Annotated in this window: 212 protein-coding genes, 4 tRNA genes and 1 pseudogene (1 of these 217 cut by a window edge); 138 read left to right on the top strand and 79 right to left on the bottom strand. The window is 69.5% G+C overall.

The window, feature by feature from the left end; all coding sequences use genetic code 11:
• The 4 genes from CRP45_RS30365 to CRP45_RS30350 form a co-directional block, all read left to right on the top strand.
• Positions 1 to 510: the 3' portion of an APC family permease gene (locus tag CRP45_RS30365; protein WP_097248072.1), read on the top strand. 1482 nt of this gene lie to the left of the window's left edge; only the last 510 of its 1992 coding nucleotides appear in the window; its start codon lies beyond the left edge, outside the window; its stop codon occupies positions 508 to 510.
• Positions 507 to 1901 carry a class I SAM-dependent RNA methyltransferase gene (locus CRP45_RS30360; RefSeq protein WP_097248071.1) on the top strand — a complete coding sequence of 465 codons (1395 nt, stop codon included), beginning with the start codon at positions 507 to 509 and terminating at the stop codon, positions 1899 to 1901. The genes CRP45_RS30365 and CRP45_RS30360 overlap by 4 nt, the downstream gene beginning before the upstream one ends.
• Before the next feature lie 26 nt (positions 1902 to 1927).
• Positions 1928 to 2263, top strand: coding sequence for a DUF1330 domain-containing protein (locus tag CRP45_RS30355; RefSeq protein WP_097248070.1), 336 nt, complete (start codon positions 1928 to 1930; stop codon positions 2261 to 2263).
• 66 nt (positions 2264 to 2329) lie between these two features.
• On the top strand, positions 2330 to 2695 hold the full coding sequence (locus tag CRP45_RS30350) for a VOC family protein (protein WP_097248069.1): 366 nt from the start codon (positions 2330 to 2332) through the stop codon (positions 2693 to 2695).
• A gap of 52 nt (positions 2696 to 2747) precedes the next feature.
• On the opposite strand, the gene CRP45_RS30345 is transcribed toward CRP45_RS30350, so the two are convergent.
• From CRP45_RS30345 to glsA, 3 genes are all read right to left on the bottom strand, one after another.
• A complete protein-coding gene (locus CRP45_RS30345; protein WP_097248068.1) occupies positions 2748 to 3551 on the bottom strand; it encodes an enoyl-CoA hydratase in 804 nt (267 codons plus the stop codon).
• Positions 3552 to 3639: 88 nt separating this feature from the next.
• Positions 3640 to 4323, bottom strand: a complete 684-nt coding sequence (locus CRP45_RS30340; protein WP_097248067.1) for an SIMPL domain-containing protein — start codon at positions 4321 to 4323, stop codon at positions 3640 to 3642.
• Positions 4324 to 4388: 65 nt separating this feature from the next.
• Positions 4389 to 6254, bottom strand: coding sequence for a glutaminase A (gene glsA / locus CRP45_RS30335; protein ID WP_097248140.1), 1866 nt, complete (start codon positions 6252 to 6254; stop codon positions 4389 to 4391).
• A gap of 241 nt (positions 6255 to 6495) precedes the next feature.
• On the opposite strand from glsA, the gene dxs reads away from it, so the two are divergent.
• On the top strand, positions 6496 to 8394 hold the full coding sequence (gene dxs, locus CRP45_RS30330) for a 1-deoxy-D-xylulose-5-phosphate synthase (protein ID WP_097248066.1): 1899 nt from the start codon (positions 6496 to 6498) through the stop codon (positions 8392 to 8394).
• A 400-nt stretch (positions 8395 to 8794) separates the two neighbouring features.
• On the opposite strand, the gene CRP45_RS30325 is transcribed toward dxs, so the two are convergent.
• Entirely contained in the window at positions 8795 to 10063 is a 1269-nt protein-coding gene (locus CRP45_RS30325) for a ribonuclease D (RefSeq protein WP_067779634.1), read from the bottom strand.
• A 22-nt stretch (positions 10064 to 10085) separates the two neighbouring features.
• Positions 10086 to 10637 carry a DUF3000 domain-containing protein gene (locus tag CRP45_RS30320; RefSeq protein WP_245910612.1) on the bottom strand — a complete coding sequence of 184 codons (552 nt, stop codon included), beginning with the start codon at positions 10635 to 10637 and terminating at the stop codon, positions 10086 to 10088.
• A 204-nt stretch (positions 10638 to 10841) separates the two neighbouring features.
• On the opposite strand from CRP45_RS30320, the gene hemE reads away from it, so the two are divergent.
• The 3 genes from hemE to hemQ all read left to right on the top strand — a co-directional run bounded on the left by hemE (position 10842) and on the right by hemQ (position 14281).
• The gene (gene hemE, locus CRP45_RS30315; RefSeq protein WP_097248064.1) at positions 10842 to 11897 is read left to right on the top strand and encodes a uroporphyrinogen decarboxylase; all 1056 of its coding nucleotides are present in this window, start codon (positions 10842 to 10844) and stop codon (positions 11895 to 11897) included.
• A gap of 155 nt (positions 11898 to 12052) precedes the next feature.
• Complete coding sequence (locus tag CRP45_RS30310) at positions 12053 to 13399, top strand: protoporphyrinogen oxidase (protein WP_097248139.1); 1347 nt, start codon at positions 12053 to 12055, stop codon at positions 13397 to 13399.
• 186 nt (positions 13400 to 13585) lie between these two features.
• Entirely contained in the window at positions 13586 to 14281 is a 696-nt protein-coding gene (gene hemQ / locus CRP45_RS30305) for a hydrogen peroxide-dependent heme synthase (protein ID WP_097248063.1), read from the top strand.
• A gap of 147 nt (positions 14282 to 14428) precedes the next feature.
• On the opposite strand, the gene msrB is transcribed toward hemQ, so the two are convergent.
• The 4 genes from msrB to CRP45_RS30285 all read right to left on the bottom strand — a co-directional run bounded on the left by msrB (position 14429) and on the right by CRP45_RS30285 (position 18673).
• Positions 14429 to 14872, bottom strand: a complete 444-nt coding sequence (gene msrB / locus CRP45_RS30300; RefSeq protein ID WP_067779651.1) for a peptide-methionine (R)-S-oxide reductase MsrB — start codon at positions 14870 to 14872, stop codon at positions 14429 to 14431.
• Positions 14869 to 16227, bottom strand: a complete 1359-nt coding sequence (locus CRP45_RS30295) for a glycosyltransferase family 87 protein (protein WP_245910590.1) — start codon at positions 16225 to 16227, stop codon at positions 14869 to 14871. The genes msrB and CRP45_RS30295 overlap by 4 nt, the downstream gene beginning before the upstream one ends.
• Before the next feature lie 95 nt (positions 16228 to 16322).
• Positions 16323 to 17879: an alpha/beta hydrolase gene (locus tag CRP45_RS30290; protein WP_097248061.1), complete on the bottom strand. Its 1557-nt coding sequence runs from the start codon at positions 17877 to 17879 to the stop codon at positions 16323 to 16325.
• A gap of 32 nt (positions 17880 to 17911) precedes the next feature.
• Complete coding sequence (locus CRP45_RS30285) at positions 17912 to 18673, bottom strand: pyrimidine reductase family protein (RefSeq protein WP_097248060.1); 762 nt, start codon at positions 18671 to 18673, stop codon at positions 17912 to 17914.
• A 35-nt stretch (positions 18674 to 18708) separates the two neighbouring features.
• Here CRP45_RS30285 and zapE point away from each other — a divergent pair, with 35 nt between their 5' ends.
• Entirely contained in the window at positions 18709 to 19728 is a 1020-nt protein-coding gene (gene zapE, locus CRP45_RS30280) for a cell division protein ZapE (protein ID WP_097248059.1), read from the top strand.
• A gap of 53 nt (positions 19729 to 19781) precedes the next feature.
• On the top strand, positions 19782 to 20579 hold the full coding sequence (locus CRP45_RS30275) for a tyrosine-protein phosphatase (protein WP_218841202.1): 798 nt from the start codon (positions 19782 to 19784) through the stop codon (positions 20577 to 20579).
• Between the two features lie 16 nt (positions 20580 to 20595).
• On the opposite strand, the gene CRP45_RS30270 is transcribed toward CRP45_RS30275, so the two are convergent.
• The 3 genes from CRP45_RS30270 to CRP45_RS30260 form a co-directional block, all read right to left on the bottom strand.
• Positions 20596 to 21084, bottom strand: coding sequence for a GbsR/MarR family transcriptional regulator (locus tag CRP45_RS30270; protein ID WP_097248058.1), 489 nt, complete (start codon positions 21082 to 21084; stop codon positions 20596 to 20598).
• Positions 21085 to 21159: 75 nt separating this feature from the next.
• The gene (locus tag CRP45_RS30265) at positions 21160 to 21939 is read right to left on the bottom strand and encodes an ABC transporter permease subunit (protein WP_097248057.1); all 780 of its coding nucleotides are present in this window, start codon (positions 21937 to 21939) and stop codon (positions 21160 to 21162) included.
• A 41-nt stretch (positions 21940 to 21980) separates the two neighbouring features.
• Entirely contained in the window at positions 21981 to 22865 is an 885-nt protein-coding gene (locus CRP45_RS30260; protein ID WP_097248056.1) for an ABC transporter ATP-binding protein, read from the bottom strand.
• 100 nt (positions 22866 to 22965) lie between these two features.
• Between CRP45_RS30260 and CRP45_RS30255 the strand changes: the two genes are divergently transcribed.
• Positions 22966 to 23718, top strand: coding sequence for an alpha/beta fold hydrolase (locus CRP45_RS30255; RefSeq protein ID WP_097248137.1), 753 nt, complete (start codon positions 22966 to 22968; stop codon positions 23716 to 23718).
• Between the two features lie 12 nt (positions 23719 to 23730).
• Here the strand turns inward: CRP45_RS30255 and CRP45_RS30250 are convergent, their stop codons facing one another.
• On the bottom strand, positions 23731 to 24270 hold the full coding sequence (locus tag CRP45_RS30250) for a GNAT family N-acetyltransferase (RefSeq protein WP_301315987.1): 540 nt from the start codon (positions 24268 to 24270) through the stop codon (positions 23731 to 23733).
• A gap of 513 nt (positions 24271 to 24783) precedes the next feature.
• Here CRP45_RS30250 and CRP45_RS30245 point away from each other — a divergent pair.
• From CRP45_RS30245 to CRP45_RS30215, 7 genes are all read left to right on the top strand, one after another.
• Entirely contained in the window at positions 24784 to 26280 is a 1497-nt protein-coding gene (locus tag CRP45_RS30245; protein ID WP_097248055.1) for a flavin-containing monooxygenase, read from the top strand.
• Between the two features lie 58 nt (positions 26281 to 26338).
• Complete coding sequence (locus CRP45_RS30240; RefSeq protein ID WP_097248054.1) at positions 26339 to 27565, top strand: cytochrome P450 family protein; 1227 nt, start codon at positions 26339 to 26341, stop codon at positions 27563 to 27565.
• 133 nt (positions 27566 to 27698) lie between these two features.
• Positions 27699 to 29015: a cytochrome P450 gene (locus tag CRP45_RS30235; protein WP_097248053.1), complete on the top strand. Its 1317-nt coding sequence runs from the start codon at positions 27699 to 27701 to the stop codon at positions 29013 to 29015.
• 129 nt (positions 29016 to 29144) lie between these two features.
• Complete coding sequence (locus tag CRP45_RS30230; protein WP_097248052.1) at positions 29145 to 30698, top strand: flavin-containing monooxygenase; 1554 nt, start codon at positions 29145 to 29147, stop codon at positions 30696 to 30698.
• 70 nt (positions 30699 to 30768) lie between these two features.
• Positions 30769 to 31674, top strand: coding sequence for a LysR family transcriptional regulator (locus CRP45_RS30225; RefSeq protein WP_097248051.1), 906 nt, complete (start codon positions 30769 to 30771; stop codon positions 31672 to 31674).
• Between the two features lie 173 nt (positions 31675 to 31847).
• Positions 31848 to 33098 carry a pentapeptide repeat-containing protein gene (locus CRP45_RS35360; RefSeq protein ID WP_372508109.1) on the top strand — a complete coding sequence of 417 codons (1251 nt, stop codon included), beginning with the start codon at positions 31848 to 31850 and terminating at the stop codon, positions 33096 to 33098.
• Between the two features lie 4 nt (positions 33099 to 33102).
• Entirely contained in the window at positions 33103 to 34059 is a 957-nt protein-coding gene (locus tag CRP45_RS30215) for a hypothetical protein (RefSeq protein ID WP_245910589.1), read from the top strand.
• A 20-nt stretch (positions 34060 to 34079) separates the two neighbouring features.
• On the opposite strand, the gene CRP45_RS30210 is transcribed toward CRP45_RS30215, so the two are convergent.
• The 6 genes from CRP45_RS30210 to CRP45_RS30185 all read right to left on the bottom strand — a co-directional run bounded on the left by CRP45_RS30210 (position 34080) and on the right by CRP45_RS30185 (position 37660).
• Positions 34080 to 34682, bottom strand: a complete 603-nt coding sequence (locus CRP45_RS30210; protein WP_097248049.1) for a Dabb family protein — start codon at positions 34680 to 34682, stop codon at positions 34080 to 34082.
• Positions 34679 to 35902, bottom strand: coding sequence for an LLM class F420-dependent oxidoreductase (locus tag CRP45_RS30205; protein WP_097248048.1), 1224 nt, complete (start codon positions 35900 to 35902; stop codon positions 34679 to 34681). Before CRP45_RS30205 ends, CRP45_RS30210 begins: the two co-directional genes overlap by 4 nt.
• Before the next feature lie 137 nt (positions 35903 to 36039).
• Entirely contained in the window at positions 36040 to 37125 is a 1086-nt protein-coding gene (locus tag CRP45_RS30200) for a sigma factor-like helix-turn-helix DNA-binding protein (RefSeq protein ID WP_245910586.1), read from the bottom strand.
• A gap of 270 nt (positions 37126 to 37395) precedes the next feature.
• Positions 37396 to 37470, bottom strand: a tRNA-Val gene (locus tag CRP45_RS30195).
• A gap of 1 nt (position 37471) precedes the next feature.
• Positions 37472 to 37542, bottom strand: a tRNA-Cys gene (locus CRP45_RS30190).
• 45 nt (positions 37543 to 37587) lie between these two features.
• Positions 37588 to 37660: transfer RNA gene (locus tag CRP45_RS30185), tRNA-Gly, on the bottom strand.
• Positions 37661 to 38176: 516 nt separating this feature from the next.
• Here CRP45_RS30185 and CRP45_RS30180 point away from each other — a divergent pair.
• From CRP45_RS30180 to CRP45_RS30105, 15 genes are all read left to right on the top strand, one after another.
• Positions 38177 to 38248, top strand: a tRNA-Val gene (locus CRP45_RS30180).
• Between the two features lie 396 nt (positions 38249 to 38644).
• Positions 38645 to 39250: a TetR/AcrR family transcriptional regulator gene (locus CRP45_RS30175; protein WP_245910585.1), complete on the top strand. Its 606-nt coding sequence runs from the start codon at positions 38645 to 38647 to the stop codon at positions 39248 to 39250.
• A complete protein-coding gene (locus tag CRP45_RS30170) occupies positions 39247 to 41076 on the top strand; it encodes an alpha/beta fold hydrolase (protein WP_097248046.1) in 1830 nt (609 codons plus the stop codon). Before CRP45_RS30175 ends, CRP45_RS30170 begins: the two co-directional genes overlap by 4 nt.
• Positions 41077 to 41874: 798 nt before the next feature.
• Positions 41875 to 44082 carry a SulP family inorganic anion transporter gene (locus tag CRP45_RS30160; protein WP_097248044.1) on the top strand — a complete coding sequence of 736 codons (2208 nt, stop codon included), beginning with the start codon at positions 41875 to 41877 and terminating at the stop codon, positions 44080 to 44082.
• Between the two features lie 294 nt (positions 44083 to 44376).
• Entirely contained in the window at positions 44377 to 46620 is a 2244-nt protein-coding gene (locus CRP45_RS30155; protein WP_097248043.1) for a SulP family inorganic anion transporter, read from the top strand.
• Between the two features lie 112 nt (positions 46621 to 46732).
• A complete protein-coding gene (locus tag CRP45_RS30150; protein ID WP_097248042.1) occupies positions 46733 to 47164 on the top strand; it encodes a TIGR02611 family protein in 432 nt (143 codons plus the stop codon).
• Positions 47161 to 47778 (top strand): (2Fe-2S)-binding protein, encoded by a 618-nt coding sequence (locus CRP45_RS30145; protein WP_169810806.1) that lies wholly within the window; start codon positions 47161 to 47163, stop codon positions 47776 to 47778. The genes CRP45_RS30150 and CRP45_RS30145 overlap by 4 nt, the downstream gene beginning before the upstream one ends.
• A 312-nt stretch (positions 47779 to 48090) precedes the next feature.
• Positions 48091 to 50151, top strand: coding sequence for a threonine--tRNA ligase (thrS, locus tag CRP45_RS30140; RefSeq protein ID WP_097248134.1), 2061 nt, complete (start codon positions 48091 to 48093; stop codon positions 50149 to 50151).
• Positions 50148 to 50729: an ATP adenylyltransferase gene (locus CRP45_RS30135; protein ID WP_097248041.1), complete on the top strand. Its 582-nt coding sequence runs from the start codon at positions 50148 to 50150 to the stop codon at positions 50727 to 50729. Before thrS ends, CRP45_RS30135 begins: the two co-directional genes overlap by 4 nt.
• A gap of 53 nt (positions 50730 to 50782) precedes the next feature.
• Positions 50783 to 51445, top strand: a complete 663-nt coding sequence (pgsA, locus tag CRP45_RS30130) for a phosphatidylinositol phosphate synthase (protein WP_097248040.1) — start codon at positions 50783 to 50785, stop codon at positions 51443 to 51445.
• A 70-nt stretch (positions 51446 to 51515) separates the two neighbouring features.
• Entirely contained in the window at positions 51516 to 52490 is a 975-nt protein-coding gene (locus CRP45_RS30125; RefSeq protein ID WP_097248039.1) for a phosphatidylinositol mannoside acyltransferase, read from the top strand.
• Positions 52487 to 53611: a glycosyltransferase family 4 protein gene (locus tag CRP45_RS30120; RefSeq protein WP_097248038.1), complete on the top strand. Its 1125-nt coding sequence runs from the start codon at positions 52487 to 52489 to the stop codon at positions 53609 to 53611. Before CRP45_RS30125 ends, CRP45_RS30120 begins: the two co-directional genes overlap by 4 nt.
• Complete coding sequence (locus CRP45_RS30115; protein ID WP_097248133.1) at positions 53611 to 54654, top strand: NUDIX hydrolase; 1044 nt, start codon at positions 53611 to 53613, stop codon at positions 54652 to 54654. Before CRP45_RS30120 ends, CRP45_RS30115 begins: the two co-directional genes overlap by 1 nt.
• 437 nt (positions 54655 to 55091) lie before the next feature.
• A complete protein-coding gene (pdxS, locus tag CRP45_RS30110) occupies positions 55092 to 56012 on the top strand; it encodes a pyridoxal 5'-phosphate synthase lyase subunit PdxS (RefSeq protein WP_067779814.1) in 921 nt (306 codons plus the stop codon).
• 207 nt (positions 56013 to 56219) lie between these two features.
• On the top strand, positions 56220 to 56714 hold the full coding sequence (locus CRP45_RS30105; protein ID WP_097248037.1) for a WKL family lipoprotein: 495 nt from the start codon (positions 56220 to 56222) through the stop codon (positions 56712 to 56714).
• Positions 56715 to 56953: 239 nt separating this feature from the next.
• On the opposite strand, the gene CRP45_RS30100 is transcribed toward CRP45_RS30105, so the two are convergent.
• Positions 56954 to 57562, bottom strand: coding sequence for a nucleoside/nucleotide kinase family protein (locus tag CRP45_RS30100; protein ID WP_097248132.1), 609 nt, complete (start codon positions 57560 to 57562; stop codon positions 56954 to 56956).
• Between the two features lie 197 nt (positions 57563 to 57759).
• On the opposite strand from CRP45_RS30100, the gene CRP45_RS30095 reads away from it, so the two are divergent.
• On the top strand, positions 57760 to 58578 hold the full coding sequence (locus CRP45_RS30095) for an acyl-CoA thioesterase (RefSeq protein WP_067779819.1): 819 nt from the start codon (positions 57760 to 57762) through the stop codon (positions 58576 to 58578).
• A 48-nt stretch (positions 58579 to 58626) separates the two neighbouring features.
• Here the strand turns inward: CRP45_RS30095 and CRP45_RS30090 are convergent, their stop codons facing one another.
• Positions 58627 to 60318, bottom strand: a complete 1692-nt coding sequence (locus CRP45_RS30090; protein WP_097248131.1) for an APC family permease — start codon at positions 60316 to 60318, stop codon at positions 58627 to 58629.
• A 217-nt stretch (positions 60319 to 60535) separates the two neighbouring features.
• On the opposite strand from CRP45_RS30090, the gene pdxT reads away from it, so the two are divergent.
• From pdxT to CRP45_RS30075, 3 genes are all read left to right on the top strand, one after another.
• Positions 60536 to 61186, top strand: coding sequence for a pyridoxal 5'-phosphate synthase glutaminase subunit PdxT (gene pdxT, locus CRP45_RS30085; RefSeq protein ID WP_097248036.1), 651 nt, complete (start codon positions 60536 to 60538; stop codon positions 61184 to 61186).
• Positions 61187 to 61326: 140 nt separating this feature from the next.
• A complete protein-coding gene (locus CRP45_RS30080; RefSeq protein WP_097248035.1) occupies positions 61327 to 62160 on the top strand; it encodes a C1 family peptidase in 834 nt (277 codons plus the stop codon).
• 144 nt (positions 62161 to 62304) lie between these two features.
• Positions 62305 to 63057 carry a YebC/PmpR family DNA-binding transcriptional regulator gene (locus CRP45_RS30075; protein WP_067779825.1) on the top strand — a complete coding sequence of 251 codons (753 nt, stop codon included), beginning with the start codon at positions 62305 to 62307 and terminating at the stop codon, positions 63055 to 63057.
• A 55-nt stretch (positions 63058 to 63112) separates the two neighbouring features.
• Here the strand turns inward: CRP45_RS30075 and CRP45_RS30070 are convergent, their stop codons facing one another.
• From CRP45_RS30070 to CRP45_RS30060, 3 genes are all read right to left on the bottom strand, one after another.
• Positions 63113 to 63619: an SRPBCC family protein gene (locus tag CRP45_RS30070; RefSeq protein ID WP_067779828.1), complete on the bottom strand. Its 507-nt coding sequence runs from the start codon at positions 63617 to 63619 to the stop codon at positions 63113 to 63115.
• Entirely contained in the window at positions 63616 to 63978 is a 363-nt protein-coding gene (locus CRP45_RS30065) for a metalloregulator ArsR/SmtB family transcription factor (protein WP_097248034.1), read from the bottom strand. Before CRP45_RS30065 ends, CRP45_RS30070 begins: the two co-directional genes overlap by 4 nt.
• Positions 63979 to 64196: 218 nt before the next feature.
• Positions 64197 to 64403, bottom strand: a complete 207-nt coding sequence (locus CRP45_RS30060; RefSeq protein WP_067779834.1) for a DUF5988 family protein — start codon at positions 64401 to 64403, stop codon at positions 64197 to 64199.
• Between the two features lie 75 nt (positions 64404 to 64478).
• Here CRP45_RS30060 and CRP45_RS30055 point away from each other — a divergent pair, with 75 nt between their 5' ends.
• From CRP45_RS30055 to CRP45_RS30035, 5 genes are all read left to right on the top strand, one after another.
• Positions 64479 to 64985, top strand: a complete 507-nt coding sequence (locus CRP45_RS30055) for an O-acetyl-ADP-ribose deacetylase (protein WP_097248033.1) — start codon at positions 64479 to 64481, stop codon at positions 64983 to 64985.
• An 89-nt stretch (positions 64986 to 65074) separates the two neighbouring features.
• The gene (gene ruvC / locus CRP45_RS30050) at positions 65075 to 65644 is read left to right on the top strand and encodes a crossover junction endodeoxyribonuclease RuvC (RefSeq protein ID WP_097248032.1); all 570 of its coding nucleotides are present in this window, start codon (positions 65075 to 65077) and stop codon (positions 65642 to 65644) included.
• On the top strand, positions 65641 to 66246 hold the full coding sequence (ruvA, locus tag CRP45_RS30045; RefSeq protein WP_097248031.1) for a Holliday junction branch migration protein RuvA: 606 nt from the start codon (positions 65641 to 65643) through the stop codon (positions 66244 to 66246). The genes ruvC and ruvA overlap by 4 nt, the downstream gene beginning before the upstream one ends.
• Before the next feature lie 6 nt (positions 66247 to 66252).
• Positions 66253 to 67338 carry a Holliday junction branch migration DNA helicase RuvB gene (gene ruvB, locus CRP45_RS30040; RefSeq protein WP_067779846.1) on the top strand — a complete coding sequence of 362 codons (1086 nt, stop codon included), beginning with the start codon at positions 66253 to 66255 and terminating at the stop codon, positions 67336 to 67338.
• Between the two features lie 106 nt (positions 67339 to 67444).
• A complete protein-coding gene (locus tag CRP45_RS30035) occupies positions 67445 to 67960 on the top strand; it encodes a GtrA family protein (protein WP_067779849.1) in 516 nt (171 codons plus the stop codon).
• Between the two features lie 18 nt (positions 67961 to 67978).
• Here CRP45_RS30035 and CRP45_RS35020 read toward each other — a convergent pair whose 3' ends face one another.
• Both CRP45_RS35020 and CRP45_RS30025 read right to left on the bottom strand, forming a co-directional pair.
• Positions 67979 to 68545 (bottom strand): DivIVA domain-containing protein, encoded by a 567-nt coding sequence (locus CRP45_RS35020; protein WP_281256227.1) that lies wholly within the window; start codon positions 68543 to 68545, stop codon positions 67979 to 67981.
• 169 nt (positions 68546 to 68714) lie between these two features.
• Positions 68715 to 69365, bottom strand: a complete 651-nt coding sequence (locus CRP45_RS30025) for a TetR/AcrR family transcriptional regulator (protein WP_372509847.1) — start codon at positions 69363 to 69365, stop codon at positions 68715 to 68717.
• A 77-nt stretch (positions 69366 to 69442) separates the two neighbouring features.
• On the opposite strand from CRP45_RS30025, the gene CRP45_RS30020 reads away from it, so the two are divergent.
• The 7 genes from CRP45_RS30020 to CRP45_RS29990 all read left to right on the top strand — a co-directional run bounded on the left by CRP45_RS30020 (position 69443) and on the right by CRP45_RS29990 (position 79142).
• A complete protein-coding gene (locus tag CRP45_RS30020; protein ID WP_097248029.1) occupies positions 69443 to 70933 on the top strand; it encodes a flavin-containing monooxygenase in 1491 nt (496 codons plus the stop codon).
• Between the two features lie 240 nt (positions 70934 to 71173).
• Positions 71174 to 71524 (top strand): preprotein translocase subunit YajC, encoded by a 351-nt coding sequence (yajC, locus tag CRP45_RS30015; RefSeq protein ID WP_097248028.1) that lies wholly within the window; start codon positions 71174 to 71176, stop codon positions 71522 to 71524.
• A gap of 103 nt (positions 71525 to 71627) precedes the next feature.
• On the top strand, positions 71628 to 73337 hold the full coding sequence (gene secD / locus CRP45_RS30010; protein ID WP_097248027.1) for a protein translocase subunit SecD: 1710 nt from the start codon (positions 71628 to 71630) through the stop codon (positions 73335 to 73337).
• Positions 73334 to 74563: a protein translocase subunit SecF gene (gene secF, locus CRP45_RS30005; RefSeq protein ID WP_097248026.1), complete on the top strand. Its 1230-nt coding sequence runs from the start codon at positions 73334 to 73336 to the stop codon at positions 74561 to 74563. The genes secD and secF overlap by 4 nt, the downstream gene beginning before the upstream one ends.
• 27 nt (positions 74564 to 74590) lie before the next feature.
• Positions 74591 to 76303 carry an ABC transporter substrate-binding protein gene (locus CRP45_RS30000; protein ID WP_097248025.1) on the top strand — a complete coding sequence of 571 codons (1713 nt, stop codon included), beginning with the start codon at positions 74591 to 74593 and terminating at the stop codon, positions 76301 to 76303.
• A 37-nt stretch (positions 76304 to 76340) separates the two neighbouring features.
• On the top strand, positions 76341 to 76913 hold the full coding sequence (locus CRP45_RS29995) for an adenine phosphoribosyltransferase (RefSeq protein WP_097248024.1): 573 nt from the start codon (positions 76341 to 76343) through the stop codon (positions 76911 to 76913).
• Positions 76914 to 77090: 177 nt separating this feature from the next.
• On the top strand, positions 77091 to 79142 hold the full coding sequence (locus tag CRP45_RS29990) for a CocE/NonD family hydrolase (RefSeq protein WP_097248023.1): 2052 nt from the start codon (positions 77091 to 77093) through the stop codon (positions 79140 to 79142).
• Here the strand turns inward: CRP45_RS29990 and CRP45_RS29985 are convergent.
• Positions 79122 to 79553 (bottom strand): nuclear transport factor 2 family protein, encoded by a 432-nt coding sequence (locus tag CRP45_RS29985; RefSeq protein WP_097248022.1) that lies wholly within the window; start codon positions 79551 to 79553, stop codon positions 79122 to 79124. The genes CRP45_RS29990 and CRP45_RS29985 overlap by 21 nt on opposite strands.
• Before the next feature lie 79 nt (positions 79554 to 79632).
• On the opposite strand from CRP45_RS29985, the gene CRP45_RS29980 reads away from it, so the two are divergent.
• The 4 genes from CRP45_RS29980 to CRP45_RS29965 all read left to right on the top strand — a co-directional run bounded on the left by CRP45_RS29980 (position 79633) and on the right by CRP45_RS29965 (position 83108).
• On the top strand, positions 79633 to 80133 hold the full coding sequence (locus CRP45_RS29980; RefSeq protein WP_218841201.1) for a winged helix-turn-helix transcriptional regulator: 501 nt from the start codon (positions 79633 to 79635) through the stop codon (positions 80131 to 80133).
• A 189-nt stretch (positions 80134 to 80322) separates the two neighbouring features.
• Entirely contained in the window at positions 80323 to 81942 is a 1620-nt protein-coding gene (locus CRP45_RS29975; protein ID WP_097248021.1) for an ABC-F family ATP-binding cassette domain-containing protein, read from the top strand.
• A gap of 123 nt (positions 81943 to 82065) precedes the next feature.
• Positions 82066 to 82284, top strand: a complete 219-nt coding sequence (locus tag CRP45_RS29970; RefSeq protein ID WP_067779875.1) for an excalibur calcium-binding domain-containing protein — start codon at positions 82066 to 82068, stop codon at positions 82282 to 82284.
• Between the two features lie 32 nt (positions 82285 to 82316).
• The gene (locus tag CRP45_RS29965; protein ID WP_097248020.1) at positions 82317 to 83108 is read left to right on the top strand and encodes a class I SAM-dependent methyltransferase; all 792 of its coding nucleotides are present in this window, start codon (positions 82317 to 82319) and stop codon (positions 83106 to 83108) included.
• Positions 83109 to 83122: 14 nt separating this feature from the next.
• On the opposite strand, the gene CRP45_RS29960 is transcribed toward CRP45_RS29965, so the two are convergent.
• The 9 genes from CRP45_RS29960 to CRP45_RS29925 are packed head-to-tail and all read right to left on the bottom strand — an operon-like array spanning position 83123 to position 92022.
• Positions 83123 to 84301, bottom strand: a complete 1179-nt coding sequence (locus CRP45_RS29960) for an acyl-CoA dehydrogenase family protein (protein WP_097248019.1) — start codon at positions 84299 to 84301, stop codon at positions 83123 to 83125.
• Complete coding sequence (locus CRP45_RS29955) at positions 84298 to 85671, bottom strand: FAD-binding oxidoreductase (RefSeq protein ID WP_097248018.1); 1374 nt, start codon at positions 85669 to 85671, stop codon at positions 84298 to 84300. The genes CRP45_RS29960 and CRP45_RS29955 overlap by 4 nt, the downstream gene beginning before the upstream one ends.
• Complete coding sequence (locus CRP45_RS33560; RefSeq protein WP_143861575.1) at positions 85668 to 86117, bottom strand: hypothetical protein; 450 nt, start codon at positions 86115 to 86117, stop codon at positions 85668 to 85670. The genes CRP45_RS29955 and CRP45_RS33560 overlap by 4 nt, the downstream gene beginning before the upstream one ends.
• On the bottom strand, positions 86114 to 86437 hold the full coding sequence (locus tag CRP45_RS29950; protein ID WP_097248017.1) for an avidin-fold protein: 324 nt from the start codon (positions 86435 to 86437) through the stop codon (positions 86114 to 86116). The genes CRP45_RS33560 and CRP45_RS29950 overlap by 4 nt, the downstream gene beginning before the upstream one ends.
• On the bottom strand, positions 86434 to 87732 hold the full coding sequence (locus CRP45_RS29945) for an ATP-grasp domain-containing protein (RefSeq protein WP_097248016.1): 1299 nt from the start codon (positions 87730 to 87732) through the stop codon (positions 86434 to 86436). The genes CRP45_RS29950 and CRP45_RS29945 overlap by 4 nt, the downstream gene beginning before the upstream one ends.
• A 16-nt stretch (positions 87733 to 87748) precedes the next feature.
• Entirely contained in the window at positions 87749 to 88792 is a 1044-nt protein-coding gene (locus CRP45_RS29940; RefSeq protein ID WP_097248015.1) for an NAD(P)/FAD-dependent oxidoreductase, read from the bottom strand.
• 1 nt (position 88793) lies between these two features.
• The gene (locus tag CRP45_RS29935; protein WP_097248014.1) at positions 88794 to 90338 is read right to left on the bottom strand and encodes a class I tRNA ligase family protein; all 1545 of its coding nucleotides are present in this window, start codon (positions 90336 to 90338) and stop codon (positions 88794 to 88796) included.
• The gene (locus CRP45_RS29930) at positions 90335 to 90730 is read right to left on the bottom strand and encodes a cupin domain-containing protein (protein WP_218841200.1); all 396 of its coding nucleotides are present in this window, start codon (positions 90728 to 90730) and stop codon (positions 90335 to 90337) included. The genes CRP45_RS29935 and CRP45_RS29930 overlap by 4 nt, the downstream gene beginning before the upstream one ends.
• On the bottom strand, positions 90727 to 92022 hold the full coding sequence (locus CRP45_RS29925; RefSeq protein ID WP_097248013.1) for a lysine N(6)-hydroxylase/L-ornithine N(5)-oxygenase family protein: 1296 nt from the start codon (positions 92020 to 92022) through the stop codon (positions 90727 to 90729). Before CRP45_RS29925 ends, CRP45_RS29930 begins: the two co-directional genes overlap by 4 nt.
• Positions 92023 to 92224: 202 nt before the next feature.
• Between CRP45_RS29925 and CRP45_RS29920 the strand changes: the two genes are divergently transcribed.
• On the top strand, positions 92225 to 93820 hold the full coding sequence (locus CRP45_RS29920; RefSeq protein ID WP_097248012.1) for a peptide ABC transporter substrate-binding protein: 1596 nt from the start codon (positions 92225 to 92227) through the stop codon (positions 93818 to 93820).
• 138 nt (positions 93821 to 93958) lie between these two features.
• Here CRP45_RS29920 and CRP45_RS29915 read toward each other — a convergent pair whose 3' ends face one another.
• The 5 genes from CRP45_RS29915 to CRP45_RS29895 all read right to left on the bottom strand — a co-directional run bounded on the left by CRP45_RS29915 (position 93959) and on the right by CRP45_RS29895 (position 99865).
• On the bottom strand, positions 93959 to 95314 hold the full coding sequence (locus CRP45_RS29915; protein WP_097248011.1) for a 2OG-Fe(II) oxygenase: 1356 nt from the start codon (positions 95312 to 95314) through the stop codon (positions 93959 to 93961).
• An 86-nt stretch (positions 95315 to 95400) separates the two neighbouring features.
• Complete coding sequence (locus CRP45_RS29910) at positions 95401 to 95850, bottom strand: TIGR03667 family PPOX class F420-dependent oxidoreductase (RefSeq protein WP_179831061.1); 450 nt, start codon at positions 95848 to 95850, stop codon at positions 95401 to 95403.
• Positions 95851 to 96069: 219 nt separating this feature from the next.
• On the bottom strand, positions 96070 to 97422 hold the full coding sequence (locus CRP45_RS29905) for an MFS transporter (RefSeq protein WP_179831060.1): 1353 nt from the start codon (positions 97420 to 97422) through the stop codon (positions 96070 to 96072).
• 97 nt (positions 97423 to 97519) lie between these two features.
• A complete protein-coding gene (locus tag CRP45_RS29900) occupies positions 97520 to 98350 on the bottom strand; it encodes an isocitrate lyase/PEP mutase family protein (protein WP_097248008.1) in 831 nt (276 codons plus the stop codon).
• Between the two features lie 129 nt (positions 98351 to 98479).
• Entirely contained in the window at positions 98480 to 99865 is a 1386-nt protein-coding gene (locus tag CRP45_RS29895) for an XRE family transcriptional regulator (RefSeq protein WP_097248007.1), read from the bottom strand.
• Positions 99866 to 100249: 384 nt separating this feature from the next.
• Here CRP45_RS29895 and CRP45_RS29890 point away from each other — a divergent pair, with 384 nt between their 5' ends.
• From CRP45_RS29890 to CRP45_RS29790, 21 genes are all read left to right on the top strand, one after another.
• Positions 100250 to 101200: a hypothetical protein gene (locus CRP45_RS29890; RefSeq protein WP_097248006.1), complete on the top strand. Its 951-nt coding sequence runs from the start codon at positions 100250 to 100252 to the stop codon at positions 101198 to 101200.
• Positions 101201 to 101270: 70 nt separating this feature from the next.
• A complete protein-coding gene (locus tag CRP45_RS29885) occupies positions 101271 to 102524 on the top strand; it encodes an adenylosuccinate synthetase (RefSeq protein ID WP_097248005.1) in 1254 nt (417 codons plus the stop codon).
• A gap of 60 nt (positions 102525 to 102584) precedes the next feature.
• Entirely contained in the window at positions 102585 to 103226 is a 642-nt protein-coding gene (locus CRP45_RS29880) for an NUDIX hydrolase (protein WP_097248004.1), read from the top strand.
• A 219-nt stretch (positions 103227 to 103445) separates the two neighbouring features.
• Positions 103446 to 104363 carry an alkaline phosphatase family protein gene (locus CRP45_RS29875; RefSeq protein ID WP_097248003.1) on the top strand — a complete coding sequence of 306 codons (918 nt, stop codon included), beginning with the start codon at positions 103446 to 103448 and terminating at the stop codon, positions 104361 to 104363.
• A 263-nt stretch (positions 104364 to 104626) separates the two neighbouring features.
• Positions 104627 to 107095: a RelA/SpoT family protein gene (locus tag CRP45_RS29870; protein WP_067779933.1), complete on the top strand. Its 2469-nt coding sequence runs from the start codon at positions 104627 to 104629 to the stop codon at positions 107093 to 107095.
• A 383-nt stretch (positions 107096 to 107478) separates the two neighbouring features.
• Positions 107479 to 109116 (top strand): cutinase family protein, encoded by a 1638-nt coding sequence (locus tag CRP45_RS29865; protein WP_097248002.1) that lies wholly within the window; start codon positions 107479 to 107481, stop codon positions 109114 to 109116.
• Positions 109117 to 109172: 56 nt separating this feature from the next.
• Complete coding sequence (locus CRP45_RS29860; RefSeq protein WP_097248001.1) at positions 109173 to 110099, top strand: DUF8176 domain-containing protein; 927 nt, start codon at positions 109173 to 109175, stop codon at positions 110097 to 110099.
• Between the two features lie 16 nt (positions 110100 to 110115).
• Positions 110116 to 110997, top strand: a complete 882-nt coding sequence (locus tag CRP45_RS29855; RefSeq protein ID WP_067780155.1) for a MinD/ParA family ATP-binding protein — start codon at positions 110116 to 110118, stop codon at positions 110995 to 110997.
• Positions 110994 to 111638 carry a hypothetical protein gene (locus CRP45_RS29850; protein WP_067779941.1) on the top strand — a complete coding sequence of 215 codons (645 nt, stop codon included), beginning with the start codon at positions 110994 to 110996 and terminating at the stop codon, positions 111636 to 111638. The genes CRP45_RS29855 and CRP45_RS29850 overlap by 4 nt, the downstream gene beginning before the upstream one ends.
• A 40-nt stretch (positions 111639 to 111678) precedes the next feature.
• Positions 111679 to 111975: a hypothetical protein gene (locus CRP45_RS29845; protein ID WP_097248000.1), complete on the top strand. Its 297-nt coding sequence runs from the start codon at positions 111679 to 111681 to the stop codon at positions 111973 to 111975.
• A gap of 7 nt (positions 111976 to 111982) precedes the next feature.
• Entirely contained in the window at positions 111983 to 112255 is a 273-nt protein-coding gene (locus CRP45_RS29840; RefSeq protein WP_067779947.1) for a hypothetical protein, read from the top strand.
• 31 nt (positions 112256 to 112286) lie between these two features.
• Positions 112287 to 112949, top strand: a complete 663-nt coding sequence (locus CRP45_RS29835; protein ID WP_245910583.1) for a DUF8175 domain-containg protein — start codon at positions 112287 to 112289, stop codon at positions 112947 to 112949.
• Between the two features lie 76 nt (positions 112950 to 113025).
• Positions 113026 to 113838 carry a DUF8175 domain-containg protein gene (locus tag CRP45_RS29830; protein WP_097247999.1) on the top strand — a complete coding sequence of 271 codons (813 nt, stop codon included), beginning with the start codon at positions 113026 to 113028 and terminating at the stop codon, positions 113836 to 113838.
• A 131-nt stretch (positions 113839 to 113969) separates the two neighbouring features.
• Complete coding sequence (locus CRP45_RS29825) at positions 113970 to 115448, top strand: hypothetical protein (protein ID WP_067780161.1); 1479 nt, start codon at positions 113970 to 113972, stop codon at positions 115446 to 115448.
• The gene (locus CRP45_RS29820; RefSeq protein WP_067779952.1) at positions 115445 to 116935 is read left to right on the top strand and encodes an SCO6880 family protein; all 1491 of its coding nucleotides are present in this window, start codon (positions 115445 to 115447) and stop codon (positions 116933 to 116935) included. The genes CRP45_RS29825 and CRP45_RS29820 overlap by 4 nt, the downstream gene beginning before the upstream one ends.
• 7 nt (positions 116936 to 116942) lie before the next feature.
• Positions 116943 to 119273: a hypothetical protein gene (locus tag CRP45_RS29815; RefSeq protein WP_097247997.1), complete on the top strand. Its 2331-nt coding sequence runs from the start codon at positions 116943 to 116945 to the stop codon at positions 119271 to 119273.
• A gap of 79 nt (positions 119274 to 119352) precedes the next feature.
• Positions 119353 to 119661 carry a transposase gene (locus CRP45_RS29810; RefSeq protein ID WP_067779958.1) on the top strand — a complete coding sequence of 103 codons (309 nt, stop codon included), beginning with the start codon at positions 119353 to 119355 and terminating at the stop codon, positions 119659 to 119661.
• A 61-nt stretch (positions 119662 to 119722) separates the two neighbouring features.
• Positions 119723 to 121387 (top strand): peptidoglycan DD-metalloendopeptidase family protein, encoded by a 1665-nt coding sequence (locus tag CRP45_RS29805; protein ID WP_067780164.1) that lies wholly within the window; start codon positions 119723 to 119725, stop codon positions 121385 to 121387.
• 101 nt (positions 121388 to 121488) lie between these two features.
• Positions 121489 to 122016, top strand: a complete 528-nt coding sequence (locus CRP45_RS29800; protein WP_169810807.1) for a hypothetical protein — start codon at positions 121489 to 121491, stop codon at positions 122014 to 122016.
• A gap of 40 nt (positions 122017 to 122056) precedes the next feature.
• On the top strand, positions 122057 to 123901 hold the full coding sequence (locus CRP45_RS29795; RefSeq protein WP_067779961.1) for a type IV secretory system conjugative DNA transfer family protein: 1845 nt from the start codon (positions 122057 to 122059) through the stop codon (positions 123899 to 123901).
• A gap of 73 nt (positions 123902 to 123974) precedes the next feature.
• Positions 123975 to 124358 carry a DUF4913 domain-containing protein gene (locus tag CRP45_RS29790; protein WP_245910580.1) on the top strand — a complete coding sequence of 128 codons (384 nt, stop codon included), beginning with the start codon at positions 123975 to 123977 and terminating at the stop codon, positions 124356 to 124358.
• Between the two features lie 63 nt (positions 124359 to 124421).
• Here CRP45_RS29790 and CRP45_RS29785 read toward each other — a convergent pair whose 3' ends face one another.
• Both CRP45_RS29785 and CRP45_RS29780 read right to left on the bottom strand, forming a co-directional pair.
• A complete protein-coding gene (locus tag CRP45_RS29785; RefSeq protein WP_067779964.1) occupies positions 124422 to 124976 on the bottom strand; it encodes a hypothetical protein in 555 nt (184 codons plus the stop codon).
• Between the two features lie 412 nt (positions 124977 to 125388).
• Positions 125389 to 126258, bottom strand: a complete 870-nt coding sequence (locus CRP45_RS29780; protein ID WP_097247996.1) for a peptidylprolyl isomerase — start codon at positions 126256 to 126258, stop codon at positions 125389 to 125391.
• A 139-nt stretch (positions 126259 to 126397) separates the two neighbouring features.
• Between CRP45_RS29780 and hisS the strand changes: the two genes are divergently transcribed.
• From hisS to CRP45_RS29765, 3 genes are all read left to right on the top strand, one after another.
• A complete protein-coding gene (gene hisS / locus CRP45_RS29775) occupies positions 126398 to 127678 on the top strand; it encodes a histidine--tRNA ligase (RefSeq protein ID WP_097248125.1) in 1281 nt (426 codons plus the stop codon).
• Positions 127679 to 127804: 126 nt separating this feature from the next.
• Entirely contained in the window at positions 127805 to 128449 is a 645-nt protein-coding gene (locus CRP45_RS29770; RefSeq protein ID WP_084482465.1) for a hypothetical protein, read from the top strand.
• Positions 128450 to 128711: 262 nt separating this feature from the next.
• Positions 128712 to 129719 (top strand): malate dehydrogenase, encoded by a 1008-nt coding sequence (locus tag CRP45_RS29765; RefSeq protein ID WP_097247995.1) that lies wholly within the window; start codon positions 128712 to 128714, stop codon positions 129717 to 129719.
• 130 nt (positions 129720 to 129849) lie between these two features.
• Here the strand turns inward: CRP45_RS29765 and CRP45_RS29760 are convergent, their stop codons facing one another.
• The 5 genes from CRP45_RS29760 to CRP45_RS29740 form a co-directional block, all read right to left on the bottom strand.
• On the bottom strand, positions 129850 to 131001 hold the full coding sequence (locus tag CRP45_RS29760; protein ID WP_097247994.1) for an FIST signal transduction protein: 1152 nt from the start codon (positions 130999 to 131001) through the stop codon (positions 129850 to 129852).
• Positions 131002 to 131086: 85 nt separating this feature from the next.
• Entirely contained in the window at positions 131087 to 132166 is a 1080-nt protein-coding gene (locus CRP45_RS29755) for a 2-oxoacid:ferredoxin oxidoreductase subunit beta (protein ID WP_097247993.1), read from the bottom strand.
• Positions 132166 to 134127, bottom strand: coding sequence for a 2-oxoacid:acceptor oxidoreductase subunit alpha (locus CRP45_RS29750; RefSeq protein ID WP_097247992.1), 1962 nt, complete (start codon positions 134125 to 134127; stop codon positions 132166 to 132168). The genes CRP45_RS29755 and CRP45_RS29750 overlap by 1 nt, the downstream gene beginning before the upstream one ends.
• Before the next feature lie 125 nt (positions 134128 to 134252).
• Entirely contained in the window at positions 134253 to 135275 is a 1023-nt protein-coding gene (locus CRP45_RS29745) for an Rv2578c family radical SAM protein (RefSeq protein ID WP_097247991.1), read from the bottom strand.
• 31 nt (positions 135276 to 135306) lie between these two features.
• Complete coding sequence (locus tag CRP45_RS29740; RefSeq protein WP_067779990.1) at positions 135307 to 136311, bottom strand: NAD-dependent epimerase/dehydratase family protein; 1005 nt, start codon at positions 136309 to 136311, stop codon at positions 135307 to 135309.
• A 39-nt stretch (positions 136312 to 136350) separates the two neighbouring features.
• On the opposite strand from CRP45_RS29740, the gene CRP45_RS35155 reads away from it, so the two are divergent.
• Positions 136351 to 136881 (top strand): ESX-1 secretion-associated protein, encoded by a 531-nt coding sequence (locus CRP45_RS35155; RefSeq protein ID WP_308209539.1) that lies wholly within the window; start codon positions 136351 to 136353, stop codon positions 136879 to 136881.
• Positions 136878 to 138524: a hypothetical protein gene (locus CRP45_RS29730; RefSeq protein ID WP_097247990.1), complete on the top strand. Its 1647-nt coding sequence runs from the start codon at positions 136878 to 136880 to the stop codon at positions 138522 to 138524. The genes CRP45_RS35155 and CRP45_RS29730 overlap by 4 nt, the downstream gene beginning before the upstream one ends.
• 97 nt (positions 138525 to 138621) lie before the next feature.
• Here CRP45_RS29730 and CRP45_RS29725 read toward each other — a convergent pair whose 3' ends face one another.
• Together CRP45_RS29725 and CRP45_RS29720 are read right to left on the bottom strand one after the other, a co-directional pair.
• A complete protein-coding gene (locus tag CRP45_RS29725) occupies positions 138622 to 139068 on the bottom strand; it encodes a DUF4254 domain-containing protein (protein WP_245910577.1) in 447 nt (148 codons plus the stop codon).
• Positions 139038 to 139514 carry a DNA-directed RNA polymerase subunit beta gene (locus tag CRP45_RS29720; RefSeq protein WP_067779996.1) on the bottom strand — a complete coding sequence of 159 codons (477 nt, stop codon included), beginning with the start codon at positions 139512 to 139514 and terminating at the stop codon, positions 139038 to 139040. Before CRP45_RS29720 ends, CRP45_RS29725 begins: the two co-directional genes overlap by 31 nt.
• A gap of 246 nt (positions 139515 to 139760) precedes the next feature.
• Between CRP45_RS29720 and CRP45_RS29715 the strand changes: the two genes are divergently transcribed.
• The 6 genes from CRP45_RS29715 (at position 139761) to CRP45_RS29690 (ending at position 144127) form a co-directional block, all read left to right on the top strand.
• Positions 139761 to 140636, top strand: a complete 876-nt coding sequence (locus tag CRP45_RS29715) for a helix-turn-helix domain-containing protein (protein ID WP_245910575.1) — start codon at positions 139761 to 139763, stop codon at positions 140634 to 140636.
• Positions 140633 to 140833: a DUF397 domain-containing protein gene (locus CRP45_RS29710; RefSeq protein WP_097247988.1), complete on the top strand. Its 201-nt coding sequence runs from the start codon at positions 140633 to 140635 to the stop codon at positions 140831 to 140833. Before CRP45_RS29715 ends, CRP45_RS29710 begins: the two co-directional genes overlap by 4 nt.
• Positions 140834 to 140979: 146 nt before the next feature.
• Positions 140980 to 141558 (top strand): DUF3558 domain-containing protein, encoded by a 579-nt coding sequence (locus tag CRP45_RS29705; RefSeq protein ID WP_097247987.1) that lies wholly within the window; start codon positions 140980 to 140982, stop codon positions 141556 to 141558.
• A gap of 36 nt (positions 141559 to 141594) precedes the next feature.
• Entirely contained in the window at positions 141595 to 142068 is a 474-nt protein-coding gene (locus CRP45_RS29700) for a hypothetical protein (RefSeq protein WP_097247986.1), read from the top strand.
• On the top strand, positions 142065 to 143222 hold the full coding sequence (locus tag CRP45_RS29695) for a hypothetical protein (protein ID WP_097247985.1): 1158 nt from the start codon (positions 142065 to 142067) through the stop codon (positions 143220 to 143222). Before CRP45_RS29700 ends, CRP45_RS29695 begins: the two co-directional genes overlap by 4 nt.
• A gap of 137 nt (positions 143223 to 143359) precedes the next feature.
• Positions 143360 to 144127 (top strand): ESX secretion-associated protein EspG, encoded by a 768-nt coding sequence (locus CRP45_RS29690; protein ID WP_097247984.1) that lies wholly within the window; start codon positions 143360 to 143362, stop codon positions 144125 to 144127.
• Positions 144128 to 144248: 121 nt separating this feature from the next.
• Here CRP45_RS29690 and CRP45_RS29685 read toward each other — a convergent pair whose 3' ends face one another.
• Positions 144249 to 144893, bottom strand: a complete 645-nt coding sequence (locus tag CRP45_RS29685; protein WP_097247983.1) for a TetR/AcrR family transcriptional regulator — start codon at positions 144891 to 144893, stop codon at positions 144249 to 144251.
• A 79-nt stretch (positions 144894 to 144972) separates the two neighbouring features.
• Entirely contained in the window at positions 144973 to 147012 is a 2040-nt protein-coding gene (locus CRP45_RS29680; RefSeq protein ID WP_097247982.1) for a CocE/NonD family hydrolase, read from the bottom strand.
• Positions 147013 to 147295: 283 nt separating this feature from the next.
• Here CRP45_RS29680 and CRP45_RS29675 point away from each other — a divergent pair, with 283 nt between their 5' ends.
• Positions 147296 to 149569, top strand: coding sequence for an MMPL family transporter (locus CRP45_RS29675; RefSeq protein WP_097247981.1), 2274 nt, complete (start codon positions 147296 to 147298; stop codon positions 149567 to 149569).
• Positions 149570 to 149686: 117 nt separating this feature from the next.
• Here CRP45_RS29675 and CRP45_RS29670 read toward each other — a convergent pair whose 3' ends face one another.
• Genes CRP45_RS29670 through CRP45_RS29655 form a run of 4 tightly spaced genes read right to left on the bottom strand, consistent with a single transcriptional unit; the run spans position 149687 to position 155567 of the window.
• Positions 149687 to 150874, bottom strand: a complete 1188-nt coding sequence (locus CRP45_RS29670) for a cytochrome P450 (protein ID WP_097247980.1) — start codon at positions 150872 to 150874, stop codon at positions 149687 to 149689.
• Positions 150871 to 152796 (bottom strand): asparagine synthase (glutamine-hydrolyzing), encoded by a 1926-nt coding sequence (gene asnB / locus CRP45_RS29665; RefSeq protein WP_097247979.1) that lies wholly within the window; start codon positions 152794 to 152796, stop codon positions 150871 to 150873. The genes CRP45_RS29670 and asnB overlap by 4 nt, the downstream gene beginning before the upstream one ends.
• Before the next feature lies 1 nt (position 152797).
• Complete coding sequence (locus CRP45_RS29660; protein WP_179831059.1) at positions 152798 to 154183, bottom strand: wax ester/triacylglycerol synthase family O-acyltransferase; 1386 nt, start codon at positions 154181 to 154183, stop codon at positions 152798 to 152800.
• A 4-nt stretch (positions 154184 to 154187) separates the two neighbouring features.
• Complete coding sequence (locus CRP45_RS29655) at positions 154188 to 155567, bottom strand: cytochrome P450 (protein WP_097247977.1); 1380 nt, start codon at positions 155565 to 155567, stop codon at positions 154188 to 154190.
• Positions 155568 to 155848: 281 nt separating this feature from the next.
• On the opposite strand from CRP45_RS29655, the gene CRP45_RS29650 reads away from it, so the two are divergent.
• Genes CRP45_RS29650 through CRP45_RS29625 form a run of 6 tightly spaced genes read left to right on the top strand, consistent with a single transcriptional unit; the run spans position 155849 to position 163453 of the window.
• The gene (locus tag CRP45_RS29650) at positions 155849 to 156886 is read left to right on the top strand and encodes a 3-oxoacyl-ACP synthase III family protein (RefSeq protein ID WP_067780025.1); all 1038 of its coding nucleotides are present in this window, start codon (positions 155849 to 155851) and stop codon (positions 156884 to 156886) included.
• A 6-nt stretch (positions 156887 to 156892) separates the two neighbouring features.
• Complete coding sequence (locus tag CRP45_RS29645; RefSeq protein ID WP_143861573.1) at positions 156893 to 157801, top strand: beta-ketoacyl-[acyl-carrier-protein] synthase family protein; 909 nt, start codon at positions 156893 to 156895, stop codon at positions 157799 to 157801.
• Complete coding sequence (locus CRP45_RS29640) at positions 157798 to 159513, top strand: fatty acid CoA ligase family protein (protein WP_179831058.1); 1716 nt, start codon at positions 157798 to 157800, stop codon at positions 159511 to 159513. Before CRP45_RS29645 ends, CRP45_RS29640 begins: the two co-directional genes overlap by 4 nt.
• Positions 159510 to 160538 (top strand): NAD-dependent epimerase/dehydratase family protein, encoded by a 1029-nt coding sequence (locus CRP45_RS29635; RefSeq protein ID WP_097247974.1) that lies wholly within the window; start codon positions 159510 to 159512, stop codon positions 160536 to 160538. Before CRP45_RS29640 ends, CRP45_RS29635 begins: the two co-directional genes overlap by 4 nt.
• Before the next feature lie 30 nt (positions 160539 to 160568).
• On the top strand, positions 160569 to 161975 hold the full coding sequence (locus CRP45_RS29630; RefSeq protein ID WP_097247973.1) for a cytochrome P450: 1407 nt from the start codon (positions 160569 to 160571) through the stop codon (positions 161973 to 161975).
• Positions 161972 to 163453: a flavin-containing monooxygenase gene (locus tag CRP45_RS29625; RefSeq protein ID WP_097247972.1), complete on the top strand. Its 1482-nt coding sequence runs from the start codon at positions 161972 to 161974 to the stop codon at positions 163451 to 163453. The genes CRP45_RS29630 and CRP45_RS29625 overlap by 4 nt, the downstream gene beginning before the upstream one ends.
• Before the next feature lie 33 nt (positions 163454 to 163486).
• Here CRP45_RS29625 and CRP45_RS29620 read toward each other — a convergent pair whose 3' ends face one another.
• Positions 163487 to 164005: a hypothetical protein gene (locus tag CRP45_RS29620; protein ID WP_097247971.1), complete on the bottom strand. Its 519-nt coding sequence runs from the start codon at positions 164003 to 164005 to the stop codon at positions 163487 to 163489.
• A gap of 750 nt (positions 164006 to 164755) precedes the next feature.
• Positions 164756 to 165679 (bottom strand): KPN_02809 family neutral zinc metallopeptidase, encoded by a 924-nt coding sequence (ypfJ, locus tag CRP45_RS29610; protein ID WP_097248122.1) that lies wholly within the window; start codon positions 165677 to 165679, stop codon positions 164756 to 164758.
• Between the two features lie 162 nt (positions 165680 to 165841).
• Here ypfJ and aspS point away from each other — a divergent pair, with 162 nt between their 5' ends.
• Positions 165842 to 167641 (top strand): aspartate--tRNA ligase, encoded by a 1800-nt coding sequence (gene aspS, locus CRP45_RS29605; protein ID WP_097247969.1) that lies wholly within the window; start codon positions 165842 to 165844, stop codon positions 167639 to 167641.
• A 251-nt stretch (positions 167642 to 167892) separates the two neighbouring features.
• Here aspS and CRP45_RS29600 read toward each other — a convergent pair whose 3' ends face one another.
• The gene (locus tag CRP45_RS29600) at positions 167893 to 168813 is read right to left on the bottom strand and encodes a DUF2189 domain-containing protein (protein WP_245910573.1); all 921 of its coding nucleotides are present in this window, start codon (positions 168811 to 168813) and stop codon (positions 167893 to 167895) included.
• Positions 168814 to 169160: 347 nt separating this feature from the next.
• On the opposite strand from CRP45_RS29600, the gene CRP45_RS29595 reads away from it, so the two are divergent.
• Entirely contained in the window at positions 169161 to 170330 is a 1170-nt protein-coding gene (locus CRP45_RS29595; protein WP_067780207.1) for a phosphotransferase family protein, read from the top strand.
• Between the two features lie 177 nt (positions 170331 to 170507).
• Here CRP45_RS29595 and CRP45_RS29590 read toward each other — a convergent pair whose 3' ends face one another.
• Positions 170508 to 172166 (bottom strand): alkaline phosphatase D family protein, encoded by a 1659-nt coding sequence (locus CRP45_RS29590; protein WP_097247967.1) that lies wholly within the window; start codon positions 172164 to 172166, stop codon positions 170508 to 170510.
• Between the two features lie 483 nt (positions 172167 to 172649).
• On the opposite strand from CRP45_RS29590, the gene CRP45_RS29585 reads away from it, so the two are divergent.
• The 6 genes from CRP45_RS29585 (at position 172650) to CRP45_RS29560 (ending at position 180268) form a co-directional block, all read left to right on the top strand.
• Entirely contained in the window at positions 172650 to 174008 is a 1359-nt protein-coding gene (locus CRP45_RS29585) for a replication-associated recombination protein A (protein WP_097247966.1), read from the top strand.
• A gap of 70 nt (positions 174009 to 174078) precedes the next feature.
• Positions 174079 to 176745, top strand: a complete 2667-nt coding sequence (gene alaS / locus CRP45_RS29580; protein ID WP_097247965.1) for an alanine--tRNA ligase — start codon at positions 174079 to 174081, stop codon at positions 176743 to 176745.
• Positions 176745 to 177317 (top strand): Holliday junction resolvase RuvX, encoded by a 573-nt coding sequence (ruvX, locus tag CRP45_RS29575; RefSeq protein WP_067780217.1) that lies wholly within the window; start codon positions 176745 to 176747, stop codon positions 177315 to 177317. The genes alaS and ruvX overlap by 1 nt, the downstream gene beginning before the upstream one ends.
• Entirely contained in the window at positions 177314 to 178864 is a 1551-nt protein-coding gene (locus tag CRP45_RS29570) for an endolytic transglycosylase MltG (RefSeq protein ID WP_097247964.1), read from the top strand. The genes ruvX and CRP45_RS29570 overlap by 4 nt, the downstream gene beginning before the upstream one ends.
• Positions 178854 to 179669 (top strand): shikimate dehydrogenase, encoded by an 816-nt coding sequence (locus tag CRP45_RS29565; protein WP_097247963.1) that lies wholly within the window; start codon positions 178854 to 178856, stop codon positions 179667 to 179669. Before CRP45_RS29570 ends, CRP45_RS29565 begins: the two co-directional genes overlap by 11 nt.
• A 134-nt stretch (positions 179670 to 179803) precedes the next feature.
• Complete coding sequence (locus CRP45_RS29560; protein ID WP_179831057.1) at positions 179804 to 180268, top strand: B-4DMT family transporter; 465 nt, start codon at positions 179804 to 179806, stop codon at positions 180266 to 180268.
• A 136-nt stretch (positions 180269 to 180404) separates the two neighbouring features.
• Here CRP45_RS29560 and aroB read toward each other — a convergent pair whose 3' ends face one another.
• The 4 genes and pseudogenes from aroB to CRP45_RS29540 form a co-directional block, all read right to left on the bottom strand.
• On the bottom strand, positions 180405 to 181526 hold the full coding sequence (gene aroB / locus CRP45_RS29555; RefSeq protein WP_067780228.1) for a 3-dehydroquinate synthase: 1122 nt from the start codon (positions 181524 to 181526) through the stop codon (positions 180405 to 180407).
• A 998-nt stretch (positions 181527 to 182524) separates the two neighbouring features.
• Positions 182525 to 183043: pseudogene (locus tag CRP45_RS34800) on the bottom strand (shikimate kinase); the annotation flags it as partial.
• Entirely contained in the window at positions 183040 to 184248 is a 1209-nt protein-coding gene (aroC, locus tag CRP45_RS29545) for a chorismate synthase (protein WP_067780249.1), read from the bottom strand. The gene aroC and the pseudogene CRP45_RS34800, both read right to left, overlap by 4 nt.
• 182 nt (positions 184249 to 184430) lie before the next feature.
• Entirely contained in the window at positions 184431 to 184883 is a 453-nt protein-coding gene (locus CRP45_RS29540) for a prepilin peptidase (RefSeq protein ID WP_097247960.1), read from the bottom strand.
• A 300-nt stretch (positions 184884 to 185183) separates the two neighbouring features.
• Between CRP45_RS29540 and CRP45_RS29535 the strand changes: the two genes are divergently transcribed.
• From CRP45_RS29535 to CRP45_RS29520, 4 genes are all read left to right on the top strand, one after another.
• Positions 185184 to 186311 carry a M24 family metallopeptidase gene (locus tag CRP45_RS29535; protein WP_097247959.1) on the top strand — a complete coding sequence of 376 codons (1128 nt, stop codon included), beginning with the start codon at positions 185184 to 185186 and terminating at the stop codon, positions 186309 to 186311.
• A gap of 34 nt (positions 186312 to 186345) precedes the next feature.
• Entirely contained in the window at positions 186346 to 186909 is a 564-nt protein-coding gene (gene efp, locus CRP45_RS29530; RefSeq protein WP_067780233.1) for an elongation factor P, read from the top strand.
• Positions 186910 to 187008: 99 nt separating this feature from the next.
• Positions 187009 to 187518, top strand: a complete 510-nt coding sequence (gene nusB / locus CRP45_RS29525) for a transcription antitermination factor NusB (RefSeq protein WP_097248121.1) — start codon at positions 187009 to 187011, stop codon at positions 187516 to 187518.
• On the top strand, positions 187515 to 187778 hold the full coding sequence (locus CRP45_RS29520; protein ID WP_097247958.1) for a YciI family protein: 264 nt from the start codon (positions 187515 to 187517) through the stop codon (positions 187776 to 187778). The genes nusB and CRP45_RS29520 overlap by 4 nt, the downstream gene beginning before the upstream one ends.
• Before the next feature lie 271 nt (positions 187779 to 188049).
• Here CRP45_RS29520 and CRP45_RS29515 read toward each other — a convergent pair whose 3' ends face one another.
• Positions 188050 to 188613, bottom strand: a complete 564-nt coding sequence (locus tag CRP45_RS29515) for a hypothetical protein (protein ID WP_097247957.1) — start codon at positions 188611 to 188613, stop codon at positions 188050 to 188052.
• A gap of 400 nt (positions 188614 to 189013) precedes the next feature.
• Between CRP45_RS29515 and CRP45_RS29510 the strand changes: the two genes are divergently transcribed.
• Both CRP45_RS29510 and CRP45_RS29505 read left to right on the top strand, forming a co-directional pair.
• Positions 189014 to 189550 carry a DUF4334 domain-containing protein gene (locus tag CRP45_RS29510; protein ID WP_179831063.1) on the top strand — a complete coding sequence of 179 codons (537 nt, stop codon included), beginning with the start codon at positions 189014 to 189016 and terminating at the stop codon, positions 189548 to 189550.
• Positions 189551 to 189609: 59 nt separating this feature from the next.
• Positions 189610 to 190842 (top strand): FAD-dependent oxidoreductase, encoded by a 1233-nt coding sequence (locus CRP45_RS29505; RefSeq protein ID WP_097247955.1) that lies wholly within the window; start codon positions 189610 to 189612, stop codon positions 190840 to 190842.
• 109 nt (positions 190843 to 190951) lie between these two features.
• On the opposite strand, the gene CRP45_RS29500 is transcribed toward CRP45_RS29505, so the two are convergent.
• The gene (locus CRP45_RS29500; protein WP_097247954.1) at positions 190952 to 192187 is read right to left on the bottom strand and encodes a serpin family protein; all 1236 of its coding nucleotides are present in this window, start codon (positions 192185 to 192187) and stop codon (positions 190952 to 190954) included.
• Between the two features lie 303 nt (positions 192188 to 192490).
• Entirely contained in the window at positions 192491 to 193465 is a 975-nt protein-coding gene (locus CRP45_RS29495) for a quinone oxidoreductase family protein (RefSeq protein WP_245910571.1), read from the bottom strand.
• A gap of 88 nt (positions 193466 to 193553) precedes the next feature.
• Between CRP45_RS29495 and CRP45_RS29490 the strand changes: the two genes are divergently transcribed.
• Complete coding sequence (locus CRP45_RS29490) at positions 193554 to 194147, top strand: TetR/AcrR family transcriptional regulator (protein WP_097247952.1); 594 nt, start codon at positions 193554 to 193556, stop codon at positions 194145 to 194147.
• Positions 194148 to 194445: 298 nt separating this feature from the next.
• On the opposite strand, the gene CRP45_RS29485 is transcribed toward CRP45_RS29490, so the two are convergent.
• Complete coding sequence (locus CRP45_RS29485; protein ID WP_097247951.1) at positions 194446 to 195159, bottom strand: HD domain-containing protein; 714 nt, start codon at positions 195157 to 195159, stop codon at positions 194446 to 194448.
• A gap of 458 nt (positions 195160 to 195617) precedes the next feature.
• On the bottom strand, positions 195618 to 196244 hold the full coding sequence (locus CRP45_RS29480) for an alpha-ketoglutarate-dependent dioxygenase AlkB (protein WP_097247950.1): 627 nt from the start codon (positions 196242 to 196244) through the stop codon (positions 195618 to 195620).
• Between the two features lie 286 nt (positions 196245 to 196530).
• Between CRP45_RS29480 and pyrR the strand changes: the two genes are divergently transcribed.
• From pyrR to CRP45_RS34795, 13 genes are all read left to right on the top strand, one after another.
• The gene (pyrR, locus tag CRP45_RS29475; RefSeq protein ID WP_245910570.1) at positions 196531 to 197172 is read left to right on the top strand and encodes a bifunctional pyr operon transcriptional regulator/uracil phosphoribosyltransferase PyrR; all 642 of its coding nucleotides are present in this window, start codon (positions 196531 to 196533) and stop codon (positions 197170 to 197172) included.
• On the top strand, positions 197169 to 198128 hold the full coding sequence (locus CRP45_RS29470; protein WP_097247949.1) for an aspartate carbamoyltransferase catalytic subunit: 960 nt from the start codon (positions 197169 to 197171) through the stop codon (positions 198126 to 198128). The genes pyrR and CRP45_RS29470 overlap by 4 nt, the downstream gene beginning before the upstream one ends.
• Before the next feature lie 25 nt (positions 198129 to 198153).
• The gene (locus CRP45_RS29465; RefSeq protein WP_097247948.1) at positions 198154 to 199464 is read left to right on the top strand and encodes a dihydroorotase; all 1311 of its coding nucleotides are present in this window, start codon (positions 198154 to 198156) and stop codon (positions 199462 to 199464) included.
• Positions 199464 to 199961: a PH-like domain-containing protein gene (locus CRP45_RS29460; RefSeq protein ID WP_067780276.1), complete on the top strand. Its 498-nt coding sequence runs from the start codon at positions 199464 to 199466 to the stop codon at positions 199959 to 199961. Before CRP45_RS29465 ends, CRP45_RS29460 begins: the two co-directional genes overlap by 1 nt.
• Complete coding sequence (gene carA / locus CRP45_RS29455) at positions 199958 to 201070, top strand: glutamine-hydrolyzing carbamoyl-phosphate synthase small subunit (protein ID WP_097247947.1); 1113 nt, start codon at positions 199958 to 199960, stop codon at positions 201068 to 201070. Before CRP45_RS29460 ends, carA begins: the two co-directional genes overlap by 4 nt.
• Entirely contained in the window at positions 201070 to 204402 is a 3333-nt protein-coding gene (gene carB / locus CRP45_RS29450) for a carbamoyl-phosphate synthase large subunit (RefSeq protein WP_067780281.1), read from the top strand. Before carA ends, carB begins: the two co-directional genes overlap by 1 nt.
• A gap of 89 nt (positions 204403 to 204491) precedes the next feature.
• Positions 204492 to 205316, top strand: a complete 825-nt coding sequence (gene pyrF, locus CRP45_RS29445) for an orotidine-5'-phosphate decarboxylase (protein WP_097247946.1) — start codon at positions 204492 to 204494, stop codon at positions 205314 to 205316.
• A 628-nt stretch (positions 205317 to 205944) separates the two neighbouring features.
• On the top strand, positions 205945 to 206265 hold the full coding sequence (gene mihF / locus CRP45_RS29435) for an integration host factor, actinobacterial type (protein WP_040708330.1): 321 nt from the start codon (positions 205945 to 205947) through the stop codon (positions 206263 to 206265).
• Between the two features lie 8 nt (positions 206266 to 206273).
• Entirely contained in the window at positions 206274 to 206855 is a 582-nt protein-coding gene (gene gmk / locus CRP45_RS29430) for a guanylate kinase (RefSeq protein ID WP_067780287.1), read from the top strand.
• A 102-nt stretch (positions 206856 to 206957) separates the two neighbouring features.
• Positions 206958 to 207233 carry a DNA-directed RNA polymerase subunit omega gene (gene rpoZ / locus CRP45_RS29425; RefSeq protein WP_067780290.1) on the top strand — a complete coding sequence of 92 codons (276 nt, stop codon included), beginning with the start codon at positions 206958 to 206960 and terminating at the stop codon, positions 207231 to 207233.
• Between the two features lie 76 nt (positions 207234 to 207309).
• The gene (gene coaBC / locus CRP45_RS29420; protein WP_097247944.1) at positions 207310 to 208539 is read left to right on the top strand and encodes a bifunctional phosphopantothenoylcysteine decarboxylase/phosphopantothenate--cysteine ligase CoaBC; all 1230 of its coding nucleotides are present in this window, start codon (positions 207310 to 207312) and stop codon (positions 208537 to 208539) included.
• A 256-nt stretch (positions 208540 to 208795) separates the two neighbouring features.
• Positions 208796 to 210007, top strand: coding sequence for a methionine adenosyltransferase (gene metK / locus CRP45_RS29415; protein WP_084482514.1), 1212 nt, complete (start codon positions 208796 to 208798; stop codon positions 210005 to 210007).
• Between the two features lie 66 nt (positions 210008 to 210073).
• A complete protein-coding gene (locus CRP45_RS34795) occupies positions 210074 to 212815 on the top strand; it encodes a primosomal protein N' (protein ID WP_245910568.1) in 2742 nt (913 codons plus the stop codon).
• A 208-nt stretch (positions 212816 to 213023) separates the two neighbouring features.
• On the opposite strand, the gene CRP45_RS29400 is transcribed toward CRP45_RS34795, so the two are convergent.
• Complete coding sequence (locus CRP45_RS29400; RefSeq protein WP_097247943.1) at positions 213024 to 213869, bottom strand: SDR family oxidoreductase; 846 nt, start codon at positions 213867 to 213869, stop codon at positions 213024 to 213026.
• Positions 213870 to 213942: 73 nt separating this feature from the next.
• On the opposite strand from CRP45_RS29400, the gene CRP45_RS29395 reads away from it, so the two are divergent.
• The 3 genes from CRP45_RS29395 to CRP45_RS29385 all read left to right on the top strand — a co-directional run bounded on the left by CRP45_RS29395 (position 213943) and on the right by CRP45_RS29385 (position 216424).
• Positions 213943 to 214509, top strand: a complete 567-nt coding sequence (locus tag CRP45_RS29395; RefSeq protein WP_245910566.1) for a TetR/AcrR family transcriptional regulator — start codon at positions 213943 to 213945, stop codon at positions 214507 to 214509.
• Positions 214510 to 214654: 145 nt separating this feature from the next.
• On the top strand, positions 214655 to 215317 hold the full coding sequence (locus tag CRP45_RS29390; RefSeq protein ID WP_097247941.1) for a PadR family transcriptional regulator: 663 nt from the start codon (positions 214655 to 214657) through the stop codon (positions 215315 to 215317).
• Positions 215318 to 215437: 120 nt separating this feature from the next.
• Positions 215438 to 216424 (top strand): esterase/lipase family protein, encoded by a 987-nt coding sequence (locus CRP45_RS29385; RefSeq protein ID WP_097247940.1) that lies wholly within the window; start codon positions 215438 to 215440, stop codon positions 216422 to 216424.
• Between the two features lie 38 nt (positions 216425 to 216462).
• On the opposite strand, the gene CRP45_RS29380 is transcribed toward CRP45_RS29385, so the two are convergent.
• On the bottom strand, positions 216463 to 216894 hold the full coding sequence (locus tag CRP45_RS29380) for a PPOX class F420-dependent oxidoreductase (protein WP_097247939.1): 432 nt from the start codon (positions 216892 to 216894) through the stop codon (positions 216463 to 216465).
• Positions 216891 to 217814, bottom strand: coding sequence for an NAD(P)-dependent oxidoreductase (locus CRP45_RS29375; protein ID WP_097247938.1), 924 nt, complete (start codon positions 217812 to 217814; stop codon positions 216891 to 216893). Before CRP45_RS29375 ends, CRP45_RS29380 begins: the two co-directional genes overlap by 4 nt.
• 50 nt (positions 217815 to 217864) lie before the next feature.
• On the opposite strand from CRP45_RS29375, the gene CRP45_RS29370 reads away from it, so the two are divergent.
• A complete protein-coding gene (locus CRP45_RS29370; RefSeq protein WP_067780314.1) occupies positions 217865 to 218257 on the top strand; it encodes a MerR family transcriptional regulator in 393 nt (130 codons plus the stop codon).
• Between the two features lie 2 nt (positions 218258 to 218259).
• Here the strand turns inward: CRP45_RS29370 and CRP45_RS29365 are convergent, their stop codons facing one another.
• The 3 genes from CRP45_RS29365 to CRP45_RS29355 form a co-directional block, all read right to left on the bottom strand.
• Entirely contained in the window at positions 218260 to 218568 is a 309-nt protein-coding gene (locus CRP45_RS29365) for an antibiotic biosynthesis monooxygenase family protein (protein ID WP_097247937.1), read from the bottom strand.
• 47 nt (positions 218569 to 218615) lie between these two features.
• Positions 218616 to 219242 carry a TetR/AcrR family transcriptional regulator gene (locus CRP45_RS29360; RefSeq protein ID WP_097247936.1) on the bottom strand — a complete coding sequence of 209 codons (627 nt, stop codon included), beginning with the start codon at positions 219240 to 219242 and terminating at the stop codon, positions 218616 to 218618.
• 108 nt (positions 219243 to 219350) lie between these two features.
• Positions 219351 to 219698, bottom strand: coding sequence for a DoxX family protein (locus CRP45_RS29355; protein ID WP_097247935.1), 348 nt, complete (start codon positions 219696 to 219698; stop codon positions 219351 to 219353).
• Positions 219699 to 220073: 375 nt separating this feature from the next.
• Between CRP45_RS29355 and CRP45_RS29350 the strand changes: the two genes are divergently transcribed.
• Positions 220074 to 221321 carry a PucR family transcriptional regulator gene (locus CRP45_RS29350; protein WP_245910564.1) on the top strand — a complete coding sequence of 416 codons (1248 nt, stop codon included), beginning with the start codon at positions 220074 to 220076 and terminating at the stop codon, positions 221319 to 221321.
• A gap of 152 nt (positions 221322 to 221473) precedes the next feature.
• On the top strand, positions 221474 to 222811 hold the full coding sequence (locus tag CRP45_RS29345; RefSeq protein ID WP_097248118.1) for a cytochrome P450: 1338 nt from the start codon (positions 221474 to 221476) through the stop codon (positions 222809 to 222811).
• 153 nt (positions 222812 to 222964) lie between these two features.
• On the opposite strand, the gene CRP45_RS29340 is transcribed toward CRP45_RS29345, so the two are convergent.
• A complete protein-coding gene (locus CRP45_RS29340; RefSeq protein ID WP_097247933.1) occupies positions 222965 to 223411 on the bottom strand; it encodes a DUF1801 domain-containing protein in 447 nt (148 codons plus the stop codon).
• Between the two features lie 23 nt (positions 223412 to 223434).
• Positions 223435 to 223752 (bottom strand): MerR family transcriptional regulator, encoded by a 318-nt coding sequence (locus CRP45_RS29335; protein WP_067780335.1) that lies wholly within the window; start codon positions 223750 to 223752, stop codon positions 223435 to 223437.
• Positions 223753 to 223859: 107 nt separating this feature from the next.
• Here CRP45_RS29335 and CRP45_RS34085 point away from each other — a divergent pair, with 107 nt between their 5' ends.
• The 6 genes from CRP45_RS34085 to CRP45_RS29310 all read left to right on the top strand — a co-directional run bounded on the left by CRP45_RS34085 (position 223860) and on the right by CRP45_RS29310 (position 226080).
• Complete coding sequence (locus tag CRP45_RS34085; protein ID WP_179831056.1) at positions 223860 to 224033, top strand: hypothetical protein; 174 nt, start codon at positions 223860 to 223862, stop codon at positions 224031 to 224033.
• A gap of 43 nt (positions 224034 to 224076) precedes the next feature.
• Complete coding sequence (locus CRP45_RS29330; protein ID WP_097247932.1) at positions 224077 to 224394, top strand: hypothetical protein; 318 nt, start codon at positions 224077 to 224079, stop codon at positions 224392 to 224394.
• A 267-nt stretch (positions 224395 to 224661) separates the two neighbouring features.
• Positions 224662 to 224877, top strand: a complete 216-nt coding sequence (locus CRP45_RS34080; RefSeq protein ID WP_067780341.1) for a hypothetical protein — start codon at positions 224662 to 224664, stop codon at positions 224875 to 224877.
• Between the two features lie 13 nt (positions 224878 to 224890).
• Positions 224891 to 225154, top strand: coding sequence for a cold-shock protein (locus CRP45_RS29320; protein WP_245910604.1), 264 nt, complete (start codon positions 224891 to 224893; stop codon positions 225152 to 225154).
• 34 nt (positions 225155 to 225188) lie between these two features.
• On the top strand, positions 225189 to 225443 hold the full coding sequence (locus CRP45_RS29315; protein WP_097247930.1) for a hypothetical protein: 255 nt from the start codon (positions 225189 to 225191) through the stop codon (positions 225441 to 225443).
• A gap of 214 nt (positions 225444 to 225657) precedes the next feature.
• Positions 225658 to 226080, top strand: a complete 423-nt coding sequence (locus CRP45_RS29310; RefSeq protein ID WP_097247929.1) for a hypothetical protein — start codon at positions 225658 to 225660, stop codon at positions 226078 to 226080.
• Here the strand turns inward: CRP45_RS29310 and CRP45_RS29305 are convergent.
• Entirely contained in the window at positions 226047 to 226682 is a 636-nt protein-coding gene (locus CRP45_RS29305; protein ID WP_097247928.1) for a hypothetical protein, read from the bottom strand. The two genes, CRP45_RS29310 and CRP45_RS29305, sit on opposite strands and share 34 nt — an antisense overlap.
• An 18-nt stretch (positions 226683 to 226700) precedes the next feature.
• On the opposite strand from CRP45_RS29305, the gene CRP45_RS29300 reads away from it, so the two are divergent.
• From CRP45_RS29300 to CRP45_RS29280, 5 genes are all read left to right on the top strand, one after another.
• Entirely contained in the window at positions 226701 to 226982 is a 282-nt protein-coding gene (locus CRP45_RS29300; protein WP_097247927.1) for a hypothetical protein, read from the top strand.
• Complete coding sequence (locus CRP45_RS29295) at positions 226943 to 227536, top strand: hypothetical protein (protein WP_097247926.1); 594 nt, start codon at positions 226943 to 226945, stop codon at positions 227534 to 227536. Before CRP45_RS29300 ends, CRP45_RS29295 begins: the two co-directional genes overlap by 40 nt.
• 131 nt (positions 227537 to 227667) lie before the next feature.
• The gene (locus tag CRP45_RS29290; protein WP_143861571.1) at positions 227668 to 228000 is read left to right on the top strand and encodes a hypothetical protein; all 333 of its coding nucleotides are present in this window, start codon (positions 227668 to 227670) and stop codon (positions 227998 to 228000) included.
• 60 nt (positions 228001 to 228060) lie between these two features.
• The gene (locus CRP45_RS29285) at positions 228061 to 229590 is read left to right on the top strand and encodes a PucR family transcriptional regulator (protein WP_097247924.1); all 1530 of its coding nucleotides are present in this window, start codon (positions 228061 to 228063) and stop codon (positions 229588 to 229590) included.
• A 156-nt stretch (positions 229591 to 229746) separates the two neighbouring features.
• The gene (locus CRP45_RS29280) at positions 229747 to 230316 is read left to right on the top strand and encodes a CBS domain-containing protein (protein ID WP_342747051.1); all 570 of its coding nucleotides are present in this window, start codon (positions 229747 to 229749) and stop codon (positions 230314 to 230316) included.
• Positions 230317 to 230404: 88 nt separating this feature from the next.
• On the opposite strand, the gene CRP45_RS29275 is transcribed toward CRP45_RS29280, so the two are convergent.
• Positions 230405 to 230686, bottom strand: a 282-nt coding sequence (locus CRP45_RS29275; RefSeq protein WP_143861570.1) for a helix-turn-helix domain-containing protein, incomplete at its 5' end; no start/stop codon positions are given.

Genomic DNA, 230686 nt, shown 5'->3' with positions numbered 1-230686 from the left:
GAGCACGAGTGGGACGGCGTGCTGCCGAGCCGTTCGCATTCGATCGTGCTGGTCTCCCGGCTGCATCTGCCGACGCGACGCGCGCTGGCCTACGCGCGCGCCACCCGCCCCGACACGCTCGAGGCGATCACGGTGAACGTCGACGAGGCCGACACCAGGGCGCTGGTGCGGGAATGGGAGAAGAGCGATATCACCGTGCCGCTCAAGGTGATCGAATCGCCGTACCGCGAGATCACCAAGCCGGTGCTGGACTACGTCAAGCGGGTGCGCCGCGACGCACCCCGCGACGTGGTGACGGTGTTCATCCCCGAGTACGTCGTCGGCCACTGGTGGGAGCAGGTGCTGCACAACCAGAGCGCGCTGCGGCTCAAGGGCAGGCTGCTCTTCGAGCCCGGTGTGATGGTGACCTCGGTGCCGTGGCAGTTGAGCTCGTCGACGACGCGGGCCGGGCAGGCGGGCGAGATCAACGCCCCCGGCGCGGTGCGGCGCGGCTACGAGGACCGGGTATGACCGACTGGTTCGGCCAGACCTTCGACGTGCGGCTCGGCCCGCCGGGACACGGCGGGTTCTGTGTCGGCAGGCACGAGGGCCGGGTCGTGTTCGTGCGGCACGGGCTGCCCGGCGAGCTGGTCCGCGCCACGGTCACCGAGGATCGGGGCGGTTCGTTCTGCCGCGCCGACGCCGTGCGGATTCTGGAGTCTTCGCCGGATCGGGTGCCGCCGACCTGTCCGGTGTCCGGGCCGGGGGGCGCGGGCTGCTGCGATTTCTCGCACGCCACGCCCGCCGCGCAGCGGGCGCTGAAGGCGGCGGTGGTCGCCGAGCAGCTGCGCAGGCTCGCCGGGATCGAGCGCGAGATCGTCGTCGAACCGATCGCCGGGTATCCGGACGACGCGAGCGGCGGCTGGCGCACCAGGATCCGGCTGCCGGTCGACGCCGAGGGGCGGGCAGGCATGCACCGCTACCGCAGCACCGAGGTGATCGCGGATCTGCGCTGCCCACAGCCGGTGCCGGGTGCGATGGACGGCATCGCGGACCGGATCTGGACGCCGGGCGCGGATCTGGTCGTCGCGGTGGACGGGGACGGCGTGCGGCATCTGGTGGAGCTGCCGCCTGCCGAGCAGGTGACCGCCCGGCGTGGGCGGCGGCACGGTGGCGGACCGCGGGGTCGGCGCAGGGACGGCGGGAACCAGGGCGCGGAGCGGCCGCGCGGTGTCGTCGGCCCCTCGGGCCGGGTGGAGGAACGGGCCGAGGATCCCGACGAGGTGCGCCGCGAGGCGGTGGCGCGGCGGGCCGCGTCGCACGCCGCCCGTGACGAATGGGTGGTCGACGGCACCGGGCGAGCCGTGGAGTACGTGGCCGGACGGCGCTGGGAGATCGCGGCGACCGGTTTCTGGCAGGCGCATCGCCTTGCGGCGCAGTGTTATTCGGACGTGGTGGCGGACTGGTCGGGACTCGACAGTGGCGACCTCGCCTGGGATCTCTACAGCGGCGCAGGGGTTTTCGCGGCGCGACTGGCGGATCGCGTCGGCTCGCGGGGATCGGTGCTCGCGGTGGAGTCCGCGCGTTCGGCCGTGGCCGACGGACACGCCGCGCTGCGCGACCTGCCCTGGGTGGATCTGCGGGCCGAACGGGTCGAACGCTGGGTGGCCGAGCACTCCGGCGGCGCCGCGCCGAGGGCCGTAGTCCTCGATCCGCCGCGCGCGGGCGCGGGCAAGGAGGTCGTCGCGGCGGTGGCCACGGCCGGCCCCGCCCGCATCGTCCACGTCGGTTGCGACCCGGCCGCATTCGCCCGCGATCTCGGCCTTTATCTGTCGCACGGCTACCGCCTCACCGATCTGCGCGCCTTCGACGCTTTCCCCGCCACCCACCACGTGGAATGCCTTGCGCTACTGGAGCGCTGACCGACCGGGCGCTTAGAGTCCAGGTCATGACCGTGTACGTGATCGCCCAGCTGAAGTTCACCGACCGCGAGGCCTACGACCGCTACCAGAAGCGCTTCCTGCCGGTGTTCGCCAAGTACCAGGGCACGCTGCTCGCCGCCGACGAAACCCCGACCACCCTCGAAGGTACGACCGACCGCGAGAAGGTCGTCCTGATGTCCTTCCCCGACGAGGCCGCGGTCACCGCGTGGTCGCAATCCCCTGAGTACCGGGAGATCTCGAAGGACCGCGAGGCGGGCGCCGACACGATCACCCTGCTGGTGAAGGGCCTCGACCACCGCCCGAACGCGGAGGCGCCCCGATCGGGACAGCGGCCCGCGTAGAGTCGGCGGCGTACCCGAGAGTCCTTGCGCTGGACGATGACCGGGCGATGCCGAGGGAGGGATGTCGTGATCCATCACGTGCAGGTGAGCTGTCCGCCGGGATCCGAGGGCGCACAGCGCGCGTTCTACACCGGTGTGCTCGGCTGGCCCGAGTTGCCGAAGCCGCCACTGCTGGCGGCGCGCGGCGGCTGCTGGTTCCGGGTGCCAGGCAACGGGGGGCCGGACGGTGAGCTGCACGTGGGCGTGGAGGCCGACTTCCGCCCCGCCGCCAAGGCGCATCCCGCGTTCGTCGTCGACGTCGACGCGACGGCCGGGGCGGTCTCGGCCGCAGGGCATCCGGTGCACTGGGCCGATCCAGCGGAGATTCCGGGGCGTCGCCGGTTCTTCACCGTGGACGGCGTCGGCAATCGTCTCGAGTTCCTCGCGGACTGAGTTTCGAAGCCGCTCGCCTCGGACGCCGGCGGACGGGATGGACCCGGGCCGGTCAGTGTTCGTAGTGGGGTGGGCGGCGGTCGCGGCGGGCGCGGATGGCCTCGTCGAAGTTGTCGGTGGTGAGGCGGACGTAGAGCTGGGCCAAGCCCTCCTGCTGCATGTGCGACTCGAAGCTGCTCGCTTCCAGTCCGCTCCACAGCATCCGTTTGGTGAGCTCGGTGCCGACCCTGCTGAAGCCGATGATGCGGTCGGCGAGGTCGTAGCAGGTGTCGAGGAGTTTCGCGGTGGGCACGGTGCGGGAGACCAGACCGATCCGCTCGGCTTCGGCGGCGTCGACGTCGCGTCCGGAGAGCATGATCTCGAAGGCGCGCGCGGAGCCGATGGCGCGCGGCAGCAGGAAGCTCATGCCGAGCTCGGTCGAGGTGAGGCCGTTGTTGATGCCCGCGGCGCGGAAATAGGCGTCCTCGCCCGCTATGCGGATGTCGGCGCCGACGCTCAGGCAGAACCCGCCGCCGATGGCCGCGCCGTTGACCGCCGCGATCACCGGCTGGTGCATCCGGCGCAGCGTGATCATCACGTCGTTGAGCAGGTCCATCGAGCGGCGCGCGACGGTGGTGGACGTGAGCCCCGCGGTGTTCGGCACCCGCCCGGCGCCCTGCAGGTCGGCGCCCGAGCAGAAGCCTTGCCCCGCACCGGTGAGCACCACCACGCGGACTTCGTTGTCGGCGCTCACCTGCTCGAGCGCCTCGCGCAGCGGGATCATCACGTCGAAGGCCATGGCGTTCATCCGCTCCGGCCGGTTCAGCGTCACCAGCGCGACGTGCGGCCGCGGCCGGTCGACGAGCACGAAGGACATGGCGGCTCCTGACCCGCGGCGCCGGGTCCGCCGCGCGCCTTCACTATAGGGTCGCCCGCGCGCCGATCGCGGCGAATCCGTCGCTGCGTCAGTCCAATTCCCAGGTGGCGCGCACGCTCGCCGACACCTCCGATTCGCCGAGCTCGACCGGCACCGCGGCGGCGAACGCGACCTCGCCCACCGGCGCGGACATGGCGCGCATCCGCGGCGCGAACGGCGGTGCGGACGCGGCGTTCTCGGTGATCTCCAGCACCGAGCCCAGCGTCCGGCCCGCCCGCGCGGCGTACTGCTCGGCCTTGGCCAGCGCGTTGTCCCATGCCGCGTCGCGGGCCCGCGTGAGCAACCCGGCCTGATCGGCGAAGGTGAGGGTGAGCCCGCCGAGCCGGACGTCGTCGCCGCCCGCCTCCACCGCGTCGGCGATGATCGTCGCGGGTCCGGTGTCGGCCCCCGCTTCGGCGTCGATGTCGCGCAGCGCCACCGTCAGATCGGCGGTCGCGAGATAGCCCGCGATGCGGTTGCCCTGTCCCTCGGTCCACACCGTCTCGGTGCGCACCGACAGCCCGCCGGTGGCGATGTCCGCGTCGGCGACGCCGTTGCCGCGCAGCGCCGCGGTGACCGCCGCGACCCGCTCGCCCGCCTGCCCGTAGGCCAGCGCGACCTTGCTCGCCCTCGTCTCGATGGAAATGGTGACGCGCATCAGATCCGGGGTGGCGCGCACACTGCCCTGCCCGAAGGTGGTGACCGTGCCGGTGTCGGACTTCTTCTTGCTCACGTGGCTGCGCTCCTCGCTCGCTCGGTGGTGTCGGTCCTGCTCGGTGGCTCAACGGTGGAAACGGCTCAATAGTCCCCACCGCGTACCGCGATCGCCCGCACGGCGGCGTCCATCTGCGCGTACGCGCCCGCCGCGAGCCGTTCCAGGAGCGCCAGCTTCAGCTGCGGCGCGCGCTGAGCGAGCACGTCGAAGCGGGCGGGACTCAGCACGGCGACGCGGACGCCGGTCTCGGCTCGCGCCTCGTTCACGAACGGCGTCCCGACCAGCATCGGGATCTCGCCGAACGACATGCCCGCCGAGAGCGTGACCAGCCGGTGGGTGCGCCCGTCGGCGCCTTCGAAGCTGAGCCGGACCCGGCCCTCCAGGATCAGATACAGCCCGGAACGGCCGCTGCCGCGGCGGGCGATGACCTCGCCACGGGCGATGGTGCGCACCTCGAAATCCGCCGCCAGTCGCGCCCTGGACTCGGGGGTGAGCGCGGCGAGCGCGGGATGCTCCGCGACCGTGATCGACGTGCACTCCGGTTCGTCGGCGGGACGGTGGCGGGCGAGCACGATGTCCTCGCACCACTCGGTGGCGGTGTCGCGGTCGACGAAGACGCGGCCGCGCGGGTCGGCCGGGTCCACGCTCGAGATCAGGCGTCCCAGCTTGGCGTCCGGGTCCACCAGCGCGACAAGGCACCCGGTCGCGGCCAGCTCGCGTCGCAGCTCGTCGAGCATGGTCACCGCGATCGCGCTGACCTCACCCACCCGGCGCAGGTCGATCACCAGCGCGTCCAGTCCGCCTGCCCGCGCCTCGATCGCGCGCACCGCGCCCTCGGCGCCCGCGAACAGCAGATCCCCGTGCAGTTCGTAGACCCTGGCCCGGTGTCCGTGCTCGTCGAGCACGGCGATCTCCCCGGTGCTGCGCCGCGTCCTGGACGGCACCTCCACCACCGTGTAGTCGGCGCGGATCGCGGTGCGCGCCGACCTGGTGACGTGCAGGAAGTGCAATTCCAGCCGCCGCGACAACGCCCGGCACGCCGCGACACCGCGCACACTGTTGCCGTGTCGATCCAGGCGAGGGGAGTAGACGGCGATCCCGATCTGCCCGGGCAGCACCGCAAGAATGCCGCCGCCGACACCGCTCTTGGCGGGCATGCCGACGGTGCTCACCCACTCGCCCGCCGCGTCGTACATCCCGCAGGTCGTCATCACGCTCAGCACCTGCTCGGCCAGCGTGCTCGACAGGGCCCGCTCCCTGGTCAGCGGATTCACGCCGTTGTTGGCCAGTGTCGCGGCCATCACGGCGAGGTCGTGGCAGGTGACGTCGATCGAGCACTGCCGGAAGTAGCGGTCCACCGCCTCGTCCGGATCGGAGTCGATGACGCCGAACGAGCGCAGCATGTAGCCGATGGCGCGGTTGCGATAGCCGGTGCGCGCCTCGGAGGCGTAGACGGCCTCGTTCACCCGCAGCTCGCGCCCGGCGAAACGGGAGTAGCAGCGGCGAACCCGCTCGAACTTCTCGGCGGCGTCGCGACCGTCGATCAGTGCGGCGGCGGTGATGGCGCCCGCGTTGATCATCGGGTTGCGCGGACGAGCGGTCACCGGGTCCAGGCTGATCTCGTTGAACGCTTCGCCGGAGGGCTCCACGTCGATCCGCTCGGCCACCGCGGCCGGTCCGCGATCGGCCAGCGCCAGCGCGTAGGTGAACGGCTTGGAGATCGACTGGATGGTGAAGGGAGCGTGCACGTCACCGGCGCCGTACACCCGCCCGTCGGCGGTGGCCAGGCACAGGCCGAACGAATCGGGTTGCACCGCGGCGAGTTCGGGAATGTAATCGGCAGGCTCGCCGGACCGATCGGCCAGGCACTCGGCGTACACCTCGGCGACGATGCGTGCCACCACACCGGAATCGGTCGTTCGCGGAACCGCTGGCTCGGGCTCGGCCACCCGACCACTGTATGGCCGTTCGCCGCCGACGCGCGCGAACTTCGGCCGGACTCCGTCGGACCGCGCGCGGCCGACGGGTACCGTGGAGCCCACGGCCGGACGTTTCGTCCGGCTCGCGCGTGTCCAGTCTCACATGTCACGACGAAGTCGGCTGGTGACAGGCAGTTGTCGGAAAGAGGCAGTGTCACCGCTTTCGTAGACTGATCGGATCAGAAGCGAAATCCGGAGGGAGCGAGTTCAGGTGGGAGTGCTTTCCCGGGTCGACACGCCCGAAGACTTGCGCCGGCTGAATGTGGCCGAGCTGAAGGAGCTGGCGGAGGAGATCCGCGAGTTCCTGGTGCAGAAGGTCGCCGCCACCGGCGGTCACCTAGGACCGAACCTCGGCGTGGTGGAACTGACCATCGCGCTGCATCGGGTCTTCGATTCGCCCGCCGACCCGTTGATCTTCGACACCGGCCACCAGGCCTACGTGCACAAGATCCTCACCGGCCGCAAGGACCAGTTCGACGGTCTGCGCAAGCAGGGCGGCCTGTCGGGCTACCCGAGCCGCGCGGAGAGCCCACACGACTGGGTGGAGTCCTCGCACGCCTCCGCGGCGCTGTCGTACGCCGACGGGCTGGCCAAGGCGTTCCAGCTCACCGGGCAGGGCAGGCACGTCGTCGCGATCGTCGGCGACGGCGCACTCACCGGCGGCATGTGCTGGGAGGCGCTGAACAACATCGCCGCCGCGCCGGACCGCTCGGTGGTGATCGTCGTCAACGACAACGGCCGCTCCTACGCGCCGACCATCGGCGGCCTCGCCGAGCGGCTCACCGCGCTGCGCACCCAGCCCGCCTACGAGGTCGCGCTGGACGCGGGCAAGCGGATTCTCAAGAGCATTCCGCGGGTGGGCGAGTCGGCCTACTCAATGGTGCACGCGGTGAAGGCGGGCATCAAGGACGCCGTGAGCCCGCAGGAGCTGTTCAGCGATCTCGGGCTCAAGTACGTCGGCCCGGTGGACGGCCACGACGTCGCCGCCATGGAAGCGGCGCTGCGCCGCGCCAAGGACTTCGGCGGTCCGGTGGTGGTGCACGCGGTCACCCAGAAGGGCCGCGGCTACGCGCCCGCCGAGAACCACGTCGCCGACCAGATGCACGCGTGCGACCCCATCGACCCGCTGACCGGACGTCCCGTCGGCGGTCCGAAGGCGGTCGGCTGGACCTCGGTGTTCTCCGAGGAACTGATCGCGCACGCCGAGCAGCGCGACGACATCGTCGCCATCACCGCCGCGATGCCGGGCCCAACCGGTCTCGCCGCGTTCGGCGAGCGGTTCCCGGACCGCATGTTCGACGTCGGCATCGCCGAACAGCACGCCATGGCGTCGGCGGCCGGTCTCGCGCTCGGCGGTCTGCACCCGGTGGTCGCGATCTACTCGACCTTCCTCAACCGCGCCTTCGATCAGCTGCTGATGGACGTGGCGCTGCTGAAGCAGCCCGTCACCGTGGTGCTCGACCGCGCGGGCATCACCGGCTCCGACGGCGCGAGCCACAACGGCATGTGGGACCTGTCGCTGCTCGGCATCATCCCCGGCATCCGGGTCGCCGCCCCGCGCGACGCCGCCACCCTCCGCGAGGAACTCGGCGAGGCGCTGGCCGTGAACGACGGGCCGACGGCGCTGCGCTTCCCGAAGGGCAGTGTGACCGAGGACATCCCGGCGGTCGAACGTCTCGACGGCGTTGACGTGCTTCGGCTGCCCGACGCCGAGGGCGGCTCGGCGCAGGCGCAGCGCGGTGACGTGCTGGTCGTCGCGGTCGGCTCGTTCGCCGAGACGGCGCTGCGAGTCGCGGATCTGCTTGCGCCGGAAGGTGTTTCGGTCACCGTCATCGACCCGCGCTGGGTGCTGCCGGTCTCCGACACCGTGGTGAAGCTCGCGGAGAACTACCGCCTGGTGGTCACCCTCGAGGACGGCGGCCTGCACGGCGGCATCGGCTCGACCGTCTCGGCCCGCCTGCGCTCCTCCGGTCTGAACGTCCCCACCCGCGACCTCGGCGTCCCGCAGCAGTTCCTCGACCACGCCTCGCGCAACCAGGTCCACGAGGAACTCGGCCTCACCCCCGTAGACATCGCCCGGCGCATCACCGGCTGGCTCGACGCCAACTGACGTCCCGCGATCTCCGCGCGCCCTGCCTCGGACCACCGAGCGCGGGGCGCGTTCTCGCGCACGGGAACGTTCACACGCGCTCTGCCGAGCAGTAGCCGATCGGCAGCACGGGCGGAACGCCGACTCGTCGGAACACTCCCCTGCGGCTGGCCAGTTCGCGCCGCGTCAGCGGCGAACACGGGCGCGCGGCGGGCGCTATGGCTACTGATCGCGCCGACGTCCGCGCGCCGGATCCCAGGCGGTTGTCAGCACCCACGCGGCGCTAGTGGGGGACGGCGAGCGTGCGCTGTCATGGCGGGCGCGGATCACGCGGACGCGGCGCGAGTGCGGCGGCGAGCCGGAGACGGCGAGCTCGAGCGGCCCCGATTGGCGTCGGGTGGGCACCTTCGGCTGGGCAGGATCAGGCGGGCGTCGGTGCCAGCGCGATGGTGAGGCGAGGAACGGCGAGTTCGCGCTGCCAAGGCCTGGCCCCGCCGGACTTGAGGAACCCGTCGACCGCGGCCGCGAGCTCGGCGGTGTCGCCGCGATCGTATTCCGGCAGTCCGTCCCAGCACAGTCTGCGGACCAGGTCGGGGGAGAGCAGGTTCTCGACCGGGATGGCGTGCTCGAGCGAGAGCTCGCCCATCGCGGCGCGGGCGCGGGCCAGGCGGGCCGCGGCGATCGGGTCGCGGCGCTCCCAGCGGTTCGGCGGGGGCGGACCGTCGAACGGTTGGGTCAGCGGCGGCAGCTCGCTGTCCGGCAGCGCGCGGGCGCGATCGATGGCGCCGAGCCATTCCCGCGAATACCGGCGCTGGCGCGGGCCGCCGAACACCGGCAGCGCGCGCAGCTGGGCGATGGTGCGCGGGTCGGCGGTCGCCGCGGAGACGATGGCCGAGTCGGGCAGGATGCGCGCGGGCGCGACGTCACGGGCGCGGGCCAGCGCGTCCCGCGTCGTCCACAGCTCGCGCACGACGGCGAGCTGACGCGCGCGGCGCAGGGTGTGGATGCCGGAGGTGCGCCGCCAGCGGTCGGCCTTGGGCGCGGGCGGTTCGGTGGTGCGGATGTGCTCGAATTCCTGTGCCGCCCAATCGGTCTTGCCCTGCACCTCCAGGTCGGCGGCGACCTTGGCGCGCAGCTCCAGCAGCAGCTCCACGTCCAGCGCGGCGTAGTTGAGCCAGTCGGCGGGCAGCGGGCGGGTCGACCAGTCGGCGGCGCCGTGGCCCTTGCGCAGCGCCCGTCCAAGCAGCTTCTCGACCATCGCGGCCAACCCGACCCGCTCGTATCCGGCCAGCCTGCCGCCGAGTTCGGTGTCGAACAACCGCGCGGGACGAAGCCCCAGTTCCGCGAGTCCCGGCAGATCCTGATCGGCCGAGTGCAGCACCCACTCCAGGTCGTTGATCGCCTCGGCCAGCGGCGCGAGCGCGTCCGTCACCGGGATCGGGTCGATCAGGAAGGTGCCCGCGCCCGCACGGCGCAGCTGGATCAGGTAGGCCCGCGCGGAGTAACGGAAGCCCGAGGCGCGTTCGGCGTCGACCGCGAGCGGACCGGTGCCCGTCGCCAGCTTCGCCGCCGCCGCGGCGACCTCGTCCGCGGTGGCCAGAACCGGCGGCACTCCATCGACGGGGGCGAGCAGAGGTTCCGCTGTGCTGTCTCCCGCGCGCCCGTCTTCGGGCTGGTCTCCTACCGGCATAGACCTGAACTTTACGTTGTGGTCAGTTGTGGTCGTTGCTGGTATACGACTGCGGGCGCAGATGGGTGATTCCCGCGGGCGGCAGACCCGCCGAATAGGCCAGTACCTCGCAGAACGCTTCGACGTGCGGACGCATCTCCGTGGTGAGCGCGGTCCACGAGGCGCGCAGCTCCAGTTGGTGGGCGCGCGGGGGGCCCGCGATGTCGCCGTAGCGCACCGAACTCGTCGAGGTGACGGTGCCGCCGAGCGCGGTGAACGGCTCGGTCCGCGACTCGAGCGCGTCGACGAGCCAGCTCCAGGCCACCTCTGGAAGCAGCGGGTCGGTGGCGAGCGCGGCGTCGATGTCGGCCTGGATGTAGGCCACCAGACGGAACACCCCGTGCCAGGCGTCGTCGCCGTCCGGGTCGTGCAAAAGGATCAGCCTGCCGAACGCGTCACCCTCGGAATCGACCGGAACCACGGGCGTCTCGAGATGTTTGACTTCGGCGCCGACGGCGTAGGAGAACGGCGCGAGGCGTTGCGGCGGCCGGATGGGCGCGAGCTCGATCCGAGGATGCACAGTTGCGGTGCCCATCGCCTCGACCGCGGCGCGAAATGGAGCAGGTTCGCCTTGGGGGCCTTCGGTCGGTGCGGCGCCGTCGCGGAAGTCGAGCGGTGTCACAAAAGCGACGGTAGACCTTGTGCACCCGGCGTGGGCGGAGGCGCGCCGCTCAGTGCCCGCGACGGCCCGGTTCGGCCGGTCCGTTGCCGCCCGCCGGGCGCGCATACGATAGCGGTGATGAGCACCTACACTCGCCGCCGGTTGACCGACGCCCCGTTCCTGGCCGCCGCCACCGGCGCCACCCCGAGTCGGCGCCCGGTGTGGTTCATGCGCCAGGCCGGACGTTCGCTGCCCGAGTACCGCGAACTGCGCGCGGGCATCGGCATGTTGGAGTCCTGCTTCGACCCGGAGCTGGTGTGCGAGATCACCATGCAGCCGATCCGCAGGCACGGCGTCGACGCGGCGATCCTGTTCTCCGACATCGTCGTTCCGCTCAAGGCGGCCGGTATCGACCTCGACATCGTGCCCGGCGTCGGCCCCGTCGTCGCCGCGCCGGTGCGCACCCACGACGACGTGCGCGCGCTGCCCCGGCTGCGGCCCGAGGAGGTGCACGCGGTCACCGAAGGCGTGCGACTGCTCACCGACGCGCTCGGCCAGACCCCGCTGATCGGTTTCGCTGGCGCGCCGTTCACCCTGGCCTCGTACCTGGTCGAGGGCGGGCCGAGCAAGCACCACGAGCGCACCAAGGCGATGATGCACGCCGACCCCAAGACCTGGCACGAACTGCTCGGCGCGCTCACCGACATCACCATCGTGTTCCTGCAGGCGCAGCTGGCCGCCGGCGTGGACGCGGTACAGCTGTTCGACTCCTGGGCAGGCGCGCTGTCGCTGGCCGATTACCGCACCTTCGTGCTGCCGCACTCCGAGCGGGTCTTCGCCGAGATCGCCGACGCGGGCGTGCCGCGCATCCACTTCGGCGTCGGCACCGGCGAATTGCTGGGCGCCATGGGCGAGGTGGGCGCCGACGTGGTCGGCGTCGACTGGCGGGTCCCGCTGACCGAGGCGGTCCGCCGCGTCGGCGCCGGAAAAGCCTTGCAGGGCAACCTGGATCCGGCCATCCTCTTCGCCGGTCCCGAGGCCGTCGAAGCCGAGGCAAGGCGGATCGCCCGCGAGGCAGATCAGGCCATCACGATGGGCGCCGCGGGCCACATCTTCAACCTTGGCCACGGTGTTCTGCCGGACACCGACCCGGGTGTGCTCACCGCTCTGGTCGAGCTCGTCCACGAACTCTAGAACCCGTCCCATTGGCCTGCGCCGTTGCTCGACGTAATGGCGGCGCGGATCTGCGGCGCGCGAGCGGGCCTGTGGGTGTCGCGGCCGCCGGGCGTGACGAAGCGGACAGCGGGGCGGCGGCGGAAACGGGCGGCGAACGGGATACCGTCGCAAGCATGAGGATCGCGATTGTCGGCGGTGGGATCAGTGGTCTCGTTGCGGCGTACCGGCTGCGCACGCGGCTCGGCGCGGACGCCGACATCGTGGTGCTCGATCGCGCAGAACGGCTCGGCGGCATCCTGCACACCGGTGAAATGGGCGGCGAGCCACTGGATCTGGGGGCGGAGGCGTTCGTCGGGCGCAGGCCGGAAGTGCCCGCGCTGCTCGGCGAACTCGGCTTGACCGACCAGCTGGTGACACCCGCCGGGCGGCGTCCCCTCGTCTGGGCAGGTGGCGAGGCGCACCCGCTGCCGCCGCGCACCCTCATGGGCATTCCCTCCGACGCCGAGTCGCTGCGCGGCCTGGTCGACGAGGACACGCTGGCGCGGGTCGCCGCCGAACCCCAGCGCGCACTGACCTGGTACCCGGACGCCGACCTGGACGTGTACAGCCTGGTCGCCGACCGGTTCGGCGCACAGGTCGCCGAGCGCAGCGTCGACCCGCTGCTCGGCGGGGTCTACGCGGGCAGCTCCCGCTCCATCGGTGTCCGCGCCGCCCTGCCCGGCCTGGCCGCCGCGTTGGACGCGGGCGCGCCGAGCCTCACCCACGCCGTGGCCGCCGCGCTGCCGCCGCCGTCGGACGCCCCGGTCTTCGGCGGCATCCGCGACGGGTACCGGGTGCTGCTGGACGCGCTGGCGGAGGCCGCGGCCGCCCGCTTCGTCACCGCCACACCCGCCACCCGGCTCGCCCGCGCCACCGGCGGCTGGGTCCTCGATCCGCTCGGTCTGGTGGACGCGGTGGTGCTCGCCACCCCCGCGCCGGTCACCGCCAGGTTGCTGCGCTATGTCGCGCCGCGCGCGGCGGACGCGGCCGCGGGGATCGAGCTGTCCTCCTCGGTCGTCGTCGCGCTGTCGCTGCCAAGGGACACCGCGCTGCCGGACAACTCCGGCATCCTGGTGGCGACCGGAGAATCGTTGCGCGCCAAGGCCTTCACGCTGTCCAGTCGCAAGTGGCCGCACCTGGCCGAGCGCAAGACCGCGCTGGTGCGCGCCTCGTTCGGCAAGTTCGGCGACGACGCCCCGCTGTCCTGGTCCGACGCCGAGTTGATCGCCGCCGCCACCGAAGACCTGGCCACCGTCACCGGCGCGGTCATCGATCCCGAAGAGGCGATCGTGCAGCGCTGGCCGGGCGGTCTGGCCCAGTACGCCGTCGGCCACGTCGACCGCATCGCCGAGATCGAGTCCGCCACAGCCGATCTCGACGGCCTCGCGCTGGCAGGCGGATACCTGCACGGCGTCGGCGTCCCGGCCTGCGTCGCCTCCGGGGAGAACGCCGCGCGCCGCATCGCCGAATCTCTGGCCTGATCGTGCCGCCACGAGGTGCGGGCGGGCTGACGTCGATGAGCCCGCCGTCTCGGGTGTGCCCGCCCGAAGTCGTGACTCGGCCCATCGGCACCCAATAGCACGGCGTCGGCCAGGAGGGCGTCGACCACCACGTCTCCGCCGCCCCGCGCGGTCGAGTGAATCCACCCCAGTGGCACGATAGGAAACATGGCGCGACTCGACTATCAAGCTCTCAACTCCACCATCCGCTACCTGATGTTCTCGGTGTTCCAGGTGCAGCCGGGCGTGCTTGGCGAGGACCGCGAGGCGGCCGTCAAGGAGGCGCGCGCGTTCTTCGACGGGCTCGCCGAGCGCGACGTGGTGGTGCGCGGTATCTACGACGTGGCGGGCATGCGCGCCGACGCCGACTTCATGATCTGGACGCACGCCGAGCGGGTCGAGGACCTGCAGGCGGCGTACGCGGACTTCCGCAGGACCACCGAACTCGGCCGGGCCAGCGCCCCGGTGTGGAGCAACGTGGCGCTGCACCGCCCCGCGGAGTTCAACAAGAGCCACATCCCGGCGTTCCTGGCCGGTGAGGACCCGGGCAACTACATCTGCGTGTACCCGTTCGTGCGCTCCTACGAGTGGTACCTGCTGCCCGACGAGGACCGTCGCAAGATGCTGGCCGACCACGGCAAGGCCGCCCGCGGCTACCCGGACGTGCGCGCCAACACCGTGAGCTCGTTCGCGCTCGGCGACTACGAGTGGATCCTCGCCTTCGAGGCGCCGGAACTGCACCGGATCGTGGATCTCATGCGCGACCTGCGAGCCACCGAGGCGCGCCTGCACGTTCGCGAAGAGGTGCCGTTCTTCACCGGTCCGCGAGTCGAGGTCGACAAGCTCATCGCCGCGCTGCCCTGAGCGCCGACGGGCGCCTGGACGAGGTCGGGCCCGACCCGCTCGATTGCCGACCGGGCCCGGACGCGGCGAACACCCCGCATGCCCCGAGGATTCGGGGCATGCACGGCAGGTCCTCGGACCCGTATTCTGCGCTGAGCGTTCGGTCGGCTACCCGGCTGCGCTGTCCGAGGGGTGCAGCCGCAGAGCGATGGAGTTGATGCAATAGCGCTGGTCGGTGGGCGTGGGATAGCCCTCGCCCTCGAACACGTGGCCGAGGTGGCTGTGGCAATTCGCGCACAGCACTTCGACCCGGTGCATGCCCAGCGAATTGTCCGAACGCAGGATCACCGCGTCGGATTTCGCCGGATCGAAGAACGATGGCCACCCGCAGTGCGACTCGAATTTCTCGGTGCTGCGGAACAATTCGGCGTCGCAGGCGCGACAGCTGTACACGCCCTCGGTCTTGGTGTCGGTGTACTCACCGGTGAAGGGTCGTTCGGTCGCGGCCTCGCGCAGCACCGCGTATTCCTCGGGATCCAGCTTGGCGCGCCACTGCTGCGGCGTCAGCTGGAGTCGTGGCGCGGGTAGAGACGTTTCGGCGTCGGAACTCATTGCTCCACGCTAATACGTTTCTCCTCGGCGGGCGCCGACCCGTTGGCTGACCTGGGCGAAGCCGGGGCCTGCGCTCGGTCGGCGGTGGCCGCGACGGACTCGTCCGCCACATCCGCCTCGGCGCCGTGACGACTGTCGGGCGCGGTCCGCATCCACACGGGATCGATGCCGAACGGCAGGCGGCCTTCCCGGCGGGCGGCCAGATAGCGATCGCCGAGCACGCAGAACACCACGATGAGCAGCAGACCCCAGCCGAACGTGATGCGCAGGTACTCGAGGTTGCGTCCGAAGCTCTGCCAGCGGTCCGACAGCCACTTGTCGTAGGACATGAACCCGAAGATCGCCAGCCAGGCGGGCCAGTTGCGCAGCACGGAGTTGCGCAGCACCACCGACATCAGGAACGGGAACAGCATCATCGAGTAGTACATCTGGCCGAGGCCGGTCAGCAGGAACTCCGCGGTGAGCAGCACACCCGACGACGTGGTGACGAAGAACAGCTCGTCTTCGCGGTAGTAGCGGTAGAGGATCCACAGCGAAATCGCCACCAGACCGGCCATGGTGAGGCGGATGCCCCAGGTCAACGCGTCCGGCAGACCGTAGTAGGCGGCGTTGCCCGCGATCGCGCTGTTGAAGTAGTCCCTGGTCTCCAGCAGGTAGGGGAGCGTCCTGGTGAAGAACTGCTCAGGGTCCTTCAGCAGCGGCCAGGCGATCGCGGTGAGCGCGATCGGCACACCGATGGCGGTGATGAACACCTTCCACTGCCCGCGCGCCGCCGCGACCAACACCAGCGGCGCCAGCGTGGGTTTCACGGTGATGCTCACTCCGAGTATCGCGCCCGCCCACAGATCGCGCCGCGCGAGCAACAGGTGCAGGAACAGCAGCTCGGCCAGCAGGATGCAGCCGTTGACATTGGTGAAGACCAGTGTGTTGATGACCGTCTCGGACATGAACATGGCCAGCAGCAGCGCGGGCGCGGCCACCGACTTCAGCGTGTACTTGAACAGTCGAAGCAGCAGATACCAGGCGAGCAGGATCGCGGCGGCGTTCAGCAGGATGAAACACCAACGCGATTTCTCCGGATCGATCAGCGCGATGGGCGCGATGAGCAGCGTGCCGCCCGGCGGATACAGGTAGTGCGGGTCCACCGAATCGAAGTTGGCGGTGTAGACCGGGCGGCCGTTGAGGAAGGCCAGCGAGGCGTTGTAGACCGGCTTGTAGTCGTCGGTGATGAACCCGTTGACAGCCTTGATGAATACCCTATTCAGCACCGTCATGACCGCCAGCGGCCAGAGTGCGAACTTGATCACCTCGGCGGTGGTGCGAGCGGTGCGGGGCTCGAGCTGTCGAAGTAACACTGGGGCACGGTACACCGGATGGGCGGCGGATAGGTTGCCGGGATATGTCTCGGCGCGGCGACGCAGCCCATGCAATCAGGCTATGACCGGCGCGTTCAGGCCGGACAGGCGCTGCCGTCCTGCGGCAGCCGCGCCTCTTTCAGGTAGTCGAGCAGCAGTCGCTGCGCGCAGCCCGAGTGGGTGAACACCGGGTGCCCCCAGCCCTGCCAGGTCGTCGACGCGTGACGTGCGCCCGCGGCGCCGAGCGCGCCCGTCACCGAGGCCTGACCGCCGTTGCCGACCACCGGGTCGGCGATACCGCCGAGCACCAGCACCGGAAGGGTGAATTTCTCCGGCAGCGGCGGTGTGCCGGCGACCGGCCACGCCGAGCAGCCCATCAGCGCGATCGCCGCGCTCCGGCCGAACACCGGGTACTTCTGGCCCCATGCCGCCGTCAGCTCGGTCGCCTTGGTTGGGGTCGGCGGTTGCTGAATGTCGGTGCAGCGGTTGACGAACTGGCCGTCGCTGGCGGTTGCCGCCGATTCGCGCAACACCAGGTTGCCGAGCGCGGCCCGGTCGCCGCGCCCAGCCGCCGAGAGCGCGTCGGCCAGTTCGGTGATCCGGTTGGCCTGATCGGCGCGCGGCGACCCGAGGAAGCCGCTGATCGTGGTGAGCAACGCGTTGGCGGAGATGTCGCCGAGACCGCCCTCGCCGGCCCTGCGCACCAGGTCGGTGATCGCCGCGCGAGGGTCGGGCCCGAGCGAGCAGCCGAGCCCGGTGCAGCGCTGGGCGAACGCGGTGAGCGCCGCCTCCGCGCCCTGCAGGCGGTGCTCCTCGGCGGTCACCGAGTCGGCGCCGACGGCCTCGGGGGAGTCGAGCGCGAGCCGCGCCAGGTGATCTCCGAACTTGCGCGCGTAGCTGAGCGCGACCCGCGCGCCGTTGCCGGTGCCGAGCAGGTCGATGTGCTCGACCTGCCACTGCCTGCGCAGCTGTTCGATGTCGTCGGCCGCGTGCGGCGCGTCGAAGGTGCCCTCGTAGGGCTGCAGGAAATCGCGGCAGGAGATGGTGGCCTCCCGGCTCAGCGCGGCCACCGCCTGCACCGGATCGGCCGCGTCGGGACCGAACTGGGCGTTGTCCGCGAGGCCGCGCCGGATGTCGGGCGGCAGGCAGTCGATCGGCTGGGAGGTGCCGAGGCCGCGCCGGTCCACCGCGACGATCGGGCGCGCGCCGAGCAGCGCGCTCGCCTGCCCGACGGCCAAGCCGGCGAGCGTCGCGGTGGAGGAGCGGTCCGTGCCCGAGGTCAGCACCAGCGGTGCGACATCGGTCGGGGTCTGGGCGAGACGGGCCCGCATCGCGCCGGTGCGGAAGCTGCCGAGCACGCTGCCCGCGGCATCGATCGGCGTGGAATACTCCGCGCACTCCAGCACCAGACCCGCGGGGGCGGGGCCGAGACCGAGCAGATCGAGGGTCGGCTTCGTGCACTCGCGCCAGCTCAGGTCGGTCTTGGGCACCTCGGCGTTCGGCGGCGGGGGCGGGGTCGACGCCGAGGTCTCCGCGCCGCCGACGGCCGGATGCTCGACGGCGACGACGGGACGATCGGACGGGCCCGCACCGCATCCGGCGATCATCATCGACAGTGCCGAGGCCAGCACGGCGGCTCGAGTCCAGCGCATGCGCTACAGCCTGCCAGGTTCGAAGCCGTGTTTCACCGACGGGCCCATCGGGTCAGCATCGTGCCGTCGGTGTCGAGCACGATGTGCCTGCGCTCCATCGGCATCCGGAACTCGTGCGCGGACAGCGAGATTCGCCGCGCGGTGCCGCCGACCAGCACCGGCGCGGTGGTCAGGCACAGCTCGTCGATCGCGTCGGCCTCCAGCAGTTCGCCGAACAGGTGCGGCCCGCCCTCGCACAGCACCCGGGTCAGCCCGCGCTCGGCGAGCGCCGCGAGCAGGCCCTTCGGCGTCACCGCGACGCCGCCCGCCTCGATCACCACGCCGCCCGCTTCGGCGAGTGCCAGCTTGCGGTCGGCGGGCGCGATGCTGGTGGTGATGATCAGCGGCGGCACCGCGGTGTCGGTGAACAGGCGGCAGCCCGGTTCCAGGGCGGCGCTGGCGGTGACCACCGCGATCGGCGGCGGCGCCCCGTCCGGATGCCCGCCGAGCCCGCGGTCGTAGAGCTCCCTGCGGCGGGTCGCGCTGGTGCGCGCGCCGCCGTAGTTCTCCGCGCGGACGGTGCCCGCCCCGACCAGGACCACGTCGGCGAGCTCGCGCAGGAGCATGAACACCGTTTTGTCGGCCGGGGTGCCGAGGCCCGCGGTCGCGTCCTCGCTGGTCGCGGCGCCGTCGATGCTGGCGACGAAATTCGCGCGGACCCAAGGGGCCTGGAGGTCGAAGGGATAGGCGTAGAGCATGGCGAGGTCTTCGCGACTCAGCTCTGTGAGCTGGATCGCATTGTGGATACGCTGCATGAAGTCACATCACACCACGTCATTAGGCTTCGTCCATGCAAGAACGCCTTGTCGATCGCCATCCGGAGGTTCCGGCGGACCAGCTCGTCGCCCAAATGGTGCCTCCGCCCATGTTCGACGAGGTCAGTTTCGCCTCCTACATCCCGGACCCGAAGGAGCCCAGCCAGGCCGCGGCCGTGCGCAAGGCCGAGGACTTCGCCGGCGAGGTGGCCAAGATCCACAAGGCCGCGGGCAAGAAGGGTCTGTTCGGCAAGAAGAAGCAGGTCAGCGGCGCCGGCCTCTACCTCGACGGTGGCTTCGGCGTCGGCAAGACACACCTGCTCGCCTCGATCTTCCACAGCGCGCCCGCGCCGAAATCCTTCGGCACCTTCGGCGAGCTGACCAACCTGGTCGGCGCGCTCGGGTTCAACAACGCCGTCGAGCGGCTCGCGGGCAACAGCGTGCTGTGCATCGACGAATTCGAGCTCGACGATCCGGGCGACACCATGCTGGTCTCGCGCCTGCTGACCGAGCTGTCCGCCCGCGGCGTTTCGATCGCCGCCACCTCCAACACCCTGCCCGGCCAGCTGGGCGAAGGGCGTTTCGCCGCGCAGGATTTCATGCGCGAGATCAAGAAGCTCGGCGCGATCTTCGAGGCCGTGCGCGTCGACGGACCGGACTACCGGCACCGCGACCTGCCGCCCGCGCCGGAGCCGACCTCGCCCGACGTGCTCGCCGAACGAGCCGCTGCCACACCGGGTTCCACCCTCGACGACTTCGACGCCCTGCTGAAGCACCTGAGCACCCTGCACCCGTCCAAGTACGGCGCGCTGATCTCCGGGCTCTCGTCGGTGTTCATCTCCGGGGTGCACCCCGTGACCGACCAGGCCGTCGCGCTGCGCATCGTGGTGCTCGCCGACCGCCTGTACGACGCCAGCGTCCCGGTCACCGTCTCGGGCGCCAAGCTGGACGAGATCTTCTCCCAGGAGATGCTGGACGGCGGGTACCGCAAGAAGTACCTGCGCGCCATCTCGCGTCTGCTGGCGCTGTCCCGTTTCGAGGCCGCCGCGGCCTGAGCCGACCGCACGACCGCCCGCCTCGGCGGGCGCGAGGAAAGGAATTCGTCGACGTGACCTCGGATCGCGCCCTGCGCGCCTCGATCGCCGCCGCGACCGGTCTTGCCATCGCGTTCACCCCGGTGGCCGGTGCCGCCGTGGCCGACCCGGTGGTCGCCGCGGACACCGCGTTCGAACGATCGGTCGGCTTGCACAGCGTCCAGAACGCCAGGGACGTGGGCGGTTACCGCACCGTCGACGGTCGCCTCGTGCGCACCGGTCTGGTCTATCGCACCGGGCAGCTCAGCAACGCGACGCCGGCCGACCTGGCCGCGCTCGGCGAGCTCGGGGTCCGCGTCGTCGCCGATCTGCGCACCGGCTACGAGCGGACGATCGCGCCGGACCGGGTGCCAACGGGCGCCGTCGAGCACTGGGACGACGTCATCGGCCACGCGCCGCCGCTGGTGCTGATCACCGCGCTCACCGGCGGGACCGACCTGTACCGCGCGTTCATCACCGCACCGGGCGCCAACGCGGCCTTCGCCTCGGTGCTGCGCGACGTCATCGAGACCGACGACGGCGCCGTGCTCTACCACTGCACGGCGGGCAAGGACCGCACCGGCTGGGCAACGGCGGTGCTGCTGACCCTGCTCGGCGTCGATCGCGCCACCGTGACCGAGGACTATCTGCTGTCCAACCGGTATCGCGATGCCGGACCGGACGATCCGCTCAACGGCGTGCGATCCGCTTGGCTGGACGCCGCTTTCGATCAGGTGAACCAGACCTACGGCGGCTTCGACGCGTACGCGCGCGACGGCCTGGGCCTGACCGACGCCGACATCGCCGCGCTGCGGGCCAAGATGCTGGCCTGAGCGTTCGACCGCCGGGTCAGGACCGGTGCTCGGCGTACCACCGGTCGACGAGGGCGGGCATCTCCTTGCTCAGCCAGACGAAGAACTCGTGGATGTCGAGGACCCGCGCGGCCTGCTCGCCGTGCGGGTCCTCGAACAGCGCGAGCCCCCGCGCGGTCATCGCGGTCAGGTCGGTGTACTGGCTGCTCTGCGCGCGGATCAGCTCCGGCATGATGCCGGGCCGAATGGAGTAGTAGTCCTTGCGGTCTCCGGGTTTGGAGCTCTTGTCGACCCAGCGCATGGTGGTCAACTGCTTGAGCGAGTTGGAGATCGAGCCTTTGGACGCCTGCAGCGCGTCGGCGATCTGGGCGAAGGTCTGTTCGGGCGGATCGCACACCAGCAGCCAGCCCGCCGCGCGACCGGTCATCCGGACCAGACCCATGCGTTCGAGCACGAGCGCGAAATCCTCGACGAACGCCAACTGTTCGGGCGTTGGCGCGGTCTGGTCGTGTTCGGTGCTGGTCATCGGTCGAGTATCCCTTTCGTTCCGGAGAAACGGGAAAACGGGGCGGACCGTGTCGGCCCGCCCCGTGCGCCGCGGTTACACCGCGAGGTCGCGGCGCTCGAAGGCGGCGAGCGCGACCGCGACAGCCACCGCAGCCAGCGCGACGAGCACCGCCAGGTGGACGGGGTTGGCGCCGTTGACCAGCGGCGAGTCACCGTTGGCGTAGTAGAACGGTGAGAGCCTGCGCAGCCACTCACCCCCGTCGAACATCCCGCCGAGGTTGTTCGCCAGATAGCCCGCGACCGTCACGAGCGCCGCGGAACCCAATGTCAGAGCGCGCTTTCCGGTCGCCGCGCCGAGCATCAGGGTGATGGCCCCGATCAGCAGGCTCAGCAGGCCGAGCCCCGCGCTCGCGGCCACGATGTGCCCGGTGGCGATGTTCAAGCCACCGCTGTTCGCGCCCGCGAGGACGCTCAGCGTCAGCACCGTGGTCACCACCGCGGTCTGCACGGCGAGCGCCGCGAACCGTTGCGCCAGCAGGCTTTTCCGGCCGATCGGCTGGGCGAGCAGCAGATCGAGCATGCCGTTCTCCTCCTGCGTCACCGACCGGGTGGCGAAGGTGATCGCGAAGATCACCATGAGCAGCAGACCCATGAGCGAGAACACCGTGGAGTTGAGATAGCCGGTGGCGCTGGCGAAATCGCTGAGACCCATGGCGTCGTACATCGCGTTCTGCCCGATATCGAGCGTGCCCTGGTCCCGGAGCGACTGGTAGGACGGCAGATACATCATCGGGACGATGGACAGTCCGATCGACCAGCCGATCAGGCCGCGCCGCTGTTCCTTCAGCGTCTGGGTGAAGACCGAGCGTGTCATGTTCGAGTTCTCCTGTGCGTGAGAGTGTTTCGTCGGAGGGTTCAGCGGCCGTAGAGGCTGAAGAAGATCTGCTCCAGGTCCGGTTCGGTGGAGAGCACGCTGACCATTCGGTATTTGGCCGCCGTCTTGAACAACTCGTCGACCTCGCCCTCGGTGGTGCAGCGCACCGTCCGGTCGACCACCGAGAGGTCGCGGATACCGGGCAGATTCGCGAAATCGTCGGCGAACACGTCCTCGTCGAAGACCAGTTCCACCGAGCGCGGGGAGCGGCGGCGCAGATCCTCGACGTTCTCGGTGCCTAGCAGCCTGCCCGCCCGCATGATCACGGCGCGGTCGGCAGTCTGCTGCACCTCGCTGAGGATGTGCGAGGACATGAAGACCGTCTGACCGTTCGACTTGGCCTCGCCGACCAGTGTCAGAAAGCGTTGCTGCAGAAGCGGATCCAGGCCCGAGGTTGGTTCGTCAAGGATCAGCAGCTTGGGGCGGTGCATGAATGCCGCGATGATGCCGACCTTTTGCTTGTTGCCCTTGGACATCGCGCCGACCTTCCTGGACAGGTCGAGATCGAGCAGATCGGCCAACTCGGCGATGCGACCGGGTTCCACGGTGCCGCGCTGGTCGGCGAGGAAGCCGAGCAGGTCGCCTGCGGTGTTGCGGCCCTCGATCTCCAGTTCGCCCGGCAGGTAGCCGATGTGCGCGCGCAGTTCGGCGCCACCGACGCGGGGATCCACGCCGAGCACCTCGACCCGGCCCGCCGTCGGGCGGATCAGGTCGAGCAGGATCCGGATGGTGGTGGACTTGCCCGCGCCGTTGGGCCCGAGGAAGCCGAACACCTCGCCCTCGGCGACCTCCAGGTTCAGGTCGGTGAGTGCGACGTGCTTGCCGTAGCGCTTGGTGAGGCCTTCGGTCAGGATCGCGGCGGACATGGTTCTCCTTCGACGGTTGTTCGGCAATGGCCGATATGTTCAGTAAAGACTGAACATGCAGAACATGTCAACCAATAGCTGGGCTGACTACGATCCGGACATGTCGAAGTTCGAGACCTGGGACGGGCTGGAGCTGAACTACCGCGTGTGGGACGGCGAAGGTCGCACGGTGGTGCTGCAGCACGGTGTCGTCGCCGATACCAACGCCAACTGGATGAGCATGGGCGTGGTGGCCGCACTGCAAGCCGCAGGACACCGGGTCGTCTCGCTGGACGCGCGCGGGCACGGGCGCTCGGAGAAGCCGCACGATCCGGCGCGGTACTCGTGGTCGGCGATGGCGCGGGACGTGCGCGCGCTCTACGACGAACTCGACCTGGACGACGTCGCGCAGGTGGGCTATTCGATGGGTGGAGTGATCTCGCTGCTGGTCGCCGCGGCCGACGAGCGGGTCGCGAAACTCGCTGTGGGCGGGATCGGTTCGGGTGTGCTCGACTGCGGCGGCGTGGACCGGCGGGTGGTGGAACCCGAGGAGATTCGCCTCGCGATGAACGGCGACGGCGCGGGCGCGTCACGGGCGGCGCGTCAGTTCCGCGTCCTCGCCGACGCGGTGCGCGCCGATCTGGATGCCATCCGCGCCGTGGTCACCGGCCTCGACGACCGCCCGATCAGCACGCTCGACGACGTCACCGTCCCCGCGCTGGTTCTCGCGGGCTCCGAGGACCCTTTCGCCGCCGAACCCGAGCGCCTCGCCGACGCGTTGCCGGACGGTCGCTGCGTCGTCGTCCCCGGCGATCACATGCTGGCCGTGATGAATCCCGGATTCAAAGACGCCCTTGTCGATTTCGTGCGCTGAGCCCCGCGGCGGTCAGAAGACCAAGCGCATCACGTAGTCGTGGTGGAGCTGGTTGCCGACGGGGAAGGTCTTGGTGCCGACCGTCTGGAAGCCGTGCTTGGCGTAGAAGCGCTGGGCGCGGGTGTTCTCCTGGTTGACGCCGAGCCACACGCCCGCGTAGCCCTCCTCGCGTGCCCGCTCCAGCGCGGCACGCATGAGCGCCGTCGAAACCCCCGTGCCGTGGTGACCGGGCAGGACGTACATCTTGCTGATCTCGAGCACCGGCCGCAGATCGACGGCCCTCGCCACCTCGGGGTCCTCCGGATCGCCCGCGTGCAGCATCGCGTAGCCGACGATGTCGCCGCCCGCGACCGCCTTGAGCACCGTCCGCGCGGGATCGGTCAGGTATTCGCCGAATCGTTCGCCGGACAGCACCTCGGTCAGGTAGATCTCGATGTCGTCCGCGCTGGCGTCGGGCGGGCAGGCCAGCGGAAAGGTCGTGGCCGCAACGTCACTGAGGGCTTCGGCGTCCCACAATCCGGCCCGGTCGACGATGACTGGGATGTTGCTCATACGTCCAGTAGAGCACGTTCGCGCGAAATCACGCAGGATCCGTCTTCCCGAGATCTGTCCCGCGCGGCCGGACGATAGTGCGGCCATCGCGCACTCGCTCCGCGGGGTCGGTCCGCCCCGCAGGCCGTCCGGTTCGTCCGCGGCGATGGCCTAGTCGCGGCACTGCTCGCGGACCGGGCGGCGTGCGGATCCGTTTGGCCGCTTCCGACTCGCGTGGTTCGGCGTGCGCGTCGGCGAAGAACGGGTCTGCCTCGTGAGCGGCGCGCGGCGAGTCGCCGCCAGCTCCGCGGGCCGGTCTGCGTACGGATGGTAGCCAAATGTGTGCTATCAGATAGTCGGGCATCCTAGGTTGCGGCTCATGTCAATGCTCGTCGTTGCACCGTTGCTGACAAGGCAAGGGATGTAGCGCATTCGGTGCTCGATCACTCCCATCCATCGCCTCGCGCTGGACGAAGACTCAAGGTAGCTAGATGTTGTCTACTGGTCGATCCGACAGTGAGGAGGATTGAGCGAATGCTGGACTGCGCGGTCGCGGTGATCGGCGCCGGATTCGGCGGCATCGCGATGGGAGTCGCGCTGAAACGTGCCGGAATCGAGGACTTCCTGATCTTCGACAAGGGGCACGAAGTCGGCGGCGTGTGGCGCGAGAACACCTCTCCGGGCTGCTCGTGCGATGTGCCCTCGCATCTGTACTCGCTGTCGTGCGCGCCCTACCGCGACCGGCGCGTGCGCTACCCCGGTCAGCGGGAGATCTTGGCGTATCTGCGCCGGGTGGCCGACGAGCACGGCTTAACGCGGCATCTCCGCCTCGGTGTCGCCATCACCGAGGCGACCTACCTCGACGACACCGGATCCTGGCGACTCGGCACCGCGTGCGGTCACTACTCGATGGCCGAAGTGGTCGTCTTCGCGGTCGGTCAACTGCACCGGCCGAACATCCCCGATCTGCCCGGTCGCGCGGAATTCGCCGGACCCGCGTTCCACTCGGCCGAATGGGATCACGGTGTGGACCTGCGCGACCGCGCCGTCGCGGTGATCGGCACCGGCTCCTCGGCCGCGCAGATGCTGCCGGATCTCGCGGCGACGGCGCGTCGGGTGTTCGTCTTCCAGCGGACACCGCACTGGGTGCTGCCGAAGCCGCGGCCCGAGTTCGGCCCGGTTTCCCGTGCGGCACTGCGGGTTCCGGGTGCGCACGAGCTGTACCGCCGGATGCTCTATCACGGCGCGGACCGCGTGCTCGCGCCGGTGATGCGGCGCGGCTGGTCGGCGCGACCGGTGGAGTGGGTGGCGCGCAGGCACCTGCGCAGGCAGGTGCTCGATCCCGCGCTGCGCGCCAAACTGACTCCCGGCTATCCCATCGGCGGCAAGCGCATCGTGTTCGACAGCCGGTTCTACACGATGCTCACCTGCCCCACCGTGGAGTTGGTCACCGAGGCGATCGAGCGGGTGACCGCCGACGGTGTCGAGACCGTCGACGGAACGCTGCGCCGCTGCGATGTCTTGATCTACGCGACCGGCTTTCGCGCCTCGGAGTTCCTCGTCCCGGTCACCGTCCGTGGCCGCGGCGGCGCGGTGCTGCACGAGCGGTGGGCGACCGGCGCGTCCGCGTTCCTCGGTGTGGCGGTCCCCGGTTTTCCGAACGCCTTTCTCATCGCGGGGCCGAATACGTTCAACCCGGCGGGAAGCAACCCCACGATGAAGGAGTGTCAGGTCGACTTCATCGTGCGCTGTCTGCGTTGGCGTGCCGAATTGGGCGCCGCCGCGATCGAGGTGACCCCCGAGGCGACGCTCGACTACCAGCGCTGGTTGGGCAAGGCGATGTCCGCGACCGTCTGGCCCACGGTGGAGCGGAGCTGGTACAAGCACTGCACCGGCCGGGTGACCAATCCGTGGCCCGCCTCGGCGCGCGCCTTCGGCAAGATGCTGCGCCGCCATCCCGCCGAATCGTTCGCCGTCGTCCGGATCGGCGACCGCGGCGGCCACCGCGCCGATACTGGCCGAACCCCGTGACCCGTGCCACTATCGAAGTGGCGCAACACAACTCGCGACTGGGGAAGGCCATTCGATCATGAGACAGCTGCCACCGGAATTCTTTCGTACACCGTATGCCTTCTACGAGCAGCTCCGGGCGCAGGGCCCGGTGCATCAGATCCAGTTGCGCACCGGTGTGCGCGCCTGGCTGATCGTCGACTACGACGCGGCGCGCGAGGCGCTGCGCAATCCGACGATCCGCAAGGACCCGCACACCGACACCGGCGCCGGCGCCCGCAGGGAGGGCGCGGGCGAGAGCGGCGTCGGCGCCGTCAACGCCCGGCTCAGCTACCACCTGCTCAACACCGATCCGCCGCACCACGCCCGGCTGCGCAAGCTGGTCACCCCCGCGTTCGCCCCCGCCCGCATCGAGGCGCTCACCCCGCGCGTCACCGCCATCACCGACGAACTGCTCGACCGCCTCGCCGCGGCCGACGGCCCGGTGGATCTGATGGCCGAGTTCGCCTTTCCGCTGCCCATCACCGTCATCTGCGAGATGCTCGGCGTGCCCGCCGCCGATCGCGAGCAGTTCAAGGAGTGGTCGGCGGTGGTCTCCGACATCACCCTTGCCGACCCGGCGCGGATGCGCGTGGCCACCGACGCGATCGTGGCGTACTTCGAGGAGCTGCTCGCCCGCCGTCGCGCCGATGGCCCCGGCCCGGACCTGCTCTCCGATCTGCTGAGCGCCAGCGAAGCCGACGACCGGCTCACCGACGACGAGATCATCTCGATGGCCTTCCTCATCCTCATCGCGGGCCACGAGACCACGGTCAACCTGATCGGCAACACCATGCTCACCCTGCTCGCCGATCCGCCGAAATACGCGGCCCTGCGCGAGGATCCGGACCAGGTGCCCGCGCTGATCGAGGAGATGCTGCGCTTCGAGGGCCCGGTGAACATGGCGACGCTGCGCTACACGACGGTGCCGACCGTCATCGGCGAGACCGAGGTCCCGGCCGGGGAACTCGTGCTGGTCGCGCTGGGTTCGGCCAACCACGACGACAAGCACTTCGAGGCGCCGGACACCTTCGATCCCGGCCGAAACGCCAACGGCCACATGGCCTTCGGGTACGGCATCCACTACTGCCTCGGCGCGGGCCTGGCCAGGCTGGAGGCGCGTATCGCCATCTCCCGGCTGCTGGAGCGCTATCCGGATATGCGTCTCGCGGTGGACGCCGACGACATCCTGTGGCGGGAGAGCGTCCTGTTCCGCGGCGTGCTGGATCTGCCGGTGGAGACGACCAAGTCGCCCGCGCTGCGCTGAGTTTCGCGGGGCGGCTCGGCGAGTCATCCACAGGCCCGCGGTTGTGCACAGCGGCGCCGACGAGGGTTCCGAGGGTCGCGCGGGTGTGCCACGCTGAGTTCGGCACACCCCCGCGGACACCTCAGGAGGAGCGATGAGTCGAGGGCACGCAGCCACGGTCGCGGGTTACCCGCCCGGCCCGGCCCTTCCGGTGTTCGCTCAGACCTTCCTCTACCTCCGGTACCGCGCCGAGTTGCTGCCGGTGCTGCGCCGCCGCTACGGCGAGGTCTTCTCGCTGCGCATTCCTCCGTTCGCCGATCGGCTCGTGGTGTTCTCCCGACCCGAGCACATCAAGGAGATCTTCGCCGGGGACCCATACGACATGCACGCGGGGGAGGCCAACAACATCCTCGGTCCGGTGATGGGCCCGCATTCGGTGCTGCTGACCGACGAAGCCGAACACGCGCGGGCGCGCAAGCTGTTGATGCCCGCGTTCAACGGGGCGGCCCTGCGCGGCTATCGCGACCTGGTGAGCGAGATCGCCGCCGCGGAGACCGCGGGCTGGCGGCCCGGCTCGACCGTGGTCACGCTGGACCGGATGAATGCGCTGACCCTCGAGGTGATCATGCGGGTGGTCTTCGGCGTCACCGACGAACGCACCCGCGCCGAACTAGCGCCGCGACTGCATCGCATCGTCACCATCGGCCCGCTGCAGTACGCGGGTCTGCGCATGCCGCGGTTGCAGCGCTATTGGCCGTGGCGGTCCTTCCACGACACGCTCGCCTCGATCGACGACCTGCTCTACCGCGAGATCGCCGAGCGGCGCGCTGCTCCCGATCTGGCCGAACGCACCGACGTGCTGTCCCGGCTGCTCCAAGTCGGCGGTGGCGAAGCGCCGCTGACGGACGCGGAACTGCGCGATCAACTGGTCACCTTGCTGCTGGCCGGGCACGAGACCACCGCGGCGGCGTTGGCTTGGGCGCTCTACGAACTCGCCGCCGACCCGGCGCTACAGCTCGCGACATGCCGGGCCGTGTGTGCCTGCGACGACAAGGCCGTGGAAGCGGTGCTGAAGGAGGCGATGCGCCTGCACACGGTGATTCCCGGCGCGGTACGCAAACTCACCGAGGACACCACCATCGGCGAATGGGACCTGCCCGCGGGCACTACGGTCAGCTGCTCGATCTTCCTAGCGCACCGCCGCCCCGAGAGCTATCCCGACGTGGCCGCTTTCCGCCCGGCGCGCTTTCTGGACGGCGAGGTCGAGCCGAACACGTGGCTGCCGTTCGGCGGCGGCGTGCGCCGCTGCCTCGGCGCGGGCTTCGCGCTCATGGAGGGGACCGCGGTCTTGCGCGAGGTCCTGACCAGGCACACGCTGGCGTTGGCCGACTCACGGCCCGAGCGCGGGCGAGTGCGGAATATCACCACCGTGCCGCGCGGCAAGGCCAGAATCGTGGTCACGCCGCGTTAGGAGGCGCAGCCGGATGGAGTCGGTCGGCGGTCCGCGCACGGCCGCAGCGGGGGCGGAGGTAAGCGTAGATCCGAGGAATCTGCGCCCGCCGGCTTTGCGCCGCGCCGCGGGCGGGTAATCTCGGTGGCCATGACGAGCGGTAACCGCATCGCGGTCGTAGGTGCGGGCATCGCAGGCCTAGCCTGCGCGAAGGTGTTGAGCCGAGCGGGTTTTCCGGTCGAGGTTTTCGAACGGGCTCCCGATGTCGGTGGTGTGTGGAGCGCGACCCGGCGTTATCCCGGGCTGCGCACGCTGAACAGCAAGCACACCTACCGCTTCTCGGACTACGCCATGCCCGAGGACTACCCGCGCGTGCCCGATGGCGCCCAGATGCAGGCCTACCTGGAGGGATACGTCCAGCACTTCGGGCTGCGCGAGAACCTTCGCCTCGGCACCGAGGTGGTGGCCGCCGACCCGGTGGACAGCGGCTGGCTGCTGGAGATCCGTGACGAGACGGGTGTGCACCGCACCTCGTGCGACCACCTCGTCGTCGCCAACGGCGTGTTCAGCGAACCCGCGATGCCCGACTACCGCGGCGCCGAGGCGTTCCTCGCGCGCGGCGGGCAGCTCTATCACTCCTCCGAGTTCCTCGACATCGAACAGGCGCGCGGGAAGTCGGTCGTGGTGGTCGGATACGGCCAGTCCGCCTGCGACATCGCCGAGGCGGTGAGCCACGTCGCGGCCGAGACCACGGTGGTCGCTCGACGTTTGCTGTGGAAGATGCCGCGCAAGCTCAGCACCGGACTGGACTTCGAGCGGTTGTTCCTCACCCGGCTCGGCGAGGCGCACTTCCGCTACCACAGCCCGCGCGGGTTCGAACGCTTCCTGCACGGTGCCGGACACAGCTTCCGCGACACCGATTTCGACGTCATCCAGGAACTCGCCACCAAGAAGCTCGGCCTGCGCGAACTCGACCTGGTCCCCGAGGGCCGGTTCGAGGAGATCGCGCAGAGCACCGCGAGCATCGCCACCGAGGGATTCTTCGAGCAGGTCCGCGACGGCCGGATCACCGTGCTGCGCGACACCAGCGTCACCGAGTTGTCCGGCACGCCCGCCGGTTGTGCCGCGTGGCTGTCGGACGGGCAGGTGCTGCCCGCCGACATCGTCGTGTGCGCCACCGGCTTCCAGCAGCGGGTGCCGTTCCTGACCCCGTACATCCAGCGCAGGCTCACCGACGACGACGGCAATTTCCGCCTCTACCGGCACATTCTGCCGACCGAGGTGCCGAACCTGACCTTCGCGGGCTACAACTCCTCACTGCTCGGCACGCTCAGCGCCGAGGTCGGCGCGCACTGGACCGCCGCGTTGCTGCGCGGACGTCTGACGCTACCGTCGCAGGAGGAGATGACCGAACAGATCGACGCCCGCCTGCGCTGGATGGCGGCGGGCACCGGCGGCCACCACGCGCACGGCACCACCATCACCCCGTTCGCGCTGCACAACATCGACGAGATGCTGGCCGACCTGAAGTTCCGGCTGCCGCTGAGCACCCGGCTCGCCCAGTGGTTCCGGCCCGTGAAACCCGCCGCCTATCGCGGACTCGCGCAGCGCGGGCAGACGCCGGTCGAGCCGACGCCGCCCGCCCCGACTTCGACCGAGCTGTACCCGGAGCCGCAGCGCGATCCACACCCATCTCAGGCCTGAAACGCCGTGCTCGCGGATTGTCACCGGCGCAACGCGACCGCGTCCGAATTGCTTCTGTGATAATCCGCGAGTGGACGCCCTCGACCTGAATCTGCTGGTTGCTCTGGATGCGCTGCTCGACACGAACAGCGTCACCAAAGCCGCCGAGCGCCTGGGCACCTCGACTCCCGCCATGAGCCGCACGCTCGCGCGGCTGCGCCAGGTGCTGGACGATCCGTTGCTCGTCCGCTCCGGGCGGAACCTGGTTCCGACACCGAGGGCACTCGAATTGCGGTACGAGGTGGGCGCGTTGGTCGAACGCGGACGCGCGCTGCTCGACACCCGCACGGACGCCGATCCCGCCGGGTTGCGGCGCGGATTCACAGTGCAGGCCGACGACACCGTCCGCGCCCACCTCGCCGCCCCGCTGCTCGCCGCGGTGCGGCGCCGGGCGCCCGGCGTCACCGTGCATTTCCTGGCCGACGGCGCGGAGGGCTCGTCGGCGCTGCGCGACGGCCGCGCCGACATCGCGGTCGGCGTCCTGGAACGCAGCGATCCCGAGATCACCGTGCAGCGGGTGCTCGGAGACCGCCTCGTCGGCGTCGCCGCGCCGGATCATCCGCTGATCACCGAGCGGGTCACGGTGGCCGCCTACGCCGCCGCGGCGCACCTCTCGATCTCGCGACATGGTCGAGCCCGCGGCCCGATCGACGACCGCCTCGCGCTGCACGGACGCACGCGCCGGGTGGTCGCGATCGTCCCTGACCTCAGCACCGCGCTGCTCGCGGTGCGCTCCGGCGAACTCGTCTGCCCGGCGCCCGCCCGGCTGGCCGACGACGCGCTGCGGGCGATGGGGTTGCGCGCCTTCGACATTCCGCTGCCGCTGCCGGAGGTGACGATCGGCATGGCGTGGCACCCGCGCAACACCGCCGACAGCGGGCATCGCTGGTTGCGGGAATCGATCCGCAGGTTGCTCGCGCCGAGCGCGAGCGGGTGACTATTGCGCGGGCAGGTCGCCAGGGGGTGTGCTGAGCGGCCTGCCGAACGGGCCCGACGGGTTGCGCTTGAGTTCGTCGAGCATGGCCTGCAACTTGTCGACGTGCGAGTTGTCCTCGATGGCCGAGCGGTGCTGGGTCGGCGCGGCGGCCGGTTCCTCGCGGTCGGCGCGCGGTGCGGTCAGGTTCGCGTCGGGGCGGCTGGTCAGCGTGGGCGCCTCCAAACGACCGTTCAGTCGCGGTGCGGCGTCGACACCGGGCGTGCCGACACTGCCGTAGTCCAGGCGTTCCTGCGGTGCTTCCGTCCGCGGCGCGATCTCCGCGGGTTCGGAGTGCGCGTTCGAGATCGGTTCGGGCGCGGCGTCGTAGGGCGCGCCCCGCGAGACGTTCGGTTCGACCCAATCGTGCAGCGCGGGCGGGACGGAGACGGGCTCTCTGCGCGGCAGCCCGTTCGTCGCGGCGGGCTGCTGCTCGACCCGCGCCGCGACGGCGGCCGCTTCCAAGCTGTCGGTGCGCGGCGACTCGGGCGCGGTTTCCTGGCGGAGCGGAGCCGTCGGTCGTAGACGTTCGGCGCGGGAGGTTTCGGGGCGCGGTGTCTCCGGGCGCGTCGCTTCGGGGCGCGGTGTTTCGGAGCGCATGGCTTCCGGGCGCAGCGCTTCCGAGCGCGCGGTTTCGGGGCGTGGCGTTTCGGAGCGCGTGGTTTCGGGACGCAGTGCCTCGGAGCGCGGAGCCTCGGCCCGTAGGTTCTCCGACCGTAGGGTTTCGGATCGCGGCGCGTCGGTTCGTGCCGCGTGCCCGCGGCGCTCGGCGCGGGCGGACGGCACGGTGCGTTCGACGGCGGCACCGGACGCCACGTCGTCGAGCCGGGCTTCCAGCGACGAAACGTTCTGTTCGGTGCGGAAGGCCCAGGCCTCCAGCTTCTTCAGGCGCGCCTCGACGCCGTTGTCGTCGCCCACTCGGGCGGCGACGCTGTCGAGCTTGTCGCTCACCTCGCGCAGGAGCTCCGCGATGCCCGACAAGATCGCGCCGACCGACTCGGCGCCCTGCTGGCCGTGCTCCATGCGTACCTTCTTCCCCGTCGATGCCCGAACTCCGTGCGTGGCCCGGCGATTCTATCCGCAGGCATTTGGCGGCGCGGGGCGAGCACGGCCGTCGCGGTCCCTGCGGCGGGCGGGCGGTCCGGCGCGTCCTGCCGCGTCGCCGAATTGGCGGCAAGTATCAATCGACCGAAATTTCTGTGGTGTTTCTCGCGCATGTCGCTGCGAAAACCCTTGTGACGCAGCACACATCGCCTGGTGAGCGGCGTCGCGACGGGCGCGGCGCACCCGAGCGCGGGGTAAAGGGGGCTGGCGAGCGGAGAAAGTTAGGCGCACTCTTGATCTATGGAGTAGGTCGCGAGACCGTGCGGTGTTGGGCAGGGGAGTGATCGCGTGAGAACGACGCAGCGTGTGGAGCAGGCTTGCGGGCGTCGGGCGGTGCTCGCCGAATTGGGCATCGCCGAGGTTCCGGACGAGATTCGCACCGCGGTGAGCGATCGGTCCCGGTACAGCTGCCGGTGCCCGGGATGCGCTTATGCCCAATGGGATATCCAGCGGCTCAAGTACTGGCTGTGCGGCAGGCTTGTCGCCTTCGGCGCCGACGAGGCCGACGTGGATCGGCGCATCGGGGGTATCCGCGTCGACATCCTGTGGCGGATCGGCGAGCGGACCTACGCCATCGAGGTGCGCGGCGGGCCGCTGGACCGTACCCTCGCCCTGGAGCACACCGCCCGGCTGCGCGAGGCGGGGTGCGACGGCGTGCTGTGGCTGTGCCAGCCGGGTTACTGGGTCGCCCATCTGCCCGCGCTCGGCATCGCCGACTTCGCCCCGCCCGCCTGCGATTACCTCGTCGACATGGGCATGCTCGACGCCGAGCACAGCGCCGTCGCGATGCCGCGGCGCGAGCCGTTCGAACTGCGCGAGTTCCTGCGCGGCTGGGTATCGGGTGAGATCGTCTGGGGTTTCCGCGACGAGATGACGGGAGGATGGGCCACCGTGACCGACTGGGAGCATCACACGAGAACACAGGCCGCGGTGATCGCCCGGCAGCGGCAGGAGTTGATGAATCAACGCACCGCGCTCGCCCTCTCCCGGAAATCGGTCCGTGACAAGCAGAAACAGGTCATGAAGCTGACCGCCCGCCTGGAGCGCGCCGAACACGACGCCCAGGAACAGGCGGACGCCCTCGCGGAGGTGAACCGCAAACTCGCCGACCACCACCGCGTCGACAACACCCTCCGCGCCACCATCGCCGGCCTCCAACAGACCGTCAGCCACTGGCAGCTGATCACCTACTGCGCCATGCTGCTGATCGTGACGTTCCTCGCCGCGGCGATGGTGGTGCGCTGAGCTCGTCGCTGGGCGTTGGATCAGGTCAGCACCGGACCGTCTGCCCAGCGGTACAGGTGGGCAATGGCGGGTTCGACGATGGAGCCTGGGATTTCCGGGTCGAACCAGCGATCCACGTGGGTCCAGTGGTACGGGTGCAGGAGGTAGTCGCCGTTGAGACCCACGGGGTCGGCGAATTCCTGTTCCCAGGCGTGGGTCCAGGTGCTCGGGCCGTCCGTTCGGCTCAGGGACCACGATCGGATGGCGGGGATGTGGGTGGGCATGGCCACGAGATCGGATTCGAATCGAGCGATCAGCTCGGCAGGAGTTTCCGGGCGCACGGTGAGCAGCAGTGTTCGTTTGATGCGACGCTCCGTTTCGCAGGGCACGACGTGGGACGCCACTCGGGTCAGCGAGACCGCGTCCACCGGCGCGTCGAACAGCTCGGGGAGGGCTTGCCGGGGTGTGGTGTCGCCGATCAGGTCCCAGGTCGTGCCGAGGCCGCCGGTGCTGCCGGGCTGGTCCGCGCCGCCGGAGCAGTGTCGGACACCGGTGCGTTCGGTGGCGGCCGCGGCCAGTTCCGATGTCCATGCGTCGGCGTCGATGTCGTGGGGGAGGTCGCTCAGGACTATCCAACGCTTCATGCCTGCTCCTCCGCCGCCATGATGTGGCGTTCGCGGGATATCGCGATGGCATCGGTGTCGGCCCAGAAGCGCGCCACGTCGGGATCGGCGGCGGCGACGGCTCGCATGCCGTAGAAGTCGTAGATGCCGGGGAGTTCCCAGATGATCTGGAGCGCAATGGAATCAGCGGCGTGGTACGCACGCAGGACGCGGGGTGCGCGCAGGCCACGGGCGGTTGCGCCGGGGAGATAGTCGGCGCGCCACCGGGCCAACCAGTCCTCGGCCCGTTCGGCGGGCAGGACTACGCGGTCGAGGACGCGAACCGGGTTCACGGTGTTCACAGCTTCGCCACCCACCTCGTCGCGGTAGCGGTCGACGTAGTCCGCCAGCCGTTCCACACCGGTGAGCAGCGATTCCTCGCCGAACATGGGTGGGGTCAGCACGATTCGGCTCGCACCCGCGCGTACGTAGGGGCGCACGAAATCGGCGTCGAACTCACGCGTGAAGTCGCGGGAGCCGGGCCAGATGGTCATTTCCACCGCATCCTCGGAACGCCCCTCCGCCGTGGCGATTTCGCGAATCCGATCGGCGCCGCGGGCGAAGTCGTCCGAGGTGATGGTGTACGGGAACCAGCCGTCACCCACCAGGCCCGCTCGGCGCACTGCCGGAACACTGTTGCCGCCCAACACAATCGGCACCGGTCGCGATGGCTGCGGCAGGCAGAACTGCTTGTCGAACGAGACGTGCGTACCGGAGTAGCTGGCGGGCGATTCGGTCCACAGCGCACGCATGGCGCCGATGCACTCGTCGAGCCGTGCGCCCCGATCCGCGAACGGCACCCCGATGGCCGCGTATTCCTCCTTCTGCCAACCGATTCCGAGACCGAGCAGCAGCCGGCCGCCGGACTGGATATCCAGGGTCGCCGCCCGCTTGGCCAACACCACGGGACTGTGCAGTGGCGCGACCACCATGGCGGTGCCGAGCTTCAGTGTGGTCGATGCCCCGGCCAGAAAGGCGAGCGTCTCCAGCGGATCGGTCATCGGCACACCGAGATCACCGCCGGGCATCTTTCCGTCCGGAGAGTAGGGGTACAGGGGCTCGTAATCCTGCGCCACCACCACGTGCTCGACGGTCCAGATGGATTCCAACCCGCAGTCCTCCGCCGCGGCGGCGAACTCCCGGAGGAATCCGCCCGACGTCACCAATCCATCCAGGTACGGCATGAGCATGCCGAGTCGCATCCGGCCACCTCCAGTGTCGAATCCAGCCCCCACGACGAATGTGGCGTGTTGGCGCGGTCACAACACAGCGGTGGTCTCGGTGAGCGAGATGCACCTCTTGTCAGGAGCTATGGCCGGGCTTGGTCGTGGTCGTCGAGCTATGTGGCGCGGGTCAGGCGGAAGGGGCCGCGGTCCCAACGCCATTCGTTGCGCAGGACCAGCGCGGCGAAATCGAGCAGTTCGAGCCCGGATTCGTGGTGCAGCCGCCGTACTTCGTGCCACGGCACCGGGCCGCGTTCGACGAGTTCGGTTAGTCCCTTCTCGTGGCGCGCGTCCACCTCGCGACCAGCCAACTCGGGTAGACCGAGGCGGCTGCCCGTCCAGACCAGCCACCCCCAACCTTCGGCGTGCGCGCGGGCTCGGGCGGCCGCGGACCTGACGCGGTTGACGTGGAAGGCGACGTGGCCGAGCGGCTGCACGTCGATCAGCGCGATCCGTCCGTCGGTGAAACGCGCGGCGACGCTCGGGTAGTGGACCCGTTCGGCACCGTCGATGTCGTACGGCACCGCCACCGGATGTTCCTGGAACGTCTCGATGAGGTCCGCCGTGTTGAGGGTGCGCAGCAGCCTGGCTTGGAGTGCGGAGTCGAAACCGACGTCGCGGCCCACCTTGTCCAGGTAGAACCGTCCGCGACCGTCGTCGTCACCGTCGACCGTCCGGGCGGAGCTTGTCGGCAGCGCGGCGGCCGTGCCGGAAGGCCACTCGATGCGCGCCGACCATTCGCCGACCTCCGCGGCGGCCGCGGGTTCGGCGTCGCGCAACTTCGCCAGCTGTCGGTTCGTCTTCTTCTGCCACGCCATGATCCGCTGCATGACGTAGCCCGCGATCCGTTTCGCGTCCTCCGGGGCGTGCCCCGCGAGCCGCAGCTTCAGATACGACAACTCGTTGGCCGCCAAATCCGTGTCGGTCGCGTACGTCTCCACCAGCAGCGCCCGCACCAGCGCCGAATCCCGCCCATCCACCGGATATCGCTCCGCGAATACCTCCGCCTCCGCGCGGGTCAGCGCCGCCTCCCGCAACATCTGCCCGACCGCCCGAGTGTGCAACTGCCGCACCCGATCCCGCGCCAGATCGAACCGAGCCCCGATCCGCGCCAACGTCTCCGGCCCCTCCCCACCGATCCCCAGCCGCAACCCCACAATCTCCGCATCCCGCTTCCGCCGCTCCGCGACCACCCCCACCATCCCCGCCACCCCTTCATTCACCTCTTCGAGCCCGAACGCCACCTCCCCCCGAATGTCGTCAACGAACAACCCCCCGTCCCCCTCACCACTGAACCCCGATTCACCAGCCACAACCCGCAGCCTAACGAGGCCTCCCGACAATCTCGAGCCCATGCGGCTGACCATTCACCTTCGTGGCGAGGCGCACGTGCAGGGATGACAAGGGCTCGAGCGGGCTGGACTTGGAAACAAGTAAGGCCCCCTCGGTGGAGGGGGCCTTACTTGTTGAGATGGTGCGCGATACTGGGATTGAACCAGTGACCTCTTCCGTGTCAGGGAAGCGCTCTCCCGCTGAGCTAATCGCGCGAGGTGGAGACGGGAATCGAACCCGTGTGCACGGCTTTGCAGGCCGTTGCCTCACCACTCGGCCACTCCACCGCGCAAAGGGGGAAGGCTGTTTACACTGCCTGGCCCTACCTCTCGAGCGGATGACGGGATTCGAACCCGCGACCCTCACCTTGGCAAGGTGATGCGCTACCAGCTGCGCTACATCCGCATTTGCATCTCGGGGGCTTTCGTTCCGGCCTCCGTGGTGCGAGACAGAACATTAGCCGACGCCCGGTGAAAGGTACAAATCCGCTGGTAGAACGGCCGGAAACGGTGAAGTTGCGAGTGTGGCCCGTGCGGCCGATGGGGTGTGGGGGACTGGGGAGGCTCGTGCGGCGGCGAGTCGCTCCGGATTGCTCATGTCGAACCGAGGTACCGCTGGGGCGGACTCGTCGGCTCGGGGCCGGACCCATCGGTTGGGGTCCGGGCGCCGCGCGGAGTTGGGTCGGGCTACCACTCGGGTGGCTTCGGGCCGGCACCGTTCGAGCCCGCGCAGTCGCCCGGGTGGCTCGTGGAGGATGGTGCCGCCGCTCTCGCAAACCGACGAAAATCGCGAACCCGGCTGTGACCCGGCAACACGACCAATCGGTGCCACTCAGATGGCGATTTGGTGACTGACCGGTAGAGCGTGCTAATGTTCCATCTCGTTCGGACGGCACGAAGTCGCCTCTCGAACGGAGAGTTCGGTCTCATAGCTCAGCGGGAGAGCGTCCGCCTCACACGCGGAAGGTCGCTGGTTCGATCCCAGCTGGGACCACTCGACAAGATGGCCCTGACCAGCAAGTTCCTGGTGCAGGGCCATTCTTCATTCGGGGCACTGTACCCAAACCTGTATCCTATTGGCCATTTTTGGGCCTCTCGCTCTCTGCTGCTCCCTTCGCCTGGTCTTGGGTAAAGCTCCACATCCCGTCGATCCGATGATGTTTGTCGTACTGACGTGGCTGGAGGGGCGCGATGAGCGCCAATCGATCCCGGCAGGCGCGTCCGCTCGCGACTGCTGCAGTGACAGGTGACACCTGATTTGGCTTCCCTTCGGGAGCGGAATTCGGTCATGACCCGCGTCGGGGAGAGTTCCTCGCTCGGCCCTCTGTTGCCGTGCCCGCTGATACCTGCCAACTTGAGAGAATAGGTAGACCGGTCTATTGTGAGCCAAATGAGTGTTACCACCAAGGGAGCTGAGACCAGCGGTCGAATGGTGCAGTCGATGCTGGAGTTGATCCAGACGCACGGTTACAGCGGTGTCGGACTCAACGCGGTCCTGACGCATGCGGGCGCCCCCAAAGGGTCGCTGTACTTCCATTTCCCGGAAGGGAAGGAGGAGCTCGGCGAGAAGGCGATCGAACTTGCGGCCGAACGGTTTCGGGCATTGCTGGCCGAGCAGCCGACGGCGATCGCCACCGCGGATCTGATCCGGCAGGTATTGGATGTGCTGGTTGGCCTGCTCGTGGACAGTGACTTTCGAATCGGCTGTCCGGTGTCGGTGGTCACGCTCGAGATGGGTGCCCAGAGTGAACGGCTGCGTTCGGCTTGCGCGGCCGCGTTCGAGTCCTGGATCGCTTTGATCGGCGAGCATCTCACCGCAGCCGGTCACCCGCCTTCGGCTGCTCGCACCCTGGCGACGGCGATGGTCAGCATGGTCGAGGGGGCCGTGATCGTGGCGCGAGCAACGCGCGATGTCGAACCGCTACGCAGCGTCGCAACAGTCCTGGACAGCCTGCTCGGCGGAACGCCATCCCTTACGGAGGAGAAGTCGTCATGAACGAAACACGTCACGCGCTGGTTTTCGGGGCCAGCGGATTCCTTGGGCGCCATCTCATACTTGCCCTGGACGAGGTCGGTATTCGTGTCACCGCCGCCACGCGTAGTAGCGAGTCCTTCGCGCGGCTGGCGTCCTGGTTGGCTGACCACGGGTGTAGGGAAGCTCCGATCGATCTTCGGGTCGACTTCGATACGCCGAGACTGATCCAAGGCGAGAACCGGGAACTGATCGACGTCACCGAGGTCTACGGTTGCGCGGGCGCCTACCGATGGGGGATGACCACGGCAGAGGCGCGGCAAGCCAATGTGGACAACGTCCGGGCGATCGTGTCTTTGGCAGCCCAGTTGCCGAAGTTGGCCAGGGTGGTGCATGTTTCCGGCTACCGCGTGGGTGGGCAGGACCCGGCCGGTGTGCCGTGGAGTGCGGAGCGCGTCGATCGGACCTACCGTCGTCTCGGTGCCTACGAGGCTTCGAAAGTCGAGGGCGACGCGGTCTTTCAGGCCGTGGCCAACGAGTTGGGTGTCCCGTGGTCGATCGTCAACCCCTCCAGCGTCATCGGCGTCAGTACCACCGGAGAGTCCGACCAGCAGCTCGGTCTCGCGGCGAACCTGAAAGAGATCTGGCAGGGAACCATGGCGGCCCTGCCAGGGAATTCGAGCACATTCGTCCCCATCGTGCCGGTCGATTACCTGGCCCGCTTCATGGCTCTGCTTCCCAGCGATCCCGACACGGTCGGGAAGTCCTTCTGGCTGCTCGACGATGCCACTCCAGGACTTCCGGACCTGCTCTCCCTGGTCGGTCGGCACTACCGGGTCAAGGTACCGCGGGCGCGCGTTCCGGTCGGGCTGGTGAAGCGGCTTCCCCCGCGCATAACCAAAGCCGATCCCGAAACCCTGACCTTCCTCGCCTCCGATCGCTACCCCACCGGGCCGGCCAAGGAGGTCGCCCAGCGCCACAATTTGCCTCTCCCGGACACCTCGTCATCGATCCTTCGCTGGGCCGATCATCTTGCCGCCCATCGGTTCGGGGCCGTAACCGCCGATAGATCTCCGCGAGCCTTCGAGGAGCTGGCGGGTGTCCGGACATTCAGGATCGGAGTGGCGGATTCGCCTACCGCTGTGCTTCCAGGTCTGCCCGTGAATGCCGATACCTGGGGGCCGGTCGTGACAGCTTTGGGCGACGCGCGTGTCGTCGACTTGCCGGGTCTCGGGATGTCTTCGGCTAGTGGGCACGAGTGGTCGGCGTGGCTCGATGCACTACTCGCACCGACACGTAATGCGCATCTGGTGGGTCATTCGATCGGCGCTGCCGCCGCGCTCGAGTACGCCGCCGCGAACCCGGAGCGGGTCGCACAGATCACATTGGTCGCGCCATTCTTTCTGCAGCCGAGCGCCGAGCGCTCGACACGTCTGACACCGTTGACCCGTTGGTACCTTCGGCGTATCGGAGCCGAGGAGCTGTCTCGAAAGCTCACCGGCACTACCGATTACGCCGCCGCACTGGAATCGAGCGTGCTCGACCTCCGCCGCTCGCCTGTCGCGGCCAACGTCGCGAAATTGCTGGCCGCCGCGGCGAACGAAAGGTGGCGCGCCGAACTGCGGTCGACGCTCGAGAATTATCCGGGCCGGGTCCACGTGATCATCGGGTCCGAGGATGGGCTCACCGACCAGGCGCACGTGCTGGTGAAATCGCTCGAGACACGGGTCGAGCTCACGACGATCCGCGGCGCCGGACACTATCCGCAGCTCACCCATCCCGAGGTCCTTGCCAACGCCATCGGTCACCCTGTCTCCGCGACGTCGATCACGGAGCGGGCTCACGGATGACGCCCACCACGCTCAGAGGCCGAATCGACCGAGCCCTGCGGGATCTCCGACCGAGAGATAGCAGGCCCGAACGGCACGAGGATCCCGGTCGCGCACGCATCGCGGGCGGTCGCGGCCTGGTACCGATCCATCATCCGTCGTTTTACGCGAACGACGACGCTCTGCCGTGTGGTGCGGCAATACATGCCCATATTGCCCTGGACCATCTGTATGGCCTGATCGATCCGTCTGTGTTGCCAAGGATTCCGATCGGGGCCGGGAGTTGACCACATAGTTCAGAGCAGATTTGCCTGAGGTAGACAAGACCGAAATCTATGACCGGGCTGTGGCCCAGTTGTGGCGATGCCGGGCCTGCGGAAACTCCTCGGCCACCGATTCGGTGAGCTGATCGAGCGGCAACCGCTCCATCGCGGAATCGGTCGATGCGCGCGCGGAATCGGTCGATGCGCGCTTGATCTCGTGCGGATCGCGCCGCCGCGGTTCGGGATCTCGGCCACGTCGAAGCAGTCGTCGGCGGCCTCTCGCTCGCCCGACCGTAAACTTGCCTCATCTGTGACTTGCATCACATTTTGATAGCAGTTGCTCCCGTGCGCACCATAGGGCTTTCCACGCGCTTTGCGAAGTCTTTACTATTAGGCCGACCTGTGCGCCAGGGGGTCACCGTTTCACCGAAGTGTCTGGAACGTACGCACCACCGCTGGAACAACACACGCTCCACCAAGCTTTCGCGCTTTCGATGCCAGTGCATGTTGCCCCGATGAACCGAATCGGCTGCCGCCGAGACGGCGAAGGAGAACTATGTCGACCGACACCGATCCCGCACCACGGACGTCGCAGCTCGCCAGGATCCTGCATCACGATGTCCCGGCCTCCGTCGTGGTTTTCCTTGTCGCCCTACCCCTTTCGCTAGGTATCGCGGTCGCCTCCGGCGCGCCCGTCGCGGCGGGCCTGATCGCCGCGGTCGTCGGCGGCGTGGTGGCCGGACTGCTCGGCGGCTCGGCCGTCCAGGTCAGCGGGCCGACGGCGAGCCTGACCGTGGTGGTGGCCGAGAGCGTGCACCATTTCGGCTGGGCGGCAACGTGTTTCATCACCATCGGGGCCGGCGTATTGCAGATCCTGTTCGGGCTCAGTCGAATCGCGCGGGGCGCGCTGGCGATCGCGCCGGTGGTGGTGCACGGGATGCTGGCGGGCATCGGCGTGATCATCGCGCTGCAACAGGTGCACGTGCTGCTCGGCGGCGCGTCGCTGAGTTCACCGTTCCAGAGCCTGATCCAGCTACCGCAGCAGCTCGTGTCGTTGCATCACGCGGACTTCTGCGTCGGCCTTGTGGTCATCGCGATCCTGATCGCTTGGCGCTTCCTGCCGCGCCAGCTGCGCACGGTGCCTGGTCCATTGGTGGCGGTGGTGGTGGCGACGTTGCTGTCGCTGTTCCTTCCGGGTGACGTGGATCGAATCGTGTTGAGCGGCTCGCTGTTCGACGCGATCGGCCTGCCGGTGATCCCCGTGGGCGGCTGGTTCGCGGTGGGCGTCGCGATGATCACCATCGCGCTCATCGCCAGCGTGGAGACGCTGCTTTCGGCGGTGGCTGTCGACAAGGCGCGGCCCGGCCACCGAACCAACCTCGATCGTGAGCTGATCGGCCAAGGCGCGGCCAACATGACCTCCGGCATGCTCGGCGGACTGCCCGTCGCGGGGGTGATCGTGCGCAGCATCACCAACGCCAACGCGGGCGCGCAGACCAGGGCCGCCACTGTCCTGCACGGACTTTGGGTGCTGGTCTTCGCCGTGGCGCTGGCCGGTCTCGTCCAGCAGATACCGAAGGCCGCGCTGGCCGGGCTGCTCATCCTGATCGGCGTGCAGCTGGTCAAGCTGGCGCACATCCGGCTCGCCAGGCGCAACGGCGACCTCGCCGTCTATCTCGCGACCGTGCTCGGCGTCGTCTTCCTGAATCTTTTGCAGGGCATGGCGATCGGGCTCGCGCTGTCGGTGGCGCTGTTGCTGTGGCGGGTGGTCCGGGTGATGATCCTTGCCGAGCCCGTGGCGGGCGCGCGGCGCTGGGTGGTGACCATCGACGGCACCTGCACTTTCCTCGCGCTGCCGAAGCTCACCGCGGAACTGGCCAAGGTGCCGCCCGGCGTCCCGGTGACGGTGGAGATGACGGTCGACTTCCTCGACCACGCCTCCTACGAGCTGATCACCGACTGGGCTCAGCAGCGCGAAGATTCCGGCGCTCCAGTCGATTTCGCCGAGATCGGCGCCGCGCGCATGGCGGCCGTCGTGCACGGCCCGCCCGAGCGCGGACATTCGCGCAAGGTGCTCGACGAGGTGATCGGCCCGTGGCGGCGCACCGGCAACCGGGTGGACCGGATCGCCGCGGGCATCGCCGCCTACCACCGCGGCCACGCCCACCTCATGCGCCCGCACCTGGACGGTCTGCGCAACCACCACGACGCGGACTCGTTCTTCCTGACCTGCGCGGACGCCAGGATCGTGCCCAACGTCATCACCAACAGCGGCCCCGGCGACCTGTTCACTGTCCGCAACGTCGGCAATCTGGTGCCGGTCGGCGGCAGCGACGTCTCGGTCGAGGCGGCGCTGGTCTACGCGCTGGAGCAGCTGGACGTGCGCGCGGTGGTGGTGTGCGGGCATTCCGGATGCGGCGCGATGGAGGCGCTGTACCGGGAGGTGCAGGCCGGTCCTGGGCTGGGGGACTGGCTGGCCAACGCCAGGCCCGCGCTGGAGCGGTTCCGGCTGGGGCATCCGGTCGCCGAGGCCGCGGCGCGCGCCGGGTTCGGCGAGGTGGACCAGCTGGGCATGGTCAACGTGGCGGTGCAGCTGGAGACGCTGTACGCCTATCCCGCCGTGCGCCGCGGGATCGAGGAACGCGGGGTTGCGGTGTCTGGCCTGTTCTTCGACATCGCGACCGCGCGGGTCATCGAGGTGCGGGTGGACGGGATCGCGGAGTTCGACGATGTGGACAGCAATGTCACGGCCGAGCCGGTCTGAGCTCGCCGTGCAGGGATGCGGTCGCGAACGGAAGGGGTTGCCGGACGGCGTATTTCGACCACGGTGTGAACGATTTCACACCGAAAATTCGATATGGGAATCGACACTTCTACCGCAGTTCTCAGGCTTTGCTAAGTCTTTACCAATACCCTTGAACGGGTTTACATCTCGGCCCAGCGCCGTGTCGGGAACTGCTTCACCGCGAGATGCCGGTTCGCGGTCCATTGCCCTGCTGGACATGTTGATCGTCAACCGACCTCGACGCCGCGGCGTCGAGTCGGCGAAGGAGAAGTCATGGCTGTCGAGAGCGATCTGGCTCCACCGCTGTCCCCACCTGTGCCGGGCCGAGGGCCTGGCAATCTGTCCGATCGTCTGACATCCGTCTTGCGCCACGATCTGCCCGCATCGATCGTGGTCTTTCTTGTCGCGCTGCCGCTTTCGCTCGGCATCGCCCTCGCCTCCGGCGCGCCCGTCCTCGCCGGCCTCATCGCCGCCGTGATCGGCGGCATCGTCGCGGGCACCCTCGGCGGCTCGGTTCTGCAGGTGAGCGGCCCGGCCGCGGGCCTGACCGTCGTCGTCGCGGAATCCATCGACAAGTTCGGCTGGAAGGTCACCGGCTTCATCGTGGTGGCCGCCGGTGTCCTGCAGATCATCTTCGGCCTCAGCCGCATCGCGCGAGCCGCCCTGGCCGTCGCGCCCGTCGTGGTGCACGCGATGCTCGCCGGCATCGGTGTCACCATCGCGTTGCAGCAGGTGCACGTGCTGCTCGGCGGGTCGTCGCACAGCTCGGCCTGGAACAACATCACCGAACTGCCCGGCCAGCTGATGTCGCTGCACGGCGGTGACGCGCTGGTCGGCGCCGTGGTGATCGCGGTGATGCTCGGCTGGAAGTACGCGCCGGAGAAGATCCGGGTCGTGCCTGGCCCGCTGGTCGCGGTGTTCGTCGGCACGGTGCTGTCGATGGTGCTGCCGACCGAGGTCGAGCGCATCGTGCTGGAGGGTTCGCTGTTCGACGCCATCGGGCTGCCGGAGATTCCGGACGGCGGCTGGTCGGCCGTCGCGCTCATGGTGCTCACCATCGCGCTGATCGCCAGCGTGGAGAGCCTGCTCTCGGCCGTCGCCGTCGACAAGATGCACAACGGCCGCCGCACCAATTTCGACCGCGAGCTGATCGGCCAGGGTTCGGCCAACGTGCTGTCGGGCCTGCTCGGCGGCCTGCCGGTCACCGGCGTGATCGTGCGCAGCGCCACCAACGTCCAGGCGGGCGCGCGCAGCCGCGCCTCGGCGATCATGCACGGCGTCTGGGTCCTGCTTTTCTCGGTGGCGCTGACCGCCGTCGTGCAGCAGATCCCGAAGGCCGCGCTGGCCGGTCTGCTGATCGTCATCGGCATCCAGCTGGTCAAGCTGGCCCACATCAAGCTGGCCCGCCGCACCGGCGATCTGCTCGTCTACTCGGCGACGATCCTCGGCGTGGTCTTCCTGAACCTGCTCGAGGGCGTGCTGATCGGTCTCCTGCTGGCCTTCGGTCTGCTGCTGTGGCGTGTGGTCAAGGTCGCGATCACCGCCAAGCCGATCCCGCAGTCGCAGCGTTGGATGGTCACCATCGACGGTTCCTGCACCTTCCTCGCCCTGCCGAAGCTGTCGGCCGAACTGGCGAAGGTGCCCGCGGGCGCCGACGTGACGGTCGAGATGACCGTCGACTTCCTCGACCACGCCGCCTTCGAGGCCATCGAGGAGTGGGTGCGCCAGCAGGAACACGGCGGCGGCAGCGTCGAGTTCGTGGAGATCGGCACGGCTCGGATGGCCGACGCGCTGACCGGGCCGCCCGCGCGCGGTTTCGGTCGCGCGGTGTGGGACGAGATCCTCGGGCCGTGGCGCCACGAGGACAAGCACCCCAATCCGCTCGCGGCGGGCGTCGCGGCCTTCCACCGCAGCCACGCGCACGTGGTGCGGCCGCACCTGGACGGGCTCGCCCACCAGCAGGACCCGCACTCCTTCTTCCTGACCTGCTCGGACTCGCGCATCGTGCCCAACGTCATCACCAACAGCGGCCCCGGCGACCTGTTCACCGTCCGCAACGTCGGCAACCTGGTGCCGGAGACGGGCGACGCCTCGGTGGAGGCGGCGCTGGTGTTCGCGCTCGAGGAGCTGAACGTGCGCTCGGTGGTCGTCTGCGGCCACTCGTCCTGCGGCGCCATGAAGGCGCTGTACTCGGGCGCCGACGCCGGTCCCGGCATCGGGCCGTGGCTGGCGCACGCGCACCCGAGCCTGGACCGGTTCCGCGCGGGCCATCCGGTCGCCGAGGCCGCGCGCGCCGCGGGCTACGGCGAGGTGGACCAGCTGAGCATGGTGAACGTCGCGCTGCAGCTGGAGACGCTGCACCGCCACCCGGCGGTGCGCCGAGCCGTGGCCGAGCGGGGCGTGCGGGTGTCGGGCCTGTTCTTCGACATCGGTAGCGCGCGGGTCGTCGAGGTGACGATCGACGGTCTCGCCCACATCGACGACGTGGACGAGCGCCCCGTGCCCGAACTGGTCTGATCGACAAACGGGGACGACCCGCGGGCGCCGAGCCGGTGCCCGCGGGTCTTCTCTGTGTTCGCCGGGGTCGGAGCGAGATCTCCACTCTCCGGCTTCTCGTACGCTGGCTGGTGTGAGTGCCGAGCTGGACCAGAGACCGACCGACGAGCCGACCGGATGGCGCGCCTTCCGCACCGGCGTGGCCACCCGCCCTACGCTGAACCTCGCCTACCGCATCGGCGTCGCGGTGATCGGCCTGCTGGTGCTGACCCTCGGCATCCTGGCGATTCCGTATCCCGGTCCGGGCTGGGCGATCGTGTTCGCCGGACTCGGCATTCTCGCGACCGAATTCGCCTGGGCGCGCCGAGCGCTGACCTGGCTGCGAGACAGGTACCGGCAGGGCATGGCCTGGTACTCCTCGCGTGGCATGGCCATGCGGGTGACCGCGGCGGCCGCCACCGCGTTCCTGGTGGTCGCGACGCTCTGGGTGCTCGGCACATACGAATTGGTCGGCGGCTGGATCGGAGTCGAATCGGAATGGTTGCGCAGTCCTCTGAAGTGGTGAGCACGGTCCCCGGCGCGACGCTCACGCGACCGGAGTGGCTGACGGCACGGATCACCGAGATGGGCCGGTCCTGGGGCACCTCCTCGACCCGCATCGCGGGCACGCTGTGGTGGTGCATGGTCGCCTCCGCGCTCGTGGAGCCGTTGGCGCGCGCGGCGGCGACCGGCCAGCTGCCGCCCGAACCGGCGCTGGACCGCATCGACTGCGAGATCCGGCCCGACGGCGGCGTCGAACGCGTCCGCATCGCGGCCTGCGACGCTCCCGACGCGGCGCGGTCCGCTGCCGTGCTGCGGGAAACCCTCGCCGTGGTGATCCCGGCCGTCGCCGCGGTCTCCGGCGCGGGCGTGCCATCGCTGTGGGCGATCGCCGCCGACGCGATGGGCAACCGCGCCCTCGACGCGGGCAACGGCGCGGCGGGCGCCGAACTGGCGGCCCAGGTGGGCGGGAAGCTGCCGGTGCCGCGTTTCGTGGAGATCGGCGGCCGCACCTTCGTCCGGCGCATCTCCTGCTGCCTCGTCTTCGAGATCCCCGGCTGCGAGATGTGCACGAGCTGCCCCAAGCGCCCCGCCGCCGACCGCGAGGCGCTGCTGGCGAAGCTCGCCTCGGGGGCCTGATCCGCCCGCTCGCGGCGGCGGTATTCGAGTTGCGCCCGGCCGGATGTCCTGCAAGATGGGTGCCGACACGCCGACAACCAGCTACCCCACCGCGACAGCGGGTTTCGCGCGCACACCGACCACGCGCCGGATACGCCGAGAACCCGGCCGGGGACCCGACACTCGGCTCGTGACGCCACGCTCGAGGCGCTCGCGACCGGCGCGAATCGCGGGACGGCGGGACAGCTAGCATTGGTCGCGCCGGGCGATTGCCGTCCGGCGCCGACGCGCGGGAACAGGCCCGCCCACGAGAACGCCAAGGAGAGCGCCGCCGTGACGACCTCAGCCCCGATCAGCCCAGCCACCCTCGTCCGGGTGCCGGCCGGGACTACGGCGGGCGCCGCGGTGCGCGAGGCGGGTCTGCCGACCAAGGGACCCGACACCATCGTCGTGGTGCGCGACGCCGAGGGCGCGCTCAAGGACCTGTCCTGGACCCCGGACACCGACGTCGAGGTGGAGGCGGTCGCCGCCAACACCGAGGACGGGCGCAGCGTGATCAGGCACTCGGCCGCGCACGTGCTCGCTCAGGCCGTGCAGCAGGAGTTCCCCGAGGCGAAGCTGGGCATCGGCCCGCCCATCAAGGACGGCTTCTACTACGACTTCCGCGTCGACCGGCCCTTCACCCCCGAGGATCTGGCCAAGCTGGAATCCCGGATGAAGAAGATCGTCAAAGGCGCCCAGCGTTTTTCGCGTCGCGTCGTGGAGATCGACGAGGCCCGCGTCGAGCTGGCCAAGGAGCCGTTCAAGCTCGAGCTGATCAGCGACAAGTCCGGCATCGACGACCCGGAGGTCATGGAGGTCGGCGGCAAAGAGCTGACCATCTACGACAACCTGGATCCGCGCACCGGCGAGAAGGTCTGGGGCGACCTGTGCCGCGGCCCGCACATCCCGACCACCAAGTTCATCCCGGCCTTCAAGCTGACCCGCAGCTCGGCCGCATACTGGCGCGGCGACCAGAACCGCGAGGACCTGCAGCGCATCTACGGCACCGCCTGGGAATCCCAGGAGGCCATGGACGAGCACCTGCACCTGCTCGCCGAGGCCGAGCGCCGCGACCACCGCAGGCTCGGGCTCGAGCTCGACCTGTTCAGCTTCCCCGACGAGCTCGGCTCCGGCCTTCCGGTGTTCCACCCCAAGGGCGGCATCATCCGCAAGGAGCTCGAGGAGTACTCGCGCCGCCGCCACGTGGCCGCGGGCTACGAGTTCGTGAACACCCCGCACATCACCAAGGGGCATCTGTTCGAGGTCTCCGGCCACCTGGACTGGTACAAGGACGGCATGTTCCCGGCCATGCACCTGGACGCGGAGCTCAACGAGGACGGCACCGTCCGCAAGCCCGGCCAGGACTACTACGTCAAGCCGATGAACTGCCCGATGCACAACCTGATCTTCCGGTCCCGCGGCCGGTCGTATCGGGAACTGCCGCTGCGGCTCTTCGAGTTCGGCTCGGTATACCGCTACGAGAAGTCCGGCGTGGTGCACGGCCTGACCCGGGTGCGCGGCATGACCCAGGACGACGCGCACATCTACTGCACCAAGGAGCAGATGCACTCGGAGCTGACCGACACGCTGCGCTTCGTGCTCGATCTGCTCAAGGACTACGGCCTTGACGACTTCTACCTGGAGCTGTCCACCAAGGACCCGGAGAAGTTCGTCGGCTCCGACGAGATCTGGGAGGAGGCCACCGAGACCCTGTCCAAGGTCGGCGAGGCCTCCGGCCTGGAGCTGGTTCCCGATCCGGGCGGCGCCGCGTTCTACGGTCCGAAGATCTCGGTGCAGGCCAAGGACGCGCTCGGCCGCACCTGGCAGATGTCGACCATCCAGCTCGACTTCAACCTGCCCGAGCGCTTCAACCTCGAATACACCGCCTCCGACGGCACCAAGCAGCGCCCCGTGATGATCCACCGCGCGCTGTTCGGCTCCATCGAGCGCTTCTTCGGCGTGCTGACCGAGCACTACGCGGGCGCCTTCCCCGCCTGGCTCTCGCCGGTGCAGGTGGTCGGCATCCCGGTCGCGGAAGCCTTTGCGCCGCATCTGGATCGGGTGATCGAGCTGCTGCACGACGAGGGCATCCGCGCCCAGGTCGACCGCAGCGACGACCGGATGCAGAAGAAGATCTTCAACAACACCGCGCAGAAGGTGCCGTTCATGCTGCTCGCCGGTGAGCGCGACGTGAACGCGGGCGCGGTGAGCTTCCGCTTCCGGGACGGCACCCAGGTCAACGGGGTGCCCGTCGCCGACGCGGTGGCCACGATCGTCGCGTGGATCGCGCGCCGCGAGAACGCCTCGCCGACCGCCGAGGGGTTCGAGATCGTCGCGGCAGGTGGGGCATGACCGCGGACGGGCTCGCCGACCTGGACGACACGGAGCAGGGGAACATCGTGGACATCGGTGCCGGCGATCCCGATCGGCTGCAACGCATCTGGACGCCGTACCGGATGTCCTACATCACCGAGGCCGCTGGCTCGCGGCCGACGGATGCCACCGGTCACCCGTTCACCGACATCCCCAAGATGTCCGACGAGGACGGTCTGATCATCGCCCGCGGTGAGCTGGTGTACGCGGTGCTGAACCTGTACCCGTACAACCCTGGCCACATGATGGTGGTGCCCTACCGCAGGGTGGCCAACCTGGAGGACCTCACCGACGCGGAGAGCGCCGAGCTGATGGCGTTCACCCAGCGCGCCATCCGGGTGATGAAGAACGTCTCGCGCCCGCACGGCTTCAACGTCGGGCTCAATCTCGGCGGGGTCGCGGGCGGCTCGCTGGCCGACCACCTGCACCAGCACATCGTGCCGCGCTGGGGCGGCGACGCGAACTTCATCACCGTGGTCGGCGGTGTCAAGGTGATGCCGCAGTTGCTGCGCGAGACGAGAGCCCTGCTCGCCGAAGCGTGGAAGGAGACGGAGTGATCGAGCACCGCGGTGCGTCGTCCGTCGGAGCCGACCGGGTGCGGGTGTAGCCGGTGCTGAGTTTCTTCGGCCGTGAGACGTTCGCCAAGGCCACCGCTCCGCTGGGCAAGGCGCTGGTGCGCACCGGCCTGACCCCGGATGCCGTCACCCTGATCGGCACGACGGCCTCGATCGCTGCCGCGGTCACACTCTTCCCGACCGGTCACCTGTTCTGGGGAACCATGGTGATCTGGTTGTTCGTCATGTTCGACATGCTCGACGGCGCCATGGCGCGGGCGCGCGGGGGCGGCACGAAATACGGTGCGGTGCTCGACGCCACCTGCGATCGGGTCGCCGACGGCGCGATCTTCGGCGGTCTGGCCTGGTGGGCGGTGTACCACGAGAACAACAAATGGCTGTTCTTCGCGACGCTGGTCGTGCTGGTGACCTCGCAGGTCATCTCCTACGCCAAGGCGCGCGCCGAGGCGAGCGGCCTGTCCGCCGACGGCGGCATCATCGAGCGGCCGGACCGGCTGATCATCGTGCTCGTCGGCGCGGGCTTCACCGGTCTCGGCGGCCACTGGGGCATCGAGTGGCTGACCTGGGCGGTGCACGTCGCCATGTGGATCCTCGCGGTGCTCAGCATCGTGACGGTGTTCCAGCGCGTGCTCGCGGTGCGCAATTCGCCCGGTGCGCGCGAGGTCATCCCGCCCGCCGCGCCGCAGGAGGCGCGGTGAGCGCACCGAGACTCCGCGCACCGGTCCGGGTTTTCGGTCGTATCGTCGGTGCTGTGGGATCGGGGGAACGGTGAATATCGGGGAACGGTTGAGCGACGCCGGTTACGCGGCGGGCTGGCGACTGGTCAGGGCGCTTCCGGAAGGCGCGGCCCGGCGGGTGTTCGACTGGGGCGGGGAAAAGGCAGCGCGCAACGGCGGCCCGATTCAGTTGCGGCGCAACCTGGCCCGCGTGCTAGGCGTGCCGCCCGAGCAGGTGCCAGACGACCTGATCCGCGCGAGCATGCGCTCCTACGCGCGGTACTGGCGCGAGGCTTTCCGGCTGCCGACGATGGACCACGTCGCGCTGGGCAAATCGTCGCGGCTGCCGGTCGGCGGATTGGTGCACCTGGACGCGGCGCTGGCCGAGGGGCGTGGCGCGCTCTTGGTGCTGCCGCATTCGGGGAACTGGGACATGGCCGGGTTGTGGTGTGTCCAGAACTACGGCGGTCTCACCACGATCGCCGAGCGCCTGAAGCCGGAGTCGCTGTTCGAGCGCTTCGTCGCCTACCGGGAAAGCCTCGGTTTCGAGGTGTTCCCGCTGACCGGGGGCGAGCAGCCGCCGTTCGCCCTGCTGGCCGAACGCCTGCGCCAGAACAAGATCGTCTGCCTGATGGGCGAGCGCGATCTCACCGGTCGCGGGGTGCCGGTCACCTTCTTCGGTGAGCGCACCTGGATGCCCGCGGGCGCGGCCAAGCTGGCCATCGAGACCGGCGCCGCGCTCATACCGGTGCACTGCTGGTTCACCGTGGACGGCGACGGCGAGGAAGCCTGGGGCCTGAAATGCGAAGAGCGGCTGGACGTCTCGGGTGGCGTCGCCGCGGCGACGCAGCTGCTTGCGGACCGTTTCGCCGCCAATATCGCCGAACACCCCGCCGATTGGCACATGCTGCAACCGCTGTGGGAGAGCGACCTGTCCGAGGAACGCAGGGCCAGGATCGCCGCCGCGCAGGGCGGACTCGCGGCGCAGGGTGGAAAAGCGCAGGGCGGAGGAGACGAGGCGCCGTGAAGATCGGCATGGTCTGCCCCTATTCGTTCGACGTCCCCGGCGGTGTGCAGGCGCACGTGGTGGAGCTCGCGCGCGTCCTCATCGAACGCGGGCACCGCGTGAGCGTGCTCGCGCCCGCCTCGGAGGGCACCCCGCTGCCGGAGTTCGTCGTCTCCGCCGGACGCGCGGTGGCGATTCCCTACAACGGCTCGGTGGCCCGGCTCTCGTTCGGGCCCATGGCCTACACCAGGATTCGCCGCTGGATCGACGGCAACGATTTCGACGTGCTGCACATCCACGAGCCCAACGCGCCGAGCCTGTCCATGCTCGCGCTCAAGATCGCCGAGGGCCCGATCGTCGCGACGTTCCACACCTCGACCACGAAGTCTTTGGTGCTCAGCACTTTTCAGGGTGTGCTCCGGCCCTACCACGAGAAGATCAGCGGCCGGATCGCGGTCTCGGAGCTGGCCAGGCGCTGGCAGGTGGAGGCGCTCGGCTCCGACGCGGTGGAGATTCCCAACGGCGTCGACGTGGCCGCGTTCGCGCGCGCTCCGATGCTGCCTGGCTATCCGCGCGCGGGTGGCACGGTGCTGTTCCTCGGACGCTACGACGAACCGCGCAAGGGCATGGAGGTGCTGCTCGGCGCGCTGCCGGAACTGGTACGCCGCCACCCCGACGTGCAGATCCTGATCGTCGGCCGCGGCGACGAGGAGCGGCTGCGCCGCGAGGCAGGGCCGAACGCCGGACACCTGCGCTTCCTCGGCCAGGTCTCCGACGAGGAGAAGGCCTCGGCCATGCGCAGCGCCGACGTCTACGTGGCGCCGAACCTCGGCGGTGAGAGCTTCGGCATCATCCTGATCGAGGCCATGGCCGCGGGCACCGCGGTGGTGGCCAGCGAACTCGACGCGTTCCGCAGGGTGCTGCGCGACGGCACCGCGGGCATGTTGGTCCCGGTCGGGGATTCGGCTCGGCTGGCGGCCGCGCTGGACACCGTGCTGACCGACGAGGTGCGCAGGGAATCGTTGGTGCACACCGCCAATCAGGTGGTCGGCGAATACGACTGGCCGGTGGTCGCCGAGCAGATCCTGCGGGTCTACGAGACCGTCACCATCGGCGACACCAGGGTGCGGGCCGCCGGATGATCACCTTCTCGGCCACAACGGTTCTCGTTCTCGCGCTGATCGCGGCGGTCGTCGTCGCGATCGGTCTGTGGGCCTACTCCACGGCGAATCGGCTCGACCGGCTGCACGTGCGCTCCGACCAGTCCTGGCAGGCGCTGGACTCCGCGCTGGCCAGGCGGGCGGTGGTGGCCCGCGCGGTGGCGATGGCGATCGCAGGTCCGGTCTCCGACCCGGCGCTGACCGACCAGGCCAAACGCCTGTCCACCCTGGCCGATCGCGCCGAACGCGCCAGCCGCGCGGAGCGCGAGACGGTGGAGAACCAGCTCTCCTCGGCGCTCTCGGCCGTCGACATCGCCCAGCTGCGCCCCCAGCTGGTCGCCGAGCTCGCCGACGCCGAGGCCAGGGTGTTGATCGCCCGGCGCTTCCACAACGACGCGGTCCGCGACACGCTCGCGCTGCGCACCCGGCGCCCGGTCCGGCTGCTGCACTTGGGCGGCACCGCGCCGCTGCCCACCTATTTCGAGATCACCGAGCGCGCGACGCCCGCCGCCTCGACCGGTCTGGCGGTGGACACGATCCGCACCTCGGCGCGCGTCGTCCTGCTCGACGAGCAGGACCGGGTGCTGCTGATGCGCGGCAACGACCCGAAGACCCCGGCCGTCTCGTTCTGGTTCACGATCGGCGGCGGTGTGGAGCCGGGGGAGTCGCTGCGCGCGGCCGCCGTGCGCGAACTGTGGGAGGAGACCGGGCACCGCGCCGATCCCGAGAGTCTGCGCGGCCCGATCTGGCGGCGCGTGGCGGTGTTCCCGTTCGACGGGCAGCTGATCCGCGCCGAGGAGCTGTTCTTCGTGCTGCGGGTGCCCGCCTTCACGCCCGAACCGGGCAACCTGACCGTGATCGAGCGCCGATCCATCACCGGGCACCAGTGGTGCGCGCCCGCCGACATCGCGACCCTGGACCGCTCCGGCGAGACCGTCTACCCCTATCACCTGGACGAACTGCTCCCCGAGGCCGCCGAGATCGCGGCGGGCTCGGACGACCCCGAGGTTCGCTCCATCCGCTGAGCGCGCCTGTGATCTGGTTCACGATCGTGATAGCTTCGTGACTGGATCGCGTCCCAGCGGGTATCCGGATTCGGTGCTCCTCGATGATGCGGGGCGGTCCTTGTCTGGTGTTGGAGGTAGGTAATTCATGTCGTATCTGCTGTTCGATTTCCTGTTGCCGATCGTGGGCCCGACGGCCGCCGAGTACTGGGCGCACCTGCTGGTCGTGAATCCGATCTGAGCCGAGTCGGCCCGGCGGACTCCGCGCGGGCACGATCGCGAAAGGTCGCTGACGACCCGGAGTCGATTCGGCGGGGGGTGGCGCGTGTCACGTCGCGCGGAGCTGGTCCCCGAGTCGGCGTCGGTACCAGTCCAGTGGCCCTCAACTGGCTATCAAGTGGCTTTCTCGGCACGCCTAGAATTAGGTCGTTTCGTTCCGCGCGACCGGATAGGCGCACATGACCCAGGAGTTTGCCGTGACCACGCCCGAGACCACCAACACCGTCGGCACCGCCCGCGTCAAGCGCGGCATGGCCGAGATGCTCAAGGGCGGGGTGATCATGGACGTCGTCACCCCCGAGCAGGCCAAGATCGCCGAGGACGCGGGCGCGGTCGCGGTCATGGCGCTCGAGCGCGTGCCCGCCGACATCCGCGCCCAGGGCGGCGTGTCCCGGATGAGCGACCCGGACATGATCGAGGGCATCATCGGCGCCGTCTCCATCCCGGTCATGGCGAAGGCCCGCATCGGCCACTTCGTGGAGGCGCAGATCCTGCAGAGCCTCGGCGTCGACTACATCGACGAGTCCGAGGTCCTCACCCCCGCCGACTACACCAACCACATCGACAAGTGGAACTTCACCGTCCCCTTCGTCTGTGGCGCCACCAACCTCGGCGAGGCGCTGCGCCGCATCACCGAGGGCGCGGCCATGATCCGGTCCAAGGGCGAGGCGGGCACCGGTGACGTGTCCAACGCGACCACCCACATGCGCCAGATCCGCCAGGAGATCCGCAAGCTCGCCGCGCTGCCCGCCGACGAGCTCTATGTCGCGGCCAAGGAGCTGCAGGCGCCGTACGAGCTGGTCCGCGAGGTCGCCGAGACCGGCAAGCTGCCGGTCGTGCTTTTCACCGCCGGTGGCATCGCCACCCCGGCCGACGCCGCGATGATGATGCAGCTCGGCGCCGAGGGCGTGTTCGTCGGCTCGGGCATCTTCAAGTCCGGCAACCCGGCGCAGCGCGCCGCCGCCATCGTCAAGGCCACCACCTTCTACGACGACCCGGACGTGCTGGCCAAGGTCTCCCGCGGTCTCGGCGAGGCCATGGTCGGCATCAACGTCGAGGAGATCGCGCAGCCGCACCGGCTCGCCGAACGCGGCTGGTGAGTCGCGACTCCGCACTCGCGTTTCGTGACGCCCGGTCCCTGAGCAACGTCCAGGGGCCGGGCGTTTCGCGTTTCGCGCTCTCGACTCTTCGAACCGCCATACCGCGATCTCAGAGTTCCCTCAGAGCAGGCGATTAAGTTTCGATCTACGGCGAGCAGCACGGGTCGCCGGTGATGCCGACCGATTCGAACGCAAAGGACCAAGAGCTTGAAGCTTCGGAAGACCGGAAGAATCGCGATCGCGGGCCTGGCCGTCGCGGCCGCGCTGAGCCTGACGGCGTGCGGTGGCGAGGACAAGAGCACCGAGGCCACGCCGACCCGCGCCACCACGAGCGCCAAGGCCACCGCGGCGGACGTCCCGCCGGTGCCGACCGTGGAGCAGTTGAACGCGCAGCTGCAGCGCGCGCTCGACCCGGCGGTGCCGAACCAGGAGAAGCTGGCGATGATCCAGGGCGCCGAGGCCGATCCCGAGCTTCCCGGCAGGCTCGCGCAGGCTTACCAGCAGACCGGCGCGAGCATCGTGGTGACCGAGGTGACCGCCTTCGGCGACACCGTCAACGCCAAGGCCAAGATCGTGCTCAACAACCAGGAGAACATCGCGGACGTGCCGTTCGTCGCCGAGAACGGCACCTGGAAGGTCCAGAAGGCGTGGGCCTGCGGAATGCTGACCAACCTCGGTCAGCAGTCACCCGCCTGCGCCTGACAGCGCTGATCCGCTGGAGCGCGGATCGTGCCGCACACGCCTCGGCGGGCGAGTGGCACACAACGTCGGGGGTGGCGGAAGCTCCGCTACCGCTGTGTGTGCCACTCGTCGAACACCGCCGAATCGCTACTCCGCCAACGACACCCGGTCGCGCATCGCGGCCGGGTGTCGTGCTTTCCGGTCCCGCGCGGCGAGCGTTCGCCGTGTTGCACACCGGGATACGAGTGCCGCAGCGGGCTTCAGGTGCTCAGCGCTGGGCGGTCGGGGTGGTCCCAGCGCGCCGAAAACGTTGGCGGTTCCGGGTTCTCGCGGTCGTAGGACAGCAGCGCGGGGATGGTCCAGTGCTCCTCCGGCGGCGTCCGGCGGCGTAGCGCGGCCTCGCTGAGCGCCAAGCGCACCGAGAGGTCGACGGCGAGGTCGCGGCCGAGGAGCATGGGACCGGCGAGGAACAGCACCAGATCGGCGGGAGCCGGACGAACGGCCGCGCGAGCCGAGCGGTCGGCGGTTTCGTCCCACAGCGCGGGCAGCCAGCGGCCGTGTTCGCGCAGCGCGTCGATCACCTCGCGGCGGACCGCGTCGTAGTCGAACCACGCTGTGCGGTAGGAGAATTCGTCCTCTCGACCGAATCCCATGCGGAGCGAGGCGGGGCGGACGTAGTCGTGCAGTGCGACGACATCGGCGGAACGTCCTGTCCCGCGCAGTCTTTCGGCGGCGCGCCGGGCGAACGCGACGGGCTCCGCGGCGTCGGACGCGTCGATGGCGATCACCCGGCGGCCCGGCAGCGCGCGGAGTCGGTCGACGAGCAGATCGGCTAGGCCGTCCTGGGTGATCGGCACGAACTGCGGCACCGTTCCATCACAGCAGACGCGCACGCGGATACCGTCCCGCGGCCCGGAGAGACCGGTGTGGCAGGCCCGGACACGGCGAATTCCGTTGCCCTCGTGCTGTGACCAGCGCGACATCCGGCAACCGCCTGGCATCCGGTCGATCTCCTCGACCGGTGGCCGAACGGGGCGAATCGGACGCCGTTGGTTAACCTCAGCGCATGGCGACAATCGAAGAGGCATTGGAGATCGAACGCCTGGAGCGGGACATCTTCCGTGGCGCGTCCACGAAGACCCAGCTGGCTCGCACCTTCGGCGGTCAGGTCGCCGGGCAGGCGCTGGTGTCGGCGGTGCGCACGGTGGAGCCGCATTTCCAGGTGCACTCGCTGCACGGATACTTCCTGCGGCCGGGTAACCCGCAGGAGCCGACCGTGTACCTGGTGGAGCGGATTCGCGACGGCCGCTCCTTCTGCACCCGCCGGGTCACCGGCGTGCAGGACGGCGCGGCGATCTTCACCATGTCGGCTTCGTTCCACGTCGGCGACGCGGGCCCGGAGCATCAGGACGTGATGCCCGAGGTGGCGGCGCCGGAGGACCTGCCGGACGCGCAGACCTCGATGAGCCCGGAACGGCTGTGGGCGATGCGCGAATGGGAGCACTGGGATATCCGCACCGTGCCGCAGGAGTCGGTGTCGCGCCGCGACGGCGTGGTCTCCCAGCAGCAGGTGTGGTTCCGCTACCGGCACCCGCTGCCCGACGACCCGCTGTTCCACGTGTGCACGCTGGCCTACATGAGCGACATGACGCTGCTCGGCTCCTCCAAGGTCACCCACCCCGACGAGAAGACCCAGGACGCGTCGCTCGACCACGCGATGTGGTTCCTGCGCCCGTTCCGCGCCGACGACTGGCTGCTCTACGACCAGTCCTCGCCGTCGGCCGGTTTCGGCCGCGCGCTCACCGGCGGCAAGATCTTCAACCGCGAGGGCAAGCTCGTCGCCGCGGTTGTCCAGGAGGGGCTGATCCGCACGCTGCGCGACTGAGCGCGGTCGCGGTGGGGAAGTGCGGCCGACTTCCGCCACCACGACGGCTCACGCGACCTGGACGCGCAGGTGGCAGACCACGGTGTCGGTCATCCGGCGCAGCTCGCGCTCGAGCTCGTCGCTGCGGTGGCTGGGCAGCACCCGGTCCCAGCCACCGGGCGGATCCACCTCGGCGACGACCACGACCTTGCGCCGCCCGGCGAAGTTCTCCCGCAGATAGCGGGCGACCGGCCCGCCGACGGTCGCGTCGCTGTCCTCCAGCAGCACCAGGCGCACCTCGGGATGCCACGCCTCCCACGCCTTGGTGAACGCCCGCACCGATTCGCCGGGCAGGCAGACGTGCACGGCGACGACGTCGGAGCCCATGGACAGCGCCGCCGACAGCGCCTCCCTGCTCAGCTCGGACACCTCGGAGATCGGCACCACGACGACCGTGCCGCTCGCCCGCGGCTGGGCCGGGATCGCGCCCGCGGCGCGGCAGTGGCCGATCCGGCGGTAGGTCGCGCGGACCCGCTGCATCGCGAACACCAGCGTGGGCAGCACCAGCACGATCAGCCACGCGCCCTCGGTGAACTTCATTGCGGTGGTGATCAGCGCGGCCGCGGTGGTGAGCAGCGCGCCGAACCCGTTGAGCGCGAGCCGCATTCGCCATCCCGCGCCCCTGGTCAGCCACCAGTGCCTGACCATGCCGACCTGGGCGATGGTGAACCCGACGAACACGCCGATGGCGAACAACGGCACCAGGGCGTTCATCGTGCCGCCCGCGCCGATCAGCAGCGCGGCAGCGCTCACGCCGAGGGTCAGCACGCCGTACCGGTAGACCTGACGCGGCGAGCTGACGGCGAATCGGTGCGGCAGGCAGTTGTCGTCGGCCAGAATCCTGGTCAGCGTCGGCAGCCCGCCGTAGGAGGTGTTGGCGGCCAGGGCGAGCAACACCACCGTCGCGAATTGCACGACGTAGTAACCGAATCCGTGGCCGAGCGCGGCCTCGGTGAGCTGCGAGAGCACCGTGACGCCCTCGACAGGGCGCAACGAGAACTTCTCGATCAGCACCGCGAGTCCGATCAACATCGTGCCGAGCAGCACGCCGAGCGCCACTTCCGCCCGCTGCGCCCGCCGCACCCTTGGCTCGGCGAAACTGGGCACCGCGTTCGCGATCGCCTCGACGCCGGTCAGCGCCGCGCATCCGCTGGAGAACGCCTTGAGCAGCAACAGGATTCCGAGGGTGTGCAAGTCGGTGGCCGCCGGGTCGCCCACGACCATCGAGGCCGGTTCGCCGCGCAGCAGGCCGCCCACGATCACCGCACCGATACCGCCGACGAACACGACGGTCGGCAGCATGAACGCTCGGGCGCTCTCGGTGATGCCGCGCAGGTTCAGTGCCGTGATGCCCACCAGCACCGCGAGACAGATCCACACCCGGTAGCCGTACAGCCCGGGGAACGCCGAGGTCAGCGCGGCGACGCCGGCGGCGATCGAGACCGCGACGTTGAGCACGTAGTCCACGATCAGCGAGGCGGCCGCGACCAGGCTGGTGCGGTGCCCGAGATGCCGTTTGGCCACCGCGTAGGCGCCGCCACCGTCGGGGAAGGCCGCGATCACCTGGCGGTAGGACGCGATCAGCACCGCGAGCAGGGCGACGATCGCCAGTGTCACAGGCAGCGTCGCGCCGAGCCCGGCGGCTCCCGCGGCGGCCAGCACCAGCACGATCGCCTCCGGACCGTAGGAGACCGAGGCCATGGCGTCGAGGGAGAGGCCGGCCAGTCCGGTCGGCACCGTCAACCCACGGCGGGGCAGGACATTCGTCCGTCCGCGCGGTGTGGCGGGGGAGTGCGGCACTACAGCAGTCACATCCGTGAGTGTCACCCTGGTTCCCGTCCGCCGAGGCCGCCGTTGACGCAACCTTGACGGCGACCGTGAGCGGGCACACAGCGCTGGGACTAATAAGCTCGGCGGGGTGAACGCATCATCGGTCGCCGCACCCGCCGCCGAGGCGCGGCAGACGCCGTCCCGGCCCACCATCGGTGTGCTGGCTTTGCAAGGCGATGTGCGCGAACACATCGCGGCGCTGGAGAAGTGCGGCGCGGAGCCGGTGCTGGTGCGGCGGGCGTCGGAGCTGGCCGCCGTGGACGGGCTGGTGCTGCCCGGTGGCGAGTCGACCGCGATCAGCAAGCTGCTGGAGGCGTTCGAGCTGCTCGAACCGCTGCGCGCGCGGCTGCGCGACGGCATGCCCGCCTTCGGTTCCTGCGCGGGCATGATCCTGCTCGCCTCCGAGGTGCTCGACACCCGGCCGGACGCCAAGCATCTGTCGGGCATCGATATGACGGTGCGCCGCAACGCCTTCGGACGCCAGGTCGACTCCTTCGAGACCGATCTGGATTTCGCGGGTCTGACCGACGGCCCCGTGCGCGCGGTCTTCATCCGCGCGCCGTGGGTCGAGCGGGTGGGCGCGGAGGTCGAGGTGCTCGCCACGGTGCCCTCCGGTCCGTTCGCGGGCCGCGTCGTCGCGGTGCGCCAGGGCAAGGTGCTCGCCACCTCCTTCCACCCCGAGGTGACGGGCGACCTGCGGGTGCACCGCATGTTCGTCGATCTGGTCCTCGCTGCGTAGTTCGCGCCGAACCCGCTGGTGAAACGGGTAATCGAGTACTCGCGTTTCGCCGCGCCGCGCGGTGGATCATCGCTGCCATCCGGGCGATCCCGACCGACCCGGGCGTGGTGGCGACACCACCGGACGAACGAAGCACGACAATGACCGAAGTCATCTCCGCACCCCGTGCGAACAACGAAGAGCCGGTGCCCGCCGAGGCACGGATCTGCAATCTGGTCCCCTCCCGCGACACCGAGCGGGATTGGACGTTCACCGACGCACTGTCCGTCGGCGCGCTCGGCGCCGTCACGGCACTGCCCAACTCGGTGGACCTGCGCCGCGACTGGTGGACCATCGGCGACCAGGAGGACACCGGGTCCTGCGTCGGCTGGGCGACCGGCGACGGACTGATGCGCTACCACCTGGTGACCGCGAGCAAACTGAACAGCGACCGCCGCGTCTCACCGCGGTTCGTATGGATGGCCTCCAAGGAGACCGACGCGTTCTTCCAGCGGCCGGAGACCTTCATCGAGGGCGCGGGCACCGAGCTCAAGTCGGCCGTCGAGGTCTGCAAGAAGTACGGCGTCGTCGAGGAATCGTTGCTGCCGTTCCACATCCAGACCAAGATGTACCGCGGCCAGGAGAACACCTTCTGGGCGCACGCGGCCACCCTGCGCATCGCCTCGTACTTCAACGTCGGCAAGAACCTCAACCAGTGGAAGACCGTGCTGGCCGACGGCCGCCCGATCCTCGCGGGGTTCATGGTGGACGACACCTGGGACAACGCCACCGCCAACGGGGGTTTCCTGGAGGACTTCGCGGCCGGCACCGAACGTGGCGGGCACGCCGTCGCCATCGTGGGCTACCTGCCGAGCGGGCACTTCATCGTCCGCAACAGCTGGGGCACCGCGTGGGGCGACAAGGGCTTCGCGTACGCGTCGCCGAAGTACATCAGGGGCGCGTTCTTCCCGGAGGCCTACGTGGTCTCGCTCTGAGGGGCTGGGGAGGATGCCGTCTCGACGGCGTCCATTAGGCTGGAGGAGTTGTCCGCTCGGTTGGCACGCGGCTCGATCCCTCCCCCGGGGCGCCGCCGTCCCCGGCGGTCACTCCCAGTGCAACCGACCTGAAGGAAGTAGGGAATGAGCGGCCACTCCAAATGGGCCACCACCAAGCACAAGAAGGCCGCGATCGACGCCAAGCGGGGCAAGCTCTTCGCGAAGCTGATCAAGAACATCGAGGTGGCGGCCCGCACGGGTGGCGGTGATCCGGATGGCAACCCGACGCTGTACGACGCCATCCAGAAGGCCAAGAAGTCGTCGGTCCCCAACGACAACATCGAGCGCGCCCGCAAGCGCGGTGGTGGTGAAGAGGCGGGCGGCGCCGACTGGCAGACCATCATGTACGAGGGCTACGGCCCCAACGGCGTCGCGGTGCTCATCGAGTGCCTCACCGACAACCGCAACCGCGCCGCCGGCGAGGTGCGCGTCGCGATGACCCGCAACGGCGGCAACATGGCCGACCCGGGCTCGGTGTCCTACCTGTTCCATCGCAAGGGCATCGTCACCCTGGAGAAGAACGGGCTGTCCGAGGACGACGTGCTGATGGCCGTGCTGGACGCGGGCGCCGAGGAGGTCAACGACCTCGGCGAGTCCTTCGAGATCATCAGTGATCCGAGCGATCTGATCGACGTGCGCAAGGCGCTGCAGGCGGCCGGAATCGACTACGACTCCGCCGAATCCGGCTTCCAGCCGTCGGTGTCGGTCGCGGTCGACGCCGAAGCGGCGCGCAAGGTGTTCAAGCTGGTCGACGCGCTAGAGGACAGCGACGACGTGCAGAACGTCTACACCAACGTGGACATCTCCGACGAGGTCCTCGCGCAGCTGGAAGACTGAGCCGGCCACACGGCGAGCCCCGGACCCGGTCCGGGGCTCGCCGTCGTTTCCGGGGTCAGGCGCCGAGTTGCGCGCGGTAGTAGTCGGCCATCGGCGGGTAGTAGTCGTCGAAGTTCGGCGGTTCGGCCCCCTCCCGCGCGGTGCCGAACAGGTCCAGGTAGTACTCCCAGCCCGGCCCGACCTGCGGCGCCTGCGCGACCTCGTCGTCGGTGCGCAGGTGGTGGGTGAAACGCAGTTCGGTGACGCCGTCGGTCTCGGTCAGCCGCACGTCGAGGATCCAGGATCCGTACTCGTCGATCGCGGAGACCGCCAGCCGGTGCGGCGGTTCGCAGGCGTCGATGGTCATCTCCATCCACGGTTGCTCGTCTTCGTGGACCATCTGCACCTGCACGGTGCGGCCCGGTCCCGCCTCGCCCTTCCACGGGCCGAACCAGCGCGCGGTGCGGTCCGATTCGGTGAGGCTCGCCCACACGTCCGCGATCGGGGCGCGGTAGGTCCTGGTCAGGACGAGATCGCGCCCTCGGTCGGCGGGCAGCAGGCGTCCGGTGGGTTGCTTGGTCATGCCGTGTTCTCCCTCGTCGTGCGATCTTCGGGAGCCTGCCTGCGCTCCCGGCGGGTGCGGTAGATCTCGGTTTCCAGTGCGTCGAGGCGCTGCGCCCAGCCCGCGGGCTGCTCGAAGCGCGCGATCCACCCGGCCAGTTCCGCGAGCGGTTCGGCGTTCAGCGCGTAGAAGCGCTGTCGGCCGACCGGTTCGTCGCGCACCAGCCCGCTCTCGCGCAGCACCCGCAGGTGTCTGCTTACCGCGGGCCTGCTGATCTCGAACCGCTCGGCGATCTCGCCCGCGGTCAGCCTGGCGCTGTGCAGCATCTCCAGGATTTCCCTGCGCACCGGATCGGCGATCGCCGCGGCCACCTCGTCCACGGGTAAAGCGTAACCACTTGGTTACGCATTTGTCCATGGATTCGCACACGGGTCGGGACGGGCGCCGACCGGTGGGTCGGCGGCCGTCGGTACACGGGGAAGGGGAACGGCAGCACGGCGATTCGCCAGCCGCCGGGATGGCGGGCGCCTACCGAATGCGCCCGGAAGGTATCCGTGGGCGACCGCTCGGCGGGTCGCTCACGCGAGAGGCCGCTTCGTTATTCGGCGACCTTCGTGCGGTCACACCACTCGTAGACGGTCAGGCGACCCGACTCGGTGTCGGCCTGCCGCTGGGTGACCTTGAAATGTTCGTAACCGCCCTTGAAGGGGATTTTGAGCTCGATTCCCGGAGGGGTGATCGGAACGACCCGCTCCGGCAAGTCCGCGGGCCCGCCTTCGAGGATGGCTTTCGCACCGTTGCTCATTGTCCGATGGTAGTTCCGGCGACGCCGCTGCCTCGGTATTTTCACCGGACCGTCGGGCGCGGAAGAATTCCCGGCATGGTCCGAATCGAGTTCGTGCGCGGCGACATCACCGAGCAGGCGGTCGACGCGGTGGTGAACGCGGCCAACTCCTCGTTGCTCGGCGGCGGGGGAGTCGACGGCGCCATCCATCGCAAAGGCGGTCCCGAGATCCTGTCCGAGTGTCGTGACCTGCGCGCTTCCCGCTACGGCAAGGGTCTGCCCACCGGAAAGGCGGTGGCAACCACGGCGGGCAGGCTGCCGGCGCGCTGGGTGGTGCACACCGTCGGCCCGGTCTGGTCGGCCACCGAGGACCGTTCCGAGTTGCTCGCCTCCTGCTACCGCGAATCCCTCCGGGTCGCCGACGAACTCGGCGCGCACACCGTCGCCTTCCCGGCCATCTCCACGGGCGTCTACGGCTGGCCGATCGAGGACGGCGCGCGCATCGCGGTCGAGACCGTCCGCGCGACCGAGACCGCGGTGCGGACCGTGCGCTTCGTGCTCTTCGACGAACGCGCCTACGCCGCCTTCGCCGAACACGCCTGAGGGCGGCATCCACCGTGTCGCTGGTGACCCGGTCCGCGGCGCTCCGTTAGACTCTCGAACAGTTGTTCGTGTCTGCGAGAGGGGAATTCGTGCGGGTGATGGGCGTCGACCCCGGGCTCACCCGGTGCGGCCTCAGCATCGTGGAGGGTGGGCTCGGTCGCAAAGTCACCGCGCTCGATGTCGATGTGGTGCGCACCCCCGCGGACATGGAACTGGCGCAGCGGTTGATGCGCGTCGCCGATGCCGCCGAGCACTGGATGGACACCCACCGGCCGGAGGCGGTCGCGATCGAGCGAGTGTTCGCCCAGCACAACGTGCGCACCGCGATGGGCACCGCGCAGGCGGGCGGCGTCATCGCGCTGGCGGCGGCGCGGCGCGGGATTGCGGTGGCCTTTCACACCCCGAGCGAGGTGAAGGCCGCGGTCACCGGCAACGGCACGGCGGACAAGGCGCAGGTGACCGCGATGGTCACCCGCATCCTCGGCCTGCAGGTCGCGCCCAGACCGGCCGACGCGGCTGATGCGCTCGCCCTGGCGATCTGTCATTGTTGGCGGGCGCCGCTGCTGGAGCGGATGGCCGCGGCCGAGGCCAAGGCGGCCGAGGCGCGGCGGCGCTACACCGAACGACTGGCGGAACAACGGAAGGCGGTGCGCGGGTGATCGCGTCGGTACGCGGCGAGGTGCTGGAGATCGCGCTCGACCACGCGGTGGTCGAGGCGGCGGGCGTCGGCTACCGGCTCAACGCGACCCCCTCGACGCTGGCCGCCCTGACGCGCGGCGAGGAAACCCGCCTCTACACGGCGATGATCGTCCGCGAGGACTCGATGACGCTGTACGGCTTCGCCGACACCGAGGCCCGCGACCTGTTCGGTCTGCTGCAGACGGTCTCCGGTGTCGGCCCGCGCCTGGCCATGGCGGTGCTCGCGGTGCTCGAGCCGGAGGCGCTGCGCAAGGCGCTGGCCGAGAGCAATGTCGCCGCGCTGACCAGGGTGCCCGGCATCGGCAAGCGCGGCGCCGAGCGCATGGTGGTGGAACTGCGCGACAAGGTGAATCTCGTTCCGGTGCAGGCGGGCCCGCCCGGCAGCGCGCCCGCTCCGGTGCTCACCCCGGTCCGCGAGCAGGTCGTGGAAGCGTTGACCGGGCTCGGCTTCCCCGCCAAACAGGCCGAGCAGGCGGTGGACACCGTGCTCGCCGACCAGCCCGCCGCCGACACCTCGATCGCGCTGCGCGCCGCGCTCTCCCTGCTCGGCAAGAACCGATAGGCCGTCATGGACCACGACGACACCGATGCGGCCGAATCCCCGGTCAGCGCAAGCTATTTGAAGTCCGACGGGGAGATCGAGGCGAGCCTGCGTCCGAAGTCGCTCGACGACTTCATCGGCCAGCCCCGGGTCCGCGAACAGCTCGCCCTGGTGCTGCGCGGCGCCAAACAGCGCGGCGGCACCCCCGACCACGTGCTGCTCTCCGGCCCGCCGGGCCTCGGCAAGACCAGCATGGCGATGATCATCGCCGCCGAACTGGGCACCGCGTTGCGCATCACCTCCGGCCCGGCGCTGGAGCGGGCCGGTGACCTGGCCGCCATGCTGAGCAATCTGGTCGAGGGCGACGTGCTGTTCATCGACGAGATCCACCGCATCGCGCGCCCCGCCGAGGAAATGCTCTACCTGGCCATGGAGGACTTCCGCGTCGACGTGGTGGTCGGCAAGGGGCCGGGCGCGACCTCGATCCCGCTCGACATCGCCCCCTTCACGCTGGTCGGCGCCACCACCCGGTCCGGAGCGCTGACCGGCCCGCTGCGCGATCGCTTCGGCTTCACCGGCCACATGGACTTCTACGAACCCGAGGAACTGCTGCGCATCCTGCTGCGCTCGGCGCACATCCTCGGCGTCGGCATCGAGACCGACGCGGCGGCGGAGATCGCGGGCCGCTCCCGCGGGACGCCCCGCATCGCGAACCGGCTGCTGCGCCGGGTCCGCGACTACGCCGAAGTGCGCGCGGACGGCCTGATCACCCGTCCCATCGCCAAGGCCGCGCTCGAGGTCTACGACGTGGACTCGCTCGGCCTCGACCGGCTGGACCGCGCCGTCCTCGGCGCACTGGTCCGCAGCTTCAACGGCGGACCGGTGGGCGTCTCGACCCTCGCGGTCGCGGTGGGGGAGGAGGCGGCCACGGTCGAGGAGGTCTGCGAGCCGTTCCTGGTGCGCGCCGGGATGGTGGCGCGGACACCGCGCGGTCGCGTCGCGACGGCCGCGGCCTGGGAGCATCTCGGCTTGGTGCCGCCGCCCGACCTGGTGTTCGGTTCGATCGAGGTGCGCGGCCGCGAACCGCACCCCACCCTGGACCTGTTCGACTGACCGGTTTTTCGCGTGCGCGGACACCGGACAGCAGGTGAACGTCCTGTCCACCGATGCCAGGTCCGCGCGAGCGGCGCGCTCGAGCACACGCCGATAGAGTCGGGACATGACGGTGGTCAATTCCGTGCTCTATCGCATCCCCGAGCCGTATCGCAGCAAGGCGATCGAGCACCGCGAACTGCTGAAGTTCGCCACGGTAGGCGCCATCACCTGGTTCATCGATACGGGCGTCGTCTACGCCACCAAACTGACGGTGCTCGGCGACAAGCCGCTGACCGCGCGCCTGCTCGGCGTGCTCATCGCCACCATCGCGTCCTACATCCTGAACCGGGAGTGGTCCTTCCGCACCAGGGGCGGCCGTCAGCGCCACCACGAGGCCGCGCTGTTCTTCGCGGTGAGCGCGCTCGGCATCGGCGTCACGATGATCCCGCAGGCGATCTCGCTGTACGTGCTCGATCTGCGGGTGCCGCACGTCGGACCGGTGACCCAGGCGGTGGCCAACTTCGTCACCGGCCAGATCCTCGGCGTGCTGCTGGCCATGGCCTTCCGGTTCTGGGCGCTGCGCCGCTTCGTCTTCCCTGACGACCTTCGCGAGGCCGAATTGCACAGCATCCAGGGCTGATTCGGCCTCGGAGCGGCCTCAGTGCTGCGCGTTCTCCAGCGCGGTGACCACCAGATCGAGGAAGGCGTCCACCTCGTCGCGCTGATATCCGCGGGTGCCGAGGCGCGCCTCGGTGAAGCGGACCGCGCGCACGTCGCCGACCGTGAGACTGCCGGGCCCGCCGTGCGCGAGGCTGGCGGCCACCAGGTCGAGGAAGGCGTCCACCTCCTCCTCGTGGTAGCCGCGGCGGCCGACGGAGGACTGGGTGAACCGCATCCGGTGCACGTCGTCGGGGGTGAGCAGGGGAGCGGGGCCGGGACCGTTGCCGCCCGCGGGCAGCGGACGCGTGCCGTTCTGCCGGTGTTCGAGTTCCGCGCGCACCCGGTCCAGGAATTCGTCCACCTGATCGGCCTGATAGCCGCGGCCGCCGAAGCGGGGCGCGCCGAAGGCGACGTGGCGGATGTCGTCGGCGGTCAGCGCGCCGTGACCGTCGAGGGTGGCGGCGACCAGTTCCATGAAGGCGTCGACCTCGTCGGCGTGATAGCCGCGATGGCCGAACGCGGGCACGGCGAAATGGATGCGGCTCACGTCCTCGGGGGTCATCATCCGCGACATTGTGTCAGGGTCGCCGCCCGGTTCCGGTCGAATGCCGGGATTTCGAACCGCGCGGTCTCGCGCGAACACGTCTCTTGCAAACACGAACGCCCCCATGCGAGCCAGTGCCGGTTTGTGCACCCACACTGTAGTCGCCGGGGGCGATTCGCACGGCGGGTCGTCAGTCCTTGCGCACGCCGTCGATGAGCAGGCGGCGGATCGCCTGATTCAGCCCCTGGGTCGCGGCCATGTCCGGGTCGCGCATGCCGTGGAGGACGGCGGCGAGCAGCATGCCCGTCACCGCGCGCGCGGTGTTGGCGGTGTCCAGATCGGCGCGCAGGTAACCCATTTCGACGCCGTGCTCGAGGTAGCCGGCGGTCAGCGCGTCCGCCGTGTCGAGCAGGCCGTAGAGCCGTGCGGTGAGTTCGTCGTCGATGCCGGTGGCGTGGAAGAGCAGCAGCTGCGGGATGCGGCGCTCCTCGATGAGGATGTGCGACAGCGCGGTGCCGATCCGCTCGAGCTGGGCGCGGTACTCGTCCAGCGAGCCCGCCGCGTCAGGGGCGTTCTGGGTGCCGAGCGCGTCGACGATGCGCGCGGACAGGTCGTCGATGACGTGATCGATGATGTCGCGCTTGTTGGCGAAGTACCGGTAGAAGGTGCCGTGCCCGATGCCCAGCTCGTTGGCGATGTCGGCGATGCCGGTGGCGTGATAGCCCTTCTCGGCGAAGCAGACGAACGCCGTGTCGATGATCTCCTGCCGCAATTCGGCCTTGCGTCGCTGGAGCGCGCTTCCGGCCGCCGACCGGGTCGCTCGGGTGGATGGCTTCGTCACCTTGCCGATGATACAGTCGTCACAAACGGAATGATGTGTCATTCCGTGACAACTGATTCACATCTTGGAGGTTCGACGTGGCGCCTCAGTACGACGCGGTCGTGGTTGGTGCGGGATTCGGTGGCATGGGCGCGGGCATCGAGCTCGACCGGCTCGGACTGAGCAATTACGTGATCCTGGAGCGCGAGAACGATCTCGGCGGCACCTGGCACGTCAACCACTACCCCGGCCTCGCGGTCGACATCGCCTCGGTGACCTACTCGTATTCGTTCGAGCCCAACCCCTACTGGTCGCGGCTGTTCGCGCCGGGCAGGGAGCTCAAGAAGTACGCCGAGCACGTCGCCGACAAGTACGGCCTGCGCCGCAGGATGCGCTTCGGCACGGTGGTGGACGGCGCCCGCTGGGACGAGGAGAACCAGCAGTGGGTGGTCTCGATCGCGGGCGGCGAGACCGTCACGGGCCGCTACCTGCTCACCGCGACCGGATTCCTCTCGCAGCCGTACACGCCGCCGTTCCCCGGCATCGAGTCGTTCGCGGGCAAGATCATCCACACCACCGCGTGGGAGGACGACTTCGACCTGACCGGCCGCCGCGCCGCGATCATCGGCACCGGCGCCACCGCCGTCCAGCTGGTGCCCGAGGTGGCCAAGAAGGCCGCGGCGCTGACCGTCTTCCAGCGCACCCCGATCTGGGTGGTGCCCAAGGTCGACGCGCCGATCCCGCCGTCGGTGCAGAAGCTGTTCGCCAAGGTGCCCGCCACCCAGAAGGCGGCGCGCATGGTCAACACCTCGATGCTCGAGGCGCTGATGGTGGTCGGCGTGCTGCACTTCAAGCAGGCGAAGATGATGAACAAGGGCGCGGGCCTGCTGGCCAAGGCGCATCTGCGGGCGCAGGTGCGCGACAAGAAGACCCGGCAGCAGCTCACCCCGCACTACGACTTCGGCTGCAAGCGGCCCACGTTCTCCAACCACTACTTCAAGACCTTCAACGCGCCGCACGTGCGGCTGGAGACGAACTCGATCGACCACGTCGAGGCCGACGGCATCGTCACCGCCGACGGGCACAAGACCGAGATCGACACCCTGATCCTGGCCACCGGCTTCAACCTGTGGGACGTGAACTTCCCGGCCGTGGAGATCATCGGCCGGGACGGGGTGAACCTCGGAAAGTTCTGGCGGGACAACCGTTTCCAGGCCTACGAGGGCATCACGGTGCCGAAGTTCCCGAACTTCCTGAGCCTCAACAGCCCGTACTCCTACAGCGGTCTGTCCTACTTCACCACCATCGAGGCGCAGATGAAGCACATGGGCAGGCTCTTCGGCGAGCTGTTCCGGCGCGGCGAGACCACCTTCGAGGTGACCGAGGCGGCCAACGCGCGCTTCCTGGACACCGTCACCGACAAGCTCGGGTCCTCGGTGCTCTACGGCGGCGACTGCGCGAGCGCGCGCAGCTACTACTTCAACCAGCACGGCGAGGCGGCGCTGCTGCGCCCGAACAGCACCGTCAGCACGCACCGCAAGGCGGTGAGCTTCCCGCTCGACGACTACGTCTACGGGGTGTCGGCCTGATCCTCGCGTTCGCCCCGCGACCGGAAAACGCCTGGTCGCGGGGCTTTCGTGGGCCGGGACCTGGTGGTCGTCCCGCCGGGTCGTCGGCGTTGGAGGACGTCCGCCGACGTGCCGCGCGCCGCTCGAGACGGCCCGAGTGGCGCACGTCAAGGGTGTGCCGGTGTGGCAGTGCCGACAACAGCTGGCAGACTGTGGTGGTACTTGTCCATCCCACCCACAAGACAGGGACTGACTTCGACGATGGAACTTCTGTTTCCGCTGCTACTGGTAGCCCTGCTCGTGCCGATGTTCCTCGGCGTCCGCCGCCAGAAGCGGGAGGCCGAGAAGGTCGCGGCCATGCAGGACAACCTGAAGATCGGCGACGCGGTAACCACTACGTCGGGTCTGTGGGGCACTGTTGTCGACCTCGACGACGAGACGGTCGACCTGGAGATCGCCGAGGACGTCGTGACCACTTGGTTGCGCCAGGCGATCCGTGAGGTCCGCACCGTCGACGAGACGACCGCCGACGAGTCCGGCACCGACGAGACCCCGGCGGCCACCGCCGAGGAAACGCCGGAGCAGACCGAGACCCGGCTGACCAAGGACTGACGTCGGCTGCGCCACGACCGCACGCCGGACGCTGTAGCGTTCGGCGGCGCACGCGTGTGCGCGCCTGATCCACCCTCGACTTCCCGCCTAGGAGATACGAACTGTGCCACCTTCCCAGGGATCGGCGCATCCGCTCCGGTTGCTCGGTGTCTACGCCGCGCTGCTGGCCGTGATCTATGCGTTGGTGTTCTTCACCGGTGACAAGTCCCCGACCCCCAAGCTCGGCATCGATCTGCAGGGCGGCACCAGGGTCACGCTGACCGCCCGCACCCCGGACGGCAGCAAGCCGAGCCAGGACAGCCTGCAGAAGGCGCAGGAGATCATCGAGAACCGCGTCAACGGTCTCGGCGTCTCCGGCTCCGAGGTGGCCATCGAGGGCGACAACATCGTGATCACGGTGCCCGGCGACGACGGCCAGCAGGCCCGCGCGCTCGCCACCACCGCCAAGCTCTACATCCGTCCGGTGCTGCAGGCCGTGCCGAAGGGCGCGACGATCCCGCAGACGCCGCCCGCCCAGGTGCCCGTGCCCGACGCAGGTCAGCAGGTCCCGACCGACGGGCCCGCCCCCGAGGCGCCCGCGCCGGAGGCGCCCCCGCAGGAGCCGCCCGCCGAGGACGCGCCGGCGCCGCAGCAGCGCGTCTTCCCCGCGCAGGCGCCCACCGAGCCGGCCGACCCGACCCTGACCCCGCAGGAAGAGGCGCAGCGCGAGATCGCGGCGGCCAAGGCGACCAGGCAGAGCACCGACCCGGCCACCCAGCAGGCCGCGATGGCCGCGCTGGACTGCACCAAGGCGGACCCGCTCGCGGGCAACGACGACCCGAACCTGCCGCTGGTCACCTGCTCGCAGGACGGCACCGAGGTCTTCCTGCTCGACAAGAGCCGCATCGACGGCCAGGAGATCAAGAACGCGGTCGCCAACCTCGATCAGCAGCAGTCGCGCTGGGTGGTCGACCTGGAGTTCAAGTCGACCGGTAGCGACGCGTGGGCCGACCTGACCGGCGAGTACCTCTACAAGCGCGTCGCGTTCACCCTCGACTCCAAGGTGGTCAGCGCGCCGCAGGTCCAGGCGGGTCCGCAGCTCGGCGGCACCACCCAGATCTCGGGCTCGTTCACCGCAACCACCTCCAAGGAACTGGCGAACACGCTGAAGTACGGTTCGCTGCCGCTGTCGTTCCAGACCTCCGAGGCCGAGACCGTCTCGGCGACCCTCGGTCTGTCGTCGCTGCGCGCCGGTCTGATCGCTGGCGCGATCGGTCTGGCCATCGTGCTGCTGTACTGCCTGGTCTACTACCGCATGCTCGGCTTCCTGACGGGCCTGTCGCTGATCGCCTCCGGCTTGGCCGTCTACGGCATCATGGTGCTGCTCGGCCGCTGGATCGGCTTCACCCTCGACCTGGCGGGCATCGCGGGTCTGATCATCGGTATCGGTATGACCGCTGACTCGTTCGTGGTCTTCTTCGAACGCATCAAGGACGAGATGCGCGAGGGCCGCAGCTTCCGTTCGGCGGTGCCGCGCGGTTGGCAGCGCGCCCGCCGCACCATCCTGTCCGGTAACGCGGTGAGCTTCATCGCCGCCGCGGTGCTCTACTGGCTCGCGGCCGGACAGGTCAAGGGCTTCGCGTTCACCCTCGGCCTCACCACCATCCTCGACGTGGTGGTCGTGTTCCTGGTCACCGCGCCGCTGGTGCTGCTGGCCTCGCGGAGTGCGTTCTGGTCGAAACCGTCGATCAACGGCCTCGGCGCGATCCAAGAGGTCGCGCGCGAGCGCCGTGCCGCAGAAGCCGCAGTCGCAGAAGGCGTGAGGACGCGATGACCAACAGCCAGACCAGCCCCTCGCTGCGCAAGGACGCCGAACGGCCCTTCGACGACTACGCCTACGGGCAGGCCGCGTCCGAGCACGGCTTCTTCAACCGGCTCTACACCGGAACCGGCGCGATCGACGTCATCGGCCGCAGGCGCATGTGGTACGCGATCACGGCCGTGATCATGCTTATCTCGTTGGGCAGCATCCTGTTCCGCGGGTTCAACTTCGGCATCGACTTCGAGGGCGGCTCCCGCATCCAGTTCCCCGCGGGCGACGCCACCACCTCCCAGGTGGAGGCCGTGTACCACGAGGCGATCGGCACCGACCCGGTCTCCGTGCAGACCGTCGGCACCGGCTCGACCGCGACGATGCTGATCCGCTCCGAAGCGCTCGACGTGCAGCAGGTCGACAAGCTCAACGGCGCGCTGTTCGAGGAGTTCAAGCCCCTCGACAAGAACGGCAACCCGAGCCGGGCCGCGATCAGCACCTCGGACGTCAGCGAGACATGGGGCAGCCAGATCACCGAGAAGGCACTGCGGGCGCTCGCGGTGTTCCTGGTGATCGTCTCGATCTACATCGCCGTCCGCTTCGAACGCGACATGGCGATCGCCGCGCTCGCCGCGCTGGTCTTCGACGTCGTGGTCACCGCGGGCGTGTACTCGCTGGTCGGCTTCGAGGTCACCCCCGCGACCGTGATCGGCATCCTGACGATCCTCGGCTTCTCGCTCTACGACTCGGTCGTCGTGTTCGACAAGGTCGAGGAGAACACCAGGGGTATCTTGCATCTGAGCCGCCGCACCTACGGTGAGCAGGCCAACCTGGCCGTGAACCAGACGCTGATGCGCTCGATCAACACCGCGCTCATCGGCATCCTGCCCATCGTCGGCCTGATGGTGATCGCGGTGTGGATGCTCGGCGTCGGCACCCTCAAGGACCTCGCGCTCGTGCAGCTGGTCGGTCTGCTGGTCGGCACCTACTCGTCGATCTTCTTCGCCACCCCGCTGCTCGTCTCGATCAAGGAGCGCTGGGGTCCGGTGGCGGCGCACACCAAGAAGGTGCAGGCCAAGCGCTCCGGGATCGCCGCCGCGCGGGCGGGCGCTGCCGCCGAACAGCGCGTGGTCGCCGCGACCGGTCGCGGCTTGCCCGACGCCCCGGCCCGGCGGTACCGGGAAGCAGGCCAGGCGCCCCGCCCTGGCGCACGGCCCTCCGGAAAGCGACAGAAGAAGAGGCACTGACCAACCGACGGTTAGGGGTTTCGTTCGATGCGACAGCCACGCAGCGTTGCGGTACGTCTGATCGGAGCGGTCGCCGCGAGCGCCCTCGCCGCCGGAACGGCGGCCGGGTGCTCCGGTCAGAACCAGGTGCCCTCCATCGGGTACGCGGTCGACGCCGTGATCGCCAGCTACAACGGCGGAAGCACGCTCGGCGCGAGCAGCGGCTCGGCGGCGGTGTTCCAGCGCGTGCTCACCGGGTTCTTCTACACCGGACCCGACGGGCAGCAGGTCGCCGACACCGATTTCGGCACCGCCAAGGAGGTGCCCGGCGAGTCCCAGACCATCCAGTACCGGCTCAACCCCGACGGCGTGTACTCCGACGGTGTGCCGACCTCCTGTGACGATCTGGTGCTGACCTGGGCCGCGCACAGCGGGCGCTTCACCAAGCCCGACGGCGGCTCGCTGTTCGACGCCGCCGACACCGCGGGCTACGCGGACATCGAGCGGGTCGAGTGTCAGCCCGGTTCCAAGGACGCCACCGTGGTGTTCCGCCCGGACCGGCGGTTCGGTCCGTGGCGAGAGCTGTTCACCGCGGGCGAGGTGATGCCCGCCCATGTCGCCGCGCGGGTGGCCAGCGTGCCGAACGTGGTGTCGGCCGTGCAGTCCGGCGATCTCGGTGCGGTGCAGCGGCTGGCCGACTTCTGGAACACCGGCTGGACCATCGGCGCGGAGAAGCTCGATCTGTCGCGGTTCCCGTCCTCGGGTCCGTACCGGATCGAATCCTTCAGCGCGAAGGACGGTCTCGTGCTGATCGCCAACGAGCGGTGGTGGGGCAACAAGGCCGAGACCGGGCGCATCGTGGTGTTCGACAAGACCGCCGACCTGAAGACCAAGGTCGCCGACAACGCCGTGAGCGTGGTCGACGTGGGCGCGAACTCGGTGCCGGACCTCGATCTGGGCGGCTTCTCGGCGAAGACCGTGCCGGGCCGCGGCGCCGAGCAGCTGGTGCTGGCCACCGACGGCGTGTTCGGCTCGGTGGAGGCGCGCCGCGCCTTCGCGCTCTGCGTACCGCGCCAGGCCCTGTTCGACACGCTGGGCAAGGCCGCCGACGTGCCGGCCACCGGACTCGGCGCCGGACCACTGAATTCCCGTACCACGCAGCAGGATTCGCTGTTCTACGCGGCCACGACCGGGGCCGCCGAGCGATACCGCGGCAGCGACATCCGGGCGGCCACCGCCACGCTCGCCTCGGCGCGCGCGGCGAATCCGACGATCCGCATCGGCTATGTGGCCCCCGACGAGCGCCGCGCCAAGACCGTGCAGATGATCGCCGAGGCGTGCAAACCCGCGGGCATCGGCGTGGTGGACGCGGGCGCGCCCGACTTCCGCCCCGGCCAGCTCGCCGAGGGCCGCGTCGACGCCGTGCTGACGAGCACCGCTGGCGCGCCTGGCCCGGCCGGTTCGCTGACCGGCGTGGCCGCGACCAGCGCGTTGCGCACCGGCAACGGGCTCAATTTCGGACGATTCGGGAACGGCCGCTACGATGCGATCACCGATCAGCTTGCGGCCGACGACAACTCGGCCGCGCAGCTGGGTCTGCTGACCGAGGCCGAGAACCTGTTGTGGTCGGAGATGCCGAGCATTCCCCTGTTCGCCACTCCGCGCACGATCGCTTTCGGCGACGGTCTGCGCAACGGTGTGGCCGGTCCCACCCAGGGTGGCACCGGCTGGAACATGGACCGCTGGGTGTTGCGGCGGTGACAGGTGTTGGTGGGTGAGTGATCATGGAGAGGTGTCGATGAGTAAGCACGCGGCGGTCGAGTCCGACGAGATTGTCGCCGAGCGGACCGCCAAGGCGGCCGAGCTGGTCGAACGCCTGACCCGCTGGCGCGACGATTTCCCGACGCCCGGCGTCCGCTTCGCCGATCTCACCCCCGTGTTCGCCGATCCCGAGGGTTTCCGCGCGGTCATCGACTGCCTCGCCGCCTGCGCGCCGGACGCGGATCTGGTCGCAGGCGTGGACGCCCGCGGCTTCCTGCTCGGCGCGGGCGTCGCCGCCACCCTCGGCACCGGTGTCCTCGCCGTGCGCAAGGCGGGCAAGCTGCCGCCGCCCGTGCTCAAGCGCGAATACAGCCTCGAGTACGGTACCGCCGCGCTGGAGATCCCCGGTGACGGCGTCGACCTGGCGGGTCGCCGGGTGCTGCTGCTCGACGACGTGCTCGCCACCGGCGGCACGCTGGCCGCGGCCGCGGAGCTGTTCCGCGCGGCGGGCGCCGAGATCGTCTCGGCGGCGGTCGTTCTCGAGCTGAGCTTCCTGGAAGGCCGCAGCCGCCAGGGCGACTACCCGCTGACTTCCATCGTCCGGGTCTGAACCCGGGGCGGTCGCCCCCGACCGTTGACGCGGCATGTTTCGACGTGCCGACCGGCCCGAAGATCCCCGATTCCCCGGTAGCCGATTGCTATCGTCCCAGTCGGTGTCGATCGACCGGTGACGAGGGGAAGGGCAGGGGTGGCCAGGACATTGCAGCCGAGGAGGCTGTCGGGGTCGATGATCAAATCGGTGTTCGGCGCGATCGCGGTCGTTCTGGCGGTGGTCGCGATCGGCGCCTATCACCCTGCGCCGCAACAGCCGGATCTGGCGGCTCTCGCCGACCGGTGGACCGAACTGCACGACGGGCCGCAGCCGTACTCGGATGTGAACATCCAGTGGGACGTTCCCATCGAGATGAGCGACGGCGTCGTCCTCAAGGCCAATGTGTACCGTCCCGCGCAGACCGGCGGGCCGGTGGAGTCGAAGCCGCTGCCGACGATCGTGAACCTCACGCCCTACACCAAGCTGCTGACGAATCTCGTCGATTCGGCGCTTGCGGTGCCTGGGTTGCAGCAGCTCACGATGGACTTCGTGGGGCGGCTCAACCTGTCGGGCACGCCCATCAGCGGGTTCGAGGATCTGCTGCACGCGCTGGACGGCGGCACGGTGCAGACCGTCCTCGGCATCGACCGCAAACTCATCCGCAGCGGCTACAACCTGGTCGTGGTCGACGTCCGCGGCACCGGATACTCCCAAGGCAGCTGGGACACCCTCGGTGCCCGCGAACAGCTCGACACCCGCGAGGTGATCGAATGGGCCGCCGCGCAGCCGTGGTCGAACGGCGACATCGCGATGAGCGGCGGTTCGTATGCCGGGATCAACCAGCTGCGCGCCGCCGAGAACGCGCCCGCGCCGCTGAAGGCGATCTTCCCCGTGGAACCGGGCAGCGACCTGATGCGCGATGTGGTCGCGCCCGGCGGTGGCGTCGGCACCATGTTCCTTCCGATGTGGCTCAGCAACGTCAACCGGCTCAAGCTGATCCCCGATGTGGCCTCGATACTCAACGGCACGTTCGACTGGGCGTGGTTGCGCGAGCGAGTGTCGGACCCGAACACCAACTTCGACCTGCTCACCCAAGCGCTGATGACGCCGTCGCTCGACGACGTGCCGCCCGAGCTGGCGGCCGCGCTCGACGAGAACAGTCCGTTCCGGCAGGGCATTCTCGGGCATCCCGAGCGGGTGAACGTCCCGGCCTTCGTCTACGGCGGGTGGCACGACATCTTCGCCAACAGCGCGACCAAGCTGTACAACGCCATGCCGCTGCCGGAGGACAAGAAGAAGCTCGTCGTCGGCGACACCTACCACGCCAATCCTGGCGCGGGGACCGGTGTGCCCGGCGCGCCGCCCCGGTTGGACGTGCTGCAGCGCGCGTGGTTCGACAGGTGGCTCAAGGGCGTCGACAACGGCATCGACGACTTCGGCCCGATCGTGGTCTGGGAGCAGGGCGGCAGCTGGGTCACCCTGGAGCGCTTCCCGCAGCCGGGCATCGTGCACCGCCGCGTCTACCTGTCCGCGGACCCCAGCGGAACCGCCGAGGACGTGAAGTACGACGGCTCGCTGATCGACACCCGCCCCGCCGACGCGGAGACGCTCACCATCGCGCCGGGCCTCACCATGATCTGCTCCCGCGACACCGCGCAGGGATCGGCGGGCATGGCCGCGATCTTGGACATGTGCGCCAAGGACTCCCGCAGGGCCGAACGCAACGCGCTCACCTTCACCAGCCCGCCGGTCGCCGAGCCGACGGTGATCTCAGGGCCGATCAACGTGCACCTCAACACCGTGCACGACGCCACCGACGGCTACTGGAACGTCACCGTCAACGACGTGGCGCCCGACGGCACCTCACTCGTCCTGTCCACCGGCCAGCAGACCACCTCGATGCGCGCCGTCGACGAGGCGAAGAGCGAGCGCTCGCCCTCCGGCGACTACACCGCGCCGTACAACCGGATCACCCTGGACAGCATGCTGCCGGTCACGCCGGGCGAGCCGATCGGGCTCGACATCGCCGTCATCCCCACCCAGGCGGTGCTGAAGCCCGGACACCGGCTGCGGGTGGACGTCTTCGCTGGCAACCTGCCCAAGGCGGTGGCGTTCCGGCCGATGCTCAACAACTCCGAGCTCAAAGCACAGTTCCTGGCCATCGATCCGGACGCCCCGAGTTACGTCAACCTGCCCACCGATCGGCCGCTTCCGGGCAACCGAGCCTCAGCCGACGGCGGCAGGTGATCCGGCGCCGCGTGCCCGCCGCAGCACCGCCGGGTAGCGCAGCAGGCCGGGGCCGAGCTTGGCGGCGAGGAAGGTGAGCGCGAGCCACGGGCGCAGGTGTGGGTCGAGCCTGCGGATGCGCCCGTCCTCGGCCAGGTCGAGCACCATGGCCTCGGTCATCCGGAACGGGCCGACCTTCGCCTCGCCGAGCAGCACCCGGCGCGGACCGTCGCCGATGCGCGCGGTCCAGCGCAGTCCGGAGATACCGCCGTAGACGACCGTGAGCAGGACGCGCAGGTCCTCGTGACCGCGGAAGACGAGGGTGCCCGAGATCGGCGAACGCAGTTCGGCGTCCGGGGCGAGCGTGTCCATCAGCGCGTCGATATCGGCGGTCTCGGTCGCCGCGCAGAACTGGTCCACCACATCCGTCATCTCACGCACCCCTTCCGGTGGTCGATGGGATCGAACATAACCGTGTCACTTGTTTTTTGCAACGGACTACGATGGCGCTGTGGCCAAGGCTGACCTTTCCGAGATCGTCTGCTCGATCGCCCGCACGCTGGACGCGGTGGGGGAGCGGTGGACGCCGCTGATCCTGCGCGACCTGTTCGTCGGGATGACCCGCTTCGAGGACATCCGGCGTGATCTCGGCATCGCCTCGAACGTGCTCGCCGCCCGGCTGGACACGCTGCGGGCGCACGGCATCGTCGAATCGCGGGTCTACCAGACGAATCCGGTCCGGCGGGAGTACCTGCTCACCGCCAAGGGACGCGAGCTCTACCCGGTACTGGCCACGCTGATCGCCTGGGGGGACAAGTGGAGTGCGGGGCCCGAGGGGCCACCCGTGGTCTCGGTTCATCGCCCGTGTGGGCGGCACGCCTCGGGCGTGGTGGTGTGCGAGGAATGCGGAGAACCGCTCACCGCCGAGACGGTGCGGTGGGAGCCGGGACCCGGTGCGCGGCGCGGGCCGGGGACGATGCTGGTGGGCGATTTCATCGCGGCGGCAGAATGATTCGCACCAGGTAGGAGCCGTGATCGCGGCGGGTGTGAGCGAAATTGCACTGGCGCGATCAGCGGCTGTGTGGCTAACCTGGAGCGGTCTTGTTCCCGTCGATCGGAGTATGCGTTGATTCTTTGAGGTAGCGCCTTCGGGCGGCCCGCCTTCGCGCGCCGCGTTTCCGTCGCACCTCAGGGGTTCCGCATGACCTTTCTGTCTCTTTCCGATCTCACCTTTTCCTGGCCGGACGGCACTCCCGTGTTCGAAGGCCTCGGCGCGGTGTTCCCGGCCGGGCACATCGGCCTCGTCGGCGTCAACGGCGCCGGGAAATCCACGCTGCTGCGCCTGATCGCGGGTGAGTTGACACCGGCGCGCGGCTCGGTCACGGTGTCGGGGCATCTCGGCTACCTGCGCCAGGATCTCGGGCTCGCCGACGGTCAGCGGGTAGACGCGGTGCTCGGCATCGACTCGGTGCGAAAAGCGCTGCACCGCATCGAATCCGGTGCGGGCGACGAGCGCGATTTCGAGACCGTCGGCGCCGCATGGGATGTCGAGGAGCGCGCCGTCGCGCTGCTCGGCAGGCTCGGGCTGCACTACGTCGCCGATTCGGCTGCGGGGCTCGACCGCAGGCTGGACACCCTCTCCGGCGGCGAGACCGTGCTGCTCGGGCTGGTCGCCGAATTGCTCGCCGAGCCCGATGTGTTGCTGCTCGACGAGCCGACCAACAACCTGGATCACGTTGCGCGCGAACGCCTCTACGAGGTGATCGGACAGTTCTCCGGCACGGTGCTCACGGTGAGTCACGATCGTGAACTGCTCGACCGGATGGACGCCATCGCGGAGTTGCGGGCCGGTGAGCTGCGGCTTTTCGGCGGGAACTACAGCGACTACGAGCGCATGGTCGAGGCCGAACAACAGGCGGCGCGATCCGCGGTGCGCGAGGCGCGCAACGATGTGCGCAGGCAGGCGCAGGAACTGGTCGAGACGCGCGTCAAGCTGGACCGCAGGCAGCGCTACGCCAAGAAGCAGGCCGAGAACATGCCGAAAATCCTTGCCGGGGCGCGTAAGCGGGCGGCGCAGGTGTCGGCGGGCAAGCTGCGCAACACCCACATCGAGCGGCTCGACACCGCCAAGGAACAGCTCCAGCAGGCGGAGGAACTGGTCCGCGACGACAAGGAAATTCGCATCGAGCTGCCCGACACCCGGCTCTACCCGGGGCAGGAGGTGCTCGCGTTGGACGAGGTGACGCTGGCCTGCGGGCCGACGGTCACGCTGCGGGTGTCGGGTCCGGAGCGGATCGCGCTGACCGGGCGCAACGGCATCGGCAAGTCGACGCTGCTGCGCCGGATCGCGCAAGCGCCGCCCAAGGTGCCGTGGCGGATGCTGCCGCAGCGGCTGGACGTGTTCGACGCGAGTCGTTCGGTGTTCGAGAACGTGTCCGCCGCCGCACCGGAGGCGACGCCGCTGCGCATCCGAGCCCACTTGGCGCGCTTCCTGTTTCGCGGCGGCGACGCCGACGTGGCGGCGGGCGCGCTGTCGGGAGGTGAGCGGCTGCGCGCCGCCCTCGCCATGCTGCTGCTCGCCGAGCCCGCGCCGAAACTGTTGTTGCTCGACGAGCCGACCAACAACCTCGATCTGCCCAGCCTGCGTCACCTCACCCAGGCGCTGGCCGGATTCGAGGGCGCGCTGATCGTGGTCAGCCACGACCCGCGCTTCCTCGACGACATCGGGGTCACCCGGCGGCTCGAACTCACCGAGGAAGGACTCGTCGACGCCGAGAGGATCGTCGAAAAGGGCGTGCCGGAGGCGGAGCCGACGGTCTGACATGGGCGTGTTGCGCACCGGTGCTACCGCCTGGCAATATGTCCGAGTCGTCCGATTGGAGACGAAAAGCAGTGTCGGGCAGCGCTTCCGAGCCCATGCCCAGGATCGAAGGGGGTCGACTCGGTGCAGTTCGCCCGACGCCTCGCCAGCACGTTCTTCGCCGCCGCCGCCCTGGTCGCGCTGGGCTCCGCCGCCGCGGGTACGGCCAACTCGGAGCCGTACTACAAGAACTGCGCCGCCGTCCGCGAAGCGGGCGAAGCCCCGCTCTACGAGGGCGAACCGGGCTACGCCGAGCACCTGGACCGCGACGGCGACGGCATCGCCTGCGAGTCCAAGCGCTGATCGCACCCGCCGCCCGGTCGTAGGATCGGGGAATGACGGGCGAGCGGCGGTCACGGTGGCTCGGTGCGGAGTACGCGGAGACTTCGGCGCACCACCGTGCGGTGGACGAGTGGTTCCTGACGCGGATTCGGCCCGAGGCCGAGGACACCGTCGTCGACCTCGGGTGCGGTAGCGGGGAGTTCACCGCTGTGCTCGCGGAGTCGGTGCCGCGCGGGCGCGTGATCGGCGTGGACGAAGACCCGTCCATGCTCGCGGCCGCGGACCGCTATTCGGCGCCGAACCTGGAGTTCGTGCGTGCCTCGGCCACCGACTTCGATCGGCACCTCGAGCCGGGCGTCGCGGATCTGGTGGTGAGCCGGTCCATGCTGCACTGGCTCGCGGTCGCGGACTATCCCGCGGTCTTCGGCGCGGTGTATCGGACGCTGCGACCGGGCGGTTGGTTCCACTCGGAATCCGCGGGCGCGGGCAACATGGCGGGACTGATGGCGCTGCTCGGGCGCATCGCCGCAGCCAACGGGCTGCGGCCGCCCGCACCCTTCCCGGACGCCGGGATCGTGTTCGACTTGCTGCGGACCACGGGATTCGACATCCCGGCCGACGGCGTCCGCACGGTCGCCCAGCTGCGCCCGTTCACCCGAGCCCAGCTCGCCGACATGCTGCGCACGACCGCCTCGGTCTCCCTCACCCGGCAGGCCGAGGCCGCCGACGCGCACCGCCTTGTCGACGAGCTGGTCGCCGGTACCGACGAACTGCTCCGTTCGGACGGCACCTACGACCAGACCTTCGTTCGCCTCGAGATCCTCGTCCGCCGCCCTTCGGACTGAACCGGGCCGGACGTTCAGCTCACCAGGCCGAGGCAGAGCTTGAACGAGGGCGTGCCGCCCATCAGGTACGCGCCTGCGGACTGGAGGATGCGGTCTTGGGCGACGATGTGCTGGCACATGGTGTTGGTGTCGCGCAGCCAGCGGTCCAGCGGTGACGGCCGGTAGATCGCGGCCGTCTGGCGCAGGTCGTAGAGGCGGCCGACGATGGTGCGGGCGGTGCGGAACGCGTGCAGGCGCGAGAGCGGCAGCGCGGCGCGTTCGGTCGGGGTGAGTTCGTCGAGTGCGCCGCCCGCCTCGAGGATCTCCCACTGGCGGCGCAGCGCCGCGTAGACGCCGGAGCGGGCGGCGTGCAGTTCGGCCTCGCATTCGGCGATGGTCACCTGGACGCGGTAGTCGTCGGACTTGGCGGCGGATTCGGCGCGCGCGTAGTCCAGCGCGGCCCGCGCCACGCCCAGCGGCACAGCGGGCATGTTGCGCATGTGCACCTCTGGCTGGCCGAGCGGGCCGAAACCGTTGCGCACGGAAGCGAATTCGAGCGTGTGCTCGTCGGGCACGAACACCTCGGCGATGCGGTAGTCGCAGCTGCCGCTGCCCGCGAGCCCCGTGGTGTGCCAGGTGTCTATGACCTCCACCTGGGCGCGCGGCACCATGAACAGTCGCGAATCCGGCGCGCCCGCCGCGTCGCGCTCGGGCTCGCCGTCGCGCACGACGAACGCGCCCGACACCACCCAGTCGGCGTGCGTGATGCCGCTGCCGAACTGCCAGCGTCCGCTGAGCCGGAACCCGCCGGGCACGCGCTCGGCCCGGCCGGTCGGGAACAGCAGGCCCGCGGTCACCATGTCCAGGCTCGGGAACATCTCCTTGGCGACCGGCTCGTCGAGGAACCGGGCGTAGAGGCCGGTGTCGGAGCCGATCATGGCGCACCAGCCGACCGAGGCGTCACCGTAGGCCAGCGCCTCGACCACCTCGGTCTGTTCGATCGAGCTGAGCTCGGGCCCGCCCCAGTCGCGGGCGAAGGCCATGCGGAAGACGCCCGCGTCGCGCAGCAGCTCGACGATGTCGGCGGGCAGGCGGCGGGCGGCCTCGATCTCCTCGGCGCGCTCGCGCAACCGGGGCGCCAGCGCCTGTGCGCGGGCCAGGATCTCGGCGCCCGCGCCGAGCGAGGTGGTGGACGGTTCGTCGACGAGGGTCATGCGTGGGTCTCCTTGCTGAGTGCGGTGATCGCCTGGGGGAAGCGGAAGAAGCCGTTCGGGTCGTACCGGTGTTTCACCTGCGCCAGGCGGGCGTGGTTGGGTCCGTAGTAGGCGGACGGGTCGGTGAGGGCGGGGTCGGTGAAGTTGACGTAGGCGGCGTCGGTGGCGTATCCGCCCAGCTCCGCGTAGAGGCCGTCGAGCCATTCGAGGTTGCACCACATCGTCCGCGCCGAGTCGGTCGTGCTCCACGAGGTGTCCATGGAGACGAGGAACAGCGTGTCGCGGTGTGGGAAAGCGGTGTCGCCGACCGGGATTCGGTTGATCGCGCCGCCCCAGGTGAACAGCGCGACGCCCGCGCCGTCCGGGTTGGCGCTGCCCGGCCAGCGATCGACGGCGTCGATGACGACGTCGATTCCGGCTTCGGTCAACGGTTTCGGCGTGCATCGGGTACGCACCGCGAACGGGTCGCCGGAGGTCTCGTGGTGTAGGAAGTCCTTGGCCTGCCAGTAGTTCCGATCCGCGATGTCGACCCGGCGGGGCGTCGCGGCCGCGAGCGCGGGTGCGAGCAGTTCGCGCAATTCCGTTGCGGGACCGAGGTGCTGGCCGATCACCGAGACGACGCCGGGATCGTCGCCCGCGCGGCTCGCGCCGATGCGCGCCGCGAATTCGTCGGGCGCGGCCGCCATGATCTCTTGCATGACCGCGAGCACCCGCCGGGCGTCGCGCCATTCCCACAGCAGCAGGCAGGTCGAGCTGGGCACGGTGTCGCGGGCCTGGAATGTGAACGAGGTGTTCACCCCGAGGTTTCCGCCGCCGCCTCCGCGGCAGGCCCAGAACAGGTCCGCGTTCTCGCGGGCGTCGCAGCGCAGCGTGCTGCCGTCGGCCAGCACGATCTCGGTCGCCACCAGCGCGTCCGCGGTGAGCCCGAACGCGCGTGACACCGCGGCGACGCCGCCGCCGAGTACCAGCCCGCCGATGCCGACCTGATTCGAATTGCCCAGTGGCACAGCGAGATCGTGCTCTTGCAGCGCGGCGTACACCGCGCCGTTTGTCGCGCCGCCGCCCACGGTGACCAGACCGTTCGCCGGATCGACCCGCACCTCGCCGAGGCCACTCAGGTCGAGCACCAGCCCGGTGCCGACCGAATGGCCCGCGTAGCTGTGCCCGCCGCCGCGCGCCACCAGCGGCACATCTTCCTCGCGCGCCCAGCGGATGGCGCGCGCGACGTCGGTGGCGTCGCGGACCGACAGCACCGCGCGCGGTCGAATGTCGGCGTAGCGCTTGTTGAACGGGACGCTCACCGCCGCGAAGCCGTCGTCGCCGGGGTAGCGCACCGTCCCGGCGTCGAGGCGATCCAGACTCGCGATCATCGGACCACCTCCGCAGAAGTCGCGCGGCCGTAGCGGTCGAAGGCGGCGAGGTCCGGGGTGCCGCGTCCGATCGACGCCCACCGCCGGTCGGGCCCGGTGCGTGGGCATGGCGCCTGCTTTTGCGGGGCGTCGAAGTCTTCGGTCACCGCAGGATTCGTTCGACGCTGCTCGTCAGGGCATGTCGGCACCGGCGTGGCCGATCCCGTCGCGAGGCGGGGGACCTGGGCTCCCGTGTCGGTCAGTGCCGCCTCGCGGTCGACGTCGGAAAGTGCGGAGGCCGAAGGGGAAACGGCCCCTGCCCCTGCCGAAAGAAGGGGGCGGTGCGCGGCACTGTCGGTCAGTGCCGCCCCGCGGTCGACGTCGAGAAGCGCAGTGGGCGAAAGGGGAACGTCGTCCCCCGCCGTGTCCCACGGTCGCGCGCCGAACCGGCGCAGCAGCCGGTTCATCGGATCTCCTCCAGGTAGGAGATCCCGCTGCTCGCGTTGGGCCCGTAGCGTTCCCATTCCTCGCGCAGCCGCAGCGGTCCGCCGTCGGAGGGCTCCGGTTCCGAACGGGTGAAGCCCGAGACGATGTCGCCGCCGTGCAGGACCATCGTGTAGGCCAGGTGCAGTACCCCGTTGGCGTCGCAGAGGCCGTTGAGCGCGCCGCGGCGCACCTTGCCGCCCGCGAAGGACGCCCACACCAGATCGCCGCGCTGGTAGTAGCGCGCGACGACCCCGTCGTCGCTGTCCGGGTTGCGGAACCTGCGGCCGTCGTAGTTGATCATTTGTCGGCGTCCAGGAGTCCGGCGGGCAGGGTGAACGCGGCGCCGGGCGCGAGCGGTTCCAGCGGATCGCCGACCAGCTCGACCGAAGCGCTTGCCGCCCTGAGCAATTCGGAGCAGCGCGGCGCGTCGGCGGCCTCGCACACGACGAACGAGTGGCGTGCGATGTAGCCGCCGGGCGGCAGCCGCAGCTCCGCGCCGGGCTCCACCATCGCGGCGGCGGTGACCAGACCTGGCGCGTGCTCGGGCACCGTCACCGAGCGCACGAGCGTGTCGCGTTCGGGGTAGCCGAAGCGGATGCCCGCCGCGGCCTTGCGGGTGGGGGCGGTCGCGGGACGGTGCCCGGTGGCGACATCGACCAGCACCTCACCGGGATCGATGCCGGTGGCGATCTTGCCGAGGAACGGGATGAGATCGCCGCCGAGGCGGCCGTTGACCTCGATGATGAGCGGTCCGCGCGCGGTCAGCCGCACCTCGGTGTGCGTGATGCCGTTCTCCACCCCGAGCTCGCGGTGCGCGGCGGCGAGCGTGCCGATCAGTGCCTCGTCGTCCAGCAGCGGGTCGGCCGCGTCGACGAGATGACCCAGCTCCTCGAAGTAGGGTTCCAGCCCGGTTCGCTTGCGCGCCAGGAACATCGGCAGGTACTCGCCCTTGTAGACCGCGGCGTCGACGCTGATCTCCGGGCCGACCGCGAACTCCTCGACGATGGCGGTGCCGCGGAACGGTTCGTCGCCGATGGTGCTCGCGCCGGTGGCGGTGGCGAAGCCGGCGTCGAGCTCGGTGCGATCGGCGGCAAGCACCACGCCCATGCTCGCGCCGAGCGCCTGTGGCTTCACCACCACCGGATAGCCGATGCGGTCGGCGGCCGCCCGCGCCTGCTCGAGGGTGCCGGTGAGCTCGAAACGGGGTTGCACGAGCCCGGCATTGGTGAGCACCGAGCGGGTCCGGTTCTTGTCGCGGCAGCCGCGCACACCGGTGGCGGTCAGCCCGGGCACGCCGAACTCGTCGGCCAGGTCGGCGGCGGGCTGGACCAGCGGCTCGTCCCAGCACAGCACGCCGACCACCCGCCTGCGGGCGGCGACCTTGCGCGCCTCGGCGGCCAGCAGGGCGTGGTCGAAGACGTTGGCGACGACGATCTCGTCGAAATAGGCGTGCTGCCAGGTGGGTTCGATGTTGTTGAGCAGCACGAGATCCAGGCCGCGGGAGCGCGCCCGCGCCGTGACCGAGCGCACCAGGTATTCCCGGTACAGGCGCAGTCCGCTGCCGATCACCAGCAGCACGTCGTTGGTGGGGGTCATGATGCTTCCTTCCGCATCAGGCGGCCGGTCGGGCGGCCGCGAGTTCGACGAGGTGGTCGGCGACCAGCGGTGCGGTGCGGAACCCGTCGCCGCCGGTGGCGGCGCGGGCCAGGACCGCGGGTCCCGGCCGGGCGAGGGTCGCGCCGCCGGTCGCGGCGTCGACGGTGTAGTGGCACTGCTTGACCGCGGCGATGCGGTACCGGTGCGCGTCGGTGAGGACGTGGTCCACGTATTCGCTTGCCGCATACAGGCTTTCGGCATCCGTGCCGACGTCTTCCACGGTGCGGCAGAGCCGGGAGGAGCTGAGCTTGAGCAGGGTGCCCGCCCCGGGCGGCATGAGCCAGCCGGTGCCGTCCGCGCCGATCCGCCCGGCGCTCGGCGCCTGCTCCCACCACGCGGCCAGGTCGGCGGGCGGGCGCAGGTAGACGGTGGTCTGCCGGTGCAGCACGGTCGGCACGTCCACGAGTTCGCCCGTCCACGCCCCGGTCGCCAGCAGCACCAGATCCCCGCTCAGCCGCGCGCCGTCGCGCAACCGGAGCCTGGCGGCGTCGGTGTCCACCTCGACCACCTGCCGCCAGGGCAGCAGCGTGACCGCGGGCTGGGCGCGCAACCAGCGCGCGGCGGCGTGCAACACCCGTTCGGCGAGCAGCACGCCCGCGTCGGCCTCGAGCAGGCCGTAGTGTCCCGAAGGAAACTCGATGTGCGGCAACGACTTCGGCTCGACGACACGCACCGGCAACCCGCCGCGCCGAGCCTCCGCCACGGCGAAGTCGATCGACGCGGCGGGCCATCCGGTGACCACCCCGATGCGCCGGTAGAAGGGTCCGCCGAGCAGCGCTTGCAGCCGCAGCCAACGTCGGTGCAGCGCCGCCGCGACGGCGGTCGCGCCCGGATCGCCGGGGCTCAGCGCCCGCACGGCCCTGTGGTGATCGAACGAACTCGACGCCGGGTTCGGGATCGGGCCCCGATCCACCACCGTGACCCGGTGCCCGGCCCGCGCGCAGCGCACGGCCGCGATCAGGCCGGTGACACCGGCGCCCGCGATGACGACGTCGGTCATGTCAGCCTCGCACCGCTTGCAGTCGCGGCAGCCGGACCGGCTCGATCACGGTGCGCCGCACAACTTCCCGCAGCGCGGTCCCCGGCAGCATGTCCGAACCCGCCAGCGCCGATTCGGCCAGATCGACGAGCAACGGTGCGGCACAGCGCACCAGCACGTCCACCTGGTGGCAGAAGTCGCCGCCGTCGGCGACCGGCGCGCGGTCCAGCCGGGCCAGCTGCTGGGTCAGCGTCTCGGCGACCCGGTTCAGGCTGAAACCGGGCAACTCGTAGGCGACCTCGAAACGCTCGACCATGCGCAGCGCGTCGGACCTGCCGCGATCCGAGACCGGCATGGCACCGCGCCACACCCGGTCGTCGGACTTGGCGGCCACGCGATTCCACGGCTCGACCAGCCGGGTCTTGGTCAGCGCGACCAGCTCGTCGTGGCTGAAGCTGGTGCGCTGGAATTCCGGGCTGTTGCAGGCCAGGTGGAAGCGGATCAGGTCGCGCGGAACCTGTGCCGCCAGGTCCCGGCCCCACACCAGGTGTCCGCGGCTGGTGGAGAACTTCTCGTGGCGCAGCTCGTAGAACTCGTTGGTGAGGAACAGTTTCGGCAGCGCGTAGTCACCGAGGGCGAGCAGCATCGCCAGCCCCGAGATCCCGAACGGATGGATGTTGTCGATGCCGAGGAAGTACACGACCCGCGCCGCGGCTTCGGGACGCCACAGTGCGTCCTCCGAACTCGGCTCCATGCCGCGGTTCTCGGCCGCGAGCATCGAGCAGTACATCGTCCAGGCGACCGGCTCGGCGTTCGGATTGACCACCTGCCCCGGCAGATCCGGCGCCGGGATGCCCCAGGAGATCGGGTAAGTGACCGGGAAGTCCGGCAGCGGACGGTCGAGCAGCTCGGCGACCACCTGTGCCGCGTGCGGGCGCAGCAGCCCCGCGGCCTCGGCGAAGTGGGCGCGCAACCGCTCGCGGTAGTCCTCCAGCGGGAGGACGAGCACGTCGACCTCGCGAATCTCCAACCGCTCCTCGGGGTTTCGCGTCGAACGCGGATCCAGCAGTTCGCCTGCGGTCACCGCGTGTCCGCAGCTCTCGCACAAGCCGGCGCAGCTGTCGGCGAGGCAGACCGGGCAGCCGCCCGCGACGTGTCCGTCCACCAGGTATTCGCCGGTGCTCGGCGCGTACGGAAACGGCATCGGCCGCAACCGAAGCGCGCCTTTGGCGCGCAGTTCGGTGACGACCCTGGCGACATAGGAGGTGAAGCGCCGCTCCCATCCGGTGAAGGCGTCGACGGCGATGCCGAGCGCCGCCAGCGTCGCCTCGACCTCCTTGGCCGAGCGCTCGACGAGCGCCTGCGGCTCGATGCCGAGCCGGTGCGCGGTGGTGGCGACATAGGTGGAGGTGTCCTGCACGCCGGTGCCGAACAGCACCTGCGCGCCCGTCGCGCGTGCGTAGCGGGTGTAGACGTCGGCGGCGAGGAAGGGGCCCGCGATATGGCCGAGGTGCAGATCGCCGTTGGCGGTCGGCGCGGGCGAGACGACGACGGTGGGGCCGTTCACGATGTCACCGAATCTTCCTGCGGCATCGCTTCGCTCGAATGCTTGCGGACGAATTCGGCCGACATGTCGGTGTCCCACCAGATCGCGTACCACTCGAAATCGGCGTCGCCGACGTTGCGCACGTGATGGGTGGTGCCCGGAATCAGGTGGGCCAGATCGCCCGCAACGAATTCGCGCCGCTCGCCGTCCACTTCGAGGACGGCGCGACCGGTCATCGCGATGAACAGCTCGTACTCGTGGTGGGCGTGCGCGGTGGAGACGTCGCCGGGACGCAGCACGCACCACGCGCCCTCGAACGGCGCGTTGAGCGCGGGCCAGGGCAGCAGACGCTCGGAGGCGACGCCGTAGGCCTCGGTCAGGCCGTCCCGGTTCAGGCTGCGGATCTCGATCATGCCGTGCGGCTTTCCGGGAAGGCGCCCGCGGTGACGTGGCGGCGGTCGAGCATGTCGTCGACGATGTCCTGCGAGCGGTGCGCGAGCACGCTGATCAGGGTGTCGGAGATGCCGTGCGTCTGTTCGTTGACGCCCTGCAGATACACCGCGCCCCAAGCGGATTCGCCGAGATCGAGGCGGTAGCGGCGGCTCACCGAGACCTCGTCGAGCCCGAGCTCGTCCGCGAGATCACGGACCAGCGCGGGCATCGTCTGCTCGTACCCGGTGCCGAGCAGCACCACGTCGCAGCGCAGCGGCTCCACCTTGCCGTTCTTGCGGTCGCGCAGCTCGAGCACCACCTCGTCGCCGTCCATCCGGGCGCCGGCCACCTCGGTCATCGAGCGGACCGTCGAGCGCTCTTGGCCGAGCATGCGCTGCTGATAGAGCATCGCGTAGAGCTCGTCGAGGAACGGCGGGGCAAGGCCCGCGTAGTTGGTCAGGTGTACCTCGTCGAGGATGCGGCCGCGCACGTCGGCCTCGGAGTGGTAGAACTCGTCGACGAAGGACGGGAAGAACAGCTCGTTGACGAACTTGCTCGTCTGGTAGTTCTGCAGGCCGATGGACCGCATGACGATGGTGGGCGCGCTGTGCGGCAGATCGGTGTGCAGCGCCATGAACATCTCCGCGGCGCTCTGCGCGCCGCCGATCACCACCGGGCGGATCGGCCGGTCGGTCGGCAGCTGCGCGACCCTGGTGCAGTACTGGGTGCTGTGAATCACGCGGTCCTCCGGCAGGTTTCGGAAGACCTCGGGGATGTGCGCGTCGCGGCCGGTGCCGACGACCAGGTCACGGCAGTCGACGGTGTCGCCGTCCGCGAGGGTGACCGTCCAGCCGACGAGCCTGCCGTCGCCGGTGCGCCGCGGCGCGATCGAGGTGACGCGGGCGTCGTAGCGCACCGAGACGTGCTCCAGCGAATGCGCGACCCACTGCTGGTAGTCCGACAGCTCCCAGCGGTAGGGATTGAAGGTCGACAGGTTGACGAACTCGTCCAGGCGCTTGCGCTCGTACAGGAAGTTCAGGAATGAGAACCTGCTGCGCGGATTGCGCAGTGTCACCAGGTCTTTGAGGAACGACACCTGGCTGCGCGCCCACGGGAGCAACAGGTTGCGCTGCCATTTCACGTCGGGGTGCTGCTCGAGCAGCAGGGTCCGCTCGGCCAGTCGCGGCGCGTCGGATTCCTCGAGCGCGACAGCCAGCGCGAGGTTGGCGGGTCCGGCGCCGATGGCCAGGACGTCGACTTCGTGATCGCTCACATTTCCACCTGGGTCTCGATGGGTATCAATTGCTCCGACCCAGTGAATGCGCTGCGCGGGTTGACCGAAACCCGCGCGCCGATCCGCACGACAACCTGTCGACAGCGCGGCCGTTCGGCCGGTCTATCGCGCCTGACAGTCGATTGAATGTTTCTGCGGCACAGCACTGCCGATCAATTTCGCGCTCTGCTGAGCTGGCCAGATGAGCACCTCGACCAGATCACTAGCGCTCCGCGTCGCCGCGGGGATCACCGCCGTCGCGTCCGCCGCGTTGCTCACCGTCGCCTGCGGCGGCGAGCCCGCCGGGGACCGAGATATTCTGAGCTACAACGGAACCGAGCCGGAGAATCCGCTGATCCCGGGTGATGCCACCGAACGCGACAGCGTCAAGATCGTGAACGCGCTGTTCACCGGGCTCGTCGAATACGACACCGCCACCGCGGAACCCCGCAACGCGGTGGCCGAGTCCATCGTCACAGCCGATTCGCGCGTCTACACCGTCACGCTGGCGCCGGGCTGGACCTTCCACGACGGAACACCGGTCACCGCACAGAGTTTCGTGGACGCGTGGAACTACACCGCCTACGGGCCGAACGAGCTGCAAGGCGCGACGTACCTGTCGCACATCCAGGGTTACGAGGCGCTGCGGGATGGTTCGGCGACCCGGTTCTCCGGCCTGCGGGTCCTCGACGAGCGCAGGTTCGAGGTCACCCTCTCGGCCCCGTTCTCGGCGTTCCCGACCCAGCTCGGCTACGCGGCGTTCTTCCCGCTACCGAGCAGCTTCTTCGCCGACCGAGCCGCGTTCGAGGCCGCACCCGTCGGCAACGGCCCCTTCCGTTTCGTCTCGCACACCCCGGGAGAGAACATCGTCGTGCACCGGTACGAGGCCTACGGCGGCGCGCGCAAGCCGCACATCGAGGGCGTGGAGTTCCGGTTCTACAAGGCGCTCGAGGACGCCTACGCCGACGTGGTGGCGAACGAACTGGACTATCTCGACTTCGTCCCCGCCGACGCGCTGGCCGGCGGTCGGTACAAGACCGAGCTGTCCGGGCGAAATCTGTCGCACACCTATCTCGGCGTGCAGTCCGTCTCCTTCCCGCTCTACGACCCCAGGTACGCGGACCCGCGCCTGCGGCAGGCGATTTCGATGGCGATCGACCGGAAGTACGTGGTGGACACCGCCTTCGACGGCGACAAGCTCCTCGCCGACGGGCTGGTGCCGTCCACCGTGCCGGGATACGTCGCCGGACAGTGCGGGGAACTGTGCGAGTACCGCCCCGAGCGGGCGCGCGAGTTGTTCGAATCGACCGGCTTTCACGGGCCGATCGAACTGACCTCCAACGACGACTCGGCCAACCAGGTGTGGATGGACGCGGCCTGCGCGACGATCACCAAGGCACTCGGCCGCGAATGCCGGTACGCGCCGGTGCCCACGTTCGGCGAATTCCGGACGCTGATCAACGACCGCCGCATGTCGACGATCTTCCGCTCCGGCTGGGTCGCCGACTACCCGTCCATCGAGAACTTCCTCAACCCGATCTTCCGCACCGGCGCCGCGGTGAACGGCACCGGGTACTCCAGCCCCGAGGTCGACGCCCTGCTCGCCGACGCGGACGCCGCACCCGCCGAGCGCGCGGGCTGGGTGCTGTACCAGCGGGCCGAGCGGCAGATCCTGCAGGATATGCCCGCCATCCCACTGTGGTTCCAGAAGGTGCAGTCCGGCTGGTCGAACCGGACCAGGGACGTGGCCGTCTCGCAGCTGCTGCAACTGGATCTGTTCGCGGTCGAGATGGACTGATTCGCGGGACGGACAATGCGGTGGCGTTTCGCACGTCACCGCATTTCCGTTGTCTCGGAAGGAATTCAGAGTCATAGACCGCGCAGATAGGTCGCCCCGCGTCCAAGGTCGACGCCCGGAGATTGCTTGCGGGTCGTTCTACTGACGGGGCCGGACGATCAGCGCCGCGCGCCTGTACCAGAAATTGGCGGTGTTTCCTTCATTGCCCATGTACCCCTCGATTTCCGACGCGAACGGCTCCAGCGTCGATTTCGATTCGCCCGTACACAACTCGTCATCCCCGACCTGCCGCACATCAGGCTCGCCGGCCGCCCCCGACCGGTCGATCAGCCAGGTCAATGTGATGGTCGACCAGCGCAGCTCGCCGAGATCCTCCGATCCCGGGACCAAAGGAAGGCTGGAGAGCACCGGAAGGCTCGCGGGGTCGTCGGGCACAGGCTCCACCATTTCCCCGTCTTCATCGAACTCCATGTCAGCGCTTTCGACGCATTTCCACCCGTCCGCGACGCGCTCCCAACGCTGGCGATAGATCAGCATGTACGAGGTGTAGTCCTCCTCGTAGGAGTCCTCGACCTCCGCGAGCGCCAGCGACGCGTCGTATCCCGCCATGTCGGCCGCCGCGAGCATCAGCCCGGCACGGGCAGCATCGCCGCCCTTGAGCTGATCCCACCCGAATCCCTGCTGGGAGTACTGATGATCCAGCAGGTAAACGAGCTGACGAGGGGGGCGTTCCGCCGGCTGGCGGTGGGCAGGCCACGTCGTCGATTCCACCGGTGTGGTGAAATGCGCGCGAAGCTGCTCGGCCAGCGACGCGGCCGCCGGATGCGTGGCGAAAGCGGCGGCGTCCGGGCCGGTACGCCCCTTCGCCACCAGGTTGTAGGTCAGCGTGATCCGGAAACCGTCGGTGACCGGCAGCACTTCGTGCTCGCAGTCGCCATAGAACGCGACGAAGGACAGCTCCTCCGGCGAACCCTGGTCGGTGACCTTCGTCCCCTGCTGCTCGATCACGAGCTCCCCACCGGTGAACGCCGAAGGCAGAGTCACCACCAACGTGCCGATCATGCCGTCGGCCTTCTCCGAATCCTGATGGCGCTGAAAGAATTGTCCCCGCTCGTACACCAGCATCGAATGCAGCTCCGCCGACAACTCACAGTCCGGCGGCAGACCCAGCTCGGCCCGCAGTATGTCCAGCATGGGCAGCAACGTCTCGCGCCACTGCCGCTCATCGATCGTCACTCGATCCCGCGGAACCTCCCATGTGTCACGCACATTCGCATCCAGGAGGGTCTGCTCGCGCCGACCATACCGCGCGGGCCGCGCGATCTCGCACAGTCGCCGCGCCTGAGCCGGCGTCACCGGCAACTGGATCGGCCCCACCCCCGCTACCTCGATCAGCAGGTTCTCCGCCGAACCCGTCCGACGCGCGGCGAACGAACCCGCCTGCGGCACCGAATCCATGAGCTCGCCGATCACCCGTAAAGTCTTGTCCGTCATGCACTTCTCCGTGTTCGACAACGTTTGCGGGCATCCTCGCAGGACCCACCGACGTTCCAGCCCCGATGTCACAAACGGTTGGCGTGCTAGTCGAGCGCGCTCACCGAGCCGCTGCTGTGCAGGCGGGTCGGCGTGATGACCAGGGCCGCGGAGAACATCGTGGCGAACTCCGCCGGGGTGCCGAACATCGCGCCGATGCGTTCGGCGTACTTCGCCGCGTACCGCGGCTCCCGGTCCGCGGGCGGCAGGTCGGGGGCGAGCTCGGCGGTGCCTTCCAACCGCACGATGTCGCGGCCGATGTCGGTGACGTCGAGGCCGAGGCTCACGTGCGGATTGGCCGCCACATTGCGCAGCTTCCGCTTGCCTGGCTGGCTGTAGATCAGGATCGTCTCGTCCTCGCGCAGCAGGAACCACACCGGCACGCTGTCGGGCCTGCCGTCCGGGCGGACCGTGGTCAGCCACGCGATGAGATTGCTGCGCAGCCGGTCCTCGACGTACGCGCGGCGGCCGGCGGGCAGATGGGATGTCAGGTTCATGAATGCCTTCATCTCGTACGAAAGTGCCTGTTCGGCAGGGGATATCGTGCGACCTGCGGGTACGAGGCTAACCGAGCGACGGCGCGTCGGCGCGGTGATGCGAGAACCGCGCGGCGCGGGAAACCCGCGGTGAACGCGAAACATCCGCCGACCGTGTCCTCGATCGGAGGATGCCTCAGCGGCGCGCGGTACGCGCCTCGCGGTGCCGGTGTGCGGTGTTCACGTTCCGGTGCCGGACTTGACGGTGGACACCGCGGTGCCCGTCGCCGCGTCGGACGTGTCGGTGTCGGCTTCCGCGTCGGATACCTCCGTGCCCGATGCCACGTCGGGCTTTTCGCTCACCTCGGACGCGCTCGTATCCGCCGTGCCGTCCTCCCGCATCCCCGCGTACGCGCACCAGGCCGCGACGAGCCCCAGCACGCCGCACAGCGGCCAGATCCCCGCGCCTAGGCGATCCCACGCCAGCACGCCCAGCGTGGGGCCAAGCGCCATGCCGAGGCCGAAGGTGGCCTGGTGGGTGCCGATGTAGCGCGCCTTCACCGCCGAGGGGAAGGTCGACGGGTAGGCGAACATAGTGGGGCCGTTGATCATCACGCCGAGCACGAACACCACGGTGGCCAGCAGGATCGGCGCGGTGCCGTGCTCGGCGAAGGAGTATCCGGCGACGCCGAGCCCCATGACCGCGGTGCCCACCGCGCCGACCAGCGGCGCCCGCAGATGCTTGACGTAGGAGGTGATCTTCAGCTCGCACAGGATCAGCACCACCGACGCCGTGACGAGCACCGCGCTGTACAGGCCAGTGGAGTGACCGTCGGCGGTGATGTTCAGCGGCAGCGCGACGGTGTACTGCACGTAGATGATCGAGCCGATCAGCACCGAGGCCAGGAACAGCTGGTAGCGCCGGTCGCGCAGGATCACGCCGTAGCCGGTGCGCCGCTCGGTCGCCGGTTCCGGCGCATCCTGCACCGCTTTCACGTTGGGCAGGAGCAGCAGCGCGAGCACCGCGTAGGTGAGGGCGGACGCGGCGTCCAACCACAGCAGCAGGTTCCAGTCGATCAGGATCACCACCGCGGCGATCAGTGGCGCCAGCGCCGCGCCCGCGTTCAGGGCGATGCGCATCATCGAAAAGCCCATCACCCGATGCTCTTCCGGCATCAGATCGCCGAGCATCAGCGCCGCCGCCGGTCGATAGGACTGGGTGACCAGGCCCGCCGCGCCCACCGCCGCGAGCAGCACCGCGAACATACCCGGCGTCGCCAGCAGCGGGATGAACGCGAGCAGGACCGACGATCCGGTCATCGCCGCGATGATGGTCGAGCGCGGGCCGAGCCGGTGGGTCAGCTCGCCGCCGAGCATGGTCCCGAACACCGCGCCCGCACTGTAGGCGGTCAGCGCGAGACCGGCTTGGCCGATGCTGAATTCGCGATGCGTCAGGTAGAGCACCAGGAACGTCTGCACGAAAGCGCCGAGCTGGTTCACCAGCACGCCGATGAGCAGGTAGACGACCGGGCGCGGGGTCTGGCGCAGCGCGGCGAAAACGCCGGTGCGCGAATCGGTTCTGATTGCGTTCATCGTGAATCCTTGGTCGCCGGGGCGGAGATGTGGTCGGCGTTCGGGAGTTTCGGCGCGGCCGCGCTCGGACATCTCGGTGCGGCCGCGCCTCCAGAGCTCAGCGCAGCAGCGCTTCGATCGCGCCGAAGTCCAGCCCGTTCGCGAGTTCGGTGTATGTCCCGGTGTCGAGGAGTTCGCGGGCAGCCGCCGCGGCCCGCGCATAGGCGGCCTGGGCCAGCGCGGGCCCGAGGCTGACCCGGCGCACTCCCGCTGCGGCCAGCTCCGGCACGCTCGGCGCGCCAGGCCCGGTCATCACGTTCAGCGGAATCGGTGATTTGCCCGCGAGATCGGTGAGTGTCGGCAGGTCGAGCAGGCCGGGGACGAACAGGCTGTCCGCGCCCGCCTCGGCGTAGTCCACCGCCCTGGCCAGCACCTCGTCGAAGCGGTCCTCGGGCGCGCCGATGCCGAACAGGTAGACGTCGGTGCGCGCGTTGAGCACCAGTTCGGACAGACCGGCCTCGGTAGCGGCGGCGCGGGCGGCGCGCAACCGGTCGCACTGCGCCGCGCGGTCGAACAACGGCCCGCCCGGCGCGGTGGAATCCTCCACGTTGACGCCGACCGCGCCGACCCCGGCGACGGCGGCGACGGTGGCCGCGACGTCCTCCGGCGCGGCACCGTAGCCGCCCTCGACGTCGGCGGTGACCGGCACGTCGACGGCCGCGACGATGCGGGCCACCTGGGCGACGGCCTCGTCCCGCGTCATCCGCTGGCCGTCGGTGCGGCCGAGCGCCCAGGCCACGGCCGCGCTGGTGGTGGCGATCACCTGGGCGCCCGCCTGCGCGATCACCGCGGCGCTGATCGGGTCCCATGCGTTGGGCAGCACGAATGTGCCCGCCGCGTGCAGGTTTCGAAACGCGTTGGCCCGGCTCTGCTGGATCTCGTCCGCCACGTCGGCTCCTCCTGAGTCGTTGTCCTGATCTGTTCGAACTCGACGAACCTAACCCCGGAACCGGCTGTGACCACCGGGTCGGCGGCTACCGCGGACAAACGAACGTCAAAGCCGGACAACATGTTCGGCTCAGCGCCCGAAACCGCTGTCGAAACCGATGGCCGCGCGTAGTGGGTCGGCGTCGAGTTCGTCGGCGCCGCGGCGCAGCGCGAACCGGTCCGCCTCCTGCGCGACGACCTGACCGATCAGCGGCGACATCACATAGCGCTCCGGCTCCGAGACCCGGTGCAGCAGACCGCCGTCGATGAGGCTGTCCATCGCGTACTCGGCCGACTCGATCGAGATGTGCAGCGTGCGCGCCAGTGTCGCGGGCGTCACCTCGTCGGCCCCGCCCGCCAGCATGTGCAGCACGTGCTTGGCCAACGGCGGACGCGACAGGTAGGCGGGCAGCACCGCGTCGGCGAGGCTCACATCGCCGATCCGCAGCCAGTTCGACACATTCACCCCCTCGGCCAGGCGCGCGGCGATCTCCGACAGGCGTCGGCCAGGTTGCGCGGCGATCTTGCGGCCCGCGATGGTGAGCGCGAGGGGCAGGTGTCCGCAGAACTCGGCGATGCTGCTCGCCGCGGCCGGTTCGGCCCCGACCCGGTCGCCGCCGATGAGCAGCCGCAGCAGGTCGACCGACTCGGCGCGGGGGAGCGGGCCGAGGGTCACGCGGCGCACCCCGTCCAGGCCGAGCAGTCGCGAGCGGCTGGTCACCACGATCTGGCTGTTCAGCGAGCGCGCGAGCAGTGGACGCACCTGCGGTTCGTCGCGGACGTTGTCGAGCAGCACGATGACCCGGCGCTCGGCCAGCATCGAGCGGTAGAGCCCGATGCGGTGCATGTCGTCGGCGGGTACCTGGTCGGGCGGCACGCCGAGCGCGCGCAGGAAACCGGCCATCACCTCCAGCGGCGCGGCGTCGTCGCAGCGGTTGGCGGCCATGTCGGCGAACAGCTGTCCGTCGGGGAACTGCTCGGCGAGCCGGTGCGCGAACCGCAGCGCGAACGCGGTCTTGCCGACGCCGACCGGGCCGCGCACCACCACCGGGACCCGCGAGTCGGCGATGCCCGCCGTCGCCGCGCGCGTGCCGTCGAATTCGGCGACCCGGCCGACGAAATCGTCCGGTCCGATGGGCAGTTGGACCGGACGCCGCGGCGGTCCCGCGTCGGCCGTCTCGTCCACCACAATCGGCAGCGGCTCGGTGGGCGCGCCGTCCCCGCGCGCCTCGCGCCAGCGGCGCTCCCACTCCGCGGGATCGCCGCCGCAGGCGCGGACGAACGCCAGCGCCACCGGCAGCGTCGGCAGCCGGTGGCCGCCCGCGGCGTCCGACAAGACGGAAGGGGAGTAGAGGGCCACGCTGGCCAGCTGCCGGTAGGACGGATTGCCCGCCGCGGCCCGCAACTTGCGCAGATCGCCCGCGAACGCGGCAATCGGGCCCGACCTGATATCGATCGGCTTCTCTCGTCTCCCCATCGGTGCTCCACTCCCTGAAATGCGTTGCGGCACACTTGCCCCTGTGCCGCAGCCTGGCAGCCGACGACGATGTCGGCTCCCCCCATGACGCGCACCGCCTAGCGAGCACCGGCCTCGGCGGTTTGCCCCTGATTCAGACCGCACTTCCGGGGAGCTCCGCACCGCGCGTCCGGCGAGTCCGAATTTCCCGTTCCGCGATCGTCCATCCGGAGGGTGAACGGCCAGCGTCGCTGTGGCATGCAATAGGCGACGTGCCGCCTAAGCCTGAATCGCGGTGCGTGCCTTGGGTATTAACAGCCGGATGGGCTCGCGTTCGGCCAGCTCCCTTGACCGCCGAAGTTTTAGTCACTTACACTAAAACTACGACACGAGAGGAGCGGCGACATGGGATACGGACACTGGGACGACACCGCCTACCGGGCGGCCAAGACCTACCGCGCCGGCCGGGGGATCGATGATTTCGGCTATACCGCCGACATGCGCGCGCAGCCGTACACGAGCTGGCGGGCGCATCCGTCGCTCGACCCGCTCGGGGTCGGCGCGCGCGAATGCCGGGACTCCGCCGAGCACGGGAATTCGCTGCCCATCGCGGTGTTGTTCGACGTGACCGGCTCGATGGGGCAGGTGCCGATCATCATGCAGGACAAACTCGGCAAACTGCACGGACTGCTCCAGCGCAAGAAGTACGCCGACGATCCGCAGATTTTGTTCGGCGCGGTCGGCGACGCCGACACCGACCGGGTGCCGCTGCAGATCGGCCAGTTCGAATCCGACAACCGGATGGACGAGCAGCTGCGCACCATCCTGCTCGAGGGCGGCGGTGGCGGCCAGAAGTCCGAAAGCTACGAGCTGGCGGCCTATTTCATGGCCACCCACGTCGTCACCGACGCGTGGGAGAAGCGGCGCAAGCGCGGTTATCTGTTCCTCATCGGCGACGAGCTGAACAAGCCGCGGCTGGCCTCGCGGCACATCCGCGCGGTGATCGGCGATCACGTGCGCAGCGATATCGCGGTCGACTCGATCTACCGCGAGCTGGCCGAGAAGTGGCACGTGCACTACATCCTGCCGAACCAGTCCTCCTACTACGACGACCCCGAGATCGCGGAGCACTGGCGCGGGCTGCTCGGCCAGAACTTCCTGAAGCTCGACGATCCGGCCGCGGTGTGCGAACTCATCGGGCTCACCATCGGGCTGGCCGAGGGGCGGGTCGACGTCGAAACGGGGCTGGCGGATCTGCGCGACGTCGGGTCGGCGGCGGAGGTGGATTCGGTCGGCAAGGCGCTCGGCGCGCACGCGCGTCCGGCCGTGCGGGCGCTGCCGGGTGGTTCGCGCTGAGCGGGTGCGCCACACCGTCGCGGGGTCGGTGTGGCGCGCTCGATGTTCATGAAATGGAAAGCAGGACAGCATGATCGGCTCGCATCTGATCGTCGTCGACCTCGGCTTCGGTGACGCGGGGAAGGGCGCGACGGTGGACTGGCTGTGCTCGCCAGAGGCAGGGCTGGACGCATCCGCCGTCGTGCGTTTCAACGGTGGCGCGCAGGCTGCGCACAACGTGATCGCCGACGGGCGGCACCATACGTTCGCGCAGTTCGGGTCCGGCACGTTCACAGGCGTGCCGACCCTGCTCTCCGAACACATGCTCATCGAACCGATCGCGTTGGCGGGGGAGGCTCGGCGGCTGGCGGCGCTCGGCGTCCGAGATCCGCTGGCGCTGTTGCGTATCGACGATCGCGCGCTGCTGACCACGCCGATCCACATCGCCGCCAACCGTGCGCGCGAGGACGCCCGCGGTGCGGCACGGCACGGATCCTGCGGCCGTGGCGTCGGCGAAACCGCCTGGTACGCACTGGAACACGACGCGCCGACGGTCGCCGACTGTCGGCAACCCGATGTGCTGCGGCGGAAGTTGCGCGAATTGGCCGCCCACTACGGTCCCTTGATCGCGCCGAGCGCGCACCGCTACGAGCCGATCGACGACCTGGTCGACATGTACCGGGAGTTCGCGGCCACGGTGCGGATCGTGGACGGGCGATACCTGGCGGAGGCGGCCCGGCGCGGCCGCCTCGTCTTCGAAGGCGCGCAGGGCGTGCTGCTCGACGAGTGGCGTGGATTGCACCCGCACACCACCTGGTCCACGGTCGAACCGCGCAACGCCCGCGCCATGCTCGCGGCCATCGGCCACGCGGGGTACACCGTCGGCGTCACGCGCACGTACCAGACCAGGCACGGCGCGGGCCCGCTGCCGACCGAGGACCCGCGGCTCGCGATTCCCGAGCCGCACAACGGCTTCGGCGAGTACCAGGGCGCGTTCCGGCTCGGCCACCTCGACGCGGTGTTGCTGCGTTACGCCGTCGCGGCCTGCGGCGGCGTCGACGGTCTCGTGGTCAACCACCTGGATGCCGTCGGAACCGGCTGGGCCGCAACGGGTTACCGCACCCGCGCCGGTGTCGTGCGGGACCTGACGCTCGGTCCGTGGCGCGACCTCGAATACCAGCGGCGGCTCACCGAATTGCTCGCCACCGCCGAGCCGATACTCACCGAGTTGCCCGAGGATCGGCTGTCCTGGTTCGAGCGGACGCTCGGCGCGCCCGTCGTGCTCAGCGCGGACGGTCCGACCCGGGCCGACCGCACCGCGTTGCGGGCGGAGGTCGCCGCCTGAGCGGCGCTGTCGAAAGGCGGACGCGCGCCGGGCGAGCGACGGAGGGCAGGATGGTTCGGCGTGGAGCAATCCGTTGTGTCGGTCGACGTGGTGACGCTCCGGTTCTGGCCCGAGGACGCCGGGGTCACGATCGGAATCGCGCCGCGCGGCCACGAACCGTTCACCGGCGAACTCGCGCTGCCCGGCGTGCTGCTCGGCCGCGGCGAGCGCCTCGTCGCGGCCGCGCGCCGCGCGGTGCACACCAAACTCGGCGTCCCCGAGGCGGCGATCGGCGCGGTCGGTCAGCTCGTCACCTTCGACGAACCGCACCGCGACCCGCGCGGCCCGACCCTGTCCATCGCGATGTGGGCGGTCGTCGCCCCGCACGAAGGCCCCGCCCGGTGGGTCTCCTTCGACGCGACGCCCACCCTGGCCTTCGACCACAACCGCATCGTCGAGGACTCCCGCGCCGTGCTGGCCCGGCTGCTCTGGAAGGACACCGTGTTCACCCGCGCGGTCCTCGGCGCCGAATTCCCCGCCACCCGAGCCGTCGAGCTCAGCACCTCCCTGCTCGGCCTGCGCCCCGACCCGGCCAACCTCAACCGCACCCTCGCCGCCCTCCCCGGCCTCGAACGCACCCCCGAACGCCGCCGCACCAAACCCACCGGCCGCCCCGCCGCCGTCTGGGCGTTCACCCCGGACGATTCTTCGAAGGCCGAATAACCCATCACTGCGACGCCGACCGCGGCGCCGAGGTAGTCCCAGCGGTCGGGGTGACCAGCGGCGCGGAGCGAGCGATCTGGATGGTCGGGAACCCGCCGGTCGCGTGGCGTTCGGCGGCAGTTCAGGGAGGCGACCGGCGCCGGGTCGGGCGATGAAAGCTCGATGAACAGACCGGGAAAGGGCTGGTGGGACAGGTAGGCGGGCCGTCATCGTCACGGTATGCGAAGACGGTCGCTGTTGCGGGCCACGGCCGTCGTGGCGGCCGCCCTGGTTCCGGGCGCGGTCACCGCCACCGCCGCCTCGGGGCGCACCAAGGTTCTCGTCATCGGCCTCGACGGCGCGATGTATGCCAAGATCCGCGAGGCCCGCGCGCCGAACCTGCTGCGGCTGGTCGCGGCGGGCACTCTCTCCCAGACCTCGCTGGTGCCGCACATCAGCCTGTCCGGCCCGTCCTGGGCGACCGCCCTCACCGGCGTGTGGGATCGCAAGCACGGCGTCACCCACAACGACTTCGATGACGACCCCTTCGACCGGTACCCCACGGTGTTCACCCTGCTGGAGCGTGCGGGACGCCGCACGGCCGCCATCGCGACGTGGTCGAAGATCGCCACCATCGCGGGCAGCGGAGCGTCGCACGCGAGCCGGATCCGCGTCACCGCGCCGGTGCCGGACGACCCGGACGAGGCGAAGACCGACGCCGCCACCGCCGACGCGGCGATCGCCGAACTCACCGGCGACGCCCCCGACTTCCTTTTCGTCCACCTCGACCAGGTCGACTTCGCCGGTCACCGGCACGGGGCGGCGTCCAAGGCCTTCCTGGACGCGACCACCCGGGTCGACCGCGAGGTCGGCAGGATCGTCGCGGCCGTCGACGCGCGCCACGGCGAGCACTGGACCGTGCTTGTCACCACCGACCACGGCCATCTCCCGAAGGGCGGTCACGGCGGACAGACCCGAGACGAGACCGCCACCTTCGTCATCGCGCGCGGACCCGACTTCGCCCCGGGCGTGACCGACGCGCATTACGCCCTCGTCGACATCACTCCCACCGCCCTGGATCTGCTCGGAGTTCCGATACCGCGCGGTCTGGACGGCGGCTCGATGCGGGCCAGGCCCGCCACCGCCCGCGAGTGGTAGCGCCGGTCGCCGCGACCCTGTTCGCCGTTCCCGGCCGCGGGTGGCAAATCACTTCGGGCGCGGCCTGATTCGGTTCGAAGGAATCCGCACTCGGGCCGACCGTCTCGACCCGAAATGTCCGGTCCCAGTGCCCGAAACCGGACAGCTTCCGGTCTCGGCAGCTGCGGATCCGGCGGTGCGCTCGACCGGGGACTAAAGTTGTGGTCTGGGCGGTTGCAGCGGTCGTATAGGGTGGTCCGACCGCGGCGTGGAGAGGTGGTGGCATGACTCAGCATCTGGGCGAGGCGAATGTCGAGCAATCGGCGGCATCTGCCCCGCAGTCGAACGGTGCGGCGGCCGCCTCCGCGAGCCCGCAGCCCGCCCGGCCGACGCCCAACGATGTGCCACAGAAGCAGCCGACGACGGGGCAGCGACCCTCCGGAACGGCACAGCGCCCGGCCGATCAGACCCAGCGCCAGCCCGGCGCCGCCGCCGTCCCCACCTCCGCCTCGCGGCGGGTGCGTGCGCGGCTTGCCCGCCGGATGACCGGCCAGCGCGGCATCGCCGCCGTCAAGCCGGTGCTCGAACCACTCGCGACGGTGCACCGCGAGCTGTACCCGAAGGCGAACCTGACCCTGCTGCAGCGGGCCTTCGACGTCGCCGACGAACGCCACGCGCACCAATTCCGCAAGTCCGGCGATCCCTACATCACCCACCCGCTCGCCGTCGCCAACATCCTCGCCGAACTCGGCATGGACACCACCACGCTGGTCGCGGCGCTGCTGCACGACACCGTGGAGGACACCGGCTACTCGCTCGAGCAGCTGACCGCGGATTTCGGCGCCGAGGTCGCGCACCTGGTGGACGGCGTCACCAAACTGGACAAGGTGAATCTCGGCGCGGCCGCCGAGGCCGAGACGATCCGCAAGATGATCATCGCCATGGCGCGCGACCCACGCGTGCTGGTGATCAAGGTCGCCGACCGCCTGCACAACATGCGCACCATGCGCTTCCTGCCGCCGGAGAAGCAGGCGAAGAAGGCCAAGGAGACGCTCGAGGTCATCGCGCCGCTGGCCCACCGCCTCGGCATGGCGACGGTGAAGTGGGAGCTGGAGGACCTCGCGTTCGCGATCCTGCACCCCAAGAAGTACGACGAGATCGTCCGTCTCGTCGCCGACCGCGCGCCCTCCAGGGACACCTACCTCGCGAAGGTGCGCGCGGAGATCGTCAACACGCTGGCCGCCTCGCGCATCAACGCGATCGTCGAGGGCAGGCCCAAGCACTACTGGTCGATCTATCAGAAGATGATCGTCAAGGGTAAGGACTTCGACGACATCCACGACCTGGTCGGCATCCGCATCCTGTGCGACGAGGTCCGCGACTGCTACGCGGCGGTCGGCGTGGTGCACTCGCTGTGGCAGCCGATGGCGGGCCGGTTCAAGGACTACATCGCCCAGCCGCGCTACGGCGTCTACCAGTCGCTGCACACCACCGTGGTCGGCCCGGACGGCAAGCCGCTCGAGGTGCAGATCCGCACCCAGGACATGCACCGCACCGCGGAATTCGGCATCGCCGCGCACTGGCGCTACAAGGAGACCCGAGGCAAGCACTCCGGTGACGCCGCCGAGGTCGACGACATGGCCTGGATGCGCCAGCTGCTCGACTGGCAGCGCGAGGCCGCCGACCCCGCGGAGTTCCTGGAGTCGCTGCGCTTCGACCTGAAGTCGCCCGAGATCTTCGTGTTCACGCCGAAGGGCGACGTGATCACGTTGCCGCAGAAGTCGACTCCGGTCGACTTCGCGTACGCGGTGCACACCGAGGTCGGCCACCGCTGCATCGGCGCGCGCGTCAACGGACGACTCGTCGCGCTGGAGCGTCAGCTCGAAAACGGCGAAGTGGTCGAGGTTTTCACCTCCAAGGCGCAGAACGCCGGGCCGAGCAGGGACTGGCAGAACTTCGTGGTCTCGCCGCGCGCCAAGGCCAAGATCCGGCAGTGGTTCGCCAAGGAACGCCGCGAGGAGGCGCTGGAGAGCGGCAAGGAGCAGATCTCCAAGGAGGTCCGCCGGGTCGGGCTGCCACTGCAGCGGCTGATGAGCGTCGACGCGATGACCGCGGTCGCGCACGAGCTGCACTACACCGACATCTCCACCCTCTACACCGCGGTCGGCGAACACCAGGTCTCCGCGCACCACGTCGTGCAGCGGCTTATGGCCCAGCTCGGCGGCATCGGCGACGTGGAGAACGAGCTCGCCGAGCGTTCGACGCCGTCCACCACACCGAGCCGCCAGCGCGTCACCGGCGACGCGGGCGTGCTGATCCCCGGCGCGCCGGGCACGGTGGCCAAGCTGGCCAAGTGCTGCACACCGGTGCCCGGCGACGAGATCATGGGCTTCGTGACCCGCGGCGGCGCGGTGAGCGTGCACCGGACCGACTGCACCAACGCCGGTTCGCTGCGCGAGCAGGCCGAGCGGATCATCGATGTCGAGTGGGCGCCCTCGCCCTCGTCGGTCTTCCTGGTTGCCATCCAGATCGAGGCGCTGGACCGCACCCGGTTGCTGTCGGATGTCACCAAGGTGCTCGCCGACGAGAAGGTCAACATCCTGTCCGCCTCGGTGGCCACGCACGGCGACCGGGTGGCGATCAGCAAGTTCACCTTCGAGATGGGCGATCCGAAGCACTTGGGCCACTTGCTGAACGTGGTGCGCAACGTGGAGGGCGTCTACGACGTCTACCGCGTGACCTCGGCCGCCTGAACCAGCGTCCGCCGCAGACTGTAACCCGCGTCCGTCGCGTAGCTGTCCTTGCGGATTCGGCGCGCCTGAGTGGCCGGGGCGAGGCTCCGGAAAGCGTTGCCGCGCGGCAGGTTTGCTGGGAAACACGAAATGTTTGCTGGGACGTCAAGAGGGGTTGCTGGCCCGGTAAAGCCCAATTGTCGCTCCTCGGTGGCGGTCTCGCGTGGGCTGTCGGAAACTTGCCGTGCCGATCTCCGCGCCGCGCCGGTCGGTGTGCGTTATGCTTCGGCGTTTCGCGAAAAGTTTTCTCTGTTGCGGCAGTAATAGCCGGAATCTGTTACGGTCTATTGCGTTTCATGGCGTTGAGGGTAGCTGCGGCAACACGGGATTGATTGCGGATCGCTATGACTGATTACACGGCAAGACTCTCGGGGCTGGTGGTCGCGACCACCGTTGCCGTCGCCGCCGCGACGGCGAGCCCCGCGCTCGCCGATCCGCCGAATTCCCCCGCCCCCTCGACCGATCTGGCCATCGATGACTGTCCGGCGTTGTACGCCTTGGGCGTTCAGGGCACGGGGGAGTCCTCCCCGGACGCCGCGCCGACCACCGACACCGGCATGCTGTCCACGGTCTTCATGCCGTTGCTGGCCAAGGCCGCTCGGCCCGGCCTGGTCGAGCGCGCTTACGTGCCATACGAATCCGGCTTCGGCGGCTTCGTCAACGGCGGCGCGGCGCCGTACGTGGAGTCCGTGCAAGGCGGGTTGACGCGGCTGCGGGACATGGCCGCTCAGGTCGCCCAGCGGTGCACCGACACGCGCCTGGCCATAGTCGGCTACTCCCAGGGCGCGCACGTCGCCTCGGTGTTCGCCCAGGAGGTCGGGCAGGGCCGCGGCGTGGTGCCCGCCGACCGGGTCGCGGCCGTCGCGCTGTTCGCCGACCCGACCCGCAATCCGGGCGCGCCGCTGTTCCCCGGCTCGCCGGGCAAGCAGACGCCCGATCCCGCGCCCGGCACCGCGGGCGCCGAGATCGCGACCATCGCCGCGCTGCCGCAGACGCCTGCGCACGGCGGCGGCATCGGCCCGGAACGGGATCAGGCGGCCAATTTCGCGGCCCTCACCGGCCGCGTGGCGAGTTTCTGTGCGGCAGGCGATCTCGCCTGCGACGCGCCGCAGGGCGCGCCGATTCTGAAGGCCGTTGCCTCGGTGGCGGGCCAAGCGAAGCTGAGCGGCGGCGACCCCATCGCGTCGCTTGTCTCCATCGCGCAGGCGCTCGCGTTCACCTCGATCAAGACCGCGACCAAGGTCGTGAACGAGGACGTGCGGGGCACCTCGCTCGCGAATCTGTCGCTCTCCCCGCAGAAGTCGATCTCCCAGCGCATCGCCGACGCCTCGGACCCGCGCACCCCGCTGGATCTGAACGGCGCGCTGCGCGCCCTGCTGAAGGTCGGCATGATCGGGCTCAACGCGGTCGCCACCGTCGTCAAGGCGGTGATCAGTCCGGCGGCGATCTCGCAGCTGGCCACCGCTGGGTTGTCCAATCCGGCGGCGGGTCTGCTGCTGCTCGGCACGAAGTTGATCGGCGCCATTCCACAACTGATCCCGCCGACGACGGTGTCCCGGCTGGTCACCCAGGCGTTCGACGCGGTGGTGCAGAACATCACCGACAACAGCGAACTGCTGAACGTCACGACATGGGTGCGGTATTGGGACACCGTGCAACGGCACGGCGCGTACAGCACCGCGGCGGTGGCCGCCAACGGCGACGCGCCCACCCGCTTCGTCGCCGACTGGTTCGCCGCACTGGCCCGTGACCTGGCCGATCGCTTCGGCGCGGGCGCCGAGCCGCAGGGTGGGGCGGCCAAACCGCCCTCGGGATTCTTCGGCGAAAGTACCGGCGCGTCGACTACGCCGAATTCGTCCGGTACGGGACAATTTCCGTTCGGGACAGGAGCCGATGGCGCCTCATCCGGCGGCGCGACCTCGATTCCGCCCACCGAGCGACCCGGCACCGCCAACAACGCCTACCCGTTCTCCACGAACTGATCGCCGAGAGGTCCGACGATGCGATACCACGTGCCTGGCTCTGCGGGAATGGGGGAATGTTGAAGTCGTACAAAGATCTGTCCCGCTGGTACGACGCGCTCGAACCCGACAGCGGTGCGCCCGCTCCCGCGCAGCAGGACGACACGAGTCTCGACCCGGTCGACGACGACGGACCGGCTCGGTATCCGCACTATATCCGCGAGGAAGAGGATCCAGAGGAGGCGCGCGCGCGGAACGAGGTTCCGGCGGATCTGGCCTCGCGGCGCGCGGAATTCACCGGCGGCTGGTCCGATTGGGTCGCGGTCCACGCGCCGGGTCCCGACGACGACTACACCCCGCGCGACGGCGATCTGGTCCGCTTCCCGTGGCCGGAGGACGACGACTACGACGACGAGCCCGCGCCTGCCGTCCGCCCGCACCCGCGCGCGCTGCGCGACCACCCGGCCTCGCGCCGCGGTCGCGTCGTCGTCGTGCTGATCGTTGCGGTCCTGTTGCTGGCCTTCGTCGCGCTGGGCGCGCTGTACCTGTTGCGGGCCTCGGGCAACCGCGCCGCCGTCGCGCCGACCACCCCGCCGATGCAGTTCACCGCGGGCAGCGCGCAGGCGGGCATCACCTCGGGCTGTCCGACCGAGCGCGCCGAACGGCTCATCCGCAGCGCGGAGCCCGGCGGCACACACAGCGGCCCCGACGTCGTGCTGGCCTTCCAGTACGCCTACTACGTGGAGCGGTCCGGCGAGCGGGCACGGGCATTCGTCGCGCCGGACGCGGCGGTCCCGGCCGCTCCGACGATTCAGCGTGGAATCGACACGGTCCCGGAGGGCACCACGCACTGCGTGCGCGTCGCGACGGTGGCCGCCGACATGTATTCGGTGGAGGTCACCGAGTATCGGCCGGGCGGAGCGCCCGCCACGTACAACAAGCAGACGGTCACCACCGCGGTGATCGGCGGCCGCACCCTGATCACGGGTGTCGCGGCCGGATGAAGGAGAGCTGAGAACGATGGGAGAGGACTGGAGCCGCTGGCTCGACGAGGCGCCCGAGGAGGGCCCTCCGCCGGGTCGTCAAGCGCGTTCGAAGGCTCCGGTGGTGCGGTTGCGGCGCGGCAAGCGGGGTGACGGCGAAGAGGAGACCGGGCCGACGCAGCGGCCGATTCTGGTGGTCGGCGGATGCGGCGGCGCGGGGACCACCACGACCGCCCTCGGTATCGCGGGCGAATTGGGTTCGGGCGGAACGCCTACGGTCGCGGTGGACGCCACCGCGGCGGGCAGCGATCTCGCGCTGCGCGGCGCCGACGAGCACCTGCACCCGATCAGTCTGCAATCGTGGTTGTACGGGCGCGGCGACGACGAACCGGCTCCGCTGAAGGAATGCCTGTCCCGCGCCACGTCCGGCATCGGTCTGCTCTGGCGCGACGCCGCCCCGCTGCGCCGCCGCGCCACCTACCTGACGGTCGCGCGCGCGGTGGAGGACGCGGGATTCACCGCGGTCTACGACGGCGGCAGCCCGATCGCGGGACGCCAGCTGCGTCCGCTGCTCGACGACGCGGATGTCGCTCTGGTGCTTGCCATTCCGGCGCGCCCGGATGCCGCGAACCGGCTGCGCGTCACCCTGGAATGGCTCGACGATCAGTTCGGCGATTCGACCGAGGGGCAGGGCGCGGGCATCGTCGGCGACACCACCATCGTCGTCTCGCATCAGCAGCCCGGCGCCGATTCGCGGGTTGCCGACCATTTGCGTGAACACCTGGGCGGCTGGGTCCGCGACATCAGGGAGATTCCCTACGATCCGCATCTCGCGCGCGGCGAACTCGTCCGGCACAGCGCGCTGGCCGCCGAGACCCGCCGCGCGTACGGGGTGCTGTTGGCGGGGGTGGCATCATGACCGCCGCCATGAAACTTCGCCGGAAACTCGATCCGCAGCCCGCGGGCGTCGTCGCGCCGCCCGAGTCCCGTCGCGCACCGGTCTGGGACCGTCCGGTGCCCGGCGTCGGACGCGCGCCCCTGGTCTGGCTGCTCGGTGTGCACGGCGGGGCCGGAGCAACTACCCTCGCGCATGTGCTTGCGCCGGCGGCGGATTCGAGCCGCCGCTGGCCCGGCGTCTTCGAGCGTGAATCGCCGTTCGTCGTGTTGGTGGCCAGGGAGACGATCGCCGGGTTGACCCGCGCGCACGACCTGCTGCGCCAGCACCATTTCGGTTTCGGCGGACCCTCCGAGGTGCTCGGCCTGATCACCGTGGCCGCGCGGCCGGGCAGGATGCCCGCCGAGATTCGGCGCTACCGCGACGTGGTCGGCTCGTTGGCGGGCCCGCTGTGGCAGGTGCCGTGGTACGAGGAGTGGACCCTGGTCGAGCCGGAGCAGTTGCCGGTGTGGACGCCGGGCGACCCGATGCCGGAGAAGAAACGCAAGATCGATCCGCTGGCCGAGGTCCCGCTGGAGGTGCGCGAGCTGGGCGTCGACATCGTCTCCGCGGTGCGTGAGAAGCTTGACAGCACTGCGGCTTTCGACGAGGGGGAGGATTCGTGAGGTCGACCGGCGCGCGCAGCAATTTCGAGAAAGGCATCCGATGAGCATGTTCCTCCTCGCCGTGCAGGACACGTACGGCACCGTGCTAGCCCAGGTCGGCAATCCGACGCCAGAGGCGCCGCCGGGATCGGAGAAGATCCTGCAGCTGGTGCGCTACCTGACCTGGTTCGTGCTGCTGTCCGGCATCTGCGGAATCATCTACGCCGGCGGCAAGTTCGCCTGGGAGAAGTGGACCGGCGGCGGGCTCGAATCGCCGAAGATGGTGGCGGGCGCGATGATCGGCGGCGTGGTCGCGACCAGCGCGGGCACCATCATGAACGCCGTCATCGGCACCTAGGACGACCATGTCCACCGTGCGAATGTCGACGGAGCTGCTCGCCTACAAGCAGATGCCCTCCGAGGTGCTCGAACCGCTGATGCAGCTGCTGAATTGGCTGCTGTGGTTCGTGCTGCTGGTGTGCCTGGCCTGGATGATCCTGTCCGCCGGCAGGCTGTGGATCGCCTTCCGCAGCGATCTGGCCGTCAACGACGCGACCCACGGCGTGGTGATGAGCCTGATCGGCGCGATCGTCGCCAGCACCGCCTCCGGCATCGCGTTGGCGTTCCTACCGACGTGAGCCGCGGGATCCCGATGGAGACGGTTCGGACATGAACTGCACAGCGACGCGGCCGCGTTCGGTGGCACACCCGCCCGGCGCCGGGCGGCTCGGCAGATCCGCGGCAGGGGTGTTCGGCGCGGTGCTGCTGGCGGCCGCCGTCGGCTGTGGCGGCGCGGACGAGCCCGAGGGCCCGGATCTCGCCGCGCGGCCGAGCGGGCTGCGCTGGCAGGCTTATCAAGGCGTGGCACTGCCGCACACCGACCAGGGACCCGAGTCGCTCGCCGACGGCGCCGCAACGGGTTTCGAGCAGACCCCGCCGGGCGCGGCCGTCGCCGCGATCACCCACACCGTGCGCCTGTCGGTGGCCGCCGACGACCAGTGGCCGAAAGTGATCGCCGCCGAAGTAGTTCCAGGTCCCGCGCGCGACGAGTGGGCGGTGAGCCGGGTGCAGTTGTCCATCACCGGACCTGCCGAGCCCGAGTACGCCCCTCGGCTGCTGGGGTACAAGATCACGGACTACACCGAGCAACGCACCGCCGTCGACGTGTACACCGAGTACTCGGACGGCTCGAAAGCGGTGAACCACACGGTTGTCGAGTGGTTCGCCGAGGACTGGAGATTACGCCTGCCCGACCCCGACTCGACCGCCCGCCCCGTCGAGGCCATCGACGTATTACCCACCGACATAGTGACATTGGAGGCGCCGAAGTGAGCGAGCGCCAGCGAGCGAACCATCAGCACAGTGCGCTCTCGCGCACGATGGAGCCGAGCGTCAGCGAGGCGGAGTCGTGAGCGAGAAGGAGTCCTACGCGCGTGATCGCGTCTCCTTCGGTGCGATCGCGTCCGCGGCGCTGCTCGCGCTCATCGTGATCGTCGGCGCGGTGGTGTACCTGGGGGGCGACGACGAGGCCACCGGCAACAACGAGGCCGAATTCGCCGCGACCACCGGCGAGGGTTTCGCGAGCCCGGAGGTCGACCTGTTCGGCAGGCGCGTCGACATTCCGAACAACCCTGCGGGACAACCGCTTCCGCAGGACCCTACGCATCAGCGCAAGCCGTCCGACCCGGACTGGCTGACCGCGGCGCCGGAGGGCACCCAAGCCCCGCGCGGCTGGCAGCGGGTGTACGGCGCGTCGGTGCCGTTCTCCACCTCCGATGGCCCGACCCGCATCGAGGACGGACTCGCCGTCGGTTACGCGCACACCCCGCAGGGCGCCGCGCTGGCGGCCGCGCAGATCACCTACCGGCTCAACGCCCGGCCCGCCGACCGCGACCTGTACGTGCGGCAGGTGCGCGTTTCGGCGCAGCAGATCGCCGCCTACGACCGCGCGCTCGACGAGGATCGGCTTCCGAAACAGCAGCCGGAGAAGGTGACTCGCTACTTCGTCGCCTCCGACGCGTTCAAGGTGGAGAACTACGCCGACGACTTGGCCATCGTCCGGTTCGCCTCGCGCGGGCCCGTCGTCGACGGCAAGCAGCTGTGGGCGGCGCTGCGGTTGGTCATGGTGTGGGACGCGGGCGACTGGCGGCTCAAGCCCGCCACGAGCAACGGCGCGCAGACCGAGTACATCGAGTCGCTCGAAGGGTGGACGAAATGGTGACCGCAGGCCCTCGAATCGGAAGCGACGCCGACGATTCCGCGATCACGAGGTTCGCGAGAAAGGCACGAGACACTGACCGGCGAGCAGCAAGTCCAGATCGAGTCCCTGCGGAGCATCGAGGGGTGGACACGATGGTGAGAAAACTGGTGACGATCCTCGCGGTCGTCTTCACGGTGATGGTCGCGACGCCGACGGTGGCCTACGGCCAGACCTACGGCTTCGACGAGACCTGCAACGAGATCCACGACACCCTCGACGGCGTCGGCCTGCCGGGGATCTCCCTCGGCGACGCCGCGTCCGCGGTGTGCAAGGCGGGCAACGCCGCGTCGCATCCCGGCGACGCCGCGACCGCCGTCAAGGACAAGGCGTGGGACTCCACCTTCGGCAAGGTGGTGGATTCGCTGATGAACGGTCTCGGCGAGGCCATCATCCTCGCGCTCACGTTCTGGATGAAGGTGCCCAACGAGGCGGCGAGCGACAACGGGTCGTTGTTCACCAGAATCAACGACTACACGTATCAGATTCAGATATTGCTGCTCATAGCCTCGGTCATCCTGTCGGGCGCGAGACTCGCCGAGGCGAGGCGCGGTGCGGCGGTGAGCGAAGCGGCCGAATCCTTCCGCATGTTCGCCAGGGTGGTGTTCAGCTCCTGGATGCTCGGCGCCATCATCGTGGCGGGTACCCAGGCCTCGGATCGGTTCGCCGAGTGGATCATCAACGACTCGACCAACGGCAACGCCAAGGATTTGGCCGAGCTGATGGTGAAAACCAGTAAGCTGCAAGCCTTCTCGCCGGGTCTGGTGCTGATCATCGCGATCGTCGGCCTGCTCGGCGCGCTCGCGCAGATCGTGTTCGCCATCGTCCGCCAGGGTCTGCTGATCATCGCGGCGGGCGTGCTGCCGCTGGCTGCCGCCGCGTCCGGCATGAACATCGGTAAATCGTCGTATCAGAAGCTGATCGGCTGGATCATCGCCTTCATGTTGTTCAAACCGGTGGCGGCGATCGTCTACATGATCGCGTTCACCACGGCGGGCCACGTCGACGGGCTCACCTCGACCACCGGCCTGCCGGAAGGCGAAGAGGCGCAGCGCATGCTGGTCGCCATCGTGTTGCTGTGCAGCGTGGCGTTCGTGCTGCCCGCGCTCATGCGCCTGGTCACCCCGGCCGTCGCGATCGTCGGTTCCGGCGGTTCGGGTCTGGCCTGGACCGGCGGCGCCGTGGTCGGCGCGCTGGCGCTCGGCGCCATGGGCACCAAGGCAGTCGGGGTGAAGGCCGCGGCGTCTCCTGGTTCGGCGGGCTACGTCAGCGGCAGCGGCTCGGGCCCGCGCCCGCCGGGTGGCGCCGGCGGCGGACGCGGCGGCGGCGCACCACGTCCCACGCCTCCGCGCGGCGGTGGTGGCGGTGGCGCGGCGGGTCAACCACCGCGCGCCTCCGAGCCGCAGGGCTCGGCCGGAGTACCGTCCGGAGCGGCGCGAGCGGCAGGCCGCATCGGCGCGGCGAGAGCCGCGGCGGGCAGTATGCGCAACGCCGACGATTCCATGGGTGATGTGGCAGGCGACCGTTGGGCGAACCGGTCGCCCGACCTCGGGAGGAGCACCATTCCGCGATGACGATGACCGAACCCTACGAGCGCCGCTCCTACGGGCTGTGGCAGAAGCCGCGCAGCGCAGGCCTTTTCGGCCTGCGCTGGGAAGAGACCGTGATCGGCTTCGTCGTCGTGATCACGGCGCTGATCTGCGCGATGGTCGGCGGCTTCCAATGGGGTCTCGTCGTCGGCGGCGTCGGCGTCGCCGTGATGGTTCCACTGGTGTGGCGGACGGGGGGCCGCTCCGGCTACGAGACGGGATTGATGATGTTCAACTGGATGCGCTCGCGGAACCGCGGCGAACACGTGTATCGGGGCGGACGGTTCTCCCGGATCCCCGGCGGCGTCACCCGGCTGCCCGGGCTGCTCGCGCCCTCGAAGCTGTACGAGGGCATCGACGCGGGCGGCTACAGCTTCGGCATGATCCACCTGCCGCAGTTCGCGCAGTACACCGTGGTGCTGCGGGCCTGGCCGCAAGGTCACGAGGCGGTGGACCAGCCGGTCATCGACCGCTGGGTCTCGGCATGGGGCACCTTCCTCGCCTCGGTGGGCCAGACCAGCGACATCGTGGCCGTTGTCCCGGTCATCGACACCGTCCCCGAGACCGGAAACCGTTTGCTCACCGAGGTTTCCACCATCACCCGCCCCGAGGCGCCGGAACTGGCCCAGCAGGTGATGTACGAGCTGGCCACCGAGCTGCCGCAGGAGCGGGTGCAGCTGCTGCCGCGCGTCGCCATCACGTTCAAGGCCACCACCGCCGAGCGTCGTAAGAACCCGGCCGAGGAAGCCGTCGAGATCGGCAGGCGGCTGCCTGGCATCTGCGCGGCGCTCGCGGAGGCGGGCGTGCGCGCCCAGCCGATGTCGGCCGACGAGGTGATCGCCTTCATCCGGCGCAGCTACGACCCCGCCTCGCAGGCCGACCTCGAGGTCGCGGCCTCCGAACCCGAAGGGCACGGGCTGGATTGGGCCGACGCGGGCCCGGTCTCGCACGACGAGAAGTGGGACCACTTCATCCACGACGGCGGCCGGTCGGTCACCTGGGAGATGGACGCCGCCCCCGAGGGCGCGGTGGACGAGCGGGTGTTGCAGCGGCTGCTCGCGCCGAACCCGGAGGTGCCGCGCAAGCGCATCGCCATCGTCTACCGACCGCACTCGGCCGCCGACGCCGCCGAGATCGTCGACGACGACTTCAAGAACGCGCTGGTGGCTCAGCAAAGCGAACGCGGCGTCGTCTCGGCGGCCGCGACCCTGCGGGTGGGCGCCACCCAGCAGGCCCGTGAGGAACAGGCGAGGGGTCACGGTGTGACCCGCTTCGGGGCGCTGGTGACCATCACCGAGCCCCTGCGCGGCGACCTGCCGCGCATCGAGGCCATCACGCGCGACCTGTCGACCCAGGCGCGTTTGAAGATCCGGCGGTGCTACCGGTACCAGGCGGCGGCCTTCGCGGCCTCCCTCGGGTGCGGGGTGATCCTGCCGGAGCACGCGACGATTCCGAAGGCATTGGCGGGGTGAGCGATTCATGGCACGCGACAACGAGCCACCCGTACGGGAGCGCGACGAGGCGCAGGCGCGCCGCGGCAGGCGACGCGAGGACGCCGAACGCGAGGCATGGGGTCGCCCCTCGGCCGAGGGCAGGCCGCACCGTCCGCCCGTCGAGGGCGCGAGCCAACGCGGCGGGCAGCGCTCGGGCATCGAGGAGATGCCCGAGCGGAGGCGGCGTCCGGCCGGGGACCAGGCGCGGGTGAGCGGCGAGGAGCGGACCGGTCTGGGGGAGATGTCCGATCGGGAGCGGCGGCAGTCTCGGGACGCGGGCGAGCGGCGCGCGCGGCCCGGCCGCGCCGACGGCGTCCGTCCCGAGCGGGCGCACGCCGACCGCCCTCCGATGGACCGGGCGCGCGCCGAGCACGCGCGCGCCGAGCGGGCCGCCCAGGAACGCGCGCGCGCCAACGGCGCTCGGCCGCAACGGCCCGCCGACCGCCCGGTGCGCGGCGAACGGCCCGTCCGCTCCGACAACGGTCGCGGCGGGCGCGCACCGCAGCGCCCGGCGAAGGTCGACTACACCGCCGACCGCGCGATGGGCGCACCGCACATGGACAAGGCCGCGCGGCGCGCGAAAGCCAAGGCGGACAAGCGCAAACAGTCCGGCCCGCCGCTGCTCGACGACGCGACGCGGGCACGGCTGGAGGCCGTCAGCCGGGAGGGCTCCGGCTTGCGCGCGGCATGGGCGACCTTCCGCATCCGCACCGACGACATCCGCCGCCGCAACTACGCCGCGCGCGCGGAGCAGACCATCGAGGACGGATTCGACCGCAGCACAGCCCAACTCACCGACCGCGGGTACGCGGGTGCTGGGGGCGGCCGGATGAACGTGGTCGGCCGCCCTGTCGAATACCGCGCCACCACGGCGCAGGTGGCCGGTCTTTGGCCGTGGTCGGTCGGCGCGGGCGCGCCGCTGATCGGCACGCCGCTCGGCTCGCACCTGCACACCGGAGCCCCGGTCTGCTTCGACCCGATGAACTGGTTCATGCGCGGCAGCTTCATCACCGCGCCGAGCCTTTTCGTGCTGGGCCTCAACGGTTTCGGCAAGTCTTCACTGGTGCGCCGGATCGTGCTCGGCGGCATCGCGCAAGGCATCACGCCGCTGGTGCTCGCGGACGTGAAGCCCGACTACCGGAAGCTGGTCGAACTGGTCGGCGGTCAGATCATCGATCTGGGTTACGGCCACGGCAAGCTGAATCCGCTGGCGGCCGGCGTGCTCGGCTCGGTGGTGCCGCGACTGGAAGAGTTCCCCGCGCTGCAACTGCAAGTGCTGCAAGACATGCGGGCCAGGCAGGTCACGCTGATCGCGGGCCTGATCGAGCTGGTGCGCGGCGCTCGGGTGCGCGACTACGAGGAAACGCTCATCTCGACCGCGCTGCGCATCCTCTACCAGCCCGGCAGCGGCTACACCCCGGACCAGCCGCCGATCATGGAGAACCTCCTGGAGGTGATCCAGGCAGGCGGCGAGGAGCTCCAGCTCGACGCGGGCGCCGACGATCCCGCCGAATACCAGGTCGCGATCAAGAACCTGCGCCGCTCGCTGCGCGCGCTCACCCAGGGTCCGTTCGGTGCGGTCTTCAACGGCCAGACCTCGGTGCCGATCGACACCGAGGCGGTCGCCGTCTGCATCGACGTCTCGCACATCCCGACCGGCGACAAGAAACTCAAAGCCGCTGTGATGCTGGCCTGTTGGGCCGACGGCTTCGCCTCGGTGGAGGCCGCGCACGTGCTCGCCGACGCGGGCCTCGGGCCGCAGCGCTACTTCCAGGTGGTGATGGACGAGCTGTGGCAGGTGCTCGGCCTCGGCGACTTCATGGTCGACCGCGTCGACGAGCTGACCCGTCTGCAGCGCGGCCTGGCCACCGCGCTGATCATGATCAGCCACACGATCAAGGACCTGCAGGCACTTGGCTCGGAAGCCGCGATCGCCAAGGCGCTCGGCTTCCTGGAGCGGGCGCGCGCCAAGATCTTCGGCGCGCTGCCCGCCGAAGAGGTCAAGCGGCTCGACAGCACGGTGCCCTTCACCTCCGCCGAGGAGGAGATGGTGACCGGATGGTCGGCGCCGCAAGCGTTGACGGGTGAGGCGCTGAAACCGGGCCAGCAGCGCCCCTCTCCGCCGGGCACGGGTAAATTCCTGCTGAAGATCGGTGAGGATCGGCGTCCCGGCATTCCCTTCCACATGGAATTCACGTTGTCGGAGAAGGAAAGCGGGATTCACGACACGAACCAGCGGTTCAGTGAATTCACCGGCGGCCCGAATACCGAATCCACCGCGCGTGGCGGTGAATCCCCGAACGGGAGCGCGGCATGAGATACCGTCCAGGACGCGAAGCAACAAGGATCGGCCGAGCGCCTGGTTGGGCGGTGTTGTTCGGCGGAAGGAGTGCCGCATGATGCCGCATCGTTCGTATCGCAGAGTGTCGCCGGAAGTGCGTAAGGCCGCCGTCGAGCAGGTCATCGCGCTGACCGGCAAACTACGCAGTGAATCCGAGGCATGCCGGGTGGTCGCCGAGCAGATCGGCGTCCACACCAACTCGGTGCGAAATTGGGTGCGCGCCGCGGAAGGCCCCGGGCTGGAACGCATGGACGCGACCGCGCTGCGCCGGAAAGTGGCGCTGCTGCAACAACAATTGGCGGCCGCCGCCGAGATGAACCGCACCCTCGCCGACACTCTCAACGAAGCCCGACGCCACACGTGACCATTCCCCCCGAGTCGCATTCGAACTCCGGCGCCCCGCCGCGTCCCCGTGCGAGGGCGTGGTGACCGGCCGCGGCGTGTTGTGGACGGCCCTCGGCGCGGTGATCGGACTGATCGCCCTGGTACTGGTCGTGGTGCTGCCCGCCGTCGAGGACCCGTGCGAGGACGCGTCGGTGCTCGGCCCCTCGCAGACCGCGTTGCCTCCGCTGGGTGGTGACCCGCCGGGAGCCAGTCCCGCAGGTGCCGCCGAACCCAGTGCCTCCCAGGCGAATCCGACCGTCACCGGCACTCCCTCGTTGGCCGCGGGCATCGGCCCGATCCGGCGCACCCTGCCGATGGCCGCGGGCACCTTCACGATCTCGGACACCTTCGGCTCCCGCAACGGCGGCCACCGCGGCGTCGATATGGCGGCGAGCGACGGCACCCCGATCTTCTCGGTGGCCGACGGCCGGGTGGTCGCGGCCGGACCGGCCTCTGGCTTCGGCAACTGGATCGTCGTCGACTCGGTCGACACCAACGGCCGGTCGTATTCGGCGGTGTACGGGCACATGTGGGACCACGGCGTGCTGGTGCGGGTGGGGGAGAGCGTGCGGGCGGGTCAGCAGATCGGCATGGTCGGCTCGGCGGGCGAATCCAGCGGCCCGCACCTGCATTTCGAGATCGTCCCCGGCGGACGCTTCACCGGCGGCCGTCAGATCGACCCGCTGCCCTGGCTGGACGGTGCGCCCACCCCGGATCTCGGTGGCGCGCAGTGGTACTCCGCCGACCCGCGGTGCCAGCGCGGCTTCGGCAGCGCGGGCGGCGCGCTGGCCGCGGGCAAGGTGCCCCAGGAACTCGAGATCTGGTACCGCCGTGCGGGTTCGCTCTGCCCGCAGATCACGTCCTCGTTGCTCGCCGCCCAGGGCAGGCAGGAGTCGGGTTTCCGCAGGGGTCTCACCTCGCCGGCGGGCGCGCAGGGTCTTGCGCAGTTCCTGCCCGGCACCGCGGCCGCGATCAACCCCGACGACGGAAGGCCGTATGTCATCGATGCCGACGGCAACGGCGTGGCCAGCGTGTGGGACGACGGCGATGCGATCATCGGGCAGGGCCGTTATATGTGCGCCATCGCCCGCAAGGTCGGCCAGTGGGTGTCCGAAGGGCGCGTCCAGGGGGATGTCACGGCGCTGACGCTGGCCGCCTACAACGCGGGTGAGGGGGCGGTGCTCGCGTCGGGCGGCATGCCGAATCAGTATGCGGCGCACTACTCCGAGACCCGGCCGTACGTGGCGAACATCCTCGCGATGGAACCGCAGTACCGCGCGCCGGGTTCGACGGGACGCTTCAGCCCGCAGGAAGGCAGCGGCGGCGAACAGATCCTGGAGGCCGCGCACGACTGGCTCGGCACACCGTACGTGTGGGGCGGCGGCGGGCCGCAGGGGCCAACCGGCGGCGGCATGGACGGCCCCGGCCTGACCGCGGCCGCGGTGTTCGCGGCCTCCTCGGGCGCGGTGACGTTGCCGCGCACCGCCGAACAGCAGTGGGAGGCGGGCGTCGAGGTGCCGATGAGCAAGGCGCGGCCCGGAGATCTGGTGTTCAGTTCCTTCGGGCCGCGCGGACCCGCGGAGGTCGGAATCTATGCCGGTGACGGACGCATGATCCAGTCCGTGCCCGGTTCGGACGCGCGGTCGGGCGGCGGCGTGATGGAAGTCGCGGTGCCCGGCGACGCACGGCTGCGGAGGGTACTGTGAGCGAACACGCCGAGGCGCGAGTGCTGATCGGACCGCCACCGTGTCGGTCCGGGCGGTTAGCCTTGAAAGACAGAGCAACTGCACGCGCGAAACTGGTGGTGATGCTGGTGGTGAGCGTGGCGATGACCGTCGCGGCCTGCGGGCGTGACCAGACCGGCGAATCGGGTTCCGGTGCGCCGCAACCCGCCACGTCCACGACCAGGCTGCTCGAGAACGTGCCCGCGCCGGACCCGGTGACGCCGGACGGTGTCGCGGTGGCGGCACTGCGCGAGATCTACACCTGGCGGCCCGCCACCGAGGCGCCGGGCGATTCGCTGGCTAGGGCGCGGAAATGGCTGGGGCCCAGCATGATACGGATGTTGGACGGCGATCCGTCGGTCACCGAGACGCCCAAGCCCTCGCTGCAGTGGGCGGACTGGGCCAAGGCGAAGGCCACCGTCGAGGCGTTCACCTTCGCCTCGGGGGACCGGCCGCCGCCGGGGCCCGATCCGGACCTGGCGCAGTTCAAGATCGGCATCGAGCAGACTGTCGTCTACCCGAACGGGCGCAAGGAACCACTGGCGCCCGCGACGGTGATCGCCACCGTGGTGCGCACGCCCGACGGCTGGCGGCTCGACGCGTTCCGCTGACCACACGCTTTCCACCGCAAGGCGATTCGAGGAGACGGACATGGCGAAGAAGAAGAAGGTGACGGATCCGGCGATACCCGGACCCGATCTCGGTCTGTTATCGGTCTACGCCGGTGCCGTGGTGATCGGAACGCTCTTGGTGGCCCTGCATCTCGGCAACCAGATGGCGGCCGAGCCGCAGGACCTGCCGATCAATCCGATCGAGATCGTCGCCGGGATCGCGCGCGGCAAGTACACCTGGCCGACCGGCGCGACGGTGATCCTGCTGCTCGTGATCTCGTGCGCCGTCGCCGTCCTTGTGGTGCGCAGGCAGATGAACAAGCGCAAGTCCAAAGGCGCACTGCCGATCGACGAGAAGGCCCAGTACATGGGAACGGGCGGCGCGATCCGCGCGCTCACCGAGGCAGGTGTGCGGGAGAAGGCCGAACAACTCGGAATGAACCTCGGTTACGACGACGCGCCCGGCGTGCCGATCGGCGTGAGCGTCGCCGACGGCGTCATGCTCTACGGCTCCTACGAGGACCTGCACCTGGACATCTGGGGTCCGCGCCAAGGCAAGTCGACGTCCCGTGTCATCCCGGCGATCCTGTCCGCCATCGGCCCGGTGCTGTCCACCTCGAACAAGCGCGACGTCGTCGACGCGACCCGCGACGTGCGAGAGTCCAAGGGCAGCCCCACCTTCGTGTTCGACCCGCAGGGCGTCGCCGACGAGAGCCCGAGCTGGTACTGGAACCCGCTGGACTGGGTCGACGCCAGGCACGAGGGCTGCGAGATGCGCGCCCAGCGGCTGGCCGGGCACTTCGCCGACGCCGACAACGGCGCCGAATCCAAGTCCGACGAGTTCTTCGATCCCGAGGCCGAGGATCTGCTCGCCGCGCTGTTCCTCGCCGCCGCGGTCGGCCAGCGGCCGATCGTGCAGGTGTGGGACTGGGTCACCAACCCGGTCGACACCGAACCCATCGAGCTGCTGCGCAACGCCCGCCACCATTACATGGCCTCCGGCCTGGCGATGCAGTACAACGCCGATCCCCGCACCCGCAGCGGCATTTTCGGCACCGCCAAGAAGATGGTGCGCTGTCTGCAGCTTTCCAACGTGCACGACTGGATCCTGCCCGGCACCGACCCGCGGACCGGCCAGACCCGCAGGCAGTTCGACGAGCTCGAGTTCATCGAGCGCAACGGCACGCTGTACTGCCTCTCGCTGGAAGGGCGCGGTTCGGCGGCGCCGCTGGTGAGCGCGCTGACCGAGGCCGTCATCGACGTGGCCATGCGCAAGGCGTCCCGCTCGCGCGGCGGTCGCCTGCCGATCCCGCTGCTCGCCGTGCTGGACGAGGCGGCGAACGTGGTGCGCTGGAAGGATTTGCCCAAGCAGTACAGCCACTTCGGCTCGCGCGGCATCGTGGTGATGACGGTGTTGCAGTCCTGGGCGCAGGGCGCACGCTGCTGGGGCGACGCGGGCATGCTCGCGCTGTGGTCGGCGGCCAACATCAAGGTGCTCGGCAGCGGCGTCGACGACATGAACTTCCTGCGCGACCGCTCCGAGGCGATCGGCGAATACGACTCCATCTCCGGTTCCGTCTCGGAATCCAAAGGCGGCAAGAGCTATTCGCGGTCGCTGGGCTCGTCGAAGACGTTCAGCGTCAACGCGCTCACCACGCTGCCGCGCGGCCGCGCGATCGTGTTCACCTCGGGTCAGCCCGCGGTGCTCATCCGAACGGTTCCGTGGTGGGAGGGCGAGTACGCTGCGGACGTGAAGAAGTCGATCGCGCAGCACGATCCGCAACGCAAGACCGAGATCACCGACCTGATCGGCTCGCCCTCGCTGACCAAGGTCCCACCGCAACAACCCGATGCAGGCCAAGTCGAGGAGGTTCGGCCCCTGTGAGCGCGCGTAGCGAGCGAACCATGAACACAGCACGAGCTGTCGCGACGGAGCCGAGCGTCAGCGAGGCGGAGTCGTGACCGAACAGCAGCAGCACATGATTTACACCAACGTCGTCGAATTCGTCGAGAACTACCTGAGCCTGGTCTACCGGCGGCAGGTGACCGACATCAGCGAAACGGTGTGGTGCCCCGAGTGGTGGAAGCACGCCGAGGCGGTGGCGCGGCTGGACGCGCTGTGGCGCGCCTGGGAGCACTACCGCATGGAACCCAGCACCGGGCTGAGTGTCTGGTTCCTCGATCACGCCGACCCGCACATGACCAAGCTGTTCGACCCGCGTGGGCCGTTCAAGTACTGCAGTGTGCGCAACGGGCACAAGGACATGCTGAGCCCGCTGCCGCTGAAGTCGCCTGCGCAAGGCATGTTCGGCGATCCGACGGTCGGCGACTTCCGGGTCTAGCCGACACCAAGACGCCCGCTGAATTCAGCGGGCGTTCTCGGGGATTCGGTTCTTTCGCGCGGATTACTGCCTGGTGCGTTCGAGACCGCGGGCGTCCGGCTCGCGCCCTCGCGCCGCGACGGAGCGGTTCTCCTCGGTGCGGGCTCGGACCGCCTCCTCCGGCGGTTGTCCCTGCCCTACCTCGATGAGCATGCGGACGGCCGCCAATTCCGGTGCGACGCCTATCCGCGAGAGATGCGCCGCGATCGCCATGCGCCGCTCGGCCGAATCGTACCGAACGACCGGTTGTTTCGCGGCGGACGCGGTGGCCGCCATGCGCGTGGCTTCGGCCTGCGCGGAGAAACGATCCTTCTCCAGTGAAATGCCTTTGGCCGGCGCCGCTTTCTCCACCATGCGCGCGAGCTCGAGGTTGCGCGGGTCCTTGGCCTTGGAGTCGCGAGCCTCCCGAATCTGGAGCTCTCGAGCCTCTTTCATGCGGGCCTCGGTGATCTTGGCGCGCGCCTCGGCTTCCTTCTGACCACGCTCACGGGTGCGCAGTGCGACCAGGGTCGCCAGCTGCAACATACTCTTCATCATGGCCGCGGTTTCCCGGCCGATGTCGTCCAGTTCCTCGGACATGGCTGCTCCCCGATGCTGCAGTGATCACTATGGATGATTGTGGTGCTTCGTCACGGACACCGCCACGCGAACTGTAGCCCGTCGGCGGATGCCCCGCCTGCAAACGTGGACACCAGGAGAACTCGTGTCGTCGGCATCCCTTGTGGCTGGGGATCGCCCATTAGGGATGGCTACGCTACGCGAACTCCTTGTTTCGAGATTACCCGAGAAACGCGTGGCACAACCGTACGGACGTGCCACGTAACAGCATATATCGCACAATTCCGACACGCGCAGCGAAGCGCCGGAGTAGTTCCGGCACAAGTCCTGTGCCGCCGGAGAATTAGGCTCGCCTACCCTGAGTTGCCGTAGCACATAAGGTTCGGGCCCGGTCGCCGATCACGGCGCCGGGCCCGACGATGTTGCCGGGGATTCAGTCCAGCTGAACCGACTGGATGGTCACCGGCGCGTTGGGCTTGCCGTCGCCGGGACCGTTGGAGTTGTCCTGGCCGATCTGCGCGATCTTGTCCAGGGTCGCCATGCTGTTCTCGTCCACGGTGCCGAAGATGGTGTACTGCGGCGGCAGTTGCGAGTCGCCGTAGACGATGAAGAACTGGCTGCCGTTGGTGCCGGGGCCCGCGTTGGCCATGGCCAGCGTGCCGCGCTTGTAGTCGATCGGCACCTGGCTGCTGGGGTCGCCCTCGGCGTACTGATCGGTCGGGTACTCGTTGTCGAATTCGTAACCGGGACCGCCCATTCCGGTGCCGGTCGGGTCGCCGCACTGGAGCACCTTCAGCGTCTCGTCCGCGGTCATCCGGTGGCAGTCGGTGCCGTCGAAGTAGTTCTGGCTGGCCAGGCTGACGAAGCTGTTGACGGTGCAGGGGGATTCGGCGTTGTTCAGGGTCAGGCCGATCGGGCCCTGGTTGGTGTCCATGCTCACGCTGACCTTGGCGTCGCCGCCGGTGGTCGGGATGCCCTGCGCCTTGGACGGCTTCTGCACCGGCTTGTCGGCGGGCTTGGCGCCGTCACGGTAGGTGCAGTCGACCAGCTCGGGCTTGGCCTTGGCGGCGGGCGGCGCGGCGGCGGACAGCGACGCGTCCTTCGTCTCGGAGGCGCTGTTCTGGTTGTCCTCGCCCTTCGTCAGGAAGTAGACGCCGGTGACGGCCGCGACCGCGACGACCACACCGAGCACGGACCCGGCGATGGTCAGTTGCTTGCGTCGGCGCGCGCGTTCGGCCCGATTGGCCAGTTGGCGCTCGAGCTTGCGCTTGGCCGCTGCTCGTCGCTGTTCGTTGCTCGGCACTACCACGTTCCTCCCGTGTCGGCTTGCTTCCGAGGTAAGAGTGTGCCATCTCTTCCTGAGACCGCTCGGAAGTTCCTCGGACGGGTCGGGAGCAAACCGGTTGGACTTGACGGGCGGTGGTGGTGGAAACTGGACCATCGTGACCAAGACCAGCAGCTTCTCCGCCCCGCGGGGGGTACCGGACTACGTGCCTCCCGGCTCCGCCGAGTTCGTCGCCGTGCGCGACGGCCTCGTGCATGCGGCCCGACTGGCCGGGTACGGGCACATCGAGCTGCCGGTGTTCGAGCAGACCGCGCTGTTCGCGCGCGGCGTCGGCGAGTCCACCGACGTGGTCAGCAAGGAGATGTGGACCTTCGCCGACCGCAAGGGCGAGAGCTTCACCCTGCGCCCCGAGGGCACCGCGGGCGTGATGCGCGCCGTGATCGAGCACGGCCTGGACAAGAGCGGTCAGCTGCCGCTCAAGCTGTGCTACGCGGGTCCGTTCTTCCGCTACGAACGCCCGCAGGCCGGCCGCTACCGGCAGTTGCAGCAGGTCGGCATCGAGGCGATCGGCGTGGACGACCCGGCGCTGGACGCCGAGGTCATCGCGATCGCCGACGCCGGCTACCGCAGCCTCGGTCTGGACGGGTTCCGGCTGGAGATCACCTCGCTGGGCGACGAGACCTGCCGTCCGCAGTACCGCGAGCTATTGCAGGACTTCCTGTTCGGCCTGCCGCTCGACGAGGAGACCAAGCGCAGGGCGCAGATCAACCCGCTGCGCGTGCTCGACGACAAGCGTCCCGAGGTTCGCGAGCTCACCGCGGATGCCCCGCTGATGATCGATCACCTCTCCGAGAGCGCCAAGACGCACTTCGAGCAAGTGCTCGGCCACCTCGACGCGCTCGGCGTGCCGTATGTGCTGAACCCGCGGATGGTGCGCGGCCTGGACTACTACACCAAGACCACCTTCGAGTTCGTGCACGACCAGCTCGGCGCGCAGTCCGGTATCGGCGGCGGCGGCCGCTACGACGGGCTGATGGCCGAGCTCGGCGGTCAGCCGCTGTCGGGCATCGGCTTCGGTCTCGGCGTCGACCGGACGGTGCTCGCGTTGCAAGCCGAGGGCAAGTCTGCGGGCGTTTCGTCGCGCTGCGAGGTGTTCGGCGTGCCGCTGGGCGATGCGGCCAAGCAGCGCCTCGTCGTGCTCGCCGCGCAGCTGCGCGGTGCGGGCATTCGCGTCGACCTCGCCTACGGCGGGCGCGGCGTGAAAGGCGCGATGAAGGCTGCCGACCGTTCCGGCGCGCGGTTCACCGTGGTGCTCGGCGACCGCGACCTGGCCGAGAACAGCATCGCCGTGAAGGACATGGCGACCGGCGATCAGCGGCACGTGCCGCTCAGCGAGGTCGTCGGCGTCCTGCGCGAGGCGTTGATCGCGGGGCACTGACCCGGCTCGGCGGGCGGGGCTCGGGGACGAAAGTCCCGTGCCCCGCCCAACGGCGCACCCCTAAGATTCGCGCGCGGTACCGTGTCTGCGCACCGCCGGTGCGGTGATCTTGCGGAGAGGTGGAGAGTGGACGCGAATCCTGGTCAGCCGGAATCGGTTCCGGTCGGACTCGATCTCGTCGCCCCCGAGATGTACGAGCCGATGCTGCGCAGGCTCGCGCTGGCGGCGGCCGGTGTCGGGATCGGCGCGGCGCTGCTCGCGGCGACCGTCGTCGAGTGGCCGATCGCGGTGGCCATCGGTCTGGTCGTCGGCCTGCCCACCGTGGGCTACGCCCTAGCGCTGCGGCGCCGCCGGATGTGGGTGACGGGTACCACCATCCACGCCCGCCGGGTATTCGGCGAACGGCGGGTCGAGGTCGCGTCGGCCACCGGCGTCGAGCTCCTGGTCTTTCCCGCGCGGCTGAGCCGCATCGTGCTGCGCGTCACCGCGGGCCCGGACGTTCAGCTGATCCCGCTCGCCATGTACACCGACGCGGGCAGCGGACGGGAGCTGCACCTGCTCGGGCTGCGCAAACTCGCCGACGCCCTCGCGGCCAGCCACCTGGCCGCCGCGGTCGCGGTCTCGGCGCTGCTCGTGCACCAGTTGCGCGCCGAAGCGCGTGACGCACGCCTGGAGGAACGCCCCCTCTACCGCGCCGTGCAACTGGCGCGCGCCAAGGACTACGTGTCACCCGTCGTGCTCACCGACCGAGAGGTCGCCGACCTCGGCTGAGCCGCTGGCCCTAGGCCTCCCGCACACCCACCCTGCTGTGGGGGCGTGAGCCGCCTCCTCCGTCGCGCACGGCCAGAATCCCCGCCCTCAGCGGAGCCGTCTGGTTCTTGCCACACACCCTGTGTACGCCGCACACAGGCGGTGCCTATGTGGGGCGTACACGGGGTGTGTGGGAGGTGAGGCGTTGCTCACGGGTGCGATTCGAGCACCGTGAGGCTGAGTAGGGTTGGGCCTGAGTAACCGTCCAACGCAAGGAGTTCGCGTGAGCACCGCCGCTCGGAACACGCCCGTGACCGTTGCCGTGACCGGTGGAGCCGGGCAGATCGCCTATGGCCTGCTGTTCCGTATCGCCTCCGGCGCGATGCTCGGACCGGACACTCCCGTGCGACTGCGGCTACTCGAGATTCCCGCCGCCGTCGCCTCCCTGGAGGGCGTGGCGATGGAGCTCGAGGACGGCGCGTTTCCGCTGCTGGACTCCATCGACATCAGCGACGACCCGTGGGTCGGCTTCGCGGGCGCCAACGTCGCGCTGCTGGTCGGCGCCCGCCCGCGGACGGCGGGCATGGAGCGTTCCGATCTGCTCGCCGCCAACGGCCCGATCTTCACCGAGCAGGGCCAGGCCATCAACGCCAGCGCCGCCGACGACGTGAAGGTGCTCGTGGTCGGCAACCCGGCCAATACAAACGCGTTCATCGCCATGAGCAACGCCCCCGACGTGCCCGCCGAGCGCTTCACCGCGATGACTCGCCTCGACCACAACCGCGCCATCGCCCAGCTGGCCAAGAAGACCGGCACGCCCGCCGCCGACATCGCTCGCGTGACGATCTGGGGCAACCACTCCGCCACCCAGTACCCCGACATCACCCACGCCACCATCGCGGGCCGCCCCGCGCTCGACCTGGTCGACGCCGCCTGGCTGCGTGACGACTTCATCCCCACCGTGCAGCAGCGCGGCACCGCCATCATCCAGGCCCGCGGCGCGTCCTCGGCCGCCAGCGCGGCAAGCGCCGCCATCGACCACATCCACGACTGGGTCCTCGGCACCCCCGCGGGCGACTGGACTTCCATGGCCGTCCCGTCCGACGGCTCCTACGGCGTCCCCGAGGGCCTCATCAGCTCGTTCCCCGTCACCTGCGCCGACGGCGGTTACACGATCGTCTCCGATCTCTCGCTCGACGATTTCTCCCGCAGCCGCCTGACCGCCACGGTCACCGAACTGGAACAGGAACGAGACGCCGTCGTCGATCTCGGCTTCGCCAAGCGCGGCTGAGCCGCAGGCGGGCGATCGCCAAAACCTCGCGGGCATCCGCGGACGACCCGACCTCTGCAAGGCATGTGGGTCTGCGAGGAGTCGACGCTCCGAGGTTCCGTAGCCGGTGCGGAGAGTCAGGCGGCGCGGGTCATTCGCTGAACAGCGCCATCGACGCGGTGAAGCCGTGCAGTGCGTTGCGGCCAGCGACCGGGCCGATCTCGCCCGCGGCGAAGAAGCCCGCGAGCGGGATGTCCCCGAGGACGTCCTCGATGGCGGTGGCATCGTGATCGGCGACTCCGAACATTCGCCTGCCGCGGCCGTTGCAGGTGAACAGCAGGGCGCCCGCGGGGCGGCCGGGGAGCGCCGAGCGGGCCTGAGCGAGTGCGGCGCGCAGATCTCGGTCGGCCACGACCGCGTCGCGAACCTGGAACTGCACCGTCGTGCCGACCTCGACTTCCTCGCCGATTTCGATCGCGCCGCTCGCCGGGTCGGCGCCGAGCAGCCCGCGGATGAGGAAATCGCCCTGCCCGGGGGTGGCCAGGTGCTCGTCGACCACGATGCCGATCTGCACGCCGCGCGCCACCAGCTCCCGCTGATCGGGCGGCAGTGCGTCGACGATCTCGCGTAACCGCCAGATCGGCGACCGGCCGCCGAGTTCGGTGATCACCGCGCCACTGGCCTCGGTGACGATGTACGGCTGCCCGATCGGCCGGCAGCCCTGCGACACGACCGGCACACCGTGCAGTCCGGGAAGCCGCACGCCGACCGCGCCGGAGGCGACCACCTCGTGGTCGCGGAACAGCCTGTTCCCGCCGGGACGCGGGCCGCCGCTGACCAGCCCGCCCATCAGGATGGTGCCGGGCAGGTCGTGGTTCAGGTGCTCGAGCAGCGCTTCGGCCGGGAAGGTGAAGGGGTCGGGCAGCAACAGGTGGAAGTCTTGCGCGGCGCGGTCGAAGCGATACCCGGCCAGCAGCCCGCCCGAGGCCGTGGGTACGAAGTCCAGTTCGAACGTCTCGGCGGCCGCGCCGGCCGCAAGCCACACCGCCACCGCGGGTTCGTCCTCGAATTCGCGACGCCCGGCCACGACCGCGTGCGCCACGCATCCGACGAGCGCGGGCACCCGGACCGACTGATGGACACCGTCGAGCACGGCCTGAGCCACATCCGCGTGGGCTCGCGACGCGAGGAGCACCGCGAGCGAGGGCGAGGCGTCCGCGAGCCGCTCGCGCGCACGCAGCGCTGCCTCCGCGCCGGCGTCCTTGGCGTCGGGCGCGGTGGAGAGTCCTACCGCGATCCGCACAAATCCATCGTAGGGCGCGATGATCGCGTCGACATCTCACCGCGGTTATTGCCGGGGTCGCAGCCGCCGCGAGGCGTGCGGAGGCTCAGGCGACGGTCCAGGTTTCGGGGCCGGTGAGCAGGGTTTGCAGCGAGTCCGGGGTGCGGGGGTTGCGGTCGGCGGCGGCGCTGTTCTGGGCGCGCACGGCGTCGTCGTAGGTGGGACGGGTGACGCTGCGGAAGATGCCGGTGACCACGTGGCCCAGATCCTGGTCGGAAAGGCGGGAGAGGGCGTAGGCGTATTCCGGGTCGTCGGTGTAGGCGTCGTGCACGACGATGTCGGCCTCGTCGACATCCGCCGTGCGGGCCACACGCAGACCGAAACCGCTTCGCACGACGGCGAATTCGCCTTCGGCGCCGAAGCGCAGCGGTTGTCCGTCGTGCAGCGGGATCAGTCGCGATTCGGCGTCGCCGCGGCGCAGGACGTCGAAGGAGCCGTCGTTGAAGATCGGGCAGTCCTGCAGGATCTCGACGAAGGACGTGCCGCGGTGTTCGGCGGCGGCGCGCAGCACCTCGGTGAGTCCGGCGCGGTCGGAGTCGATGGCGCGGGCGGCGAAGGTGGCCTCGGCTCCCAGCGCGAGCGAGAGGGTGTTGAAGGGGTGGTCGACCGAGCCCATGGGCGTGGACTTGGTGATCTTGCCCTGCTCCGAGGTCGGCGAGTACTGGCCCTTGGTCAGGCCGTAGATGCGGTTGTTGAACAGCAGGATCGTCATGTTCACGTTGCGGCGCAACGCGTGGATCAGGTGGTTGCCGCCGATGGACAGCGCGTCACCGTCGCCGGTGACCACCCAGACGGACAGGTCGGGGCGCGTCACGGCCAGGCCGGTGGCGATGGCGGGCGCGCGGCCGTGGATGGAGTGGATGCCGTAGGCCTCGAGGTAGTAAGGGAAACGGCTGGAGCAGCCGATCCCCGACACGAACATCAGGTTCTCCCTGCGCAATCCGAGCTCGGCGAGGAACCCGCGCACGGTCGCCAGGATGACGTAGTCGCCGCACCCGGGGCACCAGCGCACCTCCTGATCGGAGGTGAAGTCCTTGACCTTCTGCGGTCCGTCCGCGCCGGGCACTCCGGACACGCCGGAGAGGCCGAGATCCGTTCCGACGAGCGAGGTTTCGACGATGGTCATCAGTTGCCCCCGATCCGCTCGGCGGTGGCCGCGCGCCGTGCGTCCTGTGTCCGATAGGTGGCCCGCGCGCGGGCGGTGAACGCCTTGTCCTGTTCCATGTCCGCGATGGAGCCGTCGAGCGCGGCGTCGATGACGCCGACGAGCTCCTGCGCCGAGAAGGCGGTGCCCGCGATCTTCGTCCACGGCTGCACGTCCACCAGGTACTTGGCGCGCAGCAGCATGGCCAGCTGGCCGCCGTTCATCTCCGGCGCGACCACCGTCCGATAGCGGCGCAGCACCGCACCAAGGTTGGGCGGCAAGGGATTCAGATGCCGCAGGTGCGCCTGGGCGACCGGGACGCCGCGGCGGCGGGCGCGGCGGCAGGCCTCGCCGATCGGACCGTAGGAACTGCCCCAGCCGATCAGCAGCAGTTCGGCGCGTCCGTCGGGATCGTCGACCTCGAGCCGGGGGACGGCGATGCCGTCGATCTTGGCCTGCCGCAGCCGGACCATCAGCTCGTGATTGGCGGGATCGTAGGAGATGTTGCCGCTGCCGTCGGCCTTCTCCAGTCCGCCGATGCGGTGCGCGCGGCCCTTCGTGCCCGGTACCGCCAACGGGCGGGCCAGGGTTTCCGGATCGCGCGCGTAGGGCTGGAATCCGGTCTCGTCGTCGGCGTCCGGTTCGAAACCCGGATCGATGGGCGCCAGTTCCGCGACGTTCGGAATCGCCCACGGCTCCGAGCCATTGGCGATGGCGCCGTCGGAGAGCAGCAGCACGGGCGTGCGATAGGTGAGCGCGATCCTGGCCGCCTCCACGGCGGTGGCGAAGCAGTCGGCGGGGGAGCGCGGGGCGAGTACCGCCACCGGGGACTCGCCGTTGCGGCCGTGCAGCGCCTGCAACAGGTCCGCCTGCTCGGTCTTGGTGGGCAGACCGGTGGAGGGCCCGCCGCGCTGCACGTCGACTACCACCAGCGGCAGCTCGGTCATCACCGCCAAACCGATCGTCTCGCTCTTCAGCGCCAGACCGGGCCCGGAGGTGCTCGTGACGCCGAGCGCGCCGCCCAGCGCAGCCCCGAGCGCCGCGCCGATGCCCGCGATCTCGTCCTCGGCCTGGAAGGTGGTGACGCCGAAGTGCTTGTGCTTGCTCAGCTCGTGCAGGATGTCGGAGGCGGGCGTGATCGGATAGGTACCGAGGAAGACCGGCAGCCCCGCCAGCTGTCCCGCCGTGACCAGTCCGTAGGCCAGCGCGGTGTTGCCGGTGATCTGCCGGTAGGTGCCCGGCGCGAGGGTGGCGGGCGCGATCTCGTAGGTGGTGGCGAAGGCCTCGGTGGTCTCGCCGTAGTTCCAGCCCGCGCGGAAGGCGAGCACATTGGCCTCGGCGATGTCCGGCTTGCCGGCGAACTTCTCGCGCAGGAAGCGTTCGGTGCCGCCGATCGGCCTGCCGTACATCCAGGAGAGCAGGCCGAGCGCGAACATGTTCTTCGCGCGCTGGCCGTCCTTCTTGCCGACCTCGGCGGGTTCGGTGGCGGCGAGCGTCAGCGAGGTCATCGGCACCTCGTGCACCACGAAGTCGGTGAGCGAGCCGTCCTCGAGCGGGTCGGTGGCATAGCCGACCTTGGCCAGGGCGCGCTTGGTGAACTCGTCGGTGTTCACGATGACGGTGGCACCGCGCGGCAGGTCCTCGAGGTTCGCCTTGAGCGCCGCCGGATTCATCGCCACCAGCACGTCGGGCTGATCGCCCGCGGTGAGGATGTCGTAGTCGGCGATCTGGATCTGGAAGGACGAGACGCCGGGTAGCGTGCCCTGCGGCGCGCGGATCTCGGCGGGAAAGTTCGGCTGGGTGGCCAGGTCGTTGCCGAACGCGGCCGCTTCGTGGGTGAAGCGGTCGCCGGTCAGCTGCATTCCGTCGCCGGAGTCCCCGGCGAACCGAATGACGACCTTTTCCAGTTTGGCTGTGCCGACATCACTTTGGTGCGAAACCATATGCCTGCTTCACTTCCTCGTCGAGTGAGAGGTGCCATGGCCAACCTACTCCGCCGGAGGCGGGTATCGCCGCTGAAGCGCGCAGTCCGCCGCGATTGGTTTCCCGAGGTCGCGCGGGTCGCCGGTCAGGCGAACAGCGCCAGCTGGGTGTCGGCGGCGCTCGGCGGCTCGGCGGCTCGCACCCGCGCGGCCATACCATCGTCGTCCCTGGTCAGACCGTGTCGCTCCAGCAGCGGCGTCACGCGCTCGCGGAGCCAGGCCGCGTACTCCGGCGTGACGTAGGCGCCGCGGCCGTACAGCTGACGGTATTTGCGCAACAAGGCGGGGTGCGCCTCGCCGAGCCAGCCCAGGAACCAGCCGCGGGTGCTGCCGCGCAGATGCATCGGGAAGGCGACGGCCGAGGACGCGCCCGCCGCCGCGATCGCGCCGAACAGCTCGTCGAGATGCGCGCGACCGTCGGTGAGGTAGGGGATGACCGGCGCCACCATCACGTGCACCGCGAAGCCCGCGTCGGTCAGCGCGCGCACCATGTCGAGCCGGGCGCGCGGTGACGGCGTCCCGGATTCCAGGCCGCGGTGCAGTTCCTGGTCGAGGATGGCGATGGAGACGGCCAGGCTCACCGGCACCTCGCGGGCGGCGAGCGTCAGCAGCGGCAGGTCCCTGCGCAGCAGGGTGCCCTTGGTGAGGATGGAGAACGGGGTACCGGAATCGGTCAGCGCGCGAATGATGCCGGGCATCAACCGATATCGGCCTTCGGCGCGCTGGTACGGATCGGTGTTGGTGCCCAGCGCCACCGGATCCCGGTGCCAGGATTTGCGGCCGAGTTCCTTGCGCAGCACCGCGGCGATGTTGGTCTTCACCACGATCTGCGCGTCGAAGTCGCGGCCGGCGTCCAGGTCCAGATACTCGTGGGTGGGGCGGGCGAAGCAATAGCGGCACGCGTGCGAGCACCCGCGCATCGGGTTGATCGTCCACTGGAAGGGCAAGTTCGAAGTCGCGGGCATCTTGTTCAGCGCGCTCTTGCAGAGCACTTCGTGGAACGTGATGCCCTCGAACTCCGGTGTCTGTACGGTGCGAACGAACCCCGCCCGGCTCAGGCCGGGCAGTGCGCCGTCGTCGGCGTCCAGGGTCTGGTTCTGCCACCGCACACCCTCAGTCGAACATGTGTTCTAGGGTGTGTCAAGCGATGCGGCGGGTCTCGGTCGCGTCGAACGCGGTCGTATCCGCGAAGAACGTGACCAGATCGCGCACGGTGTCGTCGATCGGGCGCGGCCGGTAGCCGAGTTCGCGTTCGGCTTTGCCGTGGTCCACCATCGGCGCCGAGACCAGCGCGCCGAGCGCGGCCCTGGAGAGGATGTCGGTGCCGAGCATCTTGCCGATCGGCTCGAGCACCGGGATGAGCCCGCCGACCAGCTTGGGCGGGATGGTGAACTTCGGTCCCTTCTTGCCGCCGTGCGCCGCGGCCATCCGGCACAGGTCGAGCATCGAGATCATCGAGCCGCCGAGCAAGTAGTTCTCGCCGGTCCGGCCCTTCTCGCCTGCCAGGATCAGGCCGTGCGCCACATCGCGCACGTCGACCAGGTCGAAGCCGCCGCCGATCATCGCGGGCACCCGGCCCTGGGCCGCGTCGCGCAGCGTGCGGTTGATCCGGGAGAGGGGAGTGCTGTGGTCGACGGGACCGAACACGCCCGTCGGGTTGCACAGCACGGCGTCGAGGCCCTTGTCGACGACCTTGCGCAGCTCGACCTCGCCCGCCCACTTGGAGCGGTCGTAGACCGGGAGCGCCGGGTCGGTGGAGCGCACCGAGCTCTCATCGATGCGGCCGCCGCAGCTGTACTGGTTGAAGGCGTGGATGGAGCTGGCGTGCACCATCCGGCGCGCGCCGACCTCGAGCGCGGCCTCGGCCACCACCCGCACGCCCTCGGTGTTGACCTTCCAGGCCAGATCGTTCTTCTCGGCCAGGGTGATCACGGCGACCAGGTGGTACACCAGTTCCGCGCCCGCCAGCGCCTCCCGCATCGACGCGGGGTCGAGCACGTTTCCCGAGACCCAGGTGAGGTTCGGGTGCACCGTCTGCTCCGGGGCCACTCGGTCGATGGCGGTGACTTCGTGTCCCAGATCGACGAGCAGGCGGAGCAGATTCGTGCCAAGGTAGCCGGCGGCGCCGGTCACTGCGACCTTCATGGCCGTTAGAATATAGAACTTGTTCTAATTTGCAACACGTTGCAGTTTGATCCTGCTCGTTCCACTTCGCTCGCGACGGTCTCGAAAGATGCCGGTGGCGTCGGCTATATTGAGCCCAACCGCAGCGGCTTCGCCGTTCGGACGGCCCGAGCTGTCCGGGGGCACAGTCGTTTCGGGCAGGGAGACGTTCGACAACGCTATGTGCACGACACAGATGTTCACGACGAATTGGGGGGCAACTCGATGAGTGATCTCTCGGTGGAGACCGAAGCGGTCCGGGCATTCGCCACGGAGAACGCCGGGATCGCCGCACAGATTTCCTCGGCCGGTTTCGACGGGCCCGCACAGGTAGCCGCGCTCACGCCGGTCTTCGGGCTGATCGGCGCCGACTATCTGCTGAGCTTCGCGGCCGCGCAGGTGCTGCAAGCCAAAGACATCAACGACTTGTCGGCCAAGTACGCCGATCTGTCGTTCAAGGCGTTCAACGCCGCCTCGCTCTACGAGGGCACCGACACGACCAACGCCGGTGCGCTCAACGTGCAGACCGGCGAGATCGGGGGCGGAGCGTGAAGCCGCTGGATCCCTCGCCCACGGGGCTCATCGCCCCGTCCGAGCCCGCTCTCGACTCGCTCGACCACGCCGCGGCAGGCGCGAATCAGGCGGCCGCCGTGGAGATTCCCACCGATCAAGCCCTCATCGATCTGCCGCTGCCGCAGCTGCCCGAGGACATTCCGCCCATCGAGGCGCCGGAATTCGTGTTGTCGCAGAAGGTGAGCGAGGACGCGCCCGCGCACGGCGCCATGCCCGCCGGACTGCCCGGCCTCGGCGGGGCGCCCGCGCCGGAGGCCCAGGACATCCTCGGCGGCATGCCCACCGACGTGGAAAGCCTGCTCGCCGGTGCGAACACCGCGATCAGCCACGCCGCCACCCAGGTGCAGGACGCCGCGAACAACCTCGTCGGTCAGTCGGGCGGACTGCTCGGCGGCGGACTGGGCGGTGACCCGTCCGGTGCGGCGACGCCCGCCGCGGCGGCGATCCCGCAGCTGCCCACGTTGCCGCAGCTGCCTGCCGACCCGATCGGCGCGCTGATGAACGGGCTGCAGATCCCGGCGCTGCCGGGCGTCGACCTGCTGTTCAAGCCGATTCTGGATCTGCTCGGCAGCTTCGGCACCGGCGTCTTCGGCGCGCTCGACCCGACCGCGATCCTCAGCCAGTCCTCGAAGATCATCGAGACGGCGATGCAGATCGGCAAGGGCAGCCTCGCCACCGTCGAGCAGGTCTGGGAGGGACAAGCCTCGCGCCAGGCGCAGGTCGCCGGACAGGAAGCCAACCAGCAGGGGCAGGAGACCAGCCAGCGCGGCTTCGACATCTCCGAACTCACCCAGCGCGCGGCGGCTGTCGTCCAGCAGGGCAACGCCCAATTGCTCGGCATCGCAGGCTCTTTCGCCACCCAGGCGACCGCGATGGCGCCGGTCATCCTCACCCCGCCCGGCCAGGCCGCGCTGATCGCCAGCGCGACAGAGCATCTCGGGCAGGCCGTCTCGGTGGTGAACATGACCCGCGGTGATCTGGCGGGCAAGACCGCCGAGCTGAACGGCGTCGTCTCGCAACTGCTCGGGCAGAGCGGATTGCCCTCGGCTCAGGAGGTCGCGCAGGCGGCGGCCCAGAACATCGGCGAGCCGCTGCTGGCGCAGGCGCAGGAGACCGCTACCCAGGCGGCGAGCGCGAGCCCGAGCAGCGGCCTCAACACGTCGACCTCGACGATCCCGTCCTCGCTCAACACCACCGGCACCGCAGGCACACCCGGATCGCCGAGCGGTTTGCTCGGTCCGCTGGGTCGTCCGGGTGGTCCCGGCCCCGGTCCCGGCGGTCCTGGGCCGGGCTACTCCGGACTGCCGAGCACACCGGGTCTGCCCGGCTCGGCGGTACCCGCCGTTCGCCCGATCGGCATGCCGGGCGCGGCGCTGCCGACCGGTCTCGGCGCGGCGACGACGCCCGCGGGCACCGGCAGCTCGTTCATGGGCGGTGCGCCGGGCGCGGCAGGTGCGCGCCAGTCCGACGACGACGAGCACTCGCGCAATGTGCAGCCGTACCAGAGCCGCACCGGCAACGACGATCTCACCGGACCGCTCGGTGAGTCGACGCCGGATGTGATCGGTGCGACGCACACGGACGAACTGCTCAGCTCGGACTACGAGCAGGACCAGTTCTAGGGATTCGCAAGGGGTTTCGCAACGGCGCCCTTCTCCGGGTTCGGGGGAGGGCGTCGTTGTTCGTGGTGGTCGGTTTCGCGCGCAGACGGGCGTGTGGTCAAGGCGCGTCGGGAAGCCTGCGGCGGCCCGCGTGTAGTTCGTCGGCGAGGTCTTCGTAGGCGACGGCGAGTTCCGCCAAGCGTTCCCACGCGAACCACAGGTCCCAATCGGAGTTCTTCGTGAGAGCGGTGTAGGCGTGGGCCGTGCGCTCGGCGAGCCGATCGATGACGGTGCCGAGTCCCTCGGTGTGCAGGTACGCGGCGCCGCGTGCGACGGGGAGATGTGCGCGCGCCCAGCGGTCGACGGCGCGCACCAGTTCGGCGCGGCGTTCATCCATGGCGTGGACCGCGTCGCCGTCGAGCCTGCGGTGGTGCAGCAGCGTGAGTTCGCGGGCGTGGGACGCGAGCGGGTGGACGACGGACGCGTCGCCCCGGCAGGCGCGCAGGAGTTGGCGCCTCGTCGGCAGCGGCGCGGTCAACGGGACGTCCGTCGTGGCGGGCGACACCGCGACACTCCTGCGCAGGCGAGGGCGAGCGCGACGATCCTCGCTCCGGAGGGCCGGAACGTATCGCGCGGCGGGTTCACCCAGCGGCGGAACCCGGTGTCGGTAGGCGAGGGAAGCACGATCTCGCCGCCGCGCGCGACGACCGAGACGTCCAGCCGCAGCAACCGCAGGCGCAGATCCGCGTCCTCCTCGACGTCCGGTCGGCACAGGAAAGTCCATCTGCGCGAACGAACATGGTCGACGACCGGACCGAGCGCGCCACCCTGGAACAGCATCTCGTCGCGAACCCGCCGCCCCAGCGTCGCGGGCATGGTGACGCCGCCGACGAAGCCCGCCGTGACCACGATGCGCCCGGCCTCCGGTTCGATGCCCGCCGGTAGGCCACAGGTGCGCCGATAGTAAGTGCATCTGGACACCGGGGTGTCCGCGAACGCCGTGTCGTTCATGGGAGCCTCGATTCGCCGGATTACTGACGTACGCGCACCGTCCTGGACCTGGAACCCTTGCGGTGGTTAGAGTTTCAGGACTTTCTGAGTCGGACCGGGGCGCGTTCAGTGAAGCACCGGGTATTGCGCGGCGGGAACGTTCGAGGTGGCGGAACCGGCGGAATTCGCCCAGGTTCCAAGGATTCCCGTCTTTAGGTTCCAGTTTGATACCTGGCCACTAGTGAGGCTTACGAAAGGGAATCTGTCGTGACCGGATCGACCTTGCCGCGGCGCATGCTGGGCCGTCAGCTGCGCATGCTGCGCGAAAAGTCAGGCGTCAGCGCCGAGTTCGCTCGCGAGGCGATCGGCGTCGGTAAACAGACGCTCTGGAGGATGGAGACGGGCCAGCCCGTCCGTCTGAACCCGCTGTTCATAGAGCGCCTGTGCGAGGTTTACGGGGCGGGGGAGGATGTGACGAGGATGCTGCTCGGGTTGACCGAGGAGGCAGGGAGGCCCGGGTGGTGGCATGCGTATGGAGATGCGATCCCCAAGCACTTCGATTTGTTTGTGGGGTTGGAGGAGGCAGCCAAAAGGATCGTTTCGTTTCAGACGACGTTGCTGCCTGGACTGTTGCAGACTGATGCGTATCGGAGGGCACTGTTGTGGGTGGACTTTCCCACAATGAGTTCCGCTGACGTCGAGCGTCGGATCGAGATGTTCATGAGGAGGAAGGCCAAGCTCGATACCGTGGCAGCCAAGTTCGAAATCGAGGCGGTGATCGACGAATCAGCGTTGCGGCGTGCGATCGGTGGCCCCTCGGTCATGGCCGACCAATTGAACCACCTCGCGAAAGTCGGTGAGCGATCGAATGTTTCGCTGCGCGTTGTGCCGCTGAGCGCAGAGACATACTGCGGGTTGCGTGTCGGGCCGTTTGTTCTGCTCGAGTTCCCGAGGCATCCGACGGCACACCTCACGGAGCCTCCGGTCGTTTACATCCAGGGGCTGACCGGTGCGCTGTACCTTGAGAAGGTCGAGGAGGTGCTGCAATACCGGCAGACCTATGCCGACATCCAACGTTCGGCGCTGGATGAGAGTCGAAGCCTGTCCCTCATCCGAGAGATCGCGGAGGAGTACGTCGCGTGACCGTCAAGCTATCCGATGCGGCGTGGTTCAAGAGCAGCCACAGCAGCTCTGACCAGGACTGTGTCGAGGTCGCATTCCTCCCAGATGGGCTGGTAGGTGTGCGTGATTCGAAGGATCCAGTCGGCGGAGCGCTGGCCTTCTCGCGGAACGAGTGGGCGGCGTTCACCAGAGCTGTCAGGGGTGGCGAATTCCAGTAGTGATTCCCTAATCGGAACGTTCCGTGCCGGGGCGCATCCGCTTCTCGCGAGTGTTCGCGTACCGGTGGTAGTCTCAGCCGCAGTTGGCTGGGGGCGGAGAAGCCGGTCCACCCCGTGACGCCGAGGGTCCGGCGGTGAAGGTGCCGATGACGAGCAAGTCGAATGCGTGGCGGGTGGGGGTTCTCGCGCTGGGAGCCGCGTTCGTGCTGGTGGGGTGTGGGTCGTCGGTGGGCGGGGATGCGACGCCGTCCGGAAGTTCCACCGCGACCAACGCTGGGGCGGGTGTCGCGGCGGACGTCCCGACCGGGTACAAGCCATGCGATGACGTCCCGCAAAGTGTGCTGGATTCAGAAAAGCTGCGGATGAAGATCCCCGCCGACTCGGATGCGTCCGGCGGAATCAAGTGGCGAGGCTGCCAATGGGTCCAGTCTGATGGCTACAGCGCGAGCATCCAGACTACGAATATCACCGTTGATATGGTGAAGGGAAAGAATCTCCCTGGGGCGCAGGAGCTCACGGTCGGCGGCCGCCGTGCGATATCGTCCCGTCAGGTCGATGACCATCCCGATGCCGCGTGTACGTTGAATGTCGAGATGCGTGGGGGCAGCCTCGAATTCAATCTGAGCAATCCACCGTCTCGAAAGAACACCGGCCATTTGGATACGTGTAACCTCACTCGGACGCTGGCCGAGAAAGTAGTGCCTACGTTGCCTGCGGGAGCCTGAATATGCAAACCGCACCTCAACACAATCGGGGGATAGATGACTGAAAATCAAGCGCCAAGGCCGATGACGAACATGCTCACTGCGGCGCGCGAAGGTAATCTTTCGGTTGTGATGAAGCCAGAAGATTTCATCTACATCGATCGTGATTGCGAGTTCTTCAAACTCGCGATCCAGCAGATACAGGGCATCATGGACGCGGTATCCCGTCAACCGCACTGGGGTCTGGGTGAGGGCAACGACAAAATGGTTTCCGGCGGGACGGTTGTCGGTCGCTTCAAGACGAAGGCGAATGGTGCCGAGGACGGCAACTCCGTCTGGAAAATCATGGAGCAGCATTACCAGATCGTGGAGGACATCCAGGAGGTGCACCGTCTGGTGCGCGAGCGGATGATGCAGGCGGACAGCAACTTCGCCGCGGAGTTCAACCGATTGAACGAGACCTTGCCGGAGCGTCCTCCGGAGGGTCAAGTGCTCGGCCCGTTCATCCTGCCGGACGGGTCGACCAAATGACCGGCTACGAGAGCCCACGCATCCCCATCGGTGGTGAACATCCGTACGGCTGGAAGCATCCCGACATCAACGACGCCTTCAGCCCGCTGGACGTGACCAATGCGGTCAACCAAGCCCAGCAGTACTGGCAAGTGCGCAATCTGTGGGATCAGGGTCTGCGGACTTTCGAACGCTCGATTCGAACCTCGTTGGAGCAAGCTTGGTCTGGCCCGGCCGCCGATAAGGCGATGGAACAGATCCAGGACTACACGCGGAAAGCGGACGAGCTCACTCCCATCCTCGCGGAGCTGTACACCCGCGTGCGCGACGCCGCCGACGCCATCGTCAACACCAAGAAGGCCCTGCCCGACCCGGTCGTTGTCACCTGGACATCTTGGCTGTGGCCACCGAACCGGTGGGAACTCCAGCGCGAACAGTCGAGCGAAGAACAGGCTGCGCAAGTGGCTATGGAGACGCACTACGTCAAGCCGTTCGCCGACATCGACGGCAAGATTCCCGTGCTGCCCACCCCCGTGAGTCCCACCTCCTCACTGGATATTCCGCCCCCGCCACCCGGCGGATACAACGGCGGCCCCGGACCCGGACCGGGCGGACCCGGCCCTGGACCAGGTTCCGGCGTACCGGGCGACACCGACGGCGACGGTGTTCCCGACACCCCCGTCGAGGAGCCGACGGACGAGGAAACTCCCGAGGACACGACCACCGACGACACCTCGACGAACCCGACCAGCACGACAACCACCCCCACCACCCAGACCCCGACATCGACCACCCCGGCCGGGCTCAACCCGACCGACCCGAACCGCACGGTACCGAGCGGCCTCCCCTCCGGCCCCGGTTCGCCCGGCGGTCCGGGCCCTGGCACCCCGGGCGTCCCCGGCACACCCCCTGGCATGGGCCGCAGCATTCAGGGAGTGCCGACGACACCGGGTACCCAAGGCCCGGTGGGCGGCCTGGCCGCGGCCAGCAACGCCAATTCACGTGGCATGGCCGGTATGCCGGGCATGGGCGCGCCCGGTGCGCGCGGCGGCGGCAAGGACGACGAGGAGCACAAGCTGCCGGAATACCTTGTCACGCAGGAGAACACCGACGAATTGCTCGGCGAGATCCCGAAGACGATCCCCGGCGGCGTCATCGGTGGCGACCTCGACTGACGCCGGTGGGTGCGTCCGCGCGCTGAGCCCGAGTACTCGGCGCGGACCGTGTTCTACTTGCCGGGCTCACGAGCCGGCTTGGCATGGCAGCAGGCGTGCGGGTCGCCGCGGGCCGAAATGTGATATGAGGGTTGTGGATGTCTGAATGGTCCTGGGAGACAGACGATTTCGCGGCACTGTGGCTGGGTGACGCGCACGATCGGATCCCGAGCCCGCTGCGCCATCTCAGCCGTTTCGCCTACCGCGACGAGTTCGCCGCGCACCGCGAGGCGGTGCGGCGGCGGTACTCCGGCGATGAACTCGACGAGATCCGCGCCGCCATGCACACGCTGGGCGCGTCCGAACTTCGCATCGAAATCCTCGGCGGGAGTAGCAAACACCGCGCCAGCACCGGTCGCGACGACCTGCGCGAGTACCGGATCATCGGCGCTCGCGCCGGGCATCGTGCCGTCACGTTGAGCCAGTACGGCACCGACAGCGAGCACGGCCCGATCCGCCTGCGCGCCTTCGACGCCGACCAGCTGCCCGCCCGCCTGACGCAGTCGATCCCCGGCTGCGCGCCGGGAGCCGAGAAGCCCGCCACTTTCCACCCGGACGAACTGAGCCCCCGCCGCGACGGCTACCTCCAAGACAACGCCCGCAACACCCCGCGCGAGCGCTACCAACGCCTCCTCGGCCGCCCCTCCGACGGCGGCGGCTCGGCCGTCCTGCTGACCGGACCCCTGCACACCCACACCAAACCCCGCAATGTCGTGCAGTGGCACGACATCTCCGGCGACGGCCGCTACACCGAACTCCGCGGCCAGCACATCACCGTCCGCCCCACTACCCCCGCCGACTTGACCACCCAGTTCGCCACCTGGATCACCCGCGCCCTCGACCACCTCCGCCCCGACGACCTCTGACCACAATCCATGAGCCGAAGTCGACCGACTGAATCCGACCTTCAGTTGGTCGGACGCTGTGGAGGTGACACCCAGTCGGGCTTGGGATCCCGCGCGCGGGTGATAGCGCGGGCGAGTTCGGTTATCGGCCCAACCCCTCCAGTACCGAGGTCAGGAGCGTGTGGGCGCTGTCGACGACGGCGTCGAGGGGTTGGCGGTAGTCGTCCAGTACCCACTGTTGGGCGATGGTGAGTACGGCGCCGACGAGTCCGGTGGCGATGGTGCGCAGAAGTGGTGGGGGCACGGAATCGATGTCGATCATCGGGGTGGTCAGTTCGAGGAAGGTGTCGACGAAAGATCCTGTGACCCTGCGGTAGTCGGCGTCCACGGCGGGGCTGATGCCGAGTATTTCGAAGAACGCGATGCGCGCGATTCGAGGGTCTTCGGCGATGCCGCGGAAGAAGCCGGTCAGCGAGCTGTGCACGGCGGCGCTGACGGTGCCGGGAGAGGTCGAGGTTCCGTCGATGATGTATCCGCGCAACCGATCGGTGGCCACCGCGTACGCGGCGAGCAGCAAAGACTCACTGCCGTCGAAGGATTCGTAGAAGTAGCGTTTGCCGACGCCAGCCCGCGCGCAGACGGCGTCGATGGTGGTGTTGCGATAGCCGCGGGTGCCGAATTCCTCGACCGCCGCGTCGACGAGTCTGGCGCGCCGCTGCTGTTGACGCTGTTCGGGCCCGGCGCCCCGGTATTTGCGGCCGGGGGCGCCGAGCTCGGAAACGGTCACGCCACCATGGTGGCACCGGCGTCGGTGTGAGACAAACCACGCCGGGCACCGTTCTCGACGCGGGCCCGTCACGGTCCGCTCACCAGCCGGGATCGCCCTCGACCGGGATGTTGACCCAGCTCGGTTCGTTGGGATCCAGCACGAGATGCTGTGGGCGAAGGCCACTCTCGTTCAGCAGCGGGCGCAGCGGGATGCTGCTGGGGAAGTTGCTCGCGAAGATGTCGATGCGCAGCCGATGGCCAGGCTGGAGCACGCCGTCCGTGGCGAACAACCCGATGTCGAGCACGGTCGGCTGACCGGGGACGACGGGCTCGCGGCTCGCCAGGGTCAGGATCGGGTACGGATCGGTGTAGTCGCCGTTGGGGGAGCGGGTGGACGCTGCCTCATCCACCGCGCGCAGCGAGGCAGTGCGCTGTCCGGTCGTCCATACCGTCGAACGGCCGTCCGGCGCAACGTCGTTCAGTGTCACCGTCCAGTAGCCGTCGGTGGCGTCGAGCACGGTGTTCAGGTGGACGGCGAGCGGGCCGGAGATCTGGGTCGGCCGGTTCACCGGCGCCGTCGTGAAGGTCAGCGCGTTCACCTCGCTGATCCGCGCGTCTTCGGCGCAGATGTCGAGTGCCGAGACGATGCCCGCGGTGCCGTGCGCGGCGTCGCGTGAGCACAGGGTGGCGAGTCCGGGCGTGATCGTCAGCCGTGCGGGTCCGCCCGGCGCCGCGGTCAGGGAGCCGTCGCCCGCGGCGGTCGGTGCGGTGCCCGAGGGGGCCGCGTTCAGGTACAGCCGCCGGTACTCCATGCCGGGGCGCGGGAAGGACGGGCTGTCGCTCCATCCGCCGCCCTGCTGCCACGACGTCACCTGGTCGTAGCCGTCGATGCCGTTGTCGATTCCCTTGAGCCACTTGTCGAACCAGGCGCGCTGCAGCACGTCCAGCGACGGCGGCGCGCCGGGCAGGCCGAGGCCTGCGCCGGTGGTGATGTGGTAGGTGTCGCCCATCACCAGCTTCTTCTCGCTGTCGGGCACATCGATCGCGTTGTACACCCGGGGCGAGGAGTAGGTGAAGATGTCGTGCCAGCCGCCATAGATGAAGGTCGGCGTCTGGATCCGCTCCGGGTTACCGACCCACGCGGTCCGCAGATCGCTCTCGTCGTCGAGCACCGCAAGCATCTCCGGTGGGATCTGATCGATGCTTGGCGTGGCCAGCGCCGCGATGACGACGTTGAAGAAGGTGAACGGGTCACGGATGCGGTCGGCGAGCCAGGTCCAGTCGAACCGGCCGGTCAGCATGGACAGCACGTCGGGTAGCAACTTCGAGGCATTGACCGCGAGGAGCCATTCGGGGATGAAACCGATGCCGAGCGCGCCACCGGGCGCCGCGACGTCGCGGATCAGGTCGCTGCCCGGGACGACAGGGAAGATCGCTCGCAGCGCGGCGGGTCTGCGCTCGGCGGTGTGCAGCTGGTTGATGGCGGAGTAGGAGATTCCGCTCATCCCGATCCGTCCGTTCGACCACGGCTGGCTTGCCGCCCAGTCCACGACCTCGGCGCCGTCCTGCTGCTCGCGATGGCCGAACACCTGCCAAACACCTTGCGAGAAACCGGTTCCGCGCACATCGACGACGACCTGCGTGTAGCCGCTCTGGATCAGCTTGCGGTCCACGCCGAAGGTGCGGGCGGCGCCGCCGGGCAGTGCGCGCATCAGATCGCTGAGCCCGCCCATCCCGAAGGCCGAGAAGTCCAGATTGCGCAGCACATGCATCAACGGGTCCGCGAGCCCGGGAATCGCCAGCGCGGAATCGGCCAGGTTGGCAACGAGTTTCGTGTAGGGCGTCAGGTTGACGACCGTCGGCGTCGGCTCCTGGATCGGCTGACCCGTCGCGTCGGCGGGATGGTAGACGTTCGCCTTCAGCACCGTGCCGTCACTCATGGTGATCGGCACATCCCATTCGATGAAGACATTCGGATACTGGGGCGGCGCATTATGGGTGGCGACGAACTGGGCGTCGAGCCCGGCGCGCGTCGGCGTCGACTCGGCCGACGGCGCGGACACCAGCCCACCTGCCATCACGAGGAATACGGACAGTGCTGCGGCCGCCGCAGCGATCGGACCCCGACGTCTGATCATGCCTTGCAAACCCTCCCAATGAGGAACTACTCCGTTCCCATAAGTGACGCAACGGTAACCTACGCCACGAAATCACGCCAGCATGACCGGGCTCACATCACGCCCACGTACCGTTCGTCTCCCCGAACAAGATCGGTGGCGATTGTTCTCCCGACGATGCAGTGACACTCGATCGCTTTGCTGCGTACGGTGATTCACCGGCCCACGCTCAGTGGAGCGATCTCCTGGGCCGGGAAGGGTGCGGTGCGATGGTTGACGTTTCGGACCCGGGGCTTGTCGCCCGATGAGCCTCGACGCACTCGAAAACACATCAGCCGCACCGGTTTCCGCGCATCGAACTCTGCTGCTGCGCTGGACACGACGACTGACGACCCATCCCCGCGCGGTGATCGCGGTGTGGCTGGTCGTTCTGGCGCTGTGCGGTGCGGGCTACCCCGTGCTCGAATCGCGCGTGCAGGCACCGGATCTCACCGTGGACGGCGCGGAATCGGTCGAGGTGCAGCGTCTGATCGCCGAGCACTTTCCCGGTCTGCGGGCCGAACAGGCGCTGCTGGTCTTCGACTCCGACACCGCGAGTGTGGACACCGCCGGCTATCGCGCCCAGATCGAGCGGACCCGGCACGCCGTCGAATCGATCGACGGCGTCACGCTGCTCGCCGCTCCCGACAGTGCCCGACAACTGATCTCGGCCGACAATCGCTCCGCCTTGGCCGTTGTCGCCATCGAGGGCGACCAGTCCCACCGCGTCGCCGTCTCCGCCGACGTCCAGAGCGTGCTGTCCGCGCTGCCCGGTCGTGACGTGGTCCGCGTCGATCTCACCGGCTACACCGCGATCCAGAACGACGTGATCATCGCCGAACAAGCCGATGCGCTTCGTGCCGAATCACTCGGCATGCCAGTGGCTTTCGTGCTCCTGGTCCTCGCGCTAGGTGCGGTGGCCGCGGCGCTGCTGCCGATCCTTATGGCTGTCGCCGGTCTGCTGACGTGCACCGGTGTGCTCCTGATCGCCGACACCGTGACGTCCGTCGACCCGCTGATGCTGTCCATCGCCACCATGATCGGCCTCGGCGTCGGCATCGACTACGCCCTGTTCGTGGTGAGCAGGTTTCGCGAGGAGCTCGCGGCGCACGGGGTGACCTCCCGCTCCGACACCGACGCTATCCGCGCCGCCGTGACCACGACCATGGCCACCACGGGCGGCATGGTCTTGGCGTCGGGCTCGGTCGTCATCGTGTCGCTCGCGGCGCTGCTTGTGGTGCCCGCCGGCGTCTTTCGCGGCATCGTGCTCGGTGTCGGGGTGGCGGTGGCCGCGGCGATGCTCGCCGCCGTGACGCTGCTGCCCGCGGTCCTCACCGTGCTCGGACCCGCCGTGAACCGCTGGCGGGTGCGCGGCCGTGGCGTCGACTCCGACGACAGCGCCGCCGCCCGCCGGTGGACACGTCGGGTGATGCGCAGGCCGGTCGTCTTCGGCCTGGCCGCCGCGAGCCTGCTGGTCGTGGCCGCGCTGCCGCTGACCGGGCTGCGCACCGGCTTCGACCTGGGCATCGCGTCGCTGACCGACTATCCCTCCGGGATCGCTGCCCGCACGGTCGCGGAGAAATTCCCGTCCGGCATGCTCTCGCCGATGGAGTTCGTCGCCACCGGCTCCGACGGCGGGCCGCTGAACCCCGGCGGCGCGACTGTCGTGCGGAACTTCGCCGACGAACTGCGCGCCGACCCCCGCATCGCCGCCGTGCTGACGCAGTGGTCGGACGGCCGCGTCCACCTGACCGTCGTGACCCGCACGCTGATCGACTCGGCGGAGGGCTCGGACCTGGTCGCCGAACTCGACGGTCGAGCACGCTCCCTTGCCGCCTCGACCGATGACCTGCGGGTCAGCGTGGGCGGCGCGCCCGCCGGTCTGCTCGAGATCAGCGACGCGGTGCGCGGGGCCTATCTGCTTGCCGTCGTGATCACAGTGCTGTGCGCACTCGCGCTGCTACTGGTCGTCTTCCGCAGCGTCGCGGTGCCGGTCAAAGCCGTGGCGGTGAACCTGCTCGCCACAGCGGCCGCGCTCGGCATCACCGTCGCGGTGTTCCAATGGGGCTGGGGAGAAACGCTTTTCGACTTCGAGAGTCCCGGATTCGTCCAGGTCGTGATGCCGCTGATCGTGTTCGTAATCCTGTTCGGCCTGTCCATGGACTACGAGGTGTTCGTCATCCGCCGGATCAGGGAGAACTGGGATTCGGCCGTGGCACGCGGCGGGACCGATCCGGCCGCGGCCAACCGCGATGCGGTCGTCGACGGGATCGGCGCCACCGCCAAACCGGTCGCGGTGGCGGCGGCGATCATGGTGGTGGTGTTCGCCAGCTTCCTCACCGCGAGCACCCTGGAACTGAAACAGCTCGGGTTCGCGCTCGCGGTGGCGGTCCTGCTCGACGTGGTCGTCGTGCGACTGGTCCTGGTACCGGCCACCCTCCGGTTGCTCGGCCGCTGGAACTGGTGGCTGCCCGCCCCCCGATGGCGCAAGCGGATGTCGCGACCGAAGGCCACCTTCATCTCGCGAGACCGGCTGTAGGTGACCATCATTCACCTGACCGGCGCGTCCGGTGAAACCGACCGACGGTGACCTTCATCGGCATGGGCCGAGTGACGGTGGCCTTTGGTCGGGTCGCGTGTCCAGCCGGTGGGCGTCTCAATGCAAGCGGATGTCGAGTCTGCGGTAGAGCGGGACGAACGCGTTGAACCGGTAGCGGCGGCGGGTGATCTCCCAGGGGCGGCCCGCCGCGAGCAGCGTCTCCAGGAAGCGGGTCAGCTGCACGTGGGTGAGCGCGGCGCCGAGGCAGAAGTGCTTGCCGCCGCCGAACCACAGCTGCCGCGTCCGCGCCACGTAACCGAGATCCAGGTCGAATCTGCCGACGGAATTGTCGACGTACCAGGTCATCACCTTGACGCGGTCACCGGAGCGCAACAGCCTGCCACCGAGTTCGACATCGCCGATCACGCCGCGCCCGACGACCGGCATCGAGCTCGTCACCCGCAGACCCTCCCGGATCGCGTCGGGGATCAAGCCCGCGTCGGCCAGCAGCCGGTGCTGGTCGCCGGTGTCGTGCAGCAGCGCGACCAGCCGCCCGAGGGTGCTGGCGAGCGTGACGGTTCCGGCCACCACGAGTAGCACGGTGAATCCGCGGGTCTGCTCGAGTGTCAGCCCCAGGTCGCGGCAGCGTCCGATGACGGTGCCGGAGTCGGCCGAGTCGTAGACCTGCTCGACGTTCGCGCCGATCAGCGCCGCCAGCTCGCGGCCCTTGCGCTGGTTTCGTGCTGGAACGACGGTGGTGGCCCAATTGCCCTTGCCCAGGTCGGCCAGCCGCTCCATGGCCGCGAAGAGGTCCAGATACGGTGTGTCGGTGCTGGTTTCGCGCGGCAGACCGGCCACGTCGACCATCGTGCGCGCGGTGAACACCCGGCCGAATTCGGCGATGTCGACCGTCCGGCCCGCGGCCAGATCGGTGCGCAGACGCTCGAGTTGCGCGCCGGCCGCGCCCTCGACGAAGTGCTCGGAAGCAGGCCTGCTGAACAGATCGCCGAGACCGGCCCGCAGCCGTTGGTGCTCGGGGCCCTCGAAGCGTTCGGCGCCGAAGTCGCCGAGCATCTGCGACCACCAGTGTCCCGACGCGCCGTCTGTCGCGATGCTGAAATGCGCGCTGTCGCGGTGGACTTCGCGCGCGAGTTCCGGATCCGACACCACCCAGCCGAATTTCGGCACCTTGCGGATCGGGCGGGTGGCGGCCCCGAGCGGTGCGAGCAGCGCCAAGCCCGGCTGGGCGGCGGCGTGCAGGGCGAATTCGTGCCATTCGGCGGCACGCGGCAACGTCACGGTCATGCGGGGGCTCCGGTGATCGCGTCGGCGGTGAAGCGATCGCCGCTGAACTGGTCGACCACGAGGTGGGTGCACAGGATGGCCATCGCGGCCCATTCGGCCGTGACGCCGTCCCAGGTGCCGGGCCGGTCCACGGCGGTGCGCCAGATCCGTTCCGTCGCTTCGGGATCGAACAGCCCGTAGCGACGTGCGGCGTCGCGGGAGAGGTGGTCGGCGGCCAGCTGCGCACCCGGCCCGCTGAGATACCACGGGCCGATCGGCGTCATGAACGGCTTCTTGCGCCGCCGGACGATCCGCCTGGGCAGCAGATCGGCCATCGCCCGCTTGAGCACGTATTTCTCGGTGCCGAGCCGCAGCAGCATGCGCGGGTCGAGCTCGGCGCAGACGTCGAGGACGTCGCGGTCGAGGAACGGCACCCGCACCTCGAGGCCGTGCGCCATGCCGAGCCGATCGGAGATGGGCAGCACCCAGTGCGGCAGGCGGGTGTGGAACTCGAAGTGCATCTGCCGGTGCAGCGTGCTGTGCTCGGGCGGGCGCGGCAGTGCCGACGGCTCGGGCAGCTCGGCGAGCACGGCTGGCCGCGCGGTACCGGACAGCGCGCTCCACAGGTAGACCCACGGCGGCATCTGGCCGTACCGCTCGGTGTATCCCGCACTGCGAGCGGAGATCTCGACGAGGTGGCGGTCGATGCCGCTCGGCGCGCCGATCCATTTCGTCGCCTGCCGCCACACCAGCGGTCGCAGCGCGTCCAGCCGCAGGTCGGTCAATCGTGAACTCAGGCGCAGCAACCGGTAGAAGTCGTACCCGGCGAGCAGCTCGTCCGAGCCGTCCCCGCTCATCGCCACTTTGAGCCCTTGGTCTCGGGCGAGCGCGGTCAGGTCGAGGAAGGGGGAGGCGACGCCGCCGTACCAGAACGGAGATTCGAAGTGCCACATGCTCTTCGGCAGCAGTTCGCCGACGCGCGCACCGGTCGTCTCCGATTCCACGTTCGGCACGTCCAACGAGCGTGCGACGAGCCGCGACATCTCGGTCTCGTCGTGGATCGCGCCGGACAATCGCACACTGAGCGTGGTCAGCGGCGCGTCGCAGCGCCGGGCGGCGACGGCGGCGATGGCGGAGGAGTCGAGCCCGCCGCTGAGCGCGACGCCAGCGGCCACCTCGTCGGGGACCCGCTTGGCGACCGCGGCGGTGAACCGCTCGTCGAACGCCTCGATCGCCGCGCGTCCGGTGAGCAGCGGCGCGTCGGGATCCTCGCGCTGGAACACACGGAAGTAGCGCCTGCTCCGGACGCCCTCGGCGTCCGCGGTGAGGACGGTGCCCGGTTCCAGGTCGCGTACGTCGCGCCAGAACGTGCCCGGCGCGATCGTGTGGCCGTAGAACAGGCAGTCGCTGAGCCCTTGCGGGTCGATCTCCGGTGTACAGGCGCCGGAGGCGAAAATGCCCTTGATCTCCGACGCGAACGTCAGGCGGGTGCCGCGCAGGTGGTAGAAGAGCGGTTTGACCCCGACGCGATCGCGGGCCAGCGTCAGACGCCGCCGGACGCCATCCCAGATCGCGATGCCGAAGTCGCCGTCCAAGTGTTCGACGAACCCGTCCCCGTACTCCTCGTACAGGTGGGGGACGACCTCGGCGTCGCTGTCGCTGCGGAACCGGTGCCCGCGCGCCGCGAGAGCGCGGCGCAACGCCTTGTGGTTGTAGATCTCGCCGTTGAGCAGCACACGGACCGAGCCGCTCTCGTCGGCGGTCGGCTGCGCGCCGTGCCGGACGTCCACGATGGACAGGCGCTGGAAGCCCAGCGCGGCGTGCCGGTCGTGCCAGGTGGCATGGTCGTCGGGACCGCGGTGGCGCAGCACCGCGCACATCGCGGCGAGCGGGCCTGGGTCGACCGGCGCCGCGAAGTCGACGATGCCGCAGACCGCGCACATCTCAGGACTGCCCGACCGCGGTCGCGGGCGCGAGGACACCGTCCAGCTCGGCGAGGGCGGCGTCCACGGCGGCCGTCAGGTGCTCGATCGGCGGCAGCTTGTCGGCCGCGCCGAGCACACCGAGGAACAGCTCGTCGCGGTAACCGAAGCAGGTGAAGTTCAGCGAATTACCGTGCATCAGCAGCGATATCGGATACATCGCGTCGAGACGAGCGCCGTCCCAGAACAGCGTCTCCCGTGGGCCGGGGATATTGGAGATGCCCATCGGGTGCGAGGAGGGGGCCGACCGGATGCCGAGCAGCAGCGCGAAGACCCACGGGAAGGTGGTGGCCAGGCCGTATCCGATGACCGCGCCGGGCGACATCGCGCCCATGTGCCGCTTGGCGGCGTCGATCGCGTCCTTGACGGCGGCGAGGCGTCGCAGCGGATCCTCGACGTCGGTCGCCAGCGTCGTGAACATCAGCCCGGCGCGGGTGCCCGCCCGCTGGTCGCCGTCGCGCAAGTCGGTCGGCACACCGGCGGTGAGCGGGCGCTCGGGCAGTTCGGCGTGGTCGGTGAGGTAGTTGCGCAGCGCCGTGGCGACCAGATACAGCACCAGATCGTTGACGGTGCAGTCCGCGGCGCGCGCCAGTCGTTTGATCTCGCTCAGCCGGTAGCGGCGCAGCGAGAGGTCGCGCGCCCCGGTGATCGGACCGTCGAGGACCGACGGCGGCTGCCGGTAGGTCTGCTGCGCGGTCACCCGTCCCGCCTTGCGCCGCAGCGCATCCCGCGCCGCACCGGCGACTCCGGCAAGTACCGCGAAGAACCCGCGCACCGCCGTGAAAAGCGCGGCGATCCGGTTCGCGCGCGCCGCATCGTCGGGCTCGGGTCCGATGGTGAAGAAGGGCGGCAGGTCGCGCGCCTCGGCGTCGGGGGACAGTCCTCCGGTGATGACGCGCACCAGCGAAACACCGTCCAGCAGACTGTGATGCGCCTTCAACACCGCCGCGAAGCGGTCCGCCGACTGTCCTGTCACGAAGTGCAGCTCCCACGGCGGCTTGCCCAGGTCGAGCTGCTCGCGGTGGATGCGGGTCACGAGCTCGACCAGTTCGTCGCGGCCCGCGCCCGCCGGCAGCGACCACTGCCTGATGTGGTCGGCCGGGTCGATCTCGTCGACTTCCCGTACCAGGGCGAGGGATTCGGCGAGGCGGCCGCGTACCGGCGTCAGGTTCCACGGCGGCGGTGCGGTGAACGGGACCGCGTGCCGCGCCCGCCAGCGGCGCACGAATCGCTCGGCATCGCCGTCGGGACAGTGGAATTCCATCAGGAACGCCACGTGCATCGGCATTTCCGGCGACTCGAGCGACAACCAGGTCGCATCGGTGGCCGACAATCGCTTGATCGCCATACCCCTATCCTTCGAATTCTCGGTCGGCCGCCGGTCGTGGCGCGAGGTCGAGCCGCAGGCCCACCGGGATGACGGCGAAATGGAACCGGTCGTCGGGCGGCGGAACGCCATCCGGGATCCGGAAATCGAATGTGCGGCAGGCCATCGCGGCCACACTCTTGATCTCGAGCATTGCCAGGCCGCGCCCCGGGCAGAACCGCGGCCCCGACCCGAAGGGGATCGAGACGTCGGGGCGGTGCGCCCGGCCGTCGGCGCCGCGCAGCCACCGTTCGGGGTCGAACCGCTCCGGATCGGCGAAGTTCTCCTCCCGCAGGCCCGGATACCGCACGTCGACCAACACCCAGGTGCCCGCGGGCAGCGCGATATCGCGCAGCACGGTGTCGTGCACCGCCTCCATGAGCAGCAGCGGGGTGGTGGGTTGCAGCCGCATGGACTCGGCGACAACGGCTTCCAGGTACGGCTGCCGCTCCAGCGTCGACGGTATCCTGGCGATCTCCTCCCGGATGCGTTCCTGCGCTCCGGGTTCGGAGGCCAAATGGTAGAGCAGCCATGCCGTGGCGTTGCTCGTGGTGTCCTGTCCGGCGATCAGGATCGTCAGCGCCTCGGCGAACAGCTCGTCGTCGGTGAACGATTCCCCGCCGTCGTTGGCCAGCAGGAACGCTTCGATGAAATTCGTCGGCTGCTCCGGCACCGCGGTGCGCGCGCGGGCGATGACCGCGTTCACCTCGGCGCGCAGCGCGTCGAGCGCCCGGTCCAGCGCGTGGTCGGCGGGCAGCTTGACGTAGCGCCAGTACGGGAACGGAATGTTCAAGCGGCGGTTGATCATCGGGAAGACGTGGTCCAGGTGCTGCTGGATGACGTCGCCGGACTGCTCGAGGGTGTTGATGTCGTAATCGAAGGTCAGCTTGGCGGTCACGTCCACGGTGTAGCGGGTGAGGTCGGCGCGCACGTCCTCGGGCGGGGACGCCAGCCAGCGCCGCCGTAGCCGCTCGGTGATCTGCTCCAGCGTGGTGTGGAACCGGGTGAGATGGGCGGCGTTGAACGCGGGCATGGCCAGTCGCCTGCGTCGCCGCCACGCCTCGCCCTCGGAGGAGAACAGTCCGTTGGAGCCCATCTCGCTCATGATCGATTCGATCGACGACTGTCGCCGGTAGGTTCCCGGGCGCTGCCGCAGGACCTCCTTGCCGATCTCGGGATCGCCGACCACGACCAGCCGCCTGCCCGGCATGCTCAGCCGGTAGACGGGACCGTATTCCGCGCACCAGCTGTCGAGTTGCCGGTGCAGTCGCGTCGGGGTGAGTTGCGGGAGATTGCCCAGCACCGGCCAGCCGTCTGGGCCGGGCAGATCGAGCAGCGACATCGGCGCGCGGGGCGGGACGGACACCGGCCCGAGCCTAATCACGAATCGGGCGCTCGACGCAATCGAAAACGAGAATTCATCACGGGAGACGATGTTCGCGCCGATCTTTTGTCGCGAAGTAGCAAGCGGCACAGATGGATTGGTGATCCCCCTCACTGACCGGCGCCGCAAGTGGACTGCTGTCGAGATCTGGTCGTAGTGTCGCAATCATCCGGTCGAGCCCGGGTTTCTTTGGCCCCCTTGCTTTATCAGCGCCGTGTCATTCCATTTTCCGTGGGAGCCGCGGCCATCGGAGGAAATCTCGTATGAATCGCTCTCGAATACGTGCGCTCGGGGCCGCTCTCCCCGCCGGAGAATTCACCACGAACGAAGTGCTCGACCGCATGTCGAGCGGCGGCGAGTTCGACGTCGAACGCATTACCGGTATCGCACACCGGCATATGGTCGACCGCACCGAGGAGGACACCCTGACCTTGGGCGTCGCCGCGGCGCTCGACTGCCTGGCGGACTCCGGATACGATCCCGCCGATCTGGATGTGATCATCTGCGGCGGCACCACCGTGCACGACGGATTCCGCATGGTGTTCGAGCCGTCGGCGGCGGGGGAGATCGCCCGGCGCATCGGCGCTGTCAATGCCACCGGCTACGACGTCGCCAATGCGTGCGGCGGCACCATGACCGGTATCTACCTGTTGGACAACTTGATTCGCGCCGGGCTGGTCCGAAACGGCATGGTGGTGACGCCCGAGGTCATCTCGCCGGTCACCGAGGGCGCGCTCGCCGAGGCGGTGGACGCGCGCGACCCGCAGTTCGCGGCGCTGACCCTGGCCGACGCGGCCGTCGCTGTGGTGCTCGACCGCGCCGTCGACGACGCCGAGGCCGTCCACTACATCGACATGATCACCTGCGCGGAATACTCCGGCCTGTGCATCGCCAAACCCAGCGACAGCACCGAGAACATGATCATGCTGACCGACAACCTCACCATGCAGGCCGCGCCGCGGCGCGAGACCTGGGCGAAATTCCATCGCGACGTGCTCGCGAAGAAGGGCACGTCGTTCGCCGAGGAGAATTTCGATTACATCGTCTTCCATCAGCTCGGTGTCGGGTTCACCGAGAAACTGGCGGAGTCGGGCAGCAAGATCCACGGCGCACCCATGCCGCCGCGGCTCGCGTGCGTCGAGAAGTACGGAAATACCGGGGCGAGTACACATTTCCTGGTGCTGCACGACTACCTGTCGCGCGGCCTGATTCCGGCGGGTTCGAAGATCTGTTTCGTACCGACCGCGTCGGGAATGGTGTTCGGGGTGTTGTCGGCGACCATCGGTGAGTTGGTGAAGTAGATCGTGGTGACCATTCTGCGGAATTCGGCGGTGAGCGTGGATCCGGCGCTCGGCTCGATCGACCACGCGGTCGCGGCGGCACGGAAATGCCTCGCCGGGGCAGGTCTTTCGGCGACGGACGTGGACGTGCTGATGAACGTCGGTGTGTATCGGGACGCCAACATCGTGGAGCCGTCCAACGCCGCGCTGATTCAGCGCGAGCTCGGCATGCACCTCGACTACGAATCCGGTTCCTCCCGGCCCGGCTTCTCCCTCGACCTGCGCAACGGCGCCTGCGGCGTGCTGAACGCGCTCCAGGCCGCGAATGCGTTGCTGGCCAATGGCACTGCCGAGCATGTCCTCATCGTCGGCAGCGACGCCCACCCAGGCGGCCGGGCGGACGCGGCCGCCTTCCCCTACGCCACCGTGGGCGGTGCCTTCCTGGTGACCAAAGGCATCGACGAAACGACGGGACTCGGCGCGGTGCACTTGCAGCCCGCACCGCGGCCGGACGGCGCGCACCCCGGCGTCGCGGGCTACCTCGACCTGAAGTCGATGGGCCGCGACGGCGCCCGCACGATCACCGTCGACGTCGCCGACGATTTCGCCGAGCGGGTCCTGGGTGTCGCGCGCACCGCGGTGCGGAACTACCTCGCGAATCACCCTGAAACAGCGTCTGATTCGACGGTACTGGTCACCAACAATCCCGTACCGGACTTCGCGGAGACGCTGGCGGCCGACTTCGGCTTCACGCGACACCACCAGGCCGATACCGGGTCGCGGAACGCGGGAAGCTCCGGTCTCATCATCGCCTACCACCAGCTGATGCGGTCCGGCGCCGTGCGTGCGGGCGACCAACTGCTGCTCGTCGCGGGCGGATCGGGACCGACGGCGGGCTGTGTCGGCTACCGGGTGCCCGGCGGCGGTGCCGGGTGACGCGCGCGATCGGCTACGACGACCCGAGTGCCCTGCTCGAGCGCCGGATCACGGAACGGGCCGACGAGCCCGCCATCAGCTATCCGACCCGCGCCGGTGCGGCGAAGGCCGAGCGCGGCGCCGACCTGCGGTTCGCGACCATGACCTACGCCGAGCTGGGGCGGTGCGTCCACTCCTATGCCACGGGCTTCGAGAGGATCGGAATCACCAAGGGCGTCAGGGTCATTGTGCTCGTACGTCCGGATCCGGATCTGTTCGCGGTGCTGTTCGCGCTGTTCCGGGTCGGCGCGGTACCGGTGGTGGTGGATCCCGGCATGGGCGTGCGCCGCATGCTGCACTGCTTCCGCAGCGTCGGCGCGGAGGCCTTCATCGGGATCCCCGAAGCGCATGCGGTGCGGCTGGCCGCGCTGCGCACCTTCGGATCGATCCGGGTGCACGTCACGGCGGGGCGGTCGTTCTGGGGCGGTCACAGCTTGTCCGATCTGCGCGACGAGCCGGAAACCCCGGCGGCCGAACACGATCCGGACGACCTATTCATGATCGCGTTCACCACCGGAAGCACTGGACCGGCCAAGGGCGTCGAGTTCACCAGGTCGGGTTTCGCCGCCGCACTCGATGTCGTCACCGAACTGCACGGCCGCCCAACCGGTTTCGTCTCGCTCACCTCGGTGCCCCTGTTCGGGCTCTTCGATCTGCTGCAAGGCGCGCACGTCGTGCTCGGTCCGGTCGACCCGGTGCGCGTGTCGAAGGCGAATCCGGCGCTGCTCACCGACGTGGCGCGGTCCTTCGGCGCCACCGACCTCACGGCCTCGCCCGCCCTACTGGTCAGGCTCGGCGAGCATTTCGCCGAGACCGGCGAGAGCCTGCCCGACATCGCGCGGATCATCTCCATGGGCGCACCGGCGAATCTGGTGGCCCTGGAACGTATTCGAGCCGCGCTCGGCGAGGACGCGAAAGTCTTCACCACCTACGGCGCGACCGAGGCGCTGCCGCTGACCACCTTGGAATGGTCCGAGCTGGACCGGACCCGCGCCGCGACCGCCGAGGGCGCGGGCGTGTGCGTCGGCCGCCCGCTGCCGGAGGACCGCGGCGCGACCCTGGTCCGGATCATCGGCGTCACCGACGAGCCCATCGCCGACTGGCGCGAGGACCTCGTCCTGCCCGCCGGGCGGATCGGCGAGATCGTCGCGAGCGGACCGCAGATCAGCCGCGCCTACCACCGCAATGCCGCCGCCGACGCGCGGCACAAGATCGACGAGCGACTGCCCGACGGCAGTATCCGGCGCTGGCACCGCACGGGCGACTTGGCGCGCGTGGACGAATCGGGCCGACTGTGGTTCTGCGGGCGGGTCTCCCAGCGCGTGCGGACCGCGAGCGGTGACATGTACACCGTCCGATGCGAGCAGATCTTCAACACCCACCCGGACGTCGCCAGGACCGCACTGGTCGGCGTCGGAGCGCCGGGTGAACAGATCCCGGTGCTGTGCTTCGAGCCCGCCGCGGACCTCACGCCCGCTGAGCTGACCAGGGTGCGGCGCGAACTGTGGACCCTCGCGCAGCGCAAGCCGGAGACGAGTCGCATCCGAATCTTTCTGCCGCACAGCGAGTTTCCCGTCGACATCCGGCACAACGCGAAGATCGGGCGGGAGCGGCTCGCGCAATGGGCCGCAGATCGGCTCGGCTTCCCGCGAACGAAAGGAACGGACCGATGAAGGTTCTCGTCACCGGCGCGACCGGATTCCTCGGCAGCCACATCGTCGATGCCGCCACCGGCGCGGGCGACGAGGTGCGGGCACTGGTCCGCGCGGGCAGTGACCTCGGCTACCTGTCCGGCGTGCCGGATCTCGAGACCACCGTCGGGGATCTCGGCGACCTGGACTCGCTGCGGGCGGCCTGCCGCGACGTGGACGTCGTGTATCACAGCGCGGGGCTGGTGTCGGAAGTCGGTGCGCGAGAACAGTTCTGGCGAGCGAACGTCGAGGGCACGCGCAACCTGATCGCGGCCGCACGCGATGCGGGGGTTTCGCGGTTCGTGTACGTCAGCAGTCCGTCGGTGGCCACTTCCTACGAGACCGACCGCTTCGGCATCGACGAGTCCGAGCCCTATGTCGACGCGCCCAAGAGCCTCTATGTCGCGACCAAAGTGGTGGCCGAGCAGTATGTGCTCGCTGCCGACTCGCCCGGCTTCACCACGTGCGCGTTGCGTCCGAGGATGATCTGGGGTCCGCGCTCGGCAGGATGGATGAGCCTGCTGCTGCGCAAGCTGAAAAGCGGTCGGCTGCCGGACCTTTCGGGTGGTCGCCCCGTCATGGCGTCGATCACCTACTGCGAGCACGCGGCGGCGGCCTCTCTGCAAGCCGCACGTTCTCCCTCGGTCGCCGGAAACGCCTATTTCCTGGCCGATCCCGAGGACATAAACCTGTGGGAGTTCGTCCGCGACCTCGCCGTCGCACTCGACCTGACCCCGCCGACCCGCACCGTGCCCGGCCCCGTATTGGACGCGGCGATCGCCGTCTTCGACACCATTTGGCGGATACCCGCCGTCAAGGAGCGGTGGGCGCCGCCGCTGTCGAGCTGGACCACGGCGGCGCTGACCGTCTCCAGCACCTACGACACCTCGGCTGCCCGTAAGGATTTCGACTACAACCCCACCGTCTCCCGGGACGAGGGCCTCGCGCGCTACGTCGAGTGGGTGCGCTCCGTCGGCGGCGTCGACGCCGTGCTCGCCCGCGGCTGAACGGATTACGTCGAATCGAAGGTTGGTCTCGTGACATCACTGCTGTCCACCGTGCGGGGACGCCGCGCGGGCGTCCGGTCCACGGTGCCCACCGCGCCCGGCGCGCTGCCGTTCCTTGGACATTGGCACCGTTTCGGCAGCACACCGCACCGGTTCCTGTCGACACTGTCGGCCCACGGGCCGGTGGTGCGCATCGGAATCCCCGGCTACGACACGTATGTCGTCACCGAACCGGAGCTGATCAGGGAGGCGTTCACCGGGCTGTCGGATCAGGGCTCGATGATCGAACGGGCCGAACTGCTGCTCGGTGACGGTGTCACCGTCGTTTCCGGTGCGACACATCGGCGTTCGCGCAGGCTGATCGCGCCCGCGTTCGCCAAGGCGCGTATCGCCCAGTACGCCACCGTGATGACGGCGATGGGTCGGGCGCGGGCCGACCAGTGGCGCGACGGCGCGATGCTCGCGGTGAACGAGGAGATGCACGACCTCGCGCTGCGCACCGTGGCGGGCGCGCTGTTCTCCGGTGAACTCGGCGAGATCACCGCGCGGCGCGTGCACCGGCTGTTGCCCGAGGTCATGACGCTGCTCGCGCGCCGCGTCACCCGGCCCGCGTGGCTGGACCGGCTGCCAACCCGCGGCAACCGCCGCTTCCTCGCGCTGGTCGACGAGCTGAAGGACGCCACCGCCGATATCATCGCGGCCTACCGCGCGGACTTGGCCGCCGACCCGGCGCTCGACCACGGCGACCTGCTCGACACGTTGATCCGGGCCCGCGACGAGGACGGCGCGCCGCTGACCGACAAGCACGTGCACGACGAACTGGTGAACTTCCTGGTCGGCGGCACCGAGGCCATCGGAATGACCGCCACGTGGCTGCTCTACGAACTGGCGCGCAATCCGGAGGTCGAGCGCGCCCTGCACGCCGAACTCGACGAGGTGCTCGGCGGGCGACCCGCCGAATTCGCCGACCTGCCCCGGCTGGACCTGACCAAGCGGCTCGTGCTGGAGACGCTGCGCCGCTACTCGCCGTGGCTCACCGTGCGGCACGTGCCCGCCGATTACGAGCTCGGCGGGCACCCGCTGCCCGAGGGAGCGATGCTGTTCGTCTGCCCGATCGCGGTGCATCGCGACCCGCGGGTGCACGCCGACCCCGACCGGTTCGACCCCGATCGCTGGCTGCCCGAGGCGACGGCGGGGATGTCGCGCGGGGCGCACATCCCGTTCGGTATGGGCGCGCGGCAGTGCCCCGGCAACGTGTTCGCGCTGACCCAGGTGGCGTTGCAGATCGCCACCCTCTGCGGGCGCTGGCGGCTGCGGCTTGAGCCCGGATTCACGGCGCGCGAGACCGTCATCGGCGCGCTGGTTCATCCGGAGCGGCTGCCGATGCGGGTCGAGGCTCGTCGCGATACGGGCGCGGATCGGAAGGATGTCCGATGAGCGAGATCTGTGAAGTCGCCGTGATCGGTTCCGGTTTCAGCGGGCTCGGCGTGGCGATCAACCTGAAGCGTTGCGGCATCGAGGATTTCGTGATTCTCGAACGCGCGGAGTCGGTCGGCGGGACGTGGCGCGACAATGTGTATCCGGGATGCGCCGTCGACGTGCCGTCGGTTCTGTACTCGTACTCTTTCTATCCCGGCGACTGGTCGCGGCTGTTCGCGACCCAACCCGAACTGCGCGCCTACACCGAATCCGTGGTCGACGCTTTCGATCTGCGCCGCCACGTGCGGGTGAACAGCGAGGTCGTCGGTGCCGAGTTCGACGAGAACGAGCACCGGTGGCGGGTGCGGTTGGCCGACGGGCGCGTGATCAGCGCGCGCACCGTCGTCATGGGGTACTTCTCGCTGCACGTGCCGTTCGTGCCGGACATTCCCGGCCGGGAACTGTTCCAGGGTATCCAGATGCACTCCGGCTCTTGGGATTCCAATTTTCGGCCGGAAGGGAAGCGGGTCGCCGTCGTCGGCTCGGGCGCGAGCGCCGTGCAGATCGTGCCCGCCCTGGCGCGCGCCGGTGCGCACGTGGTGTCGTTCCAGCGCAGTCCGGCGTGGGTGCTGCCGCGCGGGGATCGCGCGATCGCCGGACCGCTGCGGACGGTGCTGCGCAAGTTCCCGCCCGCGCGACTCGCGTTGCGCGGCATGGTGTTCGCGCTGCTGGAGTCGGTGCACTTGGCGGAGTTCCATCCCCGCTTGCTGCCGGTCTTCGAGCAGGTCTGCCTGCGCGCACTGCGCAAGCAGGTGCCCGATCCGCGCACCAGGGAGAAGTTGCGGCCGGACTACCGGTTCGGGTGCAAGCGGCCGATGGTTTCCGACGAGTACTACGCGGCGTTCGCCCGCGACGATGTCGACTTGGTGACGGAGAAGATCGTCGATCTCACTGGGTCCGGCGTGCGCACCGCCGACGGTGTCGTGCACGAGGTCGACGCGATCGTGTGGGCCACCGGCTTTCACATCCAGGACTCGATCCCGCGCTTCCCCGACTTCCGCACGCCCGCCTTCTCGCTGCGAGACAGCTACGAGCGCAACGGTTTCGCCGCCTACCGCGGCATCGCCTTCGCCGGTCTGCCGAACCTGTTCTGCGTCACCGGACCCAACACCGCGCTGCCGCACACCTCCCAGTTCCAGGCCATCGAACCCACCACCCGCCTCATCGCCCGCACCATCGCCCACATGCGCGAGCGCGCCGTCACCCGCTACACACCGACCGACGCCGCCCAGAACCGCTTCGTGGACCACTGTCGCCGTGTCCTCGCCGACCGCGTCTGGACCACCGGCGGCTGCACCAGCTACTTCGTCACCCCCACGGGCACCAACACCCTCACCTGGCCGGGAAGCACCCGCAGCGTCCGCCGCGACCGCCGCCACATCCGCCCCGAGGACTGGGACCGCCGCCCGGCCGCCAGCGAATCGCTCACGCCCTGAATCGGATTCGACTCGGCGGTCAGTGGTCAGTGCTCAGCGATCGGCGACGAAAGCGTCGAGCAGGCTGCGGTAGACGTCGGCGAAACGCTTGCGCGCGTTCTGTTGTTCGGCGGTCAGGCCGTCGGTCGAGTCGGGCCCGTACACGATCAGGTGGAGGTTCTGGCCCGGCGGTTCGGGCATCACGTCGATGATCTGACTCCCGTCGCCCGCGGCGGGCATGCCGAGGTCGACGGTGGACAGCGCCGTGATCTCGGCCAGGGCGGCATCGATCACCTCGCGCCGGACCGTGCCGTCGACCTGGCGCGGGGGAGTGTTCGGATTCCGTTCGGGCGCAATGGCATCCGGCTGGTGGACGGCACGGCCGTCGGCGTGGACCTGGAGCAGCGGACGCAGATCGATCCGTTCCTGCCAGCCGCGGGGCATCGTCGTCAGGGTGAGCAGCGCGACGTCCGACCTGGCGGGCGCCGGCGCGACCGGGTCTGCCACGGCGACGACCGAGCCGGTCGCGAACAGCATCGCGAGGACAACCAGGGTCGACAACGTTCTCCGCATGAACTTCCCATCTCGGCAGCGTCGGGTGATCGCCTCGACCGGGAAGCGAGCGCAGACCCGCTCCGGCGCAGCGGCTTCGGACGCCGATGAGCGTAGCGCCGATGCGGCGTCGATGCGGGTCTATGGCGTGCGCCGGTTGGCTGCGGATGAGTCGAACCGACACACGCTGATGGTGTGTCCCGAGGTACCGGCCGCTACGCCGGTCGATGCCGCGCGGTCGGCGGCTCGCTGTGGTACCGCGGCCGGGGCAGCAATCGTCCGTCTCGCACCGCGGCCGCGAGCGCCGACGGGACGGCCACCGCTCGGGACAGTCGGTTGAACGGTGAGACGGCCCGGAGGGTGCGCGACGCGCCCGCTACCTGTCGGCGTGTCCGGGAAGCTGTCTCCGCGCGACGCGGAGACCCTTTCGTCTGCGCGGGCGCGGTGCCCGCGAGACCTGGCGTCTTCCCGATCGCGAACGCATTCGCCGAGCGGGACTCGGTCGCGCCGCCGCGACCCGTTCGCGACCGGGTGATCGTTCTGGAATGCGCTCGATGCGATTGCGCGTTCACCGCGGGCAGACGATCGTGGAATCGCCGTCCGATCGGGTACGGCGCTCGCCTTCGGGCGGGCTCGCCGTACCTGTGGTGCGTGCCGTCGCGTCGCCGGTCGCCACTGATCACCAGTTCACGGTAGATCGTCGGCGGGTACGCGAACAAGCATCTCGCACGGCATTCGCCCTGATCACCCCGTGTGATCGCGATCAGCGGCTCAGCGCAGCGCGGGCGGGTTGTCCAAGTCGGGTGCGGAGTAGGTGTCGCAGGCCCGCACCAGGCCGGTGCGGTAGCCCGTGAGGAACCACTTCTGCCGCTGGTCGGACGACCCGTGCGTCCACGCCTCCGGATTGACCCGACCCTGCGCCGCACGCTGGATCCGGTCGTCGCCGACCGCGGAGGCCGCCGAGAGGGCGTCGTTGATATCGGTGTCGGACAACCTTTGCAGGAACGGCCGGTCGCCGCCGGGTGCGGGCGTCTTGTCCGCGTAGTGGGCCCAGATTCCCGCGTAGCAGTCGGCCTGGAGTTCGGTGCGCACCGCGCCCGACTCCGGTCCGCGCGGGTCGCGCTGGGCGCGGCCGATGTCACCGAGCTGGTTCTGGATGTGGTGGCCGATCTCGTGCGCGACCACGTACTCCTGGGCCAGCGGACCGCCGCTGGAACCGAAGCGGTCGGTCAGCTCCTGGAAGAAGCGGACGTCGAAGTAGGCGGTCTGATCGGCGGGGCAATAGAAAGGGCCGACCGCGCTGGTGGCGTTGCCGCAGCCGGTGGCGACCGCGCCGGAGAACAGCACCAGCTCCGGCTCCACGTAGCGTTCGCCCGTCTGCTTGGGCAGTTCGCTCGCCCAGACCGCGTCCAAGCTCTGCGCGGTGAGCACGACCCGGCAGTCGACGTACTTGTTGGCGTCGGCGCCGGTCTTGCAGTGCTCCGGGGTGCCCGCCGTGCCCGGCTGGGTTTGCTGGGTGTCCTGGGCGCCGGTGAACTGGCCGAGGACGGAGCCGGGGTCACCGCCGAGCAGCAGCGTGATCACCAGCAGGATCAGACCACCCGCGCCGCCGCCGAGCGCGAGTTTGCCGCCCATGCCAGGTCCGCCGGAAGAGGCTCGGTCCGGGTCGATCTGCAGCCCTTCGTTGAACGTCATCATCGTCCTTAGTGGCGTTTTGTCCGGTTGGCGGGCGACCTGCTCGCTACAGCTTGACACGGCCGCGCGGATATCGGTTTCCCCTCGACGAACGTGTCTAACTACGATGGCAACCGCATCCGGCGACACCCCGCCGGTGCCGGAGTCGTCGAAAGGAATCCCGTGCTGCGCACCCACTTGGCTGGTTCGCTGCGAAGCGAGCACGCCGGTCAGACCGTCACCCTCACCGGATGGGTGGCCCGGCGGCGCGACCACGGTGGCGTGATCTTCATCGATCTGCGCGATGCGTCGGGTGTGGCGCAGGTGGTTTTCCGCGAAGGCGAGGCCGCCGAGCAGGCGCACCGGCTGCGCGCGGAGTACTGCGTGCTGATCACCGGCGTGGTCGAGCAGCGCCCGGACGGCAACGAGAACCCCGACCTGCCGACCGGCCAGATCGAGGTCAACGTGAGCAAGCTGGAGGTGCTCAACGAGAGCGCCCCGCTGCCGTTCCAGCTCGACGAGCAGCCCGGTGACGAGGCCCGCCTGAAGTACCGCTACCTCGACCTGCGCCGCGAAGGGCCCGGCCACGCCATCCGGCTGCGCTCGAAGGTCAACGCCGCCGCCCGCGCGGTGCTGGCCCACCACGAGTTCATCGAGGTCGAGACCCCGACGATGACCCGCTCGACCCCCGAGGGCGCCCGCGACTTCCTGGTGCCCGCGCGGCTGCAGCCGGGCAACTTCTACGCGCTGCCGCAGAGCCCGCAGCTGTTCAAGCAGCTGCTCATGGTCGGCGGTATCGAGCGCTACTACCAGATCGCGCGCTGCTACCGCGACGAGGACTTCCGCGCCGACCGTCAGCCCGAGTTCACCCAGCTCGACATCGAGATGAGCTTCGTGCGCCAGGAGGACGTGATCCTGCTGGCCGAGGAGATCCTGGTCGCGCTGTGGAAGCTGATCGGCCACGAGATCCCGACCCCGATCCCGCACATGACCTACGCCGAGGCCATGCGCCGCTTCGGCTCGGACAAGCCGGACCTGCGTTTCGGCGTCGAGATCACCGAGTGCACCGAGTACTTCAAGGACACGCCGTTCCGGGTGTTCCAGGCGCCCTACGTCGGCGCGGTCGTGATGCCGGGCGGAGCGAACCAGCCGCGGCGCCAGCTCGACGCCTGGCAGGAGTGGGCCAAGCAGCGCGGGGCCAAGGGTCTGGCCTACGTGCTGGTGAACGAGGACGGCACGCTCGGCGGTCCGGTCGCCAAGAACCTCAGCGACGCCGAGCGCGAAGGGCTGGCCAAGCACGTCGGCGCGGTCCCCGGCGACTGCGTGTTCTTCGCAGCGGGCGCGGCGAAGGCCCAGCGCGCGCTGCTCGGCGCGGCGCGCGGCGAGATCGCGCGCAAGGTCGGACTGATCGACGAGAACGCCTGGTCGTTCGTGTGGATCGTGGACGCGCCGCTGTTCGAGTCCACCGCCGACGCCACCGCGAGTGGCGATGTGGCGCTTGGCCATTCGGCGTGGACCGCGGTGCACCACGCGTTCACCTCGCCCAAGCCCGAGTCGATGGACACCTTCGACACCGACCCCGATTCGGCGCTCGCCTACGCCTACGACATCGTCTGCAACGGCAACGAGATCGGCGGCGGCTCGATCCGTATCCACCGCCGCGACGTGCAGGAGCGGGTGTTCAAGGTAATGGGCATCAGCCACGACGAGGCGCAGGAGAAGTTCGGCTTCCTGCTCGACGCCTTCGCCTACGGCGCTCCGCCGCACGGCGGCATCGCCTTCGGCTGGGACCGCATCACCGCCCTGCTTGCCGGTCTGGACTCCATCCGCGAGGTCATCGCCTTCCCGAAGACCGGCGGCGGCGTCGACCCGCTGACCGACGCGCCCGCGCCGATCACCGCGCAGCAGCGCAAGGAAGCGGGCTTGGACGTCAAGCCGGAGCAGGAAAAGGTCGAGATCAAGCTCGAGGTCACCGAGCCGTAGGCCGAGCTACGGCCAGCCGACGCGCCGTCCGCACGGAGTCACTCTCCGAGCGGGCGGCGCGTTCGCGTCGAGGGGTTTGCCTGTTCTCGACGCGCCCAGGCCCCACCAGCCACAGGCCAAGGGAATCGTTGGCTGCCACACATGCTCCGTACGCCTCACACAGTCGCTGGCTATGTGAGGCGTACAGAAGGTGTGTGGAACGGAAGCTTCACCCGTGAACCGGCCAGCGGTCGGTGGCGATTCGGTTCCGGTTAGACCGGGGCGATGCGTCCGCCCGTGAGGGTGCGGTAGGCGTAGGTGACCGCGAGGATCGAGATCGGGCCCGCGACGAGCAGTCCGATGCCGCACAGCAGCAGGCCGAGGAAGGTGATCACCGCGACGGACAGGGCGAGCAGCACCACCGGCCAGACGTTCTTGACCACCAGGTTGGCACTGGCCTTGATAGCGTCGAACGGGCCGAGATCCTGATCGACCACGAAGTGCAGCGCGAACATGCACAGCACACCGGCGATCAGTCCGGGTAATACGCACAGCGCCAGACCGATCCAGGTGCCGAGGAACGCGAGCAGGGCGGTCAGCAAGACGTTGCCCGCGTTGACGAACTTGAAGTACGAACCGAAAGCCGGTTTGGCGCCGTCGGTTTCGTACAGCGCTCCGCGCACCATCGCGGCCTGCAACAACCACAGCGCCGCCATCACCGCGAGGAAGAGCAGCACAAGCGGTAGCAGCGAATTCGGCTCGAACGTCTGGACTATCAACACGAAGATCAGATAGATGATGACGCCCAGTGCTGTAATTCCTAGCCATGACGCAGGATTCGACCGGAACTTTTCCAGCCCATAACTGATCGCGTGGCCGACGTCGAGACCGGTCGGCGCCCCCACTTGATAACCGTAGATCGGTTGTCCCGGTACCGCTCCCGTCGGCGCCGCACCGGGCGGCATCGTACCCGGTTGCTGCGCCGCGTATTCCTGCTGCGTCCCGTACTCGTGCGGTGCACCGTACGGCTGCTGCGCTCCGTACTGCGGCGCGTCCGGCGACACGCCCGGCCCCGTGCCCGCGGGCCCGTACGCAGGCTGCGCGGCGACCGCGGGTGGCGGCTCCACCGGCTCGGCGCCGTACTGTGCCGCGCCCGGCCCCTCGAACTGCGGATACCCCGCTCCACCAGGCATTTCATGGCGCGAGTGGCCCGCGCCGGACGGCGGCGCGGACGGGTCGCTACTCTCGTGCTGCCCAGGGTGAGCCACGAACCGCTCGCTTACACCGCCCTGCTGGGGTGTGCCGCCTGCGGGATCCTTGGGTGCGGAGGACGGTGTGTCGGTCAATGTCGGAGACCTTTCGACGCAACTGGTTTGCGATGTGGCGCACAGCAGTTCACGATGAGAAAACCGGACGCGTGCAATGGTGTCAAGCGAGCACGGCTTTCGTCCGCGACCACGACACGAGACACGCCGAGCGAAGCGGAAAGGTTGCGTAACCGCTCGCTAGAAGTGACCCCATGCGAGTAGCTTGAGAGGCGATGACCGCACTATTGGCCGAACGCGCCGCCGAAGTCGTGTCCGCAGCACAGCAGTTGCTCACAAAGCGAATGGGTGCTCCGGTGAAGCTGAGCGATCCGATGGAACTCAGCGGTAGTGGTAGGACGACAGTCCTACGTGTGCGTGTTGCCGAGAACTCGTTCTCGCTACCCCGGACGCTGATCGTCAAGCAGGTGCGCGGAGCCGCTCAGGACCGCCGCACCGGAGGCTTGGCCCCCGGCGTCGCGAGCATCGATTCGGCGTTCCTCCGGGAAGCCGTCTCCTACCAGTTCACCACCGCGCTCAGCCGCGAGCAGCGGCCAGGCGCGTACCTGATCGCGCACAGCCTGCCCGACCGCCTGCTCATCCTGTCCGATCTCGGCGAGAACGCCAGGATGACCGCGGTGCTGCAGTCCGGCGCCGAGCCCGCCACCCGCAACGCGCTGATGGCCTTCGCTCAGGCGCTGGGCCGGATGCACGCGGCGACCGTGGGGCGCGAGGCCGATTTCGTCGCGCTGCTGCGCCGCGTCGAGGTGGTGCACCGCGTCGACGGCATCGCCCAGCAGGCCGAGTCCGCGATCTCCGAGGTGCCCGGGATGTTGCAGCGTGAGCTCGGCATCGAGGTGCCCGGCGAGATCGCCGAGCGCATCGTGCGCGGCAACCGGCTGTTCTCGGCCGGGCGGTTTCGCGCGTTCAGCCCGTCGGACCTGTGCCCGGACAACGTCATCCTCAACCAGGAGGGCGCCAGGTTCCTGGACTACGAGTGGGGCGGCTTCCGCGACGCCACCCTCGACATCGCCTACGCGCTGGTCTCCTTCCCCGGCTGCCTGTGCGATTTCGAGCTGTCCAGGGATCGCGCAAGGCAGATGGTGGAGGCTTGGCGTTCGGAGGTCGTCGGGGTGTTCCCGGCGCTCGCCGACGACGAGGTGCTCGCCGAACGCATCCTGGAGGCACGCCTCATCTGGGTGTGGCTCACCACCTACTGGTTCCTGCCCGCCGACCACACCCGCATCGCGGCCGCGCGCGAGCACGGACTGTCGGTGCCGCGCTCGGCGGCGCTGATCAACCGCTGGGCCGCGCTCGCCGAGGACGCGCGCTGCACCGGCGACGACGTGATCGGCGACTTCGCCGACGAGGTGTCGGCGATGCTGGAAGAGCGCTGGTCGGAGTAGTCGCCGGGCGAACTCAGCGCACACCCGGCGTCGGCGGCGCAGCGCCAGGCATGTCCGACGCAGAGCCGAGCGTCGCAGCGCCGCCGTAGCAGAACGGTCGGCGCAGCGATCAGCGTCGGCTTAGCGATCGGTGTCGGCGCGGCGCTCAGAACGCTCAGCGAACCGCCGGCGCGGCGATCACAACACGGGCGCCGGGCGGGGCTCGATCCGGCCGCCGCTCGGCACGGCGAAGCTCGCCGCGTGCCGCACGCCCGTAGCCGGGTCGGTGACGTCGGCGAGGAAGAACCAGTCCATCTGCGCCTGCTCCTGGGTGACGTCCAGGACGCCGTACCCGTGCGACTCCAGTTCGACGTAGCGCAGGTGGTGGTTGAAGCTCTTGATCGATTCCTCGATCGGCACCGCCACGGTGCGCGGGGCCGCCTTCAGCGTCTCGCCGATGCTCGACGAGGTGACCGACGGGACGACGAACTCCGCGCCCGCCGTCGGCCCGCCGGGATAGTTCGCGGCGTCGATCGGCAGGTCCGCAGCCCACGAGGAGTGGATGTCGCCGGTCAAGAAGACCACGTCGCCGACTCGCTGTTCGGTGATCGCGCGGAACAGGTGCTGCCGGTCGGCGGTGTAGCCGTCCCACTGATCGGCGTTGGCGGGCGCGCCGGACTGCGGCACGCCGAGCGCGGCGGTGATGGCCGCGGTGGTCGCGGGCTCCAGCGGCGGGAAGACGAGCGGCGCGATCATCACCGAGTTGCCGACCAACTTCCAGCGCACCGGCGCCGAGACCAAACCCGCTGTGAGCCAGTCCATTTGGGCCTTGCCGGTGATGGTGCGCGCGGGGTTGTCGACCTCGCGCCAGCCCGGGCCGGGCGCCACCTCCTGATCGCGGTAGCTGCGCAGATCGAGCATGGACAGCTCGGCGAGAGTGCCGAAGCGCAGCCTGCGGTAGATCTGCACGCTCGTCCCGGAACCGGTGGCGCGCACCGGCATCCACTCCAGGTAGGCGCGGGCCGAGGCGGCGCGGCGGTCCTCCCAGCTGCCGTGTACCGCGGGATCGTGGTGGTTGGCGCCGCCGGACCAGGAGTTGTCCGCGGACTCGTGGTCGTCCCAGGTGCAGATGAACGGCAGCAGGGCGTGCAGCGCGGACAGGTCGGGATCGGTCTTGTACTGGGCGTGGCGGATGCGGTAGTCGGTCAGCGTGACGATCTCGTTGGCCGGATCGTGTTGCCGCACCGCGCCGTTGCGGCCGGCGTACGTGCCGCGACCGTACTCGTACAGGTAGTCGCCGAGGTGGATGATCGCATCGAGGTCCGAGCGGTCGGCGAGGTGCCGGTACGCGGCGAAGTACCCCGCTTCCCAGTTCGAGCAGGAGACCACGCCGAAGCGCAGCCGGTCCGGGGTGTCCGAGGGCGCGGGCGCGGTGCGGGTGCGCCCGATCGGCGAGGTCTCGCCGAGTGCGCTGAAGCGGTACCAGTAGTCGCGGCCGGGGGTCATGCCGGACGCGTCGATCTTGACGGTGTGGTCGGCCGCTGCGGTGGCGGTCGCGGTTCCCGAGGCGGCGATCGAGGCGAAGCTCGCGTCGTCGGCGATCTGCCAGCCGACCGATGCGTCCGCGCCGACACCCGAGCCCGGCGTGGCGTCGTCGGAGACCGTCACTCTGGTCCACAGCACGATCCCGGTGGGCAGCGGATCGCCGGAGGCGACCCCGTGCTGGAACACCGGGCCCGACGCGCGCGCGGGTGTCGATACCAGCAGCGCGCCCGCGGTGGCCGCGGCCGCCGCACCGCCCTTCAGTAGGGCGCGCCTGCCGAACGGCCCGGTCTGGACGGCATCTGAAACGACCATGTTTTCAGCCACAATTCATGATCACAGCCGATGCGCGGCGCACCTGCAAATCGACACGGCGCAATCCCGGCGAATCGCGGGACGGACATGGCGTGTCGGAGCCGAGTTGTACGGTCGAAAGCATGAGCGAGCGGATCGTGTGCCAGCGCATGCCGGAGCCGAGTGGGGCGCGGGCATGAACGAGCCTTGCGTGCGAATCGTGTGCGCAGGGGCCTCGCGCGTGCCGGGTCGGAGTGTCGGTGAGGCGCTGGCATGAGCGAGCGCGGTGAGCGAATCGTGTGCCGGCGCGCTTCGCGGGTGTTGGAGTCGGGCGTCAGCGAGGCGCAGGTATGAGCGAGTGTAGTGAGCGAGTCATGTGTCAGCGCGCCTCGCGCATGCCGGAGTCGGGCGTCAGCGAGGCGCAGGTATGAGCGAATGTAGTGAGCGAGTCATGTGTCAGCGCGCCTCGCGCATGCCGGAGCCGGGCGCCAGCGAGGCGCAGGCATGAGCGATGGGTTGTTCGAGGTGCCGGGTCAGGCGCCTGAGTCGGATGCGCTGGGCGGCGGCGCGGGCGTCGATTTCCGCGGACCGGGCAGCGCCGCGCCGCTTGCCGTCCGCATGCGGCCCGCCACGCTGGACGAGGTCGTCGGGCAGCAGCATCTGCTCGGCCCCGGCTCGCCGCTGCGGCGGTTGATCGAAGGATCCGGCGCGGCCTCGGTGCTGCTGTTCGGGCCGCCCGGCACCGGCAAGACCACGCTGGCCTCGCTCATCTCGCAGGCCACCGGTCGCCGTTTCGAAGCGCTTTCGGCGCTCTCGGCCGGTGTCAAGGAGGTGCGCGCGGTCATCGACCTGGCGCGCAGGAGGCTGACCGTCGGCGAGCGCACCGTGCTGTTCATCGACGAGGTGCACCGTTTCTCCAAGACCCAGCAGGACGCGCTGCTCGCCGCGGTGGAGAACCGGATCGTGCTGCTGGTCGGCGCGACGACGGAGAACCCCTCGTTCTCGGTCGTCTCGCCGCTGCTGTCGCGCTCGCTGGTGCTGCAACTGCGTTCGCTGACCGACGCCGACATCCGGGTCGTGCTCGAGCGCGCCCTCACCGACCCGCGCGGTTTCGATGGTGCCTACACCGTCACCGACGACGCCCTCGACCACATCGTGCGGATCGCGGGCGGCGACGCGCGCCGGGCGCTGACCGCGCTGGAGGCCTCGGCCGAGTCCTCGCTCGACGGCACCGTCGACCTCGCGCTCGTCGAGGCGAGCGTGGACAAGGCCGCGGTGCGCTACGACCGCGCCGGCGACCAGCACTACGACGTGATCAGCGCCTTCATCAAATCGATCCGCGGCTCCGACGTCGACGCGGCGCTGCACTACCTGGCGCGCATGATGAGCGCGGGGGAGGACCCGCGGTTCATCGCCCGGCGGCTGGTCATCTCCGCCAGCGAGGACATCGGCATGGCCGACCCGATGGCGTTGCAGACCGCGGTCGCGGCCGCGCACGTCGTCCAGCTGATCGGCATGCCAGAGGCCCAGCTCACCCTGACCCACGCGACCATCCACCTGGCCACCGCGCCGAAATCCGGCGCGGTCCCCGCCGCGCTCGGTGCCGCCATGGCCGACATCGCCGCGGGCAAAGCCGGTGCCGTGCCACCGCACCTGCGCGACGGCCACTACGCGGGCGCCGCGCTGCTCGGCCACGCCAAGGGCTACAAGTACCCGCACGACGATCCCGACGGCGTGCTCGCCCAGCAGTACCCGCCCGACGAAATCGTCGGCACGGACTACTACCGCCCGACCGATCACGGCTACGAACGCGAGGTCGGCCCCCGCGTCGACCGCCTGCGGCGCATCGTGCGCGGAAAGTGAGCCGCGGGCCGGGTCGGTAGCGGCCGGTCGATGAAAAACCAGGTGCGCCGCCCCGGTAGGCTGGATACCTGTGCAGACCCACGAGATCCGACGGCGTTTCCTGGACCATTTCGTCCGTGCCGGACACACCGAGGTGCCGAGTGCCTCGCTGATCCTGGCCGACCCCAACCTGCTGTTCGTCAACGCGGGCATGGTCCAGTTCAAGCCGTACTTCCTGGGCCAGGAGGCGCCGCCCTTCCCGCGGGCGACCAGCGTCCAGAAGTGCGTGCGCACCGGCGACATCGAAGAGGTCGGCGTCACCACCCGGCACAACACCTTCTTCCAGATGGCGGGCAACTTCTCCTTCGGCGACTACTTCAAGGAGGGTGCCATCACCCTCGCCTGGGAGCTGATCAGCAAGTCCCAGGAGGAGGGCGGCTTCGGCTTCGACACCGACCGCATCTGGGTCACCGCCTACCAGGACGACCCGGAGGCCGCCGAGATCTGGCACCGGGTCGCGGGCATTCCGAAGGAGCGGATCCAGTTCCGCGACGGCAAGGACAACTACTGGGACATGGGCGTACCCGGTCCCGGCGGTCCGTGCTCGGAGATCTACTACGACCGCGGCCCTGCCTACGGCAAGGAGGGCGGCCCTGTCGCCGACGAGGACCGCTACCTCGAGATCTGGAACCTCGTCTTCATGCAGGACGTGCGCGGTGAGCTGAGCCCGAAGCTCGGCCACCCGCCGGTCGGCTCGCTGCCGAAGAAGAACATCGACACCGGCATGGGCGTCGAGCGGGTCGCCATGCTGTTGCAGGGCGTGGAGAACGTCTACGAGACCGACCTGCTGCGCCCGATCATCGACAAGGCCGAGGAGCTGACCGGCCGGTCCTACGGTGTCGAGCACGCCGACGACGTCCGCTTCCGTGTCATCGCCGATCACGCCCGCACCGCCGCCATGCTCATCTCCGACGGCGTCAACCCCGGCAACGACGGCCGCGGCTACGTGCTGCGCCGCCTGCTGCGCCGCATCGTGCGCTCGGCCCGTTTGCTCGGCGCCGAGAAGCCGGTGATGGCCGAGTTCATGAAGGTCGTCAGCGACCTCATGTCGCCGTCCTACCCCGAGCTCGGCACCGATTTCGGACGCATCGAGACCGTCGCGGTCGGCGAGGAGACGGCGTTCCTCAAGACGCTCAACACCGGCTCGACGCTGTTCGACAACACCGCGGCCGCGGTGAAGGCCAAGGGCGGCACCAAGATCGCCGGATCCGACGCCTTCACCCTGCACGACACCTACGGCTTCCCGATCGACCTCACCCTGGAGATGGCCGCCGAGGCCGGTCTCTCCGTGGACGAGGACGGCTTCCGCACGCTCATGGCCGAGCAGCGGCAGCGCGCCAAGGAGGACGCCGCCGCCCGCAAGCACGCGCACGCCGACCTGAGCATCTACAAGGAGCTGGTCGACCGCGGCGCCACCGAGTTCACCGGCTTCGACGAGCTCACCTCCGAGGCGCACGTGCTCGCCCTGATCGCCGACGGCGTCCGGGTCCCTGCCGCGAGCGCGGGCCAGGACGTCGAGGTCATCCTGGATCGCAGCCCGCTGTACGCGGAGTCCGGCGGCCAGATCGCCGACCGCGGCAGCATCACGGCCGCGGGTCTCAAGCTGCGCGTCAACGACGTGCAGAAGATCGCCAAGAAGCTGTGGGTGCACAAGACCACCGTCGAGCAGGGCCAGATCACCGAGGGCGACGTGGTGCTCGCCCAGGCCGATCCGGCCTGGCGCAGCGGCGCGACCCAGGGCCACTCCGGCACGCACATGGTGCACGCCGCGCTGCGGCAGGTGCTCGGCCCGAACGCGGTGCAGGCCGGCTCGCTGAACAAGCCCGGCTACCTGCGCTTCGACTTCAACTGGCAGGGCCAGCTGACCGAGCAGCAGAAGGCCGATATCGAGGCGGTGTCCAACGACGCCGTCGGCGCCGACTTCCCGGTCAACACCTTCGTCACCGACCTGCCCAAGGCCAAGCAGATGGGCGCGCTCGCGCTGTTCGGCGAGAACTACGGCGACGAGGTCCGCGTCGTCGAGATCGGCGGCCCGTTCTCGATGGAGCTGTGCGGCGGAACGCACGTGCAGCACTCCTCGCAGATCGGCCCGATCACGCTGCTCGGCGAGTCGTCGGTCGGTTCGGGCGTGCGGCGCGTCGAGGCGTTCGTCGGCCTGGACTCCTACAAGTACCTGGCCAAGGAGCGCGCGCTGCTCGCCGGTGTCGCCGCCTCGCTGAAGGTGCCCTCGGACGAGGTGCCCGCCCGCGTCGAGCAGCTGGTGGAACGGCTCAAGGTCGCCGAGAAGGAGCTCGAGCGCACCAAGATCGCCGCGGTGCTCTCCTCGGCGAGCAAGTTCGTGGACGAGGCCGAGCGCCTCGGCGGTCTGCTGCTGGTCGCCGCGGCCGCGCCGGAGGGCGTCGCCGCCGGCGATCTGCGCACCCTGGCCACCGACATCCGCGGCCGCTTCGGCAGCGAACCCGCGGTCGTGGTCCTGCTCGGCAATGTCGACGGCAAGGTGCCGTTCGTCGTCGCCGTGAACAAGGCCGCGCAGGAACTCGGCGTGAAGGCGGGCGATCTGGTCGGCAGCTTCGGGCCGAGCATCGCCGGTCGCGGCGGCGGCAAGCCGGAGATGGCGCAGGGCGCCGGCTCCGATCCCTCCGGTATCGCGGCGGGTCTGGCCGCGGTCCGTGCCCGGGTGGCCGAAATCGCCCAGTGATGCGCGACTCCGAGAGTTCGCGTTCGACGGGTCGGCCGCACGCCGCGGACCGGCCCGACCCGGCGGCCGACCCCGGCCGTGGCAGACGGCTCGGCATCGACGTCGGAAGTGTCCGCATCGGCGTCGCGTCCAGCGACCCGGACGGCATTCTCGCGACCCCCGTGGAGACCGTGCCGCGCGCCAAGAAGAACGCGCGCGGCGCGGGTACGGCAACCGATATAGCCAGAATTGCCGAAATTGTGCGGGAATACGAGGCCGTTGAGGTTATTGTCGGTCTGCCGCGCACATTGCGCGGGGAAAAGGGAACCGCGGCCGGGCTGGCCATCGCGTTCGCCGAACGTTTGCGGTCAGAGATCGCTCCCGTGCCGATCAGGCTTTCCGACGAACGTTTGACTACGGTGTCAGCTGCACGTGCATTGCGGGACAGTGGAGTTCGCGCGCGTGGCCAGCGGCAGGTGATCGATCAGGCGGCGGCCGTGTCGATCCTGCAAGGATGGTTGGACGAACGGAGTGCGGTGTTGAGGTCGGTCGAGGAAGCGACGCGGGACGTGTCGTCCGGAGACGATGCATGACTGATCGATGGGCGCGGGCCGAGGAACGGTACCGACAGCGCGAGGCTGATCGGCGCTACCGACGGGACGACCGAGCCTGGGAGAGAGACGGACGAGATAGGGGCGGCCGGTCGGCCGGTGCGGCGGCGGGGCCGCACGACGACTGGGACGACTACGAGGACGACACGACCGTCATCCCCCGCTACACCGACGACGACGAGCCGCTCTACGACGACCAGCCGCTGTACGAGGACGACAGCTACGACGACGAGCTGGACTACGAGGAGCCGGAACCGCCGGAGCCGCCCAAGCGCACGACACGATCGTCGGCGCGCAAGTCCGCCGCCAAGGACAAGGAGCCACGGCCGTCGCGCGGTTCGCGCGGCAAGCGTTCCCGGGTGGCTTCTCGCAAAGCGGCCGAGCGCAAGCGCAAGCGCCGCAACATGTGGCTGATCGGCGGCGTGCTCGCGGTGCTGCTGGTCGGCGCGGGCGGCTTCGCGGTCAAGAAGCTGGTCGGCGAATTCGGACCGCCGGAGGATTTCGCGGGGCCCGCGGGGCCGCTGGTCGTTGTGCAGGTGCACCCCGGCGACACCTCGTCGCAGATCGCGCAGACCATGGTCGAGAAGGGCGTCGTCGCGAGCACCGGCGCGTTCTTCGAAGCGGCCGTGCGCAATTCGAACATGAGCTCGGTGCAGCCCGGGTACTACCAGATCCCCAGCCGCAGCCCCGCCGCCGAGGCGGTCGCCGCGCTGCTCGGCAAGAACTCGCGGGTCGGCAATCTGGTCATCTCCGAAGGACGCCAGCTGCACGACCAGCACGACGTCAACACCGGCGCGCGCAAAGAGGGCATCTACACCAAGATCGCCGCCGCCAGCTGCATCGGCACCGGCCCGCAGCAGAAGTGCGTGACCTACGAACAGCTCGACGCCGCCGGCTCCAGCAGCGACCTCGCCGGGCTCGGCGTGCCGTCCTGGGCGGAGCAGTCGGTGCGTGAAGCGCCGGACCGCAAGCGCCAGCTCGAGGGCCTGATCGCCGCGGGGACATTGGATTTCGACCCCAGCGGAACCCCGCAGCAGATCCTGCGCCAGCTGATCACCTCGAGCGCGGCGAGCTACGAGTCCACCGGGCTGCTGACCTCCAGCGCGAAGAACAAGCTCAGTCCCTACGAGACGCTGATCGCGGCGTCGCTGGTGGAGCGGGAAGCGCTGCCGCAGGACATGCCCAAGGTCGCGCGGGTGATCGTGAACCGGCTGGAAGTCGAGCAGCCGCTGCAATTCGACTCGACGGTGAACTACTCGCTGGACCGCACCGAGGTCGCCACCACCGACGAGGACCGAGCCACCCGCACCCCGTGGAACACCTACGCGATGTCCGGCCTGCCCGCCAACCCGATCTCCGCGCCGTCGCTGAACGCGTTGCGCGCCATGGAGAATCCGGAACCCGGCGACTGGCTGTACTTCGTGACGATCGACCAGAAGGGCACCACGCTGTTCACCGAGAGCTACTCCGAACACCTGCGCAATATCGAAAAGGCGCAACAGAGCGGGATTCTCGACAGTGGACGGTGAAACTGCCCGCAAGGCGGCGGTTCTCGGCAAACCGATCGCGCATTCCCGTTCGCCCCAGCTGCATTTGGCCGCGTACCGTGCGCTCGGCCTGGACTGGACCTACGAGCGCATCGAGTGCACGGCCGAACAGCTGCCCGGACTGGTGGACGGCCTCGGGCCGGAGTGGATCGGCCTCTCGGTGACCATGCCCGGCAAGGAGGCCGCCCTGGCCTACGCCGACGAGCGCACCGATCGGGCCGTGCTCGTCGGCTCGGCGAACACGCTGGTGCGCACGGCCGGGGGCTGGCGCGCCGACTGCACCGACGTGGACGGCGTGCTCGGCGCGCTGCGCGGCGGCGGCGTCACCGAGATCGCGGAGGGGCTGGTGCTCGGTGCGGGCGGCACGGCGCGCCCGGCCCTGCTCGCCCTCTCCGAACTCGGCGCGAAATCGGTCACCGTGGTCGCCAGGGATGCCGGACGCGCCCGCGGCGCGCTGGAGCTGGCCGATGAACTCGGGATGGCGGCGAGCGTGATCGCCTTTGACAGCGACGCCGTGCGCGGCGCGAGCGCGAGCGCGGACGCGGTGGTCAGCACGATCCCCGCCGAGGCGGGCGCTCTGGTCGCCGAGGCGGTGGCCGTCGCGCCGGTGGTACTCGACGCCATCTACAACCCCTGGCCGACCCCCTTGGCGGCTGCGGTCGAACGCGCCGGGCACACCGTGGTGAGCGGGTTGCAGATGCTGCTGAACCAGGCCTACGGACAGGTCGAGCAGTTCACCGGTCGTCCAGCGCCGCGCGCCGCGATGGCGGCCGCGGTGGACGCCTGACATCCCCGACCGAATGTCACCTCCACCCTCCCGGACAGGGTGACGGTGACATTCGGTCGGTTGATTCGGCGGCCGGAAATTTCTGACACGGGTTCTAGTTATGTTCCCGGGGCCTGCGCGTTAAGGTGTTCTGCATGATTGCTTGGGTAGTGCGAGCTGTCCTGCTCGGTGCGCTGGTCGTCGCGCTGCGCACCGTGCTCGGGTTCGCGATGGTGCAGTGGCCGACGCAAGGCGCGTGGATGCGGATGCTGTGCCTGCTCGTGCTGCTTGTCGTCATCGTGGGGTGGGGCATGCTGGACGGACGCAAGGACCGCGTGGCGCATCCCGACCCGGAACGCGGCTCGGATCTGACCATCCGGTGGCTGAAGGCGGCCGTGGCAGGCGGGCTCGGCAGCGGCGCGGTTTCCTGGCTGCTGGACTTCCTGCCGCGCTTCGACCTCGGCGACAACGGTCTGCTGTTCGAACTGACGGCGGGCGCGTCGTTCATCATCCTGCTGATCTTCATCCCCGGACTGATCGGCGTCGGCATCGGCCGGATGCTCGCGGGACGGCGGGCCGACAGGGGCAACCCGTCGCTCACCAAGCCCGCCGCCGCCTGACTCTGGAACGGGAAACAGCGCCGCACCCAAAGGGTGTGGCGCTGTTGTCGTCTCGGTCGGACGTTTCGCACCGCGGTCAGGACCGCGAACAGTGTCACAGCCGCGATTCGGTTAAGGCGCTGTTGTTTACGTTCCGCTACAGCAGGATCGCGCCGCCGCTCGGGCTTTGCTCCCGTGCGATGGCGGAGTACGCCGCGGCCAGCAGGCTGGGATCCGGGCCTTCCAGGCGCCCGGGCTTGGCCAGGCCGTCGAGGACGACGAAGCGCAGCACGCCGGAGCGGGTCTTCTTGTCGGTCTGCATGGCGTCCAGCAGCTGCGGAAGCGCGTCGGCGTCGTAGCTGGTCGGCAGGCCGACGCTGGACAGGATGGCGCGGTGGCGGTCGGCGGTGGCGTCGTCGAGGCGTCCGGCGAGACGGCCGAGCTCGGCGGCGAAGACCAAGCCGACGGAGACCGCGGCGCCGTGCCGCCAGCGGTAGCGCTCCCTGCGCTCGATCGCGTGGCCAAGCGTGTGGCCGTAGTTGAGGATCTCGCGCAGGCTGGATTCCTTGAGGTCGGCGGCGACCACGTCGGCCTTGACCTGGATGGCGCGGGCCACGAGCTCGGGCAGCACGTCGCCGGTGGGATCGAGCGCGGCTTCCGGATCGCGCTCGATCAGGTCGAGGATCACCGGGTCGGCGATGAAACCGGCCTTGATGATCTCGGCCATGCCCGCGACGATCTCGTTGCGCGGCACGGTCTCCAGCGTCACCAGATCGACCAGCACCGCCGACGGCTCGTGGAAGGAGCCGACCAGGTTCTTGCCCGCCTCGGTGTTGATGCCGGTCTTGCCGCCGACCGCGGCGTCCACCATGGCGAGCAGGGTGGTCGGCACGTGCACGACCTGGACGCCGCGCATCCAGGTGGCCGCGACGAAGCCCGCCAGGTCGGTGGCGGCGCCGCCGCCCAGGCTGACCACGACGTCGTTGCGGGTCAGGCCGATGCGGCCGAGCACCTCCCAGCAGAAACCGGCGACGGCGAGGTCCTTGCCCGCCTCCGCGTCCGGAATCTCGACGCGGTGCGCGTCCAGGCCCGTCTCGGCCAGCGCCTTGCGCACCACCTCGGCGGTCTCGGCCAGCGGCGGCTGGTGGAAGATCGCGACCGTGCGCACGCCCTTGGTGGCACCCGTGACCGACTCGACGAGTTCGCCGAGCAAGCCGCGACCGATGATCACCGGATACGGGTCGGCGGTGCGTACCTGGATACGACTCGGCTCTGTCACTGCTGCTCCGATTCTGTTCGTGCCGATTGCTCGAGTGTTCGCGCGCGGGCGCGGCGAGCGCGGGCGCGCCGGGCGCGGCCGCTGGAACTGGTCTTCGTTGCCGATTCTGCCGCTGCCGTGCGGGCGGCGGGATCGGCGGGTGCGCCGGAACCGGCGCGGCGGGCCGTCCGGGTGCGGGCGCTCTGGTTCTCGCCACTGGCCGGGGTCGTCGGGGTTTCCGCGCTCTTCGGTGCCGTCGTCGACGAATCGGCTTGTCCCGCAACGGGGACGGCGGATGCTTCCGATCCGGTCGGGTTCGGTGCGCCCGCGGGGCGGCACGCCCTGGGGCGACGGACGCGTCCCGTGGTGGGTGTCGCGCCGGTGCCTTCGGGTCGCGCGCCGGAGGCGATGAGCCGGGGCAGCCAGGACCTGGCCTGTGGTTCCGCTGCCGGTGCGGTGGACTCGGTGCGGCTCGGTTCGCCGGAGGACGTGCGGGCCGAAGGGCGCCTGCGGCGTGGGCGGCGTCGCCTGCCGGACGCCGCGCCCTCGGTGGTGCTTCCCGCACTCGACGCACCGGATGTGCGCACGGCGCTGCCTGCCTGCGCGCCGCAGTCTCCGGTCGCGCTGAGCCCTTCCCGCGCGGCGTCCTCGGCCGATCGGTCGGCTTCGCGTTCCGCCGCAGTGGAGTCCGCTGCCGCGCCGGAGTCTCCGGCATGGGAGCGCTTGGTCGCGGCGTCGACGTGAGCCGTGGTGTCGCTGAGTTTCGTTGCGCCAGAGTGGATTTCCTTGCGGGCCGCAGATGTCTTTTCGGTCGCGTCGCTATCCTCGCCGACCGCACTGTGCTCTGTCGCCGCGACGCCTGTCTGCTTGGCTGCCGCGCGTCGGGCTGCGGCACGAGCCCTGGCCCGGCGACGGGCGCGGGAGCGGCTGCTGCCCTGCCCTTCCGGCGTCTGGCCGGCGCGGCCGGTCGCGGTGGCTTCGGGTTCGGGGTCGGCGCTGGGCGCGGCGGGTTCCATGCCCAGTTTGTCCAGGATCATTCGAACCACCCGGCCGGGGCTGCGCCCGTCGGTGCGCACCCGCACCGTGGCGACCTCGCGGTACAGCGGGCGGCGCTTGCGCATCAGCTCGCGGTACTTCGCGCCAGGGTCGTCGCCATTGAGCAACGGACGCTGATTGCTCGCCCCGGTGCGCCGCAGGCCCTCGGCCACACTGATCTCCAGGTACACCACGGTCCGGTTGCGCAGCAGCGCCCTGGTGTCCTTGGACAGCACCGCGCCGCCGCCGAGCGAGACCACGCCGCGCTCGGCGAGGATGGCGCGCCGCACTACTCGCTCCTCGATCCGGCGGAACTCCGGTTCCCCATCGGCGGCGAAGATCTCGGGGATGGTCCGACCGGTCTCGCGCTCGATGCCCGCGTCGGTGTCGTACAGGTCGACGCCGAGTTCCTTGGCGAGCTTGCGGCCGATCGTCGATTTCCCCGCCCCCGGCGGTCCGACCAGCACCACGCGCGGTGCGCGCGGGTCGGTCTGCACGATCATTGCGGCCGACTGTCCGCCGGGACGTGCGGGCGGGTGCCGATCCGCTTGACGTAGCTGGTGATGTTCTCGACGGTCTCGTTCAGCGAATCGCCGCCGAACTTCTCCAGCGCGGCCTGCGCGACCACCAGCGCCACCATCGCCTCGGCGACGACACCCGCGGCGGGCACGGCGCACACGTCGGAGCGCTGGTGGATGGCCACGGCCTCCTCACCGGTGCTCATGTCGACGGTGGACAGGGCACGGGGCACCGTGGAGATCGGCTTCATCGCCGCGCGCACCCGCAGCGGCTCACCGTTGGTCATGCCGCCTTCGAGGCCGCCCGCGCGGTTGGTGGATCGCAGCACGCCGTCCGGGCCGGGGCGCATCTCGTCGTGCGCCTGGCTGCCGCGCCTGCGCGCGGTCTCGAAACCGTCGCCGACCTCGACGCCCTTGATGGCCTGGATACCCATGAGCGCGGCCGCCAGCCGGGAGTCGAGGCGGTTCTCGCCGCTGACGAACGAGCCGAGACCGACCGGGAGTCCCTCCACGACCACCTCGACGACGCCGCCGAGGGTGTCGCCGTCCTTCTTCGCCGCCTCGATCTCGGCGATCATCGCCGCCTCGGCGGCGGCGTCGAACGCGCGCACCGGGCTCGCGTCGACCGTGTCCAGATCCGCGGCGGTGGGAATCACGCCGGTGGTGTTGGCGGCGGCGCCGATCGAGACGACGTGCGAGACGACCTCGACACCGAGGGCCTGGCGGAGGAAGTTGCGCGCCACGGTTCCCGCCGCGACGCGCGCGGCCGTCTCTCGGGCGCTCGCGCGCTCCAGCACGTTGCGCGCGTCGTCGAAGCCGTACTTGAGCATGCCCGAGTAGTCGGCGTGGCCCGGACGGGGCCGGGTCAGCGGGGCGTTGCGGGCCAGGTCTTCCAGCTCGGCCGGATCGACCGGATCGGCGGACATGACCGTCGTCCACTTCGGCCACTCGGAGTTGGCCACCTCGATGGCGACCGGACCGCCCATGGTGCGCCCGTGGCGCACGCCGCCGACCATGGTCACCTTGTCGGCCTCGAACTTCATCCGGGCGCCGCGCCCGTAGCCGAGCCTGCGGCGCGCGAGCTGAGCGGAGATGTCCTCGGACGTCACTTCGACACCCGCGACCATCCCGTCGAGGATGGCGACGAGGGCGGGACCATGGGATTCTCCGGCAGTTATCCAGCGCAGCACGCTGTCCATCCTTCCATGTCGGGGCGGTCCGACCCGCATCCGGTCCGCCGTGATCGCTGGCACGTTCGCCGGCGTGAGCCGTGCCCGAGTCTTCCTACTGGCTATCGCCACTCGTCCGCCAGACGTACGCCGCCGTCGAGTGCCCGCACTGTCACCCGGCGCCCAACAGCGACGGCGAGGCGTCACCCGCTCGGCACCGCCAAGGCGAAAAGTGTCGCCAGGCACATCGAGGGGCCGTGCGCCACCGTGTTCGGCCGCACCCGTGCGCCCGCCGAGATCCGATGGCGAACCAGCATCGCCAAGCCGACGCCCGCCGTGAGCACCGGCGCGGCGAGCGCGGCCCACACCCACGCCTGCGCACCGCCCAGCGCCGCGGCGGCCCCGAGCCCGACCGCCAGCTTCGCGTCGCCCGCACCGAGACATAAGGGCGCGACGAGGTGCACCACGGCATAGGGGGCCGCGAGCAGCACCGCGCCGACCGCCGCGGCTGTGAATTGTGTTGTGAACAGGGCGTATCCGAAGACCGCCAACGCGCCCCATCCGGTGAGCGCGTTGGGCAGCCTGCGATGCCGAAGATCGTTGAGACTCAGCGCCGCACACCATCCCGTGAGCGCGGCGAATGCGAGGTAGGCCATGCGATCCACCTTTGTTGATTCCCGGCCCGTTTCGAAGTGCTCGATGCGAAATGTGCATAACCGCAGCGCATGTGAACACCCGATGGATCGGAATTGCCGGACGCCGAGGCGGGCGGGGCCGAAGACACAATCGGAACGGTGCCGCTCGGTTCCACGGGCAACTGAAGGTCCGGCCACCGGGCGCGGGTCCCGCATCCGTGCCCGATTCGTCCGTCTCGCCCGCGCGCCAGCCGTCCTCCGCAAGTGACGGTTCGGGTGTTGGACTGCCGCACCACCGCGTGTCGGCGGTAGCTTTGATCCATGTCTGCTGATCACGCGGGCCGTGGGCCCGACTACGCGGCGCGCCGCGGTGCGCTGCGCAGTCTGCTGGTGGAGAACGAGGTCGACGCGCTGCTGGTCACCGACCTGGTGAACATCAGGTACCTGACCGGCTTCACCGGCTCCAATGCCACGCTGCTCGTGCATTCCTGGGACATGCGCAACGACGAGGAACGCACCGTGATCGGGACCGACGGCCGCTACCGCAGCCAGGTCGTCGAGCAGGCGCCCGACCTGCGCGCCGAGATCGCCCGCGCCACCGCGCGGCGGATCGTCGAGCTGGCGGGGGAGTGGCAGCTCGGCCGGGTCGGCTTCGAGAGCCACGTGGTGACCGTCGACCAGCACCACGGTTTGGTCGAGCAGAAGACCGGGCTGGAACTGGTGGCCACGCCGGGCCTGGTCGAGCAGTTGCGCATGGTCAAGGACGCCTACGAGGTGGAACAGCTGCGCAAAGCGTGCGCGGCGGGCGACGCCGGGCTTGCCGCGCTGCTCGAGCGCGGCGGTCTTCGGCCGGGGCGCACGGAGCGGCAGGTCGCCCGCGACCTCGAATGGGCGATGTACGAGCACGGCGCCGAGGCCATCTCCTTCGAGACCATCGTGGCCGCCGGCGCCAATTCCGCGATACCGCACCACCGCCCGACCGACGCCGTGCTGGCCCCCGGCGACTTCGTCAAGATCGATTTCGGTGCGGTCGTCGGCGGCTACCACTCCGACATGACCCGCACCTTTGTGCTCGGCCGCCCGACCGACTGGCAGCGCGAGGTCTATTCACTGGTCGTGGAGTCGCAACGAGCCGGGCGCAAGGCGCTGCGACCGGGGGCCCAGGCGGGCGAGGTGGACGCGGCGGCGCGCTCGGTGATCGAGGCGGCGGGTCACGGCAAGCTGTTCGTGCACGGTCTCGGGCACGGCGTCGGCCTGCGCATCCACGAAGCGCCGGGGATCATGAAAAACGGAACCGGTACACTTCTATCCGGCGTGGCGGTGACCGTCGAACCAGGTGTGTACTTTCCCGGCCGCGGCGGCGTCCGAATCGAGGACACGCTCGTGGTGCGCGAAGGGGGCCCTGAGCTGCTCACCCACACCAGCAAAGACCTGACCGTCGTCGAATGACGCCGGTTACCTGAGAACAGGAGATCCGAAGACAGTGGCGGACACCAGCGACTTCAAGAACGGCCTCGTGCTGAAGATCGACGGTCAGCTCCAGCAGATCGTCGAATTCCAGCACGTCAAGCCGGGTAAGGGCCCCGCCTTCGTGCGGACCAAGCTGAAGAACGTCGTGTCCGGCAAGGTCGTCGACAAGACCTTCAATGCGGGTGTCAAGGTGGAGACCGCGACCGTCGACCGTCGCGACATGACCTACCTGTACCACGACGGCTCCGACTACATCTTCATGGACGGCGAGACCTACGACCAGATCTCGATCGCCGAGGCCACCATCGGCGACGGCGCCCGCTTCCTGCTGGAGAACATGGCCGTTCAGGTGGCCGTGCACGAGGGCGAGCCGCTGTTCGTCGAGCTTCCCGTCTCCATCGAACTCGTGGTGCAGCACACCGACATCGGCCTGCAGGGTGACCGCTCCACCGGCGGCACCAAGCCCGCCACCCTGGAGACAGGCGCCGAGGTGCAGGTTCCGCTGTTCATCAACACCGGCGACAAGCTGCGCATCGACTCGCGCGACGGCAGCTACCTCGGCCGCGTCAACGCCTGATCACCGGTCGCTCGCGACGGGAGCGCGCGACCCGGTGGCAGGCCCACCGTGGCGGGCGCTCCTGCCGCCCTGACACAGAACGACAGGGATGATGTGATCGTGGCGGAACAGCCCGCAGACAAGAAATCCACGTTCAAGAAGCTGGGCGCCCGGCACAAGGCCCGGCGCCGCGCCGTGGACCTGCTGTTCGAGGCGGAGGCCCGCGACGTCGACGCCGCCGATCTGCTCGACGAGCGCGTCGACCTGGCCGCGAAGGACCAGACCGTCGCCCCCGTGCACGCCTACACCCGGACCCTGGTCGAAGGCGTCGCCGACGACTTGGACCGCGTAGACGGCACCATCGAGTCCTACCTCCAGGACTGGACGCTTTCCCGGCTGCCCGCGGTGGACCGCGCCATTCTGCGCATCGCCGTATGGGAGCTGTTCCACGCCAACGACGTTCCGCCGGTGGTGGCCGTCGACGAGGCCGTCGAACTGGCGAAGGACCTCTCGACCGACGACTCGCCGTCCTTCATCAACGGCGTGCTCGGTCAGGTCGTGCTCGTCGCACCGCAGGTGCGCGCCGCGGCGGCAGCGACCCGTGCGCCGCGCCAGGAGCCCGAGGCGTGAACAAGTACCTGGTCATGGTGATGCGCACGCCGCGCTTCGACCCGGCGGTCATCGAACCGCACAAGGAGTTCCTGAACGGATTGGTGGAACGCGGCCGGCTCGTGGAGAGTGGCCGCTTCACCGACGGCACCGGTGGCGCCTATGTGATCCGCGCCGAGAGCCTCGCGGCGGCGCGCGAGATCGCCTTCGCCGACCCCGTGCACACCACCGGCGCCTCGGAACTGACCGTGTACGAGTGGGAGATCACCGTCTCCGCCTGAGCCGAACCGCCCGACCCGGCTCCCGCCGGTGGGTGTACTTGGCCCGGCGGGAGCCCACCGGGACGTCTGCGGTGTCCCGGGTCGGGGGTGGCGCCCGCCGCCGGTACCGACCGGATTTCCGGCGTCGGGCACGTCAGTGATCCTCATACCTCGAGTGCGCTCGAGGTCAAGGCGCTGTGGTGCGCGTCATGGTCGACCGCGCTTGTGCGACCGACGAATTCGCTCTCCGCGTGAACCGTGCCGCGCATACCATGCGTATGCGGTCGCGGCCTTAGGTACCTACGCGGTGCAGGCAGATACTTTTACTCGGGTTCTGGTAGACGATTTCGTCGGTCTCCTTGTGCAGTTGTCGCTGCGGTGCGCAGACGCGGTGGTCGACCGCGTTGCTGACCGTATTCACTTGGAACGCACCGGGAGTGGTGCAGGCGACCTTGCCGACTTTTTCTTCGTCGAGCCAATGATCGATCCCGGTGAAACAGTCGCCGACGGCGGCATTCATCTGCAGGCACAGACTTTTGGTCTTGGTCGCCGTTCGCCCCCTGGGTAGGAACCTCGTCATGGTGCCCTCTGGGCACTTGTCGACGGAGGCCGCGCGCACGATGACGAGCGTCGCTGCCGGATCGGTGCAGGGGAGGAGCGTCCAGGGATCGTGCCCGGAACCGGGCTGATCGGTAACGAAGCCGCACGCACCGGCTCGCAGCGGGCTGGGGCCGGAATCGCGGGCAGCGATGATCACGCCATAGATCAGCCCTCCCGCCATCGCGACGAGCGCACCGGCGAGGAGTGCGATCCCCAGCGGCCCGGCGACTCGCATGCCTTTCTTCCGAATGCGCATGCGCCGCCGTAGCTCCTGCCGTCGCTCGGGCGACATCGAACTGCGCTGAGCCGACGGCGGGCTGGGCGCTTCCGAGGAACCGGAGTCTGGGTGCGACATGGCCTCAGCCTGGCATATATCCGGTGGCAGCGGTTGGGGCACAGAACTTTCCAGCTGTGGTCGCCGCTGTTGTGCTGGATCGTGTTGAGCCGCGCGGATATCGAAGGGCCGGGAGCCGACGTCAGCGGAAGGCCGCGGCGTTCTCCTCGACCCCCTCGGGATACGTGGCACGGCCTGCGTCGCGGGTCAGGGCTCGTAGCGGTCCCGTGCGGGAGGCCGCCCGGGTTGCGACGATGAGAGGTCATTAGACTTCTTCTCGCAACGTCGCAACGAGGAGTGTGGAATGGTCGCCGAAACGCCCCTGACGGGAACCGCCGAACTGGCCGCTTTGCAGACCGGCCGGTGCACCGCCGAGCAGGCTTGGACACTGTTCGATCGACTGCCCGCCGTAAGGGTCCCCGAGGTGACCACCGGACGCTGGCGCGGCGAGGAACTCGACACCGGACATCCGTTCGACGGCATGCTCGTCGCCTCGGGTTGGTACGGCAAGCAATTCGACGGACCCGACGCCGTGCATCCGCTGCTGTTCGCCGACCCCGCGGGGACGGTGTTCCCCGTCGATCCGCGCCGCGTGCCGCTGAGCTTGGCGGGCAAGGTGCCGCTGTCCGGCGTGCGGATGCTGCGCTCGACGCTGCCGGTGCTCGGTCCCGCGCTGCGCGCCCGCAAGCCCACCGCGCGGCTGCGCGACATCGAATACCGGGGCGAGGTGAGCGCGGCGATGGTCTACGACCACCTGCCGATCATCGACCATTTCCGCCGCGTCGACGCGCACACGCTGTTCGGGGTGATGGATCTGCGTGGCATGACCGAGCCGTACTTCTTCGTCCTGCGTCGGTGAGCCGCCGCCCGGCCTACCATCGGACCGAGGGTTGATCGCCGTGCGAGGGGAGACCGTCGATGGAACGTACGACCTGTCTGGTGGTGGGTGGTGGGCCCGCCGGCATTGTGCTCGGCCTGTTGCTGGCTCGCGCGGGCGTCGAGGTCACGGTATTGGAGAAGCACGGCGACTTCCTGCGTGATTTTCGCGGCGACACCGTGCACCCCACCACCCTGGATCTGCTCGACGAACTCGGCCTCGGCGAGGAGTTCGCCAAGCTGCCCGCGCGGCGATTGGACTCGATCCTGCTCCCCGTCGGCGGCTCGCTGCAAACCTTGGCGTCGCTGAAAAACCTTCCGGGCAAACACAAATACATCGCCATGGTGCCGCAGTGGGATCTGCTCGACCTGCTGGCCCGCGCCGCCGACCGCGAGCCGACGTTCCGGCTGCGGATGAACACCGAAGCCACCGGCCTGATCTTCGCCGAAGGCCGGGTCGCAGGGGTGAAATACCGGACCGCCGATGGTGGCACCGGTGCGATCGAGGCCGCGCTGACCGTCGCCTGTGATGGGCGCGGTTCGGTGCTGCGGGCGTCCGCCGGGCTGCGGTCGCGGCGGTGGGCGACGCCGATGGACGTGTGGTGGTTTCGCCTGCCGCGCACGGGGATCGATCCCGCGGGCTCGATTCCGATCGTCACCGCGCGCCGCGCCGCCATCATGCTCGATCGCGGTGACTACTGGCAGTGCGCCACGCTCATCGCCAAGGGCAGCGACGCCGCGGCAAGGCGCGGGCCCGTCGGTGCGATCACGCGCGAGATGGCCGCGGCCGCACCGTGGTTGACCGACCGGGTCGACACGCTGCGCGACTGGGACGAGGTCAAGCTGCTCGATGTCCAACTCGACCGCCTCGAACGCTGGTACACCGACGGGCTGCTCTGCCTCGGCGACGCCGCGCACGCCATGTCCCCGGCCGGTGGGGTCGGCATCAACCTCGCCGTGCAGGACGCCGTCGCTGCGGCGAGAATCCTTGCCGCGCCGCTGCTTTCGGGGCGCGTCGGCGTCGCGGAGCTGGCCAGGGTGCAGCGGCGGCGCTGGTTCCCGACCGTTGTCACGCAGAACATCCAGCGGTTGTTGCACGTCGCTGTCATCCGGCCCGCGCTGAGCGGACAGGTGGATCTCACCCGCGCGGACAACGCACCGTGGCCGATCAGGGTGCTGCGGCGCATCCCGGTGGTGCGAAGCGTTCCGCCGTTTCTGATCGCCCGGGGTGTATTGCCCGAGCACGCACCGGATTTCGCGCGGCGGACGAACTGAGTCGCCGCGCTGCCTGGGGCGCGGTCGAGCCACGGGGCGACCCGTCGTCGAATGCGATCGTAGGCAGCGATCCTGCGGTGGCTAGTTCGAGAAGTCGATGCCGCGGCGGTCAGTCGTGGAGAAGGTCCGGGGCGTCGGTGCGAGCGGGCAACTCGGCGACCCAGCCCGCGACCACCGCGAGTCCGGTCGCGCGGTGTACCGCGAGGAATCCGAACGGGCGGTCGAAGGCGACCTCGACCTCGGTGATCAGGTGTTCGGCCGAAAGCGGCATGCTCACCGCGACCGCCGCGAAGCTGGTGACCGCGGCGGCCTCGAACCCCTCGCGGGTGAAACGCGCCAGCACATCCTGCGCTCCCTGAGCGAGTGCCAGCGGCTCCGGCGAGATCGCGGGGAAGTGGTTTCGGTCTGTCCGCATGGCGGCGGTGAGGCCGAAGAGTTCGGGCGTCGCGCACAGATCGTGCGACGCGCGGATCTCGAAGGGCGGCAGGCGGATATCGAGACGGTCACCGGGTCGGGGAGCGCGGTGCTGGGTCACCCGCAGTCCAGGCCCGATGGTTCCGGGTGGCAGGTGGTCGCGGACGGGCACGTCTCCGGTGAGTGCGGCGAGGCCGGTGGTGAGGACGGCGCCCGGCGAGCCTTTACGCGGCGATTCGGTGTCTGGCGCCGTGTCCGGCGATTCCCCGCCATTCGATTCCGTGCCGAGCAGTAGGTGCACGTCGAGATCGCCGGTTCCGGTGACGACTACCCGGGTCACGAGGTCCAGGCCGTCCAGCAGAGCGACCTCGGACAGGTCCCGTGTGGTGCGCGTCAGCCCGCGCCCGACGATTCCGCGCCAAGGCCCGTTTTCGGGGAGAAGCACGGCGTCGGCGAAGTGCTCGCGCCATTCGGTCTTGGCGACCAAGGCTGTGGCGAGCACGAGCATGGTGTCGGGATCGATCCGCAGCGGGAATCGGTCGATCAAACCGCCGGTACCGCGCGCGGCCCAGGAGTCCATGGCCTCCTGGGTGGTCAGTCGACCGATGGTGTCCGGCGGCAAGCTGTCGGTCCAAGCGCGGTGCAGCGGAAGCCCTTCGGCGAACCACGCGCCGAGCACGGCGGAAAGGTCCTCGGCCTCGGCCATGATCCGCAATATCTCCAGCGCGGCACCCTGGGCTCGCTCGGCAGGCAGCCCGATCGCGGCTTCCAATTCCGCGCGAGCCGGGCCGTCCGCGGCGGCCGCGAGGAGGGCGAGCAGCGGCCAGACGCCCGCGCCGGACACAACGAAATCCCTCTCACCCGCGACTGCGGTCCACCGCGCGGTCAACTCGTTGACGGCCGTCACCTGCGTGTCGATTGCGCTCCCCATCAAGCCAACATAGCCGTCACTGCCGACGAAGCCAGCCTCGGCCGCTGCCCGCTGGCCGCTGCCGGCTGCTTGCGGCTGGCCTCTGCTGCCAGCCGCACGCCGTCTCTGCTTCTACCGCCCGATGGCGGCCGCTCGACGCTCGCTGTCAGCTGCCCATCACCCGTCGCTCGCCGCCAGACGCTCGTCGCCTGCCTCCCCGCACCCGATGCCGATAGCCGCTCGTACAGATTCGGTCTGCTTCGCGAGCGCCGATTGCGTGCTCGGCGGAACTCGGTGGCTCGGGCGTGGATCGGCCGGTTGGAATCAGGTGTGGTGCGGGCGCAGGACGATTGTGCCGAACGTGGCGCGCTGCTCGATCAGTTCGTGCGCGCGTGCCGCCTGATCGAGGGGCAGTATCGTGTCGAGCAGTGGCTCGAGCGTTCCGGCCGCGACCTCGTCGAGCACCTGCGCGCGGTAGCCCGCGACCTTCGCGAGCCAGGCGGGACCTGCGCAGCCGATCAGGGTCAGCCCGCGGTTGACAAGGTCGATCGCGGCGATCGGCGCGGGGCCGCCGGAGAGGAAGCCGTAGCCCAGCATGCGACCGCGCACCGGCGTCATGAGGTCGAGCAGCGCCGGTGTCGCGGTGCCGCCGATCGAGTCGAACACGACATCCAATGTCGTCGCGCCGAGCAGGTCGCGGAGGCGGTCGGTCCACGCCGGGTCGTTGTGGTCGATCACCTCGGCGGCCCCGAACTCGCGCGCCTGTGTGGCCTTGGCTGGGCCGCCCGCCGTCGCGATGACGCGCGCACCCAGGCGGGCCGCGTACTGGGTCAGATAAGCGCCGACACCGGTTGCGGCTGCCTCGACCAGCACGGTCTCGTCCCTGGTGAGCGCGGCCGTGTCGGTCAGAGCGGCCGCGACGGAACCGCTCATCAGGACCGCCGCGGCGACGGCGGTATCCACACCGTCGGGAATGGGCGTCGCCTGCGCGGCCGGGGCGACGACGTATTCGGCGTAGGCGCCGAAACCGTTGGTGGCCACCACGACTCGCCGCCCGACCAAACCGGTTTCGACGCCCGCTCCGATCTCGGTGACCGTGCCCGCGGACTGGAAACCGAACACGAACGGCGGCTCGGCGGGCGTCGGGAAGGTTCCCGCGCGGATCGCCGTCTCCGGGTACAGCACCGGAACGGCCTCCGCCCGGACGACCAATTCGCCCGCGCCCGCTGCCGGTCGCGGTGCCTCGGTCGGAACCAGCACCTCGGGTCCGCCCACGCCTGTCATTACGATTGCCCGCATCGAGAACTCCATAAGTTGACTGCCGGTCCAGATATCTCGCCACGATATGGACCGTCGGTCAACTTTGTCAACGACGAAGGCGGGTGGCATGTCCGACGGGCGCACGCGAGAACGGGCAGACGCCGCCCGCAACCGGCGCGCGATCCTGGACGCGACCAGGACGTTGCTCGCCGAGCACGGCGCAGAGGGTGTCACCATGGACCGGGTCGCCGCCGCGGCGGGCGTGGGCAAGGGGACGATCTTTCACCGCTTCGGCAGCCGGGCCGGGCTGCTGCACGAACTGGTCGCCGAACCCGCGGTCGCCCTGATGGAGGCCGTCTCCAGCGGTCCGCCGCCCCTGGGGCCGGGCGCACCCGCCGCCGAGCGTCTGCTGGCCTTCTTCGCGGCGATGACCGACCTGGTGATCGACAACATCGAACTCGTCGTCGCCTACAACGCGGTGCCGCCCCATCCGAGACGCGAAGAGTTCCACGCGTTCTGGGCCGCGCACATCACCGCGATGCTGCGCGAGGCGCGACCGGATCTGGACGCCGAAGTAGTCGGCGCGCTGCTGCTCGCGCCGTTGGGCGGCGAGCTCGCGTCCCGAATGGTGCGCGCGGGGGAGGCGGATCGCCTGCGGACCGCGGTGCACGATCTCGTCGCGTCGGTGCTGCGAGCGCCCCGAGCCGCGTCGGGAACGTAATGCCGCCGGATCGCCTGCGGTCCGGCGGCGCGATCTTGCTGCGGCTCCGCCGAGCGGTTGTTGGTCAGCCGTGTGCCGGCATGTCAACGCGGTGCGCGATCTTGTCGCGGCGTCAATTCCGCCGAGCGTCTCATGTGCGCATGCCGGGCGGCGGCAATTGGTGCCGGCCGGGCAAGTGTGCAGGTCACGAGACATGTGAATGGCCTGGCGAGTGCCGCGCGGTGCCGTGATGTCCACGTGGAGGCCGCACGAGAATGGCAGGTCGTTGCGGTGTGCGATGTTGCCGCGGCTCTGCTGGTCAGCCTCGGGAGAGGATGGCTTCGAAGCGTTCGTCGGCGCGGTCGAGTTGGCCGAGGATGTGCTGCTTGACGTGGTCGGCGAGGGGGGTGTCCGGTCTGCTCACCAGGTCGCGGTAGACGTCGGTGAGCGGGCGGTATTTCACGGCGAGTTTGCGCATGATCGGCTTCTCGGCGTAGAGGATTCCGACGCCGTTGTCGGTGAAGTCGGAGAGCTTGACCACCCGTGCCCAAGGTTTGCGATCCAAGGTCGTCGCGACGTGGTCGCGGTACTGCTCGTGACGGTCGCGGTCCGGATCGGGCTCCGGATTGGTGACGGCGGCGACGAGGTCGGCGACGCGGCCGCCGAAGCGCTCGGACAGTTCGGTGAGCGCGGCGTCGGTGGGGGATCCGTCGCGTGCGCCCGCCAGTTCGGCCGGATGGTCTTCCACGGCATCGTGCAGCAGGCCGGCCGCCACCACGTCGGTGTCGCGAACCTCGTAGTGGCTGACGATCCGGATCGCTACGCGCAGAAGGTGATTCAGGTACGGTTCGCGGCCGTAGCGGTCGTCGCGGTGCAGTTCGGTGGCCAGCTCCAGCGCCGCGGTCAGCCGCTCGCCGTCGGGCAGTTCCGCGATCTCCAGCAGCAGCCGCTCGCGCAGCCCCGCCTCGCCATAGACCTCGCTGATCGTGTGCAGCGGCATCACGGCCAAGACTCCCGCCCCAGGGTTACGCATAACGCCAATCTATCGAGCCTTTCGGCCGCGCGCTGTGCCCTGCGACACTTGTTCACCTATCGGATTTCGAAAAATCGGCTCCGAGTCGATTTGCCGGGCGCGTGCTCGACTTCCGCCGCCGCGAATCCAATTCCCCGCCAATCATTTCCACAGCCCACAGCCCACAGCCCACAGCCCACAGCCCACAGCCCACAGCCCACAGCCCCTGCCCGTAGCCCGCGACTTGTAGCTCGCCGCTGGCGGCTCGCGCAGCCCTGGGCTCGCAGTTCGTAGCGCGCTGTCGGCTAATAGCTCGCGGCTCCTAGCTCGTCGTTGGTAGCCCCGCCGTCCGCACACGGCTGGCAGCGCGCGAGCCGCAGATTTCGCACGCATCGAGTGAGTTGATGGTCGTGGCCAGGCCGGGCATGGGCACGTCTCGAATCGGCACCACTGCGAGCAGGGCGTTCGGGACCGTTCCCTCAGCGCACGTCGCGCGGACGGAACTGAATGCTGATCCGCGGACCGACCGGCTTGCGGGTCTTGGGCACCGCGTGTTCCCAGGTCCGCTGGCAGGAACCGCCCATCACCAGCAGGTCGCCGTGCCCGACCTGGTACCGGATGCTCGCGCCGCCGCGCCGCGGCCGTAGCAGTAGGGCGCGCGGTGCGCCGATGGACAGGATCGCCACCATGGTGTCGTGTTTCGCGCCGCGGCCGAGGGTGTCGCCGTGCCAGGCGACGGAATCGCGGCCGTCGCGGTAGTAACACAGGCCCGCCGTCCGGAACGGCTCCCCGAGTTCGGTGGCGTAGTGACGGCTGAGCGCGTCGCGCGCGTCGTCGAGGATTGGATCCGGTAGCGCGGCGTTCTCGTCGTAGAAGTGCAGCAACCGGGGCACGTCCACGACCCGGTCGTACATCGGCCTGCGCTCGGCCTGCCACGGAACATCCCGCGCCAGCCGCTCGAACAGGATGTCCGCACCGGTCAGCCACCCCGGCCGCACATCGACCCACGCGCCGTCCGACAGCGGCGTGCGGCGCGTGCCGTCGAGGGAACCGAGACAGACGTCCCCGGCCCCGTCGAACAGCGAACCCTGCAGCCAAGCGGTCACCCGCCCGACCCTACCCCCATTCGAACATATGTGCACACGCCGCCACGCTTGTATGTGGAGCCGGCAACCTGACTCGGGCACGGAGAGTGCACGCGTCGGCCAGCAGCAAGTCGCCTTGCGCCTGAAGAAGTCACACCGCCCGCGCGGTGGCGCCGCTCACGCCGCTTTCGTGGGGCAGCTCACAGGCCGATATGCCTGGTGAAAGCGGGGTCTGAGGCGCTGTTACGCTGCTAGCCGTAAGACATCCTTTAACGGACCGTCCGGTGAGGCGGGGAAGGAGGTCGGCATGGCTGTGCCCGGAGATCGGGCCGCCAAGTCCGGCGCTGCCGAGACGACGCACTCTCAGCGGCACACACCCGAATGGGTGGCGACGGGGCGGGAGCTGTTGTCGGCTTCCGATGTCGGCCGGACCATCGCGCGCATCGCGCACCAGATCATCGAGAAGACCGCGCTGGACTCCGACGAGGTCGGCTCGCCGCGCGTGGTGCTGATCGGCATCCCGACCCGCGGCACCACCCTGGCCGCGCGGCTGACCGACAAGATCGAGGAATTCTCCGGCGTCCGCCCGGCCCTCGGCTCGCTCGACATCACCCTGTACCGCGACGACCTGCGCAGCCGTCCGCACCGCCCGCTGGAGCGGACCTCGGTGCCCGAGGGCGGCATCGAGGACGCGCTCGTGGTGCTCGTCGACGACGTCCTCTTCTCCGGCCGCACGGTGCGCTCGGCCCTCGACGGGCTGCGCGACCTCGGCAGACCGCGTGCGGTGCAACTCGCCGTGCTGATCGACCGCGGCCACCGCGAGCTGCCGATCCGAGCCGACTTCGTCGGCAAGAACGTGCCCACGGCGCGGGCCGAGGACATCTCCGTGCTGCTCACCGAACACGACGGTCGCGACGGCGTCTATCTGCACCAGGAGGCCGAGGCGTGAGACACCTGCTGAGCGTCACCGATCTGGACCGCGCCGCGGCGTCCGAACTGCTCGACGAGGCCGAGCGCTTCGAGCAGGCGCTGCTCGGTCGCGAGGTGCACAAACTGCCGACCCTGCGCGGCCGCACCGTGATGACGGTGTTCTACGAGAACTCGACACGCACCCGGGTGTCCTTCGAGGTCGCAGGGAAGTGGATGAGTGCGGACGTGATCAACGTCAGCGCGAGCAGCTCGTCGGTGTCCAAGGGCGAATCGCTGCGCGACACCGCGCTGACCCTGCACGCCGCGGGCGCGGACGCGCTGATCGTGCGGCACCCCGCCTCCGGCGCCGCGCACCAGATCGCGCACTGGATGGACGGCTGGGCGCGAGCGGAGGGCCGGACCTCCGGTCCCGCGATCGTCAACGCGGGCGACGGCATGCACGAACACCCGACCCAGGCGCTGCTCGACGCGCTGACGCTGCGCCAGCGGCTCGGCGACATCGAGGGCAAGCGGGTGGTGATCGTCGGCGACATCCTGCACAGCCGGGTGGCGCGCTCCAACGTCTTCCTGCTGCACACCCTCGGCGCCGAGGTGGTGCTCGTCGCGCCGCGCACGCTGCTGCCGGTCGGCGTCGAGGCCTGGCCCGCCCGGGTCTCGCACCACCTGGACGCCGAACTGCTCGGCGCCGACGCGGTGCTCATGCTGCGCGTGCAGGCCGAGCGCATGAACGGCGGGTTCTTCCCCTCGGCGCGCGAGTACTCGGTGAACTACGGCCTGTCCGAGCGCAGGCTCGCGCTGCTCGCGGAGCATGCGGTGGTCATGCACCCCGGTCCGATGCTGCGCGGCATGGAAATCGCCTCGGCCGTGGCGGATTCGCCGAAGGCCGCGATCCTGCAGCAGGTCACCAACGGCGTGCACCTGCGCATGGCGGTGCTGTTCCGGCTGCTGGTCGGCGCGCAGGAGGCAGTGGCATGAACGGCAACGAGCGGAAGGTGGCGCCATGAGTGGGCTGTTGATCAAGGGGGCCTTGATCTACGGCGAGGGTGAGCCCGTGGACGTCTTCGTCGACGAGGGCGAGATCCGGCAGATCGGCACCGATCTCGGCATCGTGGACGCCGAGATCATCGACGCGAAGGGGCAGATCCTGCTGCCGGGCTTCGTCGACCTGCACACCCACCTGCGCGAACCCGGCCGCGAGGACACCGAGACCATCGAGACCGGTTCCGCCGCCGCCGCGCTGGGCGGCTACACCGCCGTGTTCGCCATGGCCAATACCAACCCGGTCGCCGACTCGGTGGTCGTCACCGACCACGTGTGGCGGCGCGGCCAGGAGGTCGGCCTCGTCGACGTGTTCCCGGTGGGCGCGGTGACCGTCGGGCTGGAGGGCAAGCAGCTCGCGGAGATGGGCACCATGGCGGCGGGCGTCGGTGCGGTGCGGATGTTCTCCGACGACGGCCACTGCGTCTACGACCCGCTGATCATGCGCCGCGCGCTGGAGTACTCGAACTCCCTCGGCGTGCTCATCGCTCAGCACGCGGAGGAGCCGCGGCTCACCAAGGGCGCGGTCGCGCACGAGGGCCCGACCGCGGCGCGGCTCGGTCTCGCGGGCTGGCCGCGCGCCGCCGAGGAGTCGATCGTGGCCCGCGACGCGCTGCTGGCCAGGGACGCGGGCGCGCGCGTGCACATCTGCCACGCGTCCACAGCCGGCACCGTGGAACTGGTGAAATGGGCCAAGTCCCAGGGCATTTCGATCACCGCCGAGGTGACGCCGCACCACCTGCTGCTGGACGACACGCGGCTGGAGACCTACGACGCGGTCAACAAGGTCAACCCGCCGCTGCGCGAGGCGTCCGACGCCGCGGCGCTGCGGCAGGCGCTGGCCGAGGGCATCATCGACTGCGTGGCCACCGACCACGCCCCGCACGCCGAACAGGACAAGTGCTGCGAATTCGCCGCCGCCCGTCCCGGCATGCTCGGGCTGGAGACCGCGCTGTCGATCGTCGTCCAGACCATGGTCGAACCGGGACTGCTGGACTGGCGCGGCGTGGCCCGCGTGATGAGCGAGCAGCCCGCGCGGATCGTCGGACTCGACGACCACGGCCGCCCGCTCGAGGTGGGCGAGCCCGCGAACCTCACCCTGGTCGACCCCGACGCCACCTGGACGGTGCGCGCCGCCGAGCTGGCCAGCATCTCGAACAACACGCCGTTCGAGGCGATGACCTTCCCGGCCAAGGTGACGGCGACGTTGCTGCGCGGCCGGGTGACCGCACGCGATGGCAAGGCGGTCGGCGCTGGCACAGGAGGTCCGTAATGGAGAGAACGCTGTGGGTGGTCGGGTGCCTCGCGTTGTTCGCGCTCGGTATCTGGCTGATGTACCGAGGCTGGCAGAACCGGGCGGCGCGTCAGCAAGCGCGGATCGGCGAGTTGCCTCCGGTGCCCGCCGAACTCGGCGCCCAGGTGCTGGAGCCGACGACCGGCCTGTATCTCGGCAGCACGATCGCGCCGAGCTGGCAGGACCGGATCGCGGTCGGCGATCTCGGTTTTCGCGCCACAGCGGAACTCACGCGGTTCGAGCGGGGGATTCTGCTCGAGCGCGACGGGGCGACGGTGATCTGGATTCCGCAGGAGTCCATCACGGCGGTCCGCACCGAACGCGGCCACGCGGGCAAAGTGATGACGGAAGATGGTGTGCTGGTAATTCGCTGGAAGCTGCCGACCGGAACCGAGATAGACACCGGTTTCCGAGGGGACGACAAGACGGTGTATCCGGCGTGGGCCAGGACGACGACGGGAGATGAACGAACGTGAATGAAGCGGCTGCGCTGGTGCTCGAGGACGGCCGGGTGTTCCGCGGCACGGCCTACGGCGCCGTGGGCGAGACGCTCGGCGAGGCGGTGTTCTGCACCGCGATGACCGGGTATCAGGAGACTTTGACCGACCCCAGCTACCACCGCCAGATCGTGGTGGCGGCGGCACCGCAGATCGGCAACACCGGATGGAACGACGAGGACGACGAGTCCTCGAAGATCTGGGTGGCCGGGTACGTGGTGCGCGACCCCGCGCGGCGTGCGTCGAACTGGCGCGCGACCACGACGCTGCCCGACGCCATGCGCGAGCAGGACATCGTCGGTATCGCGGGCGTCGACACTCGCGCGCTGGTGCGCCACCTGCGCACCCGCGGTTCGATGAAGGCGGGCATCTTCTCCGGTGCCGCCCTCGCCGACGAGGACGCGCTGCTGGCCAGGGTCAACGGCCAGTCGTCCATGCTCGGCGCGGACCTGGCCGGGGAAGTCAGCACCGACTCGGTCTACACCATCGAGCCGACGGGCGAGCGCCGCTTCACCGTCGTCGCCGTCGACCTGGGCATCAAGACCAACACCCCGCGCATGTTCGCCCAGCGCGGCATGCGGGTGCACGTGGTGCCCTCGACCTTCACCCTGGACCAGATCCGGGAGCTGAAGCCCGATGGCGTCTTCCTGTCGAACGGACCCGGCGATCCCGCCACCCAGGACCGCGCGGTCGCCCTCACCCAGGGCGTGCTCGAGCAGGGACTGCCGCTGTTCGGCATCTGCTTCGGCAACCAGATCCTCGGCCGGGCGCTCGGCCGCAAGACCTACAAGATGAAGTTCGGCCACCGCGGCATCAACATCCCGGTCGTCGAGCACGAGACCGGCCGGATCTCCATCACCGCGCAGAACCACGGCTTCGCCCTGGAGGGCGAGCAGGGCGAACAGTTCGACACGCCGTTCGGCCGCGCCGAGGTCAGCCACGTCTGCGCCAACGACGGCACCGTCGAGGGCGTTCGCCTGCTCGACGGTCGCGCGTTCTCCGTGCAGTACCACCCGGAGGCCGCCGCAGGCCCCCACGACGCCGCATATCTGTTCGACCGTTTCGCCGGTCTCATGGAAGGAGCCTGATGCCTCGCCGCGAGGATCTACACCACATCCTGGTGATCGGATCGGGCCCGATCGTCATCGGCCAGGCTTGTGAGTTCGACTATTCCGGCACCCAGGCGTGCCGGGTGCTCAGGTCCGAGGGCCTGCGCGTGTCGCTGGTGAACTCCAACCCGGCGACGATCATGACCGACCCCGAGTTCGCCGACTCGACCTACGTCGAGCCGATCACGCCGGAGTTCGTCGAGAAGGTCATCGCGAAGGAGCGTCCCGACGCCATCCTCGCGACCCTCGGCGGGCAGACCGCGCTGAACACCGCCGTCGCGCTGCACGAGCGCGGGGTGCTGGAGAAGTACAACGTCGAGCTGATCGGCGCCGACTTCGACGCCATCCAGCGCGGCGAGGACCGGCAGAAGTTCAAGGACATCGTCGCCAAGGTCGGCGGCGAGAGCGCCCGCTCGCGGGTCTGCTTCACCATGGACGAGGTGCGCGAGACGGTCGCCGAGCTCGGCTTCCCGGTCGTCGTGCGTCCTTCGTTCACCATGGGCGGCCTCGGCTCCGGCATGGCCTACAACCATGACGACCTCGACCGCATCGCGGGCGGCGGCCTCGCCGCCTCGCCGACGGCCAACGTCCTGATCGAGGAGTCCATCCTCGGCTGGAAGGAATACGAGCTCGAGCTGATGCGCGACGGCCGCGACAACGTCGTGGTGGTCTGCTCGATCGAGAACGTGGACCCGATGGGCGTGCACACCGGCGACTCGATGACCGTCGCCCCGGCGATGACGCTCACCGACCGCGAGTACCAGAAGCTGCGCGACCTGGGCATCGCCATCCTGCGCGAGGTCGGCGTCGACACCGGTGGCTGCAACATCCAGTTCGCGGTGAACCCGCGCGACGGCCGCCTGATCGTCATCGAGATGAACCCGCGCGTCTCGCGGTCCTCGGCGCTGGCCTCCAAGGCCACCGGCTTCCCGATCGCCAAGATCGCGGCCAAGCTGGCCATCGGCTACACGCTGGACGAGATCGTCAACGACATCACCAAGGAAACCCCGGCCTGCTTCGAGCCGACCCTGGACTACGTCGTCGTCAAGGCGCCGCGGTTCGCGTTCGAGAAGTTCCCCGGCGCCGACCCGACGCTGACCACCACCATGAAGTCGGTGGGCGAGGCGATGTCGCTGGGCCGCAACTTCTCCGAGGCGCTCGGCAAGGTGCTGCGCTCGCTGGAGACCAAGGCCACCGGCTTCTGGACCCTGGACGACGGCCCGTGGGCGCCCGTCGACGGTGACGCGCAGGCCGCGATCGAGAAAATCCTCGACGACCTGCGCACCCCGATCGAGGGCCGCATCTACCAGGTCGAGCGGGCGCTGCGCTACGGCGCGAGCATCGAGGACGTGGCCGAGGCCTCGGGCATCGACCCGTGGTTCGTCGCCGAGGTCGCCGGTCTGGTCGAACTGCGCCAGGAGATCATCGACGCCCCGGTGCTGGACGAGCCGCTGCTGCGCCGCGCCAAGCACTACGGCCTCTCCGACAACCAGCTCGCCGCGCTGCGGCCCGAGCTGGCGGGTGAGACCGGCGTCCGCGCGCTGCGCCACCGGCTCGGCGTGCGCCCGGTGTTCAAGACCGTCGACACCTGCGCCGCCGAGTTCGAGGCCAAGACGCCGTACCACTACTCGGCCTACGAGCTCGATCCCGCCGCGGAGTCCGAAGTGGCGCCGCAGCGCGAGCGCGAGAAGGTGATCATCCTCGGCTCCGGCCCGAACCGCATCGGCCAGGGCATCGAGTTCGACTACTCGTGCGTGCACGCGGCGCAGACGCTGTCGCAGGCCGGGTACGAGACGGTGATGGTCAACTGCAACCCGGAGACCGTCTCCACCGACTACGACACCGCCGACCGCCTCTACTTCGAGCCGCTCACCTTCGAGGACGTGCTCGAGGTCTATCACGCGGAATGCGAGTCCGGCACCGTCGCGGGCGTCATCGTGCAGCTCGGCGGGCAGACCCCGCTCGGCCTCGCGCAGCGGCTGACCGACGCGGGCGTCCCGGTCGTCGGCACCAGCGCGGCCGCCATCGACTTGGCCGAGGACCGAGGCGAGTTCGGTGAGGTGCTTGTCGCGGCCGGGCTGCCCGCGCCGAAGTACGGCACGGCGACCACGGTCGAGCAGGCGAAGAAGATCGCCGCTGGCATCGGCTACCCGGTGCTGGTCCGCCCGTCCTACGTGCTCGGCGGGCGCGGCATGGAGATCGTCTACGACGAGAAGTCCCTGGAGGGCTACATCTCCCGGGCCACCGAGCTGAACCCGGAGCACCCGGTCCTCGTCGACCGTTTCCTCGAGGACGCCATCGAGATCGACGTGGACGCCCTCTGCGACGGCGAAGAGGTCTACCTCGGCGGCGTGATGGAGCACATCGAGGAAGCAGGCATCCACTCCGGCGACTCGGCCTGCGCGCTGCCCCCGATCACGTTGGGCCGCAGCGACATCGAGGCGGTGCGCCGCTCCACGATCGCGCTGGCCAAGGGCATCGGCGTCAAGGGTCTGCTCAACGTGCAGTACGCGCTCAAGGACGACGTGCTCTACGTGCTGGAGGCCAATCCACGGGCCAGCCGGACGGTTCCGTTCGTCTCCAAGGCCACCGCGGTGCCGCTGGCCAAGGCCTGCGCGCGGGTCATGCTCGGCGCCACCATCGCCGAACTCCGCAAGGAGGGCATGCTGCCGAGCGAGGGCGACGGCGGGCACGTCGCGCTGGACGCGCCGGTCGCGGTGAAGGAGGCGGTGCTGCCGTTCCACCGGTTCCGTCGCGCCGACGGCAGCGGTGTGGACTCGCTGCTCTCGCCGGAGATGAAGTCGACCGGCGAGGTGATGGGCATCGACGCCGATTTCGGCACCGCCTTCGCCAAGAGCCAGTCCGCCGCCTACGGCTCGCTGCCCACCGAGGGCACCGTGTTCGTCTCGATCGCCAACCGCGACAAGCGCGCCATGGTGTTCCCGGTCAAGCGCCTGCACGACCTCGGCTTCCGCATTCTGGCCACCGAGGGCACCGCGGAAATGCTGCGCCGCAACGGAATTCCGTGCGAGCAGGTGCGCAAGCACTCCGACGAGAACCGGGCCGACGAGCCGACGATCGTGGAGCAGATCCGCGACGGCGAGGTCGACATGGTGTTCAACACCCCGTACGGCAACTCGGGTCCTCGGGTGGACGGCTACGAGATCCGCACCGCGGCGGTGGGCGTCAACATCCCGTGCATCACCACGGTGCAGGGCGCGGCCGCGGCCGTGCAGGGCATCGAGGCCAGCATCAACGGCGGCCTCGGCGTGCGGTCCCTCCAGGAACTGCACTCCTCGCTGCGCGGCTGAACCGGCACCGACCGGTTGCGGCCATCCGGCGCCCGTTCGCGTTCCGACGCGGACGGGCGCACTCAGGACCTGGACATACAGGAGATGCGATGAAGACGTTCGGCGCGCGCCTGCGGCACGCGATGCACCACTTCGGTCCGCTGTGCGTCGGCATCGATCCGCACCCGCAGCTGCTCGCGGCCTGGGGGCTTTCCGAGGACGCCGAGGGCGTGGAGAAGTTCGCCGAGATCTGCGTGGAGGCATTCGACGGCACCGTCGCGCTGGTCAAACCGCAGGTGGCGTTCTTCGAGGCCTACGGTTCGGCCGGGATCGCGGTGCTGGAACGGACCGTCGAGGTGCTGCGCGCCTCGGGCACCCTGGTGCTTGCCGACGCCAAACGCGGTGACATCGGCTCCACCATGGACGCCTACGCCCGCACCTGGCTCGGCGACGGGCCGCTCGGCTCGGACGCGGTGACGGTCTCGCCGTACCTCGGTTTCGGCTCGCTCGCACCCGCGCTGGAACTGGCCGAAGCCAACCATCGCGGCCTCTTCGTGCTCGCCGCCACCTCGAATCCCGAAGGGGCGCAGGTGCAGACGGCGCGCGCGGCGGACGGGCGCAGCATCGCCCAGACGATGGTGGACGAGGCCGCCGCGCGCAACGCAGGCCACGACTTCGGGTCGGTCGGGGTCGTCGTCGGCGCCACCCTCGCCGAGGCCCCCGACCTCACCGCGCTCAACGGCCCGATCCTGATGCCCGGCATCGGCGCCCAGGGCGGGGGACCGGGTTCGGTGCGTGACCTGGTGCCCGAGTCCGTACTCGGTGCGGTGGTGCCGAACGTCTCGCGCGAGGTGCTGCGCGAAGGTCCGTCCGTTTCGGCACTGCGTGCCAGGGTGAGCGCGCTCCAGGAGGATTTCGCCTTCCTGCAGCGCTGAGGGATCGCGGCCGGGTTTCCCACGGCACATCGTCCTCGAAGCGGCCCGCGGGTTCGGTACCGACCGAACCCGCGGGCCGCTTCGTGGTGTCTGGCCGCCCTTCTGCGGGGTTTACGCGCGTCCCGCGCGGGGAAACCCGGGTGACGTGTGGTGAATCGCGCAGATGGCGATTCAGCGGCACGCCGTGCCCCGACTCCTCTGGCTCCGCCTCGGCCGCCTCGCGCCGGGGCTCTTCGGCGTTTTCGCGGTGCCGAATCCCAAGCGATGGGACATGTGTTCGATCCGACACGCGGAAGAACAGTGCGACACGCGGGGAATTTCCAGAAAGTTCCTGGTCGGAAGCCCGACCGATTGCTGACACGTCGTGACGAGCCACCGCAACCGCTCCGCTAACCTTGGAATGCTTCGAAAATACGCTGGTAGCAGGGCGTTTCCGAGATTCGGCGGTACGATCACCGCAGCGCCCGGGGCGTGACGCGCATCCGGTCCCGCTCGCCCCTACGGCATTCAGAATCATGCGCTGACCTGGGGGGTGGGTTCGCAATCGGCGGACGTCGTGGGTACGGTCGCTGAGACCGCGCGGGTTACCGGCGGTAGATCAAGCAATGAACGATGAGACGGAGGAACCGTGGCCCTTCCCCAGCTGACTGACGAGCAGCGCGCCGCTGCTTTGGAGAAGGCGGCTGCCGCTCGCCGCGCTCGGGCGGAGCTCAAGGAGCGCTTGAAGCGTGGCGGCACCGACCTGAAGAGCGTCCTCAAGGATGCCGAGACCGACGAGATCCTCGGCAAGATGAAGGTGTCGGCGCTGCTGGAGGCCCTGCCCAAGGTCGGCAAGGTCAAGGCGGCCGAGATCATGACCGAGCTGGAGATCGCCCCCACCCGCCGTCTGCGCGGACTCGGCGATCGGCAGCGCAAGGCGCTGCTCGCCCGGTTCGACTTCGACGCCTGACGACGAGGGTGGTCGAACACACGCGGAAGGGTCGGCTGGTTGTACTGGTCGGCCCCTCGGCCGTAGGCAAGTCCACGGTCGTGCGGTGCGTGCGGGAACGCCTGCCCGAACTGGTCTTCAGTGTGTCGGCGACGACCCGGGCCCCCCGGCCCGGGGAGGTCGACGGACTCGACTACCGGTTCGTCTCTCGTGACCAGTTCGACGCCATGATCGAGGCGGGCGAACTGCTGGAATGGGCGGACATCCACGGCGGCCTGCAGCGTTCGGGGACCCCGGCGGGTCCGGTGCGCGAGGCGCTGAACGCGGGCATGAACGTGCTGGTCGAGGTTGATCTCGAGGGCGCGAGGTCGGTGCGCAAGGCGATGCCGGAGGCTCTTCTCGTCTTCCTCGCCCCGCCGAGCTGGGACGAACTGGTCTTCCGGCTCACTTCGCGCGGTACCGAATCGCCGGAGGTGATCGAGCGCAGGTTGGAGACCGCGCGCACCGAACTGGCGGCATGTGACGAGTTCGACATCGTCATCGTGAACGACGAGGTGACCAGCGCCTGCGAGCAGTTGGTATCGTTGTTCGTTAGCACAAATTCGAGGTAGCCGCCGTACACCCGTGTCCCGGTCGCGGCCGGGGCAAGGGGGCGGTATCGCACGCTCGATTACCCGCTGATTTTTCCACGACAACCCGCAGGAGCCTCACCAGTGAGCGACACCAAGACCGCGCCCGCGTATGACACCCCGGTCGGCCTGACCAACCCGCCGATCGACGAGCTGCTCGAGCGCACGTCGTCCAAGTACGCGCTGGTCATCTACGCCGCCAAGCGGGCCCGCCAGATCAACGACTACTACAACCAGCTCGGCGACGGCATCCTCGAGTACGTCGGTCCGCTGGTCGAGCCGGGCCTGCAGGAGAAGCCGCTGTCGGTGGCCATGCGCGAAATCCACTCCGACCTGCTCGAGCACTCCGAGGGCGAGTAACCCACATCCCGCGTCCGCGCGTGATGCCGCAGTATCGAACTCCCCGCGTGGCCGGGGACGAGCCCACGGAGGCGTAGTGACCACACGCATCGTCGTCGGCGTCAGCGGAGGGATCGCGGCCTACAAGGCCTGCGCGCTCGTCCGGCGCTTCACCGAGACGGGGCACGAGGTCAGGGTGATCCCGACCGAGTCGGCTCTGCAATTCGTCGGCAAGGCGACCTTCGAGGCGCTGTCCGGGAACCCGGTGCACACCGACGTGTTCACGGACGTGCCCGAGGTCCCGCACGTCCGGCTCGGGCAGGAGGCCGACCTCGTGGTCATCGCCCCCGCCACCGCGGATCTGATGGCGCGCGCCGCACACGGCCGCGCCGACGACCTGCTCACCGCCACGCTGCTGACCGCGCGATGTCCCGTGCTGTTCGCGCCCGCGATGCACACCGAGATGTGGGAGCACCCGGCGACCATCGCCAACGTCGAGACGCTGCGCAGACACGGCGCGACCGTCATGGAGCCCGCCTCCGGACGCCTCACCGGCGCCGACACCGGTCCGGGCAGGCTGCCCGAGCCCGAGGAGATCTTCGGGCTCGCCGCGCTGCTGCTCGAGCGCACCGACGCCATCCCGCGCGACCTGGTCGGCCGCCGTCTGGTGATCACCGCGGGCGGCACGAGGGAACCGCTGGATCCGGTGCGCTTCCTCGGCAATCGCAGCTCGGGCAAGCAGGGCTACGCGTTGGCCAGGGTCGCCGCGCAGCGCGGCGCGCACGTCACGCTGATCGCGGGCAACACGATCGAGATGGCCGCCCCCGCGGCCGTCGACCTGGTGCACATCACCACCGCCGAGCAGCTCAAGACGGCGGTGGAGAAGCACGCGGTCGGCGCCGACGCCGTCATCATGGCCGCCGCCGTCGCCGATTTCCGGCCGACGAACGTGGCCGCCGCCAAGATCAAGAAGGGCGCCGGCGAGCCGGACGTCATCCCGTTGACCAAGACCGACGACATCCTCGCCGGTCTGGTTCAGTCGCGGCGCGACGGTCAGCTGGCGGGCACCGCCATCGTCGGCTTCGCGGCCGAGACCGGTGACGAGCACGGCGACGTACTCACCCACGCGCGCGCCAAGCTGGCTCGCAAGGGGTGCGACCTGCTCGTGGTCAACGCGGTCGGCGAGGGCAAGGCCTTCGAGGTCGACACCAATGACGGCTGGCTGCTCGGCGCCGACGGCACCGAACAGGCCCTCGACCACGGGTCGAAGGCGCTGCTCGCCAGCCGTGTGCTGGACGCGCTCGGTCCGTTGCTGCGCGCCGGGTAATCTTGGCCCGATCGAATTCCGTTGCCGCGCCGAGCGATCGGCGTGCCGCTCGATCCGGACGCCGACCGCGGCGCGGTGTGCGAATGTGCGCACCGGCCGCCGCGGGTGCGGATAGTCTGGGACGGCGATAACCGGCGGATTCGTCGCGCCGGAGGTTTGGAATAGTCTGAGATGAAGGGTTGCGCGACGGCGGTATCGCATTACTGTCGCTGTGGCCATCCGATACGAGAAACCCGTTGAGGGAGAGGGAACAACTGTGCGCACGTCTGGCAGCCGCCTATTCACCAGTGAGTCCGTGACCGAGGGTCATCCGGACAAGATCTGTGACGCCATCAGCGATTCCATCCTCGACGCGTTGCTGGCGGAAGACCCGCGCAGCCGGGTCGCGGTTGAGACGCTCGTGACCACCGGTCAGGTGCACGTCGCGGGCGAGGTCACCACCTCGGCATACGCTGACATCCCGCGCATCGTCCGCGAGAAGGTCCTCGAGATCGGATACGACTCGTCCGCAAAGGGTTTCGACGGCAACTCGTGCGGCGTCAACATCGCCATCGGCGCCCAGTCGCCCGATATCGCGCAGGGTGTCGACACCTCGCACGAGGCGCGCGTCGGCGGCGAAGACGACGAGATCGCCAAGCAGGGCGCGGGCGACCAGGGCCTGATGTTCGGCTACGCCAACACCGACACCCCCGAGCTGATGCCGCTGCCGATCGCGCTCGCGCACCGGCTCTCGCGCCGCCTGACCGAGGTCCGCAAGACCGGCGTGCTGCCCTACCTGCGTCCCGACGGCAAGACCCAGGTCACCATCGAATACGACGGCCACCTGCCGGTCCGGCTCGACACCGTGGTCATCTCGACCCAGCACGCGGCCGACATCGACCTGGACAACCTGCTCGCGCCCGATATCCGCGAGAAGGTCCTGGACTCGGTGCTCGCCGACCTGAACCTGCCCACCCTGGACATCTCCGACGTCCGGTTGCTGGTCAACCCGACCGGCAAGTTCGTGCTCGGCGGCCCGATGGGCGACGCGGGCCTGACCGGCCGCAAGATCATCGTCGACACCTACGGCGGAATGGCAAGGCACGGCGGCGGCGCGTTCTCCGGCAAGGACCCGTCGAAGGTCGACCGCTCGGCCGCGTACGCCATGCGCTGGGTCGCAAAGAACGTGGTGGCCGCGGGCCTGGCCGACCGCGTCGAGGTGCAGGTCGCCTACGCCATCGGCAAGGCGGCCCCGGTCGGTCTGTTCGTCGAGACCTTCGGCACCGAGAAGGTCGACCCGGAGCGCATCTCGACCGCGATCACCGAGGTCTTCGACCTGCGTCCCGGCGCCATCATTCGCGACCTGGACCTGCTGCGCCCGATCTATGCGCCGACCGCCGCCTACGGCCACTTCGGCCGCACCGACGTCGACCTGCCCTGGGAGCACACCGACCGCGCCGACAAGCTGCGCGCCGCCGCCGGCCTGTAGGCCGACCGGGCCCGAGTGAGCCGACCCGCGGCGGACAAGTCCGCCACCCCCACGGATGATGTGTCCGTGGAACCGACGACAACAGCGGAAGCACCCGCGCGACCCATCGCGCGGGTGCTTCCGCTGTTGACGCCCGCGCACCTGGACCGCGATTTCGACTACCTGGTGCCCCCCGAATTCGACGAGATCGCCCAACCGGGGGTGCGGGTGCGCGTCCGGTTCGCGGGCCGCCTCGTCGACGGCTACCTGCTCGCCCGCCTCACCCACAGCGAGCACGGCGGCAAGCTCGTCAAACTGGAGCGCGTGGTTTCCGCGGAACGCGTCCTCACCCCCGAGATTTTGCGGCTCGCCACCGACCTCGCGGCCCGTTATGCGGGGACCCGCGCGGATGTGCTGCGGTTGGCGATTCCGCCGCGGCATGCGCGGACGGAGAACGGGGGGACGAAGAAGGGCGGCGTTCGTTCGTCAGGTGAGTCGTCGGCGGACGAAGAGGGGACCGACTCCGTCTCAGCTGTACCCGCGCAGCAGGATACGGCTGAGCCCATGGCCGAGACCGGCGCGGTCGGTCGCTTGGACGCGCCGATGCGGGTTGGCGAAAACCGTTCCATACCAGACGATTCGGCTATCGAGTCGACCGTTGCGGCTTCGAATGACTCGACCATCCTTGGTGACGCCGAAGATAAGCGTCGAGACGACCTCGGCGACAACGCTTTTCGGGTGAGACGATCGGCGGCCTCGGGCGGGGACGATACCTTCGCATCCGACGACGCGCAGCGGCCGCCGAGGTCTCGCGCGGTCACCAGCGATACCGCTGCGAACGAGGTGGTCGCTGGTGGCTCGGCTGTCGGTGATACCGTTCGGCAAAGCGAACCCGGTTGGAGCTCCTCTGAAAACCGTGGCGGGCCAGCGGATGTCGGCGTCGCAGGCACCGCCCCGGGCGCTGCGTGGGTGGTCGGCGATGCCTCCGAAGGTCGTCGTGCGGCGGATGTTGCGGCGGCGCGCGGCACGGCCGAAGGCGGCGCTGCTGCGGATGGCGTTGCTGGGGCTGTCGCCGAGGCCGGCGGCGCCGATGCTGTCGACGGTGTCGCGAGGGGCGCCGACGAGGCTGCGCGCGGTTCGATCGCGGCTGATGATGCCGCGGCAGCTGGGGCTGCTTCCGACCCGAAAACATTGGTGCCGCCCGCATTCGAGGTGCCGAAGCCGGACTTCGACACCACGCCGTGGGGGCGCTACATCCACGGCGAAGCGTTCCTCGCGGCGCTCGGCCAAGGCAAGGGAGTGCGGGCGGCCTGGCAGGCGATGCCGGGCGAGGACTGGGCCCGGCGGCTCGCGGAACTCGCCGCGACGGTGGTCGGGGCCGGGCGCAGCGCGATCCTGATGGTCCCCGATCAACGGGATTTGAATCGCGTCCTCGCCGAATGCGTTCGGCTGGTGGGGGATTCGGCCGTCGGGTTGACGGCGGGGCTGGGCCCCGCCGCGCGGTACCGGCGGTGGCTGGCGGTATTGCGCGGCAGCGCAAGGATTGTCGTCGGCACGCGCAGCGCCGTGTTCGCGCCCGCCGCGAACCTGGGCCTCATCGCGATCTGGGACGACGGCGACGACACCTACGCCGAGCCCCGCGCGCCGTACCCGCACGCGCGCGAGGTGTCGATGCTGCGGGCGCACGAGACGGGAGCGGCGTTCGTCGCGGCCGGTTTCGCCCGCACCGCCGAGGTCCAAGCGGTGGTGGATTCCGGGTGGGCGCACGACCTCGTCGCCGATCGCTCGGTGCTACGCAAGGCCGCGCCACGGATCAGCGCTCCCGGCGACAGCGACATCGCGATGGAGCGTGATCCCGTGGCCCGCGCGGTCCGCATCCCCGGTGTCGCGTTCGCGGCGGCACGGGCCGCGTTGAAGGAGGGGGCCGCGGTGCTGGTGCAGGTACCCCGCCGCGGCTATGTCCCCGCGCTGTCCTGCGCGAAATGCCGCACCCCCGCGCGGTGCAGGCACTGCAACGGCCCGCTGGCGCTTCCGGAGAGCACGCCGGGCGGCGCGAACGAGGCGCACAGTCCGAGCTGCCGCTGGTGCGGCATCACCGAGACCGCGTTCCGCTGTTCGGCCTGCGGCTCCCGAGCCTTGCGTGCCGTCGTCATCGGCGCTGTTCGCACCGCCGAGGAACTCGGCCGCGCCTTTCCCGGCGTGCCGATCCGCGGTTCCGGCGGTGGTGCGGTGCTCGACACCGTCGAGCCGGGGCCGCAGGTGATCGTCTCCACCGTCGGCGCGGAGCCCGTCGTGCGCGGCGGGTACGGCGTCGCGCTTTTGCTGGACGGGTGGGCCCTGCTCGGCCGCGCGGACCTGCGCGCCGCCGAGGACGCGCTGCGCCGCTGGATGTCGGCCGCGGCGCTGGTGCGCCCGCACGGGCAGGTCGTGGTGATGGCCGAGCCGTCCCTGCCGACCGTGCAGGCGCTGGTGCGCTGGGACCCGATCGGACACGCCCGCGCGGAGGTCGACGCCCGCGCCGAGGTCGGTTTCCCGCCCGCCGTCCGTTTGGCCGCCGTGGACGGCGCCACCGAAGCCATCGACGAACTGCTCGCCGCCGCCGACCTCCCCGCCGACGTCGAGGTGCTCGGCCCGGTCCCGCTCCCCGCCACCGCACGCAAACCCTTCTCCGGCGACTCCCCGGCCGAAGTCGAACGCATGCTCCTGCGTGTCCCGCGCCGCACCGGCGCCGCCCTCTCCCGCGCCCTCACCGCCGCCCAAGCCATCCGCAGCACCCACCGCTCCGACGCCCCCCTGCGCGTCCAGATCGACCCGATCGACATCGGCTGAGTGAGGCGCATCGCCGTGCGTGCACGCGGCAGGTGGTAAACGGACTGTCGCCGTGGCGGACGTGGCACTGTTGGACTTGGTGCGGCCGCTCGCCACGGGCCGACCCCATTCGGCTCCCGTCGATTCGGCTGCCCGGCCGCTGCGGCAAGGCGCGCTCGGATACGCGAGCCGACGGCCCGGTGCGGACCGGGGTCGGGAGTGCGCCGGTTCAGGCGAACACGGCCCGATTACGTTCCGCCCATTCGGCATACGTGCCCGCGGTCCTCCCGAGCACCTTCTCGATGTCCTGGCTGACGAGCAGCTCGCCGGGGGTTGGGGAACCCAGAATCTTCAGCGTGTGGTCGGCGACCGCCTCCGGCATGAAGCGGAGCATGCCTTCGCGCGCCTGAGCCGGTGAGAGCTCGACGAAGCGAATATCGGTGCCGAGGGCCGCGCCGAGTGCCGCCGCCTGCTCGCGCGGGGTGCTGAGTGCGGGTCCGGTCAGGGTGTAGATCTCCCCGGCGTGCCCGTCCTCGCGCAGCGCCGCGGCGGCGACGGCCGCGATGTCGGCCGGGTCCACCGAGGGCAGGCCGACCGATCCGAACGGCGCGGCGACGGTCCGCTCGCCGCGGACCGACTCCGCCCACGCGTAGGTGTTGCTGAAGAAGCCGCCCGGCCGAAGGATGGTCCACTCGAAAGACGAAGCCCGAAGCGCTTTCTCGTAGGCCCGCAGTCGGTCGTAGCCCGCGGCCTCGGGCCGGGTCCGAGTACCGAGCGAGGACACGAAGACCACCCGCCGCACGCCCGCCTCGGCGACGACGTCCAGAACTTCCTCCGGTTCCGGTCCCGCGATCAGCTGCTCGCCGCTGATCAACAGGAACAGCGCCTCGGCGCCCGCGAGCGCGGGGGAGAGGCTCGCGGGATCGGCGAGATCCGCCGCGACGTGCCGGACTCCTTCCGGCAGGGCGATCGAGCCGCTTCCGCGCGAGACGGCCGTCACCTGCGCCCCTGAGGCCGCGAGCAGCGGGACGAGCGAGCGTCCGATATTGCCGGTCGCCCCGGTCACCACGATCATGTTCCACTCCTAGTTAGTTGACTGACTAACAGAACCGTAGTCGAGGATGGCACGGCTGTCTATAGTTAGTTGTGTGACTAACTCAGTCGAGAAGGCGGGCAAGCGCGAGCGGCTGGTGGACGCGGCGGTGCGCGAGTTCTACGAGCGCGGCGTCGAGAAGACCACCATCGCCGACATCGCACGCACCGCTGAGGTGCCCGTCGGCAACGTGTACTACTACTTCAAGACCAAGGATCAGCTGATCGAGGCGGCCATCGGCGCGCATGCCCGCGGCCTCGACGAACTGACCGGTGGATTGGACGCCCTGTCGACGCCGCGAGAGCGATTGAAGGCGCTGGTTCAGGGCTGGGTCGACGAGCGGGAGATGGCCGTCCGGCACGGCTGTCCCTTCGGCTCCCTGACCGCCGAACTGCACAAGCGCGCCGATCCGCTGGACGGGCGCGCGGCCGAGGTGATGCGGACGCTGCTGGATTGGGTCGAGCGGCAGTTCGCGGAAATCGGCCGCGCCGACGCCCGGGAGCTCGCGGTGGCGCTCATCGCTTCCTATCAGGGAATCTCCTTGCTCACCAACACCTTCCGCGATCCCGAGCTGATGGCCGCCGAGGGGAAGCGGCTCCAGGACTGGATCGACTCGCTGTAGCGACTCGCTTCGGGCGCGCCTGTGCACCACAGGCGCGCCCGAGGTGTTTCTCGGGCGGAATACATCAGGACTTCCTTGCGTTCGATGCATTGTCGATATATCGTCGATACTGTGAAGTGAACACGAGAGCCCAAGGAGGGTCGACATGGAAAACATCGAGAACATGCAGAACAGAGAGTTCGGACGCGGCGGCCGCTGGCGTAAGCCCGGCCGCGGGGAATTCGGTCCCGGTCGCGGACCGCATCGCCACGGCGGCAGGCACGGCTTCGGTCCCGAGTTCGGGCCCGGCTTCGGTCCTGGTTTCGGACCGGGCTTCGGCCCGCAGTTCGGCCGCGGCCGGGGTCGCGGCGGCCGTGGTAGGCGCGGCGACGTGCGCGCCGCCGTGCTGCTGCTGCTCACCGAGCGGCCGATGCACGGCTACGAGCTGATCCAGCAGATCCGCGAACGCAGCGACGACGTCTGGCGGCCGAGTCCCGGATCGATCTACCCCGCGCTCGCGCAGCTGGAGGACGAGGGCTTGGTCCTCATCGAGAAGGTTGCCGGTCGCAAGACCGCCAAGCTGACCGAAGCGGGCGGCGAGTACGTCACCGCGCATCGCGAGGAGCTCGGCGATCCGTGGGCGCAGGTCAAGGCGGACGTCGGCGCGCAGGCCATCGACCTGCGCGGATTGGTCGGCGGGGTGATGGGCGCGGTCGCGCAGGTGGCCGCCGTCGGCACCCCCGAGCAGGCGGCGAAGGCGGCCGAAATCCTGAACGACACCCGCCGTTCGCTGTACCGCATCCTCGCCGAGGATGACGCTACCGAATAGTAATGATCACGAAACATCCCGTGGGCGTGCGTTTTTCGCGCCGATGAGGTAGATCATTGTGATATGGAACAGCCGTTTGGTGTGTGGGGTTGGGGTAGGTCACAGGTTTGTCGCGGCGCTATGGCGTTCGCGCTGGTCGCGGGGGCTTTGGTCGGTTCGAGTGTCGGCGTTTCGACGACCGCGGGCGCCGAACCGGGCGCGATCGCCGAACCGCTCGCCGTCCGTCCGCCGGACGTGCCGACCGTCGGCGCGCCGCCGCAGACCGACCACCTGGCCGCGGCGCGGCATCTGAAGGAGAACAAGAACGCCACGCCGCTGGGCACCAACGATTTCGGCTGCCGCCCCACCGCGGCCCACCCCCGACCCGTCGTGCTGGCGCACGGCACCGACTCCACCGCCTACTCCGACTGGTCGGCGATCGGCCCGCAGTTGGTGGCGGCCGGATTCTGCGTCTTCGCGCTCAACTACGGCGGCGCGCCGGGCGCCGACACCTACGGCACCGAGGACCTGCGGGCGAGCGCCTACCAGGTCGGCCAGTTCGTCGACCGGGTGCTGGCCGCGACCGGCGCCGAGAAGGTGGATCTCGTCGGATTCTCCCAGGGCGCCAACGTGACCCGGCTCTACACCAACAAGCTCGGCGGTGCCGCGAAGGTGGCCCAGTGGGTCGGCATCGCGTCGCCGAGCTACGGCGGGGTGATGTACGGGCTGGTGCCGGTGGCGCAGGTGATCCCGGGCGCGCTGGAGGTGTTCGCCAGGGTCACTTCGACCGCTGCGGTCCAGCAGGCGCAGGGTTCGCCGATCATGCTCGAACTCAACGCGGGCGGCGATACCGTGCCCGGTGTCCGCTACGTGACCATCGGCAGCCGGGTCGACGAGATGATCCAGCCGTTCAGCAACATCGCGCTGCGCGGGGCGGGCGCGGAGAACATCGTCGTGCAAGACCTGTGCCCGAGCAACCTCACCGGTCACTTCCACATGGTCTACGACCCGTTCGTGCAGCAATTGGTGCTGCGGGCGCTCGATCCCGCGCATGCGCCGACGCCCACCTGCGAGGCGGTGCCGCTTGGCACCGGCATCCCGCAGGTGATCATCGCGGGCAATTCCTGATCGGGTCGGCCGGGCGGGAGACGAACCGCCCGGCCCGATCACCGCAGTCGCGCGCCGTAGACGTGGTCGACCTCGATCGTGACCAGCACCCGGCGCTCGTCGACCATCACCGCTCGGTACTCCGCCCAATCGGGATGTTCGCCCGCGGCGGCGCGGTAGTAGTCCACCAGGGCCTCCACCTCGGGGCCGTGCGGATCCGTTCCCGGTCCCGTCAGCGTCGCGGTGCCCTCGGCGGTGGCCCACGCCCAGCCGTCCGGTCGAGTGACCTCCAGGCTGGCCCGCGGGTCCCGCCGCAGGTTGACCGTCTTGGCCAAACCCTCGTCGGTCGCGAAGTAGATCCGGTCCGCCGCGCGGTCGTAGTACGGCGTCACGGGCGAAAGCTGGGGACGCCCGGACGCCTTGATCGTCGCGAGCACACCGAGCTCGCTCTGCGCCAACAGCGCGCGAGGGTCGAACGGTCCGGCGCTCACCGCGGCGTCACCGAGTCTTTGCGAAACAGCTCGATCAAGGCCGCGTAGCCTTCGTCACCGCGTCCGGCCGACACCGCCCGGTCCGCCAATGTCTTGACGAACCTGGGGATTTCGGCGCTGACGCCCGCGGCCTCGCACTCCTCGACGACGTGCTCCATGGTGGCGACGTGGGTGTGGATGGTGGCGTCCAGCACCGGGTAGTCGCGCGCGTCGATCTGCTGCGCGTATCCGGTCAGCCAATCGCCGACGGTGCCGACGCCGCGAGTTGCCAAGGGCGCGAAGGCATCGGCGCGCACGCCCGCGGCGCCCAGCAGTGCGGCGCTGTGCAGAAACGCGTTCAGGATTCCCCACATCAGGTTGAGGATCGCCACGTCGTGCAGCGAAGACAGGCCGTGGTCCGCGCCGAGATAGGTTGTGCGGCCGAGGTTCTGGAGGACTTTCTCGTGCGTGTCGAAGGCCGCGCGCGGGCCGCTGTAGATGATCTCGGCATCCGTCGAGCCGATCGCCGCCGGGACGCCGAGGATGGCGCCGTCGAGATACCCGCACCCTTGCCGCGCCGCCCATTCGGCGGTCTGCCTGGCCTGCGCCGAGGTGCCCGAGGTCAGGTTCACCAGGACGCGTCCGTCCAACGCCCCGTCCAGTGGATCCAGGATCTCGTGCACCGAGTCGTAGTCCGACAGGCACACGATCAGGAGCCGACCGGCCGCGACCGCGTCGCGGGCGGATTCCGCGAGTGTGGCGCCGTCCTCGACGAGATCCGCGGCCTTCGTCGCCGTGCGATTCCAGACCACGGTCCGATATCCGTTGCGCTGGAAGGTCTTCGCGAGCGCGTGGCCCATCATGCCGAGGCCGAGAACCGTCACGGTCTCGGTGCCGGATTCGCGCGTCGGGGCCTGCTCTTGTGTCGAGTTGATCGTCATGACACGATCCTCAACGTTCACACCGGTATGAAGGTCAAGGAGCGCGCGCTATGCTGATCGGCGAACTGAGCAAACGAACCGGAGTTCACGCCCATCAGTTGCGGTATTACGAAGCTCAGGGCCTGCTCGAACCCGAACGCGGCAGCAACGGCTACCGCCAGTACGCCGACGATTCCGTGGTGACGGTCACGCAGATCAGAAAGCTGCTCGACGCGGGCCTGTCGACCGAGGTCATCGGCCACCTGCAACCGTGCATCACCGGCGAGGACGCCGATCTCGTACCGTGCCCGGAGCTTTTCGACACCCTGCGCGCCCGCCTCGCAGCACTGGACGAGCAGATCGCCACGCTGACCCGGACCCGGCAGGCGTTGCTCGACTACATCGAGACCACCGAGGAACGCGCGCCCTCGCACGACTATTCGCCGTGCGAAGCCACCGCGTGAGTTCAGAGGTACTCGGCGACAACGTGATACAGGCCGGGGTTCGCGTCGGCGAACTTCTCGGCCTCCGCGACCGAGGCCACCACCGTCTTGTTCAGCCCGGCGGCCTCGCACGCCTCGACGCTGTCCCAGTGGGCGACGTTGATCAGCTGGAATCGAGTGTCGGACAACAGCGCTCGGTGCAGACGCACATCGCGGAAGCCGGGTGCTTCGCGCATGAGAGACGCGCGTTCGCGCCACTGTTCGACGAATTCGTCGATGCGGTCGGCGGGTAGTTCGATCACATTGATGAAGGTGACGCCCTGATCGGCCATGGGTGAATGTCCTTTCGGTTTCGGCTGTTTCGGTCGAAGTCGGGATGTCATCCGCGCAGCAGCTGACGGGTCAGCGCTTCGCCCCACCACCGCTCGACCCGGTCGGGTTGCCACCCGCGTTCGACGGTGAGCGTGGTGTAGACGTCGATGTTGCACAGCGCCGCGTAGACATCGAGGGCGGTCGACCGGTCCACGCCGGGACGCAACGCGTCATCCGGCCAAGTCTCGAAGACCTCGGCGCGCACTCGATCGGCCGCGCGGCGGACCTGCCCGTAGACGGCGGCGAAATCGGCCTCGGTGCGACCGGCTTCGCGGATCAGCGCCACGAGGTCGCCCGCACGTTCGAGGAGCCGCCGGTCGTAGCCCGCCATCGCGGCGAGTTGCCGTGCGGGCGTGGGGGATTCATCGAGTTCGGTGAGCAGGCGGGGGAGGTCGGCGGACAGGTCGGCCGCGTCGACCAGCGCCCAGACCAGTCCCGCCTTGTTGCCGTACGCGGCGTAGACCGTCGGCACCGAAACGCCCGCCTCGCGAGCCACGTCGCGCACGGTGGTCGAGGCCCAGCCCTGCGAGACGAACAATCGGCGAGCGGCGTCCGCGATCTCCACCCGGGTGCGCTGCGCCTGAGCGTGTCGCCGCAGGGAATCGTAGGCGCGCCGCGGGGGTGGCTCTGTCACTCGGGCACTCCGATCTTCCGCCTCATATATTGATTATAGTACCCGTTAAGTCAATAGGCGCCGAAAAAGGGAGCCGCGGCACCGCGCAGCTCCCTCTCGATCCGGTGTTCACGCCGCCAGTTGCAGCGCCAGCGTGGCGGCCGCCGGTGCCAGGTACAGCAACGGGAACACGGTGGTCTTGTACGAGTGCGCCCTGATGGTGGTCGCCGCCGCGCCAAGGAAGTAGAGAATCAGCCCGACCGCCGCCGCGATGCCCACGGCGGGCACGAAGAATCCGACCACCAGCCCCAGCGCACCGGCCGACTTGGCGAAGGCCAACGGATTCCACCACGACGAAGGCACCCCGTACTGCTCGAGCGGTTCGACCACGAACTGCTGCCGCGAGAACAGCGAGTACCCCGAGAACCCGATCCACAGCGCGGCGACGACCCCGACGATGTGATAAGCGACGTTCATCGTAATCCCTTCCTTTCCATATTCGCCCGTTGCGCTATCGACGACGTAGCCCCCGCGGATGTGACATCGCGCCTCCGGCCACCTGGCATGGCGCCGGATACCCGATCCGGCAGACGTCGTGGAATCGGATGGAAGCGTGCGGCTTCCGGCTGCTCGCGGTACACGAAATCGCTGACGCCGCAGGCCTTTACATCGGCGGCGGGCATCGGTCGCGCTCGCGAAGCAGTTACTGGAACTGGTCGTTCTACTAATATGTCCTGCGCGACAAAGGAAGTCGGGAAGTCGCCCAGCTGCCACAAAGTCGGTTGTGAGGTGGGGAGGGCGGGGTTTCGCGGGGATACGGTGGGGAAACGTGTTCTAGCCGCGGGAGGTTCGATGTCCGCAGAGCAGGTCGACGACGACCTAACGGTGTCCGGCCGTCCCGTATCGACGCATTTGCGGGACGTTCGCACGATCTCGGAGCGGATGGTAGGTCACTTCCTGGAGACGGTCGCGCCGTGCAACACCCTGCCCGGTGACGCGCTGGGCGGTGATGTCGCCGCGGTGACGCGCGTGTGCCTGGAGCTGGCGACGCGGATGCTCGACGGCGGTGCGGACATCGATACCGAGATCGCGCGGGTCGGCGCGGCGGCCGCGCAGTGGGCGCGCGAGGGAATTCCGATCGACACGATCCAGCACGCCATCCACGAGGGCGTCAAACTCGGCTTCGACCTGGTCCTGGCCCAGGCGACGACCGGCGATCAGCAGAGTCTGCTGAATGTCGCGCGGCGGCTGATGGACATCCTGGACACCATCGGCGCGACGGTGTCCGTCGCCTACGTGCGAGAGCTCAAGGCCGTGGTCAGCGAGCATCATGCGGCGGTGCATACGCTCACCTCGGCGCTGCTCGGCGGCAACAGCACCTCCACCATGGCCAGGGAGTGTGGTGTCCCGATCGCGGACGCCTATCACGTTCTGGCGCTGCATATTCCGCCGCATCGTGACGAAGCGAATCCCAAGCTGGATCCGAAGGTGGTGGCGCGGCGCAAGTTACGCCGGGTCCAGGCGGAGTTGGCGACCAGGTGCGGCGAACGCGCGCTGTCGCTGCTGAGCGTCGACGGCGGAACGCTTCTGCTGCCCGCCAACGAATTCGACGACGCGGCATTGGATTTCCTGGTGAAGTGGCTCTCGGACGCCGCCCAGGCGCCGATCAGGGCAACCGCGGTGGAGGCCGGGCTGCGTCGCATCCCCGAAGCCGCCGACGAGGCGCACGAGCTGCTGGACATCGTGCAGCGGTTGCGGTTCGAGTCCGGGTTGTATCGGTTCAACGACATGGCGCTGGAGTATCAGCTGACCCGCCCCGGCCCGGCCCGCGACTTCCTCGGGTCGCTGCTGGATCCGTTGGAGGAGTACCCGGAGTTCTTCGAGACCCTGCAGATGTACATCGCCACCAACCTCAACCGCCAGCGCACCGCGCGCCTGCTGCACGTGCACACCAACACCGTCGACTACCGGCTCAAGCGGATCGGCCAGCTCATCGACTTCGACCCGACCCAGGCCTCGGGTCTCTGGTACCTGCGCTCGGCGATGGTGGCGCGGAGCCACCGCGACGGCGACATCACCGAGCGAAGGGCCGCCCGATAGAAGGCCAACCGAACGAGGCCGGCCTCCGCGGTCTTGACTTCGCTCTCTCGTTGCGCCGAAGATCATTCATCCCGTCCGACGGGAGCTTTACCAACCGGGCTCTGCGGCCCTACGCGACTGTGGCGTTTTTCGCCATGGCACAGGAGTTTTCGATGAACGCACGGTACGCGATCAGGTGGGCGGCCGAGCACGGGCTGCCGCGGCTGGCGTTGCGCGCCCGGTACCACCTGGGCGACCCGTTCGCCCGGCTACTCAGCGGCGCGGAAGGCCGCGACGATCCGTATCCGCTGCTCGAGCAGTTGCGCGGGACGGGTGGCGTGCGGACCGGTCCGCTCGGATACGCGGCCTTCGACTACCAGCTGTGCCGAGAGATTCTGCGCGACAGAAGATTCGGCGTGCGTACCCCGATCGACCCCGCGGTGCCCGGTCCCTTGCGTCGTTACGCGGAGCGAGTCGTGTTGCCGCCCAATCCGATCGAGGCGCCGTCGATGTTCATGCTCGACCCGCCGGAACACAGCCGGTTGCGCAAGCCGGTCGCCTCCGCGTTCACCCCGCGCGCCGTCGCCCGGTTGGGCGACCGGGTGCGCGAGGTCACCACCGAACTGCTCGACGCCATGGCCGCGCGCGGATCGGCCGACCTGATCGGCGATTTCGCCGCGCAGGTGCCCACCGCCATCATCGGCGAGATGCTCGGTTTTCCGGCCGCCGACCGCGAGATGTTCCTGCGCTGGGGTGACGCGATCACCCCGCTGCTCGACGTCGGGATTCCCTGGCGCGCGCACCGGCGCGCGATGGCCGCCACGAAGGCGATGGAGGGTTATCTCGCCGCCCACATCGAGAAGTCGCGCCGCGAACCTCGCGAGGACATCTTCAGCGTCCTGGTGTCCTCCGGCGAACTGAGCACCCTCGAGCTGATGGCCAGTGCGAACGTGCTGATGGGCGCGGGCTTCGAGACGACGGTGAACCTGATCGGCAACGCGATCCCGCTCCTGCTCGGCCACCCCGATCAGCTCGAACTCCTGCGCGCCGAGCCGGAGCGTTGGCCCGGCGCGATCGAGGAGGTGCTGCGGTTCGACCCGCCGGTGCAGATGACCGCTCGCCGGGTGCTGGAACCGGTGGAATCGGGTGCGGGCGTTTCCCTCGAGCCAGGACGCTTGATGATGGTGTCGCTGGCGGGCGCCAACCGTGATCCCGTGAAGTTCCCCGATCCCGCCCGGTTCGACGTCACCCGCGCCAATGCCAAGGAGCACCTGTCGTTCGGGTCCGGCGTCCACGTCTGCATCGGCGCGAGCCTGGCCAGGCTGGAAGCCGTCCACGCGCTGCCCGCCCTCTTCGAACGCTTCCCCGACCTGCGCCTCGACGGCGAACCACGCCGCCGCGGCCTGTGCACTCTGCACGGCTACCAGCAGATGCCTGCCCTGCTGGGGCGTCCGGCGGGGGCGCGGGCCGTACCGTCCATGGCCTCCGGCGACCGCACGCCAGGCAGTTGACGCTTCGCCCCTTCTGTGATCCCGGGTCTTCGGTTGTCCCGCTCCTGTCGGCCTCGGCGCGGTGCTCGGCCGCCCCGCCCGCGCGGCCGGGCAAGGTTGACCTTGACCGTGCGTCAGGGTTGGCGAGCCGGCTACGACAGGAGACGACAGTGGCTACATCGCCACGCCGGGCAGGTTGCTCGCCTGTTCGAACCAGTCGATCAGCCGGTCCTCGAGTTCGCCCAGCTCATCGACGTCGTGGATGTCGAGGTAACGCACCTCCTCGTGTTTGGACGCCTTGGGCGGCATGGGCTCGAGCGAGGTTCCTCGGAGGAATTGGAGCTGCACGTATGCGGTGTAGCAACGGAAGGAGAGGAACCAGCCCTCGGTGTCGCGACCGTAGAACGGCTGATTCCACTTCACGGCTTTGTGCGCACCGGGGACGGTGCGCACGATCAGCTCATCGAGCCGCTCGCCCACCGCGCGCTTCCAACCGGGCATGGCCGCGATGTAGGACTGCACCGGAGCGTCACCGATGCCTTTCGGAATCTGCGGGTTCCCGCCGGAAAGCAGTTTCGGCTGGGCGTCCGAGCTGTCAGCGGGTTTCCTGCCCTTCGCCATCGGTCCTCCGTCGATAGTGGTCGTCAGCGCTGGCGTTGCTTGTTGGTTCGTAGGCGGTGGTTGTCGGCGTGGAGTTGGGCGTTGGCGTCTTCGAGGTCGAGGATGCGGGCGATGCCTGCGAGGTTGATGCCTTGGGCGGCGAGTGTGGTGATGCGGTGTAGGCGGGTGAGGTCGTTGCCGCTGTAGCGGCGGGTGCCGCCGTCGCTGCGGGCGGGGGTGATCAGGCCGTGTCGTTCGTAGAGGCGCAGGGTTTGTATGCCGATGCCGGCCAGGTCGGCGGCCACCGATATCGCGTATACCGCGCGTGCCGGGTCCGGCTGTTGGTGTTGTTGGCGATCCAACTCTGCTCCTCGGTACTGCTGTTGCTCTAGGTTTTCTATGGTATCCCCTTGCGTGTGGCTGTTGATAGTGCTATAAGAAATCTGTACTGGATGGCATAGATTATCCGGTGTCCGACTATCTGGTAGACGGTTGGTTGGAGGTGACGATCATGCTGATGCGTACCGATCCGTTCCGGGATCTGGACCGTCTGGCGCAGTCGACGATCCCGGTCGCTGAGCAGGCCAGGCCGCGCCGGGTCGAGATCGCCCCGTGCGACGGCCACAAGGTGATCGACGCCTGAGCCCGGGCGGCTTCGACTGGGTTGTGTCGGAGGTGTATTGGTCATGATCGGCACCGATGGTTTCGGTGTTCGCGACCGGATCGATGCGCGGCTGCTGGCGCTGGATCCCGACCTCGAGCCGTTGTTCGCCGAGGTCGAGGAGATCCTGTGCGAAGCCCTTGCCCCCGAGCGGGTTTCGGAGTGGGTGCGGCTTCGCACCCGAGCGCCCCGCCCACCGGCCGACGTCGATTGGGGTTGGCGGACACCGAGATTGACAGGACGAGCGCCGCCGAGGATGCGCGCGACCCAACGCGGCCCTCCGCGGCCCCGAGCGCCCGCCCGCTACGACAACATCGAACAGCGAATCGGTAAGCGAAAGTGAGGTGATGTCATCGCACGATCCATCAGGTCCGCGGCGCCGCGGCCGAACGACCGGCAACCAGGCGCATTGCGAAACACTTGCCTGCGACCAGACATTGCGCACCGCCACACCCAGTGGCAACGCCGGATCCACGGCGGCGCCGACCGCAGACCGATCTGTTACACCTCTCGTCTCCTTCGATCAGGGGCGGGCCCGCCAGCGCGATCACTCGAAGGGCCCGCCCCACTGCCATCCGAGTGTCCAGTGCACGACGTAAGGAGGTTGGCCATGACCACGATCCCCGCCCGCGACGACGCCGACTACGCCGAGCAACGCACCCTCGTCCACGACGCCGACCGCCACACCGGCCTGGACACCCGCGCGCTGCACCCGTTGGCCGAACGCGTCCGCGCCGCCTTCGACGCCGCCGACACCACCGACCGAATCGACCAAGCCTTCATCACCCCGCTACCCGATGACGACGACTATCGCCTCACCAACTGACACCCACTCCGACATCGAGTCCCCCGAGCACGCCGGTTGGCGCCACGGCACCGTCGCCTGGTTCAACGCCGAGAAGGGCTTCGGATTCCTCACCCCCGACGAGGACACGACCGCGGTGTTCGTCGAGTACTCCAGTATCGAAACCCGCGGCTACCGAACACTTTCCGCGGGCCAGCCCGTCGTGTTCACCGTCGAACACACCCCGCGCGGACCGCACGCCGCACGCGTGCGCCCCTACACCCGCGCCCTGGGCGACCCGACAACTCCCAACCCCTGAACCACACGCACAGCACCGCACGCACACAACACCGATGGCACTACACCACCTTCCTCAACACAGCCTCGCCCTGCTCACCGGGCTGGCCTTGCTCGCGGCCCTCGGCGCCCCACCGCTCACCCTGCTCGCGCTGACCGCCACTCTCGGCTGCGCCATCCTCGCCGCCGTCCTGCGCGAACCGCGCCCCCGCAATGCCGGGCCCCCCGACCTCGGCAACCACGGCGCGCTCGACCGCGCCGCGAGCAACGGCGCGCCGCCGCGCTGCGTCCCGGTACCGCAGGCGCGGTAGTCGCATCCCCGGGGTCGGCCGATCAGGCACCGACACCCCGTGCTGCACACCAGTTTTCCTCCGGAGGTATCCATCCATGACACGGCACGCACACAGCACCTCTGTCCTCGAGGGTGCACCCGGCGTTGGCACCCCCATGCCGCGGCCCGCCTCGCCCCTCCCGGGCCATCACGCGCGCGCCGCTGACCAACGCCCCAGCGAATGGCATCCCGGCATGCTGTGGTGGGACGCCGCCACCGTGCTGGTGACCTACCCGACCCCCAGCGGGACATGGCAGACCGTCGCGCACCTGGTGATCCCAATCGACCACGGACGCTTGGCATTCCGAGTACCCGCCCACTCCGCCGAAGCGCAGCAACTCAGCCGCGACCGACGCGTCATCGTGCAGGCCGGTGACTGGCGTGGCACCCCGGCGCTGGGATCACGCCAGCATCAAGGCACCGCCGAGGTCATCTTCACCGGCCCCCTCTACGAACAGGTCCAAACCGGTATCCGCACCAAGTACGGACCCGTCCGCACCGGCCTTGCCAACATGGCCCGCAGATTCGCCGCCGGAGCGACCACCGACCTCGCCGCGATCGTCACCCCCCACGAGAACCCGCCCTACCGCACGGCGATTTCGCCACCCAGTTCGTAGCCGCCACTGAGCTCCAGTCCGTCACCGCTCCAAAACCGGCCGGGGTCATACCAGTTGGGGCTTCGGTGTTGCGACAGCAGTCCCATCGACTGGTAGGTCGCGGCCACGATCTCCGCGCAGTACGCGCTTTCCAGCTCCTGTGCGGCCGCCCGGCTCGATCGGCGTCGTGGGACCCGTACTCGGCCGCGTAGCCAGCGTCCGGCGAGAGCGGCAGTCGACGGGAAAGGGGTTCCGTCGAGCCGGGCGACGGTGCGCAGCAAGCTGTCTTCCATCTCTCGCGTCGGCGGACGGTTCAACTGGCGCAACCAGGCCTGCTGACCGTAGCGGTTCGCCCACACCAGCACCGCGTCGCGCAGATTGTGTAGCTGGACGCCGCGGTGCGCGACTCCCGTCCACATGTCCGGCAGTGATCGGCCGAGTTCCGCGTGCCAGATCAGCGCGGGCAGGTCGTCGAGCACGACCGACATGCCGACATGGTTCACCGGACTGTTCGTCGTCATGCGAATCGCGCGGTCGGCCGCGGAATGGCCACGGAACAGCCAGATGTCGCCGGTTCTGGTGATCTCGAGCGCTCGATCGAGACTGATGCTCGTCCCCGTCATGGACGTAGCCTATTCGGTATGAGGTGGTGGAAGGCAGTGGGATTGGCGGGTGTGGCCGGTGTGGTCGCGACCGGTGTGGTGGTCGTGCGCGCCGAGCGTCGTCGCCGCGCCTACACCCCGGATCAAGTCCGCGAACAACTGCACAGGCGATTCGCTCAGGCGACCTCGTCCGAAGCGACCGCCGAAATCGCCGCGCCGGTAACTCAGGACGCCGACGGCATCCGCGGGCGAATCCGCCGCTTCGTTGGCAAGATGCGGGTGTGGGTGACTATTTCGAACGGATCGTCGACCTCGAGGTGACCTCGGCAGAGGCGGGCACGCTGGCCGAGCGCATGGTGGACTGGATGGTGTCACGCCGATGGCTGCTTCGGGAGACGTCGCGAAACGCGATGTACAGCCTCCAGGTCGACGAAGGCTATGTGCCGGGCCCCGACTGGTCGCAGATCACCCAGGATTGGGGTGCCGACTGGGTTCCCGGCCCCGTCGCGGTCATCGTCGGCCGCCACGACCACTATCCCGGGCAGGGCTGCATCGAACCGGCCTCCGCTGTGTGCCCACGCTGCCGGGCCACCACCGTGATCATCGACTACCCGCAACGATGGGAAGCCGATGCCGCCGTTTGGCAGCCGTTCTCGGACGCGATCGACGCCTGGAAACAATCGGGCACCGGCGCGGCGATCTGCCCCTCCTGCGCCACACCGAGCCCCATCACCACTTGGCAGTGGGCAGACGGCTTCGCACTGGGTGCCCTCGCCTTCGACTTCTGGGGTTGGCCGCCCCTCACCGAGGACTTCCGCACCGAATTCGCCGCGCGACTCGGGCACCGAATCGAACACCACACGGGCAAGTTCTAGACCGAGACCTCCGGGTCATATTCACTGCTGGGCCGGCGCGGTGACCGACGTCGATCAGCGTCTGCCACGAAGGCGGGCATACGCCGTCGGCAATTCAGGCACCACTGCGTAGTCGGAATGGTTCGCAGGAGGTGGATCGGTATCTCGGCGCGACAGCCGCGGCAGCCGCCGTAACGGCCGGTGGCGATGAGGTTGAAGGTCGCATCGATGTCGGCCAACGCGTGCCGCGCGGCCGTGGCCAGCTTTTCGGTGACTTCGTGTCTGGCTTGCGCAGCGGGGTCGGAGGGTACAGCGGCGCGATCGATCTCGGCTTCGACGCGCCCCTCGAACTATTCGCTGACAACCCCAGGATCATTCTCGCGCAACCGGCTGCGCTTGTTCGTCTGCGACAGTTGCGGGCGTGCCAATTGTCCGATTTCCCCACTTCCGAGTTTACGAAGGCCAGGCTGGGGAAGTCGCCTTGAGCTGGTGCGACTGCTCGTGTTCGCGACCAGGTCGCGTCAGGTTCGACATCGGAGCGACTCATGGTGACATTGGACCGGTTGGCGAACGTACTGGGTGGCTACGGCGTCCGCTTGCGGTTGGGTTCGGTTCCCCGGTCCACCCCGCTGCGCAGTGTGGTGATTCACGGGGCCGAGCAGGACCCGGCGGAAACAGGCGATGTGCTGCTGGGGATCGGGGCGCGCTCGGTATCGGAGGTCGTGGGCTGGGCGGTGACGGCGCGGGCTGTTGTCGCGCTCGTCCGTGGGGGTCCGGAGAACGGCCACGATGAGTTGGAGCTCGAGGGCGTGGCGGTGATGGTGATCGACCCTGCGGTGGCCTGGAGCGAGGTGGCCGCGGTGGTCTACGGATTGGTTCTGGAAGGACGCGAGACCGAGGCAGGCCGCGGCCCGACCGATTTGTTCGCCTTGGCCGACAACCTCGCCGATGCGGTCGGCGGAGCGGTGACGATCGAGGACCACCAGTCTCGGGTGCTGGCGTATTCCAAGCCGCAGCAGCATCTCGATCCCGCACGGGTGGAGACGATCCTGGACAGGCAGATGCCCGAGTGGTTGCGCGCGGTGTTCGATGCGCACGGTGTCTTCGTACATTTGGCGTCCTCGGATGAGCCGATCTTCGTTCCCGCGCAGGCAGAACGTCGGGTGACGGGCCGGATGGTCGTGGCTGTGCGCGTGGGCCGCCAATTGCTGGGCTCGGTATGGGTGTCGTGCCCCGCGCCGTTGCACGGGACCCGACGGCGGGCCTTGACCGACGGCGCGCGCACGGTGGCCCTGCATCTGTTGCGGTCGCGGGCCAGCGCGGACCTGGAACGTCAGGTGGAATCCGAGCTGGTGATCCGTTTGCTGGAGGGCGCCGCGGACGCGCCGACGGTGGCAAGCAAGTTGGGATTGGCACAGGAGGGTCTACGGGTGCTCGCGCTTCGGGCTCGAATCGCAGGCGAGCAGCACGCGGCGCTGCTGTTGATCTTCGAGCGAGCGACGACCGGATTCGGCTGGTCGCGTTCGAGCCGCAGCGCCTTGGTCGGCGACACCATCTACACCGTGCTGCCTGCTGATCAGGCGTCGACGGCACGCCGCTGGATAAGCGAGCGGCAGGCTGCGCTGCCCGCGCGGATTACGGTGCTGGCCGGTGTCAGCGGTGTTGCCCGGGCTACGGAATTGGCGTTGGCGCGCGCGGAAGCCGACGAATGCCTGGCGCTGCACGAGGCCCGCTCGGCAGGTGCTGCGCCGCCCGCCTACGACGAGTCGTGGGACGAAATCCTGCTCCAACGGCTGCGCACCGCGGGGCTGTCCGGACGGGCCCCTTCCCGAGGACCGATCTCGGAGCTGCGGCGCCACGATCGCACGAACGCCACCCAGTATGTGGCGACGTTGCGCGCCTGGTTGCACGCGCAAGGCGACCCGGCAGAGGCGGGCGCGCAGCTCGGTGTGCACGAGAACACCATCCGTAATCGGCTGCGCAAGATGGCAGAGGTGACCGACCTCGGGTTGGACGACCCCGGCAAGCGGCTCGCCATGATGATCGAACTCGCCGCCGCCACCGATTCCGCCTGACACACCCGCACTGTGCTGTCACCACAGATCCCGACGCCCTGATTGTCGAATCAGCGCAACCGCTCACCTCGCCGCCACTCCATCATGGAGTCGAGCGGAAATCGCAGGCAGGCGCGGCGTAACCCTAGTCGAAGCGGAGTTGAACGGATGCGGAACATGCGGGTAAACGAGGTCATGCGAAGACCGATCATCGCTGTGCGACACGATGATTCGGTACGCGAGGCGGCGCTGATGCTCACCGAACTGGGCTACGCGGCGTTGCCCGTTCTCACCCAGGACGACCGCCTCATCGGGGTAGTCACCAGCGGTGACCTGCTGCGGGCCGGCGAACTCGACGACACCGTCGACGCCGTGATGACCACACCCGCGGTGTCGGTCTCCGACAGCGCAGCACTGGACGAGGTCATGAGGTGGCTGCTAACGCGCGGACTGCGTAGCCTGCCGGTCATCGACGCAGACGGTCGTGTGGTCGGGATGTTCAGCCGCGGCGACGCGCTACGGATCATGCTCACCCCTGACGACGCACTCGCGGCCGATGCACAAAACATTCTCGATCAATACACCGGCGTACGGCGCTGGCATGTCACCGTCGAAGAAGGCGACGCCAGCATCTCCGGCCGGTTCACCGACGAATCCGAACGGCGCATCGCCATCGCCCTGATCCGCACGGTGCCCGGTATCCGTGCCGCGACCGTCGCGACCACACCAGCCGCTGCTGTGCGCTGACGTCGCGGTTCGGTTGACGACATCGATGGCCGGTTCGGTCAGCGCACTTGGAGGAGGCTGCCGGTCAGTTCCGCTCGCCCCGCCACCGCTACGCTGTAGTGATGTCGCTGGAGGTCCGGTCCGGGCGCTGGGTGAACGCGGCGCGATACGCACTCGGCGTCAGTCCGGTCCGTCGCGAAAGATGTTGGCGCAGCGAGTCCGTCGTCGCGAGTCCGCTGAGGCGAGCGACCTGGTCCATCGGCAAGTCGGTCGTTTCCAGCAGCTCCTGAGCCCGGATGACGCGCTGATGGAGCAGCCATTGCAGGGGGCTGAGGCCGGTTTCCGCATGGAACTTGCGGGTCAAGGTGCGAATACTGGTGCGGGCATGATT

It is taken from the genome of Nocardia amikacinitolerans (assembly GCF_900215415.1).
GTDB lineage: Bacteria > Actinomycetota > Actinomycetes > Mycobacteriales > Mycobacteriaceae > Nocardia > Nocardia amikacinitolerans.
The sequence above is the reverse complement of the archived record's forward strand: the minus strand, read 5'-3'. Positions and strand labels throughout refer to the sequence as shown.

Bases quoted from the DNA above. Each gene is read 5' to 3' on its own strand.
- CRP45_RS29960 (WP_097248019.1), bottom strand. From the start codon at position 84,301: ATGACCCTCGTCGACGAACCGTCCACCACCTCGCTCGGCGCGGGCGCC.
- CRP45_RS30240 (WP_097248054.1), top strand. From the start codon at position 26,339: ATGAGACAGCTGCCACCGGAATTCTTTCGTACACCGTATGCCTTCTAC.
- CRP45_RS29490 (WP_097247952.1), top strand. From the start codon at position 193,554: ATGTCCGACGGGCGCACGCGAGAACGGGCAGACGCCGCCCGCAACCGG.
- CRP45_RS29515 (WP_097247957.1), bottom strand. From the start codon at position 188,613: ATGCGCATTCGGAAGAAAGGCATGCGAGTCGCCGGGCCGCTGGGGATC.
- CRP45_RS30250 (WP_301315987.1), bottom strand. From the start codon at position 24,270: ATGAGCAACATCCCAGTCATCGTCGACCGGGCCGGATTGTGGGACGCC.
- CRP45_RS30075 (WP_067779825.1), top strand. From the start codon at position 62,305: ATGAGCGGCCACTCCAAATGGGCCACCACCAAGCACAAGAAGGCCGCG.
- CRP45_RS30260 (WP_097248056.1), bottom strand. From the start codon at position 22,865: ATGTCCGCCGCGATCCTGACCGAAGGCCTCACCAAGCGCTACGGCAAG.
- CRP45_RS29350 (WP_245910564.1), top strand. From the start codon at position 220,074: ATGTCCGCAGAGCAGGTCGACGACGACCTAACGGTGTCCGGCCGTCCC.
- CRP45_RS30245 (WP_097248055.1), top strand. From the start codon at position 24,784: ATGCTGGACTGCGCGGTCGCGGTGATCGGCGCCGGATTCGGCGGCATC.
- CRP45_RS29635 (WP_097247974.1), top strand. From the start codon at position 159,510: ATGAAGGTTCTCGTCACCGGCGCGACCGGATTCCTCGGCAGCCACATC.
- CRP45_RS29895 (WP_097248007.1), bottom strand. From the start codon at position 99,865: ATGGGGAGACGAGAGAAGCCGATCGATATCAGGTCGGGCCCGATTGCC.
- CRP45_RS29705 (WP_097247987.1), top strand. From the start codon at position 140,980: ATGACGAGCAAGTCGAATGCGTGGCGGGTGGGGGTTCTCGCGCTGGGA.
- CRP45_RS29860 (WP_097248001.1), top strand. From the start codon at position 109,173: ATGTTGAAGTCGTACAAAGATCTGTCCCGCTGGTACGACGCGCTCGAA.
- CRP45_RS30200 (WP_245910586.1), bottom strand. From the start codon at position 37,125: ATGGTGGGGGTGGTCGCGGAGCGGCGGAAGCGGGATGCGGAGATTGTG.
- CRP45_RS29345 (WP_097248118.1), top strand. From the start codon at position 221,474: ATGAACGCACGGTACGCGATCAGGTGGGCGGCCGAGCACGGGCTGCCG.
- CRP45_RS30095 (WP_067779819.1), top strand. From the start codon at position 57,760: ATGGCGACAATCGAAGAGGCATTGGAGATCGAACGCCTGGAGCGGGAC.
- CRP45_RS29810 (WP_067779958.1), top strand. From the start codon at position 119,353: ATGATGCCGCATCGTTCGTATCGCAGAGTGTCGCCGGAAGTGCGTAAG.
- CRP45_RS29300 (WP_097247927.1), top strand. From the start codon at position 226,701: ATGAGGTGGTGGAAGGCAGTGGGATTGGCGGGTGTGGCCGGTGTGGTC.
- CRP45_RS29995 (WP_097248024.1), top strand. From the start codon at position 76,341: ATGAGTAAGCACGCGGCGGTCGAGTCCGACGAGATTGTCGCCGAGCGG.
- CRP45_RS29485 (WP_097247951.1), bottom strand. From the start codon at position 195,159: ATGCGTAACCCTGGGGCGGGAGTCTTGGCCGTGATGCCGCTGCACACG.
- CRP45_RS29310 (WP_097247929.1), top strand. From the start codon at position 225,658: ATGCTGTGGTGGGACGCCGCCACCGTGCTGGTGACCTACCCGACCCCC.
- CRP45_RS29495 (WP_245910571.1), bottom strand. From the start codon at position 193,465: ATGCGGGCAATCGTAATGACAGGCGTGGGCGGACCCGAGGTGCTGGTT.
- CRP45_RS35020 (WP_281256227.1), bottom strand. From the start codon at position 68,545: ATGATGACCCCCGAGGACGTGAGCCGCATCCATTTCGCCGTGCCCGCG.
- CRP45_RS29340 (WP_097247933.1), bottom strand. From the start codon at position 223,411: ATGGCGAAGGGCAGGAAACCCGCTGACAGCTCGGACGCCCAGCCGAAA.
- CRP45_RS29330 (WP_097247932.1), top strand. From the start codon at position 224,077: ATGATCGGCACCGATGGTTTCGGTGTTCGCGACCGGATCGATGCGCGG.
- CRP45_RS33560 (WP_143861575.1), bottom strand. From the start codon at position 86,117: ATGAACCGGCTGCTGCGCCGGTTCGGCGCGCGACCGTGGGACACGGCG.
- CRP45_RS29840 (WP_067779947.1), top strand. From the start codon at position 111,983: ATGTCCACCGTGCGAATGTCGACGGAGCTGCTCGCCTACAAGCAGATG.
- CRP45_RS29750 (WP_097247992.1), bottom strand. From the start codon at position 134,127: ATGGTTTCGCACCAAAGTGATGTCGGCACAGCCAAACTGGAAAAGGTC.
- CRP45_RS30155 (WP_097248043.1), top strand. From the start codon at position 44,377: ATGGCTGTCGAGAGCGATCTGGCTCCACCGCTGTCCCCACCTGTGCCG.
- CRP45_RS29585 (WP_097247966.1), top strand. From the start codon at position 172,650: ATGAGCGATGGGTTGTTCGAGGTGCCGGGTCAGGCGCCTGAGTCGGAT.
- CRP45_RS30080 (WP_097248035.1), top strand. From the start codon at position 61,327: ATGACCGAAGTCATCTCCGCACCCCGTGCGAACAACGAAGAGCCGGTG.
- hemE (WP_097248064.1), top strand. From the start codon at position 10,842: ATGAGCACCTACACTCGCCGCCGGTTGACCGACGCCCCGTTCCTGGCC.
- CRP45_RS29500 (WP_097247954.1), bottom strand. From the start codon at position 192,187: ATGGGGAGCGCAATCGACACGCAGGTGACGGCCGTCAACGAGTTGACC.
- CRP45_RS29305 (WP_097247928.1), bottom strand. From the start codon at position 226,682: ATGACGGGGACGAGCATCAGTCTCGATCGAGCGCTCGAGATCACCAGA.
- CRP45_RS29660 (WP_179831059.1), bottom strand. From the start codon at position 154,183: ATGGCGATCAAGCGATTGTCGGCCACCGATGCGACCTGGTTGTCGCTC.
- CRP45_RS29560 (WP_179831057.1), top strand. From the start codon at position 179,804: ATGATTGCTTGGGTAGTGCGAGCTGTCCTGCTCGGTGCGCTGGTCGTC.
- CRP45_RS29465 (WP_097247948.1), top strand. From the start codon at position 198,154: ATGAGTGGGCTGTTGATCAAGGGGGCCTTGATCTACGGCGAGGGTGAG.
- CRP45_RS29385 (WP_097247940.1), top strand. From the start codon at position 215,438: ATGGCGTTCGCGCTGGTCGCGGGGGCTTTGGTCGGTTCGAGTGTCGGC.
- CRP45_RS29540 (WP_097247960.1), bottom strand. From the start codon at position 184,883: ATGGCCTACCTCGCATTCGCCGCGCTCACGGGATGGTGTGCGGCGCTG.
- CRP45_RS29535 (WP_097247959.1), top strand. From the start codon at position 185,184: ATGTCTGCTGATCACGCGGGCCGTGGGCCCGACTACGCGGCGCGCCGC.
- CRP45_RS29875 (WP_097248003.1), top strand. From the start codon at position 103,446: ATGCGAAGACGGTCGCTGTTGCGGGCCACGGCCGTCGTGGCGGCCGCC.
- CRP45_RS29620 (WP_097247971.1), bottom strand. From the start codon at position 164,005: ATGCGGAGAACGTTGTCGACCCTGGTTGTCCTCGCGATGCTGTTCGCG.
- CRP45_RS30000 (WP_097248025.1), top strand. From the start codon at position 74,591: ATGCGACAGCCACGCAGCGTTGCGGTACGTCTGATCGGAGCGGTCGCC.
- CRP45_RS30285 (WP_097248060.1), bottom strand. From the start codon at position 18,673: ATGCAGCGTATCCACAATGCGATCCAGCTCACAGAGCTGAGTCGCGAA.
- CRP45_RS29570 (WP_097247964.1), top strand. From the start codon at position 177,314: ATGACTGATCGATGGGCGCGGGCCGAGGAACGGTACCGACAGCGCGAG.
- CRP45_RS30265 (WP_097248057.1), bottom strand. From the start codon at position 21,939: ATGACACGCTCGGTCTTCACCCAGACGCTGAAGGAACAGCGGCGCGGC.
- CRP45_RS29955 (WP_097248018.1), bottom strand. From the start codon at position 85,671: ATGATCGCGAGTCTGGATCGCCTCGACGCCGGGACGGTGCGCTACCCC.
- msrB (WP_067779651.1), bottom strand. From the start codon at position 14,872: ATGAGTTCCGACGCCGAAACGTCTCTACCCGCGCCACGACTCCAGCTG.
- CRP45_RS29365 (WP_097247937.1), bottom strand. From the start codon at position 218,568: ATGGCCGATCAGGGCGTCACCTTCATCAATGTGATCGAACTACCCGCC.
- CRP45_RS29910 (WP_179831061.1), bottom strand. From the start codon at position 95,850: ATGAACCTGACATCCCATCTGCCCGCCGGCCGCCGCGCGTACGTCGAG.
- CRP45_RS29695 (WP_097247985.1), top strand. From the start codon at position 142,065: ATGACCGGCTACGAGAGCCCACGCATCCCCATCGGTGGTGAACATCCG.
- CRP45_RS30205 (WP_097248048.1), bottom strand. From the start codon at position 35,902: ATGCGACTCGGCATGCTCATGCCGTACCTGGATGGATTGGTGACGTCG.
- ruvB (WP_067779846.1), top strand. From the start codon at position 66,253: ATGGACCACGACGACACCGATGCGGCCGAATCCCCGGTCAGCGCAAGC.
- CRP45_RS30160 (WP_097248044.1), top strand. From the start codon at position 41,875: ATGTCGACCGACACCGATCCCGCACCACGGACGTCGCAGCTCGCCAGG.
- CRP45_RS29600 (WP_245910573.1), bottom strand. From the start codon at position 168,813: ATGCCTGGTGGAGCGGGGTATCCGCAGTTCGAGGGGCCGGGCGCGGCA.
- CRP45_RS29905 (WP_179831060.1), bottom strand. From the start codon at position 97,422: ATGAACGCAATCAGAACCGATTCGCGCACCGGCGTTTTCGCCGCGCTG.
- CRP45_RS29590 (WP_097247967.1), bottom strand. From the start codon at position 172,166: ATGGTCGTTTCAGATGCCGTCCAGACCGGGCCGTTCGGCAGGCGCGCC.
- CRP45_RS29835 (WP_245910583.1), top strand. From the start codon at position 112,287: ATGAACTGCACAGCGACGCGGCCGCGTTCGGTGGCACACCCGCCCGGC.
- yajC (WP_097248028.1), top strand. From the start codon at position 71,174: ATGGAACTTCTGTTTCCGCTGCTACTGGTAGCCCTGCTCGTGCCGATG.
- CRP45_RS29825 (WP_067780161.1), top strand. From the start codon at position 113,970: ATGGTGAGAAAACTGGTGACGATCCTCGCGGTCGTCTTCACGGTGATG.
- CRP45_RS30360 (WP_097248071.1), top strand. From the start codon at position 507: ATGACCGACTGGTTCGGCCAGACCTTCGACGTGCGGCTCGGCCCGCCG.
- CRP45_RS29625 (WP_097247972.1), top strand. From the start codon at position 161,972: ATGAGCGAGATCTGTGAAGTCGCCGTGATCGGTTCCGGTTTCAGCGGG.
- pyrR (WP_245910570.1), top strand. From the start codon at position 196,531: ATGGCTGTGCCCGGAGATCGGGCCGCCAAGTCCGGCGCTGCCGAGACG.
- CRP45_RS29370 (WP_067780314.1), top strand. From the start codon at position 217,865: ATGCTGATCGGCGAACTGAGCAAACGAACCGGAGTTCACGCCCATCAG.
- CRP45_RS29940 (WP_097248015.1), bottom strand. From the start codon at position 88,792: ATGACCGACGTCGTCATCGCGGGCGCCGGTGTCACCGGCCTGATCGCG.
- CRP45_RS30135 (WP_097248041.1), top strand. From the start codon at position 50,148: ATGACCGCGGACGGGCTCGCCGACCTGGACGACACGGAGCAGGGGAAC.
- CRP45_RS29690 (WP_097247984.1), top strand. From the start codon at position 143,360: ATGTCTGAATGGTCCTGGGAGACAGACGATTTCGCGGCACTGTGGCTG.
- CRP45_RS29950 (WP_097248017.1), bottom strand. From the start codon at position 86,437: ATGATCAACTACGACGGCCGCAGGTTCCGCAACCCGGACAGCGACGAC.
- CRP45_RS30355 (WP_097248070.1), top strand. From the start codon at position 1,928: ATGACCGTGTACGTGATCGCCCAGCTGAAGTTCACCGACCGCGAGGCC.
- CRP45_RS29930 (WP_218841200.1), bottom strand. From the start codon at position 90,730: ATGATCGAGATCCGCAGCCTGAACCGGGACGGCCTGACCGAGGCCTAC.
- CRP45_RS29975 (WP_097248021.1), top strand. From the start codon at position 80,323: ATGACCTTTCTGTCTCTTTCCGATCTCACCTTTTCCTGGCCGGACGGC.
- CRP45_RS30235 (WP_097248053.1), top strand. From the start codon at position 27,699: ATGAGTCGAGGGCACGCAGCCACGGTCGCGGGTTACCCGCCCGGCCCG.
- CRP45_RS29815 (WP_097247997.1), top strand. From the start codon at position 116,943: ATGGCACGCGACAACGAGCCACCCGTACGGGAGCGCGACGAGGCGCAG.
- CRP45_RS29280 (WP_342747051.1), top strand. From the start codon at position 229,747: ATGCGGGTAAACGAGGTCATGCGAAGACCGATCATCGCTGTGCGACAC.
- zapE (WP_097248059.1), top strand. From the start codon at position 18,709: ATGCAAGAACGCCTTGTCGATCGCCATCCGGAGGTTCCGGCGGACCAG.
- CRP45_RS29680 (WP_097247982.1), bottom strand. From the start codon at position 147,012: ATGATCAGACGTCGGGGTCCGATCGCTGCGGCGGCCGCAGCACTGTCC.
- CRP45_RS29845 (WP_097248000.1), top strand. From the start codon at position 111,679: ATGAGCATGTTCCTCCTCGCCGTGCAGGACACGTACGGCACCGTGCTA.
- carB (WP_067780281.1), top strand. From the start codon at position 201,070: ATGCCTCGCCGCGAGGATCTACACCACATCCTGGTGATCGGATCGGGC.
- CRP45_RS29890 (WP_097248006.1), top strand. From the start codon at position 100,250: ATGGGATACGGACACTGGGACGACACCGCCTACCGGGCGGCCAAGACC.
- CRP45_RS29390 (WP_097247941.1), top strand. From the start codon at position 214,655: ATGGAAAACATCGAGAACATGCAGAACAGAGAGTTCGGACGCGGCGGC.
- CRP45_RS29945 (WP_097248016.1), bottom strand. From the start codon at position 87,732: ATGACCCCCACCAACGACGTGCTGCTGGTGATCGGCAGCGGACTGCGC.
- CRP45_RS29460 (WP_067780276.1), top strand. From the start codon at position 199,464: ATGGAGAGAACGCTGTGGGTGGTCGGGTGCCTCGCGTTGTTCGCGCTC.
- CRP45_RS30070 (WP_067779828.1), bottom strand. From the start codon at position 63,619: ATGACCAAGCAACCCACCGGACGCCTGCTGCCCGCCGACCGAGGGCGC.
- CRP45_RS29505 (WP_097247955.1), top strand. From the start codon at position 189,610: ATGGAACGTACGACCTGTCTGGTGGTGGGTGGTGGGCCCGCCGGCATT.
- CRP45_RS29785 (WP_067779964.1), bottom strand. From the start codon at position 124,976: ATGTCCGAGGAACTGGACGACATCGGCCGGGAAACCGCGGCCATGATG.
- CRP45_RS30230 (WP_097248052.1), top strand. From the start codon at position 29,145: ATGACGAGCGGTAACCGCATCGCGGTCGTAGGTGCGGGCATCGCAGGC.
- CRP45_RS29965 (WP_097248020.1), top strand. From the start codon at position 82,317: ATGACGGGCGAGCGGCGGTCACGGTGGCTCGGTGCGGAGTACGCGGAG.
- CRP45_RS30090 (WP_097248131.1), bottom strand. From the start codon at position 60,318: ATGGCCTCGGTCTCCTACGGTCCGGAGGCGATCGTGCTGGTGCTGGCC.
- CRP45_RS29400 (WP_097247943.1), bottom strand. From the start codon at position 213,869: ATGATCGTGGTGACCGGGGCGACCGGCAATATCGGACGCTCGCTCGTC.
- ypfJ (WP_097248122.1), bottom strand. From the start codon at position 165,679: ATGACGTTCAACGAAGGGCTGCAGATCGACCCGGACCGAGCCTCTTCC.
- CRP45_RS34080 (WP_067780341.1), top strand. From the start codon at position 224,662: ATGACCACGATCCCCGCCCGCGACGACGCCGACTACGCCGAGCAACGC.
- CRP45_RS29795 (WP_067779961.1), top strand. From the start codon at position 122,057: ATGGCGAAGAAGAAGAAGGTGACGGATCCGGCGATACCCGGACCCGAT.
- CRP45_RS29675 (WP_097247981.1), top strand. From the start codon at position 147,296: ATGAGCCTCGACGCACTCGAAAACACATCAGCCGCACCGGTTTCCGCG.
- CRP45_RS29650 (WP_067780025.1), top strand. From the start codon at position 155,849: ATGAATCGCTCTCGAATACGTGCGCTCGGGGCCGCTCTCCCCGCCGGA.
- CRP45_RS30345 (WP_097248068.1), bottom strand. From the start codon at position 3,551: ATGTCCTTCGTGCTCGTCGACCGGCCGCGGCCGCACGTCGCGCTGGTG.
- secF (WP_097248026.1), top strand. From the start codon at position 73,334: ATGACCAACAGCCAGACCAGCCCCTCGCTGCGCAAGGACGCCGAACGG.
- CRP45_RS30255 (WP_097248137.1), top strand. From the start codon at position 22,966: ATGTCGAAGTTCGAGACCTGGGACGGGCTGGAGCTGAACTACCGCGTG.
- CRP45_RS30170 (WP_097248046.1), top strand. From the start codon at position 39,247: ATGAACGAAACACGTCACGCGCTGGTTTTCGGGGCCAGCGGATTCCTT.
- CRP45_RS29885 (WP_097248005.1), top strand. From the start codon at position 101,271: ATGATCGGCTCGCATCTGATCGTCGTCGACCTCGGCTTCGGTGACGCG.
- pdxS (WP_067779814.1), top strand. From the start codon at position 55,092: ATGACCCAGGAGTTTGCCGTGACCACGCCCGAGACCACCAACACCGTC.
- CRP45_RS29915 (WP_097248011.1), bottom strand. From the start codon at position 95,314: ATGACGGACAAGACTTTACGGGTGATCGGCGAGCTCATGGATTCGGTG.
- CRP45_RS29920 (WP_097248012.1), top strand. From the start codon at position 92,225: ATGAGCACCTCGACCAGATCACTAGCGCTCCGCGTCGCCGCGGGGATC.
- CRP45_RS29865 (WP_097248002.1), top strand. From the start codon at position 107,479: ATGACTGATTACACGGCAAGACTCTCGGGGCTGGTGGTCGCGACCACC.
- CRP45_RS29285 (WP_097247924.1), top strand. From the start codon at position 228,061: ATGGTGACATTGGACCGGTTGGCGAACGTACTGGGTGGCTACGGCGTC.
- asnB (WP_097247979.1), bottom strand. From the start codon at position 152,796: ATGTGCGCGGTCTGCGGCATCGTCGACTTCGCGGCGCCGGTCGACCCA.
- CRP45_RS30210 (WP_097248049.1), bottom strand. From the start codon at position 34,682: ATGAAGCGTTGGATAGTCCTGAGCGACCTCCCCCACGACATCGACGCC.
- CRP45_RS29870 (WP_067779933.1), top strand. From the start codon at position 104,627: ATGACTCAGCATCTGGGCGAGGCGAATGTCGAGCAATCGGCGGCATCT.
- CRP45_RS30055 (WP_097248033.1), top strand. From the start codon at position 64,479: ATGGTCCGAATCGAGTTCGTGCGCGGCGACATCACCGAGCAGGCGGTC.
- CRP45_RS29985 (WP_097248022.1), bottom strand. From the start codon at position 79,553: ATGACGGATGTGGTGGACCAGTTCTGCGCGGCGACCGAGACCGCCGAT.
- CRP45_RS29375 (WP_097247938.1), bottom strand. From the start codon at position 217,814: ATGACGATCAACTCGACACAAGAGCAGGCCCCGACGCGCGAATCCGGC.
- hemQ (WP_097248063.1), top strand. From the start codon at position 13,586: ATGGCGCGACTCGACTATCAAGCTCTCAACTCCACCATCCGCTACCTG.
- CRP45_RS29855 (WP_067780155.1), top strand. From the start codon at position 110,116: ATGGGAGAGGACTGGAGCCGCTGGCTCGACGAGGCGCCCGAGGAGGGC.
- CRP45_RS29670 (WP_097247980.1), bottom strand. From the start codon at position 150,874: ATGACCGTGACGTTGCCGCGTGCCGCCGAATGGCACGAATTCGCCCTG.
- CRP45_RS30320 (WP_245910612.1), bottom strand. From the start codon at position 10,637: ATGGGCACCGCAACTGTGCATCCTCGGATCGAGCTCGCGCCCATCCGG.
- CRP45_RS29355 (WP_097247935.1), bottom strand. From the start codon at position 219,698: ATGAACGTCGCTTATCACATCGTCGGGGTCGTCGCCGCGCTGTGGATC.
- CRP45_RS29740 (WP_067779990.1), bottom strand. From the start codon at position 136,311: ATGAAGGTCGCAGTGACCGGCGCCGCCGGCTACCTTGGCACGAATCTG.
- CRP45_RS30310 (WP_097248139.1), top strand. From the start codon at position 12,053: ATGAGGATCGCGATTGTCGGCGGTGGGATCAGTGGTCTCGTTGCGGCG.
- CRP45_RS30175 (WP_245910585.1), top strand. From the start codon at position 38,645: ATGAGTGTTACCACCAAGGGAGCTGAGACCAGCGGTCGAATGGTGCAG.
- CRP45_RS29315 (WP_097247930.1), top strand. From the start codon at position 225,189: ATGGCACTACACCACCTTCCTCAACACAGCCTCGCCCTGCTCACCGGG.
- CRP45_RS29720 (WP_067779996.1), bottom strand. From the start codon at position 139,514: ATGAACGACACGGCGTTCGCGGACACCCCGGTGTCCAGATGCACTTAC.
- CRP45_RS30060 (WP_067779834.1), bottom strand. From the start codon at position 64,403: ATGAGCAACGGTGCGAAAGCCATCCTCGAAGGCGGGCCCGCGGACTTG.
- CRP45_RS30035 (WP_067779849.1), top strand. From the start codon at position 67,445: ATGACGGTGGTCAATTCCGTGCTCTATCGCATCCCCGAGCCGTATCGC.
- CRP45_RS29820 (WP_067779952.1), top strand. From the start codon at position 115,445: ATGACGATGACCGAACCCTACGAGCGCCGCTCCTACGGGCTGTGGCAG.
- CRP45_RS30325 (WP_067779634.1), bottom strand. From the start codon at position 10,063: ATGCCGGTAGGAGACCAGCCCGAAGACGGGCGCGCGGGAGACAGCACA.
- CRP45_RS30290 (WP_097248061.1), bottom strand. From the start codon at position 17,879: ATGCGCTGGACTCGAGCCGCCGTGCTGGCCTCGGCACTGTCGATGATG.
- CRP45_RS29700 (WP_097247986.1), top strand. From the start codon at position 141,595: ATGACTGAAAATCAAGCGCCAAGGCCGATGACGAACATGCTCACTGCG.
- pyrF (WP_097247946.1), top strand. From the start codon at position 204,492: ATGAAGACGTTCGGCGCGCGCCTGCGGCACGCGATGCACCACTTCGGT.
- CRP45_RS29755 (WP_097247993.1), bottom strand. From the start codon at position 132,166: ATGACCATCGTCGAAACCTCGCTCGTCGGAACGGATCTCGGCCTCTCC.
- CRP45_RS29800 (WP_169810807.1), top strand. From the start codon at position 121,489: ATGCTGGTGGTGAGCGTGGCGATGACCGTCGCGGCCTGCGGGCGTGAC.
- CRP45_RS30270 (WP_097248058.1), bottom strand. From the start codon at position 21,084: ATGACCAGCACCGAACACGACCAGACCGCGCCAACGCCCGAACAGTTG.
- CRP45_RS29990 (WP_097248023.1), top strand. From the start codon at position 77,091: ATGATCAAATCGGTGTTCGGCGCGATCGCGGTCGTTCTGGCGGTGGTC.
- CRP45_RS29595 (WP_067780207.1), top strand. From the start codon at position 169,161: ATGACCGCACTATTGGCCGAACGCGCCGCCGAAGTCGTGTCCGCAGCA.
- ruvX (WP_067780217.1), top strand. From the start codon at position 176,745: ATGCGCGACTCCGAGAGTTCGCGTTCGACGGGTCGGCCGCACGCCGCG.
- CRP45_RS29850 (WP_067779941.1), top strand. From the start codon at position 110,994: ATGACCGCCGCCATGAAACTTCGCCGGAAACTCGATCCGCAGCCCGCG.